This is a genomic window from Streptomyces dengpaensis (assembly GCF_002946835.1).
Taxonomy (GTDB): Bacteria; Actinomycetota; Actinomycetes; order Streptomycetales; family Streptomycetaceae; genus Streptomyces; species Streptomyces dengpaensis.
The window spans coordinates 7,473,007-7,698,731 of sequence record NZ_CP026652.1 but is presented as its reverse complement, the minus strand read 5'-3'; the positions used below and the strand labels follow the sequence as shown (position 1 = coordinate 7,698,731).

The 225,725-nt window shown below is 70.9% G+C and carries 208 protein-coding genes, 9 pseudogenes and 1 riboswitch (2 of these 218 only partly in view); of the genes and pseudogenes, 104 read left to right on the top strand and 113 right to left on the bottom strand.

What is annotated here, in order from left to right; all coding sequences use genetic code 11:
* Positions 1–845, bottom strand: the 5' end (the start) of a protein-coding gene (locus C4B68_RS35870) for an FUSC family protein (RefSeq protein ID WP_099503372.1). It extends 1,312 nt beyond the left edge of the window; 845 of the gene's 2,157 nt are visible here — the first part of the coding sequence; the start codon lies at positions 843–845; its stop codon lies beyond the left edge, outside the window.
* A gap of 342 nt (positions 846–1,187) precedes the next feature.
* On the opposite strand from C4B68_RS35870, the gene C4B68_RS35865 reads away from it, so the two are divergent.
* The 3 genes from C4B68_RS35865 (at position 1,188) to C4B68_RS35855 (ending at position 3,428) form a co-directional block, all read left to right on the top strand.
* Positions 1,188–2,078 (top strand): DMT family transporter, encoded by an 891-nt coding sequence (locus C4B68_RS35865; protein ID WP_099503374.1) that lies wholly within the window; start codon positions 1,188–1,190, stop codon positions 2,076–2,078.
* 90 nt (positions 2,079–2,168) lie between these two features.
* Complete coding sequence (locus C4B68_RS35860; RefSeq protein ID WP_099503376.1) at positions 2,169–2,645, top strand: Lrp/AsnC family transcriptional regulator; 477 nt, start codon at positions 2,169–2,171, stop codon at positions 2,643–2,645.
* Positions 2,646–2,732: 87 nt separating this feature from the next.
* A complete protein-coding gene (locus C4B68_RS35855; protein ID WP_099503378.1) occupies positions 2,733–3,428 on the top strand; it encodes an HAD family hydrolase in 696 nt (231 codons plus the stop codon).
* 16 nt (positions 3,429–3,444) lie between these two features.
* Here the strand turns inward: C4B68_RS35855 and C4B68_RS35850 are convergent, their stop codons facing one another.
* The 4 genes from C4B68_RS35850 to C4B68_RS35835 are packed head-to-tail and all read right to left on the bottom strand — an operon-like array spanning position 3,445 to position 8,378.
* Positions 3,445–4,635, bottom strand: a complete 1,191-nt coding sequence (locus tag C4B68_RS35850; protein ID WP_099503380.1) for an XdhC family protein — start codon at positions 4,633–4,635, stop codon at positions 3,445–3,447.
* The gene (locus C4B68_RS35845; protein ID WP_099503382.1) at positions 4,628–6,769 is read right to left on the bottom strand and encodes a xanthine dehydrogenase family protein molybdopterin-binding subunit; all 2,142 of its coding nucleotides are present in this window, start codon (positions 6,767–6,769) and stop codon (positions 4,628–4,630) included. The genes C4B68_RS35850 and C4B68_RS35845 overlap by 8 nt, the downstream gene beginning before the upstream one ends.
* A complete protein-coding gene (locus C4B68_RS35840; RefSeq protein ID WP_099503384.1) occupies positions 6,766–7,758 on the bottom strand; it encodes an FAD binding domain-containing protein in 993 nt (330 codons plus the stop codon). Before C4B68_RS35840 ends, C4B68_RS35845 begins: the two co-directional genes overlap by 4 nt.
* A complete protein-coding gene (locus C4B68_RS35835; RefSeq protein WP_099503386.1) occupies positions 7,755–8,378 on the bottom strand; it encodes a (2Fe-2S)-binding protein in 624 nt (207 codons plus the stop codon). The genes C4B68_RS35840 and C4B68_RS35835 overlap by 4 nt, the downstream gene beginning before the upstream one ends.
* Before the next feature lie 301 nt (positions 8,379–8,679).
* Between C4B68_RS35835 and C4B68_RS35830 the strand changes: the two genes are divergently transcribed.
* Positions 8,680–9,321 carry a TetR/AcrR family transcriptional regulator gene (locus tag C4B68_RS35830; RefSeq protein ID WP_240634578.1) on the top strand — a complete coding sequence of 214 codons (642 nt, stop codon included), beginning with the start codon at positions 8,680–8,682 and terminating at the stop codon, positions 9,319–9,321.
* Positions 9,322–9,341: 20 nt separating this feature from the next.
* Here the strand turns inward: C4B68_RS35830 and C4B68_RS35825 are convergent, their stop codons facing one another.
* The 8 genes from C4B68_RS35825 to C4B68_RS35790 form a co-directional block, all read right to left on the bottom strand.
* Complete coding sequence (locus C4B68_RS35825) at positions 9,342–9,971, bottom strand: dihydrofolate reductase family protein (RefSeq protein ID WP_099503390.1); 630 nt, start codon at positions 9,969–9,971, stop codon at positions 9,342–9,344.
* A gap of 138 nt (positions 9,972–10,109) precedes the next feature.
* The gene (locus C4B68_RS35820) at positions 10,110–11,075 is read right to left on the bottom strand and encodes an aldo/keto reductase (RefSeq protein WP_099503480.1); all 966 of its coding nucleotides are present in this window, start codon (positions 11,073–11,075) and stop codon (positions 10,110–10,112) included.
* A 240-nt stretch (positions 11,076–11,315) separates the two neighbouring features.
* A complete protein-coding gene (locus C4B68_RS35815) occupies positions 11,316–12,680 on the bottom strand; it encodes an FAD-dependent oxidoreductase (RefSeq protein ID WP_099503392.1) in 1,365 nt (454 codons plus the stop codon).
* Between the two features lie 401 nt (positions 12,681–13,081).
* Entirely contained in the window at positions 13,082–16,456 is a 3,375-nt protein-coding gene (locus C4B68_RS35810; protein WP_099503394.1) for a pyruvate carboxylase, read from the bottom strand.
* Between the two features lie 220 nt (positions 16,457–16,676).
* Positions 16,677–18,164, bottom strand: coding sequence for a DEAD/DEAH box helicase (locus tag C4B68_RS35805; RefSeq protein ID WP_099503396.1), 1,488 nt, complete (start codon positions 18,162–18,164; stop codon positions 16,677–16,679).
* 174 nt (positions 18,165–18,338) lie between these two features.
* Positions 18,339–18,542 (bottom strand): cold-shock protein, encoded by a 204-nt coding sequence (locus C4B68_RS35800; RefSeq protein WP_099503398.1) that lies wholly within the window; start codon positions 18,540–18,542, stop codon positions 18,339–18,341.
* Between the two features lie 494 nt (positions 18,543–19,036).
* Complete coding sequence (locus tag C4B68_RS35795) at positions 19,037–19,282, bottom strand: hypothetical protein (RefSeq protein WP_143674370.1); 246 nt, start codon at positions 19,280–19,282, stop codon at positions 19,037–19,039.
* A 71-nt stretch (positions 19,283–19,353) separates the two neighbouring features.
* Entirely contained in the window at positions 19,354–19,776 is a 423-nt protein-coding gene (locus tag C4B68_RS35790; RefSeq protein ID WP_099503482.1) for a secondary thiamine-phosphate synthase enzyme YjbQ, read from the bottom strand.
* A gap of 237 nt (positions 19,777–20,013) precedes the next feature.
* On the opposite strand from C4B68_RS35790, the pseudogene C4B68_RS35780 reads away from it, so the two are divergent.
* Positions 20,014–20,177: pseudogene (locus tag C4B68_RS35780) on the top strand (alkanesulfonate monooxygenase); the annotation flags it as partial.
* Between the two features lie 87 nt (positions 20,178–20,264).
* On the top strand, positions 20,265–21,353 hold the full coding sequence (locus tag C4B68_RS35775; protein ID WP_099503402.1) for an NAD(P)-binding domain-containing protein: 1,089 nt from the start codon (positions 20,265–20,267) through the stop codon (positions 21,351–21,353).
* Between the two features lie 16 nt (positions 21,354–21,369).
* On the opposite strand, the gene mltG is transcribed toward C4B68_RS35775, so the two are convergent.
* Both mltG and C4B68_RS35765 read right to left on the bottom strand, forming a co-directional pair.
* Positions 21,370–22,254 (bottom strand): endolytic transglycosylase MltG, encoded by an 885-nt coding sequence (gene mltG, locus C4B68_RS35770; protein ID WP_099503404.1) that lies wholly within the window; start codon positions 22,252–22,254, stop codon positions 21,370–21,372.
* Positions 22,255–22,297: 43 nt separating this feature from the next.
* On the bottom strand, positions 22,298–24,097 hold the full coding sequence (locus tag C4B68_RS35765; RefSeq protein WP_099503406.1) for an ABC transporter ATP-binding protein: 1,800 nt from the start codon (positions 24,095–24,097) through the stop codon (positions 22,298–22,300).
* A gap of 189 nt (positions 24,098–24,286) precedes the next feature.
* On the opposite strand from C4B68_RS35765, the gene C4B68_RS35760 reads away from it, so the two are divergent.
* Positions 24,287–24,742: a MarR family winged helix-turn-helix transcriptional regulator gene (locus C4B68_RS35760; protein WP_099503408.1), complete on the top strand. Its 456-nt coding sequence runs from the start codon at positions 24,287–24,289 to the stop codon at positions 24,740–24,742.
* Between the two features lie 157 nt (positions 24,743–24,899).
* Here the strand turns inward: C4B68_RS35760 and C4B68_RS35755 are convergent.
* Positions 24,900–25,163 (bottom strand): annotated as a pseudogene (locus C4B68_RS35755) (peptide-N4-asparagine amidase); the annotation flags it as partial.
* 313 nt (positions 25,164–25,476) lie between these two features.
* A complete protein-coding gene (locus C4B68_RS35750) occupies positions 25,477–26,241 on the bottom strand; it encodes a L,D-transpeptidase family protein (RefSeq protein ID WP_099503410.1) in 765 nt (254 codons plus the stop codon).
* A gap of 277 nt (positions 26,242–26,518) precedes the next feature.
* Here C4B68_RS35750 and C4B68_RS35745 point away from each other — a divergent pair, with 277 nt between their 5' ends.
* The 4 genes from C4B68_RS35745 to C4B68_RS35730 all read left to right on the top strand — a co-directional run bounded on the left by C4B68_RS35745 (position 26,519) and on the right by C4B68_RS35730 (position 31,117).
* Complete coding sequence (locus tag C4B68_RS35745) at positions 26,519–28,342, top strand: ABC transporter ATP-binding protein (protein WP_099503412.1); 1,824 nt, start codon at positions 26,519–26,521, stop codon at positions 28,340–28,342.
* Positions 28,339–30,120 (top strand): ABC transporter ATP-binding protein, encoded by a 1,782-nt coding sequence (locus tag C4B68_RS35740; protein WP_099503414.1) that lies wholly within the window; start codon positions 28,339–28,341, stop codon positions 30,118–30,120. Before C4B68_RS35745 ends, C4B68_RS35740 begins: the two co-directional genes overlap by 4 nt.
* A 217-nt stretch (positions 30,121–30,337) precedes the next feature.
* Positions 30,338–30,808 carry a DUF5709 domain-containing protein gene (locus tag C4B68_RS35735; protein ID WP_099503416.1) on the top strand — a complete coding sequence of 157 codons (471 nt, stop codon included), beginning with the start codon at positions 30,338–30,340 and terminating at the stop codon, positions 30,806–30,808.
* 33 nt (positions 30,809–30,841) lie between these two features.
* The gene (locus C4B68_RS35730; RefSeq protein WP_099503418.1) at positions 30,842–31,117 is read left to right on the top strand and encodes a type B 50S ribosomal protein L31; all 276 of its coding nucleotides are present in this window, start codon (positions 30,842–30,844) and stop codon (positions 31,115–31,117) included.
* A 189-nt stretch (positions 31,118–31,306) separates the two neighbouring features.
* On the opposite strand, the gene C4B68_RS35725 is transcribed toward C4B68_RS35730, so the two are convergent.
* Positions 31,307–32,101: a metal-dependent hydrolase gene (locus C4B68_RS35725; protein ID WP_099503419.1), complete on the bottom strand. Its 795-nt coding sequence runs from the start codon at positions 32,099–32,101 to the stop codon at positions 31,307–31,309.
* 145 nt (positions 32,102–32,246) lie between these two features.
* On the opposite strand from C4B68_RS35725, the gene C4B68_RS35720 reads away from it, so the two are divergent.
* A complete protein-coding gene (locus C4B68_RS35720) occupies positions 32,247–34,760 on the top strand; it encodes a DEAD/DEAH box helicase (RefSeq protein ID WP_099503421.1) in 2,514 nt (837 codons plus the stop codon).
* A 19-nt stretch (positions 34,761–34,779) separates the two neighbouring features.
* Positions 34,780–35,661, top strand: coding sequence for an acyl-CoA thioesterase (locus C4B68_RS35715; RefSeq protein WP_099503423.1), 882 nt, complete (start codon positions 34,780–34,782; stop codon positions 35,659–35,661).
* 15 nt (positions 35,662–35,676) lie between these two features.
* Here C4B68_RS35715 and C4B68_RS43720 read toward each other — a convergent pair.
* Together C4B68_RS43720 and C4B68_RS35700 are read right to left on the bottom strand one after the other, a co-directional pair.
* Positions 35,677–36,222, bottom strand: a pseudogene (locus C4B68_RS43720) (DUF6397 family protein); the annotation flags it as partial.
* Between the two features lie 66 nt (positions 36,223–36,288).
* Complete coding sequence (locus C4B68_RS35700; protein ID WP_099503425.1) at positions 36,289–36,702, bottom strand: roadblock/LC7 domain-containing protein; 414 nt, start codon at positions 36,700–36,702, stop codon at positions 36,289–36,291.
* Between the two features lie 102 nt (positions 36,703–36,804).
* Between C4B68_RS35700 and C4B68_RS44205 the strand changes: the two genes are divergently transcribed.
* Entirely contained in the window at positions 36,805–36,936 is a 132-nt protein-coding gene (locus C4B68_RS44205) for a hypothetical protein (protein ID WP_257217392.1), read from the top strand.
* Between the two features lie 34 nt (positions 36,937–36,970).
* On the opposite strand, the gene C4B68_RS35695 is transcribed toward C4B68_RS44205, so the two are convergent.
* The 5 genes from C4B68_RS35695 to C4B68_RS35675 all read right to left on the bottom strand — a co-directional run bounded on the left by C4B68_RS35695 (position 36,971) and on the right by C4B68_RS35675 (position 42,057).
* Complete coding sequence (locus tag C4B68_RS35695; protein ID WP_099503427.1) at positions 36,971–37,576, bottom strand: GTP-binding protein; 606 nt, start codon at positions 37,574–37,576, stop codon at positions 36,971–36,973.
* 243 nt (positions 37,577–37,819) lie between these two features.
* The gene (locus C4B68_RS35690) at positions 37,820–38,233 is read right to left on the bottom strand and encodes a DUF742 domain-containing protein (RefSeq protein WP_099503429.1); all 414 of its coding nucleotides are present in this window, start codon (positions 38,231–38,233) and stop codon (positions 37,820–37,822) included.
* Positions 38,234–38,252: 19 nt separating this feature from the next.
* On the bottom strand, positions 38,253–38,690 hold the full coding sequence (locus C4B68_RS35685) for a roadblock/LC7 domain-containing protein (protein WP_099503431.1): 438 nt from the start codon (positions 38,688–38,690) through the stop codon (positions 38,253–38,255).
* Positions 38,687–41,221: a sensor histidine kinase gene (locus C4B68_RS35680; RefSeq protein ID WP_099503433.1), complete on the bottom strand. Its 2,535-nt coding sequence runs from the start codon at positions 41,219–41,221 to the stop codon at positions 38,687–38,689. The genes C4B68_RS35685 and C4B68_RS35680 overlap by 4 nt, the downstream gene beginning before the upstream one ends.
* A 62-nt stretch (positions 41,222–41,283) precedes the next feature.
* The gene (locus C4B68_RS35675; protein ID WP_099503435.1) at positions 41,284–42,057 is read right to left on the bottom strand and encodes an MHYT domain-containing protein; all 774 of its coding nucleotides are present in this window, start codon (positions 42,055–42,057) and stop codon (positions 41,284–41,286) included.
* A gap of 143 nt (positions 42,058–42,200) precedes the next feature.
* On the opposite strand from C4B68_RS35675, the gene C4B68_RS35670 reads away from it, so the two are divergent.
* From C4B68_RS35670 to C4B68_RS35660, 3 genes are all read left to right on the top strand, one after another.
* Positions 42,201–42,809, top strand: coding sequence for a class I SAM-dependent methyltransferase (locus C4B68_RS35670; RefSeq protein ID WP_180289310.1), 609 nt, complete (start codon positions 42,201–42,203; stop codon positions 42,807–42,809).
* Between the two features lie 245 nt (positions 42,810–43,054).
* Complete coding sequence (locus C4B68_RS35665; protein WP_099503486.1) at positions 43,055–43,360, top strand: hypothetical protein; 306 nt, start codon at positions 43,055–43,057, stop codon at positions 43,358–43,360.
* A gap of 135 nt (positions 43,361–43,495) precedes the next feature.
* The gene (locus C4B68_RS35660; RefSeq protein ID WP_099503437.1) at positions 43,496–44,335 is read left to right on the top strand and encodes a hypothetical protein; all 840 of its coding nucleotides are present in this window, start codon (positions 43,496–43,498) and stop codon (positions 44,333–44,335) included.
* Positions 44,336–44,391: 56 nt separating this feature from the next.
* Here C4B68_RS35660 and C4B68_RS44200 read toward each other — a convergent pair whose 3' ends face one another.
* The 4 genes from C4B68_RS44200 to C4B68_RS35645 all read right to left on the bottom strand — a co-directional run bounded on the left by C4B68_RS44200 (position 44,392) and on the right by C4B68_RS35645 (position 47,580).
* A complete protein-coding gene (locus C4B68_RS44200; protein WP_257217393.1) occupies positions 44,392–44,514 on the bottom strand; it encodes a hypothetical protein in 123 nt (40 codons plus the stop codon).
* Between the two features lie 11 nt (positions 44,515–44,525).
* Complete coding sequence (locus tag C4B68_RS35655; RefSeq protein ID WP_099503439.1) at positions 44,526–45,950, bottom strand: hypothetical protein; 1,425 nt, start codon at positions 45,948–45,950, stop codon at positions 44,526–44,528.
* Positions 45,951–46,238: 288 nt separating this feature from the next.
* The gene (locus C4B68_RS35650; RefSeq protein ID WP_099503441.1) at positions 46,239–46,421 is read right to left on the bottom strand and encodes a hypothetical protein; all 183 of its coding nucleotides are present in this window, start codon (positions 46,419–46,421) and stop codon (positions 46,239–46,241) included.
* Positions 46,422–46,524: 103 nt separating this feature from the next.
* The gene (locus tag C4B68_RS35645) at positions 46,525–47,580 is read right to left on the bottom strand and encodes a fatty acid desaturase family protein (RefSeq protein ID WP_099503443.1); all 1,056 of its coding nucleotides are present in this window, start codon (positions 47,578–47,580) and stop codon (positions 46,525–46,527) included.
* Positions 47,581–47,825: 245 nt separating this feature from the next.
* Between C4B68_RS35645 and C4B68_RS35640 the strand changes: the two genes are divergently transcribed.
* Both C4B68_RS35640 and C4B68_RS35635 read left to right on the top strand, forming a co-directional pair.
* Positions 47,826–50,678: a DEAD/DEAH box helicase gene (locus C4B68_RS35640; RefSeq protein WP_099503444.1), complete on the top strand. Its 2,853-nt coding sequence runs from the start codon at positions 47,826–47,828 to the stop codon at positions 50,676–50,678.
* Positions 50,675–51,946, top strand: coding sequence for an SWF or SNF family helicase (locus C4B68_RS35635; protein ID WP_099503446.1), 1,272 nt, complete (start codon positions 50,675–50,677; stop codon positions 51,944–51,946). Before C4B68_RS35640 ends, C4B68_RS35635 begins: the two co-directional genes overlap by 4 nt.
* A gap of 47 nt (positions 51,947–51,993) precedes the next feature.
* Here C4B68_RS35635 and C4B68_RS43715 read toward each other — a convergent pair whose 3' ends face one another.
* Entirely contained in the window at positions 51,994–52,608 is a 615-nt protein-coding gene (locus C4B68_RS43715; protein ID WP_240634577.1) for a hypothetical protein, read from the bottom strand.
* Between the two features lie 444 nt (positions 52,609–53,052).
* The gene (xylA, locus tag C4B68_RS35625; protein ID WP_099503448.1) at positions 53,053–54,219 is read right to left on the bottom strand and encodes a xylose isomerase; all 1,167 of its coding nucleotides are present in this window, start codon (positions 54,217–54,219) and stop codon (positions 53,053–53,055) included.
* A 162-nt stretch (positions 54,220–54,381) separates the two neighbouring features.
* Here xylA and xylB point away from each other — a divergent pair, with 162 nt between their 5' ends.
* Positions 54,382–55,842 (top strand): xylulokinase, encoded by a 1,461-nt coding sequence (gene xylB, locus C4B68_RS35620; protein ID WP_099503450.1) that lies wholly within the window; start codon positions 54,382–54,384, stop codon positions 55,840–55,842.
* Between the two features lie 113 nt (positions 55,843–55,955).
* Positions 55,956–57,164 (top strand): ROK family transcriptional regulator, encoded by a 1,209-nt coding sequence (locus tag C4B68_RS35615; protein WP_099503452.1) that lies wholly within the window; start codon positions 55,956–55,958, stop codon positions 57,162–57,164.
* Positions 57,165–57,220: 56 nt separating this feature from the next.
* On the opposite strand, the gene C4B68_RS35610 is transcribed toward C4B68_RS35615, so the two are convergent.
* Entirely contained in the window at positions 57,221–58,444 is a 1,224-nt protein-coding gene (locus tag C4B68_RS35610; RefSeq protein WP_104880035.1) for an RNA-guided endonuclease InsQ/TnpB family protein, read from the bottom strand.
* 573 nt (positions 58,445–59,017) lie between these two features.
* Here C4B68_RS35610 and C4B68_RS35605 point away from each other — a divergent pair.
* Both C4B68_RS35605 and C4B68_RS35600 read left to right on the top strand, forming a co-directional pair.
* Positions 59,018–60,052: an amidohydrolase gene (locus tag C4B68_RS35605; RefSeq protein WP_240634576.1), complete on the top strand. Its 1,035-nt coding sequence runs from the start codon at positions 59,018–59,020 to the stop codon at positions 60,050–60,052.
* Between the two features lie 148 nt (positions 60,053–60,200).
* The gene (locus C4B68_RS35600; RefSeq protein ID WP_240634575.1) at positions 60,201–62,693 is read left to right on the top strand and encodes a SpoIIE family protein phosphatase; all 2,493 of its coding nucleotides are present in this window, start codon (positions 60,201–60,203) and stop codon (positions 62,691–62,693) included.
* Between the two features lie 90 nt (positions 62,694–62,783).
* Here C4B68_RS35600 and glpK read toward each other — a convergent pair whose 3' ends face one another.
* Complete coding sequence (gene glpK / locus C4B68_RS35595) at positions 62,784–64,298, bottom strand: glycerol kinase GlpK (protein ID WP_099505727.1); 1,515 nt, start codon at positions 64,296–64,298, stop codon at positions 62,784–62,786.
* 40 nt (positions 64,299–64,338) lie between these two features.
* A complete protein-coding gene (locus C4B68_RS35590; protein WP_099505728.1) occupies positions 64,339–65,106 on the bottom strand; it encodes an IclR family transcriptional regulator in 768 nt (255 codons plus the stop codon).
* A gap of 192 nt (positions 65,107–65,298) precedes the next feature.
* Here C4B68_RS35590 and C4B68_RS35585 point away from each other — a divergent pair, with 192 nt between their 5' ends.
* On the top strand, positions 65,299–65,724 hold the full coding sequence (locus tag C4B68_RS35585; protein WP_099505729.1) for an ATP-binding protein: 426 nt from the start codon (positions 65,299–65,301) through the stop codon (positions 65,722–65,724).
* Between the two features lie 43 nt (positions 65,725–65,767).
* Here C4B68_RS35585 and C4B68_RS35580 read toward each other — a convergent pair whose 3' ends face one another.
* The 4 genes from C4B68_RS35580 to C4B68_RS35565 form a co-directional block, all read right to left on the bottom strand.
* Complete coding sequence (locus tag C4B68_RS35580) at positions 65,768–66,214, bottom strand: DUF7144 family membrane protein (protein WP_099505730.1); 447 nt, start codon at positions 66,212–66,214, stop codon at positions 65,768–65,770.
* 32 nt (positions 66,215–66,246) lie between these two features.
* Positions 66,247–66,744: an SHOCT domain-containing protein gene (locus tag C4B68_RS35575; RefSeq protein ID WP_099505731.1), complete on the bottom strand. Its 498-nt coding sequence runs from the start codon at positions 66,742–66,744 to the stop codon at positions 66,247–66,249.
* A gap of 156 nt (positions 66,745–66,900) precedes the next feature.
* Positions 66,901–67,098, bottom strand: coding sequence for a hypothetical protein (locus tag C4B68_RS35570; protein ID WP_099505779.1), 198 nt, complete (start codon positions 67,096–67,098; stop codon positions 66,901–66,903).
* Positions 67,099–67,282: 184 nt separating this feature from the next.
* A complete protein-coding gene (locus tag C4B68_RS35565) occupies positions 67,283–69,970 on the bottom strand; it encodes a winged helix-turn-helix domain-containing protein (RefSeq protein WP_099505780.1) in 2,688 nt (895 codons plus the stop codon).
* Positions 69,971–70,363: 393 nt separating this feature from the next.
* Here C4B68_RS35565 and C4B68_RS35560 point away from each other — a divergent pair, with 393 nt between their 5' ends.
* Positions 70,364–71,611 carry a phosphodiester glycosidase family protein gene (locus C4B68_RS35560; protein ID WP_240634574.1) on the top strand — a complete coding sequence of 416 codons (1,248 nt, stop codon included), beginning with the start codon at positions 70,364–70,366 and terminating at the stop codon, positions 71,609–71,611.
* Between the two features lie 22 nt (positions 71,612–71,633).
* On the opposite strand, the gene C4B68_RS35555 is transcribed toward C4B68_RS35560, so the two are convergent.
* From C4B68_RS35555 to C4B68_RS35530, 6 genes are all read right to left on the bottom strand, one after another.
* Positions 71,634–71,828 carry a hypothetical protein gene (locus C4B68_RS35555; protein WP_099505733.1) on the bottom strand — a complete coding sequence of 65 codons (195 nt, stop codon included), beginning with the start codon at positions 71,826–71,828 and terminating at the stop codon, positions 71,634–71,636.
* A 112-nt stretch (positions 71,829–71,940) separates the two neighbouring features.
* Positions 71,941–72,825 carry a phosphatidylinositol-specific phospholipase C/glycerophosphodiester phosphodiesterase family protein gene (locus C4B68_RS35550; protein WP_099505734.1) on the bottom strand — a complete coding sequence of 295 codons (885 nt, stop codon included), beginning with the start codon at positions 72,823–72,825 and terminating at the stop codon, positions 71,941–71,943.
* Positions 72,826–73,288: 463 nt separating this feature from the next.
* Positions 73,289–74,386 (bottom strand): acyl-CoA dehydrogenase family protein, encoded by a 1,098-nt coding sequence (locus tag C4B68_RS35545; RefSeq protein ID WP_099505735.1) that lies wholly within the window; start codon positions 74,384–74,386, stop codon positions 73,289–73,291.
* Positions 74,383–75,564 (bottom strand): acyl-CoA dehydrogenase family protein, encoded by a 1,182-nt coding sequence (locus C4B68_RS35540; RefSeq protein ID WP_099505736.1) that lies wholly within the window; start codon positions 75,562–75,564, stop codon positions 74,383–74,385. Before C4B68_RS35540 ends, C4B68_RS35545 begins: the two co-directional genes overlap by 4 nt.
* Positions 75,561–76,538, bottom strand: coding sequence for an NADPH:quinone oxidoreductase family protein (locus C4B68_RS35535; RefSeq protein ID WP_099505737.1), 978 nt, complete (start codon positions 76,536–76,538; stop codon positions 75,561–75,563). Before C4B68_RS35535 ends, C4B68_RS35540 begins: the two co-directional genes overlap by 4 nt.
* A 163-nt stretch (positions 76,539–76,701) precedes the next feature.
* Entirely contained in the window at positions 76,702–77,277 is a 576-nt protein-coding gene (locus tag C4B68_RS35530) for a helix-turn-helix domain-containing protein (RefSeq protein WP_099505738.1), read from the bottom strand.
* A 76-nt stretch (positions 77,278–77,353) separates the two neighbouring features.
* Here C4B68_RS35530 and C4B68_RS35525 point away from each other — a divergent pair, with 76 nt between their 5' ends.
* The 5 genes from C4B68_RS35525 (at position 77,354) to C4B68_RS35505 (ending at position 82,144) form a co-directional block, all read left to right on the top strand.
* Positions 77,354–78,289 (top strand): NAD(P)/FAD-dependent oxidoreductase, encoded by a 936-nt coding sequence (locus tag C4B68_RS35525; protein WP_099505781.1) that lies wholly within the window; start codon positions 77,354–77,356, stop codon positions 78,287–78,289.
* Positions 78,290–78,384: 95 nt separating this feature from the next.
* On the top strand, positions 78,385–79,923 hold the full coding sequence (locus tag C4B68_RS35520; RefSeq protein WP_099505739.1) for an ATP-dependent DNA ligase: 1,539 nt from the start codon (positions 78,385–78,387) through the stop codon (positions 79,921–79,923).
* Positions 79,920–80,384, top strand: coding sequence for an NUDIX hydrolase (locus tag C4B68_RS35515; RefSeq protein ID WP_099505740.1), 465 nt, complete (start codon positions 79,920–79,922; stop codon positions 80,382–80,384). The genes C4B68_RS35520 and C4B68_RS35515 overlap by 4 nt, the downstream gene beginning before the upstream one ends.
* A 100-nt stretch (positions 80,385–80,484) precedes the next feature.
* Positions 80,485–81,879 (top strand): NADP-dependent succinic semialdehyde dehydrogenase, encoded by a 1,395-nt coding sequence (locus tag C4B68_RS35510; RefSeq protein ID WP_099505741.1) that lies wholly within the window; start codon positions 80,485–80,487, stop codon positions 81,877–81,879.
* A 25-nt stretch (positions 81,880–81,904) separates the two neighbouring features.
* Positions 81,905–82,144 carry a DUF6213 family protein gene (locus tag C4B68_RS35505; protein ID WP_099505742.1) on the top strand — a complete coding sequence of 80 codons (240 nt, stop codon included), beginning with the start codon at positions 81,905–81,907 and terminating at the stop codon, positions 82,142–82,144.
* Here the strand turns inward: C4B68_RS35505 and C4B68_RS43710 are convergent.
* Positions 82,065–82,676 (bottom strand): hypothetical protein, encoded by a 612-nt coding sequence (locus C4B68_RS43710; protein WP_240634573.1) that lies wholly within the window; start codon positions 82,674–82,676, stop codon positions 82,065–82,067. The genes C4B68_RS35505 and C4B68_RS43710 overlap by 80 nt on opposite strands.
* Before the next feature lie 131 nt (positions 82,677–82,807).
* Here C4B68_RS43710 and C4B68_RS35495 point away from each other — a divergent pair.
* The 3 genes and pseudogenes from C4B68_RS35495 to C4B68_RS35485 form a co-directional block, all read left to right on the top strand.
* Positions 82,808–83,875: pseudogene (locus C4B68_RS35495) on the top strand (type III polyketide synthase); the annotation flags it as partial.
* An 81-nt stretch (positions 83,876–83,956) separates the two neighbouring features.
* Positions 83,957–85,171, top strand: a complete 1,215-nt coding sequence (locus tag C4B68_RS35490) for a cytochrome P450 (protein WP_099505782.1) — start codon at positions 83,957–83,959, stop codon at positions 85,169–85,171.
* 7 nt (positions 85,172–85,178) lie between these two features.
* Positions 85,179–85,700, top strand: a complete 522-nt coding sequence (locus C4B68_RS35485) for a cupin domain-containing protein (protein WP_099505744.1) — start codon at positions 85,179–85,181, stop codon at positions 85,698–85,700.
* A gap of 36 nt (positions 85,701–85,736) precedes the next feature.
* Here the strand turns inward: C4B68_RS35485 and C4B68_RS35480 are convergent, their stop codons facing one another.
* Positions 85,737–86,981, bottom strand: a complete 1,245-nt coding sequence (locus tag C4B68_RS35480; protein WP_099505745.1) for an acyl-CoA dehydrogenase family protein — start codon at positions 86,979–86,981, stop codon at positions 85,737–85,739.
* A 169-nt stretch (positions 86,982–87,150) separates the two neighbouring features.
* Between C4B68_RS35480 and C4B68_RS35475 the strand changes: the two genes are divergently transcribed.
* Positions 87,151–87,795: a TetR/AcrR family transcriptional regulator gene (locus C4B68_RS35475; RefSeq protein ID WP_099505746.1), complete on the top strand. Its 645-nt coding sequence runs from the start codon at positions 87,151–87,153 to the stop codon at positions 87,793–87,795.
* A 105-nt stretch (positions 87,796–87,900) separates the two neighbouring features.
* On the opposite strand, the gene def is transcribed toward C4B68_RS35475, so the two are convergent.
* Entirely contained in the window at positions 87,901–88,440 is a 540-nt protein-coding gene (gene def / locus C4B68_RS35470) for a peptide deformylase (protein ID WP_167459225.1), read from the bottom strand.
* Between the two features lie 154 nt (positions 88,441–88,594).
* Here def and C4B68_RS35465 point away from each other — a divergent pair, with 154 nt between their 5' ends.
* The 7 genes from C4B68_RS35465 to C4B68_RS35435 all read left to right on the top strand — a co-directional run bounded on the left by C4B68_RS35465 (position 88,595) and on the right by C4B68_RS35435 (position 97,072).
* Positions 88,595–89,833 (top strand): MurT ligase domain-containing protein, encoded by a 1,239-nt coding sequence (locus tag C4B68_RS35465; protein ID WP_099505747.1) that lies wholly within the window; start codon positions 88,595–88,597, stop codon positions 89,831–89,833.
* Between the two features lie 19 nt (positions 89,834–89,852).
* Positions 89,853–90,581 (top strand): type 1 glutamine amidotransferase, encoded by a 729-nt coding sequence (locus C4B68_RS35460; protein ID WP_099505748.1) that lies wholly within the window; start codon positions 89,853–89,855, stop codon positions 90,579–90,581.
* Positions 90,582–90,846: 265 nt separating this feature from the next.
* A complete protein-coding gene (locus C4B68_RS35455; RefSeq protein ID WP_099505749.1) occupies positions 90,847–91,872 on the top strand; it encodes a 6-phosphofructokinase in 1,026 nt (341 codons plus the stop codon).
* A gap of 120 nt (positions 91,873–91,992) precedes the next feature.
* A complete protein-coding gene (locus C4B68_RS35450) occupies positions 91,993–92,946 on the top strand; it encodes a cytochrome c oxidase assembly protein (RefSeq protein ID WP_099505750.1) in 954 nt (317 codons plus the stop codon).
* Between the two features lie 247 nt (positions 92,947–93,193).
* Positions 93,194–94,747, top strand: a complete 1,554-nt coding sequence (locus C4B68_RS44195) for a DUF6777 domain-containing protein (protein WP_167459224.1) — start codon at positions 93,194–93,196, stop codon at positions 94,745–94,747.
* A 39-nt stretch (positions 94,748–94,786) separates the two neighbouring features.
* Positions 94,787–96,820, top strand: coding sequence for a serine/threonine-protein kinase (locus tag C4B68_RS35440; RefSeq protein ID WP_099505752.1), 2,034 nt, complete (start codon positions 94,787–94,789; stop codon positions 96,818–96,820).
* A gap of 93 nt (positions 96,821–96,913) precedes the next feature.
* A complete protein-coding gene (locus tag C4B68_RS35435) occupies positions 96,914–97,072 on the top strand; it encodes a hypothetical protein (protein WP_104880033.1) in 159 nt (52 codons plus the stop codon).
* A gap of 3 nt (positions 97,073–97,075) precedes the next feature.
* On the opposite strand, the gene C4B68_RS35430 is transcribed toward C4B68_RS35435, so the two are convergent.
* From C4B68_RS35430 to C4B68_RS35415, 4 genes are read right to left on the bottom strand one after another with little or no spacing between them, the layout of a single operon-like run.
* Complete coding sequence (locus C4B68_RS35430; protein ID WP_099505753.1) at positions 97,076–98,281, bottom strand: sensor histidine kinase; 1,206 nt, start codon at positions 98,279–98,281, stop codon at positions 97,076–97,078.
* Positions 98,278–100,005, bottom strand: coding sequence for a sodium/solute symporter (locus tag C4B68_RS35425; RefSeq protein WP_099505754.1), 1,728 nt, complete (start codon positions 100,003–100,005; stop codon positions 98,278–98,280). The genes C4B68_RS35430 and C4B68_RS35425 overlap by 4 nt, the downstream gene beginning before the upstream one ends.
* 3 nt (positions 100,006–100,008) lie before the next feature.
* Complete coding sequence (locus C4B68_RS35420; protein ID WP_099505755.1) at positions 100,009–100,368, bottom strand: hypothetical protein; 360 nt, start codon at positions 100,366–100,368, stop codon at positions 100,009–100,011.
* 17 nt (positions 100,369–100,385) lie between these two features.
* Positions 100,386–101,141 carry a LytR/AlgR family response regulator transcription factor gene (locus tag C4B68_RS35415; protein ID WP_099505756.1) on the bottom strand — a complete coding sequence of 252 codons (756 nt, stop codon included), beginning with the start codon at positions 101,139–101,141 and terminating at the stop codon, positions 100,386–100,388.
* A gap of 124 nt (positions 101,142–101,265) precedes the next feature.
* Between C4B68_RS35415 and C4B68_RS35410 the strand changes: the two genes are divergently transcribed.
* The 4 genes from C4B68_RS35410 (at position 101,266) to C4B68_RS35395 (ending at position 104,764) form a co-directional block, all read left to right on the top strand.
* Positions 101,266–101,769, top strand: coding sequence for an Lrp/AsnC family transcriptional regulator (locus tag C4B68_RS35410; RefSeq protein WP_099505757.1), 504 nt, complete (start codon positions 101,266–101,268; stop codon positions 101,767–101,769).
* 124 nt (positions 101,770–101,893) lie between these two features.
* Positions 101,894–102,715: a dimethylargininase gene (gene ddaH / locus C4B68_RS35405; RefSeq protein WP_099505758.1), complete on the top strand. Its 822-nt coding sequence runs from the start codon at positions 101,894–101,896 to the stop codon at positions 102,713–102,715.
* The gene (rocD, locus tag C4B68_RS35400) at positions 102,712–103,938 is read left to right on the top strand and encodes an ornithine--oxo-acid transaminase (RefSeq protein ID WP_099505759.1); all 1,227 of its coding nucleotides are present in this window, start codon (positions 102,712–102,714) and stop codon (positions 103,936–103,938) included. Before ddaH ends, rocD begins: the two co-directional genes overlap by 4 nt.
* 100 nt (positions 103,939–104,038) lie before the next feature.
* Entirely contained in the window at positions 104,039–104,764 is a 726-nt protein-coding gene (locus tag C4B68_RS35395) for a lysophospholipid acyltransferase family protein (RefSeq protein ID WP_099505760.1), read from the top strand.
* An 82-nt stretch (positions 104,765–104,846) separates the two neighbouring features.
* Here C4B68_RS35395 and C4B68_RS35390 read toward each other — a convergent pair whose 3' ends face one another.
* On the bottom strand, positions 104,847–106,136 hold the full coding sequence (locus C4B68_RS35390) for an RICIN domain-containing protein (protein WP_104880073.1): 1,290 nt from the start codon (positions 106,134–106,136) through the stop codon (positions 104,847–104,849).
* A gap of 535 nt (positions 106,137–106,671) precedes the next feature.
* On the opposite strand from C4B68_RS35390, the gene C4B68_RS35385 reads away from it, so the two are divergent.
* The gene (locus C4B68_RS35385; protein WP_104880032.1) at positions 106,672–108,894 is read left to right on the top strand and encodes an RICIN domain-containing protein; all 2,223 of its coding nucleotides are present in this window, start codon (positions 106,672–106,674) and stop codon (positions 108,892–108,894) included.
* Between the two features lie 233 nt (positions 108,895–109,127).
* On the top strand, positions 109,128–110,552 hold the full coding sequence (locus C4B68_RS35380) for a chitinase (protein WP_099505762.1): 1,425 nt from the start codon (positions 109,128–109,130) through the stop codon (positions 110,550–110,552).
* 184 nt (positions 110,553–110,736) lie between these two features.
* Here C4B68_RS35380 and C4B68_RS35375 read toward each other — a convergent pair whose 3' ends face one another.
* From C4B68_RS35375 to C4B68_RS35350, 6 genes are all read right to left on the bottom strand, one after another.
* Positions 110,737–111,495, bottom strand: a complete 759-nt coding sequence (locus tag C4B68_RS35375) for an urease accessory protein UreD (protein WP_099505785.1) — start codon at positions 111,493–111,495, stop codon at positions 110,737–110,739.
* Entirely contained in the window at positions 111,492–112,169 is a 678-nt protein-coding gene (gene ureG, locus C4B68_RS35370) for an urease accessory protein UreG (protein ID WP_099505763.1), read from the bottom strand. The genes C4B68_RS35375 and ureG overlap by 4 nt, the downstream gene beginning before the upstream one ends.
* Before the next feature lie 149 nt (positions 112,170–112,318).
* Positions 112,319–112,993 (bottom strand): urease accessory protein UreF, encoded by a 675-nt coding sequence (locus C4B68_RS35365; RefSeq protein ID WP_099505764.1) that lies wholly within the window; start codon positions 112,991–112,993, stop codon positions 112,319–112,321.
* The gene (locus tag C4B68_RS35360; RefSeq protein ID WP_099505765.1) at positions 112,993–114,714 is read right to left on the bottom strand and encodes an urease subunit alpha; all 1,722 of its coding nucleotides are present in this window, start codon (positions 114,712–114,714) and stop codon (positions 112,993–112,995) included. The genes C4B68_RS35365 and C4B68_RS35360 overlap by 1 nt, the downstream gene beginning before the upstream one ends.
* The gene (locus C4B68_RS35355) at positions 114,707–115,018 is read right to left on the bottom strand and encodes an urease subunit beta (protein WP_010988500.1); all 312 of its coding nucleotides are present in this window, start codon (positions 115,016–115,018) and stop codon (positions 114,707–114,709) included. Before C4B68_RS35355 ends, C4B68_RS35360 begins: the two co-directional genes overlap by 8 nt.
* 11 nt (positions 115,019–115,029) lie before the next feature.
* Positions 115,030–115,332 (bottom strand): urease subunit gamma, encoded by a 303-nt coding sequence (locus tag C4B68_RS35350; RefSeq protein WP_099505786.1) that lies wholly within the window; start codon positions 115,330–115,332, stop codon positions 115,030–115,032.
* A gap of 236 nt (positions 115,333–115,568) precedes the next feature.
* Between C4B68_RS35350 and C4B68_RS35340 the strand changes: the two are divergent.
* Positions 115,569–116,405 (top strand): annotated as a pseudogene (locus tag C4B68_RS35340) (ABC transporter permease); the annotation flags it as partial.
* Positions 116,406–116,437: 32 nt separating this feature from the next.
* On the opposite strand, the gene C4B68_RS35335 reads toward C4B68_RS35340, so the two are convergent.
* Positions 116,438–116,716 (bottom strand): type II toxin-antitoxin system Phd/YefM family antitoxin, encoded by a 279-nt coding sequence (locus C4B68_RS35335; protein ID WP_099505766.1) that lies wholly within the window; start codon positions 116,714–116,716, stop codon positions 116,438–116,440.
* A gap of 237 nt (positions 116,717–116,953) precedes the next feature.
* Here C4B68_RS35335 and C4B68_RS35330 point away from each other — a divergent pair, with 237 nt between their 5' ends.
* The 4 genes from C4B68_RS35330 (at position 116,954) to C4B68_RS35315 (ending at position 119,536) form a co-directional block, all read left to right on the top strand.
* Complete coding sequence (locus C4B68_RS35330) at positions 116,954–117,610, top strand: ATP-dependent Clp protease proteolytic subunit (protein ID WP_099505767.1); 657 nt, start codon at positions 116,954–116,956, stop codon at positions 117,608–117,610.
* Between the two features lie 8 nt (positions 117,611–117,618).
* Positions 117,619–117,924, top strand: a complete 306-nt coding sequence (locus C4B68_RS35325; protein WP_099505787.1) for a hypothetical protein — start codon at positions 117,619–117,621, stop codon at positions 117,922–117,924.
* Positions 117,925–118,290: 366 nt separating this feature from the next.
* Positions 118,291–118,454, top strand: a riboswitch (cyclic di-AMP (ydaO/yuaA leader).
* 3 nt (positions 118,455–118,457) lie between these two features.
* Positions 118,458–118,931 (top strand): C40 family peptidase, encoded by a 474-nt coding sequence (locus C4B68_RS35320; RefSeq protein WP_099505768.1) that lies wholly within the window; start codon positions 118,458–118,460, stop codon positions 118,929–118,931.
* A gap of 80 nt (positions 118,932–119,011) precedes the next feature.
* Positions 119,012–119,536: a DUF6328 family protein gene (locus C4B68_RS35315; RefSeq protein WP_099505769.1), complete on the top strand. Its 525-nt coding sequence runs from the start codon at positions 119,012–119,014 to the stop codon at positions 119,534–119,536.
* A 7-nt stretch (positions 119,537–119,543) separates the two neighbouring features.
* On the opposite strand, the gene C4B68_RS35310 is transcribed toward C4B68_RS35315, so the two are convergent.
* Positions 119,544–120,002, bottom strand: a complete 459-nt coding sequence (locus tag C4B68_RS35310) for an ATP-binding protein (protein WP_099505770.1) — start codon at positions 120,000–120,002, stop codon at positions 119,544–119,546.
* Positions 120,003–120,211: 209 nt separating this feature from the next.
* On the opposite strand from C4B68_RS35310, the gene C4B68_RS35305 reads away from it, so the two are divergent.
* Both C4B68_RS35305 and C4B68_RS35300 read left to right on the top strand, forming a co-directional pair.
* Positions 120,212–121,069: a helix-turn-helix domain-containing protein gene (locus tag C4B68_RS35305; protein WP_099505771.1), complete on the top strand. Its 858-nt coding sequence runs from the start codon at positions 120,212–120,214 to the stop codon at positions 121,067–121,069.
* A gap of 9 nt (positions 121,070–121,078) precedes the next feature.
* On the top strand, positions 121,079–121,303 hold the full coding sequence (locus tag C4B68_RS35300) for a DUF397 domain-containing protein (RefSeq protein WP_099505772.1): 225 nt from the start codon (positions 121,079–121,081) through the stop codon (positions 121,301–121,303).
* Positions 121,304–121,336: 33 nt separating this feature from the next.
* Here C4B68_RS35300 and C4B68_RS35295 read toward each other — a convergent pair whose 3' ends face one another.
* Complete coding sequence (locus C4B68_RS35295; protein WP_099505773.1) at positions 121,337–122,461, bottom strand: 8-amino-7-oxononanoate synthase; 1,125 nt, start codon at positions 122,459–122,461, stop codon at positions 121,337–121,339.
* A gap of 194 nt (positions 122,462–122,655) precedes the next feature.
* Between C4B68_RS35295 and bioB the strand changes: the two genes are divergently transcribed.
* Genes bioB through C4B68_RS35275 form a run of 4 tightly spaced genes read left to right on the top strand, consistent with a single transcriptional unit; the run spans position 122,656 to position 126,607 of the window.
* Positions 122,656–123,843 (top strand): biotin synthase BioB, encoded by a 1,188-nt coding sequence (gene bioB, locus C4B68_RS35290; RefSeq protein ID WP_099505774.1) that lies wholly within the window; start codon positions 122,656–122,658, stop codon positions 123,841–123,843.
* Positions 123,836–125,116 carry an adenosylmethionine--8-amino-7-oxononanoate transaminase gene (locus C4B68_RS35285; RefSeq protein WP_099505775.1) on the top strand — a complete coding sequence of 427 codons (1,281 nt, stop codon included), beginning with the start codon at positions 123,836–123,838 and terminating at the stop codon, positions 125,114–125,116. Before bioB ends, C4B68_RS35285 begins: the two co-directional genes overlap by 8 nt.
* A 1-nt stretch (position 125,117) precedes the next feature.
* Positions 125,118–125,864 (top strand): dethiobiotin synthase, encoded by a 747-nt coding sequence (bioD, locus tag C4B68_RS35280; protein ID WP_099505776.1) that lies wholly within the window; start codon positions 125,118–125,120, stop codon positions 125,862–125,864.
* Between the two features lie 56 nt (positions 125,865–125,920).
* On the top strand, positions 125,921–126,607 hold the full coding sequence (locus C4B68_RS35275; RefSeq protein ID WP_099505788.1) for a class I SAM-dependent methyltransferase: 687 nt from the start codon (positions 125,921–125,923) through the stop codon (positions 126,605–126,607).
* A gap of 50 nt (positions 126,608–126,657) precedes the next feature.
* On the opposite strand, the gene C4B68_RS35270 is transcribed toward C4B68_RS35275, so the two are convergent.
* The 9 genes from C4B68_RS35270 to C4B68_RS35230 form a co-directional block, all read right to left on the bottom strand.
* Positions 126,658–128,286, bottom strand: a complete 1,629-nt coding sequence (locus tag C4B68_RS35270; protein WP_099505777.1) for a glycoside hydrolase family 13 protein — start codon at positions 128,284–128,286, stop codon at positions 126,658–126,660.
* Positions 128,283–129,500 carry a Gfo/Idh/MocA family oxidoreductase gene (locus tag C4B68_RS35265; protein WP_104880031.1) on the bottom strand — a complete coding sequence of 406 codons (1,218 nt, stop codon included), beginning with the start codon at positions 129,498–129,500 and terminating at the stop codon, positions 128,283–128,285. The genes C4B68_RS35270 and C4B68_RS35265 overlap by 4 nt, the downstream gene beginning before the upstream one ends.
* Positions 129,497–130,570: a glycoside hydrolase family 130 protein gene (locus C4B68_RS35260; protein WP_099506804.1), complete on the bottom strand. Its 1,074-nt coding sequence runs from the start codon at positions 130,568–130,570 to the stop codon at positions 129,497–129,499. The genes C4B68_RS35265 and C4B68_RS35260 overlap by 4 nt, the downstream gene beginning before the upstream one ends.
* Positions 130,571–130,576: 6 nt before the next feature.
* Positions 130,577–131,470, bottom strand: a complete 894-nt coding sequence (locus C4B68_RS35255; RefSeq protein WP_240634572.1) for a carbohydrate ABC transporter permease — start codon at positions 131,468–131,470, stop codon at positions 130,577–130,579.
* Between the two features lies 1 nt (position 131,471).
* The gene (locus tag C4B68_RS35250; protein WP_099506805.1) at positions 131,472–132,431 is read right to left on the bottom strand and encodes a carbohydrate ABC transporter permease; all 960 of its coding nucleotides are present in this window, start codon (positions 132,429–132,431) and stop codon (positions 131,472–131,474) included.
* 9 nt (positions 132,432–132,440) lie between these two features.
* Positions 132,441–133,718 carry an extracellular solute-binding protein gene (locus tag C4B68_RS35245; RefSeq protein WP_104880030.1) on the bottom strand — a complete coding sequence of 426 codons (1,278 nt, stop codon included), beginning with the start codon at positions 133,716–133,718 and terminating at the stop codon, positions 132,441–132,443.
* A gap of 99 nt (positions 133,719–133,817) precedes the next feature.
* Positions 133,818–134,846, bottom strand: a complete 1,029-nt coding sequence (locus tag C4B68_RS35240) for a LacI family DNA-binding transcriptional regulator (RefSeq protein WP_099506385.1) — start codon at positions 134,844–134,846, stop codon at positions 133,818–133,820.
* Positions 134,847–135,308: 462 nt separating this feature from the next.
* Positions 135,309–135,683, bottom strand: a complete 375-nt coding sequence (locus tag C4B68_RS35235) for a fic family toxin-antitoxin system, toxin component (RefSeq protein ID WP_099506386.1) — start codon at positions 135,681–135,683, stop codon at positions 135,309–135,311.
* A 4-nt stretch (positions 135,684–135,687) separates the two neighbouring features.
* Positions 135,688–135,927, bottom strand: coding sequence for a toxin-antitoxin system antitoxin component (locus tag C4B68_RS35230; protein ID WP_028800409.1), 240 nt, complete (start codon positions 135,925–135,927; stop codon positions 135,688–135,690).
* A gap of 144 nt (positions 135,928–136,071) precedes the next feature.
* On the opposite strand from C4B68_RS35230, the gene C4B68_RS35225 reads away from it, so the two are divergent.
* The 14 genes from C4B68_RS35225 to mug all read left to right on the top strand — a co-directional run bounded on the left by C4B68_RS35225 (position 136,072) and on the right by mug (position 150,935).
* Entirely contained in the window at positions 136,072–136,974 is a 903-nt protein-coding gene (locus C4B68_RS35225; RefSeq protein WP_099506387.1) for an ABC transporter ATP-binding protein, read from the top strand.
* Positions 136,975–136,981: 7 nt separating this feature from the next.
* Positions 136,982–139,549, top strand: a complete 2,568-nt coding sequence (locus tag C4B68_RS35220) for an FtsX-like permease family protein (protein ID WP_099506388.1) — start codon at positions 136,982–136,984, stop codon at positions 139,547–139,549.
* A gap of 76 nt (positions 139,550–139,625) precedes the next feature.
* Positions 139,626–140,516: an LLM class F420-dependent oxidoreductase gene (locus C4B68_RS35215; protein WP_099506389.1), complete on the top strand. Its 891-nt coding sequence runs from the start codon at positions 139,626–139,628 to the stop codon at positions 140,514–140,516.
* A gap of 52 nt (positions 140,517–140,568) precedes the next feature.
* The gene (locus C4B68_RS35210; RefSeq protein ID WP_099506390.1) at positions 140,569–140,994 is read left to right on the top strand and encodes a GNAT family N-acetyltransferase; all 426 of its coding nucleotides are present in this window, start codon (positions 140,569–140,571) and stop codon (positions 140,992–140,994) included.
* Between the two features lie 154 nt (positions 140,995–141,148).
* Positions 141,149–142,471 (top strand): hemolysin family protein, encoded by a 1,323-nt coding sequence (locus C4B68_RS35205; RefSeq protein ID WP_099506391.1) that lies wholly within the window; start codon positions 141,149–141,151, stop codon positions 142,469–142,471.
* The gene (locus tag C4B68_RS35200) at positions 142,468–143,481 is read left to right on the top strand and encodes a hemolysin family protein (protein ID WP_099506392.1); all 1,014 of its coding nucleotides are present in this window, start codon (positions 142,468–142,470) and stop codon (positions 143,479–143,481) included. Before C4B68_RS35205 ends, C4B68_RS35200 begins: the two co-directional genes overlap by 4 nt.
* 415 nt (positions 143,482–143,896) lie before the next feature.
* Positions 143,897–144,679 carry an SGNH/GDSL hydrolase family protein gene (locus tag C4B68_RS35195; protein WP_099506393.1) on the top strand — a complete coding sequence of 261 codons (783 nt, stop codon included), beginning with the start codon at positions 143,897–143,899 and terminating at the stop codon, positions 144,677–144,679.
* Between the two features lie 34 nt (positions 144,680–144,713).
* On the top strand, positions 144,714–145,073 hold the full coding sequence (locus tag C4B68_RS35190; protein WP_099506394.1) for a DUF4326 domain-containing protein: 360 nt from the start codon (positions 144,714–144,716) through the stop codon (positions 145,071–145,073).
* Positions 145,074–145,164: 91 nt separating this feature from the next.
* Complete coding sequence (locus tag C4B68_RS35185) at positions 145,165–145,797, top strand: hypothetical protein (protein WP_099506395.1); 633 nt, start codon at positions 145,165–145,167, stop codon at positions 145,795–145,797.
* Between the two features lie 98 nt (positions 145,798–145,895).
* Positions 145,896–146,129: a ferredoxin gene (locus C4B68_RS35180; RefSeq protein ID WP_099506396.1), complete on the top strand. Its 234-nt coding sequence runs from the start codon at positions 145,896–145,898 to the stop codon at positions 146,127–146,129.
* A complete protein-coding gene (locus tag C4B68_RS35175) occupies positions 146,126–147,520 on the top strand; it encodes an NAD(P)/FAD-dependent oxidoreductase (protein ID WP_099506397.1) in 1,395 nt (464 codons plus the stop codon). The genes C4B68_RS35180 and C4B68_RS35175 overlap by 4 nt, the downstream gene beginning before the upstream one ends.
* A 24-nt stretch (positions 147,521–147,544) precedes the next feature.
* A complete protein-coding gene (locus C4B68_RS35170; protein WP_099506398.1) occupies positions 147,545–148,777 on the top strand; it encodes a cytochrome P450 in 1,233 nt (410 codons plus the stop codon).
* 170 nt (positions 148,778–148,947) lie between these two features.
* Positions 148,948–150,390 carry an adenylosuccinate lyase gene (gene purB, locus C4B68_RS35165; RefSeq protein WP_099506399.1) on the top strand — a complete coding sequence of 481 codons (1,443 nt, stop codon included), beginning with the start codon at positions 148,948–148,950 and terminating at the stop codon, positions 150,388–150,390.
* Positions 150,391–150,434: 44 nt separating this feature from the next.
* Entirely contained in the window at positions 150,435–150,935 is a 501-nt protein-coding gene (gene mug / locus C4B68_RS35160; RefSeq protein ID WP_240634571.1) for a G/U mismatch-specific DNA glycosylase, read from the top strand.
* Positions 150,936–151,063: 128 nt separating this feature from the next.
* Here the strand turns inward: mug and C4B68_RS35155 are convergent, their stop codons facing one another.
* Entirely contained in the window at positions 151,064–151,807 is a 744-nt protein-coding gene (locus tag C4B68_RS35155; protein WP_099506401.1) for an ABC transporter permease, read from the bottom strand.
* 2 nt (positions 151,808–151,809) lie between these two features.
* A complete protein-coding gene (locus C4B68_RS35150) occupies positions 151,810–152,745 on the bottom strand; it encodes an ABC transporter ATP-binding protein (protein WP_099506402.1) in 936 nt (311 codons plus the stop codon).
* 107 nt (positions 152,746–152,852) lie between these two features.
* Here C4B68_RS35150 and C4B68_RS35145 point away from each other — a divergent pair, with 107 nt between their 5' ends.
* The 3 genes from C4B68_RS35145 to C4B68_RS35135 all read left to right on the top strand — a co-directional run bounded on the left by C4B68_RS35145 (position 152,853) and on the right by C4B68_RS35135 (position 155,948).
* A complete protein-coding gene (locus tag C4B68_RS35145) occupies positions 152,853–154,016 on the top strand; it encodes a sensor histidine kinase (RefSeq protein ID WP_099506403.1) in 1,164 nt (387 codons plus the stop codon).
* 14 nt (positions 154,017–154,030) lie between these two features.
* A complete protein-coding gene (locus C4B68_RS35140) occupies positions 154,031–154,693 on the top strand; it encodes a response regulator transcription factor (protein WP_099506404.1) in 663 nt (220 codons plus the stop codon).
* Between the two features lie 97 nt (positions 154,694–154,790).
* Positions 154,791–155,948 (top strand): ROK family transcriptional regulator, encoded by a 1,158-nt coding sequence (locus C4B68_RS35135; protein WP_099506405.1) that lies wholly within the window; start codon positions 154,791–154,793, stop codon positions 155,946–155,948.
* Positions 155,949–156,094: 146 nt separating this feature from the next.
* On the opposite strand, the gene C4B68_RS35130 is transcribed toward C4B68_RS35135, so the two are convergent.
* Complete coding sequence (locus tag C4B68_RS35130; protein ID WP_099506406.1) at positions 156,095–156,856, bottom strand: GntR family transcriptional regulator; 762 nt, start codon at positions 156,854–156,856, stop codon at positions 156,095–156,097.
* Between the two features lie 278 nt (positions 156,857–157,134).
* Positions 157,135–158,018: pseudogene (locus tag C4B68_RS35125) on the bottom strand (RNA polymerase sigma-70 factor).
* A 263-nt stretch (positions 158,019–158,281) separates the two neighbouring features.
* On the opposite strand from C4B68_RS35125, the gene C4B68_RS35120 reads away from it, so the two are divergent.
* The 3 genes and pseudogenes from C4B68_RS35120 to C4B68_RS35110 all read left to right on the top strand — a co-directional run bounded on the left by C4B68_RS35120 (position 158,282) and on the right by C4B68_RS35110 (position 162,004).
* Positions 158,282–159,112, top strand: a complete 831-nt coding sequence (locus C4B68_RS35120; RefSeq protein ID WP_099506407.1) for an alpha/beta fold hydrolase — start codon at positions 158,282–158,284, stop codon at positions 159,110–159,112.
* A 214-nt stretch (positions 159,113–159,326) separates the two neighbouring features.
* A pseudogene (locus C4B68_RS35115) lies at positions 159,327–159,635 on the top strand (MocR-like pyridoxine biosynthesis transcription factor PdxR); the annotation flags it as partial.
* Positions 159,636–160,561: 926 nt separating this feature from the next.
* Positions 160,562–162,004 (top strand): GNAT family N-acetyltransferase, encoded by a 1,443-nt coding sequence (locus C4B68_RS35110; RefSeq protein WP_099506409.1) that lies wholly within the window; start codon positions 160,562–160,564, stop codon positions 162,002–162,004.
* On the opposite strand, the gene C4B68_RS35105 is transcribed toward C4B68_RS35110, so the two are convergent.
* Entirely contained in the window at positions 161,919–163,256 is a 1,338-nt protein-coding gene (locus tag C4B68_RS35105) for a trans-sulfuration enzyme family protein (protein WP_373682281.1), read from the bottom strand. The two genes, C4B68_RS35110 and C4B68_RS35105, sit on opposite strands and share 86 nt — an antisense overlap.
* A 60-nt stretch (positions 163,257–163,316) precedes the next feature.
* Between C4B68_RS35105 and C4B68_RS35100 the strand changes: the two genes are divergently transcribed.
* Together C4B68_RS35100 and C4B68_RS35095 are read left to right on the top strand one after the other, a co-directional pair.
* Positions 163,317–163,808: an Lrp/AsnC family transcriptional regulator gene (locus tag C4B68_RS35100; RefSeq protein ID WP_099506410.1), complete on the top strand. Its 492-nt coding sequence runs from the start codon at positions 163,317–163,319 to the stop codon at positions 163,806–163,808.
* A gap of 32 nt (positions 163,809–163,840) precedes the next feature.
* Entirely contained in the window at positions 163,841–165,532 is a 1,692-nt protein-coding gene (locus C4B68_RS35095) for a DUF885 domain-containing protein (protein ID WP_099506411.1), read from the top strand.
* 87 nt (positions 165,533–165,619) lie between these two features.
* On the opposite strand, the gene C4B68_RS35090 is transcribed toward C4B68_RS35095, so the two are convergent.
* Both C4B68_RS35090 and C4B68_RS35085 read right to left on the bottom strand, forming a co-directional pair.
* Entirely contained in the window at positions 165,620–166,135 is a 516-nt protein-coding gene (locus tag C4B68_RS35090) for an immunity 21 family protein (RefSeq protein ID WP_099506412.1), read from the bottom strand.
* Between the two features lie 102 nt (positions 166,136–166,237).
* Entirely contained in the window at positions 166,238–166,798 is a 561-nt protein-coding gene (locus tag C4B68_RS35085; protein ID WP_240634569.1) for a rhodanese-like domain-containing protein, read from the bottom strand.
* A 164-nt stretch (positions 166,799–166,962) separates the two neighbouring features.
* Here C4B68_RS35085 and C4B68_RS35080 point away from each other — a divergent pair, with 164 nt between their 5' ends.
* The gene (locus tag C4B68_RS35080; RefSeq protein ID WP_099506413.1) at positions 166,963–167,409 is read left to right on the top strand and encodes an Lrp/AsnC family transcriptional regulator; all 447 of its coding nucleotides are present in this window, start codon (positions 166,963–166,965) and stop codon (positions 167,407–167,409) included.
* 30 nt (positions 167,410–167,439) lie between these two features.
* On the opposite strand, the gene C4B68_RS35075 is transcribed toward C4B68_RS35080, so the two are convergent.
* The 3 genes from C4B68_RS35075 to C4B68_RS35065 form a co-directional block, all read right to left on the bottom strand.
* Entirely contained in the window at positions 167,440–170,433 is a 2,994-nt protein-coding gene (locus tag C4B68_RS35075) for an AAA family ATPase (protein WP_099506414.1), read from the bottom strand.
* 52 nt (positions 170,434–170,485) lie between these two features.
* Positions 170,486–171,649, bottom strand: a complete 1,164-nt coding sequence (locus tag C4B68_RS35070) for an exonuclease SbcCD subunit D (protein WP_099506415.1) — start codon at positions 171,647–171,649, stop codon at positions 170,486–170,488.
* 765 nt (positions 171,650–172,414) lie between these two features.
* On the bottom strand, positions 172,415–172,594 hold the full coding sequence (locus C4B68_RS35065; protein ID WP_099506416.1) for a CsbD family protein: 180 nt from the start codon (positions 172,592–172,594) through the stop codon (positions 172,415–172,417).
* Between the two features lie 264 nt (positions 172,595–172,858).
* Here C4B68_RS35065 and C4B68_RS35060 point away from each other — a divergent pair, with 264 nt between their 5' ends.
* On the top strand, positions 172,859–173,980 hold the full coding sequence (locus C4B68_RS35060; RefSeq protein WP_338059730.1) for an IS630 family transposase: 1,122 nt from the start codon (positions 172,859–172,861) through the stop codon (positions 173,978–173,980).
* Positions 173,981–174,125: 145 nt separating this feature from the next.
* On the opposite strand, the gene C4B68_RS35055 is transcribed toward C4B68_RS35060, so the two are convergent.
* The 5 genes from C4B68_RS35055 to C4B68_RS35035 all read right to left on the bottom strand — a co-directional run bounded on the left by C4B68_RS35055 (position 174,126) and on the right by C4B68_RS35035 (position 179,576).
* Positions 174,126–174,752 (bottom strand): YigZ family protein, encoded by a 627-nt coding sequence (locus C4B68_RS35055; RefSeq protein ID WP_099505561.1) that lies wholly within the window; start codon positions 174,750–174,752, stop codon positions 174,126–174,128.
* A gap of 173 nt (positions 174,753–174,925) precedes the next feature.
* Positions 174,926–175,468 carry a SixA phosphatase family protein gene (locus C4B68_RS35050; protein ID WP_099505560.1) on the bottom strand — a complete coding sequence of 181 codons (543 nt, stop codon included), beginning with the start codon at positions 175,466–175,468 and terminating at the stop codon, positions 174,926–174,928.
* Positions 175,465–176,205, bottom strand: coding sequence for a hypothetical protein (locus C4B68_RS35045; RefSeq protein WP_167459223.1), 741 nt, complete (start codon positions 176,203–176,205; stop codon positions 175,465–175,467). The genes C4B68_RS35050 and C4B68_RS35045 overlap by 4 nt, the downstream gene beginning before the upstream one ends.
* Positions 176,206–176,403: 198 nt before the next feature.
* A complete protein-coding gene (locus C4B68_RS35040; RefSeq protein ID WP_099505559.1) occupies positions 176,404–178,833 on the bottom strand; it encodes a glycoside hydrolase family 65 protein in 2,430 nt (809 codons plus the stop codon).
* Positions 178,830–179,576 carry an HAD family hydrolase gene (locus tag C4B68_RS35035; RefSeq protein WP_099505558.1) on the bottom strand — a complete coding sequence of 249 codons (747 nt, stop codon included), beginning with the start codon at positions 179,574–179,576 and terminating at the stop codon, positions 178,830–178,832. The genes C4B68_RS35040 and C4B68_RS35035 overlap by 4 nt, the downstream gene beginning before the upstream one ends.
* 211 nt (positions 179,577–179,787) lie before the next feature.
* Between C4B68_RS35035 and C4B68_RS35030 the strand changes: the two genes are divergently transcribed.
* The 3 genes from C4B68_RS35030 to ppk2 all read left to right on the top strand — a co-directional run bounded on the left by C4B68_RS35030 (position 179,788) and on the right by ppk2 (position 181,690).
* Entirely contained in the window at positions 179,788–180,195 is a 408-nt protein-coding gene (locus C4B68_RS35030; RefSeq protein ID WP_099505557.1) for a CoA-binding protein, read from the top strand.
* A 63-nt stretch (positions 180,196–180,258) separates the two neighbouring features.
* A complete protein-coding gene (locus tag C4B68_RS35025) occupies positions 180,259–180,699 on the top strand; it encodes a GNAT family N-acetyltransferase (RefSeq protein ID WP_240634568.1) in 441 nt (146 codons plus the stop codon).
* Between the two features lie 106 nt (positions 180,700–180,805).
* On the top strand, positions 180,806–181,690 hold the full coding sequence (gene ppk2, locus C4B68_RS35020) for a polyphosphate kinase 2 (protein WP_099505556.1): 885 nt from the start codon (positions 180,806–180,808) through the stop codon (positions 181,688–181,690).
* Between the two features lie 40 nt (positions 181,691–181,730).
* On the opposite strand, the gene C4B68_RS35015 is transcribed toward ppk2, so the two are convergent.
* Entirely contained in the window at positions 181,731–182,090 is a 360-nt protein-coding gene (locus C4B68_RS35015) for an ArsR/SmtB family transcription factor (RefSeq protein ID WP_167459222.1), read from the bottom strand.
* Between the two features lie 63 nt (positions 182,091–182,153).
* Here C4B68_RS35015 and C4B68_RS35005 point away from each other — a divergent pair, with 63 nt between their 5' ends.
* Complete coding sequence (locus C4B68_RS35005) at positions 182,154–183,359, top strand: cation diffusion facilitator family transporter (RefSeq protein ID WP_240634567.1); 1,206 nt, start codon at positions 182,154–182,156, stop codon at positions 183,357–183,359.
* Between the two features lie 4 nt (positions 183,360–183,363).
* On the opposite strand, the gene C4B68_RS35000 is transcribed toward C4B68_RS35005, so the two are convergent.
* Positions 183,364–183,921 carry a YbaK/EbsC family protein gene (locus tag C4B68_RS35000; protein ID WP_099505554.1) on the bottom strand — a complete coding sequence of 186 codons (558 nt, stop codon included), beginning with the start codon at positions 183,919–183,921 and terminating at the stop codon, positions 183,364–183,366.
* Positions 183,922–183,964: 43 nt separating this feature from the next.
* Positions 183,965–184,537, bottom strand: coding sequence for an XRE family transcriptional regulator (locus C4B68_RS34995; RefSeq protein ID WP_099505553.1), 573 nt, complete (start codon positions 184,535–184,537; stop codon positions 183,965–183,967).
* Positions 184,538–184,630: 93 nt separating this feature from the next.
* On the opposite strand from C4B68_RS34995, the gene C4B68_RS34990 reads away from it, so the two are divergent.
* On the top strand, positions 184,631–185,488 hold the full coding sequence (locus C4B68_RS34990; protein WP_099505552.1) for an EamA family transporter: 858 nt from the start codon (positions 184,631–184,633) through the stop codon (positions 185,486–185,488).
* A gap of 13 nt (positions 185,489–185,501) precedes the next feature.
* Here C4B68_RS34990 and C4B68_RS34985 read toward each other — a convergent pair whose 3' ends face one another.
* Positions 185,502–186,332 carry an acyltransferase gene (locus tag C4B68_RS34985; protein WP_099505569.1) on the bottom strand — a complete coding sequence of 277 codons (831 nt, stop codon included), beginning with the start codon at positions 186,330–186,332 and terminating at the stop codon, positions 185,502–185,504.
* Between the two features lie 129 nt (positions 186,333–186,461).
* Here C4B68_RS34985 and C4B68_RS34980 point away from each other — a divergent pair, with 129 nt between their 5' ends.
* Positions 186,462–186,995, top strand: coding sequence for a gamma carbonic anhydrase family protein (locus tag C4B68_RS34980; protein WP_099505551.1), 534 nt, complete (start codon positions 186,462–186,464; stop codon positions 186,993–186,995).
* A gap of 12 nt (positions 186,996–187,007) precedes the next feature.
* Here C4B68_RS34980 and C4B68_RS34975 read toward each other — a convergent pair whose 3' ends face one another.
* Positions 187,008–187,664, bottom strand: coding sequence for a DedA family protein (locus C4B68_RS34975; RefSeq protein WP_099505550.1), 657 nt, complete (start codon positions 187,662–187,664; stop codon positions 187,008–187,010).
* Positions 187,665–187,876: 212 nt separating this feature from the next.
* Positions 187,877–188,314 (bottom strand): DUF4442 domain-containing protein, encoded by a 438-nt coding sequence (locus C4B68_RS34970; protein ID WP_099505549.1) that lies wholly within the window; start codon positions 188,312–188,314, stop codon positions 187,877–187,879.
* 142 nt (positions 188,315–188,456) lie between these two features.
* Between C4B68_RS34970 and C4B68_RS34965 the strand changes: the two genes are divergently transcribed.
* The 3 genes from C4B68_RS34965 (at position 188,457) to C4B68_RS34955 (ending at position 192,130) form a co-directional block, all read left to right on the top strand.
* Positions 188,457–189,497 carry a DUF8017 domain-containing protein gene (locus tag C4B68_RS34965; RefSeq protein ID WP_099505548.1) on the top strand — a complete coding sequence of 347 codons (1,041 nt, stop codon included), beginning with the start codon at positions 188,457–188,459 and terminating at the stop codon, positions 189,495–189,497.
* Between the two features lie 77 nt (positions 189,498–189,574).
* Positions 189,575–190,633, top strand: coding sequence for a DUF8017 domain-containing protein (locus C4B68_RS34960; protein WP_099505547.1), 1,059 nt, complete (start codon positions 189,575–189,577; stop codon positions 190,631–190,633).
* A 150-nt stretch (positions 190,634–190,783) separates the two neighbouring features.
* Positions 190,784–192,130: an MFS transporter gene (locus C4B68_RS34955; RefSeq protein WP_240634566.1), complete on the top strand. Its 1,347-nt coding sequence runs from the start codon at positions 190,784–190,786 to the stop codon at positions 192,128–192,130.
* Here C4B68_RS34955 and C4B68_RS34950 read toward each other — a convergent pair.
* The 3 genes from C4B68_RS34950 to C4B68_RS34940 form a co-directional block, all read right to left on the bottom strand.
* Complete coding sequence (locus tag C4B68_RS34950) at positions 192,092–192,937, bottom strand: spermidine synthase (protein ID WP_099505545.1); 846 nt, start codon at positions 192,935–192,937, stop codon at positions 192,092–192,094. The genes C4B68_RS34955 and C4B68_RS34950 overlap by 39 nt on opposite strands.
* Positions 192,938–193,069: 132 nt before the next feature.
* On the bottom strand, positions 193,070–194,239 hold the full coding sequence (gene tuf, locus C4B68_RS34945) for an elongation factor Tu (protein WP_099505544.1): 1,170 nt from the start codon (positions 194,237–194,239) through the stop codon (positions 193,070–193,072).
* Between the two features lie 403 nt (positions 194,240–194,642).
* Entirely contained in the window at positions 194,643–195,401 is a 759-nt protein-coding gene (locus tag C4B68_RS34940; protein WP_099505543.1) for a DNA alkylation repair protein, read from the bottom strand.
* Between the two features lie 49 nt (positions 195,402–195,450).
* Between C4B68_RS34940 and C4B68_RS34935 the strand changes: the two genes are divergently transcribed.
* On the top strand, positions 195,451–196,269 hold the full coding sequence (locus C4B68_RS34935) for a TVP38/TMEM64 family protein (RefSeq protein WP_099505542.1): 819 nt from the start codon (positions 195,451–195,453) through the stop codon (positions 196,267–196,269).
* A 51-nt stretch (positions 196,270–196,320) separates the two neighbouring features.
* Here C4B68_RS34935 and C4B68_RS34930 read toward each other — a convergent pair whose 3' ends face one another.
* Positions 196,321–197,490 (bottom strand): thiolase family protein, encoded by a 1,170-nt coding sequence (locus C4B68_RS34930; protein ID WP_099505541.1) that lies wholly within the window; start codon positions 197,488–197,490, stop codon positions 196,321–196,323.
* Between the two features lie 169 nt (positions 197,491–197,659).
* Here C4B68_RS34930 and C4B68_RS34925 point away from each other — a divergent pair, with 169 nt between their 5' ends.
* Complete coding sequence (locus tag C4B68_RS34925) at positions 197,660–198,121, top strand: winged helix-turn-helix transcriptional regulator (RefSeq protein ID WP_099505540.1); 462 nt, start codon at positions 197,660–197,662, stop codon at positions 198,119–198,121.
* On the opposite strand, the gene C4B68_RS34920 is transcribed toward C4B68_RS34925, so the two are convergent.
* Genes C4B68_RS34920 through C4B68_RS34910 form a run of 3 tightly spaced genes read right to left on the bottom strand, consistent with a single transcriptional unit; the run spans position 198,099 to position 201,024 of the window.
* On the bottom strand, positions 198,099–198,860 hold the full coding sequence (locus tag C4B68_RS34920; protein ID WP_099505539.1) for a cupin domain-containing protein: 762 nt from the start codon (positions 198,858–198,860) through the stop codon (positions 198,099–198,101). The two genes, C4B68_RS34925 and C4B68_RS34920, sit on opposite strands and share 23 nt — an antisense overlap.
* Complete coding sequence (locus tag C4B68_RS34915; RefSeq protein ID WP_099505538.1) at positions 198,854–199,780, bottom strand: DUF6807 domain-containing protein; 927 nt, start codon at positions 199,778–199,780, stop codon at positions 198,854–198,856. The genes C4B68_RS34920 and C4B68_RS34915 overlap by 7 nt, the downstream gene beginning before the upstream one ends.
* Positions 199,777–201,024, bottom strand: a complete 1,248-nt coding sequence (locus tag C4B68_RS34910; protein WP_099505537.1) for a Gfo/Idh/MocA family protein — start codon at positions 201,022–201,024, stop codon at positions 199,777–199,779. Before C4B68_RS34910 ends, C4B68_RS34915 begins: the two co-directional genes overlap by 4 nt.
* A gap of 319 nt (positions 201,025–201,343) precedes the next feature.
* Here C4B68_RS34910 and C4B68_RS34905 point away from each other — a divergent pair, with 319 nt between their 5' ends.
* Both C4B68_RS34905 and C4B68_RS34900 read left to right on the top strand, forming a co-directional pair.
* The gene (locus C4B68_RS34905) at positions 201,344–202,219 is read left to right on the top strand and encodes an undecaprenyl-diphosphate phosphatase (RefSeq protein WP_099505536.1); all 876 of its coding nucleotides are present in this window, start codon (positions 201,344–201,346) and stop codon (positions 202,217–202,219) included.
* Positions 202,220–202,751: 532 nt separating this feature from the next.
* Positions 202,752–202,931 carry a hypothetical protein gene (locus tag C4B68_RS34900; protein ID WP_099505568.1) on the top strand — a complete coding sequence of 60 codons (180 nt, stop codon included), beginning with the start codon at positions 202,752–202,754 and terminating at the stop codon, positions 202,929–202,931.
* 92 nt (positions 202,932–203,023) lie between these two features.
* Here C4B68_RS34900 and C4B68_RS34895 read toward each other — a convergent pair whose 3' ends face one another.
* Together C4B68_RS34895 and C4B68_RS34890 are read right to left on the bottom strand one after the other, a co-directional pair.
* On the bottom strand, positions 203,024–203,764 hold the full coding sequence (locus C4B68_RS34895) for an SDR family NAD(P)-dependent oxidoreductase (RefSeq protein ID WP_099505535.1): 741 nt from the start codon (positions 203,762–203,764) through the stop codon (positions 203,024–203,026).
* Positions 203,765–203,794: 30 nt separating this feature from the next.
* Positions 203,795–204,301: a DUF4291 domain-containing protein gene (locus tag C4B68_RS34890; protein WP_099505534.1), complete on the bottom strand. Its 507-nt coding sequence runs from the start codon at positions 204,299–204,301 to the stop codon at positions 203,795–203,797.
* A gap of 194 nt (positions 204,302–204,495) precedes the next feature.
* On the opposite strand from C4B68_RS34890, the gene C4B68_RS34885 reads away from it, so the two are divergent.
* Positions 204,496–206,556 carry a restriction endonuclease gene (locus C4B68_RS34885; RefSeq protein ID WP_180289367.1) on the top strand — a complete coding sequence of 687 codons (2,061 nt, stop codon included), beginning with the start codon at positions 204,496–204,498 and terminating at the stop codon, positions 206,554–206,556.
* Between the two features lie 121 nt (positions 206,557–206,677).
* Here C4B68_RS34885 and C4B68_RS34880 read toward each other — a convergent pair.
* Positions 206,678–207,028 (bottom strand): annotated as a pseudogene (locus tag C4B68_RS34880) (hypothetical protein); the annotation flags it as partial.
* A 352-nt stretch (positions 207,029–207,380) separates the two neighbouring features.
* Here C4B68_RS34880 and C4B68_RS34875 point away from each other — a divergent pair.
* The gene (locus tag C4B68_RS34875) at positions 207,381–208,694 is read left to right on the top strand and encodes a vanadium-dependent haloperoxidase (protein ID WP_180289366.1); all 1,314 of its coding nucleotides are present in this window, start codon (positions 207,381–207,383) and stop codon (positions 208,692–208,694) included.
* A gap of 263 nt (positions 208,695–208,957) precedes the next feature.
* Here the strand turns inward: C4B68_RS34875 and C4B68_RS43690 are convergent.
* A pseudogene (locus tag C4B68_RS43690) lies at positions 208,958–209,121 on the bottom strand (DUF4291 family protein); the annotation flags it as partial.
* 131 nt (positions 209,122–209,252) lie between these two features.
* Between C4B68_RS43690 and C4B68_RS34865 the strand changes: the two are divergent.
* Both C4B68_RS34865 and lnt read left to right on the top strand, forming a co-directional pair.
* Entirely contained in the window at positions 209,253–209,747 is a 495-nt protein-coding gene (locus C4B68_RS34865) for a nuclear transport factor 2 family protein (protein WP_099505566.1), read from the top strand.
* 271 nt (positions 209,748–210,018) lie between these two features.
* Positions 210,019–211,605, top strand: coding sequence for an apolipoprotein N-acyltransferase (gene lnt / locus C4B68_RS34860; protein ID WP_099505533.1), 1,587 nt, complete (start codon positions 210,019–210,021; stop codon positions 211,603–211,605).
* Here the strand turns inward: lnt and C4B68_RS34855 are convergent.
* Positions 211,523–212,434, bottom strand: a complete 912-nt coding sequence (locus tag C4B68_RS34855; protein WP_099505532.1) for a Gfo/Idh/MocA family protein — start codon at positions 212,432–212,434, stop codon at positions 211,523–211,525. The genes lnt and C4B68_RS34855 overlap by 83 nt on opposite strands.
* A gap of 361 nt (positions 212,435–212,795) precedes the next feature.
* Between C4B68_RS34855 and C4B68_RS34850 the strand changes: the two genes are divergently transcribed.
* Positions 212,796–213,257, top strand: a complete 462-nt coding sequence (locus tag C4B68_RS34850; protein ID WP_099505531.1) for a hypothetical protein — start codon at positions 212,796–212,798, stop codon at positions 213,255–213,257.
* A 22-nt stretch (positions 213,258–213,279) separates the two neighbouring features.
* Here C4B68_RS34850 and C4B68_RS34845 read toward each other — a convergent pair whose 3' ends face one another.
* The 7 genes from C4B68_RS34845 to C4B68_RS34815 form a co-directional block, all read right to left on the bottom strand.
* Positions 213,280–213,837: a tetratricopeptide repeat protein gene (locus C4B68_RS34845; RefSeq protein ID WP_099505530.1), complete on the bottom strand. Its 558-nt coding sequence runs from the start codon at positions 213,835–213,837 to the stop codon at positions 213,280–213,282.
* A gap of 124 nt (positions 213,838–213,961) precedes the next feature.
* Positions 213,962–214,645 carry a uracil-DNA glycosylase gene (locus C4B68_RS34840; RefSeq protein ID WP_099505529.1) on the bottom strand — a complete coding sequence of 228 codons (684 nt, stop codon included), beginning with the start codon at positions 214,643–214,645 and terminating at the stop codon, positions 213,962–213,964.
* Positions 214,646–214,771: 126 nt separating this feature from the next.
* A complete protein-coding gene (locus C4B68_RS34835) occupies positions 214,772–216,358 on the bottom strand; it encodes an ABC transporter substrate-binding protein (protein ID WP_099505528.1) in 1,587 nt (528 codons plus the stop codon).
* Positions 216,359–216,560: 202 nt separating this feature from the next.
* Positions 216,561–217,322, bottom strand: coding sequence for an SDR family oxidoreductase (locus C4B68_RS34830; protein WP_099505527.1), 762 nt, complete (start codon positions 217,320–217,322; stop codon positions 216,561–216,563).
* Positions 217,323–217,339: 17 nt separating this feature from the next.
* Positions 217,340–218,101 (bottom strand): 3-oxoacyl-ACP reductase FabG, encoded by a 762-nt coding sequence (gene fabG, locus C4B68_RS34825; RefSeq protein WP_099505526.1) that lies wholly within the window; start codon positions 218,099–218,101, stop codon positions 217,340–217,342.
* A gap of 159 nt (positions 218,102–218,260) precedes the next feature.
* Positions 218,261–218,644 (bottom strand): DUF3037 domain-containing protein, encoded by a 384-nt coding sequence (locus C4B68_RS34820; RefSeq protein WP_099505525.1) that lies wholly within the window; start codon positions 218,642–218,644, stop codon positions 218,261–218,263.
* Positions 218,641–219,396 carry a HipA family kinase gene (locus C4B68_RS34815; RefSeq protein WP_099505524.1) on the bottom strand — a complete coding sequence of 252 codons (756 nt, stop codon included), beginning with the start codon at positions 219,394–219,396 and terminating at the stop codon, positions 218,641–218,643. Before C4B68_RS34815 ends, C4B68_RS34820 begins: the two co-directional genes overlap by 4 nt.
* Positions 219,397–219,952: 556 nt before the next feature.
* On the opposite strand from C4B68_RS34815, the gene C4B68_RS34810 reads away from it, so the two are divergent.
* A complete protein-coding gene (locus C4B68_RS34810) occupies positions 219,953–220,432 on the top strand; it encodes a Rieske (2Fe-2S) protein (RefSeq protein WP_099505523.1) in 480 nt (159 codons plus the stop codon).
* A gap of 12 nt (positions 220,433–220,444) precedes the next feature.
* On the opposite strand, the gene C4B68_RS34805 is transcribed toward C4B68_RS34810, so the two are convergent.
* The gene (locus C4B68_RS34805; protein WP_099505522.1) at positions 220,445–221,083 is read right to left on the bottom strand and encodes a cysteine hydrolase family protein; all 639 of its coding nucleotides are present in this window, start codon (positions 221,081–221,083) and stop codon (positions 220,445–220,447) included.
* Between the two features lie 155 nt (positions 221,084–221,238).
* Here C4B68_RS34805 and C4B68_RS34800 point away from each other — a divergent pair, with 155 nt between their 5' ends.
* Entirely contained in the window at positions 221,239–221,706 is a 468-nt protein-coding gene (locus C4B68_RS34800) for a pyridoxamine 5'-phosphate oxidase family protein (RefSeq protein WP_099505521.1), read from the top strand.
* Between the two features lies 1 nt (position 221,707).
* Here C4B68_RS34800 and C4B68_RS34795 read toward each other — a convergent pair whose 3' ends face one another.
* Positions 221,708–222,610, bottom strand: coding sequence for a LysR family transcriptional regulator (locus C4B68_RS34795; RefSeq protein WP_099505520.1), 903 nt, complete (start codon positions 222,608–222,610; stop codon positions 221,708–221,710).
* 74 nt (positions 222,611–222,684) lie between these two features.
* Between C4B68_RS34795 and C4B68_RS34790 the strand changes: the two genes are divergently transcribed.
* Positions 222,685–223,614 carry a DMT family transporter gene (locus tag C4B68_RS34790; protein WP_180289365.1) on the top strand — a complete coding sequence of 310 codons (930 nt, stop codon included), beginning with the start codon at positions 222,685–222,687 and terminating at the stop codon, positions 223,612–223,614.
* A 97-nt stretch (positions 223,615–223,711) separates the two neighbouring features.
* Here the strand turns inward: C4B68_RS34790 and C4B68_RS34785 are convergent, their stop codons facing one another.
* Entirely contained in the window at positions 223,712–225,043 is a 1,332-nt protein-coding gene (locus tag C4B68_RS34785; RefSeq protein WP_099505518.1) for an aminotransferase class I/II-fold pyridoxal phosphate-dependent enzyme, read from the bottom strand.
* A 35-nt stretch (positions 225,044–225,078) separates the two neighbouring features.
* Here C4B68_RS34785 and C4B68_RS34780 point away from each other — a divergent pair, with 35 nt between their 5' ends.
* On the top strand, positions 225,079–225,725 hold the 5' portion of the coding sequence (locus C4B68_RS34780; RefSeq protein ID WP_373682265.1) for a pyridoxamine 5'-phosphate oxidase family protein. Its footprint extends 73 nt past the window's final position; 647 of the gene's 720 nt are visible here — the first part of the coding sequence; it begins with the start codon at positions 225,079–225,081; its stop codon lies off the right edge, out of view.

Below are 225,725 nucleotides of genomic sequence, written 5' to 3'. Positions count from 1 at the left end.
AGAGCGCCCGCGGTGACGTTGCAGAGCGTGGCGACCCGGTCCAGCAGCGCATCGCAGGCAGCTTGCGCGAGCTCTGTGCCCTCGGCGGCCGCGCCCCTGCCGCTCAACCGTGGCGAAGGCGCGGCCGGGATCACCTCGGTGAAATGGGCCAGCAGGTCCAGCAGACGGCGGGTGGCCTTGCCCGCCTGCGCCAGCGCCCGGTCCCTGCGCGCGGGGCCCGCCGGTCGCTCGGCCTCCGGGACGGCGGACAGCCGCAGCCGCCGGCCGGCCTCCCGGAGGCCTGCGGGGTCGGCGCCGGCCGGGTCCGCCGCGGCGTCGGCCGCGACGGTGAGCGCCTCCGCCAGCCGGGTCCGGTACGGGGCGGCGGGCGGGGCCGGCAGCACCAGGACCTCGCAGGCCGCGAGGAGCAGGATCCCTGTGGTGAGGCCCGTCAGGCGCAGCCCCAGGGTGTCCGGGGCGTACGGCGGAACGCACGCCAGGATGTAGAAGAGCTGGAGGCCGGGGCCCGCCCCGGCCGCCCGGGGACCCGCGACCGCCGCGAAGGCGAGCAGGAAGCCGACGACCAGCATGCCGAGCACCGCCGCCCAGGTCCGGACCGCCAGCGCGGTCCCCAGCGTGACCAGCAGCAGACCGACGGGCAGCGCCTTCAGCATGACGGTCGCGCGCTGCCGCCCCGAGCCGGGGATCGAGGACAGCAGGCCGAGCGACACGGGTCCGAACAGCGCGTACAGGGCCGCTTCGGGCCTGTCGAGCCCGTACAGAAAGGCATAGAACCCGGCGCTCGCGGCGACGGTCACCCGGATGCCCCGGCGGAGGACTGCCGTCCGCTCCGGCCCGCCGGTCACTGCCTGCCCTCAGGGCCTGTTGCGGGTTCCGGGCCGGGCTCGCGCATGGGCACTGTCCTCTCGGCCGACGCCGTCTCAACGGGGTGAGACCGACGCCGTCTCGACGACGCGGTGAGTGGGTCGGGGCCGGCGACCTGCTCCCATTGTCGAACGGCGCCGTACGGCACGCAGCGCGTACGGGAGCGGTGTCCCGAAGCCCTCAGCCGGTACGGAAACGGTGCCCCGCAGCCCTCAGCCCGTACGGAAACGGTCCCCCACGGCACGCAGCCCGTACGGATCGCGCGGACCAAGAGCCGGGGCCACCATGGCAGAAGGTGCCGACCGGAGGCGGGAGGTCGTACGGTGCACACCATCGTCCCGGTCCTCTTCGCCGTCGCCGCGGCGCTGAGCAACGCCATCGGGACGGTGCTGCAGCGCCGGGAGGCCCTCTCCGTGCCCAGCTCGGCCGGCTTGCGTCCAGGGCTGATGCTCGATCTGCTGCGGCGTCCGCTGTGGCTGCTCGGCATCGGGGCGGTCATCGCCGCCGCTGTGTGCCAGGCGCTGGCCCTGAGCACCGGGCCGATGGTGATCGTCCAGCCGCTCTTCGTCCTCGAGCTGCCGCTCGCGCTGATCGTCGCCTGGATCGTCCTGCACCGGCCGCTGCCCCGCGTCGGGTGGGTGGCCGTCGCCCTCGTGGTGGTGGGCCTCGGTGTGGCGCTCGCCGCCGCTGCCCCCAGCGGTGACCGCACGTATGTGCCGACCGGCCGCTGGATCGCCGCCCTCGCCGTCGGCGCCGGCGTGATCGTCGCGCTCTGCGCCGCGGCACTGCGCCGCCCCCAGGGCCGGGTCCGCGCGGCCTGCCTGGGTGCGGCCTGCGCGGTCAGCTACGCGATGACCGCGGCGCTGATCAAGGCGGCGATGCACACCCTGGACGACCACGGTGTGACGGCGTTCTTCACCACCTGGCAGACGTACGCCTTCGCCGTGACCGGCGGCACCGCCCTCTTCCTGCTGGAGAACGCGCTGCAGGCGGGCCCTCTGGTCGCCTCCCAGCCCGCGATCACGCTCGGCGACGCGATGGTGAGCCTCGCGCTCGGCGTCGCGCTGTACGAGGAGCATGTGCGCTCCGGCTGGTGGCTGCTGCCGGAACTGCTCGGCCTCGGGCTGATCGCCACGGGCGTGGTGACGCTCGCCCGCATCCCGCTGACCGACTCAGTCGTGACCGCCGGCAAGGCGCCCGGCGCCGCCCGGTAACTGGCCCAGCAGGCTCCGTCCAGGCTGGACCATTGGGCCATGGGTACTGTCGAAAATGATCACCTCAGGCCGCAAGGAGGCCGACGGACCATGGCCGTGGACGAGCTCGACACCCGCATTCTGCGGATGCTCCTGGAGCAGCCGCGCACCAGCGTGCGGGAGTACGCCCGCATTCTCGGTGTCGCCCGCGGCACGCTGCAGGCCCGTCTGGACCGGCTGGAGCGGGACGGAGTTATCACCGGGACGGGTCCGTCCCTGTCGCCCGCGGCCCTCGGCCACCCTGTCCTCGCCTTTGTGCACATCGAGGTCACGCAGGGCCATCTCGACGACGTGGGCGACGCGCTCGCCGCCGTCCCGGAGATCATCGAAGCGTTCTCGATCACCGGCGGCGGCGATCTGCTCACCCGGGTCGTGGCCCGCGACAACGCGCACCTGGAGGACGTGATCCAGGCCCTGATCAGCCTCCCGGGCGTCGTCCGTACCCGCACCGAGGTGGCCCTGCGCGAGCGCGTCCCGCACCGGCTGCTGCCGCTGGTCGAGTCGATCGGCCGCGCCGCGAAGAGCTGACCCCCGGCCCCGGACACCTGGCACCTGGCACCTGGCACCTGGCACCTGGCACCTGGCACCTGGCTGATCATTGGCATCCTTGACCGCATGAGCACGCTCGGCAGCACTTCGGTCATCTTCGATCTCGACGGAACGCTCGTGGACAGCGAGCCCAACTACTTCGAGGCCGGGCGCCAGACGCTCGCCGGGCAGGGCATCACTGACTTCACCTGGGCCGACCACGAGCGGTACGTCGGCATCAGCACCCAGGAGACGCTCGCGCTCTGGAAGGAGCGCTACGGCCTGACCGCCCCGCTCGACACCTTGCTCGCCGACAAGAACCGCCGCTATCTGGAGCTGGCCCGCGTCTCCACGCCCGTGTACCCGCAGATGCGGACGTTCGTGGAGCTGCTGGCCGCCGAGGGCGTCCCGCTGGCCGTCGCCTCGGGTTCCTCGCCGGAAGCCATCGAGGCGATCCTGGCGGGCACGGGCCTCGCCTCCCATCTGACGACCGTCGTCTCGGCCGACGAGGTCGCGCACGGCAAACCCGCCCCCGACGTCTTCCTGGAGGCGGCACGCCGGCTGGGGGCCACCCCGGCGGACTGCGTGGTCCTGGAGGACGCCGCGCCGGGCGCCGCCGCCGCGCACGCGGCCGGGATGCGCTGCATCGCGATCCCGTACGTCGCCGCCCAGGCCGACGACCCCGCCTTCGCGACGGCCGGAGTCCTGTTGCGCGGCGGCCAGGCCGAGTTCACGGCCCAGTCCGCGTACGCCTGGCTCACGGGCTCGGCAGCGGCGTCCTGACGGATTCTCACCCGCGTCACGCGGCCACGCCGGGCCGGACCACACCGGTGGCCCGTCCGTCCGCGTCATGGTGGATCGGCGTCCCTGAGCCCGTCAGCGGAACGCCCGATCCGCCCCGGCGAGCCGCCACGATCTCCGCCGCGATCGACAGGGCGGTCTCCTCAGGGGTACGGGCGCCGAGATCGAGGCCGATCGGTGAGTGCAGGCGGGCCAACTCCCGGTCGGTGAGGCCGACTTCACGCAGGCGGTGGTCACGGTCCTCGTGGGTGCGGCGGGAGCCCATCGCTCCGACGAAGGCGACCGGCAGGCGCAGGGCCGTCTCCAGGAGGGGGACGTCGAACTTGGCGTCGTGGGTGAGCACGCACAGCACGGTGCGGTGGTCGGTCTCGGTGCGCCGGAGGTAGCGGTGCGGCCAGTCGACCACGATGTCGTCGGCCTCGGGGAAGCGGACGCGCGTGGCGAAGACGGGGCGGGCATCGCACACGGTCACGTGGTAGCCGAGGAACCTGCCCGCCCGTACCAGCGCCGCCGCGAAGTCCACGGCGCCGAAGACAATCATCCGGGGCGGCGGCACGCTCGACTCGACGAACAGCGTCACGCCGCCCGGACAGTGCGATCCGTCCTCGGAGATCTCGACGGTGCCGGTACGGCCCGCGTCCAGCATCGCGCGGGCCTCCGCCGCGGCGTTCCGCTCCAGTTCGGGACGATCGCCGAGGCCGCCGTCGTACGAGCCGCCCAGGCCCCGTGCGTCACCGACGCCGCCGTCGTACGACCCGTCGGCGTGCACGAGCAGCGCCCTGCCCAGCAGTTCCGCCGGCCCCCGGGCCACCCGGGCGAGGGCCACCGTCTCTCCCCGGGCGGCGGCCGACAGCCAGGCCGCGTACCCCGGCGCGTTCGCGCGCACCGGGGTGACCAGCACCTCGATGATCCCGCCGCAGGTCAGGCCCACCGCGAAGGCGTCCTCGTCGCTGTAGCCGAACCGTTCGAGGATGGTCCGGCCGTCGTCGAGTGCCTGGACGCACAGTTCGTACACCGCCCCCTCGACACAGCCGCCGGAGACCGAGCCGATGGCCGTGCCCCGGCTGTCGACGGCGAGGGCCGCGCCGGGACCGCGCGGCGCGCTGCCGCCGACGGTCACGACGGTGGCGACGGCGAAGTCCCGGCCCTCCTCGACCCACCGGTTCAGCGCGCCGGCGATGTCAAGCACCCGGGGCTCCCTCGGTCGCCCGGAGCACGCGGTCGGGCCGGATCGGCAGGTTCCGGTGGCGTACGCCGGTCGCGTGCCAGACCGCGTTGGCGATCGCCGCCGCGGCGCCCACGATGCCGATCTCACCGATGCCCTTGATGCCGACGGGATCGTCGTCGTCTGAATCGTCGGCGTGGCCGTGGATCCAGTCCGCCTCGATGTGCGGTACGTCGGCGTGCGCGGCGACGTGGTAGCCCGCGAGGTCGGCTCCGACAAGACCGCCCGAGGCGTCGTCCCTGACCGCCTCCTCGTGCAGGGCCATGGAGATGCCCCAGGTCATGCCGCCGACGAGCTGGCTGCGGGCGGTCAGCGGGTTGACGATCCGGCCCGCCGAGAAGATGCCGAGCATGCGCCGCACGCGCACCTCGCCGGTGGTGACGTCCACGGCGACCTCGGCGAACTGCGCTCCGAAGGAGTGCCGTTCCTTGGGCTCGAGAGTGCCCAGGAGCGCGGCGGTGTCCGAGCGCGCCGTGATTCCCTCCGGCGGGATGCCGTCGCCCAGGGCCAGTTGCTCCCGCAGCTCGCGTACGGCGGCCATGACCGCCCATGCCCAGGAGCGGGTGCCCATCGAGCCCCCGGCGATCATCGCCGGGCCGAAGTCGCTGTCCCCGATCAGCACACGGACGCGGTCCGGTGCCACCTCCAGCTCGTCGGCGGCGATGAGCGTGAGCGCGGTCCGCGCCCCGGTTCCGATGTCCGAAGCGGCGATGCGCACGGTGAAGGTGCCGTCCGCCTCCGCCGTCACGGACGCCGTGGACGGTGCCGCTCCGGCGGGGAAGGAGGCCGCCGCCGTACCGGTCCCGAGCAGCCAGCGTCCTTCGCGGCGCAGGCCGGGACGCGGATCCCGGTCCGCCCAGCCGAACCTGCGGGCGCCCTCCTGGAAACAGGCGAGCAGATGGCGGCCGGCGAACGGCAGCCCGGAGACGGGCCCCGTCTCGGGCTCGTTGCGGGCGCGCAGCTCGATCGGGTCGATGCCGCACTTCTCGGCGAGTTCGTCGAACGCCGCCTCCAGCGCGAACGAGCCCGGTGCCTCGCCCGGCGCGCGCATCCAGGTCGGGGTCGGCACGTCGAGTCGTACGACCTCGTTCAGGGTGTGGTGTGCGTCGGCGTCGTACAGCGCCCGCGCCACCCCGGCGCTCGGCTCCACGAATTCGTGCACGGTCGAGGTGAGGCTCAGGGAGCGGTGCTCCAGCGCGCGCAGGCGTCCGTCGGCGTCGGCGCCGAGCCTGATCCGCTGCGTCGTGGGGCTGCGGTAGCCGGTCAGCGAGAACATCTGACGGCGGGTCAGGACGACCCTGACCGGGCGCTGGAGGACGGTCGAGGCCATCACGGCGGCCACCTGGTGGACACGGACTCCCTTCGAGCCGAAGCCACCGCCGACGTGTTCCGACCGCACCCGCACCGCGGCGGGTTCGAGCGAGAACAGCTTCGCGAGTTCGTCCGCGACCCAGATGGCGCCCTGGTTGGAGTCGACGACTTCGAGCCGGCCGCCGTCCCAGCGAGCCGTCGCCGCATGCGGCTCCATCATGCTGTGGTGCTCTTCTGGCGTGGTGTACTCGGCATCCAACACGACGGCGGCGCGCGCGAGTTCGGACTCCAGGTCCCCCTTCTCCGCCACCGCCTGCACAAAGCCGCCGTCCGGCGAGTACGCGTCCGGGCGTCCGGTGGAGAACGCGACGTCGTGCGCCTCCTGGTCGTACTGGACGACCAGGGCCTCGGCGGCCTCTCTGGCCTGCTCGGACGTCTCGGCGACGACCAGGGCCACCGGCCAGCCCATGTGCGGCACACGGTCGTCCTGGAAGGGGGCGACGGTCGGGTCGGGCTTGACCCCCAGCAGGCCGATGTAGTCCCTGTCGACGTGCGGGGCGTTGCCGTGGTGCAGGACGGTGAGCACGCCGGGCATCCCGAGGACGGCGGCGGTCTCCACCGAGCGGATGCGGCCGCGGGCCACGGTGGACAACACGAGCCAGCCGTGGGCGAGTTCGGCGAAGGGGATCTCGCCGGCGTAGCGGGCCGCTCCGGTGACCTTGTCCCGGCCCTCGACGCGGGTGTGCGCGGTCCCGACGGAGCCCTTCACGCTCGTCGCGGTGGTCATCGGGCGGCCTCCTCGGTGAGTTCGGTCAGCTCGGCCACGACGAGGTTGCGCAGCAGCTGCACCTTGTATCCGTTGTGGGGCAGGGGTTCGGCGGCCGCCAGTTCGGCGTCCGCGGCGGCGGCGAAGGCCTCGGCGCTCGCCGGACCCCCGGTCAGCACCCGCTCGGCCTCCCGGGCCCGCCATGGCAGGGACGCAACCGCCCCGAAGGCGAGCCGCACTTCGCGTACGACGTCGTCCTGGACGTCGAGCGCGGCGGCGACCGAGCCGATCGCGAACGCGTACGAGGCACGCTCGCGCACCTTCCGGTAGCGCGAGCGGGCGGCGACCGGCGACGGCGGCAGCGTGATGCCGGTGATCAGCGCGCCGGGCGGCAGCGCGGTCTCCAGGTGCGGAGTGTCGCCGACGGGCCGATAGAAGTCGGCGAGCGGCAACTCGACCGGACCGTCCGCCGTTTCGTACGACACCACGGCGTCGAAGGCGGCGAGTGCCACCGCCATGTCCGAGGGATGGGTGGCCACGCAGTGCTCGGAGGCGCCGAGGATCGCGTGGTTGTGGTGCTCGCCCTCGATGGCGGGGCAACCGCTGCCGGGGACACGCTTGTTGCACGGTTTCGTCAGGTCGGTGAAGTAGCCGCAGCGGGTGCGCTGGAGCAGATTCCCGCCGACCGTGGCCATGTTGCGCAGCTGCCCCGACGCTCCGGCCAGGACCGCCTGCGCCAACGCCGGGTAGTGGCGCCGCACTTCGGGATGGGCGGCGAGATCACTGTTGGTGACGGTCGCGCCGATGCGCAGACCGCCGTCCGCCGTGAACTCGACGCGGTCAAGGGGCAGTTCGCGTACGTCGATGAGCCGGGCGGGCCGTTCCACGCCGGCCTTCATCAGGTCGACGAGGTTGGTGCCGCCGCCGAGGAAGCGCGCGTCGGGGTCGTCGCCGAGCAGGGCGACCGCACCGGAGACGTCGAGGACGCGCTCGTAGCCGAATTCCCTCATGCTGCCACCTCCTTGGCGCCGGCCTCGGCGCCGGCCGCGCGGGGCTCGGTCGCCGAGTCCTCGGCTGCCGGGTTCTCCGTCACGCCGGTCCGCTGGGTTTCCGCCGCCCGCGCGACCGCCTCGACGATGGACACATATGCGCCACAGCGGCACAGGTTGCCGCTCATCCGCTCGCGGATCTCCTCGGGGGTGAGTGGTGGAGCGCCCGCTTCGGGCCGCACATCGGCGGTGACGGCACTCGGCCAGCCCGCCGCGTGCTCCTCGATCACCCCGAGGGCCGAACAGATCTGCCCCGGCGTGCAGTATCCGCACTGGTAGCCGTCGAAGTCGAGGAACGCCTGCTGCACCGGATGGAGCCGCTCACCGTCCGCCACGCCTTCGATGGTGGTGATGGCGCGCCCCTCGGCGGCGACCGCGAGCTGCAGACAGGACACCGCCCTGCGGCCGTCGAGCAGGACCGTACAGGCGCCGCATTGACCGTGGTCACAGCCCTTTTTGGTGCCGGTCAGGTCGAGATGCTCGCGCAGGGCGTCGAGCAGGGTGGTGCGGTGGTCGACGGGCAGCGTGTACTTCTCGCCGTTGATGTTCAGGGTGATGGCGCTGGACGTCGATGGGGCCATGATCAGCCTTCTTTCGCGTTTGCGGTGCGCGTCGAAGTCGAAATGAGGGGGTCGAACGGGAGGACCTGGGCGACTCGAAATCCTGCTCGCTGCGCGAGAATGCTGGTCGGCGATCGGTTCCGGCCATGCACACGGAGCGAGTCAGCCACTAGAGTGAGCTCTAACCGGACAACTGTCCGGTACCAATGAACCTAGCGGACAGCTGTCCGGTTAGCAAGGGCGATCCGCCGTCGATTGCCGTCGCGCGGCGGTCGACGGCCGTCGCGCTGGGCCGATTGCCGTCGTGCCGGAAGGAGGACGAGTGCACCCCAAGACCGGAAAGGACGCGCCGCTGCGCTCGGACGCGCAGCGGAATCGCCAGCGCATCCTGGAAGTGGCCCTGGTGGAGCTGACCCGCTCGGCGGACGCCCCGCTGAGCGCGATCGCGAAGAAGGCGGGCGTCGGGCAGGGGACCTTCTACCGTAACTTCCCCAACCGCGAAGCACTCGTCCTGGAGATCTACCGCTACGAGATGCAGCAGGTCGCCGACACCGCGGCCCGGCTACTCGAAACCCGCCGGCCGGAACAGGCCCTGCGGGAGTGGATGGACCGCATCGCCCAGTACGCGATGGCCAAGGCGGGCCTGGCCGACGCGTTGCGCACGGCCACCAGCACTCCGCGCGGCGCCCTGGCCAAGCTGGGACACGGCCCGCTGGCCTCGGCCATCGAGCTCCTGCTGACGGCCAACGAGGAGGCGGGCACCATCCGCCCGGGCGTCACCCCCGACGACTTCGTCCTCGCCATCGCCGGGCTCTGGCAGCTCGACCCGCACGGGGACTGGCAGTCGCGCGCCGGACGCCTCCTGGACCTGGTGATGGACGGCCTGCGCGCGGGCGCGCCGAGGCCGGGCGGGACGCGGCCCGGTTCCACCGGAGAAGGGCCCGGTTCCACCGGAGAAGACTGAACCACGCCCGCCGGCAGGCTTCAGCGACGTACCAGCCGGGCATGCGCGACGGCCGGCGAGTTGACCAGCTCGGCGACACGGTAGCCCGCGATCCCCTCCCCCAGGTTGTCGAGCAGGCGCTCACCGCTGCCGATCAGTTCCGGGACGATCGCCAGGTGCAGCTCGTCGACCAGCCCTGCGCGCAGATACTGCTGAACAGTGGCCGGCCCTCCGCCGAGACGCACGTCCTTGCCCGCCGCCGCCTCGAACGCCCGGTCGAGCACCGTCTCGATGGGTTCGTCGGTGAAGTGGAACGTGGTGTCGCCCTCCATGGTCAGTGACGGCCGCAGGTGATGCGTGTGCACGAACACGTCGTTGTGGTAGGGCGGGTTGTCGCCCCACCACCCCTTCCACGCCTCGTCCTGCCACGGTCCGCGCTGGGGCCCGAACATGTTGCGCCCCATGATGGTGGCGCCGATGTTCTCCTCGCTGTGTTCGACGTACTCGACGTCGATCCCCGGCTTGCCGTCGGCGCGGTCCCGCATCGCCGCGAACATCCACTCGTGCATTCCCTCGAAGCCCTCGCCGAGCGGGTGCTCCAGTCGCTGACGGGGACCGGCGGCGTAGCCGTCCAGGGAGATCGTGAGGTTGTGTACGCGCAGCTGGGGCATGGCCGTGCTCCTTCGGTTCGTGATGTCGCGCTCTGATCCGTGCGTCGAGTCGCGGTCCCACCCGTCGGTCGAGCCGCGCTCTCACCCGTGCGTCGAATGGGAGGCACCTGGATCGACAACGTCACCCAAGGATCTTGGTCACGTGTAGAAGTTGCGCTGCCACCGGTGCTTGGCCAGCACGGCGAGCTGGTCGGCAGCGAGCGGCCGTCCGTCACTCACCGCCGTGTTGCGTTCGACGTTGCGTACGGTCCGCATGCCAGGGATGACGGTGGAGACCGCCGGTGAACTCAGCACGAACCGCAGCGCGGTCTCGGCGATCTCGTCCGGGGCGATGCCGAGGTCGGCGACGATCGCGGCCACCCGCTGTTCCACCTGTGCCGGGCGGTCACCGCGGAAGTACCGGTTGCGCCAGTCGCCCTCGGGGAACGTCGTACCGGCGGTGATCCGCCCCGTGAGACCGCCCTCGTCCAGCGCCACCCGCACGATGACTCCGACGCCGTACTCCTCGCAGGCCGGCAGCAGCGCGTCGGCCGGAGCCTGGTCGAAGACGTTGTAGATGACCTGAACGCAGTCCGCGGCGCCGCTGCGGACGAGTGCGAGGGCGTTGTCCGGCTGGTGGTCGTTGACGGACACACCGAACAGGCGGATCTTGCCCTCCTGCTTGAGCTGGGCGATGGTCTCCAGCCAGTCGCCCCGGCCGAGCCAGTCGTCGCTCCAGACGTGGAACTGCAGCACGTCGAAGTGGTCCAGGCCGCTCGCGCGCAGACTGGTTTCCAGGCTCACGCGGATGTGCTCGCCCGGGAACGCCTCGGCCGGGTCGAGCCCGTCGGGCGCCGGCCATATGCGGTTCTTCGGCGGCACCTTGGTCGCGACGCGCACCTCGTCACCGGCCCGCTCACGGACCACCCGGCCGACGATCCGCTCGCTCTCGCCGTAACCGCGCGCGGTGTCGATGAAGTTCACGCCGCGATCGATGGCCCGGTGCAGAGCGCGTACGGATTCGTCCTCCGCGGCTCCCACCCACCCGGACGCACCGATCCTCCACGCCCCATAGCCGATCTCGGACACCGGCATCCCACCGCGTCCCAGTTCTCGGTAGCGCACGATCACCCTCCACGTCATCGCCCTCGTCCCGGGCGGGAAGCCGGGGCTTCCGCCGGAAATCACGTTGACGATAGGCGAGTTCGGCGGCGAGGTCAGGTGGGTTTTACGGTGACCGCCGGGCTGGTCGCGGATCAGTGACGGACAAGCCGTCAGTCACTGATCCGTCCCTGCTGCCGCGAGGAAGGGTCAGGTCTACGCGGGTACGCGGGTACGCGGGTACGCGGTTACGCGGTTACGCGGTTACGCGCCACTCGCGTCGAGCATGTCCTCGCGCTCGACGATCTTCACGCGCTCGCGGCCCTGCGGTTCGCCGAGTGCCTTCTCCGCGGCGTCCAGCCGGTACCAGCACTCCCAGGTGGTGGAGCGGACGTTCCGCTCGCCGAGGAACGCGTCCACGGCCTCCGGGTCGGGCGAAGTGGGCGTGTTCAGGCGGCCGTTCGCGTGGTCGTCCAGCAGGCTGGCGACCGTCTCGTTGGCGTCGCCCTTGGTGTGGCCGATCAGACCCACGGGGCCGCGCCGGATCCAGCCGGTGACGTACGTCGACCGCAGGTGTTCGCCGTTCTCCTCGATCACCCGGCCGCCCTGGTCGGGGACCGTGCCCGACGCGACGTCCCAGGGCAGCTTGGGCAGTTCGTCGGAGAGGTAACCCACGGCGCGGTAGACCGCGGTGACGTCCCAGTCCTTGAACTCGCCGGTGCCCTTGACGTTGCCGGTGCCGTCGAGGGCGGTGCGCTCGGTGCGCAGGCCGACGACCTTGCCGTCCTCGCCGATGATCTCGGTCGGCGACTCGAAGAAGTGCAGGAAGAGCTTGTGCGGCCTGTCGCCGATGTCGCGGATGGCCCAGTTCTCCAGCGTCTTGGCGACCATGTCGGCCTGCTTGTTGCCGCGCCGGGTCGTGATCGAGCCCTCGTCGTAGTCGATGTCCTCGGGGTCGACGATGACCTCGATGTTCGGGGAGTGGTCCAGCTCCCGCAGCTCCATCGGGCTGAACTTCGCCTGCGCCGGGCCACGGCGGCCGAAGACATGGACCTCCAGGGCCTTGTTGGCCTTGAGTCCGTCGTAGACGTTCGGCGGGATCTCGGTCGACAGCAGTTCGTCCGCGGTCTTGGCGAGGATGCGCGCCACGTCGAGCGCAACGTTGCCGACGCCGAGGACGGCGACCTTCTCCGCTTCGAGCGGCCAGGTCCGCGGCACGTCCGGGTGCCCGTCGTACCAGGAGACGAAGTCCGCCGCGCCGTACGAGCCGTCGAGGTCGATGCCGGGTATGTCGAGCGCCCGGTCGGCCGTCGCGCCCGTGGAGAAGATCACCGCGTCGTAGAAGGCGCGCAGGTCGTCCAGGTTGATGTCCCCGGGATAGTCGACGTTGCCGAAGAGGCGGATCTGCGGCTTGTCGAGCACCTGGTGCAGCGCCGTGACGATGCCCTTGATGCGGGGGTGGTCGGGGGCGACGCCGTAGCGGATCAGGCCGAAGGGGGCCGGCATCCGCTCGAAGAGGTCGATGGAAACGCCCGGCTCGGCGGCCGCTGCGGATTTCAGCAACGCGTCGGCGGCGTAGATCCCGGCGGGGCCGGCTCCGACAATGGCTACCCGCAGGGGGCGAGGCATGTTCAGGTTCCCTTCGAGCGGTAACAGAAGTAGTCGCAGGAAGCCTAAACTAAGGCAAACCTAAGTTAGTAGTCGGGGTGGATCTATGACCCCATAAGGCCGCCTTATGAGTCAGCGGCCGCCTCGATCCGGCCGTACCGCCGGCACGGGTGAGACCCGCCGGGAACCCGCGTCTCCGGCTCCGCGGCCTCCGCCCACTGCGGGCGAGCACCTCTGAAGAGGCTGTACGGCCTCTTCAGAGGCCCGAAGACAGACGAGCCCTCTTCACGCCACACGCCAGCGCCAGCGCCAGCGCCAGTACAGCACGAGGCCCGGACACCGGACCAGGCGGCCCGGACATCACACCTGCGGACCGCGCACTGTACAAGGTGATGTACAAGGTGAGTGACGCAAGCGACGGCTCACGCGATCTCGACCAGGAGATCGCCGCCCTCCACCTGCTGGATCCTGTTGATGGCGAGCCGGGACACCTTCCCCGCCTTCGGGGCGGTGATCGCGGCCTCCATCTTCATCGCCTCGATGGTGGCCACCACGGCGCCCGCCGCCACCTCGTCGCCCTCGGCCGCCGCGAGCGTCACCACTCCGGCGAACGGCGCGGCCACGTGGCCGGGGTTGGTCCGGTCGGCCTTCTCGGTCGGCGGGACGTCGGAGGCCGCCGCGGTGTCGCGTACCTGGATCGGCCGCAGCTGGCCGTTCAGGGTGGACATCACGGTCCGCATGCCGCGTTCGTCGGCCTCGCCGACGGCCTGCAGTTCGATCAGGAGCCGTACGCCGGGCTCGAGGTCGACGGCGTACTCCTTCGCGGGGCGCAGCCCGTAGAAGAAGTCCTTGCTGTCCAGCACGCTGGTGTCGCCATAGGTCTGACGGTGTGCTTCGTAGTCGCGCGTCGGCCCGGGGAACAGCAGGCGGTTGAGCGTCGCGCGCCGTTCCTTCGCCAGTCCCGTATGGTCGTCCGAGGTCAGCTCCCGCACGGGCTTGGGGTCGGCGCGGCCCGCCAGCGCCTTGGTGCGGAACGGCTCCGGCCACCCGCCGGGCGGATTGCCCAGCTCACCCCGCAGGAAACCGATGACGGAGTCGGGGATGTCGAACCTGTCCGGCGTCGCCTCGAAGTCCTCCGGCGTCACCCCGGCGCCGACCAGATGCAGGGCCAGGTCGCCGACCACCTTGGACGACGGGGTGACCTTCACCAGATGCCCGAGGATCCGGTCGGCGGCGGCGTACATCGCCTCGATCTCCTCGAAGCGGTCGCCGAGGCCGAGTGCGATCGCCTGGGTGCGCAGATTGGACAGCTGCCCGCCGGGGATCTCGTGGTGGTAGACGCGTCCGGTCGGCGAGGCCAGGCCCGCCTCGAACGGTGCGTAGATCTTGCGGACGCTCTCCCAGTACGGTTCCAGGTCTCCGACCGCCTTCAGATCGAGCCCGGTCGGCCGTGCGGAGTGGTCGGTCGCGGCCACGATCGCCGACAGCGACGGCTGCGAGGTGGTGCCCGCCATGGAAGCCACCGCGCCGTCCACCGCGTCCGCGCCGGCCTGGATCGCGGCGAGGTACGTGGCGAGCTGGCCTCCCGCGGTGTCGTGGGTGTGGACGTGCACCGGCAGGTCGAACTCACGGCGCAGGGCCGATACGAGGGTCGCGGCGGCCGGGGCGCGCAGCAGCCCCGCCATGTCCTTGACGGCCAGGATGTGGGCGCCGGCGGCCACGATCCGTTCGGCCAGCCGGAGGTAGTAGTCCAGGGTGTACAGCCGCTCGGACGGGTCGGACAGGTCGGAGGTGTAGCAGAGGGCGACCTCGGCGACGGCCGTTCCGGTCCCGCGTACGGCGTCGATGGCGGGCCGCAACTGCTCGACGTCGTTGAGGGCGTCGAAGATGCGGAAGATGTCGATGCCGGTGGCCGCCGCCTCCTGCACGAAGGTGTCGGTCACCTCGGTCGGGTACGGCGTGTAGCCCACTGTATTGCGGCCGCGCAGCAGCATCTGCAGACAGATGTTGGGCACGGCTTCGCGGAGTGCCGCGAGCCGCTCCCAGGGGTCCTCCGCGAGGAAACGCAGAGCGACGTCGTACGTGGCACCGCCCCAGCACTCCAGGGACAGCAGTTGCGGCAGCGTCCGTGCCACCACGGGGGCGACGGCGAGCATGTCCTTGGTGCGCACCCGGGTGGCGAGCAACGACTGGTGGGCGTCCCGGAATGTGGTGTCGGTGACGCCGATGGTCGGTGCCTCGCGCAGCCATCGGGCGAACCCCTCCGGGCCGAGGTGGGCGAGCCGCTGCCGGGAACCGGCGGGCGGTTCGGCGGCGGGCACGGGCGGTAGTTTGGTGGTCGGCTCGATCAGGTCGGGCCGCTCGCCGTGCGGCTTGTTCACCGTCACGTCGGCGAGGTAGGTGAGCAGCTTCGTGCCGCGGTCGGCGGAGTGCCGCGCGGTGAGCAGGTGCGGCCGCTCCTCGATGAACGACGTCGTGACCCGTCCGGCCTGGAAGTCCGGATCGTCGAGGACGGCTTGCAGGAACGGGATGTTCGTGGCCACACCGCGGATGCGGAACTCGGCCACGGCACGCCGGGCGCGGCCGATCGCGGCCGTGAAGTCCCGCCCCCGGCAGGTGAGTTTGACGAGCATGGAGTCGAAGTGCGCGCTGATCTCCGTACCGGCGTGGGTGGTCCCGCCGTCCAGCCGGATGCCCGACCCGCCCGGAGAGCGGTAGGCGCTGATCCTGCCGGTGTCCGGGCGGAAGCCGTTGGCCGGGTCCTCGGTGGTGATCCGGCATTGCAGTGCGGCGCCGCGCACGGTGACGGTCTCCTGCGCGAGGCTCAGATCGCCCAGTGTCTCCCCGGCGGCGATGCGCAGCTGCGCCTGCACGAGGTCGACGTCGGTGACCTCCTCGGTCACCGTGTGCTCGACCTGGATGCGCGGGTTCATCTCGATGAAGACGTGGTTCCCGTCGCGGTCGAGCAGGAACTCCACGGTGCCGGCGTTGCGGTAGCCGATCTCGCGGGCGAACCGCACCGCGTCCGCGCACATCCGGTCGCGCAGCTCCGGGTCCAGGTTCGGCGCGGGCGCCAGCTCGATCACCTTCTGGTGGCGGCGCTGCACCGAGCAGTCACGTTCGAAGAGGTGGATGACATTGCCGTGTCCGTCGGCGAGGATCTGCACCTCGATATGGCGCGGGTCGATGACGGCCTTCTCCAGGAAGACGGTCGGGTCGCCGAACGCGGACGCGGCCTCGCGGGCCGCCGCTTCGATGGACTCGCGCAGCAGGGCGGGGTCCTCGACGCGGCGCATGCCGCGCCCTCCGCCGCCGGCGACCGCCTTGACGAACACGGGAAAGCCGATGTCCTCGGCGGCACGGACCAGTTCGTCCACGTCGGTGGAGGGCACCGAGGAGCCGAGCACCGGTACGCCGGCCGCGCGCGCGGCGGCCACCGCGCGCGCCTTGTTCCCGGTCAGCTCGAGGGTTTCCGCGCTCGGCCCCACGAACGTGATGCCCGCCTGCTCGCACGCGCGCGCCAGGTCGGGGTTCTCGGACAGGAACCCGTAGCCCGGGTACACCGCGTCCGCGCCGGCCCTGCGCGCCGCACGGACGATCTCCTCGACGGAGAGGTAGGCCCGCACCGGATGCCCCGGCTGACCGATCTCGTAAGCCTCGTCCGCCTTCAGCCGGTGCAGCGAATTGCGGTCCTCGTGCGGGAAGACGGCGACGGTTCGCGCACCCAGTTCATAGCCTGCGCGGAACGCGCGGATCGCGATCTCGCCACGGTTGGCGACCAGCACCTTGCGGAACATTCATGATCCCTTCAGCCTGCCGGTGACGAGCACCATCGTGTCGGTGACGACCCTGCGGCGCCATGTGAACCGGACCACTCCCCCAGTGCCATTCCGCCACAGACTCCAGGCCGGCCCGAGTCCTGCCGGCATCAGTACGCCCGCCGCGGCGCCGATCCCTCGGCATCCTGCGGGCGTCGGACTGGCAGTGCCCGCACGGGGTGGTCAGTCCGCGCTCGGCCTACGCGCCACGACGTACCCGGGCGGCCTTGCGGGCCTCGGCGGTCTGGCGAGCCTCAGCAGCCCGGCGGGACTCGCCACCGCCGCGACCGGCCTGCCCCGGGCGGGTGCCCAGACCGCGGAAGGGGGCACCACCGCGCTTGGGGCGCTCCGCAATCGGCTCGCTGCCGCTGACCGGGACGTTCGAGGGAGCCTGGGCGCCCGTGATGCGGCTCAGCTCGGCCTCGCCGGAGCGGACCCGCGTGATCTGCGCCCTGATGCCCGCGTCGGACATGAGGCGGGCCATGTCCCGGCGCTGCTCGGGCAGGACCAGCGTCACGACACTGCCGGACGCGCCGGCCCGGGCGGTACGGCCGCCGCGGTGCAGGTAGTCCTTGTGGTCACTGGGTGGGTCGACGTTGACGACGAGGTCGAGGTCGTCGACGTGGATGCCCCGGGCCGCGACGTTGGTGGCCACCAGCGTCGTGACGTGACCGGTCTTGAACTGCGCCAGGGTGCGCGTGCGTTGGGGCTGCGACTTGCCCCCGTGCAGTGCCGCGGCCTTTACCCCGCTGCTCAGCAGGTGCTTGGTGAATCGGTCGACAGCGTGCTTGGTGTCCAAGAACATGATCACGCGTCCGTCGCGGGCGGCGATCTCGGTGGCGGTGGCGTACTTGTCGGCGCCGTGCACCTGCAGCAGGTGATGTTCCATCGTGGCGACCGCGCCCGCCGACGGGTCGACCGAGTGGACCACCGGATCGTGGAGATAACGACGGACCAGGAGGTCGATGTCGCGGTCCAGCGTGGCCGAGAACAGCATGCGCTGGCCGTCGGGGCGTACCTGGTCCAGCAGTTCGGTGACCTGCGGCATGAAGCCCATGTCGGCCATCTGGTCGGCCTCGTCCAGGACGGTGATGTTCACCCGGTCCAGGCGGCAGTCCCTGCGCTCGACGAGATCCATGAGGCGACCGGGAGTCGCGACGACCACCTCGGCTCCGGCACGCAATGCGCCGGCCTGCCTGCCGATGGACATGCCACCGACCACCGTGGCCAGCCGCAACTTCAGCAACCGGGCGTACGGGGCAAGCGCATCGGTGACCTGTTGGGCCAGCTCGCGCGTGGGGACGAGGACAAGGGCCAGCGGCCTCCGTGACTCGGCACGCTGCCCGGCCGTGCGCACGAGGAGCGCCAAGCCGAAGGCGAGCGTCTTGCCCGATCCGGTGCGCCCGCGCCCCAGAACGTCGCGCCCTGCGAGGGAGTTCGGCAACGTGGCGGCCTGGATCGGGAACGGCTCGTGCAGGCCGAGACCGGCGAGCATCTTCAACAGCTCAGCAGGCATGTCCAGTTCACCGAAGGCCGCAACCGCGGGGAGGGCCGGCGTGACGGTGGCCGGCAGCGCGAACTCCCCCTGTGGTGTGGAGGGACGGCGTCCGCTGCCGCCTGAACTGTCGCCGGGGCGCGCCTCACCCTGTGGGCGAAAACGGTCGTTCGCGCGAGCTGAACGGCTCATGGAGAACCTTCCTCGATAGGGCGCGCATCGAGGAATTCCCGCCAGAAGCAAGCCGGATGAATTGCAAGAACGAGCCGAATGTCAAGACCTAGAGAATTCCATCGGAATACAAAATAACGACTAAGCTGGGGCCCTACCCGGAGGTGAGGACCCCAGTAACCCTCATACGCTACGTCAGGCGGGAGTGATGTTCTCCGCCTGCGGACCCTTCGGGCCCTGGGTGACGTCGAAGTTCACCTTCTGGCCTTCCTGGAGCTCACGAAAGCCCTGGGCGGCGATGTTGGAATAGTGAGCGAAGACGTCCGGGCCTCCGCCGTCCTGCTCGATGAAGCCGAAGCCCTTTTCCGCGTTGAACCACTTGACGGTGCCAGTAGCCATGCCACAACCCCTTCGGGGCACTACCCGGGGGCCCACACCGTGCGAACCCCTGCGTTGCCACAATGAACCCCGTCCGGATGAGCACCGGAGACACAAAAGCGCCCGACAACATACAGCCGCCAAGGCGCTTGAAGTTTCGGGAACCACAACTGCAACTTACGTCAAGTTTAGCACAGGCCTACAGCTCGGATCGTCCCGATTTCTGTTCGCCAAAGCAACCGCTCATGCCTCCCGGGGACCCTGCTGAGGCGATGAAAGGGAGGTTGCTACATGACGCCGAACGCTACTGCGCGATCCCGAACGACGCGAAGGCTGACGCTTACGCCATTCTCGTCTTCGACGTGCCACTCGTTCATGCCCTGGCAGATCTTGGTGCCGCGCCCGAAGGCACCGGCTTCGTGCACCCTGCCGTACGGAGTGCCACCGGTCGCGCTGAGCACGATGCCGCCGTCCTAGGAAGGGCCTGAAGAGCCGTGCCGCCTCCAGCAGGTCCTTCACGAACCGCAGGAAGTGATCGGGACGGTCCGAGACCAGCCCCATGCGTACGGCACTCCGCCGACCCACATGTTCAGGTTCGTATCGATCTCGCGTCGGTCGTCGGCGTTGCCCAGCCGCGCGTGGCGAGCCAGCGGGGATGCCTTGATGAAACGTGACGGTGTCCCCGGGTCTTCACGGTCGGTGGTCAACTCCCTGAGCATTTCTTGCCATTGAGAATTGACGTATTCCTCGCTCGCGCCCACGTGGGACAGCAGATGGCTCTTGAGCAGGTCGACGGCGGTGAGCCGGGCACCGTCTCACCACGCACACATCGTCAGCCGACGAAGCTCAGACGAACCTGACGGTTCGGATTATCGCGATTCGTATCCACCAGACACACCGACTGCCACGTCCCCAACTCCAGCCGCCCGCCCAGCACCGGCAGGGTCGCGTGGGGCGCGACGATGGCGGGGATCACGTGGTCGCGACCGTGCCCGGGGCTGCCATGGCGGTGCTGCCAGCGGTCGTCCGCCGGGAGCAGGGAGTGGAGGGCGGTGAGCAGGTCCTCGTCGCTGCCGGCTCCGGTTTCGATGATCGCGATGCCGGCGGTGGCGTGGGGCACGAAAATATTCAGCAGGCCGTCGCGGCCGGCCGCCACCTCCCGGAGGAAGGCCTCGCAGTCGTGGGTGAGGTCGAAGACCGTCTCCGACGAACCGGTGGCGACGTTCAGGACACGAGTGGTGAAGGCATCGGACATGCCTCCATCCTCGTCCATGCACCGGGTTCCGCACCCGACCGACGTCCCACACGTCGAGCCCTCCAACCGGTCGTGCCCCGCCGGGCTCATCAGAGCCCGAAATCTCTGATATATGCAAGCCGGCCAGTCCCCAGACCGACGCGTCCGAACAGGCGCCGCCGCCCGAGCTCGCACCCATCGTCCCCGCTTCCACTCGCCGCACCCGTGTGCCCCGTTGGCTGCGTCGCACCCCCGGCCCACCACGCGCTGGGCATCGAGCATTTCGTCCTCTCCGGGTATCCGCACCTGGAGGAGGCGTACTGGTTCGGGAAGGCGTGATCCCGGATCTGGCCGCCCGGGGACTGCTGGCCCGCGCCGGCGCGGGAGGTGGTGCGCCTCTGCTCGTCGCGAGCGGCCGCTGAGGGAGTCTCGCCGGTGGCTCACGTCGGGTGGCTCACAGGGAGGCGCCCTTCGGGAAGATACCGGATCCCGGTCCGGTTGGTAGGTGCGTGAAAAACACAGGGGAAGCAGCGCGCGAAGTCGATGTCGTCGTCATAGGCGCTGGACAGGCCGGACTGTCCAGCGCCTATCACCTGCGGCGCACGGGATTCGAGCCCGAGCGGGACTTCGTCGTGCTCGACCACGCGCCGCGTCCCGGCGGCGCCTGGCAGTTCCGCTGGCCGTCGCTGACGTACGGCAAAGTGCACGGAATGCACTCGCTGCCCGGCATGGAACTGACGGACGCGGACCCGGCGCGCCCCTCCTCCGAGGTCATCGCGGAGTACTTCGACACGTACGAGCGCACCTTCGGCCTGCGGGTACGGCGGCCGGTCGACGTACGCGCCGTACGCGAGGGCTCCGACGGCCGGCTGCTCGTGGAGACCTCGGCCGGAACGTGGTCGACGCGCGCGCTCATCAATGCCACCGGCACCTGGGACCGGCCCTTCTGGCCGCGCTATCCGGGCCAGGAGACCTTCCTGGGGCGGCAGTTGCACACGGCGCGGTACCCCGGTCCCGAGCCGTTCGCGGGACAGCGCGTGGTCGTCGTGGGCGGTGGCGCGTCCGGCACCCAGCATCTGATGGAGATCGCCCCGTACGCGGCCGAGACCACATGGGTGACCCGGCGTCCGCCCGTCTTTCGCGACGGTCCGTTCACCGAGGAGTTCGGCCGGGCCGCCGTCGCGCTCGTCGAGGAACGGGTACGCCAGGGGCTGCCGCCCCAGAGCGTCGTCTCGGTGACCGGGCTGCCGCTCAGCGACGCGATCCGGCAGGCCCTGGACGACGGCGTCCTCGACCGGCAGCCGATGTTCGACCGGATCACACCCGACGGCGTCGCATGGGACGACGGTCGTCACGTGGACGCCGACATCATCCTGTGGGCGACCGGCTTCCGGGCCGCCATCGACCATCTGGCACCGCTGCGGCTGCGCGAGCCTGGCGGCGGCATCCGCGTCGAGGGGACGCGCGCGGTCGCCGACCCGCGGATCCATCTGGTCGGGTACGGCCCGTCGGCCAGCACCATCGGCGCCAACCGGGCAGGACGGGCCGCCGTACGGGACATCCGCCGGCTGCTGGCGGAGGCGCCGGTCGCCGCTTGACGCCCCGTACGGCGGCTCAGTTGCTGGGGGCAGCGGCCGCGGGAGCGGTGACGGCCGGTGTGGTGACGGCCTGGGACGCGCTCTTGCGGTTCTGGTTGAACTCGGCGACGTTCTTCTGGTGTTCCGCGTAACTCGCCGTGAAGCGGGTGTCACCTGGCTTGACCGTCATGAAGTACAGCCAGTCCCCCGCGGGCGGGTCGGTCGCGGCGCGCATCGCATCCTCACCGGGGTTGGCGATCGGCGTGGGCGGCAGGCCCATCCGCTGGTACGAGTTGTAGGGGTTGTTGAGCCTCGTGTCGTTCTGGCCCGCGTCCACGGTGGAACCGTTCAGCGCGTAGTTCATGGTGGAGTCCATCTGCAGCGGCATGCCCCGCTCCAGGCGGTTGAAGATGACCCGGGCCACCTTGCCCATGTCCGCCTTGGTCGCCGCCTCGGCCTGGACGAGGCTCGCGATGGTGACCGCCTGATAGACGTTCATCGCGTTGCGCTGCGCCCCGGCGGCGACGGGAGCCCCGTTGAACTTCTGGTTCGCGGTGGTGACCATTTTCGCCAGCAGCGACTCCGGAGTCGTCTTCTCGTCGATCGGATACGTCGTCGGGAAGAGGTACCCCTCGGGGTTGCCCTCGGCGTCGTTCGGCAGCTTCAGGTCGGCCTTGACGAGGGACTTCATGGTGGTGCCCGGGGGCATCTGGAGGGCTTTGTCGACGGCCTCGTAGACCTGGCCGGCGCGCCAGCCCACCGGGATGACGAGGGACGTCGCCGGTTTGTCCTCGCCTCCCAGGCTGAGCAGCAGCGGCACCGCCACGGCGGTGGCCGCCACGACGGCTCCGGTCGCAATGAGGGCGACCCATCCCCGGCGCGTCAGTCGAATCGTGCTCCGTGGCGGAGTGTTCATCTGCATGCGGGCACGTTAACGCGCTAAAGCCAACAAACCCGGCATATCGTCATCTTGTCGGCTCCAGTTGGGCGTCCCGGCGGACAAGGCCGGCATAGCGCCCCTCCCGCTCCAACAGCTCCTCGTGCGTGCCGCGTTCGACCGTGCGCCCGGAGTCGAGGACCACGATCTGGTCGGCACCCCGGATGGTGGACAGCCGGTGCGCGATGGTGAGCGTGGTGCGGTTGGCCGACAGGGCGTCGATGGCCTCCTGGACGGCATGCTCCGTACGGGTGTCGAGGGCGCTGGTCGCCTCGTCGAGGATGAGCACCGGCGGATCGCGCAGGATCGTACGGGCGATGGCGAGGCGCTGCTTCTCGCCACCGGAGAACCGGTGGCCGCGCTCGCCGACGACCGTGTCGTACCCGTCCGGCAGGGACGCGATGTGGTCGTGGATCTGGGCCGCGCACGCTGCCGCGTACAGCTCGTCGTCTGTGGCGTCCGGCTTGGCGAACCGCAGGTTCTCGGCGACCGAGGCGTGGAAGAGGTACGTCTCCTGGGAGACGACGCCGACCGCGCGCGCAAGAGTGTCGAAGTCCAGGTCGCGTACGTCGACGCCGTCCAGCGTGACGCGGCCGCCCGTGACGTCGTACAGCCGGGGCACCAGATGGCTCAGCGTGGACTTGCCGGAGCCGGTCGGGCCGACGACGGCGAGGCTGCCGCCCGCGGGGACAGTGATGTCGATGCCGTCGAGGATCGGGCGGCTCTTGTCGTCGTAGTGGAAGGTGACGTCCTCGAAGCGGATGTCGCCCTTGACCTGGTCGAGATGGACCGGGTGCTCCGGCTCCGTGATGTCGATGGGCAGGTCGAGGTACTCGAAGATGCGCTGGAAGAGGGCGAGCGAGGTCTGGATCTGGACGCCGGTGGACAGCAGACTGACCGTCGGCCGGAACAGGCCCTGCTGGAGCGAGACGAAGGCGACGAGCGTGCCGATCGAGATGGCGGAACCGCCCAGCTGGAAGGCGAGGCCCGCGGTCCAGTAGATGACGGCGGGCATGGCGGCCATGACGATGCCGATGACGGCCATGCGCCAGCGTCCCGCCATGCTCGACCTCACTTCGAGATCGACCAGGCTCTCGGACTCCTCCGCGAAGGACTTCGTGAGGGAGTCGGCGCGGCCCATGGTGCGGCCGAGCAGGATGCCGCTGACGGAGAGGGACTCGGTGACCGTGGCGGCCATCACGGCCATCTGCTTCTGGCGCTGGGTAGTGATCTTCTTGCGTTCGTTGCCGACCCGGCGGCTGATCCATACGAACACCGGCAGCAGGAGCAGCGAGACCGCGGTGAGGCGCCAGTCCAGTGCGACCATCGCGACGATGGTGGCGACCACGCTGGTGAGGTTGGAGACCAGCGAGGTGGCGGTGGAGGTGACGGTCGCCTGCATCCCGCCGATGTCGTTGGCGATGCGGGACTGGACCTCGCCCGTGCGCGTTCTGGTGAAGAAGGCGAGTGACATGCGCTGGAGCCGTCCGTAGACGGCGGTGCGCAGGTCGTGCATGACGCGCTGGCCGACGGTCGTGGAGATCAGCGTCTGCAGCACGCCGAAGACGCTGGTGAGAACGGCGCTGAGGATCATGCCGAGCGCGAGCAGGCTCAGCAGGCCGGTGCGGCCCTGCGGGATCGCGACGTCCAGGATCTCCTTCAGCAGGAAGGGGGTGGCGACGGAAACGAGGGACGCGGCGCCGACCAGCAGGCCGACGATCGCGAGGCGGCCGCGGTAGGGCCGGAAGAGCTTCAGGATGCGGCGCACCTGTCGCGGCTGTCCGGCGTCGACGGGTGGCGGGGTCCAGGTGGGTTGGTCGGGACGCATGGGCTCCTACGGGAGGTGAGGCGACGGTGACGGAAACGGCGGAACTGAGCGACTGCGCAACTGCGAAACCAGGGGCATGACGTCGAAGCCAGAGGCATGACGTACGGCGAGCCTGAAAGTGACGACTGACGGAGCCTAGCTCATTGTTACCTATGCTCACAATGAACGGCATCCTGATATTGTTCCCGCATGACCACCCCCGATGCCGACGGTCTGCTCGCCGAGCAGCTGCTGCGGCTGACGCGCCGCGTGCACCGCATCCAGAAGCGCCATCTGGAGCAGCGCGAGCTGGGCATCACTCCGGCCCAGTCCCGGCTGCTGCGCACCCTCGCGCACTACAGCTCACCGCCCCGTATGGCCGATCTCGCCGAGCGGCTGGAAGTGGTGCCCCGCGCCGTGACCACCCTGGTCGACGGCCTGGAGGCGAGCGGCAAGGTGCGCCGGGTCCCCGACCCCGCCAACCGGCGGGTCATCCGCATCGAGGTCACGGACGAGGGGCGCACGGCGCTGCAGGAGCTGCGCCGTGCGCGCCGATCCGCCGCGGAGGAGATCCTGGCCCCGCTGACGGACGAGCAGCGCGAGGTGCTCGGCGGGCTGCTGGACACCTTGGTGGATGGCGTGACCGGGGTGGAGCACCGCTGCTGAGTCGGCAGGAAGCGCCGCTGCTGCATCGGTAGGCGTGGTGCGCGATGCCGTTGCTGGAGCCGGCCGGCGTACGCCGAAACCTCTGGAGCCGGCCGGCGCCCAGGACCGGCGCACGCCGAACCGGCCCTGGGCGCCGGCGATCGCGGCACCACCTGTCTCAGCAGCCGTCACGGTCCTCCGTGAGCACCCCCTGCACCGTGACGATCTTGCGGTCGTAACACCCGGCCGAGCCGTACAGCCGGTAGCGCTCGCTCGTCGTGGCGACCGCATGACGCTGATCGCGCGGCACGTTCGCCGTATACGTGGCGTCGCCCATGTAGCTGTCGTCGAGCCGTGACCCCGCGGTGCGCCGGCCGCCGCTCGTCTCCACGACGGCCGCCCGGTCGCCGAGCGCCAGGACGGTCCGCAGCCGGTCGTCCGCACGCGGAACTGCGCCTCGGCGACGATGACTTCGCAGGACGTGGTGGCGGGCTTGCCGACCGGCGGAGCGGCGGTCAGCGGGTCGTGCCAGTCGGTGCCGAACTCGGCGGGCCGGTCCGTGAGTTGGGCCGTGCCGAACTCAGCTGGCGGGTCCGGGAGTTGGGCGGCGGCGACCGGCTTTCCCGAGGAAGGCGCTCGCCATGAGGGTCACCCCCGGCGAGCATGGACATGGTGATCCGTCGTCTCATGTGCGGTGTTCTACGGGGCAGTTGACCCGCCCCGCAATGGGCACTTCAGGACACCGGCTCCCGGAGTCAGGCGTTCAGCTCCGCCTTGTCCCCCATCACCACGACAGGGCTCTGCTGCGGGTCGAGCGTGCGCAGCAGATACTTCATGGCCGCCTTGGGCAGGCTCACACACGCCGACGTACCGCCGCCGTGGTCCAGGTGCATCCAGATGCCGCCGCCCTTCGCATCGCCCCACGGGCGGGTCGGGTCGATCGGCGAGGTGCCTCTGATGCGGTTGTAGTCGATGGCGATGACGTAGTCGAAGTCGTGCAGGTGCGACTGCTCCCAGTCGTACGGCGACTGGAAGTACTCCGACTGGGAGTACGGGAGTCGCGCGCCCGGATCGTCGAGGAACCCTCCCGCGTCGCTGAGCGTGAACACGCCCACGGGGCTGCGGTTGTCGCCCTCGCGATGGTCGGTGGTCCAGCCCTTCTTCCCGTTGTGCGCGACCCAGCGGCCGGTCTCGTCCCACGTCGAACCGGACTTCGTGTACAGGACGGCCGTGGAGTGCGCGGAGTCCTTGCCCTCGCCGTAGACCGCCACGACCTGGCGGGAGTCTGACGGGATCCATTGCGTAATCCGGTCGCCGACGCCAGGGATACGTTTCAGGTCGACCGTGCGTGCCGGCGATGGGCTGACCTTGCCGCCGGGTCCTCCGTCGCCCGCCGCCCCGCTCCCGCTCTTACTGCCGCCGCCCAAGCCACCACAGGCCGACAGGGTGACAATCAGGACACCACAAGCCGCCGCGGCGAACCCCGCGCGCATCGCACCGTTCTTTCGCATGCCGCCCATCGTTACACCACTTATCGGACTAATCGGTCTAACGACGCGTTCCGGCCAGTCGCGGTCGGATTCCTGGCCCCGTCCCCAGTCGTCTTCCTCTCCAGTCGCGGTCGGCTTCCGTGCCGTCGCGGTCGGTCGGGGCCGATTCCTTGCCGCGGGGCGAAAAATAGTTTGCCGCCGACCACGCTGCGGCGCGAACCTTTCACGGCTTGTTGCCGGCCTTCGCGGTCGGCCGGTTGCCGAATTCGCGGCTCCCTCCATCCCTGACACGAGCCACTGGGACGTCATGCAGATCCAAGACCTTCCGTACTTCGACCCGGGTACGCCGGACGCGCGCTCGGGTCCCCGATTCCTGTGGTGGCTCGGCCGGAATCAGCTCGGCGGGCAGTTCAAGGCCCTGGCCTGGGGGCTGCTGCACTTCGTGGCCGTCTCCGGGCTGCCGTTCTGCGTCGGCCTCGCCATCCAGGCCGTTGTCGACCGCTCCGGCACCCGGCTCGCGGTGACGGGCGGGCTGATGGTGCTGTGCGGGGCGGGCATCGCGCTGGGCGACACCATGCTGCACCGCACCGCGGTCACCAACTGGATCACGGCCGCCGCGCGTGTCCAGCAGCTGCTGGCCCGCAAGACCGCCCAACTGGGCTCCGCCCTGACCCGGCGTGTCTCGGCCGGTGAGGTCGTCGCGGTGTCCACCGGCGACGTCGAGAAGATCGGCTGGTTCGTGGAGGCCGTGTCGCGGTTCGCGGCGGCCGCCCTGACCGTAGTGCTGGTCTGTGCCGGCCTGGTCGTCTACCAGCCGGCGCTCGGCGTGATCGTCGCCGTGGGCGTGCCCGTCCTGGCGCTCGCCGTGCTGCCCCTGCTGCCCCGCGCCACCCGCCGCGCCGACTTCCAGCGCGAGAAGGCCGGACGCGCCACCGAGCTGGCCTCGGACACCGTCGCGGGCCTGCGCGTACTGCGCGGCATCGGCGGCGAGGAACTGTTCCTCGACCGGTACCGCCGCGCCTCCCAGGAGGTCCGCCGGGCGGCCGTGCGCAGCGCTCGCATGTGGTCGCTGATCTCGGCCATCCAGGTGCTGCTGCCCGGTCTGCTGATGATCGCCGTCGTCTGGCACGGCGTGCATCTGGCCCGCGACGGCCGGATCTCCGTCGGCGAACTGGTCACCGTGTACAGCGCGGTCATGCTGCTCACCTATCCCTTGCGGCACTTCGAAGAGATCGCGATGGCCTACTCCTTCTCGCGTCCGTCCGCCGGGCGGGCGGCCCGCGTGCTGTCTCTCGAACGGGCCATGGACAGCGACGGAACCCGTTCCGCACAGGTGCCGGGCGGCGATCTGTACGACCCCACGACCGGGCTGCTCGCGCCCGCCGGACGGCTCACCGCCGTGGTGTGCGGCGATCCGGACGCGGCGGGCCTGCTGGCGGAGCGGCTCGGCGGACACCCTTCCGAAGAGGGCACCTCGGTGCTCCTCGGGGGCGTACCGCTGGACGAACTGCCGCTCGACTGCGCCCGTACCGCCGTCCTCGTCCAGGACAAGGACCCGGTGCTGCTGTCCGGCTCGCTGCGCGAGCTGCTCGACGTGCCGGCGTCGGGTTGCGTCACCGCCGAGGCCGCGCTGTCCGCCGCGCAGTGCGGCGACGTCCTGGACGCGCTCGCCCAGGGGTCGTTGGACGCCGAGGACCCGATGGACGCCCGCATCACCGAACGCGGACGCTCCCTCTCGGGCGGCCAGCGCCAGCGTCTCGCGCTGGCCCGGTCGCTGATCACGGACCCCGAGGTGCTGGTCCTGGACGAACCGACGTCCGCCGTCGACTCGCACACCGAGGCCCGGATCGCCGACGGCGTGCGCTCCCTGCGCACCGGGCGCACGACGGTCGTGTTCACCTCCTCGCCGCTGCTCCTGGACCACGCGGACCGGGTTGTGCTGGTGCACGAGGGCGAGGTAGCGGCGGTCGGCGTACACCGCGAACTCGTGCACAGCGAGCCGCGGTACCGGGCCGTGGTGACCCGGGAGACGGATGAAGAGGCCGCACTGAGCGGCGTGAGTGAAGCCGTACTGGAAGCGGATGACGTCGTTCTGGACGGCGTACTGGAAGAGATCGAGGAGACCGCATGATCGGCGTGGCGCCACCGGCGTACGACCCGGCCGCCCCGACGGCGGCGAACACCCTGCCCGTCGGCGCGCCCACGACCGTACGCGCCTATGTGGCCGAACTGTTCCAACGGCACCGCAAGGCCTTCCTGCTCCTGATCACCGTCAACACCGTGGCCGTCGTCGCCTCGATGGCCGGGCCCTATCTGCTGGGCTCGGTCGTCGAACGGGTCGCGGACCCCGCGCGCGAACTCCATCTGGAACGGATCGCCGCGCTGTTCGTCGTCGCGCTCGTCGTCCAGGCCGTGTTCGTACGACAGGTACGGCTGCGCGGCGCCATGCTCGGCGAGCGGATGCTGGCCGATCTGCGCGAGGACTTCCTCGTACGGTCGGTCGGGTTGCCGCCCGGCGTCCTGGAGCGGGCCGGGACGGGTGACCTCCTGTCCCGTATCACCACGGACATCGACCGGCTCGCCAACGCGATGCGCGAGGCCGTGCCGCAGCTGGCCATCGGTGTGGTGTGGGCGGCGCTGCTGCTCGGCGGACTCGCCGTGACCGCGCCGCCGCTCGCCCCCGCCGTGCTGGTCGCCGTGCCGGTGCTGGTGGTCGGCTGCCGCTGGTATTTCAAGCGCGCGCCGTCGGCGTACCGCTCGGAGGCCGCCGGTTACGCCGCTGTGGCCGCCGTGCTCGCCGAAACGGTCGACGCGGGGCGCACCGTCGAGGCGCACCGCCTGGGCGAGCGCCGCATCGAACTGTCGGACCGCCGGGTCGAGGAGTGGACGGCATGGGAGCGGTACACGCTCTGGCTGCGGTCGGTCCTCTTCCCGGTCATCAACGTCACGCATGTGACGGTGCTGTGCTCGGTCCTGATGATCGGTGGGGTCTTCGTCCTGCAGGGCTGGATCGGAGTGGGCCAGCTGACGACGGGCGCGCTCATCGCGCAGATGCTTGTCGACCCGGTGGGGCTGATCCTGCGCTGGTACGACGAACTGCAGGTCGCCCAGGTCTCCCTGGCCCGCCTCGTCGGTGTCCGGGACATCGAGCCGGACGCGGGCGACCCGGCCGTGGCCCCGGACGGGCGCGACGTCCACGCGGACCAGGTCCACTTCGGCTACCGCGCGGGCGTGGACGTGCTGCGCGAGGTGTCCCTGGAGGTCGCGCCGGGCACCCGGCTCGCCCTGGTCGGCCCGTCCGGCGCGGGGAAGTCCACACTGGGCAGGCTACTCGCCGGGATCTACGCGCCCCGGGACGGCCGGATCACGCTCGGCGGCGCCGAACTGTCCCGGATGCCCGCCGAGGAGGTCCGCTCCCACGTGGCCCTGGTCAATCAGGAGCACCACGTCTTCGTGGGCCCCCTGCGCGACAATCTGCTGCTCGCCCGGACCGGCGCCGTCGACGCGGAGCTCTGGGCGGCGCTCGGCGCGGTCGACGCGGACGGCTGGGCTCGGGCCCTGGACGACGGCCTGGACACCGAGGTCGGCTCGGGCGGGCTCGCGCTCACTCCGGCCCAGGCCCAGCAGATCGCGCTGGCCCGGCTGGTGCTGGCCGATCCGCACACCCTGGTCCTGGACGAGGCGACCTCGCTCCTCGACCCGAGGGCGGCCCGCCATCTGGAACGCTCGCTGGCCCGCGTCCTCGACGGCCGCACCGTGGTCGCCATCGCGCACCGGCTGCACACCGCGCACGACGCGGATGTCATCGCCGTCGTGGAGAACGGCCGGATCAGTGAGCTGGGCAGCCACGACCAGCTGGTCGCCGCGGACGGCGCCTACGCGGCGCTGTGGCGGTCCTGGCACGGGTGAGCGGGCCGGGCCCACGGGCCCGGCCGCCCCCGGGTCCCATGGTCGGACCGCGTGGCGTTGCGCGGTGCCGAAGGGGGGTGGAAGGCTGGATGTGGACACCGGCTCGGGGACTCCGGGAACCACCTGGTTCACGGGGGCACCGCCTGTGTCCGGTGGCCCGCGCGCCGGCCGTCGCGTACGACGGCACCGGGCCGGCCCGACCCACCTGGAGGTACCCGTGGACAGCGCCGACGGATGGGGAGACGACGTCTACCAGCCCGACGGATCCGAGGTACAGGACGACGCGGGGCTGCTCGACGCTGAGGACACACTGCTCGCCGACGGCGTGGGCGATCCCCTCGACCGCGGCTGGTCCCCGCCGGAGCGGCCGTGGGCGGTGGAGCACGCCGGGGTGACCGCCGCGGAGGGCCACGAGGGCGAGACCCTGGACCAGCGCCTCGCCGAGGAACTGCCCGACATCGCCGAGCCCGACGGAGACGGCATCGGCGACTGCCAGGGCACCGACGGCGAACCCCTCGACAACGAGGTGGGCGCCTCGCGCTCCGGCCGTCTCGTGGCACCCGACGAAGGCGCGCACGAGGACGAGGAGAGCGGGCTCATCGCCATGGACGTGGGCATCGACGGCGCGGCGGCCTCGGCCGAGGAGGCCGCGATGCACATCGTCGACGAGGACACCCTGTCCGGCTGACCGGCCACCCGCCCCCTCCCTCAAGGAGCAACCATGCAGCAGGACAAGCAGCCCGACTACCACCCCGTCGTCTTCCGCGACCGCGCCGCCGGCTATGCCTTCCTCACCCGGTCCACCGCGACGAGCGACCAGACCATCGAATGGGACGACGGCGAGACCTATCCGGTCGTGGACGTCGAGATCTCCTCGGAGAGCCACCCGTTCTACACGGGCAAGGCCCGGACCGTGGACACGGAGGGACGGGTCGCCCAGTTCGAGCGGCGGTACGGGAGCGGAGGGCAGGGGTCCGGCGGGGGCGACACCGCCTGAGGGGGCGGGGTCCCAGCCCAGGAGGGAGCGCCTCGCAGTCCGGGAAGGCGGGCCTCGCAGCGGGATCAAGATCCCGCACCACTATCCGATCGACCTGCTGTGCAAGGCGGCCGCTGAGAGCAGACTGCTGCACGTCCCACGCTCGACGAACGCGCTGGTGAGCACCCCACCCTCCACGGTCCACTGACCTCAGATGACGTTGAGCGCGGCAGCGCACCCCACCCCGCCCAGCAGCATGAACGCCGGCATCAGCACCTTGAGCTCCACCCAGCTGCCGGCACGGAAGCGCATCGCCTTGGGCGGGCCGATGGGGTACCAGCGCTTGCGGCCGACGGGTATCGGCCACAGTATCGGGCAGCCGGACACCGTCAGCGCGTCCCCGATGTCGTGCACCAGGGCACCCAGGACGATCGGGAGCCCGAGCCACAGGTATTCCTGCCCCGGCGCGGTGAACAGCCAGTCCGAGCCGTTGCCCGGTTTGTCCAGGACTCCGGCAAGGATCCAGGCGCTCGTCGCGGCCAGCAGCCATACCAGGATGTCGCTGCTGGAACCACGCGCGGCCCGCCACAGCAACCCCTCGATGGCGAGCACCATGTGGACGAAGAGGATGGCCAGGACCGCCCAGCGTCCGCCGGTGATCGCCAGGGCCGAGGTGCCCGCGCCGATCAGCACCGCCCACAGCCAGGTGTGCGTCAGCGTACGGTGGCCACCGGAGCGCCGGGGGTCGCCCGGCTTCCTCGTCCCCTTGTAGACGGCGTACGAGAGCTTGTCGACGATCTCGCACAAGCTCCGCGAGACGGGCCCGAAGGCCCGCGAGATGGTGGCCGCCTTGTGGTCCAGATCGGGGGCGAGCGCGGCGCCGGCGCAGATCAGCGCGCCGACCAGCACGACCGGCCAGGGCATCGTATGGCCGGTCGCAGCGGCCGCCGCTCCGACACCGAGCCAGGCCGCGGCTCCCGACAGTGAGTGTGCTGGTCCCATCATGGCCGTACCCCGCCCCATTCCTCTTGTGCCGCTGTCCAGTTGCCCAGGTGCGTTGACGCTCTGTCGGCGCCACAGCGTAGCGTTCGTGATCATCGGACGAGCATCCGATTCCCCCATCGAGCGGGTTGACAGGCAAGATGGGGGCGTGACCCTCATCGATCAGCTCCCGCAGACCGCAGATCCCGACGCCCTCTACGAAGCCTTCGAGTCGTGGGCCGGGGAACGCGGTCTCACGCTCTACCCCCATCAGGAGGAGGCGCTGATCGAGGTGGTTTCGGGTGCGAACGTGATCGTCTCGACGCCCACCGGCTCGGGCAAGAGCATGATCGCCGCGGGCGCGCACTTCGCGGCGCTCGCCCGGGACGAGGTCACCTTCTACACCGCGCCGATCAAGGCGCTCGTCTCGGAGAAGTTCTTCGAGCTGTGCAAGCTCTTCGGCACCGAGAACGTCGGCATGCTCACCGGCGACGCCTCCGTGAACGCCGACGCCCCCGTCATCTGCTGCACGGCCGAGGTGCTGGCGTCCATCGCGCTGCGCGACGGCAAGAACGCCGATGTCGGCCAGGTCGTCATGGACGAGTTCCATTTCTACGCGGAGGGCGACCGCGGCTGGGCGTGGCAGATCCCGATCCTGGAACTGCCGCAGGCGCAGTTCATCCTGATGTCGGCGACGCTCGGCGACGTCTCGATGTTCGAGAAGGACCTCACCCGGCGCACCGGCCGCCCCACGGCGGTGGTCCGTTCCGCCACCCGTCCCGTCCCGCTGTCCTACGAGTACGTGCAGACTCCGCTGACGGAGACGCTCACCGAACTGCTCGCGACCAAGCAGGCTCCGGTCTACATCGTGCACTTCACCCAGGCCCAGGCCGTGGAGCGGGCGCAGGCGCTGATGAGCATCAACATGTGCACGCGTGAGGAGAAGGACCAGATCGCCGAGCTGATCGGCAATTTCCGCTTCACCACCAAGTTCGGCCGCAACCTCTCCCGCTACGTACGCCACGGAATCGGTGTGCACCACGCGGGCATGCTGCCCAAGTACCGCCGACTGGTGGAGAAGCTGGCCCAGGCAGGTCTCCTCAAGGTCATCTGCGGCACGGACACGCTCGGTGTCGGTGTCAACGTCCCCATCCGCACCGTGCTGTTCACGGCGCTGACGAAGTACGACGGCAACCGGGTCCGGACGCTGCGCGCCCGTGAGTTCCACCAGATCGCCGGCCGCGCCGGACGTGCGGGTTTCGACACGGCCGGCTTCGTCGTGGCGCAGGCACCCGAGCACGTCATCGAGAACGAGAAGGCGCTCGCCAAGGCGGGCGACGACCCCAAGAAGCGCCGCAAGGTGGTGCGCAAGAAGGCTCCCGAGGGCTTCGTCGGCTGGACGGACAACACCTTCGAGAAGCTCATCGCCTCCGAGCCCGAGCCGCTGACCTCTCGCTTCCGCGTGACGCACACCATGCTGCTGTCGGTGATCGCCCGGCCCGGCGACGCCTTCAAGGCGATGCGGCACCTGCTGGAGGACAACCACGAGCCGCGCAAGCAGCAGTTGCGGCACATCCGGCGGGCGATCGCGATCTACCGCTCGCTCCTCGACGGCGGCATCGTGGAGAGGCTCGACGAGCCGGACCCGACGGGCCGCATCGCACGCCTCACCGTCGACCTCCAGCAGGACTTCGCGCTCAACCAGCCGCTGTCGACGTTCGCGCTCGCCGCGTTCGAGCTGCTGGATCCCGAATCCCCCTCGTACGCCCTCGACATGGTGTCCGTCGTCGAGTCCACGCTGGACGATCCGCGGCAGATCCTCGCGGCCCAGCAGAACAAGGCGCGCGGCGAGGCCGTTGCCGCGATGAAGGCCGATGGCGTCGAGTACGAGGAGCGCATGGAGCGGCTCCAGGACGTGTCGTACCCCAAGCCGCTGGAGGAACTGCTCTTCCACGCGTACAACACCTACCGCAAGAGTCATCCGTGGGTCGGCGATCATCCGCTGTCTCCGAAGTCCGTGATCCGCGATATGTACGAGCGCGCGCTGTCCTTCACCGAGTTCGTCTCCTTCTACGAGCTCGCCCGCACCGAGGGCATTGTCCTGCGTTACCTCGCCAGTGCCTACAAGGCCCTTGAGCACACCGTCCCGGACGACCTCAAGTCGGAGGACCTGGAGGACCTGATCGCCTGGCTGGGCGAGATGGTGCGTCAGGTCGACTCCAGCCTCCTGGACGAGTGGGAGCAGCTCGCCAATCCGGAGGAGATGACGGCCGAGGAGGCGCAGGAGAAGGCCGACCAGGTCAAGCCGGTCACCTCGAACGCCCGCGCCTTCCGTGTCCTCGTCCGCAACGCGATGTTCCGCCGGGTCGAACTCGCCGCTCTCGACAACATCGACGAGCTCGGCGAGATGGATGCCGACTCCGGCTGGGACGCCGATGCCTGGGGCGAGGCGATGGACAAGTACTGGGACGAGTACGAGGACCTCGGCACCGGGCCGGACGCCCGTGGGCCCAAGCTGCTGCTGATCGAGGAGGAGCCGCAGAACGGGCTGTGGCGCGTCCGTCAGACCTTCGCCGACCCGAACGGCGATCATGACTGGGGCATCAGCGCGGAGGTCGACCTCGCGGCCTCCGACGCGGAGGGTCGCGCCGTCGTCAAGGTCACCGACGTCGGCCAGCTGTGAGCACAGGAGAATCCCAGTCATGACGAATCCGGCCGAGAGGCTCGTCGATCTGCTCGACCTGGAGCAGATCGAGGTCAACATCTTCCGTGGCCGCAGCCCGCAGGAGTCACTGCAGCGGGTGTTCGGCGGCCAGGTGGCGGGCCAGGCGCTGGTCGCCGCCGGCCGCACCACCGAAGGCGACCGGCCGGTGCACTCGCTGCACGCGTACTTCCTGCGCCCTGGCCGGCCGGGCGTGCCGATCGTGTACCAGGTCGAACGGGTCCGGGACGGGCGGTCGTTCACCACCCGCCGCGTCACCGCCGTACAGCAGGGCCGCACGATCTTCAATCTGACCGCCTCCTTTCACCAGCCTGAGGAAGGGAGCTTCGAGCATCAGCTGCCGCCGGCCCGCGAGGTTCCGGACCCGGAGTCGCTGCCGACGGTGACGCAGGAGATCAAGGAACATCTGGGCGCGCTCCCCACGGCCTTGGAGCACATGGCGCGGCGCCAGCCCTTCGACATCCGCTATGTGGACCGGTTGCGCTGGACTCCCGATGAGGTCAAGGACGTCGAGCCGCGCAGCGCGGTGTGGATGCGTGCCGTCGGGCCGCTGGGCGACGACCCGCTCGTGCACACCTGCGCCCTCACGTATGCGAGCGACATGACTCTCCTGGACGCCGTCCGCATCCCGGTGGAACCCCTGTGGGGTCCGCGGGGCTTCGACATGGCCTCGCTGGACCACGCCATGTGGTTCCACCGGCCGTTCCGCGCGGACGAGTGGTTCCTGTACGACCAGGAGTCCCCGATCGCGACGGGCGGACGCGGGCTGGCCCGCGGGCGCATCTACGACGTGGAGGGACGCCTGCTCGTCTCGGTCGTCCAGGAGGGACTCTTCAGGGCGCTGTGGGACAGGGCTCCGTAAGACGACGCCGGACCGTCAGGGGCTTCTGCGGCGCAGCCACCCGAGCAGCCTCCGTGGCCGCTCGGGCCCCTCACCAACGGGCCCCTCGTCTTGGGGCCGTTCACTTTCAGGTCCCTCACTTTCGGGCCCCGCGCCTTCGGGCCCGCCGCGGTCAGGCCCCTCGCCGCGCGTTCCCTCACGGTCAGGTCGCTCGTGTGCCGGGCGCGGGGCCGGGCGGAGCTCTCGGGCTTCGACGAGGGCCTGGGCGAGGTCAGCCCTGAGCCAGCTGATCTCGTCGGGGTCGTCGGCCGTCATGATGCGTGCGGCGATGTGTGCGGCGGGAGAATCCGGTGCGCCGTGGGCGGCTCGCTCGGGTCGGAAGCGGTTCAGATAGTTGCGTTCGTAGGGATCCCTGACGATCTCCGCCACTTGGACGGGGTCGAGCAGGGACGCCACGACCGCCGCCCGAGCCCAGGGGTCCTCGGTCTGCCGCAGCAGGAATCCCAGATGGCGTCCCCGCCAGTTGCGCGGGCGGAGGTCCAGGCCTTCGCCCAGCTGGTCACGGAGTCCCTCGGGAAACCGTATCCGGCTCGACGGACATCGCGGGGAGCCTGTGGATAACTTTGATCGCGGCGACGTATGCGCAGGTCACACGTCTGAGACGGGCGTGCTTTCCGGCTCTCGCGCGTCGACGCGAAGGTGTTCGCCGACGCGGTTCACGAGCAGAGTCATCTCGTACGCGACCTGGCCGATGTCGGCCTCCGCGGCGCTGAGGACACACAGACAGCTGCCGGCGCCCGCGGCGGTGACGAAGAGCACCGCGTCGTCGAACTCAACCATGGTCTGGCGCACTTGACCCGCGCCGAAGTGACGGCCGGAGCCCTTGGCCAGACTGTGCAGGCCTGATGAGACCGCGGCGAGATGTTCGGCGTCGTCGCGCCGGAGTCCGGTGCTCGCGCCCGTCACCAGGCCGTCGTTGGACAGCACCAGCGCGTGCCGTATGTGTTCGACGCGCTCGGTGAGGTCGTCCAGCAGCCAGCCAAGTCCCGTGTTCTGCGCCATGATCCGGTCTCCCCGTCCCCGTGGTGTCGTCTCCCCCTGGCCGGAGGATCTGACCAGCCACCCTTCCCCACAGCCGCCGTCCGGGCAAGGAGGACGGGCGGCATGGCAGAGAAGATGACCGACGAGCAGGGGTGGGCGGTCGTCTCGCGCGGCACCCGCACCGGATACGCGCGGCACCCGCACCGGATACGCGCGGCACCCGCACCGGATACGCGCGGCGCCCGCGCCGGATGACTGTCCGCCGTCCGGGCCGACGGAATTCCGCTTCTCAGCCGACGGAGTCGAGCAGCCGGGCGGTGTGCACCCGCCCGGCGTACTCGACGAGACGAATCAGCACCTCCTTCCCGGAGTCGCGGTCACGTGCGTCGCAGAGCACCACGGGCGTGCCCCGGTCGAGGTCGAGGGCGCGGGACACGTCCTGAGCGCCGTAGGTGCGGGCGCCCGTGAAGCAGTTGACGGCCACCACGAACGGGATGTGCCGGTGCTCGAAGTAATCCACCGCGGGGAAGCAGTCTTCGAGTCGCCGGGTGTCCGCGAGGACGACAGCGCCGAGGGCGCCCTGCGACAACTCGTCCCACAGGAACCAGAACCGGTCCTGGCCCGGGGTTCCGAAGAGGTAGAGCGAGAGGCCGGACCTGATGGTGATGCGTCCGAAGTCCATGGCCACGGTCGTCGTGACCTTCTGATCCACGCCGTCGGTGTCGTCCACCGACTGACCCGCCTCGCTCAGCAGTTCCTCGGTGCGCAGCGGCCGGATCTCACTGACCGCGCCCACCAGGGTGGTCTTGCCCACGCCGAATCCGCCGGCGACCAGTATCTTCAACGCCAGGGCGGCCATCTCGCCACCCGAGGCGTCGGAGTTCTCGGAGACCATCGATCACTTCTCTCGGGAGTGCCGACTACGGTCGACGTCGGTTCATCTGTGTGGGGTGTCTGCCGGTGCGGCTGCAGGGGCCGCGCGTCGGTACATCTGTGCGGGTGTGCGAAGTCAGCATCATGACAACTGCCGCTCAATTTCGAGGGATTGGACCGCAACGGGCCGGTTGTGAACGCCTCGCGCCCATTCGGTGCCCGGATGTGGGCACATAGAGGCGCAGGACACTCCGCCGTGGTTCATCTAGAGCGCCCTCAGTCCCTCGATCACCTCGCGGAGGATCCGCTCGTCGGGCAGTTGTGCGGGCGGCACGGGGCGGCTGACGGTGACGCAGCCCAGTTCCAGGAGGTCGCCGAGGAGCACCCTGACCACGCCTACGGGCAGGTCTGCGCCGGCGGCCAGTTCGGCCACCGATTGTGTTTCGATGCGGCACAGTTCGATCAGCGCCCGGTGTTCCGGTCCGAGCGAGGTGTCGTCGTCGACGCCGGGTGCGCCGGTGTCGAGCGTGACCAGGGCGATGAGGTCGAAGCGCACCCCGGTGGGGCCGGGTTTGGTGCGCCCGCCCGTCATCGCGTAGGGCCGGACGAGCGGTCCGGCCTCGTTGTCGTACCACTGGCTGCCCGGCTGGGGCGGGATGCCCGGCGTGTCCTCGGTCATCTGTACCGACCGTCCTCGCTCATCCGGCGGCGGGCGGCTGTGCGCCGACGCGCGGCGGCGTGTAGAGATGCTCGCCGACGCGCTTGACCAGCAGTGCCATCTCGTACGCCACCAGGCCGATGTCGGCCGTGACGGCGGTGAGGAGGGCGAGGCACGAACCGTCCCCCGCCGCGGCGACGAAAAGGAAGCCGTCGTCCATCTCCACCATCGTCTGCCGTACCCCGCCGGCACCGAAGTGGCGCCCTGCGCCCTTGGCCAGGCTGTGGAAGCCGGAGGCGACGGCGGCGAGGTGTTCGGCGTCCTCGCGCCGCAGGCCGGTGGACGCGCCCACGGCGAGTCCGTCGTTCGACAGCACCACGGCGTGTCGCACTTCGGCCACGCGCAGCACCAAGTCGTCCAGCAGCCAGTCGAGTTCGCCGGACCGCTGGGCGGCCCTCATGCTCGGGTCCTGGATCATGCGGGGTCTCCTTCGCTGCTGTCGCTGCCCGCTTCGGGGTCGGGGGTGGCGCCGAGGCCGGGTGTCCTGCCGCCGCCGCGTGCCCAGCCGTTGCGGTAGGCCGCCATGCGGTCCCGTACGAGTTCGGGGGTGCGCTCGTCGTCGCTCTGGGGACCCGGCGCAGGTGTCGGTTCCTCGGAGCGCCGCTCGCGCAGTTGGGGGGCGAGATTCGCCTGCCGTACACGCCGTGGGAGGTCGTCGGATCCTTCGGAGTCGTCCGGAGGCCGGTGCAGCCGCAGCGTGGTGACTCCAGGGGGTGGGCTTTCCGGCGAGCCGTTCACGGGGGCTTCGGCGGCGGTCTGCACCGGGGGCACCAGTGCGGGCCGCTCGGTGATGGCCTGGACGGAGTCCTGTTCCGGGGCGGCGGGCACGCGCGCGTACTTGCGCTCTTCGGGCCTTGTGGTGTCGGCCCTACGGGGGGAACGTTCCGCCGCGCCGCCGTGCAGCAGGGCCGTGGGAAGCAGGACGACCGCGGTGGTGCCGCCGTAGGGCGAGGTCCGCAGGTGCACCTTGATGCCGTGCCGGGCCGCGAGCCTGCTGACCACGAAAAGGCCGAGCCGGTCGCTGTCGAACAAGTCGAGGGCCTCGGACTGCTCGATGCGCCGGTTGGCCTCGGCGAGCGTCTCCTTGCCCATGCCGAGCCCCCGGTCCTCGACCTCGACCGCGTACCCGTTGCCGACCGGTTCGCCGGTGATCCGCACGCGGGTGTGCGGCGGCGAGAACTGTGCGGCGTTCTCGACGATTTCCGCCAGAAGGTGCGTGAGGTCGGCTACCGCGGCTCCGACCACCGATGCTTCGGGGAGTTGCCGTACCTCCACGCGCGCGTAGTCCTCGACTTCGGAGACGGCCGCGCGGACCACGTTCGTCAGCGAGACCGGCATGCGCCAGGCCCGGCCGGGCGCGGCTCCGGAGAGGATGATCAGGCTTTCCGCGTGGCGCCGCATCCGTGTGGTGAGATGGTCGAGGCGGAACAGGTCGCTCAGCTCGTTCGGGTCGTCGGACCTGCGCTCCATGCTGTCCAGCAGGCTCAGTTGGCGGTGCACGAGGACCTGGCTGCGGCGGGCGAGATTGACGAAGACCCCGGAGATTCCGCTGGCGAGTTCGGCGCGTTCGACGGCGGCGCGCAGGGCGGCTCGGTGGACGGTGCCCAGGGCCTCCGCGACCTGTGCCGTCTCGTCCTCGGCGGGCGGCCCGGGCGGGGCCTCGGCACGGACGTCGATCTCCTCTCCCGCGCGCAGTTTGCGCATGGCCTGCGGCAGTTTGCGTCGCGCGATCTCGAGGGCGCTGTTGCGCAGGCTCACCAGTTCGACGACGAGGCCGCGTCCGATGCGCACGGAGATGACGAGCGACGCGACGACGGCGGCGAGTCCGAACAGGACCGCGGCACCGGCGGGGGTGAGCAGACCGCGGGTGAACGGGTCCGCACGGTCCGCGACACCACGTCGCGCGTTCGCCTCGATCGTGCGCATTCCGTCCTGCACGCGCGCGTGGGCGGTGTTCCAGTCGCTCTCCGGCGCGGCGTCGATCGCCTTGGCGCCGGGGCGCGAGACGAGCACCTTGTCCTCGACGGCGCGTACGTCGGTGTACGCACTCCCCTCCACGAGGTCGTGCCAGGCGGCTCGTTCAGGCCCGCTCAGATCGGCGACGGCCGCATCGCTCAGAGTGCGGCGGGTGTCGACGGCGCCGGTGAACAGCCGCAGCCGCTCGCCGTCGAGGCTCCCGGCGAGGCGGGCACTGGACAGCACCGCGTCCTCCTGGGCAAGCGCTTCCCCGGCCCGGGAGAATTCGAGCAGCACGCGCGCGTCGGAGCCGAGGTCGGCGTCTTGGATGCCGGTGAGCGCGCCGCCCACGCCGAAGGCCGTCGAGATGGCCTTGGTGTACTGCCCGTACGTCTCGTCCCAGCCGGTACGGCGGTCGAGCACAGCGGTGCGCAGGGACCGCAGTCGCTCGACTCCGGTGACAAAGGCGTTGAGGCGCCCGGCCACCCCCGCGGGCAGGTCGGCGCCGTCGGCGACGGTGTTGTGGTCGCCCAGCCGCAGCTTCGCCACCGCTCGGTCGGTGCGCCGCGCCAGGTTCTTGAGGTCGCCCGGCCGCTCGGCGGTGGGGTCGGTCGCGTAGCGGACGGCGGCCGCGCGTTCGGCCTGGAGGGCGGCGACGGCTGCGTCGACCGGGGCTCGGACCGTCAGGTCCACGCGCTGCAACTGCCGTAGCCGCGCGACGTCCTGGGCGGTGCTCACCGTGGCGTACGCCCATAGGGCGAGCAAGGAGACGACCGGCACCATCAGCAGGCAGACGATCTTGGCTCGTACGGTGCGGGGCCGGATGCGCCGGCGTCCCGCGCGCGCGGGCGCCTCTGTCGGCCTCCCCGCGACGGTCTCGTCGATGTCCGCGCGCTCGTCGGCCGGCGGGCCGGCGTGCGCGCGGCGACCGCGCGGCAAGGGCTGGGGCGGCGGTTCGGCGCCGGCTGTGGGGGTCCTACGGGGTGTACGCATGGCCTCCTCGCTCGGAAAGGTTCAGGGCGTGCCTTCCGGGCCGTCGTGGTCCAGGCTCGCCGCTAGCGGGCGACGCTCTCGACCGGCCGCTGGGCCGACGCGGATGCCTCGCGCTCGCCGGCCGTGGGCGACAGCGCGACGAACGCCGATGTCAGGAAGAGATAGGACCCGAGGCCGACGGCGAGGGGGAAGATGAACTGCATCGCCGTGGCCCCGGGCAGGGCCTCGCCGGAGGGGCTGACGCGCACGCTCACCGCGATCATTCCGGTGTAGTGCATGCTGCTCACCGCGCCACCCATGACCAGGGAGGCGATGGCGACCGCGACCGGCGACTTGATGTTGAGCGCCGCCCACAGGGCCGCGGTCGCCGCGACCACGGCGATGACGACGGAGAGCGCGACCAGTGCGGGGTCATAGTGCACCTGGCCGTGCAGCCGCAGGGCGGCCATGCCCAGGTAGTGCATGCTCGCGACGCCGAGTCCGGTGGTGAGGCCGCCGAGGACCAGCGCACGGCCCCGGTCGCGGCCGTAGCCGACGGCGAAGACGCCCGCGCCGACGACGACCATGGCGACGAGCAGGCTGAGGATGGTCAGCGGCACGTTGTAGCGCATCTCGGTGCCGCTGACGCTGAAGCCGAGCATCGCCACGAAGTGCATCGTCCAGATGCCGGTGCCGATCGCGGAGGCCGCGGTGAGGAGCCAGTTGCGGCGTGACCGCCCGGTGGCGCCGAGCGCGCGGACGGTGCAGCGCAGCCCCAGGGCGGCGCCTATACAGGCCATCACGTACGACAGCACGGGGGTCAGCCAGCCGAAGGCGGCGTGGTCCAGGTGTCCCATGGCCAAGGGACGCTAGTCCGGGCAGGGGCGCGCAAAGGGGGCGCATTTCGAAAGCTGTTGCAATATGACGAAGAGAGGTACCTGAACGATCGCGTCACGCTCGAACATGTGCACCGCGTCGTTCTTCGTGTCGATGAGGGATCATGCGGAACATGAGCAACGACCACACACGCGTCCAGGAGTTCTTCTCGGCACGCGCGGCAAACTGGGACACCCGGTTCCCCGACGACGGGCCCGCGTACGCGGCCGCGGTCGGCGAGCTGGGTCTGCGCGAGGGCGACCGGGTGCTCGACGCGGGCTGCGGCACCGGCCGTGCCCTGCCGCCCCTGCGAGCGGCCGTGGGGGCGTCCGGAGTGGTCATCGGGGCCGATGTGACCCCGGCCATGCTGGAGGCCGCCGTACGGGCCGGGCGCGACCAGGACGCGCAGTTGCTGGTCGCCGATGTCGCGGGGCTGCCGTTGCGTACGGAGTCGCTGGACGCGGTGTTCGCGGCGGGTCTGATCGCACATCTGCCGGACCCGGCGGAAAACCTACGGGAGTTGGCACGCGTGGTGCGGCCGGGCGGCACTCTGGCGCTGTTCCATCCGATCGGCCGGGCGGCACTCGCGGCCCGGCAGGGCCGGCAGATCACCCCGGCCGACCTGCGCGCTGAGGCCAACCTCCGCCCCCTGCTGGCCGGTTCCGGCTGGGACATGACGTCGTACGTCGACGAGGACGCCCGCTTCCTCGCGCTGGCCGTACGCCGCGGCTGACTCCTCAGCCTCCAGAGGGCCGGCCTTCTTCAGACGCGCGCGTGGCCGCCGTTTTCGACGTACGTCCTCCTCCGTAGGAGGTGATGCCACTGCCGCCGCGGTGACCGGTGGCCCGATGCCGGGAACGGCCGTTTCACCGGGGTCGTCCCCCTTCTGCCGCCGAAGCTCCAACTCTACGTTGTGTAGGAGCAGATGAACGATCAGGGATGACCATCGCACAGGGGGAAGGTGGCCCGATGTCCGGCATGTTCGGAAGGATTCGCAAGATATGGCGCAAGAAGACGGTCGAGCGGACCGAGGAGCGGTCGACCGTGACGCCACGGACGGAGAGGCGCGGGCACAACCTGTTCGAGGCGGCCGCGGCGTATGTGTCGGCGTGCGCGGAGGACGACCAGGACCAGATCGACGAGGCAGCGGCATGGGTGTCGCCGGAGGCCCTGTCCTTCGGAGTGAACGAGTTGGCCTGCCGGGCCGTGATCGCCCTCGCGCGGGAACGCGACGAGTCGCCCCGGACGGTGGCCCGCACACTGCTCGGGCTGCCCGCGGCCTGACCCTGGATGACCGGGACGGTCGTTTCGCCCCTGTCCAGCCGGATAACTGCAGCTCCGCGTGTGCTTCGGACTCGTGACAAGCGCCTTACGGTCGCATTAGGGTGCGCCGACGAACGTAGCGATGGGGAGGCTGGGATGGCCGGGACAGACGGTGACGCCGTCGCCACCGGGGACGACGACGCACTGTATGTGCTGACGGCGGTGTTGCTGACACCCGCGAAGTTCCCCAGCGTGCTGGGGGACGACTACCCGGAGGCCTGTGCGGCGCTCGGTCTCGCGCCGCTCGCCGACGGGTACGGTCTCGTGCTCGGCCAGGACGGCGAGGGCGCGCGGTGGACGGTCGCCATCGACGACGTCTCGCTGGTCGCCGTCGCCATCGCCTCCTGGGACTGCGGAATGGAGCACGAACTGTCTCCGGACGACCGCACGGTCGTCGCCGCGCTGCCCGGCTGGCCCCTCGAGGTCGCCGTCTCGGCCCCCGGGGTGCCGGCCCCGCACGATCCCGCGCCCGAAGTCACGGAGCAGCCCCCGCTCAGCCCGCCGGACACCGCCACCTGGGGCCCTGCCCAGCGGCGCCTCGGCGCCGACGAGATCGCGCTGCAGTGGGCGACCTGGCGGGAACAGATCGACGACAGCGACTTCATGACGTCGGAGGGTGAGGCCCAGGCCGAGGAGAAGGCCCAGGAGGAGAGCGGCGACGGCGAGCCGCGCAGCGGCGTCCGCAGGGTGCTCGCGGAGGCCCGCTCCTATGTGGACACGCCGCCTCCGCTCGGCCGTGTCCGGTCGGCCTTCGCCACCGGCGACGCCCGGACCCTGCGCGCCGACGGCCCCGGCTGGTCCCTGGTCGCCAGGACCGACGACATCGCGTTCGTCCTCCTCGACGAGGAGCCCGGAGAGGTCCTGCCCGTCGGCCGCGGACCAGAACTGCCGGGTCTCCTGGAGGCCCTCGACAAGATGGCGGTGCGGCCGAGCTGAGCCGCCGCACCACGCGGGATCCCCGTGGCACGGCCCTTGCCGGTCCCCCTCCCCTGTCAGCGGATCGCGTCCGCGTCGATGAGCAGGGCCGCCATGGCGGTGTCGTGGTCCGGATGTGCGCGCAAGGCGTCCAGTTCGGCCCGCCAGGGGTCGTCCCAGGCCGTACCCCGCCCGCCCATGCGGACCAGGGTCAGCGCGAGCAGTCCGGAAGCGGGAGTTTCGTGGCGGCGCAGTGCCCGTGCCGCGGCGAGCAGAGCGGTCCGCACAGGGGGACGGCCGACATCCGCGGTCGCGTACTCCAAGGACTGAAGCCGTTGCGGCGCCTCCTCGCACAGCGTGAGCAGCCGTTCCCACCGGTGCGCTGCGTAGTCACCCCGGCGTACGCAGGCCATGGCCGCGTTCCGTGTAGCAGGGGCTCGCCTTGGGCGAGGGGCAGGGCCGCGGCCAGGCGCGCCGTCGACCAGGAGGGCCTGCCGTGTCGCTCCAGCCAGGGGGCGAGCAGGTTCACGCGATCTGCGGGGTCCAGTGCGGCGAGCATGGTCAGTGCGGCGCCGCGTGTCCGGCCCCGGCCCACGGTGCGGCTCTCGACGATGCTCCGCCGCTCCGCGGGCGGCAGGAGCCGCAGCAGGCCGTCGGGCGACACCTCACGGCGGCCGGGTGTGCGGTCACGACTGGCGCTGGAGGGACAGCGTTCGGCCAGAGCGACGAGGTCCTCGACGGGCAGTTCCGCCAGAGCGCGGCGTTGGGAGGACGGCAAGGGCCCCGCGGGGATGGGGTGTTCCTCGGGCCAGCCGTCGAGGTGTGGCCTCGCCGTGCGCAGGACGGCGAGGGATTCGGCGGGCAGGCGGAGCGCCGCGAGGACTCCGGGCGGGGTGAGCAGGTCGGGTGCCCGTTCCAGGAGGACCAGTGCCGCGTGTGCGTCACGTTGGGCGGCGACCGAGGCGACGGCCCGGTAGCGGCGCGTGAACCGGTACGCGTCCTGGCGTGCCCTCTCCTCACGGCGTGCGGCGAGATGTTCCGCCACCGCACGAGGGGCCGTACGGGCCAGCGAGTTCAGCGCCCCGAAGGGCACGTCGAGGCGAGGCAGCCATGCCTCCGCGGTTTCCGCCGGGCAGGCGCCCAGCAGGCGCGCCGCTTCCTGGGCGCCATGACGCTCGTACACCTGAGGCAGCAGTTGGGCAGCGAGGGTACGGCGGCGGCTGCGCCGCAGGAGGCGGTACGTGTCGTGACGCGTCGCCCTGATGTCGCTCAGCGCGAGAGGTTCCAGGGCGTGTTCGGGGATCGGCAGCCGGAGTGCGGCCGAGCGTGCACGGCGGCCCAGCAGAGGGTCGGTGAGGGCTTCGGTCACCCGGCCGAGGTCGCGGCGGGCGACGGCCAGGAACAGCGCCCTGTGCCGTTCGTCGGGGTCACCGGCGTCGAGGGCACCGTGGAGGGATGCGTACGCGTGCGGGGTGAGCGTGCGGGCGTAACGTGCCAGGGCGCTCATCCGTGCCGGGAAGGGCAAGGGGTCGAAGTGGGCCTTCAGCCAGGCGGGCGTCAGCGGCGCCGGCGGGGTCTGGGGCTGTCCGGATCGGGACGGGGACTGCGGCGTCTGCGACGCCTCGTATGCGGCCATCAGCGCTCACCGTGGAGTCGCTGGGCCTCCTTTCCAAAGGTCATGCGGTCATCGTCGGGGGCAGGCGGTCAGGTGCGCAAAGGGTTTTCGTGGGCCACGCGCGCGTGGTCGTGGAGTGGGACGGGGCTGGCGCCCGCCGTCGTGGAGTGGAACACGGCATGCGCCCGTCGTCGTGAAGTGGAACGGGGCACGCGGCCCCGCTCGCGGACCGCGCCGACTGCGGCAGGCCCGCGAGCGGTGCTGTGGCCCCCCGGGGGCTGGACGGGGCCGCACCGGGGCTGTGGCTCCTCAGCGGCCGAGCTCCTTGCGCGTGGCGCGGCGCAGCCTGCGCCGCTGTGAGGGGTCCAGTGCGAGGTATGCCGCCGCCGGGACTCCCAGCACGATCAGGAGTGCGGCCCACCAGGGCAGCCAGATCAGCAGGATGAGGCCGACCGCCACACCTCCTGCGGCGATCTTCGCGTTCTTCGACATGTGTCGCCTCCTTCGCGGCTGCTGCCGCTCTCTGTCCTGAGAACGGGTCCTTGCTTCCCACGGTTCCGGACCGCGACCCTGATACGTCCCTGAGGCGCGCCCCCTACTCAACCCTGAGAGGCTCCCCGACCTCATGCATGTGGCGCAGGGCCTGTCGGTAGGAGTCGACGAGCCCGGTCTCCGTGTAGGGGATACCCAACTCCTGGCAGTGAGCGCGCACCAGGGGCTGGGCGCGTCGCAGATGAGGCCGGGGCATGCCGGGGAACACATGGTGCTCGATCTGGTAGTTCAGGCCGCCGAGGAACCAGTCCGTGAGAACTGCGCCGCGCACGTTGCGCGAGGTGAGTACCTGGCGGCGCAGATGGCCCCAGCGCTCGCCGCCCGGGTCGGGCATGTCCATGCCCTTGTGGTTGGGCGCGAAGGCCATGCCCAGATGCAGGCCGAACAGTGCCTGGTGGAGGGCGGCGAAGGCCAGGGCCTTCCCGAGGGACATGGAGGTGAGCAGCAGGGTCGCGTAGGCGACGACGTGGGTCACCAGCAGCAGGGCCTCCACGGCCCGCTCACGCGGCGGCTGTCGGCGAAGGTCCTGGAAACCGTGGACCTTCAGGGCGACGCCCTCGAGGAGGGTGAGCGGGAAGAAGAGCCAGGCCTGATTGCGGGTGAGCCAGCGCCGGAAGCCGGCCCGGCCCTTGGCCTGCTCACAGGTGAACACCAGGACGTCGGCGACGACGTCGGGGTCCTTGTCGATGTGGTTCGGGTTGGCGTGGTGGCGGTTGTGCTTGTGGTTCCACCAGGAGTAGCTCCTCCCCAGGAGCAGGTTGCCGTGGATGAGCCCGATCAGGCGGCTGACGGACTTGTTGCCGGTGATCTGGGAGTGGCCCGCGTCGTGGCCTATGAAGGCGGTCCGGGCCGCGAGGACGGCGAGCACCGGGGTGAGAATCAGCGTCCACCAGGAGTTGCCGATCAGGGCGACGCCGGTGACGACACCGGCCAGGGCGAGCGCGTTCACGGCGATCTCGCGCGCGTACCAGCCGTGGCGCCGCTGCAGGAGTCCCTTGTCTTTGACGGTACGCAGGAGAGACGCGAACTCGCTTCCGGGGGTCTGCCCGACGCTCACCCCTGGAGGGTGTTCCGCGAGGACTGCGGCGGTCTGGGACATGCTCGGTCTCCGGTCTCTCAGGGGAACGGGCTGACCTGATGAAACGTACAAATCGGTGACCTTCGGCGACCATGGCGCCACCACCCGTGTACGGTCGGGGGTTTCCCGGTGGGGCGTAGGGGTGTTGGCTACACCTCGCGCACGGTGACCCACGTCATGCCCGGTCGTTCTCGCCTGGCCCCCGGAGTGCTGTACTCTCGGCGACCCACCCCCCAGTAGTCAAATTTGAGGAATGCGCTATCGCTGTGCAGAGGCTTCCCGCGGCAACCCCCGCCGAGATCTCCGAACTGGCCCGCTGCTGTGCCGTGTTCGTGCCCGCCGATCCGCCCCGTACCGGCAGCGTCGCGTTCTGGCATCCCGAAGGCCACTCCCCTCCCGTGGTGGCTTCCGGTTCCGTCGAGGACCTGACCGTCGTGCTGCCCGCGGGCCAGGGCGTGGAGCTCGTGACCGTGCCCGCCCTGGTGCTTCCGGTGCGGGCCGCTCTGCCGGTGCTCACACGCGCGCGTGCCGGCGCGCAGGCGCACCGGGCTACCGCGTTCTGGGGCGCGGCCGCCGTGCTGGCCCTCCAGTTCGCAGCGCGCGGACTGCTGCTGCCGGGACTGACGGCCGGTGACCACGACGCGTGGCGCGCGGGCCCCTTGCGCGCTGAGGACCTGGAGCGGATCCGCGAGCTGGCCGCCGCGATGCCGCCCGACGCGCACGCGGTGCCGGTGGACGGCGCCGATCCGCTGCGGCTGCCCGACCCTGAGCGGCTGCTGCGCGCCTTCCTGGACGCGGTCGCCGACGCACTGCCCCGCTCGCCCGCGGCAGCGCTCGCGGCGGGCGGCCCGGCCTTCGCGGCGCCGGAGCCGCAGCACGTGCCCGAGCAGCGCGCCTGGGCCACGGACGTCGCCGCGGTGCACGACGCGGACGTACGGCTCTCTCTGCGCGTCGAGGTGCCGGGGCTGGCGTCGGCGGTGTCGGACGAGACCCGGCCTGTCTTCCGCGTGGTGCTGCAGCTGCACAGCGTGAGCGATCCGGCCCTCGTGGTGGATGCCTCCGCCGTCTGGGCCGGATCCTCGAGCTTCGGGCCGCGCGCGCGGATGGATGCCCTGCTCGCGCTGCGCCGAGCGGCCCGGGCCTGGGCACCGCTGACTCCTCTGCTCGCGGCAGCCGTGCCGCACGCCGTCGAACTAGCCGACGAGGAAGTCTCCGAGCTCCTCGGCGAAGGCGCCCGCATGCTGGCGTTCGCCGGTGTCGACGTGCACTGGCCGAAGGAGCTGGCACGCAAGCTGACGACCCGCGCGGTCATCGGCCCGCCGGACGAAGGGAAAGGCCCCGGCAAGGTTTCCTCCGACGCGCCGTCGTTCCTGTCCGCGGACGCGCTGCTCGCCTTCAACTGGTGGTTTGCGCTGGGCGATCAGCAGCTCACCCGGCAGGAGCTGGACCGGCTGGCCGAGGCGAACCGGCCCATGGTGCGGCTGCGCGACCAGTGGGTCCTGGTCGACCCGCGAGAGGTACGCCGCGCCCAGGCACAGCAGGACCGCAAGGTCACGCCCATCGACGCGCTGAGTGCCGCTCTGACGGGCTCCACGGATGTCGACGGCCAACGGGTCGACGTACGGGCCACGGGATGGCTGGCGACCCTGCGGGAGCGGCTGGCGGACCCGGAGGGGCAGGAGCCGGTCAGGCAGCCCGCCGCGCTCCACGCGACGCTGCGGGACTACCAGGCCCGGGGTCTCAACTGGCTGGCCCGGATGACCTCTCTGGGACTGTGCGGCTGCCTGGCCGACGACATGGGCCTGGGCAAGACGATCACGCTCATCGCCCTGCATCTGCACCGGCAGACCGACGAGTCCGCCGCGGGCCCCACACTCGTGGTCTGCCCGGCCTCCTTGATGGGCAATTGGCAGCGCGAGATCGAGAAGTTCGCTCCCGGCACCGCCGTCCGCCGTTTCCACGGTTCTCGGCGCAGCCTGGAGGGCCTGGCCGACGGCGAGTTCGTCCTCACGACGTACGGCACGATGCGGCTCGACCCGCCGCGGCTCGCCGAGATGCCCTGGGGCATGGTGGTCGCGGACGAGGCCCAGCACGTGAAGAACCCCTATTCGGCGACGGCGCGGGCGCTGCGCACCATCGGCGCACGCGCGCGCGTGGCACTCACCGGCACCCCGGTGGAGAACAACCTCTCGGAGCTGTGGGCGATCCTCGACTGGACGACACCGGGGCTGCTCGGCAGGCTCGGCACCTTCCGCACGCACTATGCGCAAGCGGTCGAGGGCGGCCAGGATCCCGCGGCGGCCGAGCGGCTCGCCCGTCTCGTACGACCGTTCCTGCTGCGCCGCCGCAAATCGGACCCGGGCATCGCACCCGAACTGCCGCCGAAGACGGAGACAGACCGCGCCGTGGCGCTCACCAAGGAACAGGCGGGCCTGTACGAGGCCGTGGTGCGCGAAACACTCGCGGAGATCTCCGGCGCGGACAGCATGGCGCGGCGCGGCCTGATCGTGAAGCTCCTCACCGGACTGAAGCAGATCTGCAACCACCCCGCCCAGTTCCTCAAGGAAGACCGGCCGAAGATCGCCGGCAGGTCCGGAAAGCTGGAGCTTCTGGATGAACTGCTCGACACCATCCTCTCCGAGGGAGCGAGCGTTCTGGTCTTCACGCAGTACGTGGGGATGGCGCGCCTGATCGAGCGTCACCTGGCCGCCCGGGGCGTGTCGACGCAGTTCCTGCACGGAGGGACGCCCATCAACGAGCGTGAGGCGATGGTGGAGCGATTCCAGGAGGGCGAAATCCCCGTCTTCTTGTTGTCGTTGAAGGCCGCCGGCACAGGACTGAACCTGACCCGGGCCGAACATGTCGTGCACTACGACCGCTGGTGGAACCCGGCCGTCGAGGCCCAGGCGACGGACCGCGCGTACCGCATCGGACAGAGCCGGCCCGTCCAGGTGCACCGGCTCATCACCGAGGGGACCATCGAGGACCGCATCGCCGACATGCTGCGGCGCAAACAGCGGTTGGCGGACGCCGTCCTGGGCGCCGGTGAGGCGGCACTCACGGAGCTGACCGACGCGGAACTGGCCGACCTGGTGGAGTTGCGAGGGGGAGCACGATGACGGATCGGAACATGGAGCGTACGTTTGCCGCTTTGCCGCCCGCGCGGGGGCGGGGTTTCGCGCAGACGTGGTGGGGCCGGGCCTGGTTGAAGGCCCTGGAGGACGCGGCGTTGGACTCGGAGCAGGTGAAGACGGGCCGCAGGCTCGCGCGCGCCGGGGCTGTGGGGGCCGTATCGGTGCGTCCGGGGCGCATCACGGCCGTCGTCCAGGACCGCGACCGCACGACGCACCGGGCGGATGTCCTGCTTCAGGAACTCTCCGAGGACCAGTGGGACCGCTTCCTGGACATGGCCGTCGAGCGGGCCGGGCACATCGCGGCGCTGCTCGACCGCGACATGCCGCCGCACCTGGTCGAGGACGCGGCGGCCGCAGGAGTCGAACTCCTGCCGGGGCTCGGCGATCTGGAGGCGCAGTGCGACTGCGGCGCCTGGGACCACTGCGGGCACACGGCCGCCCTCTGCTACCAGATGGCGCGGTTGCTGGACCAGGATCCGCTCGTCCTGCTGTTGATGCGAGGGCGCGGCGAACGCGCCCTCCTGGACGAGCTCCAGGAACGCGGCAGCACCTCCGCGGAAGAGCCGCCGGACGCGTCCGGCGCCGGTCAGGAAGGCGTGGACGCCGCTGAGGCGTACGCGGCCGGGGACATCCTTCCGCCGCTGCCGGCCCTTCCGGAGCTGCCTCAGGAGCCCGGGCAGCCGCCCTCCCTGGACACCGAGGCCACGCCCGCACCCGGACTCGACCCAGCCGCCGTGGAGTTCCTCGCGGCCGCGGCGGCGGGCGAGGCGTACCGGCTCCTCGCCGAAGCGCTCGGTTCCGGGCACGGACAGCAGGCCGTCGAGGCAGAGTTGACCCTCGCGCAAGACTCGGTTCGGCTCGCCGCGAGCAGTCCGGAGCAGGCGATCACGCAGCGGCTCGCCGAGGGGTCGGGACGCGACGGCGAGGAGCTGCGACTCGCGGTACGCGCCTGGCGGTACGGAGGTGTGGACGCGTTGTCCGTCCTTGAGGACGAGTGGCCCGTGCAGGCCGAATCGCTGGCACGCGCGCGTGCCGCGCTGGAGTCCGCCTGGGAAGAGGACGAGCGGCCACTGCTCCGTGCCGCACACAACCGCTGGACGGCGGTCGGCGCGTCCACCCAGCTGCGTCTCGGCCGCGATGGCCGGTGGTGGCCGTATCGCAAGGAAGGGGGCCGCTGGGCGCCTGCGGGACCGGCGGTACGGGACCCGGCCACGGCGCTCGCGACGGCGGCAGGAGAACCGATGAATGGTTGACGCCCGGCATTCACTTCAGGACGCAGGACGGCACGCGCGCGTGCCGCTCACGTCAGTGGCTTGGTGAGCTTGTGAGTGCCGCTGCCGACGTCCGCCGCCAGGCTGCAGGCGACCTTGTCGATGCCGATCTCGTAGCCGCTGGAGTCCGGGTACTGCACGAGGGTGCCGCGCACGGTCCCCGGGGGCTGCCTGGCCGCCTTGCGTTCCAGTGTTGACGCGCACAGCGTCGAAGCGGCCTTCTTGAGGGCGGCGTCGGTCGAGTAACTGCCGTTGAGTTCGGCCACCTTCACGACTTCGGCGTCGTGCGGCTTGGTGCACGACCGCTTGGCGGCCTGCCCGGGCTGGCCGTCGTTCGTGTCGAAACAGTCGCCCTTCTTCAGCATGTAGTACGGCACTTCGTCGCTCGCGACGGAAGGGAAGAGCGAGGGAAGGTCGCTCGGTACGAGTCCGCTGGGCACCCCCGACGGCAGCGTGGGCAGGACGCTGGGTACTTCCGAAGGCAGGGACGGCAGTTCGGACGGGATGCTCAACGAAGGGCTGGGCGAGCGGCGCGGGGTCCCGCTGCTCTCAGTGGGGGACTTCTTGTCCTGTTCGCCGTCACCGCCGGTGGCCACGACGGCCACGGCGACGATGGCGGCGACGGCCACGATCACGGCGAGCACGAGGAACAGAGTGGGGCGGCGCCGTCCACCACCACGATGGCCCCCGGGTCCGCCGGGCGGTCCAGGAGGCGGCGGTGGCTGCCAGCCTCCGCCGCCCTGCCCGAAACCATCAGGAGGCGGACCATAGCCGCCTGGTGGAGGTCCGTAGCCTCCGGACGGGGGTTCGTAACCTCCGTAGGGGGGTCCGTACCCTGCGGACGGAGGGCCGAAGCCACCGCCTCCAGGAGGTGGCGTGTCTCCCGGCGGCCGAGGGGGTTGGGGCGGTACGGGCGGCATGGCCATACCGTCAAGAGTCGCCTCGAACCGGTCATGATGCGACCCCTGCGCGGAAGTTGATACGGACTCATGCCATGGATCGCACGATTCCGGAGTATTCCGCGCAGAGGTCCCGCGAAGAGATTCGGCGCAAAGATTCGGCGCAGAGATCTGCGGAAGGAGAAGTGATCAGCCCCGCGCGCCCAGCAGGTGGTCCATCGCCAGCTGGTCCAGACGCTCGAAGGCCATCCCGCGCGCGGCGGCCGCCTCCACGTCGAAGTCCTCGAAAGCCGCACGGTCGGCGAGCAGCCCCTTCAGACCGTCCGCCGCGGTGGGCTGCGCCAGCTCGTGCAGGCGCGCGGCGCGAAGCGCCTCCTGGACCTCGGGGTCGGCGCGGAAGGCCGCGGAACGCTCCCGCAGGATCAGGTAGTTGCGCATGCAGCCGGCCGCCGACGCCCACACGCCGTCGAGGTCCTCGGTCCGCGGCGGCTTGAAGTCGAAGTGCTTCGGCCCCGCGTAACCGGCGCTCTCCAGGAGGTCGACCAGCCAGAACGCGGCGCGCAGATCGCCCGCCCCGAAGCGCAGGTCCTGGTCGTACTTGATGCCGGACTGGCCGTTGAGGTCGATGTGGAAGAGCTTGCCCGCCCACAGGGCCTGCGCGATGCCGTGCGGGAAGTTCAGCCCGGCCATCTGCTCATGGCCCACCTCGGGGTTGACGCCGTACAGCTCCGGGCGCTCCAGGCGCTCGATGAACGCCAGCGCGTGGCCGACCGTGGGCAGCAGGATGTCGCCGCGCGGCTCGTTCGGCTTCGGCTCGATGGCGAACTTCAGGTCGTAACCCTGGGAGGTCACGTACTCGCCGAGGAGGTCGAAGGCCTCCTTCATGCGGTCGAGGGCGACGCGTACGTCCTTGGCGGCGCCGGACTCGGCGCCCTCCCGGCCACCCCAGGCGACGTACGTCTGAGCGCCCAGCTCGACCGCCAGGTCGATGTTGCGGATCGTCTTGCGCAGCGCGTAGCGGCGTACGTCTCGGTCGTTCGCGGTGAACGCGCCGTCCTTGAAGACGGGGTGCGTGAACAGGTTGGTGGTGGCCATCGGCACCTTCAGACCCGTCGCGTCCAGGGCCTGCCTGAAGCGCTTGATGTGCGACTCGCGCTCACTGTCCGAGGACCCGAAGGGGATGAGGTCGTCGTCGTGGAAGGTCACTCCGTAGGCACCGAGCTCGGCCAGGCGCTGCACCGACTCGACGGGGTCCAGGGCGCGCCGCGTGGCGTCGCCGAACGGGTCCCTTCCCTGCCAGCCGACGGTCCACAGGCCGAAGGTGAACCTGTCCTCGGGGGTGGGCTGATAGTTCATACCGCGGCTCCTTGCTGGCTCCGACTATTTCGTCATGGCGGTTAACAAATTAGTATGCGGACACGTCTCTGGGAAGAGACGAAGTGCGAAAACCGGGCCGCGCCGGTCCGGGAGCCCCCCAACCAGACAGATCCCGCGGAGCCGCGGAAGAGGGAGAACCCGATGTCAGCAGCCGAGGGTCCGCTCGTCGTCGGGGTGGACACATCCACCCAGTCCACCAAGGCCCTGGTCGTCGACGCATCGACCGGTCAGGTGGTGGCGAGCGGGCAGGCGCCGCACACCGTTTCCACGGGAGCGGGCCGGGAGAGCGACCCCCGACAGTGGTGGGACGCGCTCCGCGAGGCGCTGCACCAGTGCGGTGACGCGGCGCACGAGGCCGCGGCGGTGTCGATCGGCGGCCAGCAGCACGGGCTCGTCACGCTCGACGCCCAGGGCGATCCCGTACGCCCGGCTCTGCTGTGGAACGACGTACGCTCGGCGCCGCAGGCGCGTCGGCTGGTCGAGGAGCTGGGCGGCCCGAAGGCCTGGGCCGACCGGACCGGCAGTGTGCCGGGCCCGTCCTTCACCGTCACGAAATGGGCCTGGCTGGCCGAGAACGAACCGGACGCCGTCCGCGCCACCGCGGCCGTACGCCTCCCCCACGACTACCTCACCGAACGCCTCACCGGACAGGGCACGACCGACCGCGGCGATGCCTCCGGTACGGGCTGGTGGGCGTCCGGGACCGAGACGTACGACGAAGAGGTCCTCGCGCATGTCGGGCTCGCCCCTGCCCTGCTCCCCCGCGTCGTCCGCCCCGGCGAGGTGGCCGGGACCGTGCACGCCGACGCCGACCTGCCGTTCTCCAGGGGCACCCTGGTCGCCGCCGGCACCGGCGACAACGCGGCCGCGGCGCTCGGCCTCGGGCTGCGCCCCGGCACCGCGGTGCTGAGCCTCGGTACGTCCGGCACGGTGTACGCCGTCTCGGCGAGGCGCCCCGCCGACCCGACCGGCACCGTGGCGGGCTTCGCCGACGCGCGGGGCGACTGGCTGCCGCTGGCCTGCACCCTGAACTGCACCCTCGCCGTCGACCGTGTCGCCGCGCTGCTGGGCCTCGACCGCGAGGCCGTCGAGCCGGGCGCGGGCGTGACGCTGCTCCCCTACCTGGACGGTGAGCGCACGCCGAACCTGCCGCACGCCTCGGGGCTGTTGCACGGACTCCGGCACGACACCACGGGCGGGCAGCTGCTGCAGGCGGCGTACGACGGCGCGGTCCACTCGTTGCTGGGCGCCCTGGACCTGGTGCTCGATGAGGACGCCGACCGCTCCGCTCCGCTGCTGCTGATCGGCGGCGGCGCCCGGGGGACGGCCTGGCAGCAGACCGTACGCCGGCTGTCGGGGCGGCCGGTTCAGTTGCCCGAGGCCAAGGAGCTGGTCGCGCTGGGCGCCGCGGCGCAGGCGGCGGGCCTGCTGACCGGAGAGGACCCGGCCGCGGTCGCCCGGCGCTGGGGCACCGCCCACGGGCCCGTGCTCGACGCCGTGGAACGGGACGAGGAGACGCTCGCGAGGATCACCGGGGTACTCTCCGACGCGGCCCCGCTGCTGGAGCGGGAGCCGGACAGGCACGGACGAGGACGGCCCTGAGGGGATCGGCGCCGGCGGCCCTGAGGGGACCGGAACGGACGAGGGCCGGCCCCAAGGAGCGGCACCGACAAGGACCGACCCGATGGACCGGCCGGACGAGGACTGACGGAGGCATGACCGCACCACTGCACGAGGCTCACCCGACCGGTTCCGGCCGTCGGCTGCCGGACACCCAGCAGGGCATGCGCCGCCGCAACCTCTCCCGGGTCATGCACACCGTCAGCGCCGAGGGGCCGCTGTCGCGTGCCGCCGTCGCCTCGCACATCGGCCTTACTCGCGCTGCCGTGTCGACGCTGGTGGACGAGCTGATCCGCTCGGGGCTCCTCGAAGAGCTGGGCCCCGAGCGGCCCGGCCGGGTGGGGCGGCCGGGCTCGGCCCTCGCCGTCAGCGGGCACGGTCCGGCCGGAATCGGCGCCGAGGTGGGCGTCGACCATCTCGCCGTGTGCGCGGTCGATCTGCGCGGTGCGGTGCGGGCCCGGGCCGTGCGGTACGGCACGAACCGCGGCCGAGCGCCCGAGCCGGTGATCGAGGAGCTGACCGCGCTGGTGCGTCGGGTCATCGCCGAGGCGGAGGGCGAGGGGCTGTGGCCCGCGGGGCTCGCGGTCGCCGTGCCCGGCCTGGTGGCACGCGACGCCCGGACCGTGGTCCGCGCCCCCAACCTCGACTGGCACGACACGGACCTCGGCGCCCTGCTGCCCGGCGAACTGCCGCTGACCGTCGGCAACGAGGCCAACTTCGGCGGTCTCGCGGAACTCTGGCTCGGCGAGGCGACGCCGCGTGACTTTCTGCATGTGTCGGCCGAGATCGGTATCGGCGCGGCGGTGCTCGTGGACGGGCGGCTGTTGCGCGGAACGCGCGGCTTCGCGGGCGAGCTGGGCCATGTGCCGGTGCGTCCGGAGGGACCGGAGTGCCCGTGCGGTGGACGCGGGTGCCTCGAACAGTACGCCGGTGAGGAAGCCGTCCTGCGCGCGGCAGGCTTGGAGCAGGGTGAAGACCGGGTCGGACTGCTGGCGGAGCGCGCCGCCCAGGGCGACACGAAGGTACGGCGTGCCCTGCGCGAAGCCGGAACCGCGCTCGGCATCGCGCTGACCGGGGCGGTCAATCTGCTGGATCCGGAGACTGTCGTGCTGGGGGGAGCGCTGTCCGGTCTCGCGCCCTGGCTGCTGCCGTCGCTGGAACGTGAGTTGGCACGGCGCACGGCGGGTCCCGCCTGTGCCGTGTCCGTCTCGCGGCTGGGGCCCGAGGGTCCGCTGCTGGGCGCGGCGCATTCGGTGGTGCGGGCGGTACTCGACGATCCGGCCGTGGTGTCGGGACGGTCTTGACTTGCTCCTCGGGCTGAAGCCCGAGGATTCTGGCCTTCTCGTCCGTTGCTGTGCCGCTACGCGGCACAGGGTTCGGGCGGGAATCCGTGGCTTCCTGTTTCTTCGCGCTGTGCCGGGACGAGTCCTGGTCTTACCGGCGCTCCGCAGGCTGTCACCGCCCGTCCGGCGGCCGTTTTGACGTTCTTCGCGGCATTGTGGTCCCGGTCGTGGACGGTGCCGCAGGCGGTGCAGGTCCATTCCCGGACGTTCAGGGGCTTGGGGCCGTCTTTGATACCGCAGGCCGAGCAGGTCTGGGAGGTCGGCTCGAACCGGCCGATCTTGACCAGGGTCCGCCCGTACCGGGCCGCCTTGTACTCCAGCATGTTCACGAACGCCGACCATCCGGCGTCATGGACACTCCTGGCCAGCCTGGTGCGCGCGAGTCCTTGGACCGCCAGGTCCTCCACGCCGATCGCTTGGTTGTCGCGGATCAGCTGAGTGGAGAGCCGGTGGTGAAAATCGCGGCGGGCATCGGCCACCTTCGCGTGGGCGCGGGCGACCTTCAGACGGGCCTTGGCCCGGTTCTTCGATCCCTTCTGCTTGCGGGACAGCTCCCGCTGGGCCTTCTTCAGTTTCTTCTCCGCCCGGCGCAGAAACCGAGGAGAGTCGATCTTCGTCCCGTCGGAGAGGACGGCGAAGTGGGTCAGGCCCAGGTCGATGCCGACCGTCTGGTCGGTGCCGGGCATCCGGGCGGCGTCCGCGCCCGGGTCGGTGTCAACGACGAACGAGGCGAAGTACCGTCCGGCCGCGTCCTTGACCACGGTGACCGAGGAGGGCCGCGCGGGCAAGGTCCTCGACCACTTCACCTTCACCGCGCCGATCTTCGGGAGGTTCAGCCTCCCGGAACCAGTGATCGACCAGCGGGCATTGGCCGTGAACCGGATCGACTGACGGCTGTCCTTGCGGGACTTGAAGCGGGGCGCACCGGTCTTCGCGCCCTTACGCTCGCCCTTGAGGGAGGCGAAGAAGTTCTTGTAGGCGGCCTCCGCGTCGCGCAGGGACTGCTGGAGGACGACCGCGGAGACCTCGCCCAGCCAGGACCGCTCGGGTGTCTGCTTGGCCTGGGTGATCAGCTTCTGGGACAGCACACCCGCCGTCGGGAAGGGTTCGCCCGCCCCGCGGGCGTCCTCGCGAGCACGCACGGCATCGTTGAACACGACGCGGGCGCACCCGAACGCCCTGGCCAGCGCGAGGCGTTGGCCAGGTTCCGGGTACAGCCTGAAGGCGTACCGAAGCTGCATGCGGTGATCGTACGAACGAGCGCCGCCCGCTACCAGAGGGAACGTATGAACGGTCGGTACTCCCTTGAAACCAGGCAGGACAGAGCGGGCCGAACGGGGGAGGCGTTGCCCGGCCTCTCCGGATCGGACCCCGTGACGCTCCGCGCCGGCCGTGGTGGCGCCTGCGCTCTCCTGCTCCGCAGGACAGCATCCGTGACGCTCCGCGCCACAGTCACAGATTCGCTTCACCACCGGCCTGAAGGCCGATGCACTGCGAATGAATCCCGGTAGCGGGCGTCCGCGTACGACGAGAAGGCCGCGCCTTGGGACACCTGGCTCCCCTTTGGGCTGGCGAGTCTCTCTTTCGGGTGGCCGAGTTATCCACAGTCCGCGGCTTGTCCACCGCCTCACGCCTCGTCCTTCCTGCCCAACCGGCAAGCGCCGTACCGTAATTCACGCGAGGCGCAGCCGTCGGACCGACGACTGTGTGTCCGGGCGAATCGGGGGGTTCTGATGTCGGGGGAGACGGGTTCAGGACTGCGGCGGGAGGCAGTGGGACCGCGGCGGGAGGCAGTCGGACTACGGCGGGAAGCCGTGGGGCTGCGCGAGGTGCTGTTCATGCACGCCTGCGGCCACGACCTGCATGTCGCCGCCCTGCTCGGCGCCGCCACGCTGCTGGCCCGCGCGCTGCCGCACTGGCGCGGCACGGTGGTGATCGTCGGCCAGCCGGCCGAGGAGACGCTGACCGGCGCGCGCGCCATGCTGGAGGACGGCCTCTACGACCGTTTCGGCCGCCCCGACGCGGTCCTCGCCCAGCACACCGCGCCGCTGCTGGCCGGCATGGTGGCGCACGGTTACGGACAGCCCGTGCTGGCGGGCAGTGTCGGCCTGGACGTCACGCTGCACGGCCGGGGCGGGCACGCCGGGGCGCCGCACCTGACGGTGGACCCCGTGCTCGCCGCCGCCTCGGTGGTGCTGCGGCTGCAGGGAATCGTGTCGCGGGAGAGCGCGCCCGCGGAACAGACCGCCCTCACGGTCGGTTCGCTCCACGCCGGAACGCACAGCAGCGTCGTACCGGACAGCGCCTCACTCGGTATCACCGTGCGCGCGCTGTCCCCGGCGTCCCTGGACCGCGTCGTGACGGCCGTCGAGCGGGTCGTACGGGCCGAGTCGGCCGCGTCGGGCTGCCCACGCGATCCCGAGATCACGGTGGTCTCGCGCTCCCCGGTCACTCTGCCGGACGGGGAGGTGACCGCGGCCGTACGAGAAGCACATGGTGAGGCGCTAGGTATTGAGCGCATCGTGCCGTGGGCGCCGTCCATGGCGACCGAGGACTTCGGTCTGCACGGGGATGCCGGGCGGGAGATCCACGGCTGCGCGGGAGTTCCGCTCGGATACTGGATGGTCGGGGTGGTGGGCCCGCGCCAATGGGCCGCGAACGCCGACGCGATTCCCGGCGCGAACACCGCGGAGCGCCTCGCGGCCCTGCCGGCCAACCACTCGCCCGAGTTCGCCCCCCATCTGCCGCTCGCGCTGCCCTCGGCGACAACGGCGCTGACCACGGCCGCGCTGACCGTGCTGGGCAGGAACATCTCAGACGAACCCGGCACCAACAGAGTTCAGGTCTGACCTCGATCACAAGCGGCTTCATCATCGCCGTGTGCTCGTCCACGAGGAACGAAGCCGGGTGTCCGTGCGCTCCGGCCGCGCGAAGCGGAGTCAGCCACGCGAGACTGGAAGCGCGACCGAACAGGAGCGACGCGGGAGCAGGCGGACGATGATGGATCGATCGGCGGACCACACGCGCCGCGCGGCGGAAACAGCGCCAGGTGCGGAGGGCTGTGCCTCGCTCCTCGTCGACGAGGCGGGCAGGGTCGTCGGGTGGGACCCGGCCGCCGAACGACTCCTGGGCTATCCGGCACAGCGCGTGGTCGGCCGGCCGGTTACGGAACTGCTGGCCGAAACCGCGTCTGAGGCCCCCGCACCTGCCGACGCCATGCTCAAACACAGCGACGGAAGCCTCATCGGCTGCCGGGTCCGCGTGCGCCGCGCGCAGGAAGGACCCGCCGGGGCGTGCTGGAGAGTGGCACTGACCCCGAGCACGGAGGACGCCTCCCAGGCGGCGGAGGTCACTTCCCGGGTAGCGGAGGGCGCTTACCGGGCAGCGGAGGAAGCGTCCCGGGCAGGGGAGGAAGCGTCCCAGGCAGGGGAGGAAGCGTCTCGGGCCATAGACCGGGCTCTGCTGGACGCCCTCTTCACTCGCTCGCCGATCGGATTGTTCGTGCTCGATCCTCAGCTTCGCCTCATGCGGTACAACACCGCCGCCGCGGGCATGCCGGGGCTTGGATCAAAGCCGGCGCTGGGGTTGCGCCCCACCGAGGCGTGGCCTCACTTCAGCGCCCGCGTCGCCGAAGAAATGATGACCAAAGTGCTGGAGAGCGGCGAGCCGGAACTCGCCTTCGAAAAGCGTGGCCGGCCTCCCGGTGACCTGGAGCATGAGCACGTGTACTCGGCCTCCGCATTCCGGCTGGAAGACGAAAACGGCCGCGTTCTCGGCGTGGCCGACACCGTGGTCGACGTCACCGACCGCCACCGCGCTCAGCAGAGGCTTGCCCTGGCCGCCGACGCCGGCGCCCGGATCGGCACCACCCTCGACGCGCTGCACACCGCCGGGGAACTGGCCGAGCTGGTGGTGCCTGACCTGGCCGACAGCGTGGCCGTCGACCTTCTGGAGCCGGTCCTTGCGGGAGAGGACGTACCCCACGTCCCCGGCGAGGCGGGCTGGCCTCTCCTGCGCGCCACATCGCGATCGACCCGGACGAACGCCAAGCCCGGCGCCTACGAAGTCGGTGAGGTCAGTGGCTACCCCAACGCCGCACCGGCTGTCCAGGCACTCACCGACCACCGGCCGCGCCTGGTAGCCGGCCTCGATGCGGACAGCGCATGGGTACGCAGTGATCCCATCCGCGGCCGGCGCATGCTGCAAGAGGGGGTCCACTCGCTGATGGTCGTCCCCCTGGTCGTCCGCGACCACGCCCTGGGCCTGGTGACGTTCTACCGGTGGAAGCCCCGCGGGGCCTTCGACGACGACGACCTCACTCTGGCGCAGGACCTGGCGGGAAGAACCGCTGTCGCCCTGGACAACGCCCGCCGCTACGTCCGCGAACACAACGCCGTACTCACGCTGCAGCGCGGCATGCTGCCCCACACCCTCCCCTCCCCCAGCACGATCCAAGCGGCACACCACATCGTGCTCTCCGGCGCGGGAGGCGACTGGACCGATGTCCTCGCCCTTCCCGGAGCCCGCGTAGCCCTCGTGACCGGCCACACTCCAGGCCGGGGCATGCGCACGGCAGCCACGATGGGACGGCTGCGCACAGCAGTTCAGACGCTGGCCGGCCTGGACCTGGCCCCGGACGAGATCATGGCTCGCCTCGACGATCTCGTACAGCACATGGACGCAGAGAACGCGGAGGACTCCGGCCCCACAGCGGACACCCTCGCCGGAACCGCCTGCCTCTACCTGGTCTACGACCCCATCACCCGCCAGTGCACCATGACCGCGGCCGGACCGGTCGGGCTGGCTGTGGTCCAGCCCGACGGCACGGTGACCTTCCCGGAGATCCCGGCCGGCGCACCACTTGGCCGGCCCGGGCCACCCTTCGCCAAGAGCAAGGCGGACCTGCCGGAGGGAAGCCGCCTGGTGCTGTTCACGCCCGGCCTCCTGCAGTCCTTCCCCGAGGACGTCGGGCACACGGTGCTTGCCCGCCTGCTGGCCTCATCCGCCGAGTCCCCTGAGGATCTGTGTCTGAGCCTCACCGAGGAGCTGGTTCCGGTCGATCCGCCGGAAGACGCCGCGGTCCTGGTCGCGGACACCCCGGCCCTGGACCCCACGCGTGTCGCCGACTGGCAACTGCCCTCCGACCCCGCGGCCGTCGCCACGGCTCGCTCCCTCGCCGCCCGCCAGCTCCAGATCTGGGCGCTGGACGACGAGGCCTTTGCCACCGAGCTCATCGTCAGCGAGCTGGTCACCAATGCCATTCGGTATGCCCAGCCACCCATACGTCTGCGCCTGATCCATGATCGCCGGCTGACCTGCGAAGTCTCCGACGGCAGCAGCGCCGCACCACACCTGCGCCACGCCCGGACCACCGACGAGGGCGGCCGCGGCCTTCTTCTGGTTTCCCAGTTCGCCGAGCGATGGGGCACCCGCTACGAGGACCGGGGCAAGGTCATCTGGGCCGAGCAGCCCCTCGCCACGGCAACGTGACCGCGAGCCCGCCCGTGCGATGCCGGAGCGGCACCGACGACGACCCGAGACCGAGAGTTCACGACCCGAGACCTGGAGTCCGGCCCGGAATCAGGTGGACCTGGGCGGTGTGATCCACCCCAGCGATCGCTCGACGGCCCGCTGCCAGTTGTCGTATTCCGACTCCCGCCGCTCGGGGTCCATGTCCGGCAGCCATTGGGCGGCCATGTGCCAGTTGCGGCGCAGGACTTCCAGATCCGGCCAGTAACCGGCGGCGAGCCCGGCGGCGTAGGCGGCGCCGAGGGAGACCGTCTCGGCGACCATGGGCCGCACCACGGGCACGTCGAGGACGTCGGCCACGAACTGCATGAGCAGGTTGTCCGCTGTCATGCCGCCGTCCACCTTGAGCTGCTTCAGGGCCACCGAGGAGTCGGCGTTCATGGCGTCGACGACCTCCCGCGTCTGCCAGCCGGTGGCCTCCAGGACGGCTCGGGCCAGGTGTCCCTTGGTGATGTACGAGGTCAGGCCGACGATGACACCGCGTGCGTCGCTGCGCCAGTGGGGGGCGAACAGACCGGAGAACGCGGGGACGATGTAGCAGCCGCCGTTGTCCTCGACGGTCCGCGCGAGCGTCTCGATCTCCGGCGCTCTGCTGATCAGTCCCAGACGGTCACGGAACCACTGGACGAGCGAGCCGGTGACGGCGATCGATCCTTCCAGGGCGTAGACCGGCCGCTGGTCCCCGATCTTGTAGGCGACGGTCGTGAGGAGTCCGTGCCGGGACCGTACGACATCGGTTCCGGTGTTGAGCAGCAGGAAGCTGCCCGTTCCGTACGTGCACTTCGCCTCGCCCGGGGAGAAACAGGTCTGGCCGAACAGGGCGGCCTGCTGGTCACCGAGGGCGGCCGTGATACGGACGCCTGGCAGGACCGAGGTGGCTTCGCCGTAGCTCTCGGCCGAGGACCGGATCTCGGGCAGCATGGTGCGGGGAATCCCGAAGAACGCCAGAAGCTCCTCGTCCCAGGTGAGCGTGCGGATGTTCATCAGCATGGTGCGGCTGGCGTTGGTGGCGTCGGTGATGTGCAGGCCGCCGTCCGTGCCCCCGGTGAGGTTCCAGATCAGCCAGCTCTCCATCGTGCCGAACAGCACCTCGCCGTCCTTGGCACGTTGCTCCAGTCCATTGACATGGTCGAACAGCCAGCGGATCCGCGGCGCCGAGAAATAGGTCGAGGGGGGCAGGCAGCAGCGCTCGAGGAAGAACTCATCTCCGGGTTGGTGTCTCAGCTCCTCGACGAGCGGTGCCGTGCGGGTGTCCTGCCAGACGATCGCCCTGCTCAGCGGGGCACCCGTCCGCCGGTCCCAGAGCACCGTCGTCTCCCGCTGGTTGGCCATACCGATGGCGGCTATTTCTTCCGCGCCGACGTCGACGTCGGACAGAGCCTCGGGCACGACGCGCCGCAGATTGCGCCAGATCTCGACGGCGTCGTGCTCGACCCAGCCGGGCTTGGGGAAGTACTGCTGATGCTCCCGCTGGGCGACCGACACCAGCCGCCCATGGTGGTCGAACAGAATGCATCGGGTGGAGTTGGTGCCCTGATCGATGGACATCACATACCGTTCAACCATGATCGGGTCTGCCTTCCGATGTGTCGTGGAGGCGGCGGGATTACCAGCGAGATGCGCCCAAGTCCCTGGAGATCGCCCGTGCGGCCTCGCGGAGCAGGGTGATCAGGCTCGGCCGGGGACGGCCTTGGCCGTCACAGACCCGCTCGACCGGGCCGGACAGTCCAATCGCGCCCACCACGAGGCCGCCGTGCCCTCGGATCGGCGCCGCGATGCCGGCTTCGCCCATGCTCATTTCCTGGACCTCGGCGGCCCATCCGAGTTCCCGGACCTCCGCGAGCGCCCGGCCGAATTCCTCCGGGACGACCAGGGTGTGCCGGGTGTACGCCTCCAGTCCGGCCTCCAGGACCGGCTCGAGGGGCGTTACCCCGAAGGCCAGCAGGACCTTGCCGAGCGAGGAGGCGTGCAGGGGCAGCAGCGCGCCCACGTCCAGGGTCTGCAGGGTGTCGTCCGGCCGGAACACGTGGTGGACGACGAGGACCTTGCCCTCCAGAGGGGTGCCCAGGCGGACCGCTTCCCCACTACGGGCGGCCAGGGCATCGGCCCAGTTGATGGAGCGCGACCGCAGCTCGTTGACGTCGAGGTAGCTGGTGCCGAGGTGCAGGAGAGCGGCCCCGAGCTGGTACTTTCCGGTCGCCTCGTCCTGCTCCACGAAATCCACGTGCTGCAGGGTACGCAGAATGCCGTGGGCGGTGCCCTTCGCCAGGCCGAGCGACGCCGCAACCTCGCCGAGTCCGAGTCGGCGGGGCCCACCAGCGAGCAGACGCAAGATCGCCGCCGCCCGTTCGATCGACTGGACTGGGCCGGCCATGAACCGATCCTAGTGCCGCCATGGCCAGCCCGCTTTACTCGCAGACATCCCATGTGGCACCGAATGACCCTTGCGTTCGGTAATGGCGACCGTCGTTCATTGACCGGCCTCGCTTCGCTACCTAACGTGCGCTGAGGCCCGGAAACGTGGGCTCAGCCCGGCGTCCGGACGGCTAGCACCGGAGGAGAGCACATGGCGCCACAGCTCAATACGATGCTTCGGGAAGCGGCCGAATACATCTGCCCGCTGCAGCACACCCCCGGAGCCGTCTCGGTCCTACGCCGACGTGTAGGGGCGCTCCTCTCCGACTGGAACGTGTCCCCGGACATCGCCGAGGACGCGCTCCTGGTGGTGTCGGAGCTGCTCACCAACGCGATCGTCCACGCGCTGCCCCCGGCGGAACTGCGGCTGTCATGGGTCAGGGGCGACGGGCCGAGCACCCTCCGCGTCGAGGTCACCGACGAGGGACCCGCGCTCACGGCGGGGCAGTCCCCCGCCGGGATCGACCCGGACGAGCACGGCCGGGGCATGGAAATCGTCCACGCGCTGGCGACTCGGCACGGCATACACGTCCACTCGGGCGGGATTACCCGGTGGGCCGAGCTCGTCGCGGTCTGAGAACGCGCGGCTCGTCCGTGACGATGCCCGGCCCGGGACTCCTTCACCCGCTGCGCGGCGCAGGTTCGTACGACTCGGAGGACTCCTCGGTCCGTGCCACGCACAGAGCCCAGATGACGAACCCCGAGAGAGCGATCATCACGACCGACCAGACGGGGTAGGACGGCAGGGAGAGGAAGTTGGCGATGATGACGAGTCCGGCGATGGTCACGCCGAGGACGCGCGCCCACATCGCCGACTGGAAGAGCCCGAGGCTGACGATCACGGCGACCACACCCAAGGAGAGGTGGAGCCAGCCCCAGCCGGTGAGGTCGAACTGGAAGAGGTAGTTCTCGGTCGTGACCCAGACCTCGTCCTGGGCGATCGCGCTGATGCCCCGGAGGATGGCGAGCACACCGGTAATCATGAGCATGACTGCGGCGAAGGCCATCAGGCCCACGGCCCATTGCTGTTTCGTGGCGTGCACGTGCGTGGTGTGTGACCCGGTCATGGTGCGGCCTCGTTTCGTGTCGTCCGGTGTACTCAGTGACTGGAGGTGGGGGTGCCGGAGCTGGGGGTGCCGGAGCTGGGGGTGGAGGTGCCGGAGCCGCCGGCGGGACCGTGGCCGCTCAGGACCAGTTCCTTCACCCTGCGGAACTCCTCGTCCGTGATGTCGCCGCGGGCGCGGATCTCGGACAGCTTGGCCAGTTCGTCGACGCTGCTGGGCGCGGCCTTGGCACCCGCGGTCTCCCGGATGTACCGGTCGAAGGCCTCCTGCTGCTCGCGCGCCAGCGCGGTCTCCCGGCGGCCCATGTCCTTGCCGCGCGCGACCACGTAGATGAAGACGCCCAGGAAGGGCAGCAGGATGACGAGCGCCAGCCAGCCGGCCTTGGCCCAGCCGCCCTGGCCGTCGTCACGGAAGATGTCGACGACGACGCGGAAGAGCAGGATGAACCACATGATCCACAGGAAGAACCACAGCAGGGTCCAGAAGGCGCTCAGCAGCGGATAGTCGTACGCGAGGTAGGTCTGCGCGCTCATGTCTCTCCTCCGTCCCGAGCCTTCGCCCGGCGGCCTTTCTGTGCCGCCCTCAGCATGCGCACGGCAACGAGGGGGCGGCCTCACCCGAGGCGGGTGAGTGTCGGCCTTGCCCGCCGGGCGAGGCGAGCCCGACCACCACTCGGGCGCCGGTCCCGGTCACTCCGGCAGTTGGCGCATCTCCACGACGCGCAGTCCCAGCGACCGGCAGCGGGCCAGCAGCCCGTACAGGTGCGCCTCGTCGACGACCGGGCCGAACAGCACGGTCTGACCGGACATCACGACGTGGTCCAGCTCCGGGAAGGCTTTGGCCAGCGTCTCCGACATGTGACCGTCGACGCGGATCTCGTAGCGCATGAGCTGCTCTCCCGAGGCGCCCTGGGGACAGGCGGACTGCACCTTCCCTGCGATCCTCCGCCTCGGCGCGTCGTCCGGCCTCACCCTGAACAGGTGAGCCGTCGCAGGGCACGCCGACTACCTGGGGCAACGCTTCAGGGCTCGTCAACACGCAAGACGATCACGAACGAGATGATCAACAGGTTCACAGCAACCCCAGCTCGCGCGCACGGCGCACCGCGTCGTTGCGCCGGTTCACCGCCAGCTTCCGGTAGACGCTCTTGAGGTGCGTCTTCACCGTGTTCGCCGACACGAAGAGGTCGGCGGCGATCTCTTCCGTCGACATCATCTGGGCCAGCCGCTGGAGCACATCGCGCTCGCGCCCGCTCAGCTCCTCCACGACGAGCGACGAGGGCCGGGCCTCGGGCCCAGGCGGCTCGCCGTGTCGCGGCGGGCCGGGCGTGAGCCAGCCCTCGGTCAAGCCCTGAAGGGGCGCCGTGCCCAGGAGAGGCCGGATCCACGGTCCGGCTTCGAGGAAGGGACGCCGCAGCCGCTCGCGCCGGGCTTCGAGGAGCGCGTGGGCGACGAGCCTGCGGGCGGTGGCGAAGTCCCCCGCGCCGTCCGCGGCCTGCGCCCGCACGAGTGCGGCCCGTACGGCCACCGCCGGACCGGTGCGGCCGTCGGTGCGGAGACTGTCGATCCTGTCGATCGCCGCGACGCGATCCCCCGCGGCGAGCTGGGCCCGCGCCACCTCCACGGCACACGCCGGCGGGTCGTCGGGCATCTGCCGCAGCACCTTGGCGGCCATGTCCGGGCGGCCGTCGCCCAGGTGGGCGGCGCACGCGACCAGAGCCGCGTGGGCGTCTGCCCAGGGCGAGGGCACGTCGGCGGAGACGGCCGGGCCCGCTGCCGCCCGCGCGGCCTGTACGTCGCCTCGGGCCAGCAGCAGGCGCGCCGTCGCGATGGATCGGCACGCCTCCGGTACGGGGTCGCGTAGCGCGGGGCGGGATGCGGCCGCCTCGTCGAGGAGGGCCTTGGCCTGACCCAGTTCGTTCCGGTCGACGGCCACGGCAGCCAGGACCAGCCGCTCGATGCCGGAGCCGGACGGCTGGGGCAGGCTGAACCGCTCCGTCTCGGTCAGTGCCGCCAAGGCCTTGCGCTCGGCCCTGGCGAGCCAGCCGTTCAGATAGTCGATCAGCGCCAGATGGCCCAGGGCCTCCTCCCGGGGCAGCGCCGTCGCACCTCCGCGGGAGGAGCCGATCACCGTGGACAGGGCGGCTCGCGCCTCCTCGAAGCGCCCGGCCCACAGGCGCGTCGAGCCCAGATGGGTGAGCAGGAGAGCGGTGAGTTCGGGATGCTTGTCCAGGAGGTGGGCGGGGATCTCCCGCCGCAGCTCCTCGGCCGCCGCCGCCGCCTCTTCCGCCCGTACGGGAGAACCGGCCAGCCGGGCCGCCAGCGCTTCCAGCAGGGCACAGCTCAGCTGGGCCGCCGCCAGGTCGGGCAGGTCCGTGGACAGCCGCCGCTCGGCACGGTGCAGATGGGCCAGACCGCCGTCGAGGTCGCACCGGAACAGGTCACGGGCCGCGCGGACGAGATCGCTCGCGGGGCTCGTGGCCTCGGGCCCCATCCGGGAGAACAGCTCGGCCAGGTCGTCGGAGCGCAGGCCGGTGAAGAGCTGGCCGATCGCCAGGTCGTCGACGAGGGCACCGGCGGTGAAGTCCCAGTCGCCCGCGGCGGCGCCATGGGCGAGCGTCTCCGGGAGGGATCCGGAACGCCGCAGCCACTGCGCGGCCCGCCGGTGGAGTTCGGGCTCCAGTCCGGGGGACCGCACCCGCAGATGAGCCCGGAGGATCTCCCTGAACAGCGGGTGGAGGCGGTACCACGCGTGCCCGAGGTCCTCGACGAACGCGTTCTCCCGGTGCAGCTCGGCCAGAAGGGCCTCGGCGTCGGTCCGCTCTGTCAGCGCGTTCGCCAGATCCGGACAGAAACGCTCCAGGACGCTGGCACGCAGCAGGAGGTCCTGCGTCTCGACGGTCTGCCGCTTGAGCACCTCGGCCAGCAGATAGTCGGCGACCGTGCTCCGTCCCGCCTCGAACTCCTTCAGGTACGTTTCCGGATCCGGGCTCTCCTGTGCGGCCAGGGCACACAGTCGCAGGCCGGCGGCCCATCCCTGGGTGCGGTCCACCAGAGCGCGCGCGGCCCGCACGGGAAGGCACAGACCATGACGCTCCAGGAGCGCGGCGGCCTCCTCGGGGGTGAAGGCCAGCTCCGCGCCCCTGATCTCGGTCATGTCGCCGGCCGCCCGGTAGCGGTGCAGCGGTAGCAGCGGCTCGGTGCGGGTGACGAGGACCAGGCGCATTCCGTGCCCGGCGTGGTGCAGGACGAATTCCAGCTGCTCCGCGATCTCGGGGGCGGTGACGCGGTCGTACTCGTCGAGCACGACGATCGCGGGCCGGTCATGGCCGCTCAGTTCGGCGGCGAGCCGTGCCAGCAGCTTGCGGTCCACGCTTCTCGCGTCCGCGGGGCATCCGACCCCGCCGGGCACGAGCACGCCGGAGGCGCGCAGGGCCTGGAGCACATACGCCCAGAACATGCCCGGCCCCTGATCCGCCGCGTCGGTGGTGAGCCAGGCGACCGGCTGCTCCAGGCCCGCGGCCCAGTCGGCCACCAGCAGGGTCTTGCCCGCACCGGCCGCGCCGTTGACCATGGTCAACGGCGTCAGAAGAGCCTGGTCGAGATGCCTGACCAGCCGCTCCCGCCGCAGGAATGTGGCGGGTTTCGCCGGCGGGGCGAAACGCGTGCGCAGATACGGGTCTCCCAGGGGATCGACGCACGGAATGGCTGGTCCCGGACCGTTCTCATCGAGTCCCGGACCGTTCTCACCGGCCGGCACGCCCGCACCGATCGGACCGTTCTCACCGATCGGGACGCCCGCACCGATCGGACCGCTCTCGCCGAACGGGCCTCTCTCGCCGAGCGGGCCGTCCCCGTCGATCGGGCCGTCCCCGTCGATCGGGTCGTTCCCATCGTTCGCAGCCACGGCGTTCACCACCACTGTCCGTCAGGTCATGGGCAGCGCTCTCCCTCACTCATGATCCCAGCATTCCCGCAGATACGCGTGCCGCACGGCGCCGAGCGGTCCGCCCGTAGGCCTGGAGGCGCGCCCACAGGCGCGCGTTTTCTGATCCGTTCCCCGGCTCGTCGGCGCGTGGACATCGGCACGGGCCGGTCGTCTGATGCAATTCCCTTGAGTCCTGGAAAAGTTGACGAGACATCAGGGGGCGCTGTGACGCGTCGCATCGGACGGCTCAGAACGGTACTGACGGTCTTCACGGCATGCGCTGCGCTGGCCGGCGCCGCCCTCGCGGGGGCGGTACCGGCCAGCGGCGCGGAGGGTGCCGCCGACGCGGAGGGCGCCACTCAGCTCGCGCCCGGCGTCGAGTACACCGAGTTGGACATCCCGGCGGCCCAGGGGGTGACGCACGCTCACGTGCTCAGCGTCGACCTGCGCAACCCCCATGTGCGCGTCGACCTCCTGTACCCCGGAGCCGTGGCGTCCCGGGCGCCCGTCTCCCAACTGGCCGACACCCGGGGCGCCGTCGCCGCGGTCAACGGCGACTTCTTCAACATCACGGAAACCCAGCATCCGGGGGTCGAGACGACGGGCGCGAGCGTGGGTCCGGCCATCGCGAGCGGGCACCAGCTCAAGGCGGCGGTGCCGAACGGCCAGCGCTTCGGGCCCGCCCTGCCGCCGGGCACGACCACCGAGGACGTGCTGGGCGTGGGCGTCGACCGCAGGGCCCGGCTCGACAGCGTGGCTCTCGAAGGGTCCGTACACAGCCCCGAAGGGCGATGGCCGCTCGGCGGGCTCAATCAGTACGCGCTGCCGGAGGGTTCGATCGGCGCGTTCACCTCGGACTGGGGCAGCGTCTCCCGCGTGCGGGCCACCTGTGGCACGGACACCAACCGGGCCGCGCCCTGTAGTACCGACACCTACGAGGTGACGGTCGAGCGCGGTCGGGTCGTGTCGGCGGCCAACACACCCGGCAACGGTCCCATCGCTCCCGGCACCACGGTTCTGGTGGGCCGCGAGGCGGGCGCCCAGCAGTTGCGGAAACTGCCCGTGGGCGAGCCTGTCGCGGTGCAGCACCGTCTGGTGGCGGAGGCCACCAGGATCCCGTACCGCTTCGCGGTCGGCGGCTACCCGATGCTCGTCGATGGCTCGCCGCTGCCCGGCCTGAACAACACGACCTCGGCGACACGGACCGCCGTGGGCATCTCGCACAGCGGACGCCGTCTGCTGCTCCTCGCCCTCGACGGCGCGCCCGAGTTCCGCACCGGACTCACCATCGCCGAAATCACGGAGACCATGCGGCGGTTGGGCTCCGAGGACGCCTTCAGCCTCGACGGCGGAGGCTCCACCACGATGGTCGCCCGGCAGCCGGGGGCGGACGCCGTCAGCGTCCTGAACCACCCCAGCGGAGGCGCCGAACGCCCCGTCCCGAACGGCATCGGCGTGTTCTCGCGACCGTGAACGACCGTGGCCGCCCCGCCTGTCACGGGCGCAGGCTGCCCACGATTTTCGCCGTCGCTGTGAGCCCTTCGTGGATGGTCGGCGCCATGCTCGTGCTCGCCAGGTAGAAGCCGAGCAGCCCGCAGACCACCGCGTGCGTCGGCTTCAGCCCGCCATTGCGCAGAAAGATCACTGCCAGGATCAGGAGCAACAGCACCACAGAGATGGAAATGGCCATCGTCAACCTCCTCCGCCACGCCCACACCGCAGCTTTCGGCCGCAAGTGTCGCGTAGCGGAGGGTTCGTCCGGGCGGCTGACGTGTCCCCCGAACGAGTGGTGTCCGCGCCGGCTAGTGCGTCGGCTCGTGGGCGTCGAGGAACGCTTCGAGGCCCGCGAGGTCGTCGGTGTTGAGGTGGTCGACGCCGGCGGCGAGCAACTCGGCCCACAGCGCGTCCCGGGCGGAACCCGCCACGTCCGGGGTGGCCCAGAACCGCACCCGCTGGCCGCGCGCGTGCGCCGCCTGGACGATGCCGCGCAGCTTTCGCCGCTCGGCGTCGGGGAAGGAACCGACCCCGAGCCAGGTGAAGTTGAGCGTCCAGTTGTCGCTGATCAGCGGGACGAAGGAGGCGGGCGCGGAGGTGCCGAGGTCGGCGAGCCGGCCGTCATAGAAGGCGCGGCGCACGCTCTGCGCCTCCATGGGCGCACGGGCCGCACGGTCGCCGGAGATCACGGCGGTGACCGGCCCGGGGTACACGCGGCCGTGGGCGTACGTCGTGAACAGGTGCCGGTAGCGCCGCAGATGGCTGTCGAGTTCGAGGTACGCCGACGAGCCCTCGGTCTTGATGTCGATGAGGAGCTGCAGGGACTTGCGGTGGCCCCGGTACACCGAGCCGTGGTTGGCCTTGACGCGGGCGGCCAGGGGGTCGAGGTAGAGGGATTCGAGGGTGCGGGTGGGGTCGAGGTCCGCCGCGTCGTGGGCGACGAGGAGTTGGCCGCCGACGAGGAAGATATCGGCCTCGACGCTGCCGAAGCGATGGTCGAGGGCGTCGAAGAGGGGGCGCGGGTGCTCGTAGTCGTTGTGTGCGTGGGCGCGCCACAGCGGGCGCGGGCCGTGCTTCCACTCGCTGGCCGACGCCCGCGCGGCGGGCAGTACTTGACCGGCGGGCAGCACGACGGCGCCGGCGAGGGCGGCGCCGAGGGTGCCGAGGGCTCTGCGACGGGTGGTGAGGGCCATGTCTGCCTCCCTTTGAGGTGCGCTACGTAACCTCAGCGAGTATGCGGTCCGGGCATGGCCAACAGGCAGTGACGAAAGGGAGTTGGCCGGACCGCCGCTGCGCGTTCACTTCGCGGGGCATGGCGCACGGAAAAGCCCGCCCGAGGCGGGGCGGGCTTTTCGCGGGATCCCCCGGGGCTTGCCTCGGGCTCCCCCCGGGCTTTCCTCCGGGCTTTCCTCCGGTTTCTCCCCGACGTACGTCAGGGAGCGTCTCTGATCAGCTTAGTGATCCCCAGTGTTGCTCAGGGATGTGAGCCGATCGCCTTCGTGCCCTGGTGCTGAACGGCTGGCGCCGTCGGCCCTCGTGGCACGTCCCTCCGGACGCTGGTCGGTGAGGTCTCGCGACCTCACCAAGGAGGGTGCCCGACGTCGCCTGGGCGCCGGGCGTGCGCGTTGCGCTCTGCCACAGATTCACTACGGATCACTAATTCGACTGGGGAGCCTGGAGGTCGACCAGTCCGGCCAGCGTCTCGCGGTGTGCGCCCGCCGTGCCGTACGCGATCGAGTCCGCCTTGGCCCGCTTCAGGTACAGATGCACGGGGTGCTCCCACGTCATGCCGATACCGGCGTGCAGTTGCAGCGCCTCCTCGGCGGCGTGGACCGCGACGGGTGCCGCGTACGCCTGGGCCACCGCGACCGCCACATCGGTGTCGTCGCCGCCCTTGGCGAGCGCGTCGGCGGCATTGCGGGCCGCGGCACGCGTGTGGACGACCTCCAGCCACAGCTGGGCCAGCCGGTGCTTGAGCGCCTGGAAGCCGCCGACGGGCCGGTTGAACTGCTTGCGCTCCTTCAGGTAGCGCACCGTCTCGGTCAACGACCATTCGGCGAGGCCGAGTTGCTCGGAGGCGAGCAGTCCGGCACCGGCGCTCAGAGCGCGGCGTACGGCCGCCGCGCCGTCGGAGGTCACCCGACGCGCGCGGGCCCCTTCGAAGGTGACCTTCGCGACCGGCCGGGTCAGGTCCAGGGAGACCTGCGGGGAGATGGTGACGGCGTCCGCGTCGACCGCGTACAGCGCGCCGTCCTCCGCCGGAACCAGCAGCACATCGGCGGCCGCCGCGTCCGCGATACCGGTCAACTCCCCGTGCAGCGCGCCGTCTTCATGCCGTACGGCCTTGTAGGCGCCGCCCGGCCCGGCGTTCAGCGCGACGGCAAGCGCGCCGACTGTCCGCCCGGAGGCCAGCGCGGCCAGCAATTCCGCGGCCGCGTCGCCCTCGCAGGCCAGCAGCGCCTCCGTGGCGACGACGGCACTCGTGAGATACGGCACGGGAGCGACCGCGCGCCCCAATTCCTCCAGGACCACGGCGGCTTCGCGGTGCGTGGCGCCCTGGCCGCCCTGCGCCTCGGGCACCAGGAGCCCCGCGAGGCCCATGCCCTCCGTGAGCGCCTTCCACAGCTCGGGGTCGTGCGGCGTGCCGGACTCCGTGCGCGCGATCACGCTCGCCGCATCACAGTGATCGGTGAGCAGGTCCCGGACGGCGGCGCGCAGCGCCTTCTCCTCCTCCGAGTACAGAAGATCGGTCATCGGGCCAGGTCCTTCCACGCGACGTCCTTGTCGGTCCGCGGCTCGGACGGCAGTCCCAGGACGCGTTCGGCGACGATGTTCAGCAGGACCTCGCTGGTCCCGCCCTCGATGCTGTTGCCCTTCGAGCGGAGGTAGCGGTAGCCGGCGTCCCGGCCGGTGAAGTCGACCAGTTCCGGTCGGCGCATCGTCCAGTCGTCGTACAACAGGCCCTCCTCACCGAGGAGTTCGACTTCCAGGCCGCTGATCTCCTGGTTGAGGCGCGCGAAGGCGAGCTTCATGCCGGAGCCCTCCGGGCCGGGCTGGCCCGCGACGAGCTGCTGGCGCAGCCGCTCACCGGTGAGACGCGCGACCTCGGCCTCGATCCACAGCTTCAGCAGCCGCTGGTGCAGGTCGTGGGTGCGCAGCTCGGGGCGCTCGCGCCAGGTCCGGGAGACCGGGCCGATCATGCCGCCCTCGCGCGGGATGCGCATGCCGCCGATGGAGACCCGCTCGTTCATGAGCGTGGTCTGCGCGACCTTCCAGCCCTCGCCGATCTCGCCGAGCCGACGTGAGTCCGGGATACGGACGCCGGTGAGGAAGACCTCGTTGAACTCGGCCTCGCCGGTGATCTGGCGCAGCGGCCGCACCTCGACGCCGGGGTCGGTCATGTCGCAGATGAAGTACGTGATCCCGCGGTGCTTGGGCACGTCCGCGTCGGTGCGGGCGATGAGGATCGCCCAGCGGGCCAGGTGGGCGCTGGACGTCCACACCTTCTGCCCGTCGACCACCCACTCGTCCCCGTCACGGACGGCGCGTGTGCCGAGCGCGGCCAGGTCCGACCCGGCACCCGGCTCGCTGAACAGCTGGCACCACACCTCCTCGCCGGTCCACAGGGGCCTGAGGAAGCGCCGCTTCTGCTCCTCCGTGCCGAAGCCGAGGATCGTCGGCGCGGCCATCCCGAGGCCGATGCCGATGCGCCGCGGGTCGTTGTCGGGGGCGCCCGCGGCCTCCAACTCGGCGTCCACGACGGCCTGGAGGGTGCGCGGGGCGCCCAGTCCGCCGAGGCCTTCCGGGTAGTGCACCCAGGCGAGACCGGCGTCGAAGCGGGCCTTGAGGAAGTCCAGCCGGCCGGTTTCCAGGGGCGGATGTGCCGCCAGCAACTCCTGGGTGCGGCTGCGCAGTTCTGCGGCGACGGTCATGCGGCGGCTCCGTTCTCCAGAGAGGGCACCACGGCGACCCGGCCGGTGGTGACGCCGTCGGCGACCCGTTGCACGGCCGCGGCGGCACCGCCGAGCGGCACCCGCTCGCTGACCAGCGGCTTGATCGCGCCCCGCGCGGCCAGTTCGGTGAGCTGCTCGTGGCAGTGCTGGACGAGCTTCGGGTTCTTGGTGTTGTACAGGCCCCAGTGCAGGCCGAGGATCGAGTAGTTCTTCACGAGGGCGTGGTTCAGCGCGGGGCTGGGGACCGACCCGCTCGCGAAGCCCACGACGACGATCCGGCCCTCGAAGGCGACGACCTTCGCGGACTGGGCGTACGCGTCGCCGCCGACCGGGTCGTAGATCACGTCGGCGCCCCGGCCGCCGGTCGCCTCCTTCACGGCGGCGATGACGTCCTGCGTACGCCGGTCGATGACAACGTCGCAGCCCAGCTCCCGCGCCACGGCCGCCTTGTCGGCCCCGCCCACAACGCCGATGACCGTCGCGCCCGCGGCCTTTCCGAGCTGCACGGCCGCGCTGCCGACCCCTCCAGCGGCAGCGTGGACGAGCAGCGTCTCGCCGACTTCCAGTCCGGCGCGCCGGTGCAGGCCGAACCACCCCGTCTGGTAGCCGATGTGGAGGGCGGCCGCTTCGGCGTCGTCCAGGGCAGCGGGCGCGGGCAGCAGGGCGGCGGCGTCCGCGACGGCGTACTCGGCGAAACCGCCGTACGGCAGCGCGGGGTTGGCGAGCACACGGCGCCCGTCCTCGGTCTCGCCGCAGATCTCCACGCCGGGCGTGAACGGCAGCGGGGGCCTGACCTGGTACTGCCCTCGGCACATCAGCGCGTCCGGGAAGTTGATGTTCGCCGCGCGCACCCGGAGCAGCACCTGGCCCTCACCGGGCTGCGGACGCTCCACTTCCTGGAGCTGCATCACCTCACTCGGCTCGCCGAGCTGGTGCACTTGCCATGCCTGCATGCGGGGCCTCCACGGGACTGCGCTGTCTGACGGCCGCGACTCCGGTCGGGCGCGACTCTAGCCGGGCTCGACCGCATACTAAGCGGTCGCTTGCCCTTCAGGGAACAGTCGTGTGTGTCCTTCAGGGAACAGTCGCGTGTGTCACAAACGCTGGGGCAAGGCGTCACGAACGCTTGGGTCGCGCCCGTACGTGCATCCGCTCCCCCTGCGGCCCGAACAGGCTCAGGAACTCCACCGGCCCCTCCCCCGTCGAGCCGAACCAGTGCGGCACCCGCGTGTCGAACTCGGCGGCCTCGCCCGCCGTCAGCACGACATCGTGCTCGCCCAGGACGAGCCGCAGCCGCCCGGAGAGCACGTACAGCCACTCGTAGCCCTCATGCGTCCGCGGTTCCGGATCGAGCTTGCGCCGCGGTTCGAGCACCTTGAAGGCCTGGAGTCCGCCGGGCTGGCGGGTGAGCGGCCAGTGCGTGCGGCCGTTGTGCACGATCGGCTTGGCGGAGGGCACGCGTGGGTCACCGACCGGCGGAGCGCCCACCAGCTCGTCCAGCGGCACCTGGTGGGCACGGGCGATCGGCAGCAGCAGTTCCAGGCTGGGCTTGCGCAGTCCGGACTCCAGGCGCGACAGCGTGCTCACCGAGATGCCGGTCGCTTCGGACAGCCCGGCGAGGGTCACCTCACGCTCCTTCCGGATCCGCCGCAGCCTCGGGCCCACGTCCGCCAGAACCTCATCAGTACTCATGCTCGTATTGCAGAATCGGCAAAGACGTTTGTCAATTCGGCTGGGCTCGGCGACCTTCTCGGTGGAGGTGGTCACCATGACCGAGACATACGAAGTCGTCGTCATCGGCGGCGGCGCGGCCGGACTGTCCGCCGCGCTCGTCCTGGGCCGGGCCCGGCGCCGCACACTGGTCGTCGACTCGGGCGAACCGCGCAACGCACCCGCCGCGCACATGCAGGGCTATCTGTCGCGGGACGGCATACCGCCCGCCGAGTTCCTCGCCCTCGGGCGCGAGGAGATCGCGCGGTACGGCGTCGAGCTGGTCCGGGACCGGGCGGTGGACGCGGTCCGGGACGCGGGCGGGGAGTTCGACGTGACGCTGGCGGGAGGCCGGACCGTGCACGCCCGGCAGCTCGTCGTCGCCACCGGCCTCAAGGACGAACTGCCGGCGGTTCCCGGCGTTGCGGAGCGGTTCGGGCGCGACGTGATCCACTGCCCGTACTGCCACGGCTGGGAGGTGCGTGACCGGGCCTTCGGCGTGCTCGCCACGACCCCGATGAGCGTGCACCAGGCGTTGATGGTCTCTCAGTGGTCCCAGGACGTGACCCTTTTCCTGCACACCGTGGCCGAGGAGGAACTGTCGGACGACGATCTGCGCCGCCTCGCGGCGGCCGGGGTCGCCGTGGTGGCGGGTGAGGTCGCGGGGCTGGTGATCGACGACGACCTGCTCACCGGGGTACGGCTCGCGGACGGCACGACGCACGCCCGCGAGGTGCTGTTCGTCGCGCCGCGCGCCGTCCCGCAGACCGGGCTGCTCCAGCGGCTGGGCGCCGAGCTGCGCGACACGCCGTTCGGCACGTATGCCGTGGTCGACGAGCGGGGTCTGACGACCGTGCCGGGCCTGTGGGCGGCGGGGAACGCGAGCGGTTTCGCGGAGCAGGTGGTGAACGCGGCGAGCCGGGGTTACCGCGCCGGGGCGGCGATCAACGGGGAGCTGCTCTTCGCGGACCTCGACGCGGCGATCCGGGTATAGGCCGATCCCGGTGCGGGAGGCCGGGAGCGCGTCAGCGTGCGGCTCGTCGCGGCCGTGCGGGTGTAGACCGCACGCCTCCGTTGCACCATGGCTCCATGCTGCTGACCCGGCTGGCACGAGTGTCCCGGGAGGTCGCCGCCACCTCGGCGCGGTCCCGGAAGATCGCTCTGCTCGCGGAGCTGTTCCGGGACGCCGACGCGGACGACGTGCCGATCGTCATCCCGTATCTGGCGGGCCGCCTTCCGCAGGGGCGGCTCGGCATCGGCTGGAAGATCCTCAGCAGGCCCGTCCCTCCGGCGTCGGAGCCTTCGCTCACGGTGCGGGAGGTGGACGCAAGGCTGACGGAGCTCGGCGCGGTCACCGGCACCGGCTCCCAGGCCGAACGGGCGCGCCTGATGGGCGAACTGATGGCGGCGGCCACCGAGGACGAACAGCGCTTCCTGTTCGGGCTGATCAGCGGCGAGGTACGGCAGGGCGCTCTGGACGCGGTCGCCGTCGAGGGGCTCGCCGAGGCGACCGGCGCGCCCGGCGCGGACGTACGCCGGGCGGTGATGCTGGCCGGTTCGCTGCAGACGGTGGCGCAGGCCCTGCTGTCGCACGGCCCGGAGGCGCTCGACGGTTTCCGGCTCACCGTCGGCCGCCCGGTGCTGCCGATGCTGGCGCACACGGCTTCTTCCGTGTCCGAAGCGGTGGAGAAGCTGGGCGCGTGTGCCGTCGAGGAGAAGCTCGACGGCATCCGCGTCCAGCTCCACCGCGACGGCGACGACGTACGGATCTACACCCGCACCCTCGACGACATCACCGACCGCCTGCCCGAACTCACCTCCATGGCGAGGGAGTTGGCGCACACCCGGTTCATCCTGGACGGCGAGGTGATCGCGCTGGACGAGAACGGGCGGCCGCGCTCCTTCCAGGAGACGGCCGGGCGCGTGGGCTCGCGCGTGGACGTGGCGACGGCGGCGAAGACCGTGCCCGTCTCCCCCGTCTTCTTCGACGCGCTGTCCGTCGACGGGCAGGATCTGCTGGATCTGCCGTTCACCGAGCGGCACGCGGAGCTGGCGCGGCTGGTGCCCGAGCCGATGCGGGTGCGGCGCACGCTCGTCGACGGCCCCGCGGACCTGCCCGCGGCGGAGCGGTTCCTCGCCGACACCTTGGACCGCGGCCACGAAGGCGTCGTGGTCAAGGCCCTCGACGCCCCCTACAGCGCGGGCCGGCGCGGTGCCTCCTGGCTCAAGGTCAAGCCCGTGCACACCCTCGACCTGGTGGTCCTGGCGGCCGAGTGGGGCCATGGGCGGCGCACCGGCAAGCTGTCCAACCTGCACCTCGGCGCGCGCAACCCGGACGGGTCCTTCGCGATGCTCGGCAAGACGTTCAAGGGCATGACCGACGCGATGCTGGCCTGGCAGACCGAGCGGCTCCAGGAGCTGGCTGTCGAGGACAACGGCTATGTGGTGACCGTACGCCCGGAACTCGTCGTCGAGATCGCGTACGACGGTCTGCAGAAGTCCACCCGCTACCCGGCCGGCGTCACCCTCCGCTTCGCCCGTGTCGTGCGCTACCGCGAGGACAAGCCCCCGGCCGAGGCGGACACGGTCGGGACGCTGCTTGCCGCGCACCCGGAGGTGGCCCGGTGAGAGGGAAGCGCAGCGCGGGACTGCTGTTGTTCCGGCACACCGACAACGGCCTGGAGGTATTGCTCGGCCATATGGGCGGTCCGTTCTTCGCGCGGCGCGCGGCCGGGGCCTGGACCGTGCCCAAGGGCGAGTACGAGCCCGACGAGAACGCCTGGGACGCGGCGCGCCGGGAGTTCCAGGAGGAGCTGGGGCTGCCGCCGCCCGAGGGGATGGCCATCGCGCTGGGCGAGGTCACGCAGACGAACGGCAAGGTCGTCACGGTCTGGGCGGTCGAGGCGGACCTCGACCCGGCGGCCGTGGTCCCCGGCGTCTTCGCGATGGAGTGGCCGCCCAAGTCGGGGCAGCAACAGGAGTTCCCCGAGCTGGACCGCGTGGAGTGGTGCGACCTGGACCGGGCCCGGGCGCTGATCGTGAAGGCGCAGGCGGAGTTCCTCGACCGGCTGGTGGAGCACATGGACTGACCGGCTCGCGGAGCACATGGACCGAGGTGCGCCCCTCACGTTGCGGTGTCACCCCCCGCGCGGGAGGGTCGAAGCATAGCCCGTCATCAGGAGGTCGGCCATGCCCATCGCGACGGTGAACCCGGCGAACGGCGAGACGCTCAAGACGTACGACGCCCTGAGCCCCGAGGAGATCGAGCGCAGGCTCGCGGCCGCCGAGGCCGCGTTCCGCACCCATCGCACCACGTCCTTCGCGGAGCGGGCGCGGCTGCTCCACCAGGCCGCCGACCTGCTCGACGCGGAGCAGCAGGACATCGCCCAGGTGATGACCATGGAGATGGGCAAGCCGGTCAAGCAGGCGCGCGCGGAGGCCGCGAAGTGCGCGAAGGCGATGCGCTGGTACGCCGACCACGCCCAGGGGCTCCTCGCCGACGAGGAACCGGCCGAGTCCGACGTGAAGGACTCCGGCGCCTCCCGCGTCTTCGTGCGCTACCGGCCGCTCGGGCCGGTCCTCGCCGTCATGCCCTGGAACTTCCCGCTCTGGCAGGTGATCCGGTTCGCCGCGCCCGCGCTGATGGCGGGCAACGTGGGCCTGCTCAAGCACGCCTCGAACGTGCCGCAGACCGCCCTCTATCTGGAGGACCTGTTCCGCCGGGCGGGCTTCCCCGAGGGCTGTTTCCAGACGCTGCTGATCGGCTCCGGCGCCGTCGAGGGCATCCTGCGCGATCCGCGCGTCAAGGCGGCCACGCTCACGGGGAGTGAACCCGCGGGCCGGGCCGTCGCCTCGGTCGCCGGGGACGAGGTCAAGAAGACGGTCATGGAGCTCGGCGGCAGCGACCCGTTCGTGGTCATGCCGTCGGCGGACATCGACCGGGCCGCGAAGGTCGCCGTGACGGCGCGCGTGCAGAACAACGGGCAGTCGTGCATCGCCGCCAAGCGGTTCATCGTGCACACCGATGTGTTCGACGCCTTCGCCGAGCGGTTCACGGCGGGCATGAACGCCCTGAAGGTCGGCGACCCGCTGGACGAGGACACGGACGTCGGGCCGCTCTCCACCGAACAGGGACGCAGCGATCTGGAGGAGCTGGTCGACGACGCGGTGGAGAGCGGCGCGACCGTGCTGTGTGGCGGTGAACGGCCGGACGGTTTCACGGAGAGCGGCTGGTACTACGCGCCGACCGTCCTCGCCGACATCACCCCGGAGATGCGCATCCACCAGGAGGAGGCCTTCGGGCCCGTCGCCACGCTCTACCGCGCGGCCGACCTGGACGAGGCGGTGGCCCTCGCCAACGATTCCCCGTTCGGGCTGAGTTCGAACGTCTGGACGCGCGATGGGACCGACGTGGACCGGTTCGTCCGTGATCTGGAGGCGGGCGGCGTGTACGTCAACGGGATGACGGCGTCCCATCCGGCGTTCCCGTTCGGCGGGGAGAAGCGGTCCGGCTACGGGCGTGAGCTGTCCGGGCACGGAATCCGCGAGTTCTGCAACATCACCACCGTATGGCACGGAGCGTGAACGTTCCGCGACTACGATCCCCCCTGTGAACCGCGAAGTGACTCTGCCTCTGATCGTCGACGACCGCGGCACGTTGCAGGTGGCGGCCGCCGACGTCAGCAAGCTGCTGCGCACGGTGGGCGGCCGGTGGCTGCATCTGGTGGAGGCCGGCGAGGAGGGGCTCGACGAGGACACGGTCGCGGCGCTCACGATCGAACTCGCCAAGCTCGCCGACCGCATCGACGTGGCGTGCATCGCGCACAGCAGCGGGACGACGGCCGGCTGACGACGACGGCCGGCTCACACCGCGCACGACCGGAACGCCGTGTCAGGTGCTCTCCGAAGACCGCTGGCCGAGCTCCCGCAACGCGTGCCAGAACCGCGCCTCGCTGGCGGCGCAGGGCGCCGGCGATCGTCGCGCAATAGCCGCCCCAGGTCGCGAAGTTGGCGCTGAGCGCGAGCACCGCGTCGACCGGTGAACCGTTGAGGGCGAGCCAGGAGACGTACGCGGGATAGGTCTGGCAGTCCGCGAGCGGCTCGTACGCGGCTTGCCGCGGCTCGTCGGCCCCGGCCGCGGCGGCGAACGCGGCGAGCCGTTCCTGGGCCAGGGCCTCCCCCTCCGCGAGCAGGCCGAAGAAGGCGGCGCTCTCCGGCTCGGCGGCCGGCATCTCGGTGCCGGCGGCCGACCGCTCGGCCAGATGACGGAACGCGCGGCGGTCCGCGGCGATCACCGCGCGCTGTTCGAGGGCCAGGGCGGCGAGGGTGGAGCGCCGCGCCGCGCCCCCTGGGCCAGGTTCCCACGCCTGACCATGGGTCACCGATATGGCGTAATCCGACGAGATTTAACGACGCTGCCGGGTGATCGTGGGTTTACCACCCTTCGCATCGTGGGTGAACCACCCTTCCGCCGGGGGGCGACCGGCCCCCCGGATGGCGAAAGAAGGCGCGTTCCATGGCTACTTTGTGCAGGCCCTCGGTCTCGGTTCCGGAACATGTGATCACGATGGAGGAGACGCTGGAGCTGGCGCGTTCCCGGCACCCGGACCACCCCCAACTCCCCCTGGCACTGCGGCTGATCGAGAACACCGGTGTCCGAACCCGGCACATCGTGCAGCCCATCGAGGAGACGCTGAAACACCCGGGCTTCGAGGAACGCAACAAGGTCTACGAGAGCGAGGCCAAGTCCCGTGTCCCCGCCGTCGTGCAGCGGGCGCTGGACGACGCCGAGCTCCTCACCACCGACATCGACGTGATCATCTACGTGTCGTGCACCGGGTTCATGATGCCCTCGCTCACGGCCTGGCTGATCAACTCGATGGGCTTCGGCAGCGACACCCGGCAGATACCGATAGCCCAGCTGGGCTGTGCCGCCGGAGGCGCCGCGATCAACCGGGCGCACGACTTCTGCACGGCCTATCCCGACGCCAACGCGCTCATCGTGGCCTGCGAGTTCTGCTCGCTCTGCTACCAGCCGACCGACCTCGGTGTCGGATCGCTGCTGTCCAACGGGCTCTTCGGCGACGGCATCGCCGCCGCGGTCGTCCGCGGCAAGGGCGGCACCGGCGTCAGGCTGGAGCGCAACGGCTCGTACCTGATCCCCAAGACCGAGGAGTGGATCATGTACGACGTCCGGGCCACCGGCTTCCACTTCCTGCTGGACAAGCGGGTGCCCGGCACGATGGAACCGCTCGCCCCGGCCCTGCACTCCCTGGCGCGGCAGCACGGCTGGAACGCCTCCGACCTGGACTTCTACATCATCCACGCGGGCGGTCCCAGGATCCTCGACGACCTGAGCAAGTTCCTCGAAGTCCCGCCGGAGGCCTTCCGGTTCAGCCGGTCCACGCTCACCGAGTACGGCAACATCGCCAGTGCCGTCGTCCTGGACGCGCTGCGCCGGCTGTTCGAGGAGGGCGGCGCCGAGCACACGGCCCGCGGACTGCTCGCGGGCTTCGGCCCCGGCATCACCGCGGAGATGGCCCTGGGCTGCTGGCAGGACTCGGGTGACAGGACGGCGTGAGCGACATGGTGGAAGACACGTCCGCCGGGACGGCGTCAGCGACACGGGCGAAGTCATGACCGACGGAACGGCGTGAGCGACATGACCGAAGACACGATCACCGAGGCACTGCCACCCGTCCGCAACTGGCCCGCCGTCGACCTGGCCGGCGTGGTCTTCGACCCGGTCCTCACCGAGCTGATGCGGGAGGGCCCGGTCACCCGGATCCGACTCCACAACGGCGAGGGCTGGGCGTGGCTGGTGACGCGCTACGACGATATCCGCAGGGTGACCAACGACCCCCGGTTCAGCCGCGAGGCGGTCATGCGGCGTGAGGTCACCCGGCTCGCCCCGCACTTCATCCCGGACCGGGGCGCGGTGGGCTTCCTGGATCCGCCCGACCACGCCCGGCTGCGCCGCACGGTCGCCGGCGCCTTCACGGCGCGAGGCGTGGAGCGCGTGCGCGAGAGGTCCCGGCGGATGCTCGACGAGCTGGTCGACGAGCTCATCCAGGACGGGCCGCCCGCCGACCTGACCGCGACGGTCCTGAGCCCGTTCCCCATCGCGGTCATCTGCGAGCTGATGGGCGTCCCGGCGACCGACCGGCAGGGCATGCACACCTGGACCCAGCTGATCCTGTCCTCCTCGCACGGCGCCGAGGTCAGCGAGAAGGCCAAGGGCGAGATGAGCGCGTACTTCGCGAAGCTCATCGGCGAGCGGCGCGACGCCGCCGGCGAAGATGTCACCTCGCTCCTCGGCGCCGCCGTGGGCCGAGGCGAGGTCACGCCGGAGGAGGCCGTCGGGCTCGCCGTGCTCCTCCAGATCGGCGGTGAGGCGGTCACCAACAACAGCGGCCAGCTTTTCTACATCCTGCTGACCCGCCCGGACCTGGTCGAGCAGCTGCGCGCCGAGCCGGAGATCCGCCCCCGCGCCATCGACGAGCTGCTGCGCTACATCCCGCACCGCAACGCGGTCGGGCTGTCGCGGATCGCGGTGGAGGACGTGGAGATCAGCGGCGTACGGATCCGGGCGGGCGACGCGGTCTACGTGTCGTACCTGGCCGCGAACCGCGATCCGGACGTCTTCCCGGACCCCGAGACGATCGACTTCTCGCGCAGCCCGAACCCGCATGTGGCGTTCGGCTTCGGCCCGCACTACTGCCCGGGCGGCATGCTGGCCAGGCTGGAGTCCGAGCTCATGGTCGACGCCCTGCTCGACCGGATGCCGGGGCTGCGGCTCGCCGTACGGCCCGAGCAAGTCCCCTTCAGAAGGGGTGCGTTGATCCGTGGCCCCGAAACCCTCCCCGTGACGTGGTGATCGGCCCATGACAGCAAACGAAGGGCTCCTCGTACCACCGGGCCATGGCCGCGTGGTACAGACACCCGCCCAGCACGTGACGTTCAAGGTGACCGGCACGCACTCGCGCATGGCGTCCACCTTCGAGGTGAAGGTCCCGCCCGGCTTCGACGTCGGTGCCCATGTGCACACGCGCAGTGAGGAGTTGTTCTACGTACTCGAAGGCGAGCTGGACGTGCTCGCCTTCGAGCCGCGCATCCGGACACCCGACAACTGGCAGAAGTGGGAGTCGAGTTCGGGCAACCGGGTGGTCCGGGCGAGCCCGGGCACGGTCATCGTCGTACCGCCGGGGTGCCCGCACGCGTTCGCGAACCCGACGGAGGCTCCCGCGAAGATGTTCTTCCAGGCGTCTCCGCCGCCGGATCACGAGCGGTATTTCGAGGAGCTGCTGGAGATTCTCGGCAACGGGGGTCCGCCGGATCACGCCGCGATCGAGGAGCTGCGGAGCCGGTACGACATCGAGCAGCTGACGCCGCTCAGACACCGTTAGGCCCTGTCGTCGAACCCCGCCCCGCGACGACAGGATCTAGCGGATGGGCATGCCGGACAACGTACGGGCGATGACCAGTCGCTGGATCTCGCTCGTCCCCTCGAAGATCGTGTAGATCGCGCTGTCGCGGTGCATCCGCTCCACCGGGTACTCCCTGGTGTAGCCGTTGCCGCCCAGGATCTGGATCGCCTGGGCCGTGACCTTCTTCGCCGTCTCACTGGCGAAGAGCTTGGACATGGAGCCCTCGGCCGCCGTGAACGGCTTGCCGTTGACCGCCATCCAGGACGCCCGCCACACGAGCAGACGCGCGGCGTCGATGGACGTCCGCATGTCCGCGAGCTGGAAAGCCACCCCCTGGTTGTCGATGATCGGCCGCCCGAACTGCTCACGCGTCGTGGCGTAATCGAGGGCGACCTCGTACGCGGCCCGCGCGGTGCCCACCGCCATGGCACCGACGGCCGGCCGCGATGCCTCGAACGTCGCCATCGCCGCGTTCTTCACCCTCCCCCAGCCTTCGGCCGGGGGGACCCCCATCTCACTTCGTTCGCGGGCGCGGGCGAGGCGCTCGTCGAGCTTCTCCTTGCCGCCGAGGAGGCAAGAGCCAGGGACACGGACGTTCTCCAGGACGACCTCGGCGGTGTGCGAGGCGCGGATGCCGTGCTTCTTGAACTTCTGCCCCTGGGACAGGCCCGGCGTGTTCGGCGGGACGATGAAGGAGGCGTGGCCCTTGGAACCGAGCTCCGCGTCGACGACCGCGACGACGACGTGGACGCCCGCGATGCCGCCGTTGGTGGCCCAGGTCTTGGTGCCGTTGAGGACCCACTCGTCCTTGGCCTCGTCGTACACGGCACGGGTGCGCATGGAGGCGACGTCGGAGCCGGCGTCGGGCTCGGAGGAGCAGAAGGCGGCGACCTTGACATCGTTGGCATCGCCGTACATCTGGGGGATCCAGGTGCCGATCTGCTCCTCGGTGCCATTGGCGAGGACGCCCACGGCGGCGAGGCCGGTGCCGACGATGGAGAGGGCGATGCCCGCGTCGCCCCAGAACAGCTCCTCCATGGCCATCGGTATGCCGAGGCCGGTGGGGTCGAAGTACTGCTGGGCGTAGAAGTCCAGGGAGTAGATGCCGACCTTCGCGGCCTCCTGGATGACCGGCCAGGGAGTCTCTTCGCGCTCGTCCCATTCGGCGGCCGCAGGGCGGATGACGTCGGCGGCGAAGCCGTGCAGCCAGTCCCGGACCTCCTTCTGTTCGTCGTTGAGCTCCATGGTGAACTCGGCCATGTCCCCTCCAGCGCTGAACTAAAATGTTACTTGCGGTAACAGGAGTCTGTTACTGACCAGTAGGAAAAGTCAACTCCCGAGCGCGGCTCGGCAGCCCGTTCGATACGCAGAGGCCGCTGAGTGCTAGTTTGCGCTGGCGTCACCGAATCACCACGGGTGGGGAGAACACATGGACACCACACAGCGGAGCGATCAGCAGAGGTCCGCCGACCGCCGCCGGCGCGAGCTGCTGGAGGCCGCCGACCGGGTGGTGCTCCGCGACGGCCCAGGGGCCTCGATGAACGCCATCGCCGCCGAGGCGGGCATCACGAAGCCGATCCTGTACCGCCACTTCGGCGACAAGGGCGGCCTCTACGCAGCGCTCGCCAAGCGGCACACCGACGCGCTCCTCGAAGCGCTGCGGGCCGCGCTGGACGCACCGGCCGAGCGCCGGGAGCGGGTCGAGTCGACGCTCGACACGTATCTGGCGGCCATCGAGGCGCGCCCCCAGGTGTACCGCTTCCTGATGCATCCGGCGGAGGGCGGCCAGTCAGGCGACCAGGGCTTCGACGTGGGCAAGCACTCCGCGCCGCTGCTGCGCCGCATGGGCGAGGAGCTGGCGGAGGTCATCGAGGAGCGGGTGGACCTCGGTCCGGGCAGCCAGCAGCTCGCGCGGGTGTGGGGCCACGGAATCGTCGGCATGATGCATGCGGCCGGGGACTGGTGGCTGGGGGAACGTCCTTGCTCGCGGGCCGAGTTGGTGCGCAGCCTGGCAGATCTGCTCTGGGGCCGTCTGGCAGCGGCCGGGGACAGGATCGGCGGCCCCGGCTTCTAGTCGGGGGCGTGTGCAGCGCCCCCTTGGGGGCGCGGGGCTGTTACCTATGCGACCCCGCCGCGTGGGCGCGACCAGCCACGTACGGCCCGCAGTCAGGCGACAGTCTCAACCGCCCCAAGAAGCCCGTGCCACCTGGCGCAGGACCCGGCGCCGACGCCAGCCGGTGAGCCGGTCCACGTACACCTCACCGGCAAGGTGCTCGCACTCGTGCTGAAGGCATCGCGCGAACCAGCCGGTGCCGTGCACGGTGACCGGCTCTCCGGTCACCGTGAAGCCCTCGACGACGGCGTGGTCGTACCGCTCGGTGCCCGCCTCCAGACCGGGCAGCGACAGGCATCCTTCCGGTCCGCGCAGCACAACACCGTCCGCCTCGACGAGACGTGGGTTCACCACATGTCCCAGATGCCGCACATCCTCGTCGTCCGGGCAGTCGTACACGAAGACCCTGAGTGCCTCGCCGATCTGGTTCGCGGCGAGGCCGACGCCCTCGGCGGCGTACATCGTCGCGAACAAGTCCTCGACGAGCCGGGCGAGTTGGGGACCGAAGTCCGTGACTTCTTCACACGGCGTCCGCAAGACCGGGTCGCCGAGCAGAGTCAGGGGCCGGACGCGCCCGTGGGTGCCCGGGATGGAGCCGTGTCGCATGACGGCAAGGGTACGGTCCTTGAGGGCGCGCGGATGTCGCGCGGGCGCCGTTGAGGTGCCGCGATTCGGGCACGTGAGTGGATCTCGATAGGCTGAGGCCCACACGGTGCCGGGGGCAGAGGCGCGGCGCGTACGCAAGGAGGATCGAGAAACGATGTCAGGCAACTCGGACCCGCTGTCGCCGCGGGCCAAGCTGGCCGTGACGGCGGGCAAGGCGGCGGCAGCCGTCTCGCGTGCCGCCGGACGCGGCAGCGGATCGGTGATCGGTGGCCGGGTGGCGCTCAAGCTCGACCCCGACCTGCTGGCCAGGCTGGCCACGCACCTGGACGTGATCCTGGTGTCGGCGACCAACGGCAAGACCACCACCACCCGGCTGATCGCGGAGGCGCTGCGCGCCGCGGGCCCGGTCGTGTCCAACGCCCTGGGCGCGAACATGCCTGCCGGTATCACCTCGGCGCTCGCCGGTGGTTCGGACGCCAAGTTCGCGGTCATAGAGGTCGACGAGAAGTACCTCGCCGGTGTCGCCCGTGACACCGACCCGAAGTGCATCGCGCTGCTCAACCTCTCCCGCGACCAGCTCGACCGGGCCGCCGAGACCCGGATGATGGCCGAGCACTGGCGCGAGGGCCTGTCCGGTTCCAAGGCCGTCGTGGTCGCCAACGCGGACGACCCGCTGGTCGTGTGGGCGGCGTCCTCCTCACCGAACGTCATGTGGGTGGCGGCCGGTCAGATGTGGAAGGACGACGCCTGGTCCTGCCCGTCCTGCGGTGGTGTGATGCAGCGCCCCGGCGACGACTGGTTCTGCGGCGAGTGCGGCTTCCGCCGCCCGACGCCGACCTGGGCGCTGTCCGGGGACCACGTCCTCGACCCGCACGGCTCCGCGTGGCCGATCCACCTCCAGCTGCCGGGCCGGGCCAACAAGGCGAACGCCGCCTCGTCGGCCGCCGTCGCCGCCGTCTTCGGTGTGCCGCCCCAGGTCGCCCTGGAGCGCATGTACCAGGTGCAGGCGGTGGCCGGTCGCTACGACGTGGTGCAGTTCATGCAGCGCGACCTGCGGCTGCTGCTCGCCAAGAACCCCGCGGGCTGGCTGGAGACGTTCTCCCTGATCGACCCGCCGCCGACGCCGGTCATCCTCTCGGTGAACGCGCGCGGCGCCGACGGCACCGACACGTCCTGGCTGTGGGACGTCGACTACACGCGGCTGACCGGGCACCCGATCTTCGTGCTCGGCGACCGCAAGCTCGACCTCGCCGTACGCCTGGAAGTCGCGAACCAGCACTTCCAGGTCTGCGAGAACCTCGACCAGGCCGTGCAGATGGCACCGCCCGGACGCATCGAGGTCATCGCGAACTACACCGCTTTCCAGGACCTGAGGCGTCGTGTCGGCAACTGAGCCACGGAGGACGAAGAGAATGAGCGACAACAGCCTGCGTCTGGTGTGGATCTACCCGGACCTGCTGAGCACCTACGGCGACCAGGGCAACGCCCTGGTCGTGGAGCGCCGGGCCCGTCAGCGCGGCCTCGACGTGGCCCGCGTCGACGTGCGCAGCGACCAGCCGATCCCGACTTCGGGTGACATCTATCTCATCGGCGGCGGCGAGGACCGCCCGCAGCGGCTCGCGGCCGAGCGGCTGCGCCGCGACGGCGGTCTGCAGCGCGCGGTCGGCAACGGCGCGATCGTCTTCTCGGTCTGCGCCGGCTACCAGATCCTCGGCCACGAGTTCATCAACGACCTCGGCCAGCGCGAGCCTGGCCTCGGCCTGCTCGACGTGGTCTCGGTGCGCGGCGAGGGCGAGCGGTGCGTCGGCGACGTCCTCGGGGACATCGACCCGCGCCTCGGCCTGCCCCCGCTGACCGGTTTCGAGAACCACCAGGGCGTCACCCATCTCGGCCCCACGGCGCGCCCGTTCGCGAACGTGCGGCTCGGCCGGGGCAACGGCACGGGCGACGGCACGGAGGGCGCGTACAACGACACCGTCTTCGGTACGTACATGCACGGGCCCGTCCTCGCCCGCAACCCGCTGATCGCGGACCTGCTGCTGAAGCTGGCGCTGGACGTGAACGCGCTGCCGCCGATCGACGACCGGTGGTACGAGGCGCTGCGCAACGAGCGCATCGCGGCGGCGCAGCAGCCTGCGTAAGCACAACCGCGCGGCAGCCTGCATAAGTGCAGCCGCACGGCAGCCTGCATGAACACAGGCGCGCGGCGGCTCGCGTGAGTCCCTGGGAAACGGTTCCTCAGGGACTCCGCGCGGGCCCGTCTGACAAGGGCGGCGCTCACCCGTGCGGGCGCGTCCAGCAGGCGGACGTACGATGCGGACCCGCCCCCTGCCGCCGGTAGGGTGGCGGTGTCCCACCGGACAGCGCGGTCCGGTCTCGGCCCACGTTGAGAAGGTATTCCGGGCTATGCGCATTGGTGTCCTCACGTCCGGCGGCGACTGCCCCGGCCTGAACGCCGTCATCCGGTCCGTCGTACACCGTGCCGTCGTCGACCACGGCGACGAGGTCATCGGCTTCCGGGACGGCTGGAAGGGCCTCCTGGAGTGCGACTACCTCAAGCTCGACCTCGACGCGGTGGCCGGCATCCTGGCCCGCGGCGGCACCATGCTCGGCTCCTCCCGGGTCCAGCCGGCGCATCTGCGTGACGGTGTGGAGCGGGCCAAGGGGCATGTCGCGGAGCTGGGCCTCGACGCGATCATCCCGATCGGCGGCGAGGGCACGCTCAAGGCGGCCCGCCTCCTGTCGGACAGCGGCCTGCCGATCGTCGGCGTGCCGAAGACCATCGACAACGACATCGCCGTCACGGACGTGACGTTCGGCTTCGACACGGCCGTCGGCGTCGCCACCGAGGCCCTGGACCGGCTGAAGACCACCGCCGAGTCCCACCAGCGCGTGCTGATCGTGGAGGTCATGGGCCGCCACACCGGCTGGATCGCGCTGCACTCCGGCATGGCCGCGGGCGCCCACGCCATCGTCGTACCGGAACGCCCCTTCGACATCGAGGAGTTGGCCGCGCGCGTCGGCGAGCGCTTCGAGGCGGGCAAGCGGTTCGCGATCGTCGTGGCCGCCGAGGGGGCCAAGCCCCGTGCCGGCACGATGGAGTTCGACGAGGGCGGCAAGGACATCTACGGGCACGAGCGCTTCGCCGGCATCGCGCGGCAGCTCTCCCTGGAGCTGGAGGAGCGTCTCGGCAAGGAAGCCCGGCCGGTCATCCTCGGGCACGTCCAGCGGGGCGGGACCCCGACCGCGTACGACCGTGTGCTCGCGACCCGGTTCGGCTGGCACGCCGTGGAGGCCGTGCACCGGGGTGAGTTCGGCAAGATGACCGCGCTGCGGGGCACCGACATCGTGATGGTGTCGCTCGCCGAGGCCGTCGCGACGCTGAAGACGGTTCCTGATGAGCGGTACGCCGAAGCGGAGTGCGTGCTCTGATCCGTACGTGGCTGGATCCGTACGTAGCTGGAACTGCCCCCGGTCGCAGGCGCGGCCGGGGGCAGTTCTACTCTGGTGCGGACAGACAGCGCACAACCAGTACGAAACAGGAGCCGGCGGATGGATCACAGCGGGCACGGCATGACGATGGATCTGCCGCCGTTCACGCTGGGACGGGGGCTCGAATGGTCCGCCGACCCGTTCTTCCTGATCGCCTGTCTGGCGGGACTCGGCCTGTACGGCTGGGGGGTCGTACGGCTCGCGCGGCGCGGCGACAACTGGCCCGTCGGCCGGACCATCACCTTCGTCGTCGGTGTGCTGACCGTGATGCTGGTGATGTGCACCAAGCTGAACGATTACGGCATGGTCATGTTCAGCGTGCACATGGTGCAGCACATGGTGATCAGCATGCTGTCGCCGATCCTGATCCTGCTGGGCGCGCCGATCACGCTGGCGCTGCGCGCGCTGCCGGTCGCGTCGACCCGGGGCAGCAAGGGGCCCCGTGAGCTGCTGCTGATGTTCCTGCACAGCCGGTACATGCGGATCATCACGCACCCGGTGTTCACGATCCCGCTGTTCATCGCGAGCCTGTACGCGCTGTACTTCACGCCGATCTTCGACTTCCTGATGGGCTCCAAGGTGGGGCACGTCGCGATGATGTGTCACTTCCTCGCCGTCGGACTGGTCTTCTTCTGGCCGATCATGGGCGTCGACCCGGGTCCGCACCGTCCCGGGTATCTGATGCGGATGCTGGAGCTGTTCGCGGGCATGCCGTTCCACGCGTTCTTCGGCATCGCGTTGATGATGGCGACCACGCCCATGGTCGAGACGTACGAGAACCCGCCCGCCTCGCTCGGCATCGAGGCGCTCGCGGACCAGGGCGCGGCGGGCGGCATCGCCTGGGCGTTCAGCGAGATTCCCTCCGTCCTCGTACTGATCGCGCTGCTCTTCCAGTGGTACGGATCCGAGCAGCGCCAGGCCAAGCGCAAGGACCGGGCGGCGGACCGCGACGGCGACAAGGAACTCGAGGCGTACAACGCCTATCTCGCCTCACTCAACGCACGCGGCCGCTGAATTAACTTTTCTATTCGCCTTGCGTGAAAGGCGTTTCCATTCAGTAGCATGGAATGCGAAGCCCGGCGTCCGGTCTTGTCCGGCCGCAGGGGCCACGGGGGAAACCGCAGGGGGAGCGGTCATGACATTTCGCGCGTCTGTGCAAAGGGTTGGGATATCGGCGGCTCGAAGGATAGCTCTGCTGCTGGTTTCCGTATTGATCGTCAGCGGGTGCAGTAAATCCGATCAGTTGTTCGTAGTGCGTGCCGTGGCCGCGGGGATTTCGCAGGCCAATCCGTTCTTCACGGAGGACGGCAAGCTCGGCAAGGACATCCAGCTCCCCGAGACACGGCCGAGCGGCGGGGTGCAGGCCAGCAACAGTCCGGGGCTGTACGGGGGTGCGCCGGGCGGCGACAACGGCTCTTCGGGGGAGGACGGCGACGGGTCGACGGGTGGGGACAACGGGTCGACCGGTGGGGGGAACGGGTCGCCGGGGGCGGACGAGACCGGGGGGCCCACCGGTGAGTTCGGCGGTTCGACGAAGCCCGGCACGTGTGTCGTCCCGCAGTTGAAGGAATTCCTCACGGATCCCAAGAACTCCGCCAAGGCGCGGGAATGGGCACGCGTCCTGCATATCGACGTCGATGACATCCCGGGGTATATCGATCAACTCACACCCGTCGTGCTGCGCCACGACACTCTCGTGACGAATCACGAGTTCAAAAGCGGCAAGGCCGTCCCCTTCGACGCCTTGTTGCAGGCCGGAATCGCCATTCTCGTCGACAAGCAGGGGCTGCCCGCCGTCAAGTGCTCCTGCGGTAATCCACTGGTCCCGTCCAAGGTGAACATCAATAAGACCTCGGTACGGTTCGAGGACGGGAACAAGAAGTGGTCCGGCTATCAGCAGAACCACATCGTGATGGTCGAGCCGCCGCCCGGGAACCCCGGGATCGACCGGCTCCAGCTTGTCGACGTCTACGACCCCGATCACGGGATCGCTCGCGAGCTCGGCGTCGGCGGTGACGACCAGTCCTTCGACACGGGCACGGAACACGCCGTTCCAACCGTCACCGGAATGACGTTCGCCGAGGCGACGCGGAACCTCACCGAAGCGGGGCTTGCCATGGCGTACGACGGCGACTCCCTGCCGCCCGACGACGCCCCGGTCACCTCCTCCGACCCCGTGGAGGGCACCACGCTGGCGTGGGGCGCGCCCGTCACCCTGTTCGTGCGGTCCGACGACGGCAGCGGGGGCGAGAGTTCTTCCCCGCCGGATTCGGGAGGAGTGACCACGGGGCCGGGTGAGTCGAGCAAGGGGACGGATGGCGGGACGTCCACTGACCCGGGCACGGACGGGGGGACGTCTACGGATCCGGGGACGGACGGCGGCACCACCACCGACCCGGGCGCGAACGGCGGCACCACCACCGCCCCGGACACAAACGGCGGCACCACCACCGCCCCCGGCACAAACGGCGGCACCACCACCGCCCCCGGCACAAACGGCGGCACCACCACCGCCCCCGGCACAAACGGCGGCACCACCACCGCCCCCGGCACAAACGGCGGCACCACCACCGCCCCCGGCACAAACGGCGGCACCACCACCGCCCCCGGCACAAACGGCGGCACCACCACCGCCCCCGGCACAAACGGCGGCACCACCACCGCCCCAGGGACCAGCGGTGGCAGGACCGATACATCCCCTCCGGCGGACGGTTCTCCGCCCGAGTCTTCGACGAGTGAAGCGGCCACCCCCTCGGAGTCCGCCACGGTGACCGGCGCGACCGACTCCGGTGGGCCCACCGCAGGCACGTCCTGATCCGCGTACGAACCAGCGCAGAACCCGGGGAGCAACCGGATGGCAGCAGGAGCACCGCAGTCGGGAGTGGGCCGGATCATCGCCGGCCGGTATCGGCTGCTGGACCAGGTCGGCTCGGGTGGGATGGGTCATGTGTGGCTCGCCCACGACCAGCGGCTCGACTGCGATGTCGCGCTCAAGGAGATCAGGTTCCGCAATGCGCCGGGGGGCGGTGAGGAACACGAGTCCCGCATCGCGCGCGCCCGCGCCGAGGCGCGGCACGCGGCGGTGCTGCGCGGGCACCCGCACGTGGTGACCGTGCACGACGTCCTGGAGCACGAGGGCCTGCCGTGGATCGTGATGGAGTACGTGGCGGGCGCGGAGGATCTGCGTGCCTGGCTGGCCCGGCGCGGCCCGTTGGCCCCCGACGAGTGCGCCCGGATGGGCCTCGCGGTCCTCGACGCCCTGACCGCCGGCCACGAGCGCGGCATCATGCACCGGGACGTCAAACCCGCCAACATCCTGCTCGCTCCGGACCGTACGGGCACGCCGGGCGCCCGGATCCTGCTCACCGACTACGGCATCTCCGTCCAGCCGGACTCCCCCGAGACCCGCTGGACCATGACGTCCATGCTGGTCGGGACGGGCGGCTATCTGGCACCGGAGCGGGCCACCGGGGGGCCGCCGACCGCGGCGGCGGACCTGTTCTCGCTGGGCTGCACCCTGTATTTCGGTGTGGAGGGCTTCGGACCGTTCGACCGCGACACCGATCTGGCCGCGATCACCGCCGTGGTCCTGGAGGAGGCGCCGCCGCCACGCCGCGCCGGAGCCCTGGGGCCGGTCATCGAGTCGCTGCTGGTCAAGGATCCCGCCCGGCGGATCTCCGCGGAGGACGCGGCCGCGGCGCTGGCCAGGATCATCACGCCCGAGCCGCATCCCCCGACCCAGGCCGACACGGGCTCGCAGCCGCCCTGGGCGCGGCTCGTCACCTCCGACGGGGCTCCGGGTCCCGTCTCCGGCGGCCCGGCCCAGGACCAGGGCTTCGCGACACCAGGCGCGTACACCCCAACCGCCCAGGCGGCAGGCCCGTACACCCCGACCGCCCAGGCGGCAGGCCCGTACACCCCCACCGCCCAGGCGGCAGGACCGTACGCCCCGACCGCGCAGGCCGCGGGCGCCTACGCCCCACCGCCGGGCCAGGGCTTCGGCCCGCCCGGGTACGGGGCGCCGCCCGCCCCGGAGCCCAGTCCCACACCGGTTCCCGGAGGCCGCCGACGGCGCAGGCGTCCGCGCGCCCTGCAGGCGCTGGCGGCGGTGGCCCTCGCGCTGGGGCTGACGGCAGGCGGCGTCTGGTACGCGATGGCGCAGAAGCCGGATCTGCCGTACGGCGACACGGTCGGGCTCTCCGAGCCGCTCGACAAGGGCGACTGCGTCCTGGGCACCCCGCCCCTCTGGACCGCCGCGGAGGTTCCGCGTCTGCGGGTGGATCCCACGTGCAAGGACGGGCGCCCCGACGCGCAGGTGATGGAGATGTACCGGGCTCCCTCGTACGAGGCTGCCCGCCGCGACGGCGCGCGCCAGTGTCAGGAGCGCACCAAGAGCACCGCGGACAAGCTCGCCTGGAATGTGAAGAGCATGGCCGTCGTGCCCACCCGCGATGGCTTCGACACCGCCGGCGGCACCGTCGCGTGTCTGCTGGCGGGCAAGCACGGCCCGGTGTACGGCCCGCTGGGCGGCCTGCGCCCGTACGGGATGACGTTCGAGGACGCGACCCAGATGCAGCGCGGCGACTGCCTCGGCCATGTGAGCGGTGACGCACGCGTCAGTACGCACTTCGAGCTGGTCGCGTGCGACAAGGACCACAGGGGAAAGGTCGTCGAGATCACCCACCTCAAGTCCTACGCGTCCGGCGAGGACGCCGAGGCCCGGGCGAACGACCAGTGCGCGATCGACGCACCGCCGGAGCGCTACGACCTCAGTCCCGATACCTACTGGAGCCATGGCCTGCGCAGCAAAGGCCTGTGGGCCAAGGGGTACTACCTGGTGGTCTGCAGCCTTGAGCAGGGACAACGCCCGCCGGAGGACAACGAGTAGGCCACCCGGCCCTGGCGAATCGACTCCCTCCGGGTGAAAATGGGCCCAAGGCCACGGCCCGCGTCGCGGACCCGCCTGGAGGAGGGTGCTGCGATGCCCGGTTCGACGAAGACGATGGGGGCGATCACCATAGGTGGGCTCGTCATGGTGACGGCCTACACGGTGGCGCTCGGCAGCAACGGCTGGCTGTGGTTCGGCTGGGTCGTACTCGGCCTGATCACGCTCGGGATGGTGGCCTCGCGCAGCACTTGATGCTCACTCCCTCGGCAGCCGTCCCGCCGAGTGCACGCCCGGCTGGTACTTGGGCAGCCGGGCGGTGATCTTCATGCCCGCCCCCAAAGCGGTCTCGATGACGAGGCCGTGGTCGTCGCCGTAGACCTGGCGCAGGCGTTCGTCGACGTTGGACAGCCCGATGCCGCCGGAGGGGCTGATCTCTCCGGCCAGGATGCGGCGCAGCCGGTCGGGGTCCATTCCGGCGCCGTTGTCCTCGATGACGACCAGGGCCTCGGCGCCCGCGTCCTGCGCGGTGATGCTGATGTGGCTCTTGTCGGTCTTGCCCTCCAGACCGTGTTTGACGGCGTTCTCCACCAGGGGCTGGAGGCAGAGGTAGGGCAGCGCGACGGGCAGTACTTCGGGCGCGATCTGCAGCGTGACCGAGAGGCGCTCTCCGAAGCGGGCCCTGACGAGGGCCAAGTAGTGGTCGATGGCGTGGAGTTCGTCGGCGAGGGTGGTGAAGTCGCCGTGCCGGCGGAACGAGTAGCGGGTGAAGTCGGAGAATTCCAGGAGCAGTTCGCGGGCGCGCTCGGGGTCGGTGCGGACGAACGACGCGATCACCGCGAGCGAGTTGAAGATGAAGTGCGGTGATATCTGTGCGCGCAGTGCCTTGATCTCGGCCTCGATCAGACGCGTACGGGACTGGTCGAGGTCGGCGAGCTCCAGCTGGACCGAGACCCAGCGGGCGACCTCGCCCGCGGCGCGTACGAGGACGGCGGACTCGCGGGGCGCGCAGGCGACGAGCGCGCCGTGCACCCGGTCGTCGACGGTGAGCGGCGCGACGACGGCCCAGCGGAGCGGGCAGTCCGGCTCCTCGCACGTGAGCCGGAAGGCCTCGCCGCGACCGGTCTCCAGGGGACCGCCGAGCCGTTCCATGATCTCGGTTCGGTGGTGTGCCCCGGCACCGTCCCAGACGAGGACCGTCTCCTGGTCGGTGAGGCACAGCGCGTCCGTGCCGAGCAGCGTGCGCAGCCGGCGTGCGGAGCGGCCCGCCGTCTCCTCCGTGAGGCCCGCGCGCAGCGGGGGCGCGGCGAGCGAGGCGGTGTGCAGGGTCTGGAAGGTGGCGTGCTCGACGGGCGTGCCGAGCCCGCCGAGGCTCTCGGGCCGCGCGGTGCGCCTGCCGAGCCAGAACCCGGCGGCGAGCAACGGGAGCACGGCGACACAGAGCCCCGCCAGGAATCCGCTCATGCCCCGGCCTCCGTCCGCCCCTGTCCCCCGGCCAGCTCCTCCGGCAGGTGGAAGCGTGCCAGGATCCCCGGTGTCCCCGCCGGCACCTGTCCGGGCGTGGCCAGGGACACCAGAATCATCGTCAGGAAGCCGAGCGGCACGGACCACAGGGCGGGCCAGGCGAGCAGGGCGTGCAGCGCGCCCGAGCCCGGAGAGCCCGCCATGGTCGCGCCGACCGCGACCAGTGCCGAGCCGCCCCCGACGAGCATCCCGGCGGCCGCGCCCGGCGGTGTCAGCCGTCGCCACCAGATGCCGAGCACCAGCAAGGGGCAGAAGGAGGACGCGGACACGGCGAAGGCGAGCCCCACGGCGTCGGCGACCGGCAGCCCGCCCACCAGCACGCTCGCCGCGAGCGGCACCGCCATCGCGAGCACGGTGCCGAGCCGGAAGTGCCGTACTCCGCGTGAGGGCAGCACGTCCTGAGTGAGCACGCCCGCCACCGCCATGGTCAGTCCGGACGCGGTCGACAGGAACGCCGCGAAGGCCCCGCCCGCCACCAGCGCGCCCAGGAGATCCGCGCCGACTCCGCCGATCATCCGGTCGGGCAGCAGGAGTACGGCGGCGTCCGCGTCCCCCGTGAGGCTCAGCTCGGGGGCGTACAGCCGCCCCAACGCCCCGTAGACGGGCGGGAGAAGGTAGAACGCGCCGATCAGGCCGAGCACGGCGACCGTGGTGCGGCGGGCGGCGACGCCGTGCGGGCTGGTGTAGAAGCGGACGACCACATGCGGCAGTCCCATCGTGCCGAGAAAGGTGGCGAGGATCAGTCCGTACGTCGCGTACAGCGGGCGTTCCTCGCGCCCGGCCGCCAGCGAGGTGGACATGCCTCCGTTGCTGCCGCGGTCGGCCACCGGGACCGGGGCGCCCTTGGCGAAGGTCAGCCGGGTGCCGCGCTCGATGTGGTGGACGCCGGCGGGGAGTTCGACGCGCTCGTCGTCGTACCGCCGTCCGTCGACGCGGCCCGTCGCCGTGACGCCCAGGGGCCACTCAAGCTTGAGGTCGACGCTGTCCTCGACGCGTACGACGCGCTGCTCGCGGAAGGTCGCCGGTTCGTCGAAGGCCTGGCGTGGCGCTCCGTGGGCCTGCCAGGCCAGGACCAGGAAGAGCGCGGGGACCAGCAGGGCGGTGAGCTTGAGCCAGTACTGGAAGGCCTGGACGAAGGTGATGCTGCGCATGCCGCCGGCGGCGACGGTGGCGACCACGACGACGGCGACGAGCACGCCGCCGAACCAGTCGGGCGCGTCGGTCAGCACCGCCAGCGTGAGCCCCGCGCCCTGGAGTTGGGGCAGCAGATAGAGCCAGCCGACTCCGACGACGAAGGCACCGGCCAGCCGCCGTACCGCCTGTGAGCCGAGCCGTGCCTCCGCGAAGTCGGGCAGGGTGTACGCGCCGGAGCGGCGCAGCGGGGCCGCGACGAACAGGAGCAGGACGAGGTAGCCCGCCGTGTAGCCGACCGGGTACCAGAGCATGTCCGGGCCCTGGACCAGTACGAGGCCGGCGATGCCCAGGAAAGAGGCGGCGGAGAGGTATTCGCCGCTGATCGCGGCCGCGTTGAGCCGGGGGCCCACGGTGCGCGAGGCGACGTAGAAGTCGGAGGTGGTCCGGGAGATGCGCAGGCCGAAGGCACCGACCAGGACGGTCGCCACGACGACGAGCGCAACCGCGGGGACGGCGTAGTTCTCGTTCACGGTTCAGCGGTCCTCGACCAGGCGCACGAAGTCCTTCTCGTTGCGCTCGGCCCGCCGCACGTACCAGCGGGCGAGCAGCACCAGCGGCGGGTACACGCAGAATCCGAGCACAACCCACTCCAGGCTCGCGCCGTCGGGCATCGCGGCGAAGACGAGGGGCAGCGGCCCGACGAGCAGCACCAGGACGGCGAACACCACCAGGGCGACTCGGAGCTGACTGCGTATCAGGGAGCGGACGTAGGTGTGCCCGAGCGTGGTCTGTTCGTCGATCTCGGTCCTGGGCCGGTAGTAGCCGGACAGTCCGCGGGTGCGCCGCGGCACTCCCGTCACCACCACACGGCGCTCGGTCGGGTCCTGGGGCATGCCGTCCTCTCTCGGGGCTAGCTCGTGGTCCGGCGCAGCAGCAGGTCACGCAGTTCGCGCGCGTGCCGTCGGCTGACCTGGAGTTCCACGGAGTCGACGAGGACGCTCACCGTGCCCGCGTCCAGGCGGAGTTCGCCGATGTGGCGCAGTGCGACCAGGTGACGCCGGTGGATGCGGACGAAGCCGCGGGAGCGCCAGCGTTCTTCGAGGGTGGACAGCGGGATGCGGACGAGGTGACTGCCCTGGGCGGTGTGCAGACGGGCGTAGTCGCCGTGCGCCTCGACGTGGGTGATGTCCTCGACGGCCACGAAGCGGGTCACACCGCCGAGTTCGACGGATATGTGGTCGGGGTCGGGCTCGTGCACGGGTATCAGCGGTGCGGTGTCCCTGAGGTGGGCGGCCCGCCGGACGGCCTCGGCGAGTCGCTCCCTGCGGACGGGCTTGAGGACGTAGTCGACGGCCTTGAGGTCGAAGGCCTGGACGGCGAAGCCCTCGTGGGCGGTGACGAACACCACCAGCGGCGGCTTCGCGAACCCGGTGAGCAGCCGGGCGAGATCGAGGCCGTCGAGGCCGGGCATGTGGATGTCGAGGAAGACGACGTCGATCGCCTCGGGCCCGTCGGGTCCGGACTCGAGGGCCCGGTTGATCCGGCGCAGCGCCTCGGTCGCGTCGCTCGCGCCTTCGGCACTGCTGACGCGCGGATCGGCGTTCAGCAGATACAGGAGTTCCTCGAGGGACGGTTGTTCGTCGTCGACGGCGAGCGCGCGCAGCATGAGAGTGGAGTGTAGGAGCGATTCGTACGCCTGGACATGTGCGGGGCGTGCAGGTCGCCGGCGGCCGCGTGGACGTTCCCACTGGATACGCCGCGTGGACGTTCCCGCTGGATACAGTGCCGCCATGAGCAGCATGCCCGTGATGTTCGACGAGCTCGACCGCAAGATCATCGCCGCCCTGATGGCGAACGCGAGGACGAGCTTCGCGGAGATCGGCGCGACGATCGGCCTGTCCGCCACCGCGGTCAAGCGCCGGGTGGACCGGCTGCGCGAGTCCGGTGTGATCACCGGGTTCACGGCCACGGTGCAGCCCGCGGCACTCGGCTGGCGCACGGAGGCGTACGTCGAGGTGTACTGCGAGGGCGCGGCGCCGCCCCGCCGGCTCGCGGAGGTCGTGCGCAACCATCCGGAGATCACCGCGGCGATGACGGTGACCGGGGGCGCGGACGCGCTGCTGCATGTGCGGGCGACCGACGTGGGGCACTTCGAGGAGGTGCTGGAACGGATCCGTACCGAGCCGTTCATCCGGAAGACGATCAGCTACATGGTGCTGTCCCACCTGCTGCCGGAGGCTCCGGAGGCGGGGGCGACCCATGCCGCCCCGAGCGACGCAGCAAACGTGCGCTGACCCCGTCGATCTCGCAGCGATACTGCGCACAGACGCAGCTCTCGTCGCTTGTCGCGCGAATCCCCTGTTTTCTACCTTGGACTCACCCCCAAGCCGACACCGCAGGAAGCGGAGGAACCCCTCTGTGCCCGACAACCGTGTGCCGCGCCCCCGGCGCTTCCTCGTCTGCGAACCCAGACACTTCGCCGTGCAGTACGCGATCAATCCCTGGATGCATCCCGACACCCCTGTGGATGTGGATCTCGCCCGTGGTCAGTGGGCGGCGCTGATCAGCGCCTACCGCGCCCACGGCCACACCGTCGACTCCGTCGAGCCCGTCGCCGGCCTTCCCGACATGGTCTTCGCGGCGAACTCCGCCCTTGTCCTGGCGGGCCGGGTCTTCGGCTCGCGCTTCCACGCGCCGCAGCGCCGCCCCGAGTCCGCCGCGTACGAGACCTGGTTCAAGGCGGCCGGTTTCGACGTCTACCGCCCCGAGTCCGTGTGCGAGGGCGAGGGCGACCTGGTCCCGGCCGGCCGGTACGTCCTGGCCGGCACCGGATTCCGTACGACGCCCGAGGCCCATCGCGAGGTGCAGGAGTTCTTCGGCGTCCCGGTGATCGGCCTCCAGCTGGTGGACCCGCGCTTCTACCACCTGGACACGGCGCTGTTCGTCCTCGACGACGGGCCCGAGGCGAACATCGCGTACTACCCGGAGGCGTTCTCCCCCGGCAGCCGCGAGGTGCTCGCGCGCCTGTTCCCGGACGCGGTGATCGCGACCCGCGAGGACGCGCTGGCCTTCGGCCTCAACTCCGTCTCCGACGGCCGTCACGTCTTCATCGCGCCGGGCGCCGAGGCACTCGCCGGCCGGCTCGTCCGCCGTGGCTACGTCCCCGTCCCCGTCGACCTCTCGGAATTCCAGAAGGCCGGCGGCGGCATCAAGTGCTGCACTCAGGAGATCCGTTCATGACCGCTCCCGTCCGTACGCGTTCGTCCGCCGAGCTGATCCGCGCCGAGGAGCCGGTCCTGGCGCACAACTACCACCCGCTGCCCGTGGTCGTCGCCCGCGCCGAGGGCACGTGGGTCGAGGACGTAGAGGGCCGCCGCTACCTCGACATGCTGGCGGGCTACTCGGCCCTCAATTTCGGCCACCGCAACCCGGTGCTGATCGAGGCGGCCCACGATCAGCTCGACCGGCTCACCCTCACCTCGCGCGCGTTCTACAACGACCAGCTGGCGCACTTCGCCGAGTCCCTGGCGGAGCTGACGGGCCTGGACATGGTGCTGCCCATGAACACGGGCGCGGAGGCGGTGGAGAGCGCCATAAAGGTGGCCCGCAAGTGGGCGTACGAGGTGAAGGGCGTCGCTCCCGACCAGGCGACGATCGTGGTGGCCGCCGACAACTTCCACGGCCGTACGACGACCATCGTCAGCTTCTCCACGGACGAGACGGCCCGCACGGGCTTCGGCCCCTTCACGCCCGGCTTCCGTGTCGTCCCGTACAACGACCTCGCCGCGCTCGAAGCGGCTGTCGACGAGACCACGGCGGCCGTGCTGATCGAGCCCATCCAGGGCGAGGCGGGCGTGGTCATCCCGGACGACGGCTATCTGACCGGGGTCCGCGAACTGACCCGCCGCGCCGGCTGCCTGTTCATCGCGGACGAGATCCAGTCGGGCCTCGGCCGCACGGGCCGCACCCTGGCCGTGGAGCACGAGGACGTCACCCCGGACCTTCTCCTCCTCGGCAAGGCGCTCGGCGGCGGCATCGTGCCGGTGTCGGCGGTCATGGGGCGCCGGGACGTGCTCGGAGTGCTGCGGCCGGGCGAGCATGGCTCGACGTTCGGCGGCAATCCGCTCGCCGCGGCGGTCGGTTCGGCGGTCGTCGGGCTGCTGGAGACGGGTGAATTCCAGCGAAAGGCGGCCGAGCTGGGCGTCGTCCTGCGCGCCGGCCTGCAGGCCCTCGTGGGCAGGGGCGTCGAGGGCTACCGCGCGCGCGGGCTGTGGGCGGGCGTCGACATCGACCCCTCCATCGGCACCGGCCGCGAGATCAGCGAGGGCCTGATGCGCGAGGGAGTCCTGGTCAAGGACACGCACGGTTCGACCATCCGGCTGGCCCCGCCGCTGACCATCACCGGCGAGGAACTGCGGTCCGCTCTAGGGGCGCTGGAGAAAGTTCTGACGCAAGGGGTCTGATACCGGCCGAGAGGCCACACAGAGTGACACCGCAATGGTTACGCCCGGCGACGGCCGCGCCTACACTGATCGCTCCCCAGGGGAAAAGAGGAGCGCCCCAGTGTTCTATTACGTGCTCAAATACGTGCTTCTGGGTCCGCTGTTGAGGCTGGTCTTCCGGCCTCGGATCGAGGGCCTTGAGCACATTCCGTCGTCGGGCGCGGCCATCGTCGCCGGCAATCATCTGTCGTTCTCCGACCATTTTCTGATGCCCGCGATCCTGAAGCGGCGCATCACCTTCCTCGCGAAGGCCGAGTACTTCACGGGGCCGGGCATCAGGGGACGGCTGACGGCCGCGTTCTTCCGCAGCGCCGGGCAGATTCCGGTGGACCGTTCCGGCAAGGAGGCGGGCCAGGCCGCGATCCGCGAAGGACTCGGCGTGCTCAGCCGGAACGAACTGCTCGGCATCTACCCGGAGGGCACCCGTTCGCACGACGGCCGCCTCTACAAGGGCAAGGTCGGCGTCGCGGTGATGGCCCTGAAGGCCCAGGTCCCGGTCATCCCCTGCGCGATGATCGGCACCTTCGAGGCGCAGCCCCCGGGCAAGGTCATCCCGAACATCCATCCCGTCGTGATCCGCTTCGGCAAGCCCCTCGACTTCTCCCGCTACGCCGGGATGGAGAACGAGAAGGCGGTCCTGCGCGCCATCACCGACGAGATCATGTACGCCATCCTCTCCCTCTCCGAGCAGGAGTACGTCGACCGGTACGCGGCCGTCGTCAAGGCCGAGGAGGCTGCCGAGCGAGCTGCGAGCGCCCGTAAGTTCCCGCGGATGCCGTTGAGTTGACCGGACACCGCCCCGACGGTGGCCGTCCGTACCGGGGTACGTGGTACGGGCGGCCTGAGGGCCGAACAGCGGTGTCCTGGGGTCAAGACTGGACGGTGAGGGTGAAGGACTGTGCGGCGGTGCCGTTGCAGGTGTACTGCTGCATGCGGGCGCCGTCGGCGGTGGAGGCGCCGGGTACGTCGAGGCACTTGCCGCTGTGGCGGTTGACGAAGTGATAGGTGCCGCCGGCTTCTTCGACGGGGATCCATTGCTGGTTGTTCCCGCCGCCGTAGGACCAGAGCTGGATCTTGGCGGCGTCGGCGGTGGAGACGTCGGTGACGTCCCAGGCCTTGGTGGCGTCGTTGCGGTTGTTCACGCGGTAATAGCCGTCACTGGTGGCCTGGAACTGCCAGGACTGCGCGTTGGTGCCGTTGCAGGTGTACTGCTGCACGGCGGTGCCGTTGGCGGTGCCCGCCGCCGCGGCGTCCACACACTTACCGCTGTTCCGGGCGGTCACGGTCACCCAACTGGTGGGCACGGGGCCGGGCGGCGGGACCGGGTCGCCGGGCGAACCGGTGCCGAGCCACTTGAGGCCGTCGAGCAGGAAGGTGTTCTGGACGGCGCTGGCGAAGGTGGACGACAGCGCCGTGTTGGTGTTGTAGTTCATCGCGTTGTGGCCGAAGTTGGCGTACAGCATGCGGTACTTGGTGTTGGTCCACAGGATCGGGTAGTACCCGCTGTACCAGGACTGGTTCGGGTCGGTGCCCAGGGGGAAGCTCACCGGGTCCACGGAGGCCAGGATGTCGATGTCGGGGTTGGCGCGCAGGTCGTTGCTCCAGCTGTACCACTCGCTCACCGACGAGGTGAACGTCGCGGGCAGCCGGGCGGTCGAGGGGTGCGCGCGGTCCTCGGTGCGCAGGACGGCGGTGGTGGGGCCCCAGGTGTTGGAGCGGAAGTTGCCGCTGCCGAGGAACTGGTTGTAATACCAGGGCCAGTCCTGCGCGTTGTCGGTCCAGGCCGAGACGTGGAAGCCCATCCAGGCGCCGCCGCCGCTCATGTAGGCCTCGAACCCGGAGCGCTGGGCCGCGGTCTGCGGGGCGTTGTCGAGGAAGAGCAGGACCTGGTACTGCTGCAGCGTGGCGCTGTCGGTCAGCAGGTTCCAGTTGTTGGTCGACGTGTACGTGAAGCCGTTCGCCGCGGCGACCTGCGGGAACCACTGGTTGGCTTCCTCGACGAAGCTGATGTGGGCGGAGTCGTAGGTGCCGTCGTAGAACGCCAGCACTTTGAAGGGGGTGGCGGCCGCGGCGGCCGGCGCCGCGGGTGCAGCCGTGACGCCCAGCAGGACGGCCAGCAGGAGTAACAGGCGGCCGACGGCGCGCTGTGCGGCGGCCATGAGTTCAATCACGGGGGAGGGTCCTTCCCGGGGCGGCGTGCGGGTGAGGGGCGCCGGTGGTGCGGGTGTTAGAGACCTTTGCCTGATCGTGTTGATTTAAGGAGTGAAGGACCACCGCGTCAAGACTTTGGTATGGACCACCAACGAGCTTGTGAGGAACGGTGGTTGGGCCCAGGCGCTCAGCGGGTGCGCCCCGGTCCTTTCACGTCTTGAACCGGGGCCGGCCGCGATGCGTCCGCCGGACTTGTGTGACGACGCCTGTGAGCTGCTCAAACGCCCGACTCCTGCAGGAAGGCCGGCAGTGGCTGGCGGTGTCCCCGGTTCGGCTCTCGCATCCCCAACTCTTGACGTGTACACCGCGTAAACCTAACTTCATGCCATGAAGAAAGGTCGGTCCGACCTCTGAGCCGCCGTCGTCGCCGGGTGAGTGCGCTATCCGGCGATCCGTCTTCCCCCTTACGCCGTCGCTTGCTTCGGCATGCCCGCGTACCCACCCCTCCACGGCGCCGCGCCCCGCGCGGCACAGGAGTCGTCCATGAGAACACTCGGAGCGCCGCCTTCCCGCGATCCCGGCCGCCGCCGGGTCCCGCGCCGCATCATCCCCCTCGCCCTGGGCGCGTTGGTCGCCTCCGGGCTGTCCGCCGTCGTCCTCGCCCCCCAGGCCCAGGCCGCCGTGCCCACCAGTTGGGTGACCGTGACCGCCCAGAACAGCGGCAAGTGTGTGGACGCCGCGGCGGCGGGCACCGCCAACGGCACCGCCGTGCAGCAGTACACCTGCAACGGCACCAACGCGCAGTCCTGGCAGTTCCAGGCCACCAGTGACGGCTATTACCGCGTGAACAACCGCAACGACGCCACCAAGGCCTGGGACGTCACCGACGTCTCCACCGCCGACGCCGCCAAGATCCAGCTCTGGTCCTACGGCGGCGGGAACAACCAGCAATGGCTCCCCGTCGAAGAAGCCGGCGGCACCTATCACTTCGTCAACCGCCACAGCGGCAAGTGCCTCGACGTACCCGGCGCCTCCACCGCCGACGGCGCCCGCATGCAGCAGTACACCTGCAACGGCACCACCGCACAGTCCTTCACCCTCACCTCGGCCGACCTGCAGAACCCGCCGGGCACCCCGGACTTCGGGCCGAACGTGTCGGTCTTCGACCCGTCGATGTCGACGGCCTCCATCCAGGGCAAGCTGAACCAGGTCTTCAGCCAGCAGGAGGAGAACCAGTTCGGCTCCCAGCGCCACGCCCTGCTCTTCAAGCCGGGCAGCTACAACGTCGACGCCAACGTCGGCTTCTACACCCAGGTCGCGGGCCTCGGCCTGTCGCCCGACGACGTGACGGTCAACGGCGCCGTGCACGCCGAGGCTGACTGGTTCAACGGCAACGCCACCCAGAACTTCTGGCGTTCCGCGGAGAACCTCTCGGTCAACCCGACGAGCGGCACCGACCGCTGGGCGGTCTCCCAGGCGGCGCCCTACCGCCGGATGCACGTGCGCGGCAACCTGCAGCTGGACGACGGCGGCTGGTCCAGCGGCGGCCTCATCGCCGACTCCAAGATCGACGGCCAGATCCGCTCCGGCTCCCAGCAGCAGTGGCTGACCCGCAACAGCCAGATGGGCAGCTGGAGCGGCTCCAACTGGAACATGGTCTTCGTCGGCGCCACGGGCGCGCCCTCCACCAGCTTCCCCAACCCGCCCTACACCACGGTCGCGCAGTCCCCGGTGACCCGTGAGAAGCCGTTCCTGTACGTCGACTCCGCCGGCGCCTACAAGGTCTTCGTCCCTTCGCTGCGCACCAACTCCCAGGGCGCGACGTGGACGGGCGGCGCCCCGGCCGGCACGTCGCTGCCGATCGACCAGTTCTTCATCGTCAAGCCGGGCGCCACCGCCGCCGACATCAACGGCGCTCTCGCCCAGGGCAAGGACCTGCTGTTCACCCCCGGGGTCTACCACCTCGACCAGACCCTGAACATCAACCGCGCGGACACCGTCGTGCTGGGCCTGGGCCTGGCCACCATCGTCCCCGACAACGGCATCAACGCGGTCAACGTGGCCGACGTGGACGGCGTCAAGATCGCCGGACTGCTCGTAGACGCCGGCACCACGAACTCGCAGACGCTGATGCAGGTCGGCCCCGCGGGCTCGAGCGCGCGGCACACCGCCAACCCGACCTCGCTGCACGACGTCTTCTTCCGCGTCGGCGGCGCGGGCGTCGGCAAGGCCACCCAGTCACTGGTGATCAACAGCTCGGACGTCATCGGCGACCACACGTGGATCTGGCGCGCCGACCACGGCGCCGGCGTCGGCTGGACCACCAACACCGCCGCCAACGGCCTGACCGTCAACGGCACGGACGTGACGATGTACGGCCTGTTCGTGGAGCACTACCAGCAGCACCAGGTGATCTGGAACGGCAACGGCGGACGGACGTACTTCTACCAGAACGAGATGCCGTACGACCCGCCCAACCAGTCGTCCTGGATGAACGGTTCCACCCGCGGCTACGACGCGTACAAGGTCAGCCCCTCGGTCACCAGCCATGAGGCCTGGGGCCTGGGCAGCTACTGCTTCTTCAACGTCAACCCGTCCGTGGTCGCCGATCGCGCCATCGAGGCGCCGGCCGTCTCCGGGGTCCGCTTCCACGACATGGTGACCGTCTCCCTGGGCGGCACGGGCACCATCAGCCATGTCATCAACAACCTCGGGGGACCGTCCAACTCCTCCACCAACGTGGCCAACCTGGTCTCCGGACCCTAGTCCGCCGCGGCGGACCGCAGGCGGGGCGCCGCCGACCGGACGACCGATCCGGCGGCGCCCTCCGGCCTGCCTTCGGAGGCGCCCAAGCGGCCGACTCAGCCTCAGCTCCGCCCAGACAAAAGGGCATTGACGCAGAGCTGGTCTAGTCCATACCGTCTTCGGCCGTCGCACCCACCCACGGCGCCGCCCCCACATCGCGCATCTCCCCGTGCACCCATGACAGGAGCCGTCCTGTGACCAGATCCCTCCTCAAGGCACTCGCCACAGCCCCCGCCGTCCTCGCCCTGGCCACCTCCGCGGTCGTCGCCACCGGCGGCCCCGCGAACGCCGCCGCCAACCCCGGGCCCGGCTTCCCCGCCCAGTACGCGGCGCCCTACATCGAGACCTGGAAGTCGCCGTCGGAGATGGCGAACGCCCGCAACGCGACAGGGCTGAAGTACTACACGCTCGCCTTCGTCATCGACGGCGGCGGCTGCAACGCCCTGTTCAACGGAAACACGCCGGTCACCGACGCCGGCTGGACCTCGGCGGTCAACTCCCTGCGCGCCGCGGGCGGGGACGTCATCGTCTCCTTCGGCGGTGCAGCGGGCATCGAGCCGGCGCTGGCCTGTTCCGACGTGTCCTCGCTCAAGACCCAGTACAGGAAGGTCATCGACGCCCTCAACCTCACCCGCGTGGACTTCGACATCGAGGGCAGCGCGATCGCCAACACCGGCGCCAACGACCGCCGCAACAAGGCGCTCGCCCAGCTCCAGCAGGAGTACGCGGCCGCCGGACGCAGACTGGACGTGCAGTACACCCTGCCGGTCATGCCGAGTGGCCTGGACGGCAATGCGACCGGCCTGCTCTCCAACGCCAAGAGCAACGGCCTCAACGTCAACCTCGTCAACGTCATGACGATGGACTACTACGACGGAACCTGGGACATGGGCAAGGCGGCCATCGACGCCGCCACCGCCCTGCGCGCCCAGCTCGGCGCCATCTGGCCCGAGAAGTCCGACGCCCAGCTGTGGGCGATGGAGGGCAACACCCCGATGATCGGGGTCAACGACGACGTCAGCGAGATCTTCACCACCGGCAACGCCACCACGCTCGTCAACTTCGCCAAGTCCAAGGGCATTCAGGAACTCGCCTTCTGGGCCATCGGCCGCGACAAGAGCTGCGCCACCAACGGCACGCTCTCCGACAGCTGTAGCGGCACGTCGCAGAGCGCCTGGCAGTTCTCGAGCATCTTCAACACGGTGACCGGCGGCACGCCGCCCCCGCCCACCGGCGGCACCGGCCAGATCACCGGATACGGCGGCAAGTGCGTCGACGTCGCCGGCGCGAACACCGCCAACGGCACGGCTGTCCAGATGTACGACTGCAACGGAACCAGCGCCCAGCAGTGGACGGTCGGTTCCGACGGAACGATCCGCGCGCTCGGCAAGTGCATGGACGTCACCGCCGCCGGCACGGCCAACGGCACGAAGATCCAGCTGTACGACTGCAACGGCACCGGCGCGCAGGTCTGGCAGCGCGGCAGCAACGACAGCCTGGTCAACCCGGCCGCCGGCAAGTGCCTGGACGTCACCGACTGGTCCAGCGCCAACGGCGCCCGGCTGCAGATCTGGTCCTGCGCCGGGACCGCCAACCAGCAGTTCCAGCTCCCGGCCTGACGGGCCGCACGGCTCGCCGCACGGCGCACAGCACGGCGTGCGCCGGGCGGCGGCATGCCAGGACCGGACCGTGACCGACGAAACCGGCGATGACCAGGCAGCCCTCGTCACCGCCGACGCTCTCCTGCAGCGCATGCACGCTGCCCCCGTGCTCGCCGGGCCCCGCACGCACGGACTCGGGGTCTCAGCCGAGCAAGAGCAACGCCTCGTCCAACACCCGCCGCAGCCGCAGCGCGTCGGGCGCGAGCGCGGTCACGAGCACGGCTGGCCCGGCGAGCGGCGTGAGTGCCGCGTACTCCCCCAGCATCCGCGCCGCAGGCGGCGCCGTCCCGAAATCGGGCCGTACGACAACGAGTTGCCCGAGCGCACGCTGTCCCGCCAGCACTGCGGGCCCGTCCCACCCGCCGGGCGCACCGGGCCCGCACGCCAACTCCTGGTCGAGCAGCGGCCGTCCGTCGAGCCGCACGGTCAGACGACTGGTGAGCCGCCCGGGTTCCTCACCGGCCCGCCCGAGCACCTGCTCCTCCCGGAAGACGAGCCGAGCGCCCGCCCGCAGGTCAACTCGCGAGGAGACAGACAGTTCACTGCCACCCGCGGAGATCAACTGTTCGGGCAGCCAGCACAGTTCGCCACCGTCGGCGACAGCGAGACGCACGTCGTAGCGCGCCTCCCCCTTGTGCTGCCCAGGCAACGCGATGGTGGCTGCGGCCGACCCGACGTGCAGCCGCGCACCCTCGGCCACCTCCGCCTCGACGGTGAAGTGATCGCCGCCGAGCGGACCGCTCATCGCCCCGACGAGCATCACGCGCGCCTCGGAACCCCTGGCCCGGGTGCGACGCAGGGCGAGCGGCCCGTCTCCTTCCAGCACAGGCAGCGAGGTCCCGCCCCGCCCGTCGTCCCGCGCGGACATCCGCGCCGTGGCCCGCACTCCCGCTGTCGTCATGCCGTCCACGCGACGAGCCGCGCCCGCACCCACTCGGCGACATCCGCGACCCCGCCCTCGGCCCGCAGCGACTGGAACACGACGGGCAGTTCGGCCCGCTGCGCCTTGGCATCGGCCGCCATCCGCCCCAGATCGGACCCGACGTACGGCGCGAGGTCGGTCTTGTTGACCACGAGCAGATCGGCGGTGGTGACGCCCGGGCCGCCCTTCCTCGGAATGTCGTCACCGCCTGCCACGTCGATCACGAAGATCTGCGCGTCGACGAGCCCCTTGGAGAAGGTCGCGGTGAGGTTGTCGCCACCGGACTCGACGAGGACGAGGTCCAGCGGCCCGACCTCGTCCTCCAAGTCCTCGACGGCTTCGAGGTTGGCGGAGATGTCGTCCCGGATCGCGGTGTGCGGACAGGCCCCCGTCTCCACGGCGGTGATCCGCTCGGGCGGCAGCACGGCCTCCCGCAGCAGGAATTCGGCGTCCTCGCGCGTGTAGATGTCATTGGTGACGACGGCGAGGGACAACTCATCCCGCAGGGCCTGGCAGAGCGCGGCAACGGTGGCGGTCTTCCCGGACCCGACGGGCCCACCGAGCCCGATCCGCAGGGCACGCCGCGATCCGTCGGGACGATGGGCGTCGGCACTGATGGCGGAGGGCCCGTGGTGGAAGTGGTCAAGATGCATGAAAAGGACTCCAAACGTTTCAGCCCCGGCCGGATGCAACTAGCCCGTCCGGCGTTTGAGGACGTGGCCGTTCAGGCCGATACGGGGGGTCTGGGGGGCAGAGCCCCCCAGGTACGGGACGGGTAGGGGCGGAGGGGGCGAAGCCCTTACTACGACGCGAACAGACGTACAGCCCAAGCGGCATGCGACTCCGCACTGATTTCCAGCAGCGGAGCCGAAGCCGCAGGCAGAACCTCAACCCCTTCGTCGAGAGCACGCCGCGCGGCGGACGCCGCCTCGTGGGCGACGACGTCCACCTCAGGCGCAAGCCGGGCAAGAACCGCCGTCGCATCGAACGGGTCAAGACTCAGCAACCGCACGGTGGCAGTAGCCGGCCCACTCACACACTCGTACGCGGAGCAGTACGCGGCATCATCCGCCCCCAGCCCGGCCCCCCGAGCCGCCACCCCCAACACCACCGGCTGATGTGCCCCCTTGGGAAACGCCCGAGCCACCGCATCGAGCTCGGCCGAAGGCCACGTGGCCCGGGCCGCCCGCATCAACTGCCGCCCCAGCCGCCGGGCGGCAACCCGCAGCGCGGCCGACGGCGTACGAGCATCCGCGGCGGCGTCCAGCGCCACCGGGTCGACCCCGAGAGCCCCCGCCGCGGCCAGCGAGGCCGACACGAGTCCGGCCGTACGCAGCCGGCCCCGGCAGAAGTCCTCCAGACTCGCCGCCCCGGTGATCCGCCCGGCCTTGACGGCCGCCTCGGCCCCGCCGGAGTGGGCATGCCCCCCGGCGGGAAAGCGGCCGTCGGCCAGAACGAGCAGTGCCGCGCGGGACATCAGAAGAGGAAGTAACGCTGGGCCATGGGCAGTTCGGCGGCGGGTGTCGCCTCGACCAGCTCCCCGTCGATGTGTACGGCGAAGCTGTCGGGATCGACCCGCACGCTCGGCCTGGCGAAGTTCTCGCGCATGTCGGCCTTGGTCACCCCGCGCGTCGACTCGATGGCGACGAACCGCTTCCCGAGCTGGAGCCGCTCCGGCAGCCCGTCCTCCATGGCCAGCGGCGCCACGAAGTTGAACGAGTTCGAGGCGGGGGCCCGCCCGATCGCCCCGTACATCGGCCGGGGCAGAATCGGCTGGGGCGTCGGAATGGACGCGTTGGCGTCGCCCATCTGCGCGTACGCGATCTGCCCGCCCTTGATGACGAGGTGCGGCTTGACGCCGAAGAACGCGGGCTCCCACAGCACGAGGTCGGCGAGCTTGCCGGTCTCGATCGACCCGATTTCGCGGGCGAGCCCCTGCGCGAGCGCGGGGTTGATCGTGTACTTCGCGACGTACCGCCGCACCCGGTGATTGTCAGCGCGCCCGTCACCGGGAAGCGCACCGCGCCGCCGCTTCATGACATGGGCCGTCTGCCAGGTCCGCATGATGACCTCGCCGACGCGCCCCATGGCCTGGGAGTCGGACGAGATGATCGAGATGGCGCCCAGGTCGTGCAGGATGTCCTCGGCGCCGATCGTCGACGGCCGGATCCGCGACTCGGCGAAGGCGAGGTCCTCCGGAACGGCCGGGTTCAGGTGGTGGCACACCATCAGCATGTCGAGGTGTTCCTCGGCGGTGTTGACGGTGTAGGGCCGGGTCGGGTTGGTGGAACTGGGCAGCACATGCGGCTCGGAGACCACGGTCATGATGTCCGGCGCGTGCCCGCCGCCCGCACCCTCGGTGTGGTACGCGTGGATGCCGCGGCCGCCGATCGCGGCGAGCGTGTCGCCGACGAACCCGGCCTCGTTGAGGGTGTCCGTGTGGATCGCGACCTGAATGCCCGTGCGGTCGGCCACGGTGAGCGCGGCGTCGATCGCCGCGGGCGTCGAGCCCCAGTCCTCATGAATCTTCAGACCGAGCGCGCCGCCCCGGATCTGCGAGAGCATCGCGTCGTGCGAGACGGTGTTGCCCTTGCCGAGCAGACCGAAGTTAAGGGGGTACTCCTCCATCGCTTCCAGCATCCGGGCCAGATGCCAGGGCCCGGGCGTCACGGTGGTCGCCTTGGAGCCCTCGGCGGGGCCTGTGCCGCCGCCGACCAGCGTCGTGATCCCGGCGGCGAGCGCCTCGTCGGCGATCTGCGGGCAGATCAGGTGGACGTGCGCGTCGATGGCGCCGGCGGTCAGGATCCGCCCGTTGCCCGCGATGATCTCCGTCTCCGGACCGATCACCAGGTCGGGGTGGACACCGTCCATGGTGTCCGGGTTGCCGGCCTTGCCGATGCCGGTGATCCGGCCGTCCCGGATGCCGACGTCGGCCTTGACGATCCCCCAGTGGTCGATGATCACGACACCCGTGACGACCGTGTCCGGGGTGCCGTCCGCGCGCGTGGCACGCGCCTGGCCCATGGATTCGCGGATGACCTTGCCACCGCCGAACACCGCCTCGTCACCGGCGAGTCCGGGCCCGCCGGAACGGTCCTCCTCGATCTCGACGAGCAGATCGGTGTCGGCGAGCCGGATGCGGTCGCCGGTGGTGGGGCCGAACAGATCGGCGTACGCGGCACGCGAGATCTCAGGCATCGAGGGCACCTCCGGTCTCACCGCGCAGTCCGGGCACCACGCGGGCGCCGGCGAGCGGAACGAGTTCGACGTCGACGGGGATGCCGGGCTCAAAGCGCACGGCGGTGCCGGCGGCGACGTTGAGCCGCTTGCCGCGCGCGGCGGCGCGGTCGAAGTCCAGACCGGGGTTGGCCTCGGCGAAGTGGTAGTGGGAGCCGACCTGGACGGGCCGGTCGGCGGCGTTCAGGACGGTCAGCCGGGTGACCTCACGGCCCTCGTTGTACGCGACGGGTCCGTCCGCGAACAGGATCTCTCCGGGAATCATCGAACCGCCCCTCAGACGATCGGGTCGTGGACGGTGACGAGCTTCGTGCCGTCCGGGAAGGTCGCCTCGACCTGGACGTCGTGGATCATCTCGGGGATGCCCCCCATGACGTCGTCCCGGGTGAGGATCTTGCGTCCGGAGGACATCAGTTCGGCGACGGTACGGCCGTCCCGCGCGCCTTCGAGGATGTGCGACGTGATGAGCGCGACGGCCTCGGGGTGGTTCAGTTTCAGCCCGCGGGCCCGCCGCTTCTCGGCCACGTCGGCGGCCACGTGAATCAGCAGCCTCTCTTGCTCGTGCGGGGTCAAATGCACGGCGTCCCACCTCACAGTCCTACTCCGGACCGTGCGGGGTCCGGTGGCCGCAGCCACCAAAACCCCTGGTGGCGTGGATGGGCACGCTAGTTGGCCGGAGTTTCAAGGACGTTAAACGGCCCCTGCTCCCTTCACGGCCGCGCGGCGGGCGCGCTCCTGCTCATCAGGGCCCGCAGACCGTCCCGGAGAACCTCCGTCGGTACGACGCCGAAGACAGCCATCTGCCCCGCGAATCCCTGCGCGAGCGCGATCATCGTCCGCGCCATGGCGTCGGCGTCGGCATCCCGGGCGCCTTCGACGTCCACCGCTACGCCGACGAGGCCGCCGCCCGGGACGCCATCGAGGGCCGGACCGTATACGGCGCGGTCGTCGCCACCCCGCGGGGGCCCAAGCTGCTGACCGCCTCCGCGGCGAGCCCGCTCGTCGCCCAGCTGCTCCAGCAGGCGGTGGCCGAGCAGGCCCCCGAGGGCACGAAGGTGACCACCACCGACGTCGTGCCCGCCCCCGCCGAGGACCCGCGCGGCGCGGCCCTGGGCGCGAGCGTGCTGCCCCTCGCGCTGGTCGGCATCGGCGCGGGAGCCACCGTGACGCTCCTCGGGCTGCGCGGCGCACGCGCCGTCACCGCGTCGGCCGGCGCCGCGGCGCTCGTCGGCGCGGTCACGGCCGCGCTCGCGCACAGCTGGCTGGGGGTCCTCACCGGCGACCGGTGGCTGGAGGCCGCGGTGCTCGGGCTGTCGACCCTGGCCGTGAGCGCCGCCATCGCCGGGCTCGCCGCGCTGCTCGGTCCTCCCGGCATCGGGCTCGCCGGGTTGGTGGTGATGCTGCTCGGCAACCCGTTCTCCGGGGCCTCCTCGGCTTCGCAGATGCTGCCCGAGCCGGTCGGGACGATCGGTCAGTGGCTGCCGCCGGGCGCGGGCGCGACGCTGCTGCGCTCGGTGTCGCACTTCGACGGTGCCGTGGCGGCCGGGCCCGCGCTGACCCTGGCCTGGTGGGCCGTGCTCGGCCCGGGCGCGGTCCTGCTGGGCAGCGCGCTCAGCGACGCGGGACGCCCACGAAGGCGGTCGCCGAGCGGGAGCCCGCGCTGGTGGGCTGACCGCCGCGCACCTTACGAGGCGTTGGGCCCCCGGTGCTCCGCCGCGATACCGAACCGCTGGCGCTCGCGTGGCGCGGAAGCGACGTCGCGCACGCTGGAGAGGGAGCTGATCACCTGCTCGTCCGCGGGTTCCTGGACCTCTTCGAGGCGCTCCAGGTCGGCGGCGGAGACCAGGGCGACGAGAGGCTTCCCGTGCCGCGTCACGACAACGCGCTCACCGCCGTACACCACGCGGTTGATCAGATCGGCGAGCTCAGCCCTGGCTTGCGTCACCGGAATCTCGTAGGCCATGCCGTCCAGCTTAGACCGGCCGTCGAACCCCCTTCAGAGGGGACAATCTAGTGCAGATCATCCGAAAACGATTCATTCCGGCGATCAAGGCGCCCGCGTACCGAACCTCTCACCGCACCCGAAGACCCCGCGGAGCAGCTCGCTCCCCGGGGTCTTTCGCTGTCAGCGAGGAGCCTTCAGCCAGCCCTGTACGTCCTGTACATTTTTTGCAGAAGTCGTTCAGAGGAGGCACGCGCCATGAATGCACCGTCCGCCCGCTACGTCCTGCCCGAGTTCACCGAACGGACCAGCACGGGAAACCGGACTCTGGATCCGTACTCAAAGCTGCTCGACGAGCGGATCGTCTTCCTCGGAACGCCGATCGACGACACGTCGGCGAACGACGTGATGGCGCAGTTCATGCACCTCGAGTACCAGGCGCCGGACCGGGACATCTCGCTGTACATCAACTCCCCCGGCGGCTCGTTCAGCGCCATGTCGGCGGTCTACGACACGATGCAGTTCGTGTCCTGCGACGTGGAGACGGTCTGCCTGGGGCAGGCGGCGTCGGCCGCGGCCGTCCTGCTGGCCGCGGGCACCCCGGGCAAACGGTTCGCGCTGCCGGGTGCGCGCGTGCTCATCCACCAGCCGTCGATCGCCGAGCCGATCCAGGGCCAGACGAGCGATCTGGCCATCCAGGCCCAGGATTTGACGCGCACGCGGAAGGTGCTGGAGGACATGCTCGTACGGCATACGGGGCAGAACCCTGAGCAAGTCGCCGCCGACATCGAGCGGGACAAGATCCTCGACGCCCAGGCGGCGTTGGCGTACGGACTGGTGGACGGGATCATCCCGAGCCGCAAGGCCTCGCGCACCGCGCCCGGCGCGGGGAACGCCACACCCGACGCGAGGTGATCCGGACGATGGTGCCCGAACTGCCCCCGCTGCCCGCGCTGACGCGCGCCGAAGCCGAGTTGATCGACCGTTACCTCGACGTGGTCGATCTGCTCGGCCGCATCAACCCGGCCCGCCCCGGGGACACTTACCGCGGTCTGAGGGCCGCTCAGGCGCTGGTCGGCAAGGCGACGGCACTCCGCGATGCGCTCGCCCTGATGCATCAGCGGGGCGAGAGCGAGGTGCACGCCCCGACCCTGGCCCAGGCCCTTCGCGTCCTCGACGGCGAGCGGCGGGCGGCCCGCGTCACCCTGCCGCCCGGCTCCGGCAGTTGACGCATCCACCCCCGGGCCGCGGCACGCGTCGAGTCGCGACGTCCGGCCCGGGGTTCAAACGGACCAAATGGTGTACCCCCTGATGGAGTAGGCGGCGGTCCTTTTGAGAGCCCTGCGAAGTTGCGCGACGCGCGTAGCGCGGAGGCCCCGTAAAGCGTTCCGATGCTGGTACGAGCGTCGCCGCCTGTCTCAACACCCCCTCGAACGGAGGGGTGTCCACCCGAACGGGTGAGTGGTGACTAAGCCCACAAACCACCGATTCCGCTCGGATTTTCCGACTCTCATGCGTGAAGATCCCTTCCGACGGCAAGCCCCCGCCACAGCGGCGGGGCGGTCCGGGCGGACGCCGAGTCCTGCCGCCGCCCGGATGCCCGGTCGACAGATGTGGATCGGCAGGAGTGGAGGACCCAGCACGACGGGTCGCCGGAGAGATCCGGACGGCCCTTGGGGTGAAGCCGCGTACGCGGCCGGGCTACTTCGCCAGCCCGAATCCGACAGGTCATCCTTCACAGGCGGCTGACGAAGGGTTGCGCATGACTGCGCTCAATCGTGTCCCGTCGCTGTGGTCCAGGACCGGTACTGCCTCGGTCCTCACCATCGCCGCCGTGGGCGGCACGCTCGTGGTCCCGGGCGTCGCATCCGAGGCCGAGGCGGCCACCGTCGCGACGAAGGCACTTCAGGTCGCGGCCTCCAAGAAGGGCTCTCCGTACCAGTGGGGCGCCGCCGGGCCGCGTCGCTTCGACTGCTCCGGGCTCACGCTGTACTCGTACAAGAAGGCGGGCAAGAAGCTGCCTCGTACGGCTGCGGCACAGTACAACAGGACGCGCCATGTCTCCGCCTCCAAGCGCAAGGCCGGAGACCTCGTGTTCTTCCACTCGGGCCGGAGTGTGTACCACGTCGGCATCTACGCCGGGAAGGGAAAGATCTGGCACTCCCCGAAGACCGGAGAGGTCGTGAAGCTCCAGAAGATCTGGACGAAGAGCGTCTGGTACGGCCGGGTCAGCTGAACCGCCCGAGCGGGTGACGGCGGCGTGCGCCGTCACCCCCTCGGGGCGTGAAACCGGGCCGGACCGGTTACTCGTGCACCATGTCCGAGCAACAGCCTTCCGCGGCACGCGACGAAACGCCCCTCGAACGTGCCGACCGCAACTTCGCCGAGCTGCTCCAGGAACTGCGCGTCACCCAGGCCGGGGTGCAGATCCTCTTCGCCTTCCTGCTGACCCTGGCCTTCACCCCGCGCTTTACGTCCATCGACACCGTGCAGCGCGTCACCTACGTCACCACGCTGCTGCTCTCCGTGCTGGCCGCCGCCCTGTTCACGGCCCCCGCCGCCGTGCACCGCTCGCTGTTCCAGCAGAACGTCAAGCCCGCCATCGTGCGGGTCTCCTCCCGGCTGGCCACCCTTGGTCTCTACGTGCTGATGCTGGCGTTCACCGGATCGGTGCTGCTCATCGTGGACGTGTCGCTGGGGCGCGGTGCCGGAATCGCGGCGGGGGCGGGCACGCTGGCCGTCTGCCTCGCGCTGTGGAGCGTCCTGCCCCGGATGGTGCGCCGCGTCGACAGCCATCCAGCGGTTCCGTCGGGAGAGCACGGCGGCGGGCACGGCCGGTGAGCGGCCTCTACGGCTCTTGAGGTCCGCCGGCCGCCACCGGCTGGACCGGTGCCGTCCAGGGCAGTTCGATGGAGACGGTCTTGCCGCCCTCCCGCGTGCGTCTGACGGTGAGTGTGCCCCCGAACTCCGCGGTCAGCCAGCGGATGATCACCATGCCGCGGCCGTTGTCCTGCTGGACGGCCGCCGGCAACCGCTTCGGGAACCGCGGGTGGCTGTCGGTGACGCCGACGCGCAGCTGTTCGTCCCGGTCGAGCCGGACGTCCACCGTGAAGGTGGGCGACTGCCCGAACGTGTGCTGCACGGCGTTGGTGGCCAGTTCGGACACGATCAGGCGTACGGTGTCGGCGGCCTCGGAGTCGCTCGGCAGGCCCCATTCGGCCAGCACCTCGGCGACGAATGTCCGGGCCGCGCGGACCGAGGCGGGATCGCTCGGCAGAGTGACGGATGCTTCCTGGTGATCTGCCATGGCGGCGTCGTCCCTTTCCCACGGGACCGGCGTCCGACACGGAGCGGATTCGAGTACGGTCCCGGACTGGTGCTGCGCGCCAGACTGCCACCACCGGGCCGGTCACGGGTGCGATCCACCGAGATATGCATATATCTGTCGCTCGAAGCGGTGAACTCTGCGACGGCAGACCATATTTGGGCGGCTCGGAAGGAGTAAGGAGTACGGCCATGCAGCACGGTCCCGCGGTGCGCCGCCGCAAGCTCGGTGCCGAACTGCGCGCGCTGCGCGCCGACGCGGGTCTCACAAGTGGTGAGGCGGCCCGCCTGCTCGGCTGGCATCAGTCGAAAGTAAGCCGGATCGAGACCGGTACGAGCGGGGTGAAACCGACCGATGTGGAACGGCTGTTGGACGCGTACGCCGTCGAGAATCCCGAACTACGGGAACTCCTGGTCGTCTTGGCGGGCTCCGAGGGCCATGGACGGCACCACTGGTGGCACGCCTATCGCGGGGTGCTGCCGCCGACGTACCGCGAGTTCATCAGTCTGGAGTCGCAGGCCAGCGGAATGCGCACGCTGGAGACCTCGGTCGTACCGGGACTGCTGCAGACGCCCGAGTACGCCCGCGCGGTAACGCGGGCGGCCGTGGACGGCCTGGAGGACACCAAGCTCGACGCGCTCGTGGAGGTGCGCCTCGCCCGCCAGGACGTACTGCGTTCGCATCCGCCGCTGGAACTGAGCGCGGTCCTGGACGAGGCCGTGTTACGACGGGAGGTCGGCGGTCCGGACGTGATGGCACGGCAGCTGAACCGGCTGCGGGAGGCCGCCGCGCTGCCTCAAGTACGGCTTCAGGTCCTGCCGTTCGCGGCCGGAGCACATATCGGCGTCACCGGCCCTTTCGTTATCTTCTCATTTCCGAACACAACTGATCTGGATGTGGTTGTTCTCGACCACTTGACGAGTAGCCTCTACCTCGAGCGGAAAGAAGACCTCCGGGCCTACAGCGAGGCCTTCAACGCCCTTCAGTTCCACGCCCTTTCGCCCGAGGACTCGTTGGACTACATCGCCGGGATACCTGACGGCACGTAAGGAGGCGTCATGTCTGCAATGCCTCGGTACGTACCCTCCAGTACTTCACTGCACGGCGTGCGATGGCGGCGCAGCAGCCGCAGTACGGGAATGAACAACTGCGTCGAGACGGCACGACCGGGCCCGGGCCCCTGGGCCGGACTCGTCGCCGTCCGCGATTCCAAGAACACGGCGGGCCCCGCCCTGCTCTTCACCCCGGCCACCTGGGAGGGGTTCATCGCCGCGCTGAGCTGAGCGTGATCGCGTTGCGCCGCGCTGAGCTGACCCTCATCGGGTCGCGCTGATCACCCGTACGGCGTTGCCGATCTGCTCCTCGGTGAGGTCCGCGCGGGCGGTCAGCCTCAGCCGGGAGATGCCGTCGGGCACGGACGGGGGACGGAAGCAGCCGACGGCGAGTCCCGCCTCCCGGCAGTCGGCCGCCCACCGCACAGCTCGTTCGGGGGACGGTGCGCGCACGGAGACGACGGCGGCGTCCGGTCGTACCGCTTCGAGGCCCTCGGCCGTGAGGCGGGTGTGCAGCGCCGTCGCCACCGCGCGCGCCCGTGCGGCACGCTCCGGCTCGCGGCGCAGCAGTCTGAGCGCCGCGAGGGCCGCGCCCGCCGCGGCGGGCGCGAGACCGGTGTCGAAGATGAACGTGCGCGCCGCGTTGACCAGGTGGTCGATGACCGGGGCGGGGCCGAGGACGGCACCGCCCTGGCTGCCGAACGACTTGGAGAGCGTGACGGTCACGACGACGTCCGGTTCGCCGGCGAGACCCGCCGCGTGCGGCGCGCCCCGGCCACCGTCGCCCAGGACGCCGAGCCCGTGGGCGTCGTCGACGATCAGCCCTGCCCCGAACTCCCGGCAAACGGCGGCGAGTTGGGCAAGTGGCGCCGCGTCCCCGTCCACCGAGAACACCGTGTCGGAGACGGCGACGGCGGGACCCTCGTGGGTGCCGAGCGCCTTGCGCACGGCATCGGGGTCGGCGTGCGCGACGACCTGGGTGGTCCCGCGCGCCAGCCGGCAGCCGTCGATCAGCGAGGCGTGGTTGCCCGCGTCCGAGACGACGAGCGAGCCGTGCGGCGCGAGCGCGGTGACGGCGGCGAGATTGGCCGCGTATCCGGAGGAGAAGACGAGTGCCGACTCGAAGCCGCAGAAGTCGGCCAGCTCGCGTTCCAGTTCGCCGTGCAGTTCGGTGGTGCCCGTGACGAGCCGGGAGCCGGTCGCGCCGCCGCCCCACCGTCGCGCGGCCTGTGCGGCGCCCTCGGTGACCTCCGGGTGGCGGGCGAGACCGAGGTAGTCGTTGCTCGCCAGATCAAGGAGCGGTGAGTCGGCGGGGCGGGGGCGCAGGGTGCGTACGAGTCCGGCCCGGTGGCGCGCCCGCGCCTGCTCGTCGATCCAGCCGAACGCCATGTGTCCTCCGGGCCTTGGCGGCAGGTGGTGTGTAGGCAGGGGTGATGGGTAGGCAGAGGTGTTTTGTAGGCAGTGCACAGACCCTAGCGGTCGGGCCGGCCGCCCAGGATGTGGCAATACCCACACGTCGAACCGTCTCTGTTGTACAAACTCTCCTTGGCCGGGAGTGGTCGCATAGGCCAGGATCGGATCTCATGGACCTGCTGAACACGCTGGTGGACAAGGGGCTTCGGCGCGAACTGCCGACCCGCGACGAGGCGCTGGCCGTACTGGCCACCTCCGACGACGACGTGCTCGACGTGGTGGCCGCGGCCGGAAAGGTGCGCCGGCACTGGTTCGGCCGACGGGTGAAACTGAACTATCTCGTCAACCTCAAGTCAGGTCTGTGCCCCGAGGACTGCTCGTACTGCTCGCAGCGGCTCGGCTCGAAGGCCGACATCCTGAAGTACACCTGGCTCAAGCCCGACGAGGCCTCGCAGGCCGCCGCGGCCGGGCTCGCCGGGGGCGCCAAGCGGGTCTGCCTGGTGGCCAGCGGCCGCGGTCCCACGGACCGTGACGTGGACCGGGTCTCCGACACCATCAAGGCGATCAAGGACCAGAACGAGAACGTCGAGGTGTGCGCCTGCCTCGGCCTGCTCTCCGACGGCCAGGCCGAGCGGCTGCGCGAGGCGGGCGCCGACGCGTACAACCACAACCTGAACACGTCCGAGGGAACGTACGGGGACATCACGACCACCCACACGTACGCCGACCGGGTGGACACGGTCCAGAAGGCGCACGCGGCGGGCCTGTCCGCCTGTTCGGGTCTGATCGCGGGCATGGGCGAGTCGGACGAGGACCTCGTCGACGTCGTCTACGCGCTGCGCGGGCTCGACCCCGACTCCGTTCCGGTGAACTTCCTGATCCCGTTCGAGGGCACCCCGCTCGCCAAGGAGTGGAACCTGACCCCGCAGCGCTGTCTGCGGATCCTCGCGATGGTCCGGTTCGTGTGCCCCGACGTCGAGGTGCGGATCGCGGGCGGCCGCGAGGTCCACCTCCGGACGATGCAGCCGCTGGCCCTGCACCTGGCCAACTCGATCTTCCTCGGCGACTACCTCACCAGCGAGGGCCAGGCCGGCAAGGCGGACCTGGAGATGATCGCGGACGCCGGCTTCGAGGTGGAGGGCGCGGGCGAGGTGACGCTGCCGGAGCACCGGGTTCCCGCGGGCGGGGCGTGCGGGGCGCAGGCGGATGCCGGGTGCGGGTCGCATGAGGGCGGCGGCGTGTGCGGTTCCGCTCCTGCGGAGACGCCCGCGGAGGTGAAGACGCCCGCGGACGCCCGTACGGATCTCGTGGCCGTACGCCGCCGAGGTGCCGGAACGGATCTCGCGCCCAATGCCTGACCTGTCCGTGCGGGAACTGCTCGACCTCGACCGGCGCCACGTGTGGCATCCGTACGGGCCGATGCCCGGCCGCCAGGAGCCGCTGGTCGTGGAGTCGGCGAGCGGGGTGCGTCTGCGGATGGCCGACGGCTCTGGCGAGCTGATCGACGGCATGTCGTCCTGGTGGTCCGCCATCCACGGCTACAACCACCCGGCGCTCAATGACGCGGCACGCGACCAGCTGTCGCGGATGAGCCACGTCATGTTCGGCGGCCTCACGCACGAGCCCGCCGTACGACTGGCGAAGCGTCTTGTCGACATGTCACCCGAGGGCCTGGAGCATGTCTTCCTCGCCGACTCCGGCTCGGTCTCGGTCGAGGTCGCCGTCAAGATGTGCCTCCAGCACTGGCGCTCGCTCGGCCGTCCCGGCAAGCAGCGGCTGCTGACCTGGCGCGGCGGCTACCACGGGGACACCTGGCAGCCGATGTCGGTGTGCGACCCCGAGGGCGGCATGCACGAGCTGTGGCAGGGCGTGCTCCAGCGCCAGGTGTTCGCCGACCCGCCTCCGGCCGCGTACGAGGAGTCGTACGCCGGTCATCTGCGCGCGCTCATCGAGCGGCACGCCGACGAACTGGCCGCGGTGATCGTGGAGCCGGTGGTGCAGGGCGCCGGCGGGATGCGGTTCCACTCCCCCGCGTACCTGCGGGTGCTGCGCGAGGCGTGCGACGCGCACGACGTGCTGCTCGTCTTCGACGAGATCGCGACGGGCTTCGGCCGTACGGGTGCGCTGTTCGCGGCGGAGCACGCGGGCGTCACACCCGACGTGATGTGCGTGGGCAAGGCGCTGACCGGCGGCTATATGACGATGGCGGCGACGCTGTGCACGCCGCGCGTGGCCGACGGCATCTCGCGGGGCGAGGTCCCTGTGCTCGCGCACGGGCCCACGTTCATGGGTAATCCGCTCGCCGCCGCCGTGGCCTGCGCCTCGATCGACCTGCTGCTCGGGCAGGACTGGCAGTCCGAGGTCAAGCGCATTGAAGCGGGGCTGCGGGACGGTCTTGCCGAGGCTGCCGCCTTGCCGGGTGTCCGGGAGGTACGTGTCCTGGGGGCGATCGGCGTCGTCCAGCTCGACCACGACGTGGACATGAAGGCGGCGACGGCGGCAGCCGTGCGGGAGGGCGTGTGGCTGCGGCCTTTCCGCGACCTCGTCTACACGATGCCGCCGTACGTCACGAGCGACGCGGACGTCGCGTGCATCGCACGCGCGGTGTGCGCGGCGGCACGGGAGGGATGAGATGCCGGTACTGGTGATCACGGGGACGGGCACGGAGGTCGGCAAGACGGTCACGACCGCCGCCGTCGCCGCGGTGGCGGTCGCCGCCGGGCGGTCCGTGGCCGTGCTGAAGCCCGCGCAGACCGGTGTACGTCCGGACGAGCGCGGCGACGCCGACGAGGTGGCCCGCCTCGCGGGCACCGTGACCACGCTCGAACTCGCCCGCTATCCAGAGCCGTTGGCACCGGCGACGGCCGCCCGACGAGCCGGTCTGGCGCCGGTATGGCCGCATGAGGTCGCGGACGCGGCCGCCAAGCTGGCCACGGAGCACGACCTGGTGCTGGTCGAGGGGGCCGGGGGTCTGCTCGTACGCTTCGACGAGGACGGCGGCACCCTGGCGGACGCGGCGCAACTGCTCGACGCGCCTGTGCTGGTGGTCGCTTCGGCGGGCCTGGGCACGCTGAACATGACGGAGCTGACGGGCCGTGAACTGCGGGGCCGGGGGCTGTACTTCGCCGGCGTCGTGATCGGCAGCTGGCCGGACGACGCCGACCTGGCGTCCCGTTGCAACCTCGCGGATCTGCCGGAGGTGGCGGGCGCGCCACTGGTCGGGGCGATCCCGTCGGGCGCGGGCGCGTACACCCCCGACGCCTTCCGTGCCGGAGCGCCGAGTTGGCTGGCCTCCCGGCTGGGCGGGCACTGGGACGCGAGCGTGTTCGCCTCGACGAGCGGCGCGTCGGGCGGACCTCCTGGGGGACAATCGCGGTAACACTGAGGGACAATCGCGGTAACGCCCGTCCCCCTGGGAGGTCCGTCATGCCGCTCATGCCGCTCGGATCGGCCGGCTCCGGCAAGGTGACGCGGGACACCGTGCACCATCCGCTGTTCGCCCGCTACTACGCCCGTATCAGTGTGGCCGCCGAGACGCGGATGGGCATGGGCAAAGTGCGCGAGCGGCTGCTCGCCGGGCTGTCCGGGCGGGTCATCGAGATCGGCGCGGGCAACGGTCTGAACTTCGCGCACTATCCGCGCACCGTCTCGGAGGTCGTCGCCATCGAACCCGAGCGGCTGCTGCGGCAGTTGGCGGTGGAGGCGGCCCTGCGCTCCGGGGTGCCCGTCGACGTGGTGCCGGGCGCCGCGGAGGCGCTGCCGGTCAAGAGCGAGGCCTTCGACGCGGCCGTGGTCTCGCTGGTGCTGTGCAGCGTCCGCGACGTACCGCGCGCGCTCACGGAACTGCGGCGCGTGCTGCGCCCCGGCGGCACCGTGCGGTTCTTCGAGCACGGCAAGGGAGGCGGGCGCGCGATGTCGTACACCCAGCGCGCCCTGGACCGCACGGTGTGGCCGCGGCTGAACGGCGGCTGCCATCTGGCCCGCGACCCGATCGCCGCCCTGCGCGACGCCGGGTTCGAACTCGGCCCGTACCGCCGGATGTTGATGCCGGAGCAGGGGCCGCGGCTGCCCACCTCGTACTGCGTCCTGGGCAGCGCACGGCGACCGCCGCTCAGTGAGTAATCCTCACTGAGCAGTCCTCACCCAGTGACTGAGGAGTCCTCAATGAGCGTTTAGGTCATCCAGACGGCGGTGTCCTGGGGGACGTCGCGGCCGTCGAGCGGTGCGCTGGACAGCAGTACCTCGGCACGGTCGTCCAGCGGGACCGGCCGCGCTCCGAAGTTGACCAGGCATCGCAGCCCGGCCGATCGCTCGAAGGAGAACCACTCGCCGTTCGCGGGGCCCTGGAGCCGCAGCACGGTGTCCGGGGCCGGGTGGGCGCGCCGCAGGCGCAGCGCCGCCCGGTACAGAGCGAGGATGGACCGCTCGTCGTCCCGCTGTGCCGCGACGGAGAGCTCCGCCCAGTCGGCGGGCTGCGGGAACCAGCAGTCCTCGGCGGCGGCGTCGCTGAAGCCGTATGGAGGGGCGCTCCCCGCCCAGGGCAGTGGCACCCGGCAGCCGTCGCGTCCCCGTTGCCGGTGCTCGGAGCGTTCCCACAGGGGGTCCCGGATGCGGTCGTCGGGGATGTGGGCCTGCGGCAGGCCCAGTTCCTCGCCCTGGTAGACGTAGGCCGCGCCGGGCAGGGCCAGCATCAGCAGCGCCGCTGCCCGGGCGCGCCGTTCACCTAGCCGGCCGCCCCCGTACCGGCTGACCGGACGGATCGCGTCGTGGCTGGAGAGCACCCAGGTGACGGGAGCGCCCACCGCCTGCATGCCGCGCGCCGACTGCTCGACCACCTCCCGCATCGCCGGTCCGTCCCACGGGCATTCCAGGAAGGCGAAGTTGAAGGTCTGCTGCATCTCTCCCGGGGCGACATAGCGGGCCAGCCGCTCACGGTCGAATATGCCCGCTTCGGCCACCATCACGCGCTCGTGCGGGGCCACCGCCCCCGCGGGGGCGGGGTGCCGGTCCAGCAGGGCCCGCCAGTCGCGGAACAGCGGGTGCAGTTCCTCCTGGTCGTAGTAGGGCATCAGGTGGTTGCGGTGCACGTCCTGGTGCTGGCCGGGGCCGGCATCGGGCAGGCCCTCGGCCTTGAACAGGGTGTGGGCGACGTCGATGCGGAAACCGTCGACACCGCGGTCCAGCCAGTGCCTGAGGATCCGCTCGAACTCGGCGACCACCTCGGCGTGGCGCCAGTCGAGGTCGGGCTGCTCCGGCGCGTGCAGGTGCAGGTACCACTGGCCGAGGCGGCCGTCCGCCTCGTCGATCCTGGTCCAGGCGGGGCCGCCGAACGCGGACTGCCAGTCGTTGGGCGGCAGCTCGCCCTTCTCTCCGCGGCCCTCCCGGAAGATGTAGCGCTGTCTGGCCCGGGAGCCGGGCCCGGCGGCGACCGCCTCGAGGAACCACGGGTGCCGGTGCGAGGTGTGGTTGGGAACCACGTCCACCAGGACCTTGATGCCGAGCGCGTGCGACTTCGCCACCAGGGCGTCGAAGTCGGCGGGCGTACCCAGGTCGGCCGCGACACCGGTGTGGTCGGCGATGTCGTAGCCGCCGTCCGCCAGTGGCGAGGGATAGAAGGGGGTGATCCACACCGCGTCGACGCCCAGGTGCGCCAGGTGGTCCAGGCGGGCGGTGGCTCCGGGCAGGTCCCCGGTGCCGTTACCGTCGCCGTCGGCGAAGGCACGCGGATGGATCTCGTAGCAGACGGCCTCTCTCCACCACCGGGCGGGACCGACGGCTCCGGGCACCGGGACCGCCGTCATCGGACGCCTCCGGCGGGGACGGTGGTGGTGAGGGCGACGGTCCGGCCGCTCTGCGCGGACCGGGTGGCCGCCTCCGCCACCGCGACGGCGGCCAGCCCGGTGCGGGCGTCGGCCTGCGGGGTGCCGCCGTGTGCCGCGCAGTGCAGGAGGTCGGTCATGGCCGCCCGCACGCTCTCGGCGTACACATGCGGTTTGCAATTCTCGCCGCCCAGGTCGACGACGCAGTCGACCCGGTGCGGGACGCTGCGCGTGATCCCCCGGCCGGAGGCAGGACGGTCCGAGCCGGCGTGGCGTGCCACGGACACTGTGATGTGCTCCTGGCCGTGCGGGCGCAGTCCGGGAACCGCGAGCAGTTCGGCGGTCCGTGCGGGCAGCGCCTCCCAGCCGGCCGCGCCCGCGTCGTCGGTCCACGCGGTGACCGTCGCGTGCGTCGGGATCCAGCCGGTGACCCGGGCTTCGGCGAAGCCGTAGTCGAGCCGCATCATCTGGCGCTCGGCGCGGTGGGCGTGGGTGAAGGAGTGGGTGTGGGTGGCCACGGCGCCGCCGGGGTGGGTGGCGGTGGCCACCACGATGTCCACCGGGCCGCCGTCCCGCCGCACCGCGGTGCCCTGCACCTGCAGGGGGTTGCTGCCCGTCAGGGTGTTGGCGGCGTCGAAGAAGTGCACGCCGTGTTCGATGTGGATGCCGCCGCTGTGGGCCGGGTCCCAGAACCAGTGGTCTGGGCCCAGGTCCTCGTCCGAGGCGTCGTTCTCGAAGGCGAACCGCCGCAGCGGGTCCAGCAGGTTCTCCTGCCCGAGCCGCTGGAGCAGCCGCAGGATCGGGTTGTAGCGCAGCACGTGGTCGACGACGAACACGCCCGGCGCGCGGTCGGCCTCCTCCGCGACGCGCGCGGCGTCCTCGACGGTGAGCGCCATGGGCTTCTCGCAGAAGACGTGCTTGCCGGCGCGCAGGGCGGCCACCGCGGCGTCCGCGTGGGCGGCCGGCGGGGTGGCCAGCACGACCACGTCGACATCCGGGAGCGCGGCCACGTCCTCCACGCTCGCGTGGACGGCCGCGCCGTACCGGCCGGCGAGCGTCTCCGCCCGTCGCCGGTCGGCGTCGGCGCACGCGACGACCCGCAGTGAGGGGATGTCGCGTATCGCGTCCAGGACGAACGTGCCGAAGGCACCGCAGCCGACCAGCGCGACGGCGTGCCCGGTGGGGCCGGGAGTCACTCGGACCGGTCCAGGCGGGCCACGCCGATGTGTGCGTCGGCCATGCCGTAGAAGACGTAGCGCACGCCGTCGATCTCCTCGATGGCGGTCGGGAAGACCACGTTGGGCACGGTGCCGGAGCGCTCTTCTGCGGTTTCCGGGGCCATGAGCGGTTCGGCGGTGCGGGCGATGACGCGGGCCGGGTCGGCGGGGTCGAGGATCATCGCGCCGGCCGCGTAGTTGACGGTCTGCACCTGCGCGAAGGGGTCCTCGATGGCGCCGGAGACACCGTGGTGGATGAGCAGCCAGCCCTCGTCGACCCGGACGGGAGCCGGACCGGCGCCGATCTTGAGCTCCTCCCAGGGGTACTCGGAGAGTGCGACCAGGCGGTGGTGGCGCGGCCGGGTCAGTGCGCGGATGTCGTGCTTGACCTCGTCGACGGGCACGTAGGAGATCCAGATGCCGGGGCGTTCGTCGCTCACGCTGGCGGGCAGGTGCACGCCCTCGCCGGGCCGGAACCAGCCCAGGTCCCACATCGGGCGGTGCAGCATGGCGTAGTACAGCGCGCCGTCCGGGCCCGGCACGGGCTCGGGGAAGTGCACGACGTCCTTGTTCGGGAAGAGGTTGAGGTCGGTGTCCAGGTCGGGCTGGTAGGCGAACTGGACCGGGCCGAGGCGCTCCCAGTTGACCAGGTCCTTTGAGACGGCGAGGGCGGGCTTGGGGCCGAGCGGCCCGTAGGCCACGTAGGACATGACGTACCGGCCCAGGTCCTCGATCCAGGTGGTGCGGGGGTCCTCCACGCCGGCGTTGTTCTTGCCGCGTTCCCAGCCGGCGTCCGGGGCGAGGACCACGCCGCGCCGCTCGACGCCGGTGGGCACGCCGTCCTCCAGGGTGACTTCGGCGAGCCCGACGCGGGAGACGTTGCCCTGCGCGACCAGTCGCGGCAGCAGGTGGAGCCTGCCGTCGGGGGTGCGGCCGGAGGCCGGGTTGAGTACGCCCTCGACCTCGTGGGCCGCGCCGGGCAGCGGGGACATCACGACGCCGACCCGGGTCAGGCGGTAGGGGATGGGGGTGGTGGTGCTGTGGGACACAGGGGTTCAGCCCTTCGTTGCCGAGTCGATGTCGGAGGAGGTGAAGCGGCTCTGGAAGACGATGTAGAGGGCGACCGCGGGTGCGGCGAGCACGCAGGCCCCGGCGAGGATGGCGCCGAACGGGTTGGCGGCGGCGGAGGCGACGGTGCTGATGTAGTTGGCCAAAGAGACGGCCAGCGGCTGCATGTCCTGCTGCTTGGTGACAAGGAACGGCCAGAGGAACTCGTTCCACGGCCCGGTGAAGCTGAGCAGCACCACCGACAGCAGGGCCGGCTTGCACAGCGGTATCGCGATGCGGAACAGGATCTGCAGTTCGCCGGCGCCGTCCATGCGGGCCGCCTCGAACATCGCGGCCGGCAGTTGCAGGAAGAACTGCCGGAAGATGAAGACGGCGGTGGTGTTGATCGCGAAGGGCAGGATCATGCCGAGGTAGGAGTCGGCGAGACCGTAGTCGCGGACGATCAGCACATACAGCGGGATCATCAGCAGCTGGAAGGGCACGGTCTGGACCAGGAGCACCAGGGCGAAGGTCGAGCCGCGGCCCCGGAACTGCAGACGCGCCAGCGCGTAGCCCGCGAGGAGTCCGAACACGGTGGTGCAGACGATCACGCCGCCGGTGAAGATGCCGGAGTTGATAAGCGAACGCCCCAGCGAGATCGCCGAGTTGATCGCCGCGTAGTTGTCCAGGCTCAAATTCCCCGGGTTCGGGAACGCCCCGGCCGGGCTGGAGTCGGGCTCCTTCTGCAAGGAGCCGATGATCATGTAGTAGAAGGGGAAGAGGAAGGCGAACGCCCCGATGAGCAGCGCGATCTTCGACCAGAGTGGCCCGGACGCGGATCGCGCGGCGTGAGCCGCGTGCCGGCGCTTTTTGGCGGATGAGGGTGTGACGTCGGTGGTCATCTCAGTCCCTCTCCAAGAAGCGGCGGTAGATGAGCGAGAGCGCGGTGATCAGCACCACGAGGATCACGCCGATGGCGGCCGCCTCATCGGGATGCCCCTGCTGGAGACCCCGCTGGTACATCAGCAGGACCGGCGAGGTCGTCGCCCCGTCGGGCCCGCCGCCGCTGGTGAGCAGATAGGGCTCGGTGAACAGGTTGGCGCCGGTGATCGTGGCCAGGATCAGGACCAGCAGCGTCGCGGGGCGCACCGTGGGCACGGTGATCGACCGGAACGTCCGGAACCGGCCGGCACCGTCGAGGGCCGCCGACTCATACAGCTCGTTGGGCACGTTCTGCAGCGCCGTCAGATACAGCACCACGAAGAAGCCCAGCTGCTTCCAGGCCACGAAGACCGCCACGACCGGCATCGCCAGATGGGAGTTCACCAGCCACGAGGGGTCCGGAGCCAGCGGCCCAAGAGCCTGGTTCACCAGACCGTTGGTGTTGAACAGGAACAGCCACACACCCACGACCGCGACACTCGCCGTGATGTAGGGGATGTAGTACGCCGTCCGGAAGAAGGACCGAAACCGCAGCTTCTTGTTCAGCGCACTGGCCAGGACCAGTGAGGCCACCACCGTCAGCGGCACGTTGATGACCAGGAAGACGGCGATGTTGACGAAGGAACGCCACACGTCCGGGTCGGTGAGCACCGTCGTGTAGTTGTCCAGCCCCACGAAGGGCCGGTCGACCTGTACACCGGGAGCGGCGAAAAAGTAGTCGTGGAAGGACATCCACACGGCGAAGCCGAGCGGATACACGAAGATCGCCGCCAGGTAGAGCAGGTACGGCGAGACGAACAGCATCCCGACCGGCTGGTGCCCGCCGAGCCGCAACCGCCACGGCTGCCGGGGACCCAGCGCCCTACGCGCGGCCCCGGCGGCACGCCGGAGCCGGTGAGTGCCAGAGGTGGTGGAGGACATGGCGGCTGCTCACTGGCCTTCCGCGAGCTTGTCCACCTTGCCGGCGGCGTCCTTCAAGGTGGCAGCAAGGTCACCCTTACCGAAGATCACGGCCTTGGTGTAGGCGTCGCGGAACGTCTGCCATACCTCGACCGAGTTCGGCACGTTCGGCGCCTCGATGGTGTGCTCGGCCTGCTGCGCGAACACCTCATAGTCCTTGTGCGAAGCGAAGTAGGACGGGTAGGCGGACGTCAGGCCGGTGCGCATCGGCATCTGCCCGGTCGCCTCCAGCAGCTTGCCGTCCTGCTCCTTGCCGGTGGCGAACTTCATGACGTCCCAGGCCGTCCCGCGGTTCTTGCAGGAGGCGTACATGCCGATGGACTTCTCGTCGCTGAAGGTGCCCTTGCCGGCCGCACCGTCGGCAGTCGGCACCGGCACGGCACCCCACTCGACCTTGTCGCCGTAGACAGAGACCGCCCACGGACCCACGGTGGCCATCGCGGACTTGCCCTCACCGAAGGCGTCGCCGTTGAAACTCTCCTTCGGCGCCAGGCCGTCGGCATACATGGTCTTCCACAACTGGGCGGCCTTGATGCCCTCGGGCGAGGCGAACTGGGCCTTGCCGTCCTCGACCAGCTGCCTGCCGGTCTGCGCCGTGAACATCGGGTAGTAGTCGAACCAGGACTGGTAGAACTCCGACGTCGGAGCCGGCCAGATCGCAGCCTTGGCGGCCTTGCTGCCGACCAGCTTGCGCGACGTCTGCAGGAAGTCCTGGTAACTGGACAGCTTGGGGTGCTCCGCGTCCAGCCCGGCCTTCTTGAACAGCTCCTTGTTGTAGAAGATCATCACCGGGTTGCTCTTCCACGGCATCTGGTAGTACTTGCCGTCCGGCGACGCGTACTGGGAGAGCCTGCCGCCGACGCGCTCCTGCAGATACTTCTTGCCGTCGGGGAACTCGTCGAGCGCAACCAGGCCGCCCTGCTTCTGGAACCCGGGCACGGCCGCCGGAGCGGTGTTCAGGACCAGGCACGGCGCGTTACCTGCAGTGATCGCCGCACCGATGACCTCCTCGGAGCTCTTGCCCGCGGGGATCTCCTGCGCGCTCACCTTCTCCTTGGGATGGGAGGCGTTCCAGTCCGCCACCATCTCCTTGCCCCACGCAACTTCCTGCGCGTTGTTGGAGTACCAGATCGTGATCGGGCCACGGGCGTCATCAGCGGCGCTACCGGAGTCCGATCCGGTACCACTGCCGCACGCGGTCAATGCCACAGCCGCTGCCGGCAGCATGGCGAGGAGGGCCTTCTTCATTGGAGGTTTCCCTTCTAGCTGGGTTTGTGGTACGGCACGGCCGGTGCGTGGCTGCCCCGCCCCGTCCCGGGGGCGGAGACGCACCGGCGCGCCGCGGGGTCAGCTGTCTCCGCGGACCGGCACAGGGCCGGTGGAGCCGCGCACCACCAGGGCGGCCGGCTCCAGCTCCACGTCGGCGGTGGTGCCCGTCTCGATCAGCTCCACCAGTGCCTGGGCGGACGCCCGGCCCCAGGAGACCGGGTTCGCACGGCAGGTGGTCAGCGGAGGGCTGGTGAAGGAGGCGAGCGGGACGTCGTCGAAGCCGACCACCGACAGGTCGTCGGGCAGCCGCAGTCCGGCGTCCTGGGCGACCGCCATGCCGGCCGTGGCCGACAGGTCGTTGCCATAGACGATGGCCGTCGGCGGCGTGGGCCGTTCGAGCAGCATCCGGGTGGCCCGTGCTCCGCCCTCGGCGGTGAAGCCGCCCGGCAGTAACGTTCCCTCGGGCAGGCCGGCTTCGGCGAGTGCGTCCGTCCAGGCCTGGCGGCGGCGCCGGGCGTGCACGAACTCGTCGGGACCGGCCACGTAGGCGATGTCGCGGTGTCCCATGGCGACCAGGTGCCGTACGGCCTCGCCGACGGCGGGACGGTCGTCGAGGTTGACAGTCGGCAGGCCGGCGCCGGCCCCCGGCGCCCCCACGGCCACGGCCGGCAGGCCCAGTTCGGCGACCAGCGCCGGACGGATGTCGTCGGCGCGCAGGTCGGTGAGGAACACGCCGTCCACGCGCCGGTCAGCCGCGAGCCTGCGATAGGTGTCCACTTCGCTTCCGGGACGGCTCATCTGCAGCATCAGACCGTCGCCGGTCTCGGATATGACCGTCTCGATTCCCGCCATGAACGCGGGATAGAACGGGTCGGTGCCGATGAGCTCGGGTTCGCGGGCCAGGACCAGTCCGACGGCGCGGGCCCGGCCCGTGGACAGAGCCCGGGCGCTGGAGCTCGGCGTCCACCCCAGTTCCCTGGCCGCGGACCGGACGCGCTGCTGTGTGGCCGACGCCACGCCGGGACGGTTGTTGAGGACGAAGGAAACGGTCGCGCGGGAGACCCCGGCCAGCTTCGCCACATCCGCGATGGTGGGACGACGGGGCATGCGCGTACCGCTTTCTTCCGACGGGAGCCGTCCACGGGCCTCCCGGACGGCCGTACAGGCCTGACACCTCGCGACCGTGCGATCCGGGCACCGAGCACGGCGCCAGGACCGGGAGCGGAGGCGGGGTGCCGTGGGAGGGGCACCGGGCCGGCTTTTGAACCGGTTTAAATGGCCGACCCGCAGCTTCTGCCCCAACCTCGCGATAAGTCAAGAGCCCGGAAGGAAACTGACGGCTTTGCGATAACTGCGCACACAATTACCGTTTTGTCCGGCTGGACGCAGGCAGGTCGGCGACGACGGCGTCCGCGACAGCGGGGTCGCTACGCCAGGGTGGGCACTGCTTCCCGCACCGACCTGACTGCCCGTCAACTGGCCCACGGGAACGCGATCGCACCGGCCCGCCACCAGCAACTTCAAGACGAAAAACGCTCAATGAATGACTGAGTAGTCCTCACTGAGTGGTCACAGGCTCCACCGGCGCAGTTCCTGGGCGATCTCGTTCACCGTGGCCTCGCCGCTCTTCACCAGGCGGGCCAGATCGCGCACCTGCTCGGGAGAGATGATGACCTTGAGTCCACTGGAGACGAGATAGGCGTACGCGACGGCCGAGGCGAACATCGCGTTGGAGCGTTCGAGCGCCGGTACATGCAGCAGGAGTTGGAGCAGCGCGGCGGCGCGGGCCTGGGGGCTGTCGTAGACGGGCATGCCGAATATCTCCGCCTCGTGCCGGCTGACGGCGGCGACGAGTGCTCCCCAGTCGGTGACCTGGGGGTCTCCGGGCGTCTTCTGTTCGGCGATCATGAGGAGCCAGGCAAGGTCGACTCTGAGACTGCTCAAGGGATCAACGACGACCTTCGCGCGTGCCTTCTCGGTCCGCGCCGAATTCCTCGGCGAAGACGGACTCGTACTGCTTCATGAAATCGGCGGCGGCCTCCACGAAGGTGTGGCCCACTTCCCCGGTGTCCTGTCGGACCAGCTCTTCGATGTAACGGTTCACGCTCATCCCCCGCTCCAGGGCTCGCTCGCGTGCCGCGCGGGCCGTGCCCTCGTCCACCCGTACGTTCAGCTGAGTCTTCGCCATGCTTCGAAGCTAGCGCCGGGGTGCTAGCACCCGCAAGAGGGTCGATCCGGCCTGGTACTTCGGGAGGATACCGAGTGTGCACCGGATCACATTAGGCTCTGCCGGGACAAGGGAGTCGGGACGTCCACGACCAAGGAGGCGGCCTTGTCCACACCTGCTGCGGAGCACGCCGTCGGCCGCGCGGAGGCGGACGGAATAGCCGCCCGCGCCCGCGGCCTGACGAAGGCGTACGGCTCGGGCGAGACCACGGTGCTCGCGCTCGACTCGGTCGACGTGGACATCATGCGCGGCCGCTTCACTGCGGTCATGGGCCCATCGGGCTCCGGCAAGTCCACCCTCATGCACTGCCTGGCGGGCCTCGACACCGTTTCGGCCGGACAAGTGTGGCTGGGCGACACCGAGATCACCGGGCTGAAGGATCGTGAGCTGACCCGGCTCCGACGGGACCGGATCGGTTTCATGTTCCAGTCGTTCAACCTGATCCCGACCCTGAACGCGGCCGAGAACATCACGTTGCCCATGGACATCGCCGGTCAGAGGCCCGATCAGAAGTGGCTGGACCAGGTCATAGACACGCTCGGGCTGCGCGACCGGCTCAAGCACCGGCCCGCGCAGCTGTCCGGTGGTCAGCAGCAGCGCGTCGCCTGCGCCCGGGCGCTCGCGTCACGCCCCGAACTGATCTTCGCGGACGAGCCGACCGGCAACCTCGACTCCCGTGCGGGACTCGAAGTGCTCGGATTCCTGCGCGAGGCGGTCGACGATCTGGGTCAGACCGTCGTCATGGTCACGCACGATCCGGGCGCGGCCGCCCACTCCGACCTGGTGCTCTTCCTCGGGGACGGGCGGATCGTGGACGAGATGGAACGGCCCACGGCGGAGGCGGTGTTGGAGCGCATGAAGCGGTTCGACACGATTCGGGTGACGTTCGACGGTGGAGGCGCGGGCGCAGGGGGCGCGATTCCCGGCGAGGGCTCCGGTGCCTCCAGCGGCTCCGGTGCCATGGCTCCCGACGGCGGCTCCGGCGACGTAACCCTCGACAAGGACTGAGGCGGCCGTGCTCAAGGCGACTCTGCGGAGCTTTCTCGCGCACAAGGGGCGGCTGCTGCTCTCGGCGCTGGCCGTCGTGCTGTCTGTGGCGTTCGTCGCGGGCAGCCTCATCTTCTCCGACACGGTGACCCGCACGTTCGACCGGCTCTTCGCCTCCACTTCGGCCGATGTGACCGTGCAGCCGAGGAACGATCTCGACTCGCAGATCCCGACCGGGGCCACCGCGACCGTGCCCGCCTCGCTCGCGGAGCGGCTGGCGAAGGTCGACGGTGTCGCCGCCACGCACGTCGACGCGGCGGTGGAGAACGCCACGGTCGTCGACAGTGAGAACGAGTCGGTCGGGCCGACGACAGGCGCCCCCACCATCGTCACCAACTGGGAGGTCACCGAACGCAGTGCGGTGGAGCTGACCTCCGGCCGTGAGCCGAAGGGGGGCGGCGAGGCGCTCCTGGACGCGGACACCGCCAAGAAGAAGCACGTCAGTATCGGTGACACCCTGACGGTGCAGGCGCAGCCCGGCTCGTTCCCGGTGCGGATCGTCGGGATCGCCACCTTCACCACCACCAACCCCGGTGCCGCGCTGGTGTTCCTCGACACCCCGACCGCGCAGACCAAGCTGCTCGGCAGTGCCGAGTCCGCCACGAGCATCTCGGTGGACGCGGCGCCGGGCGTCAGTGACGCTCAGCTCAAGCAGCGCATCACCACCGAACTCGGCGCCAATCCCTACGACTTGCAGACCTCCGAAGAGCAAGCCAAGTCGGCGGCCGCCCAACTCGGCGGATTCCTGGATGTCATCAAGTACGTGATGCTCGGGTTCGCCGGAATCGCCGTGCTTGTCGGCGTCTTCCTCATCGTCAACACCTTCTCGATGCTCATCGCCCAACGCACCCGCGAACTGGGCCTGTTGCGTGCCCTCGGCGCCGACCGACGCCAGGTGCGCCGGTCCGTGCTCACCGAGGCACTACTGCTCGGTCTGGTCGGTTCGACGGTCGGACTCGCCGCGGGAATCGGGCTCGCGCTGGGGCTGATCAAGCTCATGACCGCGTTCGGCATGAACCTCAAGTCCACCGAGATGGTGCTCGGTTGGGCGACACCTGTCTCCTCGTACGCCGTCGGAGTGGGCGTCACCTTCGTCGCGGCGTATCTCCCGGCCAGGCGCGCGGCCGGCGTCTCCCCCATGGCGGCCCTCGCGGACGCCGAAGTCGCCGGTGTGGGACGGCCGTTGCGGATACGTGCCGTGGTGGGCGCGATCGTCGGCGCGGTCGGCGTCGCCGCGCTCGCTGGGTGTGCCGCGTCGTCGACGACCTCGACGGCCGCCTCCCTGCTGGGGCTTGGGGTCGTCCTGACGCTCATCGCGACGGTGATCGCGGGACCGCTTCTGGTGCGGCCGGTGATCCGGGTCCTGGGCGGCGCCTTCCCCGCGCTGTTCGGCTCGGTCGGCCGGATGAGCCAGCGCAACGCGCTGCGCAATCCACGACGGACGGGCGCCACCGCGGCCGCCCTGATGGTGGGCCTCGCGCTGGTCGGCGGGATGTCCGTGGCCAGCGCGTCCATGACCAAGTCCTTCGATCAGCAGATCGACAAGACGCTGGGCGCCGACTTCGTGATCCAGAACAGCAACTTCGTACCGTTCTCGCAGGAGCTCACCGACGAGGTGCGCGGCACGGAGGGCATCGGGCTCGTGGTCCGCCTGCGGTTGGCGACGCTCGCGGTGCGGCTGCCGGACGGCGAGCGGATCGAGACGGCGGCCGCGGCCTACGATCCGCGGCTCGACGACGTCGCCCAGGTCACTTACGCGCAGGGGAACAGCGCGGCGGCGCTCGGCGACGGGCGCATCGGCATGGATGCGAAGTTCGCCAAGGAGCACGAGGTACGCGTCGGCAGCACGATCCCCGTCGAATTCCCCGCCGGCCGGAAGACCGAGCTGACGGTGGGGGCGCTCACCGACCAGGGTGCCGCCGAGGGCTTCGGCATGCGGGGCGGGCTCTTCTTCGGCTTCGGCACGGTCGAGAAGTACCTCCCCAACGGCCAGGACTCCGTGCTGTACGTGAACGCGGCCCCGGGCACCAGCGCCGACCAGTTGCGCTCAAACCTGGAGAAGGCGCTCGAACCGTATCCGCAGGTGCAGGTCCTCGACCAGGCCGACTACAAGGATCTGATTCACGATCAGATCGCCGTGCTGCTCTACCTCGTGTACGCGCTGCTCGGCCTCGCGATCGTCATCGCGGTGCTCGGCGTCGTCAACACCCTTGCCCTGTCGGTCGTGGAACGCACCCGGGAGATCGGGCTGCTGCGCGCCATCGGGCTCGCCCGGCGCCAGCTGCGCCGGATGATCCGCCTGGAGTCGGTGGTGATCGCCGTGTTCGGCGCCGTCCTCGGTCTGGCACTGGGGATGGTCTGGGGCGTCTGTGTGCAGCAAGTGCTCGCGCTGCAGGGCATGAAGGCCTTCGCCGTCCCATGGGCGACGATCATCGCGGTCGTGGTCGGTTCCGCGGTTGTGGGCATCGTGGCGGCGCTGCTGCCGGCGCTGCGCGCGTCCCGCATGAATGTGCTGGCGGCGATCGCGCACGAGTGATTGACTCGCGTTAAGTTGATCAGCTCGCGTCAGGTTGATCGGCTCGCGCCAAGTCGCCTCCGCACAAGGAGAGTTCATGCCGCAGCCCATACGTCCCTTCCGTTTCGGCGTCAACATGCTCACCCCCGCGTCCGCCGACGAGTGGCGTGCGAAGTGCCGCCGGGCCGAGGAGCTCGGCTACGACGTGATCACGGTGGCCGACCACCTCGGCATGCCCGCCCCCTTCCCCGCCCTGGTCGCCGCCGCCGAGGCGACCGAGCGGCCCCGGCTCGGCACGTTCGTGCTCAACACGGGCTTCTGGAATCCCGCGCTGCTGGCCCGCGAGGTGGCCACCACGGACGCGCTGACGGGCGGCCGCCTCGAACTCGGGCTCGGCACCGGCTACGTACAGGCGGAACACGAGACCGCCGGGCTCCCCTGGGGTTCGCCGCGTGAGCGCGTCGACCATCTCCTGCGTACGGTCGAGGAGTTGGACCGGCTCCTCGGCTCGGACGCGTATCAGCCACAGGCCGCGCAGCGGCCTCGCGTGCCGCTGCTGATCGGAGCCAACGGCGACCGGATGCTGCGACTCAGCGCCGAGCACGCGGACATCGTCGCGTTCCCCTGCGCGCGCACCAATACGGGTGGTGCGCTGGAGCCGCTCACGGCCGACGAAATCGACGAACGGGTCGCCCTGTACCGGGAGTTCGCCGCCGGGCGAAAGGAACCCGCCGAACTCAACGTGCTGATCCAGATCGTCGACGTCACCGAGGACCGCGGTGCCGCCATTCAGCCCTGGCTGTCCCGCATTCCTCACCTGAGCGAACAGCAGGTCCTGGATCTTCCGATCGTCCTGGTGGGGACCTCGGAGCAGATCGTCGAGCAGGTGCGGGCGCAGCGGGAACGGTACGGGTTCTCGTATCTGACCGTGCTGGAGCCGAACATGGAGGCGTTCGCTCCGGTCGTCGCGGCTCTGCGCGGCGACTGATCATGACATGGCTGATCACCCCATGACCGATCAACACAGGACTGATCTGCGCATGACCGATCTGCGCATACGGGCCGCGTCGCCCGACGACCTCGACACCGTGCTGGCCTTCTGGAAGGTGGCCGCCGAGGGCACGAGCATCAGTGACGACCGGGCCGGCGTGGAGCGGCTGGTCGCCCGGGATCCCGAGGCGTTGATCCTTGCCGAATGGGAGGGAGAGCTGGTCGGCACGGTGATCGCGGGCTTCGACGGCTGGCGGTGCCATCTGTACCGGCTGGCGGTGCACCCCGAGCGGCGGCGGCTCGGCATCGGCTCGGCGCTCCTGGCCGCCGCCGAGGAACGTTTCGTACGGCTCGGGGGACGGCGCGGGGACGCGATGGTGCTCCAGCGGAACGAGACCGCGCACCACGCGTGGCGGGCCGCCGGGTACGCGCCCGAGGAGCACCGGCGCCGCTGGGTGAAGCCGCTCGGTGACTGAGCCTCCCAAGGGGTGCTTTGCCCATCCTTTACCATTGGAGGATCACTCGATCCTCCAATGAAAGGTGTGAGCGTCCGCCCATGGGCGAGCCTCCCCCTACCCGATACCGCGCGATCCCCCCGCCCCTGGCCGACCATGGGACGGAGGTGACCCGATGACCGAAGTGCTCCTCCTCCTGGTGGCGGTTCTGCTCTCACTGACCTGTGGCGCCTTCGTCGCGGCGGAGTTCTCGCTGACCACGGTCGAGCGCAGCGAGCTGGAGCGAGCCGTCGAGCGCGGTGAGCGCGGCGCGCCGGGCGCCCTCAAGGCCGTACGGAATCTGACCTTCCAGCTGTCCGGCGCCCAACTCGGCATCACCGTCACCAACCTGGTGGTCGGCATGCTCGCCGAGCCGTCCATCGCCAAGATGATCGCGGGACCGCTGGAGTCGGCCGGCCTCTCGCCCTCCGCATCGCACTCGGTGGCGCTGGTCATCGGTACGGGCCTGTCGACGGTCTTCCTGATGGTCGTCGGAGAGCTCGTGCCCAAGAACTGGGCGATCTCCTCGCCGCTCGCGGTGGCCAAGCGGGTGGCGACGCCGCAGCGCTGGTTCAGCGCCGCGTTCCGCCCGTTCATCACGCATCTCAACAACACGGCGAACCGTATCGTCCAGCGCTTCGGCCTGGAACCCGCCGAGGAGCTGGCCTCCGCGCGCGGGCCCCAGGAACTGGTGGCTCTCGCCCGGCACTCCGCCAAGGAGGGCGCCCTGGAGGCGGACACCGCCGAGCTGTTCGTGCGCACGCTGAACCTCGCCGACCTGACCGCGGAGAACGTGATGACCCCGCGCGTCCAGGTCATCGCGCTGGACGCCCAGACGACCTGCGAGGACGTGGCGAACGCGACGCGGGCGACCGGGCTTTCCCGCTTTCCCGTCTATCGCGGCAATCTCGACTCGGTGGTCGGCATCGCCCACATCAAGGACGTGCTGACCGTGCCCGCCGAGCGCCGGGCGCGGACACCCGTCCCCCAGATCATGCGCGAACCCCTGCTCGTCCCGGAGTCCCTGACCGTCGACCGGCTGCTGGACCGGCTGGGCGGCAAGCGCACCATGGCCGTGGTCATCGACGAGTACGGCGGTACGGCCGGGGTCGCGACCCTGGAGGACATCGTCGAGGAGGTCGTCGGCGAGGTCCGCGACGAGCACGACCCGCACGAGACGCCCGACCTGGCCCTGGCCGGCACGGACGACGAGGGCCGCGCTCTGTACTCGGCCGACGGTTCGGCCCGCACCGACCACCTCGCGCGCGTCGGTCTGCGGGTGCCCGACGGACCGTACGAGACGCTGGCCGGTTTCATGGCGACCGAGCTCGGCCGCATACCCGCCGTCGGGGACACCGTCGAGGTCGTCGGATGGCGGCTCGACGTGGTGGACGCCTCGGGGCGGCGGGCCGCCCGCGTGCTGCTGCACGCGCCGCGCGACCAGGAGGGGGAGCGATGATCGCCGTACAACTGTTGATCGGCTTGGCGACGCTGGTCGTGAACGCCTTCTTCGTGGGTGCCGAGTTCGCGCTGATCTCGGTGCGCCGCAGCCAGGTCGAGCCGCGGGCCGAGCAGGGCGACCGGCGGGCGCACAGCGTGCTGTGGGGTCTGGAGCACGTGTCCGCTCTTCTGGCGGCCGCGCAGCTGGGCATCACCCTGTGCACGCTGGTCCTCGGCATCGTGGCCGAGCCCGCGATCGCACACCTTCTGGAGCCGGCGTTCCACGCGGCGGGGATTCCGGAGAGCGCGGGCCACGCCGTCTCGTTCGTCATCGCGCTCACCCTGGCGACGTATCTGCACATGCTGCTCGGCGAGATGGTGCCGAAGAACGTCGCGCTCGCCGAGCCCGTCCGCACCGCGCTGCTGCTCGGCCCGCCGCTGGTGGCGCTCTCGCGTGCGCTGCGGCCGGTGATCTTCTCGGTCAACGCCTTTGCGAACGGGCTGCTCAAGCTGCTCAAAGTCCATGTGACGGGCGAGGTTTCCGCGACCTTCACCGATGACGAACTGGCCCGGCTGGTCAAGGACTCCAGCGCCGCCGGGCTCATCGACCACCGCGCCCGGGAGCGGCTGCACGACGCGCTGGAACTGGGCCGCCGGCCCGTGCGCGACGTCGTCCTCCCCCTGGAAAGCGTCGTCTACGCGCGGGTGGGCGTCACTCCGGAGGAGCTGGAACGGCTCTCCGCCGAGACCGGCTTCTCCCGCTTCCCCGTCGTGGACGAGGGCCGCCGCATCGTCGGATATCTGCACGTCAAGGACGCACTGGACGCCACGCCGCGGGACGTGCCGTTCCGGGTCGGGGACATACGGCCCATCGCACGCGTCCGGGAGAGCACTCCGATGGACGACGTACTCACCGCGATGCGACGCAGCCGCACGCACCTCGCGGCGGTGATGGGCACCGACGGACGGCTCGCGGGGCTGGTGACGATGGAGGACGTGCTGCGGGAGTTGTTCGGTCAGACGGTGTGAGCGGCTGGGGGCGGGGGTTCCGGTGCGTCCGTCCTGGGGGCGGACGGTCCGGGCAGGCCTGGGGGCAGGCGGCCCGGGCAGGCCTAGGGGCCGGCGGCCCGGCAGGCCTAGGGCAGGCGGTCCGCGTGCGACCTTCGGGCAGGCGGCCCGGGTGAGGCCTTGGAGCGGGCGGTCCGGGTGCGTGCCGCCGGGTACGGGCGGTCCGGGTGCCGCCAGGTACGGGCGGTCCCGGCGAGGCCTTCGGACGGGCAGTCCGGGGGCGGGCACGCGAGCGACGCACCCGGTGCCTGGCAGCCCGCACGAGGCACCCGGGGGCTGCCGCCCGGTCGGCATCGCGCGCCGGGCGGCCCGCCCGACCGCCGTCGGACGTCCGGCCGACTGGCGAGTATGCGCGCGGGTTACCATCTTTCCCGCCATGCAGATGAATGCCACATACACCAGCCTTGTCGCGGTCGGCGACTCCTTCACCGAGGGCATGTCGGACCTGTTGCCCGACGGCTCGTACCGCGGGTGGGCCGATCTCCTCGCGGCACGGATGGCGGAACGGACGCCTGGTTTCCGGTACGCCAATCTCGCGGTACGCGGCAAGCTCATCGGGCAGATCGTCGACGAGCAGGTGGCCACGGCGGCCGCGATGCGCCCCGACGTGATCACGCTCGTCGGCGGGCTCAACGACACCCTGCGGCCCAAGGTCGACATGGGACGCGTCCGCGGTCTCCTGGAGGAGGCCGTGGAGCGGCTGGCACCGGCCTGTAAGCAGCTGGTCCTGATGCGCAGCCCGGGCCGCAACGGCCCGGTGCTCGAACGCTTCCGGCCGCGTATGGAGGAGCTCTTCGCCTGCGTCGACGGCCTCGCGGAGCGGCATGGCGCGCTGGTGGTCGACCTGTACGGGGCACCCTCGCTCGCCGACCCCCGCCTGTGGGACGTGGACCGGCTCCACCTCACGGCCGAAGGCCACCGCCGCGTCGCCGAGGCCGTATGGCAGACGCTCGGCTACGAGCCGGAGGACGCCGACTGGCATACGCCGATGGCCCCCACGCCGCCGCCCGGCTGGGTCGCCCGCCGAACCGCCGACGCCCGCTTCGCCAAGCAGCACCTGCTGCCGTGGATCGGCCGGCGGCTGACGGGCCGCTCGTCGGGCGACGGACGCCCGGCCAAGCGGCCCGAGCTGCTGCCGTACGAGGGGCCGGTGGGCTAGCCGGTGCGGTAGACATACGGCGGAAGGGAGCCGCATGTCCACCACCGTGATCAACCTCAAGGGCCGCATCCACGACTTCGGCCCACGGCTGGAGAAGGCCCCGGCGGACCTCGTCTACATCGGCCGCCGCTGGGCCATGGGCCACTGGGACCTCCCGCAGCACCCGCTCTACAACCCGTTCGCCCCCGACACCCCCACCAAGAAGCGCGATGGCACGCGTGCCGAGGTCATGGAGAAGTACCGGGCGTATCTCCTCGAACGCCCCGAGCTCCTCGCCCAGGTGCCCGCCCTGCGCGGCAAGACGCTGGCGTGCTGGTGCGCGCCCGAACTGTGCCACGCCGACATCCTGGCGGAGATCGCGGACGGCTCCGCCCCGGGCCCTCGGCCCGCCTGAGCACTCACTCCCACGGGTGGTACCGCTGGCGCGGGCGCGCCCGTGCCTGCTTGCTGGACCGAGAGAGGCATCGGGAAGAAGGCGAGCGCCCATGGAGTCGAAGGAGGAGCGGCTGCGGACGCCGCGGGCCGCCGGCCTGGCGGGGGCGGTGTTCGCGGTACTGATGGCGTGCGCCATCGTGCTGGTGCGGATCGCCCTCCCCGCGGGGGGTGTCGCCGACGCGAAGGTCGATCCCGACATGCGGTGGGCGGTGCGTACGGCGCTGGAGATCATCCCGTTCGCAGGAATCTTCTTCCTGTGGTTCATGGGCGCCCTGCGCGCACAGGTCGGCGACGCCGAGGACAGATTCGTCGCCACCGTATTCCTGGGCAGCGGGCTGGTGTTCGTGGCCACCATGTTCGGCGCCGGTGCCGCGGCGGGCGCCGTGCTGAACGAGTCTCAGCCCTCGGGCTTCGGCAGCCACTTCGCGTACACGTTGATGACGACGTACGCGCTCCGTATGGCAGCCGTGTTCGTCTTCACGGCCTCGACCATCGGGCTCCGCCTCCGCGTCTTCCCACGGCCGCTTGCCGTCTTCGGGTACCTCGCGGGTCTTGTCCTGCTCCTCTTGGGGTCCAGTGTGCCCTGGGTCGACCTGGTCTTCCCGGCCTGGGCGCTGGTCGTCAGCATCCACATGCTCCGCGTCGCTCCGCGCGAGCCGCGCCCTTCCAGCGGCACAAGGTGAGTGGCCAGCACATCGGGCTCCCGGCGAGCGGCTCCGCGCCCTCTCGCGCATGCTGAAGAGGAGGGGGCGAGACGGGGCTACGGAAAGGCTGATCCTCGGTGAGGCTTGTCGTCGATCTCAACCGCTGCCAGGGATACGCGCAGTGCGCGTTCCTCGCTCCCGACGTTTTCGCCATGCACGGAGAAGAGTCCCTGCTCTACGACCCGCAGGTGGACGAGGAGCGGCGCGAGGAAGTGGCGCGAGCCGTCGCCGCGTGTCCCGTTCACGCCATCAGGGTGGAGATGGACGCCTGGGACGACACCCCCGGGCCTGACCGGGAGGGCGGCCGGTGAGCGGTAACGGATCCCTGGACCGGCTCAAGCGCGAAGGACGCATCGTCATCGTCGGTGCCTCGCTGGCGGGGCTGCAGGCCGCCGAGACCTTGCGCGCGGAGGGCTTCACCGGCTCCCTCACGATGATCGGGGACGAGCCGTACGAGCCGTACGACCGGCCCCCGCTGTCCAAGCAGGTCCTGCTGGGCAAAGCGACGGCGGACGGCTCCCTCCTCCCCCAGCGCCGGACGCTCGACGCGCGATGGCGCCTCGGGACCCCGGCCACCGGCCTCGACATGGCGGCCCGGCGCGTACGGCTGGCCGACGGCGACGAGGTGGAGTACGACCGGCTGCTCATCGCCACCGGTGTACGGGCCAGGCCCTGGCCCAAGGAGGAAGAGGCGGAGCTCGAAGGGGTGTTCGTCCTGCGTACCTGCGACGACGCCAAGGCGCTGGAGCACGCGCTCGCGCAGGACCCCCGCCGCGTGCTCGTCATCGGCGCCGGATTCACCGGCTCGGAGATCGCCTCCGCCTGCCGGGAGCGCGGGTTCGCGGTCACCGTGGCCGAACGGGGCTCCGCACCCCTGGTCGGAGCGCTTGGCGGAGTCATCGGCGAGGTCGCGGCCGAGCTGCAGCGCGACAACGGCGTCGACCTGCGCTGCGGCGTCATGGTGACGGGCCTGGAGGGCGACTCCGGGGGACGCGTCCGTGCCGCCCACTTCTCCGACGGCAACACCGTCGAGGTCGACGTGGTGGTCGTGTCCCTCGGCGCCCTGCGCAACACCGAATGGCTTGCCGGATCCGGACTCGGTGCGGGGCCTCGGGGCATCGCCTGTGACGCCGGGTGCCGGGCCTTCGACGTCCGGGGCATCGTGACCGACGACATCTTCGTGGCCGGCGATGTCGCACGATCGCCGCATCCCCTGTTCGGCTACCAGTTCCTGTCCCTGGAGCACTGGGGCAACGCCGTTTCCCAGGCCGAGACCGCGGCGCACAACATGGTGAGCGAGAGCTGGGACCGCCGCCCGCACATCTGGGTGCCCGCCTTCTGGTCCTCCCAGTTCCGGGTGAACATCAAGTCCGTCGGGGTGCCGTCGATGGGAACGGAGATCCTCATCGCACAGGGCTCCCGCCGCGAGCGCAAGTTCACCGCCGTATACGGGTATCAGGGGCGCGTCATCGGCGCCGTCACGTTCGACCAGGCGAAGTGGCTGCCGTTCTACGAGCGGCTGATCGAGACCACGGCGCCGTTCCCCCCGCCCTCCCCCACGGTGGACCGTCCCGTGGAGGGGCAGCAGCCGATGCCCGCGGACTTTCCCGACCCGTCCGTACCCACCCACGGTCCGACCGTCACCCTCACCGGATACGCGCCGGCCGACCGACGACTGGTCTTCACCCCTGCCCGGCACTGATCCGACGCTCACGAGGACGCACTCATGACGCAAGCCATCCTGCGGCAGATCATCGACTACGCCCACCGCGCCAATCCGTACCCGCTGTACGAGGAGCTCCGCGAAACGCCGGTGTTCCACGCCCCGGACGGGCCGTACGTCGTCAGCAAGTACTACGACATCCTGAATCTCCTCCACGATCCGCGGATCAGCTCCGAAGCCCGCAATCTGAAGTCGGCGGCGGCCGACCCGCTCACCGACGCGGAGGGGGAGTCGGCCCTGCCGCCGAGCTTCCTGCGGCTGGACCCTCCCGAGCACGACCGGCTGCGGCGTATGACGAACCGGCCCTTCGGGCCGCCGCACACCCCGCGGCGCGTCTACGACATGCGCGGCGAGCTCGACGACATCGTCTCCGGGCTCATCGACGGTATCGGCTCGCCGGAACGGATCGATCTGGTCGACCAGTTCTCCTACCCCTTCCCCGTGACCGTGATCTGCCGGCTGCTGGGAGTGCCGCGCGAGGACGAGGCGCGGTTCCACACCTGGGCGGACACCATCGCCGCGGGCCTGGACCCCGACCCGGACACCGATCCCGCCGAGCGCGCCCAGGTCACGCAGAGCGCCCGTACGGAGCTGGGCATGTATCTGGCCGGGCTCATCGAGGAACGCCGCAAGAAGCCCGGCGACGACATGCTGTCGGAACTGGCCACCGCGCACGGCCCGGACGGTGCCATGACGACGATGGAACTCCTGAGCACCGCGTCACTCCTGTTGATCGCCGGTCATGAGACGACGGTCAACCTCATCACCAACGGCATGCTGACCCTGCTGCGGAACCCCGACATCCTCGAACGGCTGCGCAAGGACCCGAGCCTGTCCGTCCCCATCGTCGAGGAGCTGCTCCGCTTCGAGCCACCGGTGCAGCTGGTGCCGCAGCGCACCACAGTCGCCGACATCGAGGTCCGCGGCGTGACCATCCCCAAGGGCGCGTCACTGTGGCTGGTGCTGGCGGCGGGCAACCGCGACCCCGACCGCTTCGAGCATCCGGACCGTTTCGACCCCGACCGCGGGGACATCGAGCACCTGGGTTTCGGCAGCGGCATCCACAGCTGCTTCGGCGCCCCACTGGCCCGGCTGGAGGCGCAGCTCGCGCTGAGCGAGCTGGCCCGCAGGCTGGAGAGTCCCCGGCTGCTGGAGGACCCGCCGCCGTACCGGCAGAACGCGGTCCTGCGCGGCCCGCGCCATCTGCCGATCGCCTGCGACGGCATCCGTCCTTAGACCTCTCCCGCCGCGGGCGCGGGAGGGGTCGGAGGACGGCCGCGGCGCTCTGAGCCGTACGTCGGAGGATGACCGCGGCTCTCTGAGCCGTACGTCGGAGGGTGACCGCGGCTCTCTGAGCTGTACGGACGTTCCGGAGCCCTTCAGGACGCCGGGTAAACTCCGTACACGTGACTGCCGCGCCTGCAAAGCCCCGTATCCCCAATGTCCTCGCCGGACGCTACGCCTCCGCCGAGCTCGCCACGCTCTGGTCCCCCGAACAGAAGATCAGGCTGGAGCGTCAGCTCTGGCTCGCCGTGCTGCGGGCCCAGAAGGACCTCGGGATCGAGGTGCCGGACGCCGCCATCGCCGACTACGAGCGCGTCCTCGACCAGGTCGACCTCGCCTCGATCGCCGAGCGCGAGAAGGTCACGCGGCACGACGTGAAGGCGCGGATCGAGGAGTTCAACGACCTCGCCGGGCACGAGCACGTGCACAAGGGCATGACGTCCCGCGACCTCACCGAGAACGTCGAGCAGCTGCAGATCCGGCTCTCCCTGGAGCTGATGCGCGACCGCACGGTCGCCGTCCTGGCGCGCCTGGGCAAGCTCGCGGGCGAGTACGGCGAGCTGGTCATGGCCGGCCGCTCGCACAACGTGGCCGCGCAGGCCACCACCCTCGGCAAGCGCTTCGCGACCGCCGCCGACGAGCTGCTCGTCGCGTACGGCAGGATCGAGGAGCTGCTCGGCCGCTACCCGCTGCGCGGCATCAAGGGCCCGGTCGGCACGGCGCAGGACATGCTCGACCTGCTGGGCGGGGACGCGGCGAAGCTCGCGGAGCTGGAGCAGCGCATCGCCCAGCATCTGGGCTTCTCCCAGGCCTTCACCTCCGTCGGCCAGGTCTACCCGCGCTCGCTCGACTACGAGGTCGTCACCGCGCTGGTGCAGGTGGCGGCCGCCCCGTCCTCGATCGCCAAGACGATCCGGCTGATGGCCGGGCACGAGCTGGTCACCGAGGGCTTCAAGCCGGGCCAGGTCGGCTCGTCCGCGATGCCGCACAAGATGAACACCCGCTCCTGCGAGCGCGTCAACGGCCTGATGGTCATCCTGCGCGGCTACGCGTCGATGACCGGCGAGCTGGCGGGCGACCAGTGGAACGAGGGCGACGTGTCGTGCTCGGTGGTCCGCCGGGTCGCGCTGCCCGACGCGTTCTTCGCCCTTGACGGTCTGCTGGAGACGTTCCTCACCGTCCTCGACGAGTTCGGCGCCTTCCCGGCCGTCGTCGCGCGCGAGCTGGACCGCTATCTGCCGTTCCTGGCGACGACCAAGGTTCTGATGGGCGCGGTGCGCGCGGGTGTCGGCCGCGAGGTCGCGCACGAGGCCATCAAGGAGAACGCCGTCGCCTCCGCCCTCGCCATGCGGGAGCAGGGCGCCGAGCGCAACGAGCTCCTCGACAAGCTCGCCGCGGACGAGCGCATCCCGCTGGACCGGGCCCAGCTCGACGAGCTGATGGCCGACAAGCTGTCCTTCACGGGCGCCGCCGCCGACCAGGTCGCCGTCCTCGTGGGCCGCATCGAGGAGATCGCGAAGCAGCACCCGGAGGCCGCGGGCTACACGCCGGGGGCGATCCTCTGACGCGGTTCACTCCCGCGGACCTTGAGGCCGCCCGCGACCGGCTGGTGCCGGATGTCGTCGCGGACGGCCTCACCGTCCTTTTCTGTGGCATCAATCCGGGGCTGATGACGGCCGCGACGGGCCACCACTTCGCCCGCCCCGGCAACCGCTTCTGGCCGGTGCTGCACCTCTCCGGTTTCACGCCCCGGCTCATGAAGCCCGCGGAACAGGACGAGTTGCTCTCGTACGGGCTCGGCATCACGAATGTCGTGGCGCGCGCGACCGCCCGGGCCGACGAGCTCAGCGCCGAGGAGTACCGCGAGGGCGGACTCCTGCTGAGCGCCAAGGTGGAGCGACGGCGGCCGCGCTGGCTGGCGGTGGTCGGTGTGACCGCGTACCGCGCGGCGTTCGGCGACCGCAAGGCTCAAGTCGGCCCGCAGGAACGGACGATCGGGGCCAGCCGGGTGTGGGTACTGCCCAACCCAAGCGGGCTCAACGCGCATTGGACGGCGGCGACGATGGCCGAGGAGTACGCACGGTTACGGACGGCTGCCGCCGAGGGCTAGGGCCTGTCCGGTTGCGGGATCGAGGCGGAGCAGGACGAGGAAGGCCTCGTACTGCTCCGCCTCCGGCCACTCCCCAGGGTTTGCGCTCCGCGCTGACTCGTCGATGTCGCGGCGCATGGGTCCCGCCGTCAGGCGTCGCGGCGTCGCAGGCTCCAGGCGCCGGCCGTCAGGGCCGCCGCCGCCCAGGCCGCGGTGACGGCGAGCCCCGACCACGGCCCGAGGGTGCCGTCCCCCGTTTCGTGGAGAACCACCTGTCCCGCCTTGTCCGGCACGAAGTCGGCCACGGTGCCCGACGCTCCCCCGATGACGAAGGAGACGATCAGGAGGAACGGGATCAGGATGCTCAAGGTGGCGACTCCGCTGCGCAGGATGGCCGCGAGTCCCGCCGCGAGCAGCGCCATGAGCGTCAGATAGACGCCGCAGCCGACCACCCCGCGGAGCCCTTCGCCCCAGGACAGCCCGTCCGCCCTGGTCCCGAGGGCCGCCTTGCCCACGGCCAGGCTCACGCCTCCCGTGACCAGACCGACCACGAGGGCCGGCCCTCCGATGGCCACCGCTTTGGCCAGGAACCAGCGCACACGGTCGGGGACCGCGGCGAGCGAGACGCGCAGGGCACCGCCCTGGAACTCGGCCGAGACCGCCTGCGCGCCGAAGGTGATCGCCGCGATCTGCCCGAAGCTGACGCCGAAGAACGCCGAGAACAGCGGGTCGAAGACCTCACCCCCGGAGTCCCCGGAGTCCCCGGAGTCGTCGAGTCCGGCGAGCGCGGAGAAGGCCGCCGTGGCGAGGAGGACGGCGAGCAGGGCCCACACGAGGGACCGCAGCGTACGGATCTTGATCCACTCCGCGTGGAGTACGGGTGCGAACGTCATGGTCAGGCCTCCTGAGGCTGTGTCGGCGTCGGCGGGGCGGCGAACTCGGTCTCGGCCGCCGTCAGATCCAGGTAAGCCTGCTCCAACGTTCCCTCCTCCGCGGCGAGTTCGAGGATCTGCAGTCCCGCGGCCGACGTGAGGCGCCCGATGTCCTCCACGCGCGCGTCGAGGGCGGTCCACAGTCCGTCCTCGCCCTCCACTGCCTCGATACCGTGCCGCGCGAACAGATCGCCCAACGCACCACCGTTCGTGGTGCGCACCCGGACGCGGGGCTGCACGCGCGCGTGGATGAACTCCCGCATGGGCGTGTCGGCAAGGAGCCGCCCCCGGCCGAGGACGACGAGGTGGTCGGCGAAGGACGCGGTCTCGTTCATGAGGTGGCTGGAGACGAGGACGGTGCGGCCCTCACGGGCCAGCCGACGCATCAACTCCCGGATCCAGATGATCCCTTCGGGATCCAGTCCGTTCGACGGTTCGTCGAGCAGCACCACGGGCGGGTCGCCGAGGAGCGCGGCCGCGATGCCCAGGCGCTGACGCATGCCCAGGGAGTACGTCTTCACCCGGCGGCGGGCGACGGACGCGAGCCCGGCCTCCTCCAGCACCTCGTCCACGCGGCGTTCGGGGATGCGGTTGCTCGCGGCGAGTGCCCGCAGATGGTCGCGGGCGGTCCGTGATCCGTGCGCGGCCTGCGCGTCGAGCAGGGCGCCCACGTGGCGCAGCGGCTCGTGGAGGGTGGCGTAGGGGCGGCCGCCGACCGTGGCGGTACCGGACGAGGGCCGGTCCAGGCCCAGGACGAGCCGCATGGTGGTGGACTTTCCGGCGCCGTTGGGGCCGAGGAATCCGGTGACGCGGCCGGGGAGCACGCTGAAGGTGAGGTGGTCCACGGCCCTCTTGCCGCCGTACTCCTTGGTCAGGTCTTGGACGTCGATGCTGGTCATGGCCACAGCGTCGCCCTTGCTGAGCGGTCGTCACCTCCCCCGCCGGAGGAGATCGTCTCCCCCGCTCGGGGGAGGCCGTTGTCAGTGCCGGCTGGCACGATGACCCAATGGCCCGCTTTCTGCACCCGCTGGTCCGGGGGACGACGTACACACGCTGGCTGCACCTGTGGGTGCCCATGCTGTTCGTCAGCGTGTGGATGTTCATCGACATGTCGAAGCCGTGGGTGCCCGCGGTGCTGCTGATTCCGCTGGGGCTGATCCCGGCCGTGCGGCGGGGCGAGAGGGTGCAGGCGCGGTTCATGCTGGCGCCGGGTGAGCGGGGTGGCGAGGACCCGGCGTTCTCGATGACGCCTTCGGTCGGTTGGCGGGACCGGTGGCGGACTGTGCTCTGGCTGGAAGCGCGCCTCCTGTTGGGCTGGGTGACCTGTGGGCTCACCGTCTGGCTGCCCGTGATCGCCGTCGATCTCGGCAGAGCGGCCACGGGCTACCGGCCGGCCGATGATCCCGTGGTGGCGCTCCTGGACCCGCACTGGAGCTGCGCACTGCTCGTCCCTCTGCCCCTGCTGGCCCTGTACGGCGCGGTGGTCGGCCTCGGCGAGCTGGTCACGGGGCTCGCGCGCCGGCTCCTGGGCCCCTCCCCCGCTGAGCGGCTCGCCGCCCTGGAGGAGCGCACCGAGCAACTTCTGGAGCGCAACCGCATCGCCCGCGAGCTGCACGACTCCATCGGCCACGCGCTGACGGTCGCGGTGGTGCAGGCGGGTGCGGCACGGGCGGCCGGGGACCCCGCGTTCACCGAGCGGGCTCTGGGCGCCATCGAGGACACGGGCCGGGCCGCTCTGGAGGACCTGGAGCGGGTGCTGGGCGTGTTGCGCGAGGCTGAGCGCCCCGTGAGCAGCCGCCCGACACTGACCGAGTCCGACCGGCTCCTGGAGTCGGCGCGGTCCTCCGGGGCCAAGGTCGACGCCGAGGTGGCGGGCCCGCTGGAGACCGTGCCGGGCCCGGTGTCCCGGGAGGGCTACCGCATCCTTCAGGAGTCGCTCACCAACGTGCTGCGGCATGCGGGCAGCGTCCCCGTGCGGGTCCGTATCGAGGTCCGGGACGGGGCGCTCGGCCTGGAGGTGCGCAATCCGCTGCCCGCGGACATACCGGGGCCCGGCCGGGGCAGCGGTCTGCGCGGTATACGGGAGCGGGCCGCGCTGCTCGGCGGCCGGGCGCGGACGGGACCGGACGAGGGTGACTGGCAGGTGCATGTAGAGCTGCCGGTGCGCTGATCTAGGCTGGCCGGATGCCGGTCACCGTTCTCCTCGTCGACGACGAACCTCTCGTCCGCGCGGGGCTGCGCGCCGTCCTGGAGGCACAGCCGGACATCGAGGTCGTCGGGGAGGCGGCGGACGGTGCCGCGGTGATCCCGCTGGTGCGGCAGTTGCGGCCCGACGTGGTCGCCATGGACGTCCGCATGCCCCTCCTGGACGGCATCGAGGCCACGCGCGCGGTGCTGCGCACCGTGAGTGATCCGCCGAAGATCCTCGTGGTGACGACGTTCGAGAACGACGAGTACGTCTACGAGGCGCTGCGCGCGGGCGCCGACGGGTTTCTGCTGAAGCGGGCGCGGCCCGCCGAGATCGTGCACGCGGTGCGGCTGATCGCCGAGGGAGAGTCGCTGCTGTTTCCGGCCTCCGTACGGCAGTTGGCGGCCGAGTACGGGGACGGTGGCGGGAATCCGGCGGCGCGCGCGGCCATGGAGCGGGCCGCGCTGACCGAGCGGGAGGCGGAGGTGCTGCGGCTGATGGCCCGGGGGCTGTCGAACGCGGAGATCGCCGTGCGGCTGATCGTCGGGACGGAGACGGTGAAGTCGCACGTCAGCGCCATCCTGGCGAAGCTGGGGGCCCGGGATCGTACGCAGGCGGTCATCGCGGCATACGAGTCGGGGTTCGTGGAGCCCGGTTGATTCCGACCCGTCGGTAACAAAGGGGGTCCCCGGCTATCGCCGGGGGCCGCCCCGCCGAGTAGCATCCGGCCAACACGCGCACGAGCTGGGAGGGACGTTGGGGCGGTTGACCGGCGGGGACCCCTCTCTGCTGCGAAGGATCAATTCCGCGGTGGTGCTGCACGCGCTGCGTGCCACGGACTGCGCGACCCTCACCGAGATCACCAGGGTGACGGGACTGTCCCGGCCCACGGTCGAGGGCGTCGTCGAGGGGCTGATCGAGAACGGGCTCGTCATCGAGCAGGCGGCCGAGGAGGGTGCCGCCCGGCGCCAGGGGCGTCCGGCGCGCCGGTTCCGTTTCCGGGCGGAGGCAGGTCATCTGCTGGGCCTGGAGATCGGCCCGCACCGTGTCGCCGCGCAGCTCGCCGATCTGGACGGCCGCGTGATGGGTTCCATGGCCAAGGACGTGGACGAGACCGCGTCGGCGGACGAGCGGCTGGAACGGCTGCGTGTGGCGGTCGCCGAGCTGCTGCGCCGGGCGGGGACAGCCCGCAGCTCCCTGCGGGCGGTCGGCGTGGGCAGCCCCGGGATAGTGGAGGCGGACGGCACCGTACGCCTGGGCACGGCGCTGCCCGAGTGGACGGGGCTGCGGCTGGGCGAGCGGCTGAGCCGTTCCTTCAAGTGCCCCGTGCTGGTCGAGAACGACGCCAACGCGGCGGCGGTCGCCGAGCACTGGAAAGGCGCGGCCACCGAGTCCGACGACGTGGTGTTCGTGCTGGCGGGGCTGAGCCCGGGCGCCGGTTCGCTGATCGGCGGGCGGCTGCACCGGGGGTACGGGGGCGCGGCCGGGGAGATCGGCGCGCTGCATCTGCTGGGCCGCGAGGCCACCCCGGAGGCGCTGCTCTCCACCACGGACGAGCCGTTGCACCCGCTCGACGAGCAGGCGGTCGCCGAGGTCTTCGCGCTCGCCAGGGGGGGCGACCAGCGGGCCCGTGCGGCGGTCGACCGCTTCATCCAGCGCCTCGTGCACGACGTCGCGGCGCTCGTCCTCGCCCTCGACCCCGAACTGGTCGTGATCGGCGGCTGGGCGGCCGGCCTGGACGGTGTACTGGAGCCGCTGCGGCGCGAGTTGGCGCGCTACTGTCTGCGGCCGCCGAAAGTGACCCTCTCGATGCTGGGCGAGGCCGCGGTGGCGACGGGAGCGCTGCGGCTGGCTCTCGATCATGTGGAGGAGCAGCTGTTCGCGGTGGAGGGGACCGTGACGGCGCGCCGCTGACCCGGCACGCCACGCAACGACGGCGCGCCCCGGAGCACTCCGGGGCGCGGCGGGTATGGCGGTCGCGAAGGTTGCCGCTCGACGGGCGCGGGTGCCGCTCGGCGGGCGCGGCTCAGCAGGCGGTCCGGCAGGCGGCCTGGCACGGTTCAGGAAGCGCGGCGCTCCGGATCGTGGTGGATCTCCACGCCGCCGGAGTCGCCGAAGGTCAGCCGGCAGGTGTCGGCGCGGTACGTGGCGACGGAGACCGCCGCGGTGCGTCCCTCGGCGAAGAAGCGGGTGGTGACGACGAGGACGGGCGCTCCGGGAAGCCGGTCGAGTTCCTTGGCGTCGTCCGCGCGGGCCGAGCCGAGCTCCACGGCGCGGTGCTGGCCCTCCAGCTCCAGGCGCTGCAGTTCGCGCAGCACGGCACGCGCGCGTGCCGCACCCGAGGGCGCGTCGATCGCGGACAGGTCGGGCACCGAGGACGCGGGGATATACAGCAGCTCGGCGGCAACCGGCTGGCCGTGCGTCACACGGGAGCGGCGCACGGTGTGCGCCTGCTCGCCGTGCACCGTCCCCAGGATGTCGGCCACCGAGGTGGGCGGGACCGCCACCGTGCAGTCCGTGGGCTGCCAGGCGTCGCCGGCCGCACCCGGCCACACGTCCTGCTCGGACCCGACCGCCACGCCCACACGCGGCGGGGCGACCGTCGTGCCCACTCCGCGGCGCCGCTGCAGCCGCCCCTCCAGCTCGAGCTGCTCGAGAGCCTGGCGCAGCGTGGCACGGGCGACGCCGAACCGGGCCGCCAGATCGCGCTCGTTGGGCAGGATCTCGCCCACGGAGAACTCGGAGTCCAGTGCCTCGCTGAGCACGGTCTTGAGGTGCCAGTACTTAGGTTCCGGCACCGATTCCAGCTGCGTGGTCCCCACCCTGTCCTCCGCAATCGCCGTGGCCGAGCGGCGTTTTAGCGCCTTGTTTATTAAAGGTTCTTGCACTATCTCTGTGACCATAGGACTGCCCCCACCCTTGGTCAAGACCAATCCTCGATCCCCTACGGATTGCACCGGTACGGTGCCGCAGAGCGTTCACGCGGCGTTCGTGCTGGGCGATGTCCGTGACACAGCGCCGAAAGCCCCCGTCCAGAAGACGGGGGTTTCGGTGTCGTACGGGAGCGGTGCGGCGGATCGAACCGTGCGGGCCGCTGCTGCTAATCGGCGGCCAGGGACACCAGCTTCTCGGGGTTGCGCACGATGTAGACGCACTGGATACGGCCGTCGACGACGCCCAGTTGAACCACGCTGTCGGGCTTGCCGCCGGACAGGAACAGGAGCGCGGGGCCGCCGTTGAGCTCCAGGAAGCGGAACGACGCGTCCGGGACGCTCTTCTGCGCGGTACCGCGCACGAAGCGCGCCACCTTGTCGGCGGACTCGATGACCCGCAGGGGGCCCGGGACAGTCCACCGCTGTCGCCCACCAGGCGGACGTCCGGGGCGAGCAGGGCCATGAGCCCCTCCAGGTCGCCGTCCGCCGCCGCGGCGAGGAACCGCTCGGTCAGATCACGGCGCTGGACCGGGTCCACCTCGTAGCGCGGCCGCCGTTCGTCGACGTGCTTGCGCGCCCGCCCGGCGAGTTGGCGCACCGCGGGCTCGCCGCGGTCGAGGACGGCGGCGATCTCCGCGTACGGGTAGCCGAACGCCTCTCGGAGGACGAACACCGCCCGCTCCAGGGGCGACAGGGACTCCAGGACCACGAGGACGGCGAACGAGACGGAGTCGGCGAGCACGGCCCGCTCCGCCGTGTCGGGAGTGGTGTCCCCGAAGTCGGTGACGTACGGCTCCGGGAGCCACGGTCCCACGTACGCCTCATTGCGCGACTGCACCTGGCGCAGCCTGTCGATGGCGAGGCGGGTGGTGATGCGGACCAGGTAGCCGCGCGGTTCGCGCACCTCGGTCCGGTCGGCGCCGGACCAGCGCAGCCACGCTTCCTGGACCACGTCCTCCGCGTCGGCCACCCGCCCGAGCATGCGGTAGGCGACGCCCATGAGGACGGGACGGTGCTCTTCGAAGACATCGGTCGCGGTGTCGATTGCCACCGTTCCATCCCACCCGAGAGGTCTTGCCGTGTCCAGGCGGCGAGCTGGTGAGCTCGGTCATGAGGGGTTCAACGTCGAAGTGCGCAGGGCTCGTTGAGGGACGCAGGCACGGCAGGGACGCGGGCTTGAGCTCGTCGTGTGGCCGTGGTTCGCGGCGACCGGGGGCTACCCGTCGGTAGCGGTTGCTGACAAGCTGTCTACAAAACTGTCCGCCAGCATGTCCGGATACTGTCTGCCGGCATGTCCCAGACGAGGAGCAGCCCATGTCCGCCACGGTCTCCTTCAGCCTCCCCTCTCCGCGTGGCCCGAGGACCGTGACCCTGTCCTACGCGCGCGTGGGCACCGGTGAACCGCTGCTCCTGCTGCACGGCATCGGCCACCACCGGCAGGCCTGGGACCCGGTCATCCACATCCTGGCGGCCGAGCGCGACGTCATAGCCGTCGACCTCCCCGGGTTCGGCGAGTCACCGGCGCTGCCCGAAGGGCTCACGCCCGATCTGCCGACGGTGGTGCCCGCGCTCGGCGCGCTGTGCGAGGCGCTGGAGATCGAGCGGCCGCACGTGGCGGGCAACTCCCTGGGCGGGCTGCTGGCCCTGGAGCTCGGTCGCGAGAAGCTCGTACGGTCCGTCACGGCGCTGTCGCCCGCCGGTTTCTGGTCACCGGTCGAACGGCGGTACGCCTTCGGGGTGCTGATCGCCATGCGGCAGGCGGCGCGGCGCCTGCCGCTCCCGGTGGTCGAGCGGCTCTCGCGCACGGCGGCCGGGCGGACGGTGCTGACGAGCACCATCTACGCCCGTCCGGGCCGCCGTTCACCCGAGGCCGTCGTCACCGAGACCCTCGCGCTGGCCAACGCCGAGGGATTCACCGAGACCCTCCGGGCGGGCACCGCCGTCCAGTTCACGGACGACGTCCCCGGACTTCCCGTCACGGTGGCCTGGGGTACCCGCGACCGGCTGCTGGTGCGCCGCCAGGGGATCCGCGCCAAGCACATCATTCCCCGGGCGAGGCTGGTGCGGCTGCCCGGCTGCGGGCACGTCCCGATGAACGACGATCCGGCGCTCGTGGCCCGCGTCATCCTCGACGGCAGCCGCTGAGCGGCGCCGTACGAGACCCAACGCACCGGACCCGAGGGCGACTCCCGCGCCGACCAGGGCGCTCCCCACGGCCTGCGCGGCGCCGTACGCACCCGTGCCGACGAGTGGCGCGGTGCAGGCGGCGGCTACGGGGATGAGGCCGGAGAAGAGCGTGGCGCGCTCGGCGCCGATGCGCTGCATGCCCATGTACCAGCACACGAAGCCGACGACCGTGAGGGAGCGGCGCGACGCCCTCGTGTCCGCCCTGGAGGAGCACTTTCCCGGCACAGAGGTGTCCGGAATCGCGGCGGGTCTGCATGTCATCGCCGCGCTGCCCGGCCGGTACGGTCCTCGGGACCGGTTCCTGGAGCGAGCCGCCGCGGCCCGGGTGGCGGTGCGTGCGCTGGCGCACTACCGGGAGGCGGTTGAGGAGGGCGGTGGCGCGGCCGAGGACGGCGTACGGCTGGTGCTGGGGTACGCGCACCTGTCGCCCGCGCGGATCCACGAGGGCGTACGGCTGATGGGGGACGCCGTTCGCGGCTGAGCCGCCCGCCGGGCCGCCCAGCCGGAGTCGCACACCAATTCCCTTGCCGTTGGGGACAGTTGTTCATCTGCGGCGCCGCGGCGGAGTGCGCTTCCTGTGGTCGCGCGACCTGGCCGGGCAGGGCTGGGGCATCAACCGTTCCTAGCGATGTTGGCCCGTGTTGGCCACTTCACCGTGAACCGGATCGGTGATCCGGTGGCCCTCCGCACGGTCTTGAGGGCCGGGGAACAGCTGAGCTGGTCACCTCGGCACAGTCGAGTCCTGCCGCCTCCGTTTGGCGTGCTCGCTGTCCTGGGTGGGCTCGCGGTCCCGTGTGGCCTGGGCACGGGCACGGTCTGGCCGGTAGCTCTCCGCGTCCCGATCCTCCGGTCGGGGGCGGTCACACCTGGCCGACGCCGTGCCTGGCAGCCCAGGCCACGCCTGCCGATAGCCACGGCGGCACCGTGATACCGCGTGGCGGACGTCTTCGACTGGGTCTGCAGCGGAGCGAAATCCCGGGAACCGGCCCCGTTCACCCTGACGGGGGGAGACCCTGACCAACCACGGCAGCCGGAGCGTGTTGGGCAGTAGAGCGAGACCCGGCGACGAGGGTCGCCCGCCGATTCACGTACCCTCAAACCGTTGGGCCGCGCACCGGAGTCATCCCCCAGTGCGCGGCCCTCTTCTGCTTTTTGACGTTGCCTCAGGTGTTTGTCGCGGGCTGCCGCTCCCCCATACTGCCGGGCTGCCGCTCCCCCATACTGCCGGGCGGCGCGGCTCCGCCGGCGCGCGCGGGACACGCACCGCCCTGACCAGGAGGCTTCACGAACCCGTCCGGCCTATGCAAAAGGACCGTAAAAAGAATTACAAAACGGGCAGAAGGATACTTAACCGATCAGTCACAAAACGTTCGTGATCACGCAACACCCTTCCTCCACAGTGGTTGCATGAGTCGAGACTTGTCTGATGTTTCACGTAAGCGGCACGGCCGCCCCGTCCACCACTGGCGGCGGGACGTCGTCGAACTCGCGGCACTGTTCACAGCCGTCGCGGTCGCGGACGCCGTCGCCAACCTGATCGGGCACGGACCGGACGGGCCCGCCCTGCTGGTGATCTCGGCGGTGATCCTGATCGCCACGGCCGGCTTCCACACATGGTGGGCACGACACCACGGTCACGCGCCGCCGACAAGCGATACCGGCGCCCCGCCCTTCGCCGACGAGCGACGGGCCGGTCCGGCCGGGGAACCGGCCGCGACGCCGGAGGCCGACGCCGGGGAGACCGCGCTCTGGCGGATGCGGACCACGGTCAAGGACAGGCCGGGTTCGCTGGCCGCGCTGTGCACGGCGCTGGCGCGGCGGCAGGTCGACATCCTGAGCCTGCAGACGCACCCGCTCGCCCAGGGCACGGTGGACGAGTTCCTGCTGCGCGCCCCCACGGAGCTGGCCGCGTCCGAGATCACCCGCGCCGTCTCTCAGGCGGGCGGCGCCAGGACCTGGATCGAGCGGGCCGACGCCCACGACCTGGTGGACGCGCCGACGCGCGTGCTGGGCCTGGCCACCCGTACCGCCCTGGACGCCGCCGAACTGCCACTCGCGCTGAGGCAGTTGCTCGGCCGCTGCACCATCCGCTCGCTGCCCGCCAAGTCCCCCGGTTCCGGCCGGGCCGAGGAGGCGACTCCCGTGGAGGGGGCGCTCGAGGACACGGTGATGCGGCTGCGGGCGCCGGAGGGTGGGGTGATCACGGTGGAGCGGCCGTATCTGCCGTTCACGCCGACCGAGTTCGCGCGGGCGCGGGCCCTGGTGGAGCTGGACGCGCGGCTCGGTCCGCGGATTCCGGGCAGCCAGGACATGCTGACCCTTCCCGAGGGCAATCCCATCACCGTGCGGCGTGCCGACATCTCCGACGTCGAGGCCGCCAAGGCCATGCACGAGCGCTGCTCGACCCGCACGCTGAGCATGCGCTACCACGGCCCGGTGGGCGACGTGGACCGCTACCTCAACCACCTGCTCAGCCCCCGCTTCGGTCGCACCCTCGCCGTGCAGACGGCATCCGGGCGCATCGTCGGGCTCGGTCACCTCCTCTGGGACGGCGACGAGACGGAGATCGCGCTTCTCGTCGAGGACGACTGGCAGCGCCGCGGGATCGGCAGCGAACTGCTCGGCCGCCTCGTGACGATGGCCGTCGAGGCCGGCTGCGAGAGCGTGTACGCCGTCACGCAGTCCTCCAACACCGGCATGGTCGCCGCCATGCGCGGCCTCGGCCTCCCCCTCGACTACCAGATCGAGGAGGGCACCCTGGTCATCACCGCCCGCCTGGACGCGACTCCGGTGACGTCCCGGCTGCCGTACGGCGAGGGGCCGCGGGCGCAGCGGGCTGTGCGGGAGTAGTCCGGATCCGGTCCTGGGCCGGGGGCGGGGCCGTTCGGCGGCGCGCCTTCGGGTCTCCCAACGCCGCCGCCAGGTCGGCCCACAGGTCGTCCACGTCCTCCAGGCCAACCGACAGGCGGAGAAGCCGGTCGCTGACGCCCGCCTCCTGGCGGTCCGGCGCGGGCACGATGCGGTGGCTGATCGAGGCCGGGTGCTGGATGAGGGTGTCGACGCTGCCGAGGCTGACGGCCGGGGTGATCAGGCGGACTCCGGCGATGACGTCGTGCGGGTCGCCGTGGACCTCGAAGGCGATCATGGCGCCGCCGATGCGCGGGTAGTGGACGCGGGCGACACGCGGGTCGGCGGCGAGGCGGCGGGCCAGTTCCGCGGCGTTCGCGGACGCGGCCCGGACCCGTACGGGCAACGTCGACAGGCCCCGCAGCAGCAGATATCCGGCCAGCGGATGCAGAACTCCCCCTGTGGCGAACCGCACTTGGCGCAGCCGCCGGGCGAACTCCTCGTCGCAGGCCACCACTCCGGCCATCACATCACCGTGCCCGCCCAGGTATTTGGTCGCACTGTGCAGGATCAGGCGCGCTCCCTGTTCGGCGGGGCGTTGCAGCACGGGTGTGGCGAAGGTGTTGTCGGCGAGGAGCGGAACGGAACCGCAGGCGTGCGCGACGCCCCGCAGGTCGAGTTCGGCGAGCGTCGGGTTGGCCGGGGACTCCACCATCACCAGGCCGGTGTCGGGGCGGAGGGCGTCCGCAATGCCGGCCGGGTCGACCCAGGTCACCTCGGAGCCGAGCAGCCCGGCCGTGAGGAGGTGGTCGCTGCAGCCGTACAGGGGGCGTACGGCGACGACATGGCGCAGGCCCATCGCGTTCCGTACGAGCAGTACGGCACTCAGCGCGGCCATGCCGCTCGCGAACGCGACCGCGCTCTCGGTGCCTTCGAGGCGGGCAAGGGCGGTCTCGAAGCGGGCGACGGTCGGATTGCCGAGCCGGGCGTAGACGGGCGGGCCCTCCGGTTCGGCGCCGTCGGCCGCGAACGCGTCGATCCGGGCGGCCTCACCGCGGCTGTCGTACGAGGGATAAGTCGTGGACAGGTCGATCGGCGCCGCGTGCAGCCCCTGTCCGGCGAGATCCTCCCGGCCGGCGTGCACGGCCTCGGTCGCGAGCGCCCGGGCCGCGGGCGCGACCGGAGCTCGGCCGGTTCCGTTCAGGTTGTCCTGAAGGTCGCGTGCGTCGTGTGCGTCGTACACAGCGGATTCCATGGCGAGAAGCCTGAACATCGGGCGGGGTCGTAGCGCCGCAACCCGTGTTACGTTCGCGCCATGCCCGATTCTGTCGTACTCGATCCGGTGGATCTCCATCTGCTGCGCCTGTTGCAGAACGACGCACGGACGACGTACCGCGATCTCGCGGCCCAGGTCGGTGTCGCGCCCTCGACCTGCCTGGACCGGGTGACGCGGCTGCGCCGGGCGGGAGTGATTCTCGGCCATCAGCTGCGACTGGACCCGGCGAAGCTGGGGCGGGGCCTGGAGGCGTTGCTGTCCGTGCAGGTCAGGCCGCACCGGCGGGAGTTGGTGGGGCCCTTCGTGGACCGGATCAGGGCACTGCCGGAGTCCCGTACCGTCTTCCATCTCACCGGACCCGACGACTACCTCGTCCATGTCGCCGTCGCGGACATGGCGGATCTGCAGCGGCTGGTGCTCGACGAGTTCACCTCGCAGCGTGAAGTGGCGCGGGTCGAGACGCGGTTGATCTTCCAGCAGTGGGACTGCGGCCCCCTCCTGCCACCCCAACCGGCGGTCCGAACAGGCTGACGCGGCGCCCTGCCCCGTATGAGGATGTCCGCATGTCAGAGACGAAGAGCCCGCTGCCCCGCGAGGTCGCCGACGCCTATGTCGACGATCTCGTCGCCCTCGACCCGGTCCTCGGCACCTACCTCGGTGTGAAGGAGAGTTACAGCAAGCTCCCCGACACCTCGCCCGCCGGCCAGGAAGCCGTCGCGGAACTGGCGCGGACGACCCTCGCGCGGCTGGACGAGGCGGAGCGGCAGCCCGGCGCGGACCACGCCATGGAGCGGCGCTGTGCCCGGCTGCTGCGCGAGCGCCTCACCGCCGAACTCGCCGTCCACGACGCCGGGGAGGGCCTCCGGTCGGTCGGCAATCTGCACACGGTGGCGCACGCGGTGCGGCAGATCTTCACCCTCACGCCGACCGAGACGGACGAGGACTGGGCCGCGATCGCCGAGCGGCTGCGCGCGGTGCCGGCCGCCCTCGCCGGGTACCGGGAATCCCTCGCCCTCGGTCTGGAGCGCAAGCTGTATGCGGGCCCGCGCCCGACCGCGACCTTCATCGGGCAGCTCACCGAGTGGTCGGACCCGGACGGGCAGGGCGTCGGCTGGTTCGAGGACTTCGCGTCGTCGGGCCCCGACTCCCTGCGTGGCGAGCTGGACACGGCCGCCCGTACCGCCACCGCGGCCCTCGTCGCGCTGCGGGACTGGATGCGCGACGTGTACGCGCCCACGATCGAGGGCGCGCCCGACACGGTGGGCCGCGAACGGTACGCGCGTCTGTCGCGCTACTTCAACGGTACGGATCTCGACCTCGACGAGGCGTACGCGTACGGCTGGGCCGAGTACCACCGCCTCCTCGCCGAGATGAGGACCGAGGCCGAGAAGATCCTGCCCGGCGCCGAGACGCCGTGGGTGGCGCTCGCGCACCTCGACGAGCACGGCAGGCACATCGAGGGAGTCGACGAGGTCAGGGCGTGGCTGCAGGGCCTGATGGACGAGGCGATCGAGGCGCTGGACGGCACCCACTTCGAACTCGCCGAACCGGTACGGAAGGTGGAGTCCCGCATCGCGCCCCCGGGCAGCGCCGCGGCCCCGTACTACACCGCGCCCTCGGCGGACTTCTCACGGCCCGGCCGTACGTGGCTGCCCACGATGGGCCAGACCCGCTTCCCCGTGTACGACCTCGTCTCGACCTGGTACCACGAGGGCGTACCCGGGCATCACCTCCAGCTCGCGCAGTGGGTGTACGTCGTCGACGATCTCTCGCGCTATCAGGCCACGGTCGGCCAGGTCAGCGCCAACTGCGAGGGCTGGGCGCTGTACGCGGAGCGGCTGATGGACGAGCTGGGCTTCCTCAAGGACGCCGAGCAGCGGCTCGGTTACCTCGACGCGCAGATGATGCGCGCTGCCCGGGTCATCGTCGACATCGGCATGCATCTGGAACTGGAGATTCCGGCCGACTCTCCCTTCCACCCCGGCGAGCGGTGGACTCCTGAGCTGGCGCAGGAGTTCTTCGGCGCGCACAGCAGCCGTCCGGCGGACTTCGTGGAGAGCGAGCTGACCCGCTACCTCACCATGCCCGGTCAGGCCATCGGCTACAAACTCGGCGAGCGTGCCTGGCTGCTGGGCCGCGAGAACGCGCAGCGGCGCCACGGCGACGCCTTCGACGCGAAGGCCTGGCACATGGCGGCCCTCTCGCAGGGTTCCCTGGGCCTGGACGACCTGGTGGACGAGCTGTCCCAGCTCTGACGATCACCGACGGCGGCCGGGCCCGGACGCACGCAGCGCATCAGGGCCCGGCCGACCGCCAACCCCTCGCAGCCGCCGACCTGCTGCTTACCGCGTCAGCCGGCGCAGCTGTACGAGTCCCACCCAGGTCTCGGGCCCCGGCTCCACGTAGGCCGCGCGCACCGCGTACCGGCCCGGCTCCAGCGCGACCTTCAGGTGGTCCGTGCGCTCCGAAGCGGGTCCCGGCCAGGCCGCGTCGAAGAGGACGACGGGACCGGGTACGTTCCACTCCACCTCCGGCTCCCACACCGCCGTCGCCAGCGCCGCCGGGACTCCGGAGAGCAGTTCGTCCTCCGATGCGGCGGCGCACCACCGTACGAAGGTGCCGTGTTCGGGGAGATAGGAGGTCGAGGCGGGTTCGTCCCCGAGGACCAGGGCCCAGGTGTCGCCGACGGGCAGGAGACCGAAGAACCCGTCCACGTCACAGGCCCGGTCGTAGTCCGAGGACAGATCGTCGCCGTTCGCCCCCGCCCAGAAGGGCAACACGACTTCCGGGATCGCTATGAGCGGCCCGCCGCCCGACTCCACCCACTCGACCGCACCTGGGTCCGCGTATCTGACCATGCGCAGAAGCTACACGGCGGGGAGCCACGGGACGTTCGGCGTCCCCTCCGCTGTCCGATACGCGACCCTCGGCCCTCATGGGCACCCGCGCGACCGGTGCGGTCAGCAGCCGCAGTCCTCCGCGTCGACCGGTGCGGTCAGCGGGTCGGCGGCGCGGCGCTCCTGACCCTCCCAGGTCTGGTACGCGAAGCCTTCGCGCGCCCAGTACTCGAAGCCGCCGAGCATCTCCTTGACCTGGAAGCCAAGTTGGGCGAGGGCGAGGGCGGCGCGGGTCGCACCGTTGCAGCCGGGGCCCCAGCAGTACGTGATGACGGGCACCGACTTGTCGAGGAGTTGCCCGGCCTGCTCGGGGATGAGCGCGGTGGGCAGGTGGATCGCACCGGGGATGTGGCCCTGATCCCACGACTCGGTGGAGCGGGAGTCCAGGACGACGAAGCCGGGGTCGCCGTCGGCGGCTAGGGCGGCGGCCACGTCGGACACGTCGGCGTGGAAGGCGAGGCTCGCGCCGAAGTAGGCGGCGGCCGCGGCCGGGGACGCCGGTGCGACGCGCAGAACGGGGTTCGTCACGGTCGCGCTGTTGGTCACCTCGGTGTCTGCGGTCACGGTCGCGCTGCTGTTTACCGCGATGTCAGTGGTCACGGTGGTGTCAGTGGTCACCGTCATGGTCCGGCCTTCCCTCCCTGACCCGCCGCACCGGCGCCGTCTCCGCACCGGCTGCCCCGCGGGACTTCCTGGCCAGAAATCTACGTCCGGTGATCCCCTTCCTGAAGTGACGATCCACGGCATCACTCTTGATCGGCCGGGGATTCCCCTGCTATCCAGCGCACATGACCGCGTATTCACCGGACGCCACGGACTGGCGCATCCTCGATGTCCTCCAGCGCGAAGGCCGGTCCAGCTTCGCCGAGTTGGCCCGGGCCGTCTCCATGTCCGCGAGCGCGGTCACCGAGCGGGTGCGCCGTCTGGAGGAGGCCGGCGTCATCCAGGGGTACGCGGCCGTCGTCGACCCGAAGAGCCTGGGCCTGCCGATTCTCGCGTTCGTCCGGCTCAGGTACCCCAACGGCAACTACAAGCCGTTCCGCGACCTCGTCGAGGCGACGCCCGAGATCCTGGAGGCGCACCACGTCACGGGCGACGACTGCTTCGTCATCAAGGTCGCGGCACGCTCGATGAGCCACCTGGAGGAGGTGTCGGGCAAGATCGGCGCCCTCGGCTCGGTGACGACGAGCGTCGTCTACTCCTCACCTCTGCCCCGGCGCCCGCTGGGCCACTGAGCCAGGCGCCGGCACACCGCGCCCGTCGCCTCAGTCCTGGGCACCCCGCTGCCGTACGACCGACCCCGATCTCCCCTTCACCACCTCCAGTTGGGCGTGAATGCGCCGCCGCAGGTCCGCGACGTGGCTGACGATGCCGACGCTGCGGTCGCGCTCCCGCAGGGAGTCGAGGACGTCCAGGACCTCGTCGAGGGTCTGGTCGTCGAGGCTGCCGAAGCCCTCGTCGATGAAGAGCGTGTCGAGCCGCACGCCACCGGCCTCGTCCGTGACGACGTCCGCGAGGCCGAGGGCCAGCGCGAGGGAGGCGAAGAACGTCTCGCCGCCGGAGAGTGTCGCCGTGTCGCGCTCCCGGCCGGTCCAGGCATCGACGACATGCAGTCCGAGCCCGCTGCGGCCACGGCCCGCGCGGTCGTCGGAGTGCACGAGGGTGTAGCGCCCTGAGGACATGCGCCGCAGCCGTACGGTCGCGGCGGCGGCGACCTGTTCCAGGCGTGCGGCGAGGACGTACGACTCCAGGCGCATCTTGCGCTCGTTGTCCGCCGACGTGCCCGCCGTCAGAGCGGCCAGGCGGGCCACACGGTCGTACTGCTCGCGCAGCGGCGCCAGACGGCGTACTCCTCGGCCCGCGCGCGCGGAGAGTCCGTCGAGCTCCGCGCAGCGCCGTGCGGCCGCGTCCTGCGCGGAGGCGGTCTCCCGCAGCCGGCGGGCGGCGGAGTCGGCGGCCTGTTCCGCGGCCCGCAGGTCGGCGGGCGGCTGCTGGGCCGCGGCCGCCGTGTCGGCCTCGGCGAGTACCGCGCGCACAGCGGCCTCCTCCGACTGCCAGGCGTCGAGCCGCCGTTGGAGTTCCCGGTGGGCCGCGTCGTCGAGCAGCGCGACGGCTGCCGCCTGCGGTGTGTCGAACCCGGCGCGGAAGGCCGCGTCGGCGAGTCGAGCGTCGGCGTCCTTGAGGCGCTGCGCGGCGTCCTCGGCCCCACGGACCGCGTCCGCGGCCTCGGTGAGCAGCGCGACCCGCTGCTCCAGTTGCGCGGCCCGCGCGGAGACGCTTCCGGCGGCGCCCCGCGCCTGTGCCAACTCCCCTTCCAGACCGGCCTTCTCGCGGTCCAGTGCATCCCGGAGCGAGGCGCGAGACGCGACGCGGCGGGCGGCCTCCTGCTGGGCGGTCAGCCGCCGCTCGTACTCGCGTTCGGCCTGTTCCCGCGCCTCACGCGCGGCGTGCAGCCCGGAGGCGCCTGCGCGGGCCTCGGCGTACTGCCGCTCCAACTCCTCGGCCTGCTCGGCGAGTTGTGCCGTGGGCGTGTCGCCCGCCTCGGCGGTCGCGGCGGCCAGGGCCTCGCGTACGACGCCGAGCCGCCGCTCGTCCTCGGTGCGCTGCTCGTCGGCGCGCTGATACGCGGCGAGGGCGCGCTCCTCCGCCTCCCGGTCGACATGCCCGGCGTCCTTCCGCGCGGGCGCGGGGTGCTCGGTGGCACCGCAGACGGCGCAGGGTTCGCCGTCGGCGAGGCCCGCCGCGAGTTCGGCGGCGATGCCCTGGAGGCGCTGTTCCTTCAGGTCGAGCCAGCGGGCGCGCGCCTCCGTGGCGCGTTCGCGCGAGGCGAGGGCGCGCGCTTGAGCGTCGTCCGTGTCCTGGGCGAACTGGTCGCGCCGGCGGGCCGCGTTGAGTCTCGTGCGAGCCGGTTCGCCCTTGACGGCGAGTTGTTCGGCGCGCGCCGTGGCCTCCTGCGCGGACTCGATGCGTGCCTCGATGCCGGCGCGGGTCGCCTCCCATGTGGCGAGCCAGCTCTCGGCCTCCTGGAGGACGTCCTCGTCGGCGCGCTCCTCCTGGTCCAAATCGGCGCGCTCCTGGGCGAGTTCGGCCAGCCGGCGTTCGGCCCGGCGTGCCGACTCCAGGCCGCCCAGCTCCTCGGCAGCCCTGCGGGCCGCCGCGGCGAGCCCGGGCGCCCCAGCACCGGCGAAGGACTCCGGCACGGCGGCACGCGCGCGTGTCTCCTCGGCGGACGCGCGCCAGTGTTCCGCCTCGGCCGCTTCGCGCAGGTCGAGCGCGGGGGCCACCGCCTCGGCCTTGCGGGCACGCTCCATCCGGGCCTGGGCCTCCCGATGGGCGTCGGCCCGCTCCTCCAGGCGCGCGGCACGCTCCCGCGCCTGTGCGAACCGGCGCTGCAGCCGGGCCACTTCGCGTACGTCGTGAAGTACGCGGTCCGCCGCGGCCTGTGCGGATTCGGCGGCCCTGCGGGCGCAGTGGGCGATCGTGAGCCGTTCGCGGGCGGTGCTGCGGGCGACGGCGGCCCAGGACAGGACGGACTCGGCGAGGCCCGGGTCACCGGGTGCCAGGTCGGGCAGTGGGACCTCGATGCCGTCGCCGGCCTCCTGCTGCATGCGGTGGGCGTCGGCGAGCAACGCCGCGTCCCCGGCGCGTACTTCGGCCTCGGCCGCACGCCGCCGCTCGGCGAGGCGCTTCTCGACCTCGGCGAAGCGGTGGGTGTCGAAGAGGCGGCCCAGCAGCTTGCCGCGGGCCTCGGCGTCGGCCCGCAGGAAGCGCGCGAAGTCGCCCTGGGGCAACAGAACGACCTGGCAGAACTGCTCACGGCTCATGCCGAGCAGCTGGGTGATCTCCTCGCCGATCTCCTGGTGGGAGCGGCTGAGATCCTTCCAGGAGCCCGCCGCCGCGTCGTACTCGCGCAGCCAGCTCTGCGCCTTCTCGGTCGTCGTGCCCGCGCCGCGCTTCTTGGGGCGCTGCCAGGGCGGCTGCCGCGTGATCTCCAACCGGCGTCCGGCGACGGTGAGTTCGAGGGTCACCTCGGTGCGGGTGGCCGGTGCCGCGTGATCACTGCGCAGCGAACCGCCTTGGCGGGCGCCGGGCACCGCCCCGTACAGCGCGAAGCAGACGGCGTCCAGGACGGAGGTCTTGCCCGCGCCCGTCGGCCCGTGCAGCAGGAAGAGCCCAGCCGCCGAGAGGTCGTCGAAGTCGACCTTCTGGGTGCCGCCGAAGGGCCCGAAGGCGGTGAGGTCCAGGCGGTGCAGCCTCATCGGGCCCCTTTGACGTCAGGACGAGCCCCCGGGAGGTCCAGTGGATGTGAGGTCACCGGGCCACCTCCCGTACGGCCTCGTCGGCGCGGACGGCGTCGAACGCGTCCCGTATCACGGCCTGTTCGTGTGCGTCGGGCCCCGCTCCGCGCACGTGGGCCACGAAGTCCTCCGCGATCTGCTGTTCGCTGCGGCCCGCGAGGCGCCGGGCGTAGGAGATGTCCGGGTCCTCGGGGGCCCTGTCCGGTTCGAAGACGAGGCTGAGCGTGTGCGGGAAGCGCTCGGTCAGCCGGGCCATGGGATCGCTCGGGCGCACCGGGTCGGTGAGGGTCGCTTCGACCCACGCCTCCTCGTGCCGCTCCAGCCCGGGGTCGGCGAGCAGGTCGTCCAGGTTCCCCCGGATGCGGGCGAGCACCCGGGGGACGGGGCAGTCGATCCGCTCCGCGCTCAGGGAGCCTTCGGGGCCGAGGTCCACGAGCCACATGCTCTTGCGGTGGTCGGCCTCCGAGAAGGAGTACGGCAGCGGGGAGCCCGAGTAGCGCACACGGTCGGTGATGGTCTGGCTGCCGTGCAGATGACCGAGCGCGGTGTAGTCGACGCCGTCGAAGACCCCGGCGGGCACGGAGGCGACCCCGCCGACGGTGATGTCCCGCTCACTGTCGCTGGCCTCGCCGCCGGTGACGAAGGCGTGGGCGAGAACGACGGAGCGGGTGCCCGGAGCGCGCGTGGCGAGGTCGGCGCGGATCCGGTCCATGGCGGCGGCCAGCACACTGTCGTGTCCGGCCTTCTCGACCCCGAACTCGTCCTTCACCAGGGCCGGTTCAAGATACGGCAGGCCGTAGAGGGCCACGTCGCCGTGGGCGTCGGTGAGGACCACGGGTGTGCCGCACGCCGAGGCCTCGGTCCGCAGGTGGATGCCCGCGCGCCCGATGAGCCCGGCGCCGACACCGAGGCGGCGCGCCGAGTCGTGGTTCCCGGAGATCATCACCGTGGGGACCCCGAGGCCGGCCAGCCGGTGCAGGGCGTCGTCGAAGAGCTCGACGGCGGCCAGCGGGGGCACCGCGCGGTCGTACACATCTCCCGACACGACCACCGCGTCCACGGCGCGCTCGCGGGCGGTGGTGACGAGGTGGCCGATGAACGCGGCCTGGGCGTCGAGCATGTTCACCCGGTGGAACGCCCGGCCCAGATGCCAGTCGGAGGTGTGCAGAATTCTCACGACGCCACTCCGACCTGCATGTTTCCCCTTACTCCGCCCCTGGACCCGGCACCGGACCAGCACGGTCCTCGCTGTCAGCACCAGTCACGCTAACGCCTGTCGGCACCTGGTCCATCACGGACCTAAGTGTGCCACCGGCATCTGGCACCAGATGGCCATAAATGCACATCGATGTACGTAGATGTCCGCAGCGATCCGGATGGTGGTGTGACCCCAGCCACAGCGACAAGGCCCGGGCCCGGCATCAGCACGGTGAGCGGCCACAGGATCGCGACGACCCCCTCGACCGGCTACTCGCGGGCGGTGTCGTACCAGCCTTCGACGCCGGTGGCGTCGTGGGCGGCTCCAACCGGCTTCGATTCCGGTGAGCCCTGGCTGCGGCATCGCGTACCTCGTCACGCCGTTCCGATACGGTGCCGCACGCACTGACAGCGGCAGCCAGGACAGCGGCGACGGCCATGCCGCACGCTCGTCCGGCCATCCACCCGCCTCCGCACCAGTGCCGTAACCCGATGAGGAACCAGCGGTACACCAAGGAACAGCACTCAAGCGGCTTCCACACCCTCGGTTCCCTCATGCAGCCGAGCCTGGGGTCGTCCGGCTACCGGTCCGCACTCCGCCGCGTCCGGTTCGACCCTTCGCAGCAGGGCACTCGGACTGCACGGCGTCTCCGCCTCAGGATGCGGAGGTCCCCCGAGCCCCGGCCCGCTTGCCGACGGGCAGCGAGGAGGGGTCCCGTGACCGGGAGCCCCTCCTCGCGCATGCTCAGCTGTGATCGCGCTTCGCGGAGCGAGCGGTGTCCTTAAGGCGTTCGCCGGCCTTCTTGGCTACACCGCGGGCCTGGTCGAGCTTGCCCTCGACCTCCATCCCGCGATCACCTGTGACCTTGCCGGTCATCTCCTTCGCCTTGCCCTTGATCTTGTCCTGGCGGCCCTTGCTGGCCATGACTCCTCCTCGGGGTGGACTCGCCTGCCCTCCCAACGTAAGGGGGTGCCAACGGTGTCGCGCGCCGGAGCGTCACGTTGAGTAGCCAGGATCCCTTCCAGACCGCCGACACGCTTCAGCGACCGCGGAGTCAGCAGTCCGGGTGGGCGGGCCGCCTTGAGTTTCCAGCCGCTTCCGCTAGTGCTGTGACCGCATAGGTTCGCCGGGTTGGTGGTCGTGGCGGTTGGATGTGCGGTGACATCCGATCTGATCGCTGGAGGCGTGGTGGCTGAGCCTGTCCGTGTGCGCAGACTGACCGACCAGGAGGGGCGGCGTCTGCAGCAGATCGTGCGCCGTGGCAGTACGAGTTCGGTGCGCTATCGGCGGGCGATGATGCTGCTGGCCTCGGCCGGCGGGAACCGTGTGCCGGTGATCGCCCAGCTGGTGCAGGCCGACGACGACACCGTGCGCGATGTGATCCACCGGTTCAACGAGATCGGCCTGGCCTGCCTGGACCCTCAATGGGCGGGAGGCCGTCCCCGCCTGCTCAGCCCTGACGACGAGAACTTCGTCATCCAGACGGCCACCACCCGCCCCGCCAAGCTCGGCCAGCCCTTCACCCGCTGGTCGCTGCGCAAACTCGTCGCCTACCTGCGCAAAGTCCACGGCCGGGTGATCCGAATCGGCCGCGAGACCTTACGCGGCCTGCTCGCCCGCCGCGGCGTGACCTTCCAGCGGACCAAGACCTGGAAGGAGTCCACCGACCCTGAGCGCGACGCCAAGCTCGACCGGATCGAGTACGTCCTGGAGAACTTCCCCGACCGCGTATTCGCTTTTGACGAGTTCGGCCCGCTGGGCATCCGCCCCACCGGGGGAGCCTGCTGGGCCGGGCAGGGCCGCCCCGACCGAGTCCCGGCGACCTACCACCGCACCCACGGCGTCACCTACTTCCACGGCTGCTACTCGATCGGCGACGACACCTTGTGGGGCGTCAACCGCCGTCGCAAGGGAGCGGCCAACAGCCTGGCCGCACTCAAGTCCGTCCGGGCCGCCCGCCCGGACGGCGCCCCGATCTACGTGATCCTGGACAACCTCTCCGCGCACAAGGGCACGAAGATCCGCCGGTGGGCGCAGAAGAACAAGGTCGAGCTGTGCTTCACCCCGACCAACGCCTCCTGGGCCAACCCGATCGAGGCGCACTTCGGGCCACTGCGGCAGTTCACCCTCGCCAACTCCCACCATCCGAACCACACAGTCCAGACCCGTGAGCTGCACGCATACCTGCGCTGGCGCAACACCAACGCCCGCCACCCCGACGTCCTGGCCGCCCAACGCAAAGAACGCGCCCGCATCCGCAGCGAGAAAGGCATCCGCTGGGGCGGACGCGCCCTCGCCGACGCGGCCTGACCCAACCGGCGAACCTATGCGGTCACAGCACTAGAGCTGTGCTCCACCGCCTGTCCAAGGGCCGCGCATGTGGCTGGACTTCAAGAAGGCCCACCGATCAGTTCCGGCAAGCATGGGTGAGGAAACCGAGTCAGACGCTGGTCCGTCAGGCGTCTCCGTACGCCTCTCCACCGAGTTCGAACCCCGCCGTCCCCGCCGTCGCGTCCGCGAGCCACGCCCGGAAGGACTCCACGTCGGCGTCCGGCAGCCCGATCTCGATGGTGACCTCCTCGCCGTAGCGCACGTCACGCACTTCGCGCCCGGTGGACCGCAGGTCGTTCTGCACCTTGCCTGCCCGCTGGTGGTCCACCGTCACCGTGGCCAGCCGGAACCTCCGGCGCGTGATGGTCCCCAGCGCGTCGATCGCCTCGCCCACCGAGCCGCCGTACGCCCTGATCAGTCCGCCAGCGCCCAGCTTGACCCCGCCGTAGTAGCGGGTGACGACGGCGACGACGTACCGCATGTCGCGGCGCAGCAGCATCTGGAGCATGGGGACGCCCGCGGTGCCGCCCGGTTCGCCGTCGTCGCTCGCCTTCTGGACGGCGGCGTCGGCGCCGATGACGTACGCGTAGCAGTTGTGCGTGGCGTCGGCGTGCTCCTTGCGGACGCCGGCGATGAAGTCCTGGGCCTCCTGCTCGGTGGCCGCCGGAGCGAGGGCGCACAGGAAGCGGGAGCGGTTGACCTCGGTCTCGTGCACGCCCGCGTGGGCCACTGTGCGGTACTCGTCCTTCATCAGCCCAGCGTATGCGCTGCACGCGCGCGTGGAGCACGCCGACCCCGGCACGGTCCGCGCGCGCGTGCAGCGCGCCGGCGTCCTCGACCCCCGCGCGGTCACCCCCCCCCGGCGGCTGCGGGACCGCACCGGGCAGGTCCCGGACCACCCCGGGTCCACGTGGCTGAGCGGACTCAGCTCTTCTTGCCGCGCGGCACGATCACATCCGTCAACAGGGCGGTGCCGCCGACGAGTTCCGGCCACCCGCCGCCGTGCCAGGCGAGGACCGCGACGGCTGAGGTCGGGAACTTCGTCCGTACCCGGTCCAGCGTGTCGTCGAGGCCGTCCCCGGCCAGTTCCAGGACCAGGGCCGCGAGGCCCGGGTTGTGCCCGATCAGCAGCAACGTCCCTACCTGGTCCGGGACTTCGCGCAGGACCTCCAGCAACTCCGGTACGTCCGCCGCGTACAGCCGCCGGTCGACTCGTACGGGCGGCGGGGTGCCCCACTGCTCCGCCGCCAGTTCCCAGGTCTCGCGGGCGCGCAGGGCGGTGGAGCACAGCGCGAGGTCCGGCAGGCAGTCGGACGCGGCGAGGGCGCGCCCGGCCGCCGGGGCGTCGCGACGGCCGCGCGGCGCGAGCGGGCGCTCGTGGTCGGCGACGCCCGCGGCCCAGGCGGACTTGGCGTGCCGCAGGACGACGAGTCGGCGCAGCGGGCCGGCGCCGGCGCGCGCCGTCACAGCGACGCCCCGATGTCACGGGTGAGTTCGAGCCCGAGGAGACGGTCCGCGTAGGCGTACGTCTCGAAGCGGGCGCCCTCCGGTACGTCGGATGTCTCCACCCACCGCAGGACGCGCAGCACTCCGGGTACGTCCAAGTCGTCCTCCCAGGCGGCGCGCAGCCGTTGGCGTACGTCGTCGGGGACGGGCCGGGACGGCCGGGTGGCCCAGGCGGCGACGGCGGCGCGCCAGCGTGTGAGCGTGCCGTCGGCATCCGCCAGGACGGCCGCGTCGAGCCGCAGGGGCTCGTCCCTGCGGTGCGCGAGGAGGGCCAGGCGCAGGACGCCGGGATCCACGGGGCCGCTGCCGGGCTCGACGGGCGCGACCTCGACGCACACACCGCCCGTACCCACGTCGCCCGTGCCCGCGTCGCCCGTCCCCTCCCCGCGCGGGCCGAAAACGTCGATGGTCTGCGCCTCGGCCGGCCCCGTGGCGGCGGGTTGGTGGTCCTCGAAGGGCCGGACACCGAGCGCCGTGGCACCCGCCCGGAGTTCCGCCAGGCCGGCCCGGGAGCTCACGGTCGCCCAGACGGGTGTGCCACCGAGCTCCAGGGCCCGGACGAGGACGTCGGCGACGAGGATCACCCGGAGACCCGTGGTGTCGAACCCGGAGGCACGTGCGTGAACACGGACCAGGCTCCGAGGGGCGCGGACGGCGTCGGTGGGTTCGCCCGTTCGGGCGTCGATGATACGGAGCACAGGGTGAGCGTAGGCGGGCCGGGGCCCGGACGCAGGGAGGTGGGGCCTGTTCCGGTCATGTGTACGCGTGGCGCGCATCATGTCCTCCGCGTGGCGCGAAGCCCCGTCGTACGGCGGTGGAGGTCACCCGGCGGGCACGGGCCGCTGTTCCGGCGGCGTTCATCGCGATGCCACGTTTGTGCCCCCGAGGGCCTCGCGTCACCTGAAGTCGTCTCGCGTCACCTGATGCCGCGGTTCGCCGGTGACGCCTGACTCGGTCAGCGTCAGTGTGCAGGATTCCCCCGGAGCCACCGGCACTGTGCGGTCCGCGAAGGCGACGGTGATCGGGTCCCGGTCGGAGTCGGGCACGGTGATGCGCAACTGGTCGGACTTCAGACGCAGTTGCACACCCCAGTGACCCTGATAGCGGATCGAGAACCCGTACTCGGACATCTCCGGCAGCGGCACGGGATCGAACCGCAGCGCGCCGCCCCTGGTCTCCAGGCCGGTCAGGCCCCGCTGTATGAGGTCGAGGGTGCCCCCCATGGCGCCCAGGTGAATGCCCTCGCCGGTGGTGCCGCCCTGCAGGTCGGCGATGTCACTGGCCAGCGCCTCCTGCACGAAGTCCCACGCCTGCGCCCGCTGGGCGCGGGCCAGCACCCAGCCGTGGACGAGGCTGCTGAGGGTGGACCCGTGGCTGGTGCGGTCCAGGTAGTAGTCGACGGTGCGGTGCCAGGTGTCGTCGTCGAGTTCGTACCCCAAGTGCCGGAACAGGCCCTGGAGTTCGCTGGGCGAGAAGAGGTACCCGAGCATCAGGACGTCGGCCTGCTTGGACGCCTGGTAGCGGTTGACGGTGTCCCCCTCGGCCTCCAGGATCCGGTCGAGGCGGCGGATGTCGCCGTACTGGTCCCGGTAGCCCTGCCAGTCGAGTTCCGCGAGGTCGCCGTAGCCGGCGAACTGGCTGATGACACCGGCGTGGAACGGGACGTGCAGCGTGCGGGAGACGTCGTCCCACATGTTGAGTTCGGAGGGTTCCAGGCCGACGCGATCGAAGAGGTCGCCGCGGACGTACTCGGGAAGTCCGCGCAGTACGTCGAGGGCGCGGGCGAGGACCCAGGCGGCGGTGACGTTCGTGTAGGCGTTGTCGTCGAGTCCCGGCCGCTCGGCGTCGGGATAGGCATCGTGGTACTCGTCGGGGCCGACGACGCCGCGGATCCGGTAGCGGCCCAGTGTCTCGTCGTACGTGGCCATGCCGGCCCAGAACCGGGCGATCTGCGCCAGCATCTCGGCGCCCTTGTCGTGCAGGAACTCCATGTCGCCGGTCGCCTCGCAGTACTGCCACACGTTGTACGCGATCGCCAGGCCCACATGGTGCTGGAGCCGGGAGTGGTCGGGCAGCCAGCGCCCCGAGCGCGGGTTCAGGTGGAGTCGCTGGGTTTCCTCGCGTCCGTCGCTGCCGCTCTGCCAGGGGTACATGGCGCCGGTGTGGCCCGCGTCCGCGGCGGCGAAGCAGGCCCGCTCCAGGCGGCGGTGGCGGTGTGCGAGCAGCGCCCGGGAGACCTCGGGGAAGTGCAGGTTCAGGTAGGGCAGCACGAACAGCTCGTCCCAGAAGACGTGCCCCCGGTACGCCTCACCGTGCAGGCCGCGCGCCGGGACCCCGACGTCCAGGTCGGCGGTGTGCGGCGACAGCGTCTGCAGCACATGGAAGAGGTGCAGGCGCAGCACCGGACCCGCACTGTTGGGCACGTCCAACTCGGCGTTGCGCCAGAGCTGTTGCCAGGCCGTGCGGTGGGCGTCCAGGAGGGCATCGGCGTCGCGGGCGCGGCCGACCCGGTCGACGGCGGCGCACAGCGGGTCGCTGATCGCCGGGTCGTGCGAGGTGTGCAGGGCGATCGTCTTGTCGACGGTGATCGTGTGGCCGTCGGTCACCGGGATCCGCAGCACGCGAGCGACCCGCGCGCGCTCTTCGACGGTCGTGGCTTCGGCCGACGGAACGTCGACCACGGTCCGCGCGGCCAGGCCGACCCTTATGCCGGACGTGCTGGTGCGGCAGCCCAGCCAGACCGTGCCCTCCTCCGAGGACCCGGTCTGGACATCGGTGAGGTGCCGGGAGGCCAGCGAGCGGTACCGGTCCACTCCGGTGTTGGCGACCGTACCGTCGAGCGCCGACTCCACCTCGACCTGACCCGACCAGCCTTCGGGCATCAACTCGATGCGGAGCAGGGCGAGATGCGGTTCGGCCATGCTGACCAGGCGGAGCTGGCGCACGGTGAGGCATCGCCCCTCCTCGTCCTGGTAGCGCACCGTGCGCTCCAGGGTGCCGGAGTGCAGATCCAGGGTCTGTTCGTGGTCGAGGAGTGTGTGGGTGTCGGGCGAGAGCCACGTCCCGGCGGGCGTTCGGATCCACAACGGCAGCCAGTTGGGGAGATTGACCATGTCCTCGTTCTCGACCCAGTGTCCGGCCACGTCCGAGGTGAGCCGGTTGTAGATGCCGGCCGCGTACGTGCCCGGGTAGTGGACGGCGTCGGCGGCGCACTCGGGAGCCGCGCCGCGGGTCGCGAAGTAGCCGTTCCCGAGCGTGCACAGGGTCTCGCGCAGGCGCTCCTGTGCCGGGTCGTATCCCTTGTACTCCCAGATCCACTCGCTCATCGTCGGTCCTCCGATGCGAGGAGTTCCGCGAGGTCGTCGACCACCAGGTCCGCGCCATGCTCGAGGAGTCCGGCGCGGGTCCCCCGAGTGTGCGCCCGGTCCACGCCGATGACCACCGCGAAGCCACCGCGCCGCCCGGCCTCGACCCCGGCCAGGGCGTCCTCGACGACCGCGGCCCGTGCGGCGGGGATGCCGAGGCGGCGGGCCGCCTCCAGGAACAGGGCCGGATCCGGTTTGCCGGGCAGGTGCAGACGGGCGGCTTCGGTGCCGTCCACGAGCGTGTCGAAGAGATCCCGCACTCCCGCGTGCTCGAGCAGTTCGCGGGCGTGCCGGGAGGCCGACGCCGCGGCCAGCGCGAGTCCGGCGGAGCGCAGGACGCCGAGCAGCCGGACCGTACCGGGATAGGCATCGATTCCGTGATCGCGCACGGCCTCGGTGAAGAGCCGCTCCTTGTCCGCGGCGACGGCCTGGACGTCGGCCTCCGACGGGTGCAGCCCCCGGGACTCCAGGAAGACCCTCGCTCCGTCGAGACGTGACCTGCCGTCGACGTACCGCAGGTATTCGCCCTCCGCGTCGAAGGAACGCTGCCCCCGCAGGCTCAGAACGGCGTCGAACGCGGTCTTCCACGCGGCGGCGTGCACCCGTGCGGAGTCCGTGATCACACCGTCGGTGTCGAACACCACGGCCGCTGTCCCTCGCAGCGCCCTGGGTACAGCAGCCGTGCAGCTTCGTTCTGCGCTCATCAGTCGTCGGCCACCACCAGCCATGAGGTCGGGGGGCAGGTTGCGTAGCCCTTTCCATTGTCGTACCGGCCGAGGGTCTTCACCAGCGTGGCTGCCGCCCGGAGCCTGGTCCGGAGCGCGGAATCTCAGGTGGTGCACGGGAATGACCGCCCGCCCCACGCTGTTGCCCGGCTGGACACCTGTTGCCGAAAACACTCCAAGGAGGCCGACCGTGTACGGCGACCCCGCGACGATCCGCAAGATCCTCACCGAACTCGGCGAAACCTGGGCGATCGTCGGCCTCTCGTCGAACCAGCATCGCGCGGCCTACGGGGTCGCCGACGTCCTCCAGCGCTACGGCAAGCGCATCGTGCCTGTGCACCCGAAGGCCGAGACCGTCCACGGGGAGAAGGGGTACCGCTCCCTGGAGGACATCCCTTTCCCGGTCGATGTGGTGGACGTCTTCGTCAACAGTGACCTCGCGGGCCCCGTCGCCGACGAAGCCACCGCCATCGGCGCCAAGGCGGTCTGGTTCCAGCTCGATGTCATCGACGAAGCCGCGTACGACCGTGCCCGGGGCGCCGGACTCGCCATGGTGATGGACCGCTGCCCGGCGATCGAGATCCCGCGGCTCGGCTGACCTCCGACTGCCTTGCGCACCCCTGCGGTTGACGCCCCGTGGGCGCCGCGGTTTCCTGCACCGGTGCCTGCCCTTCATATCGAGAAGCCGGACAGCGACGCCCGTCTCAAGGACTGGCGGCACGTCCACAATGTGATCGTCCCGCCCGCCGCCATGTCGCTGGACGAGGTGCGGGAGCGGGTCCGGCGCCATCACCTGGAGATCGCGTATCTCGGCGACGTCCTGGTGGGCTGCACGACCGTGCGCCCGCCCGCGAACGACACCGCCACGGCCACGGTGATCGCGCGCGTGCTCGCCGAGCACCGTGGCCAGGGGTTCGGCGAGGTGCTGTACGCACGCGGTCTTGAGCAGGCGCGCGCGCTGGGCGCCGAGGTGATCGAAACGGTCGTCCTGACGGCCAACGAGGACGGGCTGCGGTTCGCGCGCAAGCACGGGTTCGTCGAGATCGAGCGCTACGTACTGCCGGGCGGGACCGCGGAGTGGATCGACCTGAGGCTGGCCTGAGCGCCCGGCGTGCTTGGCCTCGCCCAGGCCGAGGCGGCGCGCCGGCGGGACGGAGGCACCTTTCGGAGCCGGCGGAACGGCGGGACATTTCGGAGCGGAGGACGGTATGACACCACTGATGAGCGGATTGCGAGTCGACTACACGGACCACGACGATCCCGTGCTGATCCGTGCGGACGGCACTCCGGTGGACACCTGGCGGGAGAACTACCCGTACGAGCGGCGCATGGAGCGCAAGGAGTACGAGTGGCACAAGCGGCTCCAGCAGATCGAGTTGCTGAAGCTGCAGAGCTGGATCAAGAAGACCGGCCGCCGGCTCGTCATCGTGTTCGAAGGACGGGACGCGGCGGGCAAGGGCGGCACGATCAAGCGGTTCACGGAGCACCTCAACCCCCGCGGCGCGCGGGTCGTGGCGCTGGAGAAGCCGACCGAACGCGAGCGCGGGCAGTGGTACTTCCAGCGGTACGTGGAGCATCTGCCGACCGCGGGCGAGATCGTGATGTTCGACCGGTCCTGGTACAACCGGGCGGGCGTGGAGCGCGTGATGGACTTCTGCACGGACGACGAGTACCGCCGCTTCATGCGGCAGGCGCCCGCCTTCGAGCGGATGCTCGTCGACGACGGGGTGGACCTGATCAAGTTCTGGTTCTCAGTCTCGCAGGGCGAGCAGCGCACCCGTTTCACCATCCGTCAGGTCGATCCCGTACGGCAGTGGAAGCTCAGCCCCATGGACCTGGCCTCGCTGGACCGCTGGGACGACTACACCGCCGCCAAGGTCGCCATGTTCCGCGAGACGGACACCGAACAGGCGCCCTGGACCGTGGTGAAGAGCAACGACAAGAAGCGGGCCCGTGTCGAGGCCATGCGCAGCGTCCTGGCGCGCTTCGACTACGCCGACAAGGACACGGAGGTCGTCGGCAGCCCGGACCCGAGCATCGTGGGCGCGGCGGCGAACCTGCTGGAGGCGGGCGAGGACGACACCGGCCGCTGACCGCCGGGGGGCGCGGCGCGTGGGGCGCTCTCAGCCGCTCTCAGCCGTGTGCGGGTCGATTGCTGATGCGGTGGTCGGCCAGGCTCAGCGCCTCGTCGACCACACGGCGCAGATGGCCGTCGCCGAGTGAGTAGATCACCCGGCGGCCTTCCTTCCTGGTGTTCACCAGCCCCGCGAGCCGGAGCCGTGCCAGATGCTGGCTCACGGCCGGGCGCGCGGCGCCGCACACCTCCGTGAGCGTCGTGACGTCGGCCTCACCGCCGGTCAGGGCATGGAGGAGCGCGAGGCGCGTGCGGTCGCCCAGCAGGGCGAGGAGTTCGGCGGCGAGCGCGAACTGTTCCTCGCCGGGAGTACGCGGATGCGCATCATGCGCAGGTGATAGATGCATGCGTGCGCTCATACGCACATAATGGCCTCGTGGGCGCCCAAACGTCCACTCCCGCGCACCGGAAGGGGCCCTCCCGTGAGCCACCGGCACCACCACGAGCACGGCCACGAGCACGGCCACGACCACTCGCACGAGGCTGAGGGCGGCCGCGGGCACGGCCACTCGCAGGAGCACGAGACCGAGCACGGAGACGGCCGCGGGCCCGACCACGGGCACGGACAGTCGTACGAGCCCGACCCCCACCCCGACCGCACCCACCAGCACCCCCACGGCCGCCACCCGCACCCCCATCCCCGCACCCTCACAAGCCGCCTCCGCCACCTCCTCACCCCCCACTCCCACGAAACCGCCGACAAACTCGACTCCGCTCTGGAGTCGTCGGCCCGGGGCATGCGGGCGCTCTGGGTCTCCCTGGCCGTTCTCGGTGCGACGGCCTTGGCGCAGGCGGTCGTTGTCGTGGTCTCGGGGTCGGTCGCGCTGCTCGGCGACACCGTGCACAACGCCGCCGACGCGCTGACGGCCGTACCACTCGGAATCGCCTTCGTGCTGGGCCGACGCGCGGCGACGCGGCGATTCACGTACGGCTACGGGCGGGCGGAGGATCTTGCGGGCATCGTGATCGTGCTGACCATCGCCGCGTCCGGGACCTTCGCGGCCTGCACGGCGCTCGACCGGCTGCTCGACCCGCGGCCGATGCGGCACATCCCGGTCGTCGCGGCGGCCGCGCTCATCGGCTTCCTCGGCAACGAGTGGGTCGCCCGGCACCGTATCCGCGTCGGCCGCGAGATCGGCTCCGCCGCACTCGTCGCGGACGGACTGCACGCGCGCACGGACGGATTCACGTCACTCGCCGTGCTCGTGAGCGCGGCAGGCGCGGCCCTCGGGTGGCAACTAGCCGACCCGCTGGTGGGGTTGGCGATCACGGCGGCGATTGTGCTGGTGCTGCGCGATGCCGCCCGCGAGGTGTTCCGGCGGGTGATGGACGCCGTGGACCCGGAGTTGGTGGACCGGGCCGAGCGGGCGCTGCGGGGGGTCGAGGGCGTGCGCGATGTGGGCGAGCTGCGCCTGCGCTGGATCGGGCACCGGCTGCGGGGCGAGGTGGCGGTCGTTGTGGACGGCGAGGTGAGCGTGCGCCGGGCCCACCACATCGCCGTCGAGGCCGAACACGCCCTGCTGCACGCCGTCCCGAAACTGACCGCCGCCCTGGTCCACGCCGATCCGACGCCGGCCCCCGGCGAGGCGGATCCGCATCTGGCGCTGGCGCATCACGCGGCGGCGTGAACCGTCAGGCGATGCCCAGCCCGTCCAGCACCACCGCGTTCGGCAGTTCCGCGAACGCCTTCCCGGGCACCAGCAGTTTCCCGCGTCGCCGGCCGCTGCCGACCAGGACATACGGCAGCTCGACGACGGCAGCGTCCACCAGCACGGGCCAGTCGCCGGGGAGTCCGATCGGGGTGATGCCGCCGTACTCCATGCCGGTCTCCCCGGTCGCCGTGTCCATCGGGGCGAACGAGGCCTTGCGGGCGCCAAGTTGGCGGCGCACGGCGCCGTTGACGTCGACGCGGGTGGTGGACAGGGCGAGGCACGCGGCGAGTGTGGTCGCGCCGCCGCGCTTGCCCGCGACGACCACGCAGTTGGCGGACCGGTCGAGCAGTTCCCGGCCGTAGTGCTCGACGAACGTGGCGGTGTCGGCCCACTGCGGTTCCGTCTCGACGTAGACGATCTGGTCGGCGGGGACGCTGCCCCGCCAGTCGCGTACGGCGTCGGCGACCGGGAGGATGAGTTCGTCGAGGCAGTCGGGGGCGGGCGTGGCGTGGTCGAAGTGTCCGATGGGTGCGCGCATGACGGCACGCTAACAGCCGCGCCGGGACCGTCCGTCCGGTGTCTCAGTGCACGGGCGGGACCGAGACGGTCATGACCATTTCGACCGGTACGTCGCCGTCATTGCCGTACGTGTGCGGGGTGTTGGCCTCGAAGGAGGCGCTCGCGCCCGCGGGGACGGGGTACGCGACCCCGTCGACCGTGAGGGTCAGCTCGCCGGCCGTGACGTGGATGAGTTCGACGGTGCCGGTGGGGTGCGGGTCCGAGGGGCTGCCCTCGCCGGGCATGAGCCGCCAGTCCCACATTTCCAGCGGTCCGGGCGCCTCGGTGCCCGCGAGGAGCCGGTTGTAGCTGCCCGCGTCGGTGTGCCACAGCCGTACGGCCTGCTCGGCCGGGACGATCCGGACCTTGGGGCCCTGTTCGTAGTCGAGGAGGGTCGTGATGCTGACGCCGAGCGCGTCGCCGATCTTGACGACGGTGCCCAGGCTCGGGTTGGTCCTGGCCTGCTCGATCTGGATGAGCATGCCGCGGCTGACTCCGGCGCGCGCGGCGAGCGCGTCCAGAGTGAAGCCCCGCTCGGTGCGCCAGCGCTTCACATTGCGCGCCAGGGACTGAGTCAGCAGGTCGAGGTCCGACACGTTCCGTCCAATATTCTGGATGACAGAGTTCAGTCTAGTGAACTATTGTGTGGTGCACCTTATCGTTCACCGAACTGTACTGCGAGGCACCCCGTGACAGCATTCTTCGCCCTGGCCACGAGCCTTCTGTGGGGCCTGGCCGACTTCGGCGGAGGGCTGCTGACCCGGCGTACGCCCGCCCTCACGGTGGTCGTCGCCTCGCAGACCATCGCGGCGGTGGTCCTTGGCGCCATCGTGGTCGCCACCGGCGGCTGGAGCGCGGCGGGACCGCAGCTGTGGTTCGCGGCCGCCGCCGGACTGGTGGGTCCGGTCGCGCTGCTCTCCTTCTACAAGGCGCTCGCGCTGGGCCCGATGGGGGTCGTCTCCCCGCTCGGCTCGCTGGGCGTGGCCGTTCCGATCACCGTGGGACTCGTTCTCGGGGAGCGCCCCGGACTCATGCAGTTCGCGGGGATCGCGATCGCCGTCGTGGGCGTCGTGCTCGCGGGCGGGCCCCAGCTGAGGGGCGCCCCCGTGCAGCGGCAGGCGATCCTCCTCACGCTGCTCGCGGCGCTCGGCTTCGGCACGGTGTTCGCGCTGATCGCGGAGGCGTCATCGACGATCACCGGGCTGTTCCTCGCGCTCTTCGTGCAGCGCGTGACCAACGTGGCGGCGGGCGGCGCGGCCCTCTACGTCTCCGTGAAGCGCGGCAACCCGGCCCTCCCCGAGGGCGGCTTCCCCTGGGGCTCCCTCCCCGCGCTCGCCTTCGTCGGCCTCGCCGATGTCGCGGCCAACGGCACGTACTCGATCGCCGCCCAGCACGGCCCGGTCACGGTCGCCGCCGTCCTCGCCTCGCTCTATCCGGTGGTCACGGCCCTGGCGGCGCGCGGCCTCCTCAGCGAACGGCTGCGCGGCATCCAGGCGGCGGGAGCGGGACTGGCGCTGGTCGGCACGGTGCTGCTCGCCACCGGCTGAGTGCCCTGAGGACTCAAGACTCCGCGCGTACGTCCCCGGAGGCACCCTCGGCATCGAGGTCCAGCTCCGCCAGCCGCGCGGCGGCTTCCTCGTCGAGCCCCGAGAGGGCCAGCAACTGATCCGGCGTCACCCCGTCGGGAATCGGCACCGGCGCCGGGGTCCGCAGCGGGGGCTGCCATCCCTCCACCTGGTCCCAGCGCCGTACGACGCGTGCGGGGGCGCCCGCCACGACCGAGTGGTCCGGCACCGCGCCTCGTACGACCGCACCCGCCGCCACCACGACGTTCCGCCCGATCCGCGCCCCCGGCAGGATCACCGCCCCGGTCCCGATCCAGCAGCCGGACCCGATCTCCACCGGCTCCATCCGCGGCCACTGCTTGCCGATCGGCTCGTGCGGATCGTCGTACGAGTGGTTCGTGGACGTGACGTACACATACGGCCCGAAGTAGCAGTCGCTGCCGATCGTGACCGTCGTGTCGGCGATGACATGGCTGCCACGGCCGAGGACGACGCCGTCGCCTATGCGCAGGATCGGGTCGGGGCCGAGGTCGAGGTCGGGCATCAGACCGGCGGTCAGCGTGACCTGTTCGGCGACGATGCAGTGGGAGCCGAGGTGGATCCAGGGTTCGCCGAAGACGGTGCCCAGCGGGAACGCCAGTCTGGTACCTGTTCCCATCGCGCCGAAGCGGAGTCGCCCGGGGCGCTCGGCCGTGACCGCGCCCGTGCGCTGCACCCACGCCCAGCCCGCGTGGACGGCACGCTGGGCGAGGCGGCGCCGCCATGATGAGAACGTGTTCTTGCTCTTGGGCACCCGCTCACGGTACTCAGCGGGCGGTACGCCGATGAGGTCGTACGGCTGTGATCTTCGCCCCACCGGGACGGTGGGTCCGCTCCCCCGAGGCACCAGGCTCCGGGCCGGAAGCGATGGCATACGGTGCCGGAGTACCGACGACGAAGAGACGGTGAGACGGTGATGACGCATCAGGCGCTGATCATGGGGATCGGCGGCAAGGAACCGCAGGTTGACCAGGAAACCTTCGTGTCGCCCACGTCCGTGGTGATCGGGGACGTCACCCTGCACGCGGGCGCGAGCGCCTGGTACGGCGCGGTGCTGCGCGCCGACGGCGGTCCGATCGTCATCGGCGCCGACAGCAATGTCCAGGACAACTGCAGCCTCCATGTCGACCCCGGCTTCCCCCTCACCGTCGGCGAGCGCGTCTCCATCGGGCACAACGCCGTGGTGCACGGCGCCACCATCGAGGACGACTGCCTGATCGGCATGGGGGCCACGGTGCTGAACGGCGCGGTGATCGGAGCCGGTTCGCTGGTGGCCGCGCAGGCCCTGGTGCCGCAGGGGATGCGAGTGCCCCCGGGCTCGCTCGTCGCGGGCGTCCCCGCCAAGGTCAAGCGGCAGCTGAGCGACGAGGAGCGCGAGGGCATCTCGCTGAACGGCACGCTGTACGTGGAGCTGGCGAAGGCCCACCGGGCCGCGCACGAGGAGCAGTGACGCCCTGCTGACTCAGTCGACGGCGGGGGCCGGGACGGGCTCCGGCTCGGTCACCTTGGCCTCGGCCGTCGCCTGCTTCGCCTTGCGCTTGACGATCATCATCGAGGCGAGCGCGATGAGCAGCGCCATGACCAGGCCGAGCCAGGAGAAACGCTTGAGCCAGGCCTCGGCGACCACACCGACGTAGTAGATGACCGCGGTGGTGCCGCCGGCCCAGACGATCCCGCCGAACACATTGGCGATCAGGAACTTCCAGTAGGGCATGCGCAGCACACCCGCGAGCGGCCCCGCGAAGATCCGCAGCAGGGCGATGAAGCGGCCGAAGAAGACGGCCCACATGCCCCACTTCTGGAAGGACCGCTCGGCGGTGGCGATATGGCCCTCGCTGAAGTGCCTGGGGAACTTGGCGCCGAGCCAGGCCAGCAGCGGGCGTCCGCCCTTGCGGCCGATGGCGTAGCCGATGGAGTCCCCGACGATAGCGCCGACGGTGGCGCAGGTCCCGAGGATGACGGGGTTGATGCCCTCGTGCTGCGAGGCGAGCAGGGCCGATGAGACCAGGATGATCTCGCCCGGCAGCGGGATGCCCAGGCTCTCCAGGCCGATGACCAGACCCACCAAGGCGTAGATGCTGACCGCGGGCACCGTCTCAAGCCACTCCTGGACGTGCAACGCCGGTTCCTCCCGAATCGCGTAACCCGGCGTACGCCCCGGAGCGGGCGCACGCCGGGGAAGCCTACCGTCCGGCGCGGCGCGGCACGGGCCTCGCCCTGCCCGCGACTGCTGACTGAATGCGTGTGCCGGCCGGCGCGGGCCGCCACGGCACGACGAGGGGCCCTGACCAGGTCGCATTCCCCGGTCAAGGCCCCATGTCGGTACTCGGCTCAGCCGTTCGGGCGCAGGGTCCAGACGACGGTCATCTCGCCGGTGACGGCACCGTCGGCGCGCTGGATGGCGATGGCGACGGGGAACTCCGGGCGCTGACCGGCGTCGAGTTCGGCGACGACCTCGGCGACGGGGCGACCGAGCGTCGCGGTGGCCGTGACGGGGCCCATCGCGAGCTTCTTGTACGCGATCTCGGCGCTGACCGCGAGCGGCACGGCGCGCGACAGCTGCTCACCGAACGCGGCGAGGACGATGGCCCCGCTCGCCGACTCCCCCAGCGTGAACATCGCGCCGGCGTGCGGTCCGCCGACGTGGTTGTGGTAGTCGCTCTGGTCCGGCAGCACCACCACGGCCTTCTCCGGGGAGGTCTCCACGAACTCGAGGTTCAGGGTCCGGGCCATGGGCACGGTGGCGGCGAGCATCTCGCCGATCGTCATCTGGTCTGCGCTCATGCCGCCACGTTACCCGCGAGTAGCGAATCTTGACCAGGGCCCGGCGGCGTTCCGACTCCTGACCGGTACATGCCTGACGATTCATGGTGACCGAACCGTGTCACAGGCGGCACTAGGCTGACTGCCCATGTGGCCAGGACAGCAGCCGCCCGGGGGCGAGCAGAACCCGCAGGACCAGAACCCGTACCAGCAGCCGGGGTACCAGCAGCCGAATCCGTACCAGCAGCCCGGATATCAGCAGACGGGGCATCAGCAGCCCGGCTACCAGCAGCCCAACGCGTACGGGCAGCAGCCCGGGCAGGGTCAGTGGGGTGCTCCCTCGCCCATGGGGACGCCCGGACCCCCGAGCGGTGGCGGCAACAAAACGAAGGTCGTCGCCATCCTGGCGGCCACAGCCGTGGTGGTGGCCGCCGGTGTGACCGGCTTCCTCGTGCTCGGCGGCGACAAGGACGACAAGGCCGACGACGGCAAGGCCCCGAAGCAGTCGGTCAGCCCGTCGCAGTCGCAGGAGCCGAGCGCTTCCGCCTCGGACGACAACCCGCGCGGCGGCGACGCGGAGAAGGCGACCATCGCCGGCTGGAAGGTCGTCGTCAATCCCAAGTGGGGCACGGCGTTCGACGTTCCGGCGGACTGGGAGGTCGAGTCGCCGGGCACGTCGATCGGCTTCGAGAAGCACGACGCGAAGGCCGGCGACAAGCCCATCATCGTGATGTCGGCGCCCGCGTACTACAAGTCCAAGTGGTGCACGTCCGACGACGACAAGGACGGCACCACGGACGACACCGCCCTGGGCGCCGTGGGCACCAAGGGCGCGAGCGGCGCCAAGAGCACCGACGAGGTCGCCGTGAACCAGGTGCCCTGGTGGGTCTACGGCGGCTACACGCAGCCGGACAAGAAGAGCATCACCTTCGACGAGAAGGCCAAGCCGTACACGACGACGTCGGGCGTCGAGGGCAGCGTCGCGTGGGCCAGGTCCAAGAACACGCCCCAGAAGGGGAAGTGCGCGAGCGACGGCAAGGCCGTCACGTTCGGGTTCAAGAACTCCGCGGGCGACTACGTGGCGTGGAACCTCTACGGAGCCACCGGCGTGGACGAGGAGATCCCCGACGCGACCATCCTGAAGATCCTCAGCACCGTGCGGCTGCACGGCGAACCGACGGAGTCCTGAGCCAACTCCCCGGGTGCCCGGCCCTTTTGTGGACCGCCGTGGCACCCGGGTCTCCGGCCCCTCTATCGTTACCGGCCATGTGGCCAGGACACCAGCCGCCCGGGGGCGAGCAGAACCCGCAGGACCAGAACCCGTACCAGCAGCCGGGGTACCAGCAGCCGAATCCGTACCAGCAGCCCGGATATCAGCAGACGGGGCATCAGCAGCCCGGCTACCAGCAGCCCAACGCGTACGGGCAGCAGCCGGGGCAACCGCAGTGGGGGGCTCCGCCGGAGCCGTTGGGAGCTCCTCAGGCTCCTGGTGGCGGTGGCAGCGGCGGGGGTGGCAACAAGACCAGGATCACCGCGATCGTCGCGGCATCGGCCGTCGTGATCGCGGCCGGTGTCACCGGCTTCCTCGTCCTCGGCGGCGGTGACGACAACAAGAAGGCGGGCGGCGATCCGTCCGGCTCCCCCAAGGCGTCCGCCTCCACGTCGCCGAGCGCGAGCGGTGGTGACGACAACCCGCGGGGCGGCGAGGAGGAGAAGGCGACGATCGCCGGCTGGAAGGTCGTGGTGAACCCGAAGTGGGGCACCGCCTTCGACGTTCCGGCGGACTGGGAGGTCGAGTCGCCGGGCACGTTCATCGGCTTCGAGGACGAGGAGAAGGGCGACGGCTCCGCGTTGATCGGCATGTCCGCCCCCGCCATCCTCAAGGAACAGTGGTGCACGTCCGACGACGACAAGGACGGGTACGAGGACGACAAGTCACTGGCCGCCGCGGGCACCAAGGGCCAGAGCGGCGCCAAGAACACCGCCGACGTCGCGCGCAACGACTCGGCCTGGTGGGTCTTCGGCGGCTACACCGACCAGAAGAAGGCCTCGAAGAAGCTGCTCACCATCGGCAAGTCCAAGGCGTACACGACGGCTTCGGGCGTCAAGGGCAGTGTCGTGACGACATACTCGTCCGGTGCTCCCAAGAAGGGCAAGTGCGATTCGGACGGCAAGGCGACCACGTTCGCCTTCAAGAACGCGGCGGGCGACTTCGTGTCCTGGACGTTCTACGGCGCCAAGGGCGTGTCCGATGAGGTGTCCGACGCGACCGTGCAGAAGATCCTCAGCACGGTACGGCTGCACGGCGAACCGACGGGGTCCTGAGCCGCCGGCCAAGCACCCCACGGAGTTCTGAGACGCCCGCGCAGTTCACGGGGCCCTTCAGCCGCGTAGGCAGCTCGCAGGGCCCCGAGCTGTGCATACCCTCGGGCAAATGGTTTGGCAAGCCGAGGCTCCGGCGGCGATAGTCAGCCAGTGAACTCAGCCGCCGACTCCCCCCACCGCCTGCGCCGGCCTTCCTGGGCGGGCCGCAACTACACCCTGCTGACCGCCGCCGCGGTCGTCACCAACCTGGGCAGCCAGGGCGCGCTGATCGCCGCGGCGTTCGCGGTGCTCGACGCGGGCGGGGACGGGGGTGACGTCGGCCTGGTCGCGGCCGCGCGGACGCTGCCGCTGGTGCTGTTCCTGCTGATCGGCGGCGCGGTCGCGGACCGGCTGCCGCGGCATCGCGTCATGGTCGCGGCCAACGCCCTCAACTGCGTGTCGCAGGCGGTGTTCGCCGCCCTGGTCATCGCCGGTCAGGCGCAGCTGTGGCAGATGATGCTGCTGTCCGCGCTGGGCGGCACGGGGCAGGCGTTCTTCAACCCGGCGGCCGAGGGCATGCTCATGTCCTCGGTCAGCGGCGAGCAGGCGAGCCGCGCCTTCGCCGTGTTCCGGATGGCGATGCAGGGAGCGGGCCTGGGCGGCGCGGCCCTCGGCGGGGCCTTGGTCGCGGTGATGGGGCCGGGCTGGGTGCTCGCCGTGGACGCGGCGGCGTTCGCGGTCGCCGGGGCGCTGCGTTCATTCCTCGACGTCAGCCACATTCCGCCGCGCGCGTCCGGGGGCGGCCTGCTCGCCGACCTCCGCGACGGCTGGCACGAATTCATCGGGCGGCCCTGGCTGTGGACGATCGTCGCGCAGTTCTCCGTGGTGGTCGCGGTCGTCGGCGCCGCCGACGCGGTCTATGGTCCGCTGGTCGCCCGGGACAGCCTCGGCGGTCCGGGGCCTTGGGGGCTGGCCCTCGGCGCGTTCGGCGCCGGCACCGTCGGCGGCGCGCTGCTCATGACCCGCTGGAAACCGCGCCGGCTCCTGCTCGCGGGCACCCTCTGCGTCTTCCCGCTCGCCGCACCGTCCGCCGCGCTCGCGATTCCCGTGCCGCTGGGGCCGCTGTGCGCCGTGATGTTCGTCAGCGGTCTGGCGATCGAGGTCTTCGGTGTCGCGTGGATGACCGCGCTGCACCAGGAGATCCCCGAGGACAAGCTCTCGCGCGTCTCCGCGTACGACTGGTTCGGCTCGATCGCGATGGTCCCGCTGGCCACGGCCCTGGCGGGCCCGGCGGAACAGGCCTTCGGCCGCACGACGGCGCTGTGGGGCTGCGCGACGCTGGTCGTCGTCGTCACGGCGGCGGTGCTGTGCGTACCGGACGTACGGAATCTGACGCGGCGGACGAAGGCGCCGGTCCAGGGGGCACCGGCGCCGGGCGTGGCACCGGAGCCGGATGCGGCGCCGAAGCCGCAGCCGGAGTCAGCCGATGCTGAAGGCGCCGTCGGGCGGCTCGGGTGAAGGGACCGCGTTCTCGTCGCGTACGGGTTCGGCGGCGCCGATGAACTCCCTTAGCGCGGGCCCGTGTTCGACGCGCGCCGGGAAGGCGTCGGAGGCGGTGCGGCGCGCGAGGGTGGCCGTGTCGAGGGGCCGGTGGGACGCCACGAGCACCGCGTTGCCGAAGCGGCGGCCGCGCAGGACCCCCGGTTCGGCGATGAGGGCCAGCTCCTCGAACACTGCCGCGAACGTGGCGAGTTGAGAGCGGAGGAAGGCGAACGGCGCGGCGTCGGCCAGGTTGGCCAGGTAGACGCCGTCGGCGCGCAGTACCCGCTCGGCGGCGCGCGCGTACGCGGTGGAGGTGAGGTGCGCCGGTACGCGTGAGCCGCCGAAGACGTCCGCGATCACGATGTCGGCGGAGCCGGGCGCGGCGGCCTCGAGCCAGGCGCGGGCGTCCGCGCCGTGCAGGGTGATGCCCGCGTCGTCGGGCACCGGCAGGTGCTCGGCGACCAGGGAGAGCAGACCGCGGTCCGCCTCCACCACGTCCTGCCGCGAACCGGGCCGGGTCGCGGCGACATAGCGGGGCAGGGTGAGCGCCCCACCGCCCAGATGCAGCACGTCCAGGGCCGCCCCGGGTTCCGCCACCGTGTCCAGCACATGCCCGAGCCGTCGCGCGTACTCGAACTCCAGATGCGTCGGCGCGTCCAGATCGACGTACGACTGCGGCGCCCCGTCCACCGTCAGTAGCCACGCCCGCTTCCGGTCGACGTCCGGCATCAGTTTGGCGGTCCCGTGATCCACGCCCCGTGTCACGGGTATCGGCTCGTCCACGGCTCCATTGTGCCGGTACCGAAGACTCCCGCCCCGCCCGCCGCGGTACGCCCGCTGCGCCCCCTGGCTGAGCGGTCCCAGCCGCGGGTGCCCGCCTCCCCATGGCGGGCACCCGCGTCTCTCGGCCGGCGGTCAGCCGACCGACGTCACCGTCCCCGCGCCGACCGTCCGGCCGCCCTCGCGGATCGCGAAGCCCAGGCCGGGCTCCAGCGGCACCTCGCGCCCGAGCTCCACCGTCATCGTGACGGTGTCGCCGGGCCGGGCGAACGCGGTCTCGCCGAGGTCGACGTCGCCGACCACGTCCGCGGTGCGGATGTAGAACTGCGGCCGGTACCCGGTCGCGACCGGTGTCGTACGTCCGCCCTCGCGGCTCGACAGGACGTAGACCTGCGCGGTGAAACGGTGACTCGGCACGACGCTGCCGGGCGCGGCGACGATGTGTCCGCGGCGTACGGCGTCGCGCGGCACCCCGCGCAGCAGCAGCGCGACGTTGTCTCCGGCCTGCGCCTCCTCCATGGGCTTGCCGAAGGTCTCCAGACCGGTGACCACCGTGTCCACGGCGGCGCCCAGCACTTCGACACGGTCCCCGACCCGGATCGTGCCGCGCTCCACGGCACCGGTGACGACCGTCCCGCGTCCCGTGATCGTGAGCACGTTCTCGACGGGCAGCAGGAAGGGCGCGTCCAAGTACCGCTCGGGCATGGGCACATACGTGTCCACCGCGTCGAGCAGCGCGCCGATCGCCGACGCCCAACGGGGGTCCCCCTCAAGGGCCTTGAGACCGGACACCCGTACTACGGGTACGGAGTCGCCCCCGTAGCCGTGCGCGGAGAGCAGTTCGCGGACCTCCAGCTCCACGAGATCGGTGAGCTCCTCGTCGCCCGCGTCGGCCTTGTTGAGGGCGACGACGATGTGGTCGACGCCCACCTGCCGGGCGAGCAGCACGTGTTCGGCGGTCTGCGGCATGATCCCGTCGAGCGCGGAGACGACGAGGATCGCCCCGTCGAGCTGGGCCGCGCCCGTGACCATGTTCTTGACGTAGTCGGCATGGCCCGGCATGTCCACGTGCGCGTAGTGCCGGGTGTCGGTCTCGTACTCGACGTGCGCGATGTTGATGGTGATGCCGCGCGCGGCCTCCTCCGGCGCCCGGTCGATCCGGTCGAACGGCACGAACGTGCCGGTGCCGCGCTCGGCGAGGACCTTGGTGATGGCGGCGGTCAGGGTGGTCTTGCCGTGGTCGACATGACCCATCGTGCCGATGTTCAGGTGCGGTTTGGTGCGCACGTAAGCCGTCTTGGGCATGGCTGTACCTCGAAGTCTCTTCAGTGTCAGAGGAACTGAGTGACGGTCCCGGCGCGTACGGGCCGGGACGGGGACCCCAAGGATTTGCCGACCCTCCCCCTGCGGGGTCCGCCGGACGATCCGGGGAGGGTCAGCCTCGGGCGCCGTCGACGGCGGCCACGATGATCGGGACGGCAGCCTTCGGGGCATCCGCGACTGCGGATGCTGCGAGGAGGAAGGCGTACCGGAACATGAGGAGATCATCGCTGACGCGTCTGCCCACGTCGAATGGTTTTCCGCGCCCAGGAGTCGGGTGTTCCGGGCGGTGCATCAGGGGCGTCCGAGGCCGTCGGGGCGCTTCACGACGCAGGACACCGCGGGGCGTTTCACGACGCAGAACGCTGCGGGGCGTTTCAGGGACGCTTCACGGACCGATGTTCTTGAGCGCCTCGCGCACCGACAGCGGCGACAGCTTTCCGCGCTTCCGGGCGACGAAGTGCCGTACCGCCTCCGGGTCCGTCTTCGCGTACTCGCGCAGACACCACCCGATCGCCTTCCTGATGAAGAAGTCGGGGTGCCCGGACCGGCGGACGCAGTACCCGAAGAGGCGTTCCGTGTCGGTGGCTTCCTTGTAGCGCAGTTGGTGGAGCAGGGCCGTACGGGCGATCCACAGGTCGTCGTCCTCGATCCACGCGTCCATGTCGGTCTTCAGCCGCGGGTCGGCGGCCACGAGGCCTCCCACTATGTGGGAGGCGAGTGCGTCGACCGTGTCCCACCAGGAGACCGTGCCCACGAGGTGGCGCGCCACGGGCAGGAAGTCCGACGACAGCCGCCGCACATGGCGGCGCAGGTAGTCGACGGCGAAGTACTGGTACTCGCGCTCCGGCAGCTCCCAGCAGCGCAGCGCGAGCGCCGTGCAGTCGGCCTCGTCGGGGCCGGCGGTGCCCAGGAGGACGGTCCGGGACAGGGCGCGGCGCTCGGCCGTGGTCAGTCCGAGGAACGGCGCAACGTCCTTCATGTACGCGCGCATCGACGCGGCCCGTTCGGGATCGGCGGCCGCGGCGTAATGGGCGGTGAGCCGCTCCAACAGGGTGTCCGCGAGGGCGCTGTTCGGCACCTCGAACCGCGCACCCGACCGCGCACCCGCCTGTGCACCCGACGTTCCGGAAGCTGTGACGCCCATGAGACGAACCATACGGCGATCTCACACCTTGGTCGGTTAGGGTCGCCGGATGCCCGATGCCACCACCCGCTCTGGGGGCACCGCCACGGCCACTCCCCAGGCCGCCGCCACGGAGCTCTCCGCCGTCATCGACAGGGATGTCGCCGCGGAGCTCACCGTCGCCGCACCCGCTGTCCTGAACTCCGCGCGCACGGGCCTGACCGCCCGGTGCGCGAGAGCGCTGCTCTCGCCCTGGTCCCGGCTCTCGCTGCTCGTGCTGCTGCTCGCGACGGCCGCGTCGAGCGTGCTGCTCTTCGAACCGCAGCGGCTGCTCGCCGACGGCTGGCCGCCGCACCTCAGCGGCGCCGCGGCGGCCGTCGCGTTCGCCGTGGCCTACGGGCTGTGCACGGTCGCGTTCGTACCCCGGCCGCTCCTGAATCTGGCGGCGGGCGCCCTCTTCGGCTCCCCATGGGGCCTGGGAACATCGCTCGCGGGCACGGTGCTGGGAGCCGGTGTCGCTTTCGTGCTCGGCCGGGTCCTGGGGCAGGATGCGCTGCGCCCCCTGCTGCGTGCCCGTTTGCTGAAGGCGGCGGACGGGCAGCTCAGCCGCCACGGCTTCCGCTCGATGATGGCGGTCCGGCTGTTCCCCGGGGTGCCGTTCTGGGCCGCCAACTACTGCGCGGCGGTCTCTCGCATGGGGTGGCTGCCCTTCCTCCTCGCCACGGCGCTCGGCTCGATCCCGAACACCGCCGCCTACGTCGTCGCCGGCGCCCGGGCCTCGACGCCGACGTCGCCCGTCTTCCTCATCGCGATGGCCTTCATCGCCGTACCGGCCCTGGCGGGAGCGGTGGTGGCCTGGCGCAAGCGCCACCACCTGCGCGGGGACTGAAACGCGACGCGATCACTGCGCCACTGGCCACCAGCCACCAGCCACCAGCCACTACATGGATTCCAGCACCATCGCGTTGGCCAGTCCGCCCGCCTCGCACATCGTCTGCAGCGCGTAGCGGGCGCCTCGGGCCCGCATCGCGTGGACGAGAGTGGTCGTCAGGCGGGTGCCGCTCGCGCCGAGCGGATGACCGATCGCGATCGCTCCGCCGTGCACGTTGACCCGGGAAAGGTCGGCGCCCGTCTCCTGCTGCCAGGCGAGGACGACGGCCGCGAAGGCCTCGTTCACCTCGAAGAGGTCGATGTCGTCGAGGGCGAGACCCGCCTTGCGCAGCACCTTTTCGGTGGCCGGGATGACACCGGTGAGCATCAGCAGCGGGTCGGAGCCGGTGACGGCGAAGCTGTGCAGACGGGCGATCGGGCGCAGGCCGAGGCGGGCCGCGGTCTCGCTGGAGGTGATGAGCACGGCCGAGGCGCCGTCGTTGATGGGGCTCGCGTTGCCCGCGGTGACGGACCAGTCGATCTGCGGGAAGCGCTCGGCGAAGGCCGGGTCGTAGTAGGCGGGCTTGAGTCCGGCGAGTATCTCGGTGGTACTGGCGGGCCGCACGGTCTCGTCGCGGGTCACCCCCTCCAGGGGCGCGACTTCGGCGTCGAACAGGCCGTTGTCCCAGGCCGCGGCCGCCCTCTGGTGCGAGCTCACCGCGAAGTCGTCCATCCGCTCGCGCGAGATGCCCCACTTGGCTGCGATGAGTTCGGCGCTGATGCCCTGCGGCACCAGGCCCTCCGGGTAGCGCTCGGCGACTCCGGGCCCGAAGGGGTCCTTGCCCGCCGGCACGTTCGACCACATCGGTACGCGGCTCATCGACTCCACACCGCAGGCGACGACCATGTCGTACGCGCCCGACATGACGCCCTGGGCGGCGAAGTGCACGGCCTGCTGCGACGAGCCGCACTGCCGGTCCACCGTGGTGGCGGGCACCGTCTCGGGGAATCCCGCGGAGAGCACGGCGTACCGGGTGGTGTTCATGGCCTGCTCACCGACCTGGTCGACGGTGCCGCCGATGACGTCGTCGATCAGCGTCGGGTCGACCCCGGAGCGCTCGACGAGGGTGCGCAGCGTGTGGGCGAGCAGTTCCACGGGGTGAACATGGGCGAGGGAGCCGTTCGGCTTGCCCTTGCCGACGGGGGTGCGTACGGCTTCGACGATCACGGCGTCACGCATGGGATGCCTCTCAGATCTCTGAGGTCAGGGAACCGGCAACCAGGCAGGTTTGACCTTCAGACTCATAAGTTTGCATTCCAGACTCATGAGTTTGCTTTCCAAACCCGCTAAGTGACTCAAGAGTAGCCGAGTGGGTTGGAACAACCAACCCACCCCCTAGACTGGTGGCATGAAGGACGCGCGCCCCTGCTCGATCGCCGACACCCTCGTGCTCGTCGGCGAGAAGTACTCCCTGCTCGTACTGCGTGAGGTGTCCCTGGGCGTCACACGGTTCGACCAGCTGGTCCGCAACATCGGCGCCCCGCGCGATGTGCTGACCGCTCGCCTCAAGCGGCTCGTCGACGCCGGATTGCTGGAGAAGGTCGAGTACAGCGACCGCCCCAAGCGCTACGAGTACCGGCGCACTCAGGCCGGTTTGGAGCTGGAGCCGGTCCTGATGACGTTGATGGCGTGGGGCGACCGCCACCTTCGCAAGGACGGCGACCGTCCGATGGTGATCGAGCACATCTGCGGCCACGAATTCGTCCCGCGGGTCGTCTGCACCGAGTGTGGCAAAGAGATGCGGCACGGCGACATGACGCCCCACCCACAGGCCCCGGGCTGGACGGTCACGGGGCCCGTGGCGGGGTAGCACCAGCCCCCTTGTAGACGTCGAGCCGTCCGCACATGCCGAACCGCCCGTAGGCGGACGGCTGCTCGGCCCGTACTGCGGCGTCGCCGAGGTGGGACGTGTCGCCCCGTTCCAGCCGGTCGAGCTGGTCCCCCGTGGCCGCGGCGGCTGCCTGGGCGCCGCGCCGCCACCGCTCGCGCCACTCCACGATCCTGGGCCGCACCAGTGCGGCGGCGGCCCGGTGGAACGCGGCGAGCGGCTCGGGCCCTGCCGCGTCGCGCAGCGCCCGGTAGCCCTCAAGAGCCAGGTCACGCCGGGCCCGGGCGACCCGCGCCTGCTCCGCTTCGGGCGCGTCCGCCGGAATGACCGTCGCGGCCGCGTACGTCGCGGGGTCGGTCAGATACTCGGGCGGGAGCGTGAGGACCGCGTCGCCCGCCTCCGGCAGGCCGTTGTTCTGCATGAGGACGGTGATGCGCAGGCCGTCCTCGCTGACGAGCCGGTGGATCGTGCCGGGCGTGAACCATGCGACCGTGCCGGGCGCGAGCGGTGTGACCTCGTACCCCGACGTCGTCAGCGTCTGCACCGCTCCGCGCCCGCCGGTGACGACGTACGCCTCCGAACAGGTCAGGTGCAGATGGGGAGTTCCCCCGCGTACGCCGTCCGCCGCGGGCCAGTCGTAGACGCAGAGGTGCGAGACGGCGACGGCGCCGGGAAGTCCGGTGAAGCCGCCCGACCATGTGGAGTTCCTGGAGCTCACCATAGATGCGCCTCCAGGTACTTGCTGATCCCTTCCCGCTCCCAGGCCCCGTCGGCCACGACGACCCGGTAGCGGCGCAGGAGCGTGTCGCCGGGCGCGAGCTCCAGTTCGTCGAAGAACGCCCAGGACGCGGCGACTCCGGCGAACGGCTCGTTGCGCACGAACCAGTGGGCGGGATGGGCTCCTTGGGATCCGGAGTGGTCGTTCTCCGGGGCGTACGCGAAGACGAGTGTCGCGTGACCGTCGCTGCCGTCGTGCTCGCCGGAGAGGGCGAGCCAGGGCGCCTGTGTGCCCATGAGGTGCGGCCCTTCCCCGTCCGGTCCGATGATCCGGCCGCCCCGGAAGGCGCGTGGGCCGCGCCAGAACAGGCCCGTGTAGCCGGCCATGTCCCGCCCGGCGGTGGTCGGACTGCCGAACCGCAGCGGCTCGTCCCGCCGGTTCGTGACGGCGCTCGTCCAGGTCAGCGCCCACGACCCCGATTCCCGGTCGACGTCGTGCACCTCCATCCGGCGCTCTTCGCCGGCCCACAGGTCACCGCCGTACGGATGCCAGATCAGCCGCTCGGCGATGACCACACGCTCGCCGTCCGACGCGACCTCGTCGAACGAGACGTGCTCCATCGACCCCACACGCTCTGGGAGTTCGAGATATCCCTTTCCGTGAACGTATGTGTTGCCGCCCCACAGATTCGCCCCTGACAGATGCGAGGCCGTCAGTGACAGGCCCTTGTGCCAGCGGTGGTCGTTGGGCCGGTAGTCCGTGACGACGTCGCCCGCCAGCGTCCTGAGCGGATGGACGTACGGTTTCGGCGCCTCCCAGGCCGCCTCGGGCCGATAGACGTAGCTGAGCAGTTCGACGCCCGTGACCGGTTCGGTCACGGTGATGCGGTCGCCGTGGGCGTGGACGATACGCAGACCGGTCACGCTGGCACCTCCGTGCTCGGGGCGGGCTGGCCCACAACGGGCGCCCAGCCCGGCGCACCTCCGTGGAGCGCCGTGTAATACGGGTCCCCGGAGCCGATCTCCCCGGCGCGGACGGTCGTGTCCGTGAACGCCGCCTTGTAGAGCGCGGTGATCAGCTCCAGGCTCGTACGCCCGTCGGCGCCGCTGCTGCGCGGCCGCTCGCCCGCGCGCATGCTCGCGACCAGCTCCCGCAGCTGCGCGAGGTGCGAGCTCGGCACGTCCGCGCCGAAGTCCCGCCAGGCCGCGACCGCGGTGTCCGGCACGTCGGGGGTCGGGATGATGCGCCAGTTGTCGTTGCTGTGCCCGTACAGGTGCGTGAGCTCGACGGTGGCGCGTTCGCAGTCGACGCGGATGCGGCTCGCCTCGTCCGGGCTCAGGACGCTGTTGACGACGGTGGCCATGGCGCCGCTCGCGAAACGGACGAGGGCGGTGGAGACGTCCTCCGTCTCCACGTCGTGCACCAGGCGTCCGGCCATCGCCCGCACCTCGCTCCACGGCCCCAGCAGGTCGAGCAGCAGATCCATCTGATGGATGCCGTGGCCCATCGAGGGCCCGCCGCCCTCGGTCTCCCAGCGCCCGCGCCAGGGCACGGCGTAGTAGTCGGCGTTGCGGTACCAGGTGGTCTGGCAGTGCGCGACCAGGGGACGGCCCATGGCCCCCTCGGCGAGTAAGCGCCGCACGTGCCGGGTTCCCGAGCCGAAGCGGTGCTGGAAGACGATCGCGGCGTACGGACCGCCGTCCGTCCCCTCCGCCGCCTCGACGGCGTCGAAGTCGGCGAGCGTCGGGACGGGCGGCTTCTCGCACCACACCCAGGCGCCGGCGCGCAGTGCGGCGACGGTCTGCTCGCGGTGCACGGTCGGCGGGGTGCAGATGGCGACCAGGTCGGGCCGCTGTTCCGCGAGCATCCGGTCCAGATCGGTGTACGCGTGCGGGATGCCCGCCTCAGCGCAGAATTCCCGGACCGCGCCCTCGGCGATGTCGACCGCGGCGACGATCTCCGTCTCGCCCTCCGCCGCGAGTGTCGCGAGTGCCGGATAGTGACTCCCGCGCGCGATGGCGCCTGCGCCGATGAGGGCGACCCTGATGCGGCGGCCGTCGAAACGGGCGGCGGGGCGGTTCGGGGAGGGCTCGGGGCGGTTCGGAGAAGGCTCGGGCCGGTTCGGGGAGGGCTCGGGGCCGCTTGTCGTACGGCGGGATGTGGTCATGTACGTGATCAGCGCTCCATCGGACGTGATGTCAGACGTTGGCCAACGCTTGATGACACCGAGCGAACGAATGCTGGCGGCAGCAAGCGCTTTCTCTCCTACCGCAACGTAGGCGGCGGTCAGCAGCGGGTCAACACCCCGGTCCCCCGGACAACGTTGCCTCGCACCCCAGGTGACGCAGCCCTCGTACGGCTGCGAAACCCCTGTGGGAGGGCTGTCACAAGGGGACGCTACGATGCCCCCGCACCCGTGATCACCCGAACGGCGGCACGGCGCGCCCATCAACCCCTCCGCGATCAGCACTGGACCACGTAACTTCATGTCTTGGTTTGAATCCCTCATCCTCGGACTCGTCCAGGGGCTGACCGAGTTCCTTCCCGTCTCCTCCAGCGCGCACCTGCGCCTGACCGCGGCGTTCGCGGGCTGGGAGGACCCGGGCGCGGCGTTCACCGCGATCACGCAGCTCGGGACGGAGGCCGCCGTACTGATCTACTTCCGCAAGGACGTCGGGCGGATTCTGTCGGCGTGGTTCCGCTCCCTCACGAACAAGGCGATGCGCGGCGACCACGACGCTCAGATGGGCTGGCTGGTGATCGTCGGCTCGATTCCGATCGGTGTGCTCGGCGTGACGCTCAAGGACCAGATCGAGGGCCCGTTCCGCGATCTGCGGGTCACCGCGACGATGCTCATCGTGATGGGCGTGGTCATCGGCATCGCCGACCGGCTCGCGGCGCGCGACGAAACAGGCGGCAGGCACCGGGTCGCCAAGCAGCGCAAGACGCTCGAGGACCTGAACGCCAAGGACGGCCTGCTGTACGGACTCTGCCAGGCGATGGCGCTGATCCCCGGCGTCTCGCGGTCCGGCGCGACCATCAGCGGCGGCCTGTTCATGGGTTACTCCCGCGAGGCGGCGGCCCGTTACTCCTTCCTGCTCGCCATGCCGGCCGTGCTCGCCTCCGGCACCTTCGAGCTCAAGGACGCCGCGTCGGAGGGCCATATCTCCTGGGGCCCGACGGTCTTCGCGACGCTCATCTCGTTCTTCGTCGGTTATGCCGTCATCGCTTGGTTCATGAAGTTCATCTCCACCAAGAGCTTCATGCCGTTCGTCTGGTACCGGATCGCGCTCGGCATCGTCATCATCGCGCTGGTGACGACGGGTGCGCTGAGCCCGCACGCGGCGGAGTCAGCGGGCTGAACGGGGGATTCCGCTGCGAATTCCGCTGTCAATATCTAGCGGAAGCCAGCCGTAGTCAGCGGCTGATTGCGCCGCCTCCCCTTGATCAACTCCCAGTTGTCTCCCACTCTCCCGCCGAGCGGTACGGCGAAGGCCCCTGCGTGAAGCATCCGCGGGGGCCTTCGCCGTACCCGGTTGTCCGGCAGTTCGAGGAGGCTCTACTGGGAAGGTGGGGAGTCGCTTCGCTTCCTCGGTGTCCTCGCAGTCCCGTCTTGCGCGGAAACCCGGACGGCCCCGGGTGCCCTCGGCTCGCCCCTCGCGCCCGGCTTCCCCGGGGGGATCGGCACCAGTACCTCCGCCCGCGTGGGCAGATCGTCGATGGTGGCGGACCGGCCGACGCGAGCTTCTCGTACGCGTATTGGCGGAAGATCGCTGATGGGCAGGGGCCTCATACGCCGCGGCGGAGTCGGCGGGCTGACGGTTCAGGCCGGTTATACGACATGAGTAGCTACCCGGTAGCGCAGTGTCAGTCCTTGCCCCTAGTCTTGTCCGCATGTCCCCCGATTCCATGCCCTCTGGTTCCGTGCGTTCTGCCGCCGCGTTAAACGAGCAGATCCGCGCCCTGTGGATGCGCGCGGGCGGCTCCCTCTCCGCTCAGGAGCGGGCGGAGTACGAGCTGCTGGTCGTGAAGTGGGCGGAAGCGATACGGGGAGAGGTCGTCGAGGCCGCATGAGAGCCGCGAGGCAGCCGACAACCGGGACCTCAGGCCGGGTCAGTTGAAGCCGAGACGACGCCACGTGGGCGTCACCCGCCACAAGGCGCGGCTCACCGGCCTCCGGACACCCGAAGCACCGCCCCCGTCGTGTACGACGCCTCGGGCGACATCAACCACGCGATGGCGGCGGCGATTTCCCCGGCCTGGCCCGCACGGCGGAGCGGAACCGAGGAGGCGACGCGCTCGGGGCGCCCCGGGTCGCCCATCGCCGCGTGGATCTCGGTGTCGATCACCCCGGGCGCGACGGCGTTGACGCGGATGCCGTCGGGGCCGAGTTCCTTGGCCAGGCCCGTCGTCAACGCGTCGACGGCTGCCTTGGTCGCCGCGTAGTGGACGTACTCACCGGGACTGCCGAGCGTGGCCGCCGCCGAGGACACGTTGACGATGGCACCGCTCCCCCAGGCCGCCATGGACCGCGCGGCCCGGCGCGAACACAGCAGCGTGCCCAGCAGGTTGACCTCCACCACGCGTCGCAGATCGGCGGTGCTGGCGTCGGCGAGTCTGCCGAGCGGGCCGGTCACCCCGGCGTTGTTCACCAGCCCCGTCACCGACCCGAGCCGGTCCGCCGCCGTGTCGAAGAGCCGCTCGACGTCGTCCTCGTCGGACGTGTCCACACGGACGGTGACACAGCGGGCCCCCGCCCCACGAACGGTGGTCGCGGTCCGCTCGGCGGCCGCGCTGTCGCTGACGTATCCCACCACCACGTCGTGCCCGTCCGCCGCGAGGCGCGTACACGTCGCGGCTCCGATCCCCCGGCTACCACCCGTGACGATCGTGACCGGACGTGACATGAGAGCCTCCTCGAACGGCGAACAGATCGCCTACGATCGCACGTGCGCGGGCATATCCTCACCGAGGGGATACGGCCGCTCCTCCGGCAGCAGGGCCGCCGCGCCGTCGAGGTCCCCCGCGCGTACGAGAGCGTGGACCTGCGTCGCGAGCGGCGTCACGTCCTCGATGTCCACGATCCACTCGTCCGCGTACCACGCCGCCGCGTCACCCGCGAGCCCGAGCTGAAGGGAGCGGTACGGCAGCGGGTTCAGCCGCACATCACGCTCGGGGTCCCACTGCACCCGCGCCGGAGACTGCCTCAACTGCCGCTTCCAGGCGGCCTGGTCCTCGTACAGCTCGGGGACGTAGTGCGAGAGGCACGAGTGCCGCAGCGCCCACTCGAAACCCTCGCGGCCGATCTCGACGGCCAGGACCGTCTCCTGGCCCTCCTTCGTGCCCCAGCCGCAGCGGTACATCATCCACAGGAACGAGGGCTTGATCCATGTCAAGCCGCGCTCACAGACCGTTCCGCGAGAGGCGCGGATGGAGGGAGCAATACGGTAGGCGCGACAGTTCGGGCACTGAGGGCGAGTGCGGCGTAGTTACCCTCCAGTCACCTTGACCAGCGGCGATGGCACGAACAGGTTCCCTTTGACGACTGGATATGCGAGACGGCGATTGCTGGCTAGAGTCGTCCTGTTACAGCTGGTTGTGGGGACAGCCAGAGCGCCTTGGGGAGGGCCTGCACCACATGAGTCGTCGATCCGCCGGTTTTGTCGGCGTCTGGGCCGAAGTGCAACGGCAGCAGCAGCGTCAGCTGGAAGCCGAAGCCAGACAGCAGAGACAACAAACTCAGCAAGCACGTGCCTATCAGCGGCGAGTTGCCCAGAGCCACCGTGAGTATCGGCAGGCGGAGGCACTGCGTCGCACCGAGGAACTCGACGCGCAAGTCACCTCGTTGCAAGGCCTGCTCGCGTCTGGATGCCAGGTTCCTGCTTTCAGGGCCTCATCCCTGCTGCGCCCCGAGGAGGTCCAGGCCTTCGCTCCAGGCGCATTGGCGCGGCCCGTGCCCATGCCGGACTGGAACCAGTACCAGACGCAGAACGGGTGGACTGCCAACCGCCGGGCCCAGGCACAGGCGGAAGCGCGGACGCGTTTCGAGAGGGACTGGCACGCCGCCCAGACGGCGGAGGGCCAGCGGCAGCAGCAGTTGGCGGCGTACCAGCGGGAATACCAGCGGTGGGCCGATGCCCAGCTGGCCGACGTGCGCCGACACAACGCCGGCATTCATGAGGTGACCGAGGGTGTGAGGCGTTGCGATCCCGAGTCCGTGGTCGAGTACTTCTCCGGCGCTCTCTATGCTTCGACTGCGTGGCCGGAGGGTTTTCCGCGTCAGGTGGCAGCCGCCTATGACCCCGCGGCCCGACAACTGGTGCTGGACTGGGAGTTGCCCGCCTACAGCGTCGTCCCTGAGGTCAAGTCCGTTCGATACATGTCGGGAGTGGATCAGGACAAGGAGACTCCCCGTCCAGTGGGGCAGCGTCGGGCTTTGTACCGAGAGGTCCTCGCGCAAAGCATGCTGCTCGTCCTGCATGAACTCTTCGCAGCAGATGAACTGGGTGCATTCGAGTCGGTGACCCTCAACGGGTTCGTGGACGGGCACGATCCCACGACGGGCCGACCGGGCCACATCTACCTGGCCACCGTCATGGCTTCACGCTCGACGTTCCGCGACTTGAATCTGGCACAGGTGGACGCGGGCAGCTGCCTGGCCGACGCGCTGCGCGGGCAACTCTCGGCCCGGCCCGACCAACTCACGCCGGTGCGGCCGAGCCGCCTACCGCAAGACCTCGGGAACCGCGTTGTCGCGCATGGCAGCGATGAGGAACCCGACCTCTATGACATGGATCCGATCGTCTTCGAGAACCTAGTGGCCGACCTCTTCCGCGCCATGGGTATGCAGGCAGTCACCACTCAGCGTTCCAACGACGGAGGCGTGGACGTTGATGCATTGGACCCGACGCCGATCCGTGGGGGAAAGATCGTCGTGCAGGTGAAGCGATACCGCAACACGGTTCCGCCCACCGCTGTACGTGACCTGTACGGCACCGTGCAGGATGCCGGCGCCAACAAGGGCGTCCTGGTGACGACGTCGAAGTTCGGCCCTGGCTCACACACCTTCGCCAATGGAAAGCCGCTCGAACTCATATCGGGCAGTGAACTCGTGGACCTGCTGCATCGCCATGGTTTGCGCGGGCGCCTGGGAGGCGGCGGCCGTCAGGCGTCAGCGCAGGCGACGCCGTCAAGGCAGGACACGCAACTGCCCGATGACTACAACGTCCTGGGCATGTCGTGGACCGGAAGTGTTGCCTTGGACGTGTGCGCTCTCGTCTGTCGTGGCAACCGCGTCCTCAGCGACGAACACTTCGTCTTTTTCAACAACCCCCAGACTGCGGACGGTTCCGTGAGGGCCCTTCCCCCCACGGCACCCGACAAGGCAGCGATGTGTGTGTCCTTCGACGGGCTGCCGGACGAGGCTGACCGGTTTGTCCTCGTCGCAGCCATCGACCCGGAGGTGAACCCTGACGCGGACCTCTCCGGTTTCACGAATGCTTGCATCCACCTGCGCGACCCCGGGCTGACCGAACTGGGACGACTCGAGGTCTCCGATGGTCGGCCGCTCGAAACGGCCTTGGTACTTGGCTCCTTCCGGCGCAGGTCCAACGGAGACTGGGACTTCGTCCTGGGTGGCAAGGGCTACACGGGCGGTCTGGAGGAACTCGTTCAGGATTTCGGCATCGAGGTGGAGTGAACTACCGGGGACCAGATCTCTCTGCGCTGGGCTGGGCCTGCGAAGCGGCTTGACGATCCATCTCAAGCCGCGCTCGCAGTCCGTTCGGCTCGTGTGGTTGCGGTCCCGTGTCGCGGGCTCGTCAGCGCTGAGCGTCGCTGCCGTTGCTGTGCCCAGGACGGCGGGTCCACAGAGATACATCACTGCTCGTTGCGACGGCGATGGTCTCCCCGGAGGGAGAGAAGCCGAAGGCTCGAAGTTCCGAGTAGGTGGAGTGGAAGATGTGCGACCACTGCTCTCTGTACGGGCCGGAGTGGGGGAGTCCGCCGTCGCCCGAGAGCAGCACGCGATGATTGGGCCAGGCCGGGGCGACGGCCTCCAGGGTCCAGCCGTCCTCGGTCGTGGTGTGCAACCCCCCGCCGAAGAGCCCTGCGATGTGTACGCGGCTGCCGGCGACCGGTCCCAGTCCGGGGCAGGTCAGGTCAGCCGTCGCGTGTTGTCGGAGGGCACCCGCCAGTCGAAGGCGAACGGGAGCACCTGGTCGCGTTCGGTGTCGAGGCGGGCGAGCAGGTTCGCGACCCTGCCCCTTGCAGCGCGGTTCGCCGGGGCCCGGGGCGGCTGCAGGGTCCGTCCGGCGGTGATCTCCTCGTAGCGGGCGGTGAGGCGTTCGAGGGCGCCCTAGGCCTGCCCGGTCGCGGCGAGTTGTCTTGCTCACGCAGTGGGCCGCTGCTAAGCCTTGGGCAGTCAACGCTAGGGAGCACGCTGTGCATCAAGAGCCCCCTCTTCCCGTTCCTCCGCGTTCACGTGTCCGGGCATTCATCTGCGCCGTCGCGGCCATCGCCCTCGTGACGCTCACCGCCGCGACAAGTCCCCCCGACGCGGACAACCGGACCGAGGCGGACCCGGCAGCCGTGGTCCGCGAGTGGAACGCCATCGCCACCGACACGATCAAGACCAGCCTCGGCCCACGCCCCTCCGGGCAGGTAGCGATCTGGGAGGGGTTCGTCTCCGTCGCCGTGTACAACGCCGTGGTGGGGATCGAAGGCGGCTACGCCCTGTACAAATGGCACGCGCGCGGTCCGGCCAAGGCGTCCTCCGCGGCGGCCGCCGCCACTGCGGCCCACGACGTGCTGCTCACCTACTTCCCTGCCTTCAAGGAGCAGCTCGACACCGCCTACGCGGACTCGCTCGCCGCACTTCCGGCCGGTCAGGCCAGAGACCGGGGCGTGGACTACGGAAAGCGCGCTGCCACCCGCGTCATCGAACTCCGGGAAGGGGACGGCAGGTTCGCGGACGTTCCGTTCACCGCTTCTCCGGCACCGGGGGTCTGGCGGCCCACCCCGCCCGCGTTCCAGCCCTTCATCGACACCTGGCTCGCCAGGCTCCGCCCCCTCCTGCTCGCCTCCCCGCAGCAGTTCCGCCCCGGCGGACCACCCGCCATCTCCTCGGCCGCTTACGCCGAGGATGTCCAGGAGCTGAAGGCCATGGGCGCGAAGACCGGCTCGGGCCGGAGCGCGCAGCAGACCGAGACCGCCCTCTTCTTCAGCGGCAACCTGATCGAACAGGTCCAGACAGCCGTACGAGACCACGCCGCCCGGCACCGGCTCGGCATCGCCGAGACGGCCCGGCTGTTTGCCGCGGTGAACGCGTCGGCGACCGACGCCGTCGTCACGGCATGGGACGCCAAGCTCCACTACGGCTCCTGGCGGCCGATCACCGCCATCCGCCTCGCCGACACCGACGGCAACCCCGCGACGACCGCAGACCCGGCCTGGGAGCCGCTGCTCCTCACCCCACCACACCCGGACTACATCGCCGGCCATACGACCGTCACCGCTGCCGTAGCACGCGCCCTGACCGGCGTCCTCGGCAAATCGCGCATCGACCTCTACGTCCCCTCCGAGGTCACCGGCACCACGCGGTTCTACGGGTCCGCCGACGACCTCAACCGGGACGTCGTCGACGCCCGTGTGTGGGGCGGCGTCCACTCCCGCACGGCGGACGTAGCCGGCTGCCGGGTCGGCACCCACGTGGCCGCCTGGGCGCTGGACCACTACTTCCAGCCGGTCGCCAAGAACGGCACCCAGCCGTCCCCGCCGACACGACCGGCTCGGCAGGACAGGCTCGCCGAGCCGAAGTGCGGCGACGACACCGACTGAACCACAGAGCCGAAGAGAACCCGGCGTCGAGCCGGGTTTCAGATCCTGCCTTGAGCACTGGATCACAGGTAGACCTTTCCCTTGCAGGGATCGGCCACGTCTGACAGAGACCGAGCGGGGACTGGGAGTGCGTCCTCCGCGGCAAGTGCGACTCGGGCGGCCCGGAGTGGCTGCTTGGGGACTACGACTCGAACTGGAGCAGCACGCCCGGCAGCTCAGCGGGGGCAGTCACTCCAGGGAAAAGGCTGTGAACGCGCCTTGATGACCCACGTCATCCGGTCGCGCTTCCACGCGGACGGGAAGCGGTTGTTCCGCGCCGCGGCGCGGCCGATCTCCGGCGGTACGCCTGGTAGACGGTGACTGTGGACGGCGCATGGCGGGCGCGTACGCGGAACTTGGGCTCTTCCGCAGGGAATGGATCACTCACAGCCAACAGGATCCGCCGTACGAGCGGGTCGTGGCCACCGAATATCGACCGCCGCATCGACCGCCGTACCGGCGGACGAATATCGCCGCACAGCCCTTGGCGTCGCGCGCCCCGTGGCCAACACTGGGCCGATGACTCAGCGTGTGGAGCTCGCGACCGTGATCGACCGGCTCGCCGTGGACGGACTCGTCACCGAGTACGCGGTGGCCGTGGACGACGGCGACTGGGAGGCGTACCGAGGACTGTTCACGCCGGACGGACGCGCGGACTACCGCTCGGCCGGCGGGATCGAGGGGGACGCAGCCCAGGTCGCGGAGTGGCTCGCCGAGAACATGCGGCTGTTCGCGATGCGCCAGCATCTGATCGTCAACCGGCGCCTGCGGTTCGGGCTCCTCGAGCAGGACACGGGCGACACGGCCCGGGTCCAGGCGGACTACATCAACCCGATGAGGTTCGCGGGAGATGCGGGAGACGACGGCGGATCCACCGCCCCCGATTTGGTGTGCGGCGGCCGGTACGCCTTCGGCCTGGTGCGTACGGACGACGGCTGGCGGCTGCGCCACGTCGTCGTCCATGAGAAGTGGCGCCGCACCCCGCAGCCACGCCACGAGCCCGCGACCACCTGAGCCGACACCCCGCAGCCACGCCACGAGCCCGCGACCACCTGAGCCGACGCCCCGCGGTCACCTCAAGCCGACGCCCCGCAGCCGACGCCCCTCGGCCGGCGCCCTCAGCCGACGCCCCGCAACCGACGACACCCTGACCAGGCTCCCGACGGGACAAGACACCCGAACACCCCCTGTCGACCGCGCCCGAGCCCCCCCTCCCCCATGCCCCCTGTTGTAGATCGTCTCCGACGCGCACACTGGAGGCACGCACCGGGGAGGGAGGCGCTGTATGGAGAGGCTCGACCGCTGGTCCGACCACTGGCTCGTCTCCCCTTGGCAGCGCGGGATCGTCGCCGTGGTGGCGGGGGCGCTGCCCATGCTGGCTTTCCCCGCCCCGTCCTGGTGGTGGTTCGCGTTCGTGGCGCTCGTCCCCTGGATCCTGCTGGCGCGCTCTGCCCCGACCGGCAGGCGGGCCGCGTACGACGGCTGGCTGGGCGGGCTGGGCTTCATGCTCGCCGTGCACCACTGGCTGCTGCCGAGCCTGCATGTGTTCACGCTGGTCATAGCCGCGCTGCTCGGTGCGCTGTGGGCGCCTTGGGGCTGGTCCGTCCGACGGTTCCTCGCCGGAGTGCCGTCACCGGGGCGGGTCGGCGCCGCGCTCCTCGTCCTGCCCTCGGGCTGGCTGATGGTCGAACTCGCCCGTTCCTGGCAGGGCTTGGGCGGCCCGTGGGGTCTGCTCGGGTCGAGCCAGTGGCAGGTGGAACCCGCGCTGCGGCTGGCCTCGGTCGGCGGGGTGTGGCTGCTCAGTTTCCTGGTCGTGGCGGTGAATGTCGCGGTCGCCGTACTGATCTCGGTGCGTCAGTCCCGTAGGCCCGCGGTGGCCGGGCTCGTCGCGACGGCCGCCGCCACCTCGGCCGCCTGGGTGTGGTCGCCGCGCCCGGACGTCGACGCGCGGGTCCGGATCGCCGTCGTACAGCCCGGTGTCGTCAACGGCATGGGCAGCGGCGCCAAGCGGTTCGACCGCGAGGAGGCGCTCACCCGCAGGCTCGCCGGGCAGGACGTCGACCTGGTCGTCTGGGGCGAGAGCAGCGTCGGATTCGATCTGGCCGACCGCCCCGACCTGGCGAAACGGATCGCCGCGCTGTCCCGCCTGACTGGCGCCGACATCCTGGTGAACGTCGACGCGCGCCGCTCCGACCAGGCCGGCATCTACAAGAGTTCGGTCCTGGTCGGACCCCAGGGCCCGACCGGCGCCCGCTACGACAAGATGCGGCTGGTGCCGTTCGGCGAGTACGTTCCCGCGCGTACCGTCCTCGGCTGGGCGACCTCGGTGGGCAAGGCGGCGGGCGAGGACCGCAGACGCGGGACCGAGCAGGTGGTGATGGACGTCGGGCACGGGCTGCGCGTCGGCCCGATGGTCTGCTTCGAGTCGGCCTTCCCCGACATGAGCCGCCATCTCGCCCGGGACGGCGCCCAGGTACTCCTCGCCCAGTCGTCGACGTCGAGTTTCCAGCGGAGTTGGGCGCCCGGGCAGCACGCCTCGCTCGCCGCGCTGCGGGCCGCCGAGACCGGCCGCCCGATGGTGCACGCGACGCTGACCGGCGTCTCCGCCGTCTACGGCCCGGGCGGCGAGCGCATCGGCTCCTGGCTCGGCACGGACACGAGCGGGACGACGGTGTACGAGGTGCCGCTGGCCGATGGTGTCACGCCGTACGTCAGGTTCGGCGACTGGCCGGTGTACGGGGCTGTGCTGGTGCTGGCGGCGCTGTGCGTGACGGAGGGCGCCCGCTCCGTCAGACTGCGGCGGACCTCTGCTGAACCGCGCGTACCACCCGCTCGCACAACTCATGAGTCGCCAGCGCGTCACGGGCACTGAGCACCTTGCCCGCGCGCACCGCGTCGAGGAAGGCGAGCACCGCCTGCTCGATGCCGCGCTGCCGGGCCACCGGCACCCAGTCACCGCGCCGCCGTACGGTCGGCTGCCCCTTGTGGTCGATCACCTCGGCGAGATTGACCACCTGCCGTTTGGTGTCCTGGCCCGAGACCTCGAGGATCTCCTCGTTCGAGCCGCTGAGCCGGTTCATCACGCCGATCGCCGTGAAGCCGTCCCCGGCCAGTTGCAGCACGACGTGGTGCAGCAGCCCATCCTCGACGCGGGCCCGTACGGTCACGTCGTCGACGGGCCCGGGCGCCAGGAACCGCAGGGTGTCCACGACATGGATGAAGTCGTCGAGGACCATCGTGCGGGGCGCCTCGGGCAGCCCTATGCGGTTCTTCTGCATCAGGATCAGCTCTCGCGCGTGGTCGGCGCACTGCGCGTAGGCGGGCGCGTAACGCCGGTTGAAGCCGACGGCGAGGCTGACGTTCCGCTCCTCGGCGAGCCGCACCAGGCGCTGTGAGTCGGCGAGTTCGTAGGCGAGCGGCTTGTCGACGTACGTCGGTACGCCCGCCTCCAGCAGGCGCGTGACGATCTCGGGGTGCGCGACGGTGGCCGCGTGCACGAACGCCGCGTCGAGATCCTGCGCCAGCAGCTCCGCCAGATCCGTGTGGCGCCGCTCCTGGGGGATGTGGAGGCTGTCGCCGACCCGGGCGAGCGTCCCGGGCGTCCGAGTCTGGAGATGCAGCTCGACTCCTGGCTGCACTCCGAGCACCGGCAGATACGCCTTCTGCGCGATGTCGCCGAGTCCGATGCAGCCGACCTTCACAGGGATCTCCTTCAGTAGCCGACGTCAGTCGCCGGCATCGGTCGCCGGCTTCAGCTGCCGGCTTCGGTTGTCGGCGTCATGCTTCCGACGCGGGCCTCGTCGGAAGCATAAGGCCGCTGCGGCGGCCGCCACCGGTGTGCGAGGCGCTCTGCGCCCTGCCCCCCTGCGCCGTGGACGACGTCTGCGAGGGCGAGAGCAAGTACGTAAGGCACTCGGTGCGCCTTTACGGAGGGCGACGCACTCAGTGCCGGGTCAGCCTGCGGGCGTCGGGACCCACCGGAGGGGCGGAAGGATCACCCGTGTGGGGCATCCTCCGCTTGTCCGCTCCCCAAAGGGGGCCGGACACAGCAGAGTTGCGCGGGTGCATCGAACGACGACGACCGCAACGCTCCTGGTCACCGTGGCGGTCACCGCCCTCTCCGGCTGTGTCACCGTCCAGCGACCGCCCGCCTCCGGCGCGCCGACCGCGCCGGCCCGGCCCGCCGCGCCGCGGCCGGACGGCGAGGCCGACCCGCAGATCGTGCAGGCACCGGCGCGGGAGGCGCTGGAGCTCATCGGGCCGTCCCGGAAGCCCTCACCGAGCGCGAGGACCGCGCACCGGGCGGCTCCGCCGCCACCCGCCGCGGCACCGGCGGCCCCACCGCGCCGCCCCGCCCCGCGTCCCGAACCACGGCAGCCCGAGCCCCGCGTCGCTGTCCCGCCCGCCGCCATCTCCCCCGAGCTGCCGCAGAACACGGACGTGTGCGCCCTCGGCAGGAAGTACGGCGGCTGGCAGCCGGACAGTCCGGAGGCGGTCATCTGCGAGGGGGCGTACGGGCAGTGACGGCGCGCTCGGGCGACCGTCCTCAGGGCCGCTGTCTCGGCGGCCCCAGCGTCTCCCCGCCGGGCCCGTCGGGGCCGTGGGGTCCGCTCCCCTCCCCCGGGCTGCCGTCGCCGTCGAGTCTCAGCTCCAGGCGGCCGATCGCCGCGCGGATGCCGTCCCCGTAGCTGTCGTCCCCGAGGGCGCCGACCGAGCTGCGAGCCCGGCGCAGATGGCTGCGGGCGGCCTCGGAGCGGCCGAGCTTCACATAGTCGGCGGCCAGGTTCAGATGCAGCGACGGGTAGAAAGCCCGCATCGCGAGCGACTGGTGGTGCTCGGCGACCCGCTCGTCGCTGAGCTCCTCGGCCGCCGACAACGCCCGCAGATCCCAGGCGAGTTCGTCCGAAGGATCGTCCTGCGTGTCCGCCATGTAGTGCGCCAGCGTGCAGCGGTGCAGGGGGTCGCCGTCCTCGCCGATCTCGGCCCACAGGTCGAGGAAGCGGCCCCGGGCCTCTTCGCGGTCACCGCCGTGGTGCAGCATGACGACCTGGCCGATCCGGGTCATCATGGCGTCCGGCGCCACCTGCTCCTGTTGCTCCGCCACCGCGTCCTCCAGGCTCGTCGCTGTCGCCGGACAGACCCTAACCGCAGCCACTGACAATCACGCTCAGGCGCCCCCGTACGCCGCTGGGCCAGGCCGGTGACGGTCCGGCCCAGCGGCACGGCTGTCAGCCCAGGTCGGGAATCCGCCAGTCGATCGGCTCGTGGCCCTGACGGGCCACCGCCTCGTTGATCTGCGTGAACGGGCGTGAGCCGAAGAACTTCTTCGCGGACAGCGGCGAGGGGTGCGCCCCCTTCACCACCACGTGCCGCTCCTCGTCGATCAGCGGGAGCTTCTTCTGCGCGTAGTTGCCCCACAGCACGAAGACCGCCGGGTCGGGCCGGTCGGCCACGGCGCGGATCACCGCGTCCGTGAACTTCTCCCAGCCCTTGCCCTTGTGCGAGTTGGCCTCACCGGAGCGCACGGTCAGCACCGCGTTGAGGAGCAGCACGCCCTGCTCGGCCCACGGCATCAGATAGCCGTTGTCCGGGATCGGGGTGCCCAGCTCCTCCTTCATCTCCTTGTAGATGTTGCGCAGCGAGGGCGGCGTCTTCACGCCCGGGCGGACCGAGAAGCACAGGCCGTGCCCCTGGCCTTCGCCGTGGTACGGGTCCTGCCCGAGGATCAGCACCTTCACCCGCTCGTACGGCGTCGCGTCGAGCGCGGCGAAGACCTCCTCCCGCGGCGGGTAGACGGGACCCTTCGCGCGCTCCTCCTCGACGAACTCGACGAGTTCCTTGAAGTAGGGCTGCTGCAGCTCCTCGCCCAGGACGCCGCGCCAGGACTCGGGCAGCATGGCGATATCGGTCACGTCAACTTCCTCCGATGTGCGGTCACTTCCAGACCACAGAACCTACCGTCGCCCACTGACAATCGGCTCCGGCCCCCGCGCCACCAGGCGGCCGCACGGTGCCCCACCAGTCGGCCGCACTGTGTCCTACCAGCTGGTTTTGCGGTGCAGCTCCCACATCGTCATGATCGTCGAGGGGTCCAGGGCCCGCTCGCCGCCCGAGATGTCATCGCTCGCGGCCACGTACTGCTTACCCTGCCACAGGGGCAGCAGCCGGGCGTCGTCCACGAGAATCTGCTGGGCCTCCTCGAACTCCTTGACCACGGCGCCGCGGTCGCTCTCACGGCGTGACGAGGGCAGCAGGCTGTCGGTGATCCGCGGGGCCGGATAGGGCGTACCGAGCGCGTTCTGGTCGCCCACGAAGGGCGCGATGAAGTTCTCGGCGTCCGGGAAGTCGGGGAACCAGCCGCGCCCGAACACCGGGTACTCGCCCTTGCGGTAGCCCGCTTCGTACGTCTTCCAGGGGCGGCTCCTGAGCGTGACCCGGAACAGGCCGGAGTCCTCGAGCTGGCGCTTGAGCTCCCGGAACTCCGGTGCGGTCTCGGAACCGTAGCGGTCGGTCGTGTACCACAGGGTGAGCGGGACGGGCTCGGTGATGTCCGCGTCCTGGAGGATCTTGCGGGCCTTGGACGGACTGGGCTCCCCGTAGTCGTCGAAGAACCCGGTGGTGTGCCCGGTCAGGCCCGCCGGAACCATGGAGTACAGCGGCTCGACGGTGTCCCTGTAGACCTTGTGCGCGATGGCCGACCGGTCGACGACCTGGGCGATCGCCTTGCGGACGGCGGGCTTATTGGCCCACGGGTCCTTCGGGTTGAACACCAGGTAGCGGATTTCGGTGCCCGCGCCTTCGAGGAGCTGGATGCCCTTCTGGGTGTCGTGCCCCTGGAGCTCGACGACGTCCGAGGCCGCGAGACCACGGAAGGTGACGTCGATTTCCTTGTCCCTGAGGGCCTCGACCATCTTGGCCGAGTCCGGGAAGTAGCGGATGGTGACCGCGTGGTTCTTGCGCCGGGCGAAGCCGTCGTAGTGGTCGTTCCTGACGAGTTCGGCCCGCTCGCCCTCCTCGTAGGACTGCAAGCTGTACGGCCCGGACCCGACGACACCGCCGTCCTTGCGCACGGCGTCGGCGGGGTAGTCGTCGGGGTCGACGATCGACAGCGCGGGGGTGGCCAGGACGAACGGGAAGGTGGCGTCGGGCTTGTTGAGGTGGAAGACGATCTCGCGCTCGCCCCGTACCTGGACCCGGTCGAGGCTGCCGAGCAGGCCCGCGGGACCGCCGGGTACCGCGATCTTCTTGATCCGGTCAATGGAGTGCTTGACGGCCTGGGCGTCGAGCCGGTCGCCGTCGGAGAACTTCAGGTTCGGGCGCAGTTCGCAGCGGTACGTGACGTTGGAGTCGTCCGAGAACGCACACATCCTGGCCGCGTCGGGCTGGGGCGTCACGGCGCCGTTGGGGTAGCTCAGCAGCGTCTGGTAGATGTTGCGGAACAGCTCCCAGGAGCCGTCCCAGGAGGCAGCCGGGTCCAGCGTGCTCGGGGCACTGGTGGTGCCCACGACGATCGGTCCCTCGTTGTCGGTCGATCCTGAGGAGAGGACGCCACACCCTGCCACCAGGGTTATGGACGTGATCGCCGCCAGCTGACGCAGACATCGGTTCCGGTTGAACACGCGCATGCTCCTCGATCTGCCGTACCAAGGGTCGGCAGACGATACCGCAGTGCCCCGCCGGTGGAACCAGATTCCAGGAAGGGCACTTGATCTGCGCGCATGTGACTACGTTGTCAAGCTTCCGTGAACCCGTCAGCGGATCCGGCCAAGGACCCGCTGACGGTCCACGCCGTCGTAGTTTTTGTCAACTCCCCGCGCAACGGGAAGGTCAGCCGACTCCGGCGTTCAGGAAGATGCCGCCGTCGACCACGAGCGTCTGGCCGGTGATCCAGTCCGACTGCTGCGAGGTGAGGAAGGCGGCGGCGCCGCCGATGTCGGAGGGCACGCCGAGCCGGCCGAGCGGGTAGGACGCGGCGGCCTCCGCCTCGCGGCCTTCGTACAGAGCCTGAGCGAACTTGGTCTTCACCACGGCGGGCGCGATGGCGTTGACCCGCACCTTGGGCGCGAACTCGTGCGCCAGCTGCACGGTCAGGTTGATCATGGCGGCCTTGCTGATGCCGTACGCGCCGATGAAGGGCGAGGCGCCGATGCCGGCGACGGAGGCGATGTTGACGATCGCGCCGCCGTTGTCCTTCTGCCAGGCGTGCCAGGTCCGCTGGGCGAAGCCGAGCGCCGAGACGACGTTGGTCTCGAAGACCTTGCGCGCCACATTGAGGTCCAGGTCGGCGATCGGCCCGAACACCGGGTTCGTACCGGCGTTGTTGACCAGGTAGTCGACGCGCCCGAAGGCCTCCATGGTGCGCTCGACGGCGACGGCCTGGTGGGCCTCGTCGTGCGCCTTGCCGGCGACGCCGATGACGCGGTCGGCGCCGAGCGCCTCGACGGCCTCCTTCAGCGCGTCCTCGCTGCGGCCGGTGATGCAGACCCGGTCGCCGCGGGCGATCAGGGCCTCCGCGATGCCGTAGCCGATGCCGCGGCTCGCGCCCGTGATGAGCGCGACCTTGCCCGAGAGTTCGGGAAGTGTGGTCATGTCCGTGTCCCCCGGCCTTAGTTGAGCGGCCCGCCGGCCACGTACAGCACCTGGCCGGAGACGAATCCGGCGGCCTCGCCGGTGAAGAAGGCGATGGCGTTGGCGATGTCGTCGGGGTTGCCGACGCGCTGGACCGGGATCTGGGTGGCGGCGGCGGCCTGGAAGTCCTCGAAGCCCATGCCGACGCGGGCGGCGGTGGCGGCGGTCATGTCGGTGACGATGAAGCCGGGCGCGACGGCGTTCGCGGTGACGCCGAACTTGCCGAGCTCGATGGCGAGGGTCTTGGTGAAGCCCTGCAGACCGGCCTTGGCGGCGGAGTAGTTGACCTGGCCGCGGTTACCCAGCGCCGACGACGAGGACAGGTTGACGATCCGGCCGAACTGGGCGTCGACCATGTGCTTCTGGACGGCCTTCGCCATCAGGAAGGCACCGCGCAGATGCACGTTCATGACCGTGTCCCAGTCGGACGCGCTCATCTTGAACAGCAGGTTGTCGCGGAGCACGCCCGCGTTGTTCACCAGGATCGTCGGCGCACCGAGCTCCCGGGCGATCCGCGCGACGGCGGCCTCGACCTGGGCCTCGTCGGAGACGTCGCAGCCGACCGCGATGGCCTTGCCACCGGCGGCGGTGATCTTCTCCACGGTGTCCTTGCACGCGGCCTCGTCGAGGTCGATCACCGCGACGGCGCGGCCCTCGGCGGCCAGTCGTACGGCGGTCGCGGCGCCGATGCCGCGCGCGGCACCGGTGACTACGGCGACGCGCTGCTCAGTGGTGGACATTGCTGGTTCTCCTCGCCCTTGAAAAGCCCTGCGGCCTGACGTGCCCTGCGGCTCACGCGGTACGCCCGTCCGGTGAGCAACCGCTTAGTACCTTCAGCAGACGTGACGCTAGAAGCCCTGGCACTCGGTGTCAACGGCATACCACGCGTGTGTGATCCATTACCTGACCAGCAGTTGGAGCAACCGCTCCGTCTCGGCCGCCGGATCGGCGGTGAGCCCGGTGTGCACGGGCCCCGGCTGAACGACCGTCGAGCGCGGCGCGATGAGCCAGCGAAACCGCCGACCGGCGTCGTCGTGCGCCGCCTGACCTGCCGCTTGCCCTCCCGCGCAGACTCCCTCGACGGCACGCAGCGCGGCCCGTACGCCGGCCACGTCCGCGTCCGGGTCGAGGGTCAGCAGCTTCGCCTCGTCGAGATGGGTGCGCACGCCGACGTACGCCTTGGCACGGCAGTACACCAGCACGCCCGCGTTGATGCACTCGCCGCGTTCGATGCGCGGCACGACCCGCAGCAGCGCGTACTCGAAGACGGTCCGCTCGCTCACTTGTCCCCCTTGATGCGCTCGTGGATGACGGCGGCGCGCGCGAGCAGCGGCTCCACGTAGGCCCGCCGGAGGGCGTCGGTCGAGTCGAAGCCGGGTTCGTCGGCCAGCCACTCCTCGGGGATCTCCGCGGTCACCTCGGCGAGCAGCTCCTCCGTGACGAGGGGCGCCAACTCCGCGGCGGCGGCCTCGATATCCGGCGCGAACGACTGGAGGGCGTGCTCGGAGGCGTCGTACGGCCGCGCGGCGGAGGCCTGGGCTCCGGGCCAGTTGTGGTGCCAGATCATGGTCGCCCCGTGGTCGATGAGCCACAGATCGCCGCGCCACACCAGCAGGTTGGGGTTGCGCCAGGAGCGGTCGACGTTGTTGACCAGAGCGTCGAACCAGACGATCCGCCCTGCCTCTTCGGGGCTCGCCCCGAAGGCGAGGGGGTCGAAGCCGAGCGCGCCGGACAGGAAGTCCATGCCGAGGTTGGTGCCGCCGCTGGACTTGAGCAGTTCCTGCACCTCCTGGTCGGGCTCGCCGAGTCCGAGAACCGGGTCGAGGCCGACGGTGACGAGCCGGGGCACCCGGAATCCGAGCCGCCGGGCGAGTTCACCGCAGACGACCTCCGCCACGAGCGTCTTGCGCCCCTGTCCGGCGCCGGTGAACTTCATGACGTACGTCCCGAAATCGTCGGCCTCGACGAGCCCCGGCAGCGAGCCGCCCTCACGCAGGGGCGTGACGTAACGGATCGCTGTGACTTCTGTAAGCATTTTCCCAGGCTATCCGCCGGGATGGGCTCACGATCCAAGGCACGTCCCGATGATCGATTCATCCCGGAAAGGGCGCCGATCGGAACGTGGGAGCAAGTGCCGGCTTGTGTGGTCAGCCGAGCAGGAGGGGCAGGGCTTCCGCAGGATGCGGTGCCCCCATCTCGTCGGTTGGCCAGGCCCCATCTGCACTCGTCGGAATCGCCGCGCACGTCCAGACCCCATGACCGGCCAGGGCCTCGAGCATCGCTGCAGGACGCCGAGGCCCTGGCCGATTGCATGGCGTCCGGTCCGCCCCGGACGACAGTGGTGGAGGGCCTGCGCAGGTACGAGAGGAAGCGGCTGAACAGCGCCCGTGCCCTGGTGCAGTCGGGACAGGAGTTCAGCCGCTCCTTCGCCGGTCAGGCCGCCCGATCCGACACCGGGGCATCAGATCCTCGTCATCGCTGTCGACCTGGTGTCGATTGGGTCAAGAAGTGGCCCGTCCCGTGAACGGGGGGCATGGACGGAGCGTACTTCTGTACGGATCACCATCACGTCCGTTGAAGGGAACGTCAGCATGACCAGCGAATCGCTTCACCCCGTCCCGGCACCAGCTCGCCGCTCGGTCGTGGCAGCGGTCGGCGTGGCGGGGCTCGCCGTCGCGCTGACCGCGTGCGGGGACGACAAGAAGTCGTCCGACTCCTCCAGCGCCGGCGCGAGCAGCGGGGGCACGGGCGGCGGCGACAACCCGGATGCCGGGAGCGGGGGCGGCACGGTGCTCGCCAAGACCACCGACATCCCGGAGGGCGGCGGCAAGGTCTTCGCCGACCAGGGCGTGGTGGTCACCCAGCCGACGGCGGGCACCTTCAAGGCCTTCTCGTCCAAGTGCACCCACCAGGGCTGTGCGGTGAAGGGCATTGCGAACGGTGTGATCACCTGCCCCTGCCACAACAGCCAGTTCTCCGCCACCGACGGCAGCGTGAAGAAGGGCCCCGCCACACAGGCCTTGGCCGCGGCCGACATCACCGTGGACGGCGACTCGATCAAGCTCGCGTGAACCCGGGGGACTTCAGCGGCGCGGTCGCCTGAGGCAGGCCAGCACGTCGTCGGTCGCCGTGATGGTGGCGACCAGGGCCAGCGTGTTCCGGATCATCGCGGGGGTGTAGTCGGAGGGCACCCCCGCGATGGCGTCCGCGGGCACGACGGCGGTGTAGCCGCGGTTCACGGCGTCGAACACGGCATTGGGGATGGCCACGTTGGCCGAGACGCCGGTCACGACGAGGGTGCGGCAGCCCAGGTTGCGCAGCAGCGGGTCGACATCGGTGCCCGCGATCGGCGACAGGCCGTGCAACCGGCGTACGACGAAGTCCTCCTCGGCGACCTCGATGGGCGACGCGATCCGCACGGCCGTGGTCCCCGTCAGCTGCTGCACAGGCAGCCGTTCGGCCGCGCGGAACAGCCGGGCGTTGCGGCTCGCGCCCCGGCCGTCCGGGCGCCGCTCGGCGACCGCGTGGATCACCTGCACTCCGCCCTCGTGCGCGGCGGCCACCAGCCGGGCGACATTGGCGAGTGCCCCCGACGAGCGCGCCTCCTTGGCGAGTTCCGGCAGCGCGCTGTCCTGGCCCACGACACCCTGCTGGCACTCGACGGTGAGCAGCACCGTCGTGACGGGGTCGAGGAGTTCACTGAGCTGTTCGTACGACGGCATGGCCCCCCTTGTCGTCGGAGGTCGGAGCGGGCGAGCGTAACCACCATTGCGTGCGGACGGAAGTCGGCCCATGCTTTTCTGACGAGACGTCAGACGATCTCTGGTGGCGCAGAAGAAGGTCCGACGCAGAAGAGGCTGGAAGAAATGGGGACCGTATGGCCGTCACTCAGCGCAGGGGCCGGAAGATCATGATGACCCCGGATGAACTAGAGGAGTTCCTGACCACCCAGCGCACGTGCCGCGTCGCGACCGTGTCGAAGGACGGCGCCCCGCATGTCAGCGCCCTCTGGTTCGTCTGGGACGGGACCTCGCTGTGGCTCTACTCCGTGGTGCGCAGCAAGCGCTGGGCGGAGCTGCGCCGCGACCCGCGTATCGCCGTGGTGATCGACTCCGGCGAGGAGTACGGGGAGCTGCGAGGCGTCGAGCTGTCCGGCACCGTGGACTTCGTGGGCGAGGCCCCCCGCACCGGGGAGCTGTGCGCCGAACTCGACGTCCCGGAGACCCTGTTCGCGCGCAGGAACTTCGGTCTGGAGGAGATGCCCCACGACGGCCGGCACGCGTGGGCGCGGCTGACTCCGGATGCCATCGCTTCGTGGGACTTCCGGAAACTCCCCTCCCTGTAGCTCACTTGACGGCCTCCCCGGCCCTGCGCAAGGCGTCCACCGCCGCCCTGATCGACGGCCGGCGGTCGGCGTCGGCCCGCCACACGACGTAGACATGACGCCGTACGCGCTGCCGCACCGGCACGGTGACGACGCCCTCAGGCATCGGATGGCGCCCGAGGACAGGCGCCACGCACACGCCGAGCCCCGCGGCGACCAGCCCGAGCTGGGTGTGCGTCTCCGCCGCGCGGTGCCCGATGTTCGGCTCGATGCCCTTGGAGCGCAGCGTGAACATCAGCCACTCGTGGCAGAACTCGCCCTCGCCCCAGGTGATCCACTCGTCGCCGGCGAAGTCTCCGAGGTCCACCTCCGCGCGGTCGGCGAGCCGGTGCCCGACCGGCATCGCCACATCGGCCGGGTCGTCGAGGATCGACGCCTTCACCAGGCCGTCGGGCAGTGGCATCGGCTTGTTGTACCAGTCGAGCACGACCGCCAGATCGAGATCGCCGCGCACCACCCCGGCGACCCCGGCCTCCGGCTCCAGCTCGCAGGAGCGCAGCCGCAGCCCGGGGTGATCGGCACGGAGAGCGGCGAGCGCGACCGGGAACAGTCCGCGCGCGGCGGTCGGAAACGCCGAGAGCCGCAGCTCGCCCACGACCTGGCCACGCTGGGCCTCCAGGTCGGACTGCGCGAGCTCCACCTGGGACAGGATTCGCGCGGCATGGTCGGCGAGCAGCCGCCCGGCGTCGGTGAGGCGCACGCCCCGGCCGTTCTTGGCGAGCAGCTGCTGCCCGACCTCCCGCTCCAGCTTGGACATCTGCTGCGAGACGGCGGACGTCGTGACGTGCAGCCCCTCGGCCGCGCCGCTCACCGAGCCGTGCCGGGCGAGGGCATCGAGGGTGCGCAGGCGCTCCAGGTTCAACATGTAAGCAATGCTACGAGATATCGCTCGAAAGATCTCGCTTGTGCTACGAGGTTCTTCTCCCTCATCGTTGCACCATGAGCACCGCCACCAGCCCGCGCGCCGCCACCACCTCCGCTGCACCCCGCCGCACCGCCCTCGACTGGCGGATCCGTTTCGGCGTTCTCGCCCTGATCTGGGGCTTCAGCTTCCTGCTCATCAAGGTCGGCACGGAGGGCTACGCGCCGTTCCACGTCACTCTCGGGCGGCTGCTGTTCGGGACCGCGGTGCTCGCGGCGGCGATGGCGGTGAAGCGGGAGCGGCTGCCGCGCGGGGCCCGGACCTGGGGACATCTCGCCGTCGCGGCCTTTCTGCTGAACGCGCTGCCTTTCTCGCTCTTCGCCTACTCCGAGCTGACGATCCCGTCCACACTCGCGGGCATCTGCAACGCGACCTCACCGCTGTGGGGCATGGCCCTGTCCCTGGTCGCCCTCTCCGAGGACCGCCCGACCCGGCGCAGAGTCGCCGGTCTGGGCATCGGCTTTCTCGGCGTCCTGACCGTCCTCGGCGTCTGGCAGGGCTTCGACGGCCTGGACGCCACGGGCACGGCGATGGCCCTGCTGGCCTCGCTGAGCTACCCGATCGGCTGGATATACGTCCGCCGCACCCTGGCCGGCACCGGCCACTCCCACCTGTCGATGACCGGCGCCCAGCTCTTGCTGGCCACCGCCCAACTGGCGGTCGTCACACCGCTGTTCACCACGCTGCCGAGCCACTTCCCGGTGGTCCCGCTGCTCGCGATCATCGCCCTGGGAGCCCTCGGTACGGGCCTGGCCATGCTCCTCCAGTACGGCATCGTCGCCGAGGTCGGCCCGACGACGGCCCAGATGGTCACGTACTTCATCCCGGTGATAGCCACCGCGGCGGGCGTCGCGATCCTCGGCGAGTCCCTGACCTGGTCGACTCCTGTCGGCGCGGTGATCGTCCTCGCGGGCGCGGCACTCACGCAGGCGAAGCCGCGCCCCTGACGTCAGGTCTCAGACGTAGAGATCGACGTCGAGGTCTCAGGCGTTCGAGGTCTCCGACGCAGAGGCCGACGTGGAGGACTCAGACGTAGTCGAGGTCTCAGACATAACGGCGTGCGGGTGCCGGGCCGACGGCGGACGCGACGGCGTCCGCCAGCGGCTCGATGTCGTCCGGGGTCAGGGTCGAGACGGTGATCCGGATCCCGGGCGGAGCGCTCATCCGGAAGCGCGCCCCGGGCGCGACCGCCCAGCCGGAGTGCAGCAACCGCGCGACCGCCCCCGTCTCGTCAGGGACGGGGATCCACACGTTCATCCCGCTGCGCCCGTGCGCCGCGATGCCGCGCTCCTTCAGGGCGTCGATGAGCGCGTCGCGGCGCCGCCCGTACGCCGCCGCCACGGCTACGACGTTCACCGCACCAGAAGTCCACAGGTGGACGACGGCCCGCTGGGCCAGACGGCTCACCCAGCCGGGCCCGAGCCGCTGCCGGCCGTGCACCCGGTCGATCGTGACGGGGTCCCCGGTGAGGACGGCGAGCCGCAGATCAGGGCCGTACGCCTTGGCGACGGAGCGCACGAAGGCCCAACTGTGCGTCACCCCGGCCACCGGATGCAGGGGCAGGTCGACGATCCGATGCCCGTGGTCGTCCTCGATGAGCAGGATCTCCGGGTACTCCTTGAGCACGGAACGCAGGGCACGCGCGCGCGTGGCGCTCACCGCGGCCCCGGTCGGGTTCTGCGCCCGGTCCGTGACGATCAGGGCCCGCGCTCCGGCCTCCAGCGCACGGCGTACGTCATCGGGGAGCGGGCCCTCGTCGTCGACGCCGACGCCGACCGTGCGCAGCCCGAGCGCCGGGGCGAGGTCGAGCAGGCTGCCCCAGCCGGGGTCCTCGACGGCGACGGCGTCCCCGGGTTTGAGATGGACCGCGAGGACGCGCTCGATGGCGTCGAGCGATCCGGACGTGACGACGACGGGTCCGTCGGGGACCCCGTCCGCGGCGAGGTCTGCGCGCGCGAGCCGCTCCAACTCCGGTTCGACGGCGGCCTCCCCGTACATCACGGGCGCGCGGTCCGACCGCTCGGCGGCCACCGCGAACGGTTCGGCGAGAGCGGGCAGCAGCGCGCGATCGGGGTTGCCGTCGGCCACGTCCCGCACCCCGTCCGGCACCTCGACCCGGATGTTCTCGCGCCCCGTGGTGGCGGGCTTGGAGCGCACCCGGCTGCCGCGGCGGCCCGCGGTCTCGATGACCCCGCGCTCGCGCAGCGTGCGATAGGCGGCCGCGACGGTGTTGGGATTCACTCCGAGCCGCTCGGCCAACTCCCGCATCGGCGGCAGCAGTTGACCCGGCTCCAAGTCTCCCGACCCCACCGCGCGCTCGACGCTCGCGGCAATCTCCGCTGCGCGACGCCCTTCGATCCGATACTCTCCTAGCACAAAGCAGATTATGCACTAGTGCAATGGAGGGCGCAATGCGGGAGATGACGCAGGAGACGAGCACCGGGAGCATCCGTCCCGAGACCACGACGCGGCCCGCTGCCTACGCCCCGACCGACCGCACCGTCCCCACCCGCGACAAGGAACGCGCCGCATACGACCGCGAGTTGGTGCACGCGATGCTCGACGAGGGGTGCGTCTGCCACCTCGGTTTCGTCCGCGACGGCGCCCCGGTGGTGCTGCCCACGCTGTACGGACGCGTCGGCGAGCGCCTCTACGTACACGGTTCGACGGGCTCGCGCCCGCTGCGGATGACGGGCCAGGCCGACCCCGGACTGCCGGTCTGCCTGACCGTGACCCATGTCGACGGCCTGGTGCTGGCCCGCTCGGCCTTCCACCACTCGATCAACTACCGCTCCGTGGTAGTGCACGGCATCGCCCACCAGGTCACGGACCCGGACGAGAAGCGTGAGGCGCTGGACGCGCTGGTCGACCACGTCGTCCCCGGCCGCTCGTACGACTCGCGCCCCGCCAACGCCAAGGAACTCGCCGCCACGGCCGTGATCCGCCTCGACCTGGACGAGGTCTCCGCGAAGCTGCGCACCGGCGGCCCGAGCGACGAGCCCGAGGACCTCTCACTCCCGCACTGGACCGGAGTCCTCCCGCTGACCAAGGGGTACGG

Coding starts and splice junctions, on each gene's coding strand:
- C4B68_RS35800 (WP_099503398.1), bottom strand. CDS start 18,542: ATGGCTACTGGCACCGTCAAGTGGTTCAACGCGGAAAAGGGCTTCGGC.
- C4B68_RS34940 (WP_099505543.1), bottom strand. CDS start 195,401: ATGGGCGTCACAGCTTCCGGAACGTCGGGTGCACAGGCGGGTGCGCGG.
- C4B68_RS34970 (WP_099505549.1), bottom strand. CDS start 188,314: ATGACGATCGGCGAGATGCTCGCCGCCACCGTGCCCATGGCCCGGACC.
- C4B68_RS35315 (WP_099505769.1), top strand. CDS start 119,012: ATGTCCGAGCAACAGCCTTCCGCGGCACGCGACGAAACGCCCCTCGAA.
- C4B68_RS35155 (WP_099506401.1), bottom strand. CDS start 151,807: ATGACGTTCGCACCCGTACTCCACGCGGAGTGGATCAAGATCCGTACG.
- C4B68_RS35335 (WP_099505766.1), bottom strand. CDS start 116,716: ATGGCCTACGAGATTCCGGTGACGCAAGCCAGGGCTGAGCTCGCCGAT.
- C4B68_RS35205 (WP_099506391.1), top strand. CDS start 141,149: ATGACCGAAGTGCTCCTCCTCCTGGTGGCGGTTCTGCTCTCACTGACC.
- C4B68_RS35435 (WP_104880033.1), top strand. CDS start 96,914: ATGCCCGGTTCGACGAAGACGATGGGGGCGATCACCATAGGTGGGCTC.
- C4B68_RS35485 (WP_099505744.1), top strand. CDS start 85,179: ATGACAGCAAACGAAGGGCTCCTCGTACCACCGGGCCATGGCCGCGTG.
- C4B68_RS35660 (WP_099503437.1), top strand. CDS start 43,496: ATGGCCGGGACAGACGGTGACGCCGTCGCCACCGGGGACGACGACGCA.
- C4B68_RS35035 (WP_099505558.1), bottom strand. CDS start 179,576: ATGAGCGCAGAACGAAGCTGCACGGCTGCTGTACCCAGGGCGCTGCGA.
- xylB (WP_099503450.1), top strand. CDS start 54,382: ATGTCAGCAGCCGAGGGTCCGCTCGTCGTCGGGGTGGACACATCCACC.
- C4B68_RS35815 (WP_099503392.1), bottom strand. CDS start 12,680: ATGCCTCGCCCCCTGCGGGTAGCCATTGTCGGAGCCGGCCCCGCCGGG.
- C4B68_RS35480 (WP_099505745.1), bottom strand. CDS start 86,981: ATGGCCGAGTTCACCATGGAGCTCAACGACGAACAGAAGGAGGTCCGG.
- C4B68_RS35390 (WP_104880073.1), bottom strand. CDS start 106,136: ATGGCCGCCGCACAGCGCGCCGTCGGCCGCCTGTTACTCCTGCTGGCC.
- C4B68_RS35855 (WP_099503378.1), top strand. CDS start 2,733: ATGAGCACGCTCGGCAGCACTTCGGTCATCTTCGATCTCGACGGAACG.
- C4B68_RS35270 (WP_099505777.1), bottom strand. CDS start 128,286: ATGACGGCGGTCCCGGTGCCCGGAGCCGTCGGTCCCGCCCGGTGGTGG.
- fabG (WP_099505526.1), bottom strand. CDS start 218,101: ATGTCCACCACTGAGCAGCGCGTCGCCGTAGTCACCGGTGCCGCGCGC.
- C4B68_RS35790 (WP_099503482.1), bottom strand. CDS start 19,776: ATGTCCGATGCCTTCACCACTCGTGTCCTGAACGTCGCCACCGGTTCG.
- C4B68_RS35685 (WP_099503431.1), bottom strand. CDS start 38,690: ATGATCCAGGACCCGAGCATGAGGGCCGCCCAGCGGTCCGGCGAACTC.
- C4B68_RS35100 (WP_099506410.1), top strand. CDS start 163,317: ATGCCCGATTCTGTCGTACTCGATCCGGTGGATCTCCATCTGCTGCGC.
- C4B68_RS35360 (WP_099505765.1), bottom strand. CDS start 114,714: ATGCCTGAGATCTCGCGTGCCGCGTACGCCGATCTGTTCGGCCCCACC.
- C4B68_RS34805 (WP_099505522.1), bottom strand. CDS start 221,083: ATGCCGTCGTACGAACAGCTCAGTGAACTCCTCGACCCCGTCACGACG.
- C4B68_RS35250 (WP_099506805.1), bottom strand. CDS start 132,431: ATGTCCTCCACCACCTCTGGCACTCACCGGCTCCGGCGTGCCGCCGGG.
- C4B68_RS35075 (WP_099506414.1), bottom strand. CDS start 170,433: ATGAGGCTGCACCGCCTGGACCTCACCGCCTTCGGGCCCTTCGGCGGC.
- C4B68_RS34925 (WP_099505540.1), top strand. CDS start 197,660: ATGAAGGACGCGCGCCCCTGCTCGATCGCCGACACCCTCGTGCTCGTC.
- C4B68_RS35510 (WP_099505741.1), top strand. CDS start 80,485: ATGCCCATCGCGACGGTGAACCCGGCGAACGGCGAGACGCTCAAGACG.
- C4B68_RS35410 (WP_099505757.1), top strand. CDS start 101,266: ATGAGCAGCATGCCCGTGATGTTCGACGAGCTCGACCGCAAGATCATC.
- C4B68_RS35555 (WP_099505733.1), bottom strand. CDS start 71,828: ATGGCCATTTCCATCTCTGTGGTGCTGTTGCTCCTGATCCTGGCAGTG.
- C4B68_RS35535 (WP_099505737.1), bottom strand. CDS start 76,538: ATGCAGGCATGGCAAGTGCACCAGCTCGGCGAGCCGAGTGAGGTGATG.
- C4B68_RS35835 (WP_099503386.1), bottom strand. CDS start 8,378: ATGGCCCCATCGACGTCCAGCGCCATCACCCTGAACATCAACGGCGAG.
- C4B68_RS35145 (WP_099506403.1), top strand. CDS start 152,853: ATGGCCCGCTTTCTGCACCCGCTGGTCCGGGGGACGACGTACACACGC.
- C4B68_RS35650 (WP_099503441.1), bottom strand. CDS start 46,421: ATGTCGAAGAACGCGAAGATCGCCGCAGGAGGTGTGGCGGTCGGCCTC.
- C4B68_RS35465 (WP_099505747.1), top strand. CDS start 88,595: ATGTCAGGCAACTCGGACCCGCTGTCGCCGCGGGCCAAGCTGGCCGTG.
- C4B68_RS35575 (WP_099505731.1), bottom strand. CDS start 66,744: ATGAGCGCGCAGACCTACCTCGCGTACGACTATCCGCTGCTGAGCGCC.
- xylA (WP_099503448.1), bottom strand. CDS start 54,219: ATGAACTATCAGCCCACCCCCGAGGACAGGTTCACCTTCGGCCTGTGG.
- C4B68_RS35690 (WP_099503429.1), bottom strand. CDS start 38,233: ATGACCGAGGACACGCCGGGCATCCCGCCCCAGCCGGGCAGCCAGTGG.
- C4B68_RS35150 (WP_099506402.1), bottom strand. CDS start 152,745: ATGACCAGCATCGACGTCCAAGACCTGACCAAGGAGTACGGCGGCAAG.
- C4B68_RS35295 (WP_099505773.1), bottom strand. CDS start 122,461: ATGGCGTTCGGCTGGATCGACGAGCAGGCGCGGGCGCGCCACCGGGCC.
- C4B68_RS35080 (WP_099506413.1), top strand. CDS start 166,963: ATGACCGCGTATTCACCGGACGCCACGGACTGGCGCATCCTCGATGTC.
- C4B68_RS35055 (WP_099505561.1), bottom strand. CDS start 174,752: ATGAAGGACGAGTACCGCACAGTGGCCCACGCGGGCGTGCACGAGACC.
- C4B68_RS35695 (WP_099503427.1), bottom strand. CDS start 37,576: ATGGTCTCCGAGAACTCCGACGCCTCGGGTGGCGAGATGGCCGCCCTG.
- C4B68_RS35255 (WP_240634572.1), bottom strand. CDS start 131,470: ATGACCACCGACGTCACACCCTCATCCGCCAAAAAGCGCCGGCACGCG.
- C4B68_RS35700 (WP_099503425.1), bottom strand. CDS start 36,702: ATGGCGCAGAACACGGGACTTGGCTGGCTGCTGGACGACCTCACCGAG.
- C4B68_RS34920 (WP_099505539.1), bottom strand. CDS start 198,860: ATGGTGAGCTCCAGGAACTCCACATGGTCGGGCGGCTTCACCGGACTT.
- C4B68_RS35120 (WP_099506407.1), top strand. CDS start 158,282: ATGTCCGCCACGGTCTCCTTCAGCCTCCCCTCTCCGCGTGGCCCGAGG.
- C4B68_RS35655 (WP_099503439.1), bottom strand. CDS start 45,950: ATGGCCGCATACGAGGCGTCGCAGACGCCGCAGTCCCCGTCCCGATCC.
- C4B68_RS35375 (WP_099505785.1), bottom strand. CDS start 111,495: ATGACGACAGCGGGAGTGCGGGCCACGGCGCGGATGTCCGCGCGGGAC.
- C4B68_RS35285 (WP_099505775.1), top strand. CDS start 123,836: ATGCCTGACCTGTCCGTGCGGGAACTGCTCGACCTCGACCGGCGCCAC.
- C4B68_RS35215 (WP_099506389.1), top strand. CDS start 139,626: ATGCCGCAGCCCATACGTCCCTTCCGTTTCGGCGTCAACATGCTCACC.
- tuf (WP_099505544.1), bottom strand. CDS start 194,239: ATGCCCAAGACGGCTTACGTGCGCACCAAACCGCACCTGAACATCGGC.
- C4B68_RS35825 (WP_099503390.1), bottom strand. CDS start 9,971: ATGCCCCAGCTGCGCGTACACAACCTCACGATCTCCCTGGACGGCTAC.
- C4B68_RS35670 (WP_180289310.1), top strand. CDS start 42,201: ATGCGGAACATGAGCAACGACCACACACGCGTCCAGGAGTTCTTCTCG.
- C4B68_RS35600 (WP_240634575.1), top strand. CDS start 60,201: ATGATGGATCGATCGGCGGACCACACGCGCCGCGCGGCGGAAACAGCG.
- C4B68_RS35540 (WP_099505736.1), bottom strand. CDS start 75,564: ATGACCGTCGCCGCAGAACTGCGCAGCCGCACCCAGGAGTTGCTGGCG.
- C4B68_RS35520 (WP_099505739.1), top strand. CDS start 78,385: ATGCTGCTGACCCGGCTGGCACGAGTGTCCCGGGAGGTCGCCGCCACC.
- C4B68_RS35675 (WP_099503435.1), bottom strand. CDS start 42,057: ATGGGACACCTGGACCACGCCGCCTTCGGCTGGCTGACCCCCGTGCTG.
- C4B68_RS35385 (WP_104880032.1), top strand. CDS start 106,672: ATGAGAACACTCGGAGCGCCGCCTTCCCGCGATCCCGGCCGCCGCCGG.
- C4B68_RS35475 (WP_099505746.1), top strand. CDS start 87,151: ATGGACACCACACAGCGGAGCGATCAGCAGAGGTCCGCCGACCGCCGC.
- C4B68_RS34935 (WP_099505542.1), top strand. CDS start 195,451: ATGCCCGATGCCACCACCCGCTCTGGGGGCACCGCCACGGCCACTCCC.
- C4B68_RS35530 (WP_099505738.1), bottom strand. CDS start 77,277: ATGAGTACTGATGAGGTTCTGGCGGACGTGGGCCCGAGGCTGCGGCGG.
- C4B68_RS35090 (WP_099506412.1), bottom strand. CDS start 166,135: ATGGTCAGATACGCGGACCCAGGTGCGGTCGAGTGGGTGGAGTCGGGC.
- C4B68_RS35635 (WP_099503446.1), top strand. CDS start 50,675: ATGACGGATCGGAACATGGAGCGTACGTTTGCCGCTTTGCCGCCCGCG.
- mltG (WP_099503404.1), bottom strand. CDS start 22,254: ATGCAGATGAACACTCCGCCACGGAGCACGATTCGACTGACGCGCCGG.
- bioD (WP_099505776.1), top strand. CDS start 125,118: ATGCCGGTACTGGTGATCACGGGGACGGGCACGGAGGTCGGCAAGACG.
- C4B68_RS35860 (WP_099503376.1), top strand. CDS start 2,169: ATGGCCGTGGACGAGCTCGACACCCGCATTCTGCGGATGCTCCTGGAG.
- C4B68_RS35525 (WP_099505781.1), top strand. CDS start 77,354: ATGACCGAGACATACGAAGTCGTCGTCATCGGCGGCGGCGCGGCCGGA.
- C4B68_RS35840 (WP_099503384.1), bottom strand. CDS start 7,758: ATGAGGGAATTCGGCTACGAGCGCGTCCTCGACGTCTCCGGTGCGGTC.
- C4B68_RS35765 (WP_099503406.1), bottom strand. CDS start 24,097: ATGCGTCCCGACCAACCCACCTGGACCCCGCCACCCGTCGACGCCGGA.
- C4B68_RS35065 (WP_099506416.1), bottom strand. CDS start 172,594: ATGGCCAGCAAGGGCCGCCAGGACAAGATCAAGGGCAAGGCGAAGGAG.
- C4B68_RS34905 (WP_099505536.1), top strand. CDS start 201,344: ATGTCTTGGTTTGAATCCCTCATCCTCGGACTCGTCCAGGGGCTGACC.
- lnt (WP_099505533.1), top strand. CDS start 210,019: ATGGAGAGGCTCGACCGCTGGTCCGACCACTGGCTCGTCTCCCCTTGG.
- C4B68_RS35325 (WP_099505787.1), top strand. CDS start 117,619: ATGGTGCCCGAACTGCCCCCGCTGCCCGCGCTGACGCGCGCCGAAGCC.
- C4B68_RS34790 (WP_180289365.1), top strand. CDS start 222,685: ATGAGCACCGCCACCAGCCCGCGCGCCGCCACCACCTCCGCTGCACCC.
- C4B68_RS35580 (WP_099505730.1), bottom strand. CDS start 66,214: ATGACCGGGTCACACACCACGCACGTGCACGCCACGAAACAGCAATGG.
- C4B68_RS35430 (WP_099505753.1), bottom strand. CDS start 98,281: ATGAGCGGATTCCTGGCGGGGCTCTGTGTCGCCGTGCTCCCGTTGCTC.
- C4B68_RS35585 (WP_099505729.1), top strand. CDS start 65,299: ATGGCGCCACAGCTCAATACGATGCTTCGGGAAGCGGCCGAATACATC.
- C4B68_RS35725 (WP_099503419.1), bottom strand. CDS start 32,101: ATGATGGGACCAGCACACTCACTGTCGGGAGCCGCGGCCTGGCTCGGT.
- C4B68_RS35190 (WP_099506394.1), top strand. CDS start 144,714: ATGTCCACCACCGTGATCAACCTCAAGGGCCGCATCCACGACTTCGGC.
- C4B68_RS35240 (WP_099506385.1), bottom strand. CDS start 134,846: ATGCCCCGTCGTCCCACCATCGCGGATGTGGCGAAGCTGGCCGGGGTC.
- C4B68_RS35170 (WP_099506398.1), top strand. CDS start 147,545: ATGACGCAAGCCATCCTGCGGCAGATCATCGACTACGCCCACCGCGCC.
- C4B68_RS35245 (WP_104880030.1), bottom strand. CDS start 133,718: ATGAAGAAGGCCCTCCTCGCCATGCTGCCGGCAGCGGCTGTGGCATTG.
- C4B68_RS35450 (WP_099505750.1), top strand. CDS start 91,993: ATGGATCACAGCGGGCACGGCATGACGATGGATCTGCCGCCGTTCACG.
- C4B68_RS35095 (WP_099506411.1), top strand. CDS start 163,841: ATGTCAGAGACGAAGAGCCCGCTGCCCCGCGAGGTCGCCGACGCCTAT.
- C4B68_RS35460 (WP_099505748.1), top strand. CDS start 89,853: ATGAGCGACAACAGCCTGCGTCTGGTGTGGATCTACCCGGACCTGCTG.
- C4B68_RS34835 (WP_099505528.1), bottom strand. CDS start 216,358: ATGCGCGTGTTCAACCGGAACCGATGTCTGCGTCAGCTGGCGGCGATC.
- C4B68_RS35210 (WP_099506390.1), top strand. CDS start 140,569: ATGACCGATCTGCGCATACGGGCCGCGTCGCCCGACGACCTCGACACC.
- C4B68_RS35760 (WP_099503408.1), top strand. CDS start 24,287: ATGACCACCCCCGATGCCGACGGTCTGCTCGCCGAGCAGCTGCTGCGG.
- C4B68_RS35185 (WP_099506395.1), top strand. CDS start 145,165: ATGGAGTCGAAGGAGGAGCGGCTGCGGACGCCGCGGGCCGCCGGCCTG.
- C4B68_RS34910 (WP_099505537.1), bottom strand. CDS start 201,024: ATGACCACATCCCGCCGTACGACAAGCGGCCCCGAGCCCTCCCCGAAC.
- bioB (WP_099505774.1), top strand. CDS start 122,656: ATGGACCTGCTGAACACGCTGGTGGACAAGGGGCTTCGGCGCGAACTG.
- C4B68_RS34885 (WP_180289367.1), top strand. CDS start 204,496: ATGAGTCGTCGATCCGCCGGTTTTGTCGGCGTCTGGGCCGAAGTGCAA.
- C4B68_RS34965 (WP_099505548.1), top strand. CDS start 188,457: ATGTGGCCAGGACAGCAGCCGCCCGGGGGCGAGCAGAACCCGCAGGAC.
- C4B68_RS44200 (WP_257217393.1), bottom strand. CDS start 44,514: ATGGGCGGGCGGGGTACGGCCTGGGACGACCCCTGGCGGGCCGAACTG.
- C4B68_RS35440 (WP_099505752.1), top strand. CDS start 94,787: ATGGCAGCAGGAGCACCGCAGTCGGGAGTGGGCCGGATCATCGCCGGC.
- C4B68_RS35275 (WP_099505788.1), top strand. CDS start 125,921: ATGCCGCTCGGATCGGCCGGCTCCGGCAAGGTGACGCGGGACACCGTG.
- C4B68_RS34830 (WP_099505527.1), bottom strand. CDS start 217,322: ATGACCACACTTCCCGAACTCTCGGGCAAGGTCGCGCTCATCACGGGC.
- C4B68_RS35000 (WP_099505554.1), bottom strand. CDS start 183,921: ATGCGCGCACCCATCGGACACTTCGACCACGCCACGCCCGCCCCCGAC.
- C4B68_RS35320 (WP_099505768.1), top strand. CDS start 118,458: ATGACTGCGCTCAATCGTGTCCCGTCGCTGTGGTCCAGGACCGGTACT.
- C4B68_RS35550 (WP_099505734.1), bottom strand. CDS start 72,825: ATGGCCCTCACCACCCGTCGCAGAGCCCTCGGCACCCTCGGCGCCGCC.
- C4B68_RS35665 (WP_099503486.1), top strand. CDS start 43,055: ATGTTCGGAAGGATTCGCAAGATATGGCGCAAGAAGACGGTCGAGCGG.
- C4B68_RS35105 (WP_373682281.1), bottom strand. CDS start 163,256: ATGGAATCCGCTGTGTACGACGCACACGACGCACGCGACCTTCAGGAC.
- C4B68_RS35310 (WP_099505770.1), bottom strand. CDS start 120,002: ATGGCAGATCACCAGGAAGCATCCGTCACTCTGCCGAGCGATCCCGCC.
- C4B68_RS44205 (WP_257217392.1), top strand. CDS start 36,805: ATGGCAGAGAAGATGACCGACGAGCAGGGGTGGGCGGTCGTCTCGCGC.
- C4B68_RS34810 (WP_099505523.1), top strand. CDS start 219,953: ATGACCAGCGAATCGCTTCACCCCGTCCCGGCACCAGCTCGCCGCTCG.
- C4B68_RS35490 (WP_099505782.1), top strand. CDS start 83,957: ATGACCGAAGACACGATCACCGAGGCACTGCCACCCGTCCGCAACTGG.
- C4B68_RS35200 (WP_099506392.1), top strand. CDS start 142,468: ATGATCGCCGTACAACTGTTGATCGGCTTGGCGACGCTGGTCGTGAAC.
- C4B68_RS35140 (WP_099506404.1), top strand. CDS start 154,031: ATGCCGGTCACCGTTCTCCTCGTCGACGACGAACCTCTCGTCCGCGCG.
- C4B68_RS35730 (WP_099503418.1), top strand. CDS start 30,842: ATGCAGCAGGACAAGCAGCCCGACTACCACCCCGTCGTCTTCCGCGAC.
- C4B68_RS35015 (WP_167459222.1), bottom strand. CDS start 182,090: ATGAGCGCACGCATGCATCTATCACCTGCGCATGATGCGCATCCGCGT.
- C4B68_RS35805 (WP_099503396.1), bottom strand. CDS start 18,164: ATGAGCCGTTCAGCTCGCGCGAACGACCGTTTTCGCCCACAGGGTGAG.
- C4B68_RS35355 (WP_010988500.1), bottom strand. CDS start 115,018: ATGATTCCCGGAGAGATCCTGTTCGCGGACGGACCCGTCGCGTACAAC.
- C4B68_RS35230 (WP_028800409.1), bottom strand. CDS start 135,927: ATGGCGAAGACTCAGCTGAACGTACGGGTGGACGAGGGCACGGCCCGC.
- rocD (WP_099505759.1), top strand. CDS start 102,712: ATGACCGCTCCCGTCCGTACGCGTTCGTCCGCCGAGCTGATCCGCGCC.
- C4B68_RS34900 (WP_099505568.1), top strand. CDS start 202,752: ATGTCCCCCGATTCCATGCCCTCTGGTTCCGTGCGTTCTGCCGCCGCG.
- C4B68_RS35330 (WP_099505767.1), top strand. CDS start 116,954: ATGAATGCACCGTCCGCCCGCTACGTCCTGCCCGAGTTCACCGAACGG.
- C4B68_RS34960 (WP_099505547.1), top strand. CDS start 189,575: ATGTGGCCAGGACACCAGCCGCCCGGGGGCGAGCAGAACCCGCAGGAC.
- C4B68_RS35570 (WP_099505779.1), bottom strand. CDS start 67,098: ATGCGCTACGAGATCCGCGTCGACGGTCACATGTCGGAGACGCTGGCC.
- C4B68_RS35040 (WP_099505559.1), bottom strand. CDS start 178,833: ATGAGCGAGTGGATCTGGGAGTACAAGGGATACGACCCGGCACAGGAG.
- C4B68_RS35305 (WP_099505771.1), top strand. CDS start 120,212: ATGCAGCACGGTCCCGCGGTGCGCCGCCGCAAGCTCGGTGCCGAACTG.
- C4B68_RS35680 (WP_099503433.1), bottom strand. CDS start 41,221: ATGCGTACACCCCGTAGGACCCCCACAGCCGGCGCCGAACCGCCGCCC.
- C4B68_RS35745 (WP_099503412.1), top strand. CDS start 26,519: ATGCAGATCCAAGACCTTCCGTACTTCGACCCGGGTACGCCGGACGCG.
- C4B68_RS34930 (WP_099505541.1), bottom strand. CDS start 197,490: ATGCGTGACGCCGTGATCGTCGAAGCCGTACGCACCCCCGTCGGCAAG.
- C4B68_RS35365 (WP_099505764.1), bottom strand. CDS start 112,993: ATGTCCCGCGCGGCACTGCTCGTTCTGGCCGACGGCCGCTTTCCCGCC.
- C4B68_RS35610 (WP_104880035.1), bottom strand. CDS start 58,444: ATGCAGCTTCGGTACGCCTTCAGGCTGTACCCGGAACCTGGCCAACGC.
- C4B68_RS35715 (WP_099503423.1), top strand. CDS start 34,780: ATGACGAATCCGGCCGAGAGGCTCGTCGATCTGCTCGACCTGGAGCAG.
- C4B68_RS35615 (WP_099503452.1), top strand. CDS start 55,956: ATGACCGCACCACTGCACGAGGCTCACCCGACCGGTTCCGGCCGTCGG.
- C4B68_RS35740 (WP_099503414.1), top strand. CDS start 28,339: ATGATCGGCGTGGCGCCACCGGCGTACGACCCGGCCGCCCCGACGGCG.
- C4B68_RS35300 (WP_099505772.1), top strand. CDS start 121,079: ATGTCTGCAATGCCTCGGTACGTACCCTCCAGTACTTCACTGCACGGC.
- C4B68_RS35845 (WP_099503382.1), bottom strand. CDS start 6,769: ATGACCACCGCGACGAGCGTGAAGGGCTCCGTCGGGACCGCGCACACC.
- C4B68_RS35545 (WP_099505735.1), bottom strand. CDS start 74,386: ATGACCGATCTTCTGTACTCGGAGGAGGAGAAGGCGCTGCGCGCCGCC.
- C4B68_RS35195 (WP_099506393.1), top strand. CDS start 143,897: ATGCAGATGAATGCCACATACACCAGCCTTGTCGCGGTCGGCGACTCC.
- C4B68_RS35645 (WP_099503443.1), bottom strand. CDS start 47,580: ATGTCCCAGACCGCCGCAGTCCTCGCGGAACACCCTCCAGGGGTGAGC.
- C4B68_RS35415 (WP_099505756.1), bottom strand. CDS start 101,141: ATGCTGCGCGCGCTCGCCGTCGACGACGAACAACCGTCCCTCGAGGAA.
- C4B68_RS34800 (WP_099505521.1), top strand. CDS start 221,239: ATGGCCGTCACTCAGCGCAGGGGCCGGAAGATCATGATGACCCCGGAT.
- ureG (WP_099505763.1), bottom strand. CDS start 112,169: ATGCATCTTGACCACTTCCACCACGGGCCCTCCGCCATCAGTGCCGAC.
- glpK (WP_099505727.1), bottom strand. CDS start 64,298: ATGGTTGAACGGTATGTGATGTCCATCGATCAGGGCACCAACTCCACC.
- def (WP_167459225.1), bottom strand. CDS start 88,440: ATGCGACACGGCTCCATCCCGGGCACCCACGGGCGCGTCCGGCCCCTG.
- C4B68_RS35085 (WP_240634569.1), bottom strand. CDS start 166,798: ATGACGGTGACCACTGACACCACCGTGACCACTGACATCGCGGTAAAC.
- ppk2 (WP_099505556.1), top strand. CDS start 180,806: ATGACACCACTGATGAGCGGATTGCGAGTCGACTACACGGACCACGAC.
- C4B68_RS34815 (WP_099505524.1), bottom strand. CDS start 219,396: ATGCTTACAGAAGTCACAGCGATCCGTTACGTCACGCCCCTGCGTGAG.
- C4B68_RS35455 (WP_099505749.1), top strand. CDS start 90,847: ATGCGCATTGGTGTCCTCACGTCCGGCGGCGACTGCCCCGGCCTGAAC.
- C4B68_RS34795 (WP_099505520.1), bottom strand. CDS start 222,610: ATGTTGAACCTGGAGCGCCTGCGCACCCTCGATGCCCTCGCCCGGCAC.
- C4B68_RS34895 (WP_099505535.1), bottom strand. CDS start 203,764: ATGTCACGTCCGGTCACGATCGTCACGGGTGGTAGCCGGGGGATCGGA.
- C4B68_RS35810 (WP_099503394.1), bottom strand. CDS start 16,456: ATGTTCCGCAAGGTGCTGGTCGCCAACCGTGGCGAGATCGCGATCCGC.
- C4B68_RS35110 (WP_099506409.1), top strand. CDS start 160,562: ATGAGTCGAGACTTGTCTGATGTTTCACGTAAGCGGCACGGCCGCCCC.
- C4B68_RS35590 (WP_099505728.1), bottom strand. CDS start 65,106: ATGGCCGGCCCAGTCCAGTCGATCGAACGGGCGGCGGCGATCTTGCGT.
- C4B68_RS35420 (WP_099505755.1), bottom strand. CDS start 100,368: ATGCCCCAGGACCCGACCGAGCGCCGTGTGGTGGTGACGGGAGTGCCG.
- C4B68_RS35750 (WP_099503410.1), bottom strand. CDS start 26,241: ATGGGCGGCATGCGAAAGAACGGTGCGATGCGCGCGGGGTTCGCCGCG.
- C4B68_RS34980 (WP_099505551.1), top strand. CDS start 186,462: ATGACGCATCAGGCGCTGATCATGGGGATCGGCGGCAAGGAACCGCAG.
- C4B68_RS34865 (WP_099505566.1), top strand. CDS start 209,253: ATGACTCAGCGTGTGGAGCTCGCGACCGTGATCGACCGGCTCGCCGTG.